The organism is Lysinibacillus sp. GW823-FHT02G10, assembly GCF_058797135.1.
The window spans coordinates 1-230,686 of the sequence record NZ_JBXAJI010000001.1 but is presented as its reverse complement, the minus strand read 5'-3'; the positions used below and the strand labels follow the sequence as shown (position 1 = coordinate 230,686).

Below are 230,686 nucleotides of genomic sequence, written 5' to 3'. Positions count from 1 at the left end.
ATATAAAGGGTTCCGCTTTCGGTCCACCAATAATATGAAAGAAAATAACGCCACAAACAAAACTTACTGCAATGATGGAAGCGTGATAAAAAATAGACACCGTACGAGACATAAACATGCTCCTTTTCTATCAAGGTTTGTACAGCTTATGCTCGTCCGTCTCTATTATGCTAAAAGATTATTTTCTAAATTTGCAGCTAGCCATAGCACTGCGAATGCTGTTTTAGCATCATATATACGCTGGTCAGCCACCATTACTTGTGCTTCTTCCAACGAAACTTCTAATAGTTCGACAAATTCATCCTCATCTAAATCTGCTTTATTGTCTATTGTATATAATCCCCTCGCCACAAACAAATGAAGAACTTCATCCGCAAAGCCTGGTGATGTTGCAAATGTTTGTAAAAAAGTAAGTTGATGCGCGCCATAACCTGTTTCTTCCTCTAATTCTCGACGTGCTGTCATCACTGGCTCCTCACCTGGCTCTAGCTTTCCAGCTGGAATTTCAATAATAGAACGCTCCAGCGCTTTGCGGTATTGTTCTACTAACACTAGTTTACCCTCGTCCGTAACAGCAATCACCGCTACGGCACCTGGATGCTTAATGATTTCACGTTTTGCAACCTGTCCATTTGGTAAAGTGACATCATCAATTTGTAGTTTTATTATTCTACCGTCATAGATCGGTGTCGTTTTCGTTGTTTTTTCCTCAAACTTTTTCATTGACGATAACCTCGCTTGTTCTTCAGATATGTTCATTGTACCATTACAAGTAGAGAAATCGAAGGAGGTCATTCGTATGAAAAAAAGACAGCTTGGTACAAGTGAATTGTTTATTTCAGAGATTAGTTTAGGAGGCATGTCTCTTTCGACAGATAAAACACAAGCAGCTGCCATTGTCGATATGGCATTAGATGCTGGCATTAACTATATAGATACAGCTGATTTATATGATTATGGTGCAAATGAAGAGATTATTGGCGCAACGTTAGGTAAGCGTCGTCATGATGTCATCCTAGCAACAAAGGTAGGTAATCGGTGGGCAGAAGGGGTAGATGGCTGGCATTGGGATGCATCACCATCCTATATAAAAGAAGCTGTCCATGCTAGCTTACGACGTTTAGGAACAGACTACATTGATGTATATCAATTACACGGTGGCACAATCGAAGATGATTGGGACGGGATAATTGACACATTTGAAGGACTGAAAAAAGAAGGGCTCATTCGTGAATATGGTATATCCTCCATTCGTCCTAATGTATTGCAGCGATTTTTACCTGCAAGCTCGGCTAGAAGCGTCATGATGCAATACAGTGCTCTCGATCGCCGCCCTGAAGAATGGTTTAACTTTATTGCGAAACAGGGTGCTTCTGTTGTAACACGTGGCACAGTGGCAAAGGGCTTATTAACAAATAGCTGGCAACAACGTCTTCAACATGTTAATGGTTTTAACACCTATACTGCTGAGGAGTTAACAACAACGTTAACAGACTTAGCTTTACACTATGATAACTTGCATGCTTTGGCTATCGCTTTTAATCTAAAAGAGCCAACAATCGCTTCTACGGTCATTGGCGCAAGCTCTCAACAACAACTAGCACAAACGCTTGCTTCCTACGAGAAAATTAATTCTATAACAGATTTCAAGGTAGCTAATGAGCTAACAAAAAATGAGTACTATCAAGAACATCGATGAAAAAATGGCTAATTTTACTCATTTGTCTAGTTGTACTAGTAATCTCCTCTAGTATGACCTATGAGCAACAGAGTATACTACCAGAATTAGAAGATTTGCTCGCCAATAAACCTTTTGAAAAACAACTATCTATTTTAAAAATTCCCTATTGGGGAACCATCGTTTCAGTGGAAGAGCGAGGTTATTTTCCATTTGTAGAGTTTTTAATTCGTAAATTGACACACTTCATGGGATTTGGGTGCATCGCACTTGGCCTTTACTTCGCCTGGGGAAAAAGACGTTTTGCAGCAAGTATTGCTATCGGTGGAACGGCTACAATCGCGGCGCTTGATGAATTTCGTCAAAGCTTTACGCCAGGTCGTACAATGAGTGCTCAAGATGTGCTTGTCGATACAACTGGAGCCATTGTTTTTGTTAGTCTCGTTGTTGCACTAAGAAAAATACTCAAAAATAAAAGACAAAAGGCTCAATTATAGCCTTTTGTCTTTTATTTTAAAGGTGGAACCGCCAAAAATAGAGGGACTTCGTTTCTTTAAACAAGACAGCCCCTGCTTTTTCCAAAACTCGATGGGAAGCCATATTTTCTTTTTCCGTGTCAGCGATAACGTATTTTGCATTTGGCTGATGGAGTAACCAGTCTTTAAGAGCTATGATTGATTCTGTCATATAGCCCTGCCCCATATAAGGAGGCAAAGTATAATACCCGATCACAACTTCCCCTTGCTCATTTGGCGTACCTTTTAGCATTATGCCACCAACAGCACAATTTTTTTCTTTTAATACAAGTAACCAATTCGTATGCCATAGATAATTTGGCTCATCTTCTAATACTTTGCAAAGTCTAAAATACAGGGCTTGTTTAAGCTCGCAATCTAAACTCCCTACACCTTTACTTAATGACAACTCCGCCGCCATTTGCTCCTCATGCTCTATTAGTAAATTAAGATACTTAGCGTTTAAAGGAATTAATCTTATTCTTTCTGTTTGTAATTCTACCATGTTGGTCTCCTAACATAATTTAATTGATACTAAACTACAATTAGGTATATGTTATTGGCAGCGTCTCCCGTTCTTTTAAATTCAAAGACCTCTCCCTCTATATCGACCACAGCCATATAAATTTTATGCTGTAAAATACAAAACAGTGAACCCACTTATGTGAATTCACTGTTCTCTCTTAATATTTAGTACCTTTATCGCCGTATTCGTTTAAAAGTTCTTCAAACGATTTGTTTTTTTCTCGTTGTTTACGTTCAAAAGCTAGTTTTGCCTGACGCTCTTCTTCTGCCGCCTGCTCTTTAGCAGTTAAATCTTGCTTCGCTGCTTTTAATTTTGCTAGCACATCTCCACCTAGCTGATCTGCTAATGTAACGGCCTCTTGCTTAGGTAGGCTAGCTGTTATGCTATTGTCAGTATGTTGTTGCTGTTTTCGTTTCTTTCCCATTTCTATTCACCTTCTTATTGACATCAAGGGCGCTTCACAACTGTTGCTACGCCTTGTCCACCACCGATACATAATGTGGCTAAGCCCGTTTTCACATCACGCTTTTCCATCTCATGTAATAGCGTTACCAAAATCCGAGCACCACTAGCACCGATTGGGTGACCAAGAGCAATGGCACCCCCGTTAACATTTAGTTTATCATGATTAAAGCTTAATTCACGATCTACAGCAATTGATTGTGCTGCAAATGCTTCATTTGCTTCAATTAAATCGATATCGTTTAAAGTAACCTCAGCCTTTGTCAGCGCTTTTTGTACTGCTTTTACAGGACCTGTCCCCATAATTGCAGGATCTACACCAGCACTAGCATTCGCTGTAATGATCGCCATCGGTTGAATACCTAGCTCTTGTGCTTTTTCCTTTGACATCACCACTACTGCTGCCGCACCATCATTTATACCAGACGCGTTCGCTGCTGTGACAGAGCCATCCTTTTTAAATGCTGGTCGTAGCTTACCTAATGATTCCGCTGTCACACCTGCTCGTGGAAATTCATCTTTATTGAAAAGCAGTGGCTCTCCCTTGCGCTGTGGAATCTCGACAGCAACGATTTCATTTTCAAACTTGCCCGCTGCAATTGCTGCCTCTGCACGTTGCTGAGAACGAGCTGCAAAAGCATCCTGCTCTTCTCGAGAGATTTGATACATATCACATAAATTTTCAGCTGTAATGCCCATATGATAATCGTTAAAAGCACACCATAGGCCATCATGAATCATTGTATCTACTACCTTTTGGTCGCCCATTCGGAAGCCTTCTCGTGCATTTTTTAAGACGTATGGAGCCTGGCTCATATTTTCAAATCCACCTGCAACAACAATCTCTGCATCTCCCGCTATAATAGCCTGTGTTGCTAAATGAACAGCCTTTAAACCTGATCCACATACTTTATTAATTGTTAAGGCTGATACCTCTTGAGGTAACCCCGCTTTAATTGCCGCTTGTCGCGCTGGATTTTGTCCAAGTCCAGCCGATAAAACATTCCCCATAATGACCTCATCGACCTGTTCTCCTGCTACGCCAGCACGCGCTAATGCTTCTTTAATGACAATGCTACCTAACGTTGTCGCTGGTACATCTTTTAATGTCCCCTGAAATGAGCCGATTGCAGTACGCACCGCACTCACGATTACTACCTCGTTTGTCATAATCATTCTCCCCTTTTCCCCGTTCAAGAATCAACACTGCATGCATATGCTACTAGCAGATATGTATATTTTAACAAATATTATGACGATTTTCGATAATAGAAATAATCGCAGTTTTGCCAAAGATATTGTAAAATGTTGACGTGTTTTAAACAATCTTAGTTGGGAACATTACAAATAAGAAACAGCATGTGGAGGTGTTTTATGATGAAAAAGAAGATGCTTTTATTCTCTGGTATTACAACAACGCTAGCCGCCGCTGCAACAGGTCTGTTCGGCTTCGCGCTTTCCAATAAATTAATGTATATCCAACAAAAAGACCCTGAATTTATACGGGAACGAGAAACGACCGCAAAGCGCTTTGATGAGGCTTGGTACAATAAAAACTTGAAATGTGAACTGAATATTGATTCTCCAAATGGCTATACAATTCGAGGCATTATGTTTCAGCCATTGCAAACAAATAACACTATCATCATTTGCCATGGTGTTACCGAAAATAAAATAAATTCCGTGAAATATGCTCGCCTTTTTGAAAGACTTGGCTATAATTCTGTTATATTTGACCACCGTCGCCATGGTGAATCTGGAGGCAAAACAACCAGCTATGGCTACTATGAGAAAAACGATCTTGATGCCGTGGTGAAAACAGTAAAAGCCATGATTGGAGAGGATGCTATACTTGGCATTCACGGTGAATCGATGGGTGCTGCAACCATGCTCCTCTATGCAGGAACAGTCGAGGATGGCGCTGATTTTTATATCTCAGATTGCGCGTTCTCCGACTTTTCTATGTTACTCAAACAAATTGCAAAAACTGAATTTAAATATGGCTCCATTATTCCTATTCGTTTTGCTGACTTTTTTGTTCGGCTTAGAGATGGTTACTCATTTAAAAGTGTAACACCTGCCGAAGCCGTCACACATATTGAAAAACCTGTGCTCTTTATCCATAGTATTCCCGATACATTTATTCCAGCTTCCATGTCACTTGATCTCTACAATAAAAAAACCGGTCCAAAAAAATTAAAACTTTTTGATACGGGGGCACATGCACAGTCCTTTAATGAAAATATGGATGAATATGAGGATTTAATTCATGATTTTTTAGACAATTTTATTTATCAAAAAATCAATCGGGATTCTTCTTCTTCCAATGTCATTCCATTCCATTTTTAGGGCAATGAAAAACCTTGCGTCATTTTACTCGCAAGGTTTTTATTTTATTTAATCTTCAAAAATAATATGCCATTCATCACGTTTCGCTAAAAACTCTTTCGCTAATGCTTGGGCCCCTTCTAAACTATGGCTAGCAGCCCAGCCACATTGCACTTCATTGCAGGCAGGCACTGCGGTTGCTTTTGTCACATCTGTAAATGTGTTCTCTAAAATAGCTAATAAATCCTCATAATCATTATGATTGATCAAGGACACATAGAAGCCTGTTTGACAACCCATTGGACTGAAATCAACAATATGATCAGAGTAATTACGGATAATGTCAGCAGATAAATGCTCTAAAGAATGTAATGCAGGCATTTCCATATGCTCCTTATTTGGCTGTTTAAAGCGAATATCGTATTTATATACTTCATCGCCATTTTTGCCCGTTTTCACACCTGCTAAACGAACATAAGGTGCCTTCACTTTTGTATGATCTAGATCAAAACTTTCTACATTTGTTTTTTCTTTTTGCAATATACACAACTCCCTTCCGTATAGTAACTCCATTATACATAGTTTCCCGATAGAGTTGTATGATTTTTAAGAATTATTTAAATACTATTAAAAATAAAAAAACAACTAGTTAAGCTTGAACTAGTTGCTCGGAACATTCCAAATTACTTCTGGAATTTATTCATTTGCGCCATCATTTGACGTACTTGCTTTTCAGACGGCGTACGACCCATTTGCGCCATCATCATACGAATCATTTGCTCATTAATAGGTGGGTTTTCTTTCAAATATTTCATCATAGCTTGACGAGCGAAATAGAAACCAAGTGCTGCGCCCGCTGCTAATGCGATAATTACGATAATAATCCAGCCCCATGTAGGCATACAACCAACCTCCTCCACTACAATATACCGAGAAAAACTCTCCACGCTCCATTATACACCAAATAATAGCGTGTTACTATATATTGTAGTGAATTTTCCTAGTGCATTGTATACTTCATCGGCTTTAACCACCCACACTCATTATCCTGTTTATTAAAAGCAATAAAACGTTCACTCATTTTAGCAAGCATTTGAAATAAATCTAAATCTAGCATTCGCGAACCTTCGCAATAAACACAAATTTTACGATCTACTAAATAAATAGCCATTTTACCTTTGATCGGATGTTCTAAAAACAAAGCATTACGAGCTCTTTCTAGGTGTGCATATTTGGAATCAAGTTGATGCTCTAACATGGCTGCAATCTCCTCAAAACGAACGGATTCACATATATATGCAAGCTCTTTTAAGGATTTCTCATTGGCATCTTCACAACCTTGCATCATCTCTAATAACTTACGCTCTCTGCCAAAAATAAACGTTAAATGCTCTTCTTTTATCTTATATATCGAATAGGTTCTCACCAGAAATCCTCCTTCGCTCAGTTTCTTTTTCATAAGTATAGCTCATTCAATCTTGTTTATTTGTCAAACGAAGGAGGGATCTCTCTTCTATTTTTGTCGAAAAAATTCTAGTTTCGGGTCTATAAATGACTTTATGACAAATGGTATTTTCAACCAAAAATAATTAATATTTTTCCAAAAACAAGAAAAAGTCTTATTAAACACGGCTAAAAACCTTCTATTTTGGCTGCTTAGATGGATCTCAGCCTCAAGACCTAGTTCAAAATCAATTTCGAGTCCGTTTTAGACAATCTTGTAAATAGGTAACATAAAGGTACAAACGAAAGGAGCTAAAACAAATGAAAAAATTTCTTTTATTAACTGGAGGCGTCATTGCAGCATGTGTTGCACTAGCGTTAATTGGACCACTGGCGGGGTTACTATTCTCTGGATTATTTGTAGCACTGGGCATGCACTTCTACATTGCTAGTAAGTCATCTTTCGGTAAAATTTTCTGGTTTACAGTTGGTCTAATCGGTGTCCTATCAGCAGTGTCTAACATTCCAGCAATGGTAGGACTTGCTGCCATCGCCATTATCTATGTTATCTATAAAAAATGGAATGGCGAAGATGTAAAAATCCCTACAATTGAAGGAAAAAAAGAAGAAGATCCGTTTACAAACTTTGAAAAAGAATGGTCAAATTTAACAAAATAAAAGGAGCGATTTTAAATGAACTTATTTCAACGTTTTAGATATACAGTAGAGGCAGACTTACACCAATTATTTGATAAGAAGGAACAAAAAAATCCGATTGCGATGTTAAATCAATACATTCGTGAAGCAGAAAAGCAAACAGAACAAACAGGCAAATTATTAGAGCGACAAGGGCAATTAAAAGAAAAGCTAGAACAAGAATATAAAGAAAACGCAGATTTACTAGCGAAACGTGAATCTCAATTAGCATTAGCAAAATCTAGCGGAGAGCAGGACTTAATTGATTTCGCTACGGATGAAGTAACAGCTTATTCAGCTCGTAACCTTACATTACAAGCTAGCATTGAAGCAAGTACTCGTGAATACTTCGAGCTCGAGCGTAAATTTGAAACAATGAAGCATAAAATTAAAGATATGAAAGTACGTCAATTACAGCTGATGGGGAAAGAAAATGTAACTCGCGCCCATCATCAAATGGATGGAATGATTGCCAAAAATAATAAAACAAACTTTGAAGATTTAGAAGCATATATCGATAAATTAGCTTATCAAATCGATAAAGACCATGAGCTTACAACTTTTGAGGCAAGACTGGCAGAATTAGAAAAAAAAGCAGTAGAAGAAAGCTCACCACTGCTAATTGAAAGTAAATAACATGGTATAATATAAACAGATAAGGGATGCCTCTATTTAGGAAGCATCCCATTTCTTTGAAGAAAAACAGTGTAGTTCCAAATCCTTAATATGTGATTTTACTTGCGATTAATACTGGAAAAGGAATTAACTAAGATGAAAATTAAAAAGTGGGTCCATCATATGATTAAAATCTGCCTTTTTGTTTTAATTTTTCTCCTCGTACTTTCAATCTGTTTATTGTGTTATCGTTCCATTGTTCAACAGCAGATAAAGCAACAAAGTACGGCCATTATTGAAAATGGTGGTATTAGTGAACTAAAAGAAATAACTGTCAATGGAGGTAAACAATTTATACTAGTAGAGGGGCAAGATAAAGAAAGACCATTTTGTTTATTCCTTCATGGTGGCCCTGGCTCCCCATTTCCATATGGGGTAAGTGCTAGAACGCTGTTTCCTGAGATTACAGAGAACTGCGTAGCTGTATTTTATGATCAACGGGGGTCTGGTAAAAGTTATAATAAAAACTTATCATTAAACACAATGAACTTAGCTCAATTCACAGAAGATGCTAATAGTATTGTGGATTTTATAAGAGTACATTACAAACAGGAAAAGATCTTTATCATTGGGCAATCTTTTGGAACAGTAATCGGAACACAATTAATAGCTAGATATCCCGAAAAGTTTCACGCTTATTTAGGCATTTCTCAATTAACGAATCCAACAAAGGGACAGGAACTTGGTTATGAGTGGCTAAAGAACGAAGCCCAAGCAATTGACGATGAGAAAACTCTTAGAATTTTGGAGAGTTTTGATAAAAAACCCTATCTTGAAGAAGATGAAGACCAGTTTAGTAAACTTATCAATCAATATAAAGGAATGAATTATTCTGATGATACCATAGAAAAGGTGAACCTTTTTAATTTAATCAAAGGGGCTTTCACTTCACCTGACTATTCTTTACAAGATATTTATCATGCATTTATTTCTGGTCCCCAATTTAGTCTTATCGAAAGCAAGGAATTAAAAAAAGAAATTATCCTTACTAATTTTTTTGAAACTGTTAAAACTATAGAAATCCCTGTTTATCTTATTCATGGAATATATGATAAACAGGCAAATTATGAATTATCTAAACAATATTACGAGATTTTAGATGCACCAAATGGCAAGGAGTTTATCACATTACAACACTCTGCTCACTATCCAAACAAACTTGATGTCACACTAATAAATGACACATTGAAAAAAATGCTTGAAAGGTATTAAAGCATGTAGAGAAGTTCAGCTTCTCACATCAATTTCTAGAAGGAAGGGTGACCCTCATGCAAAATTTCACAACAAATAAGCTCACATTTTGGGTTCTTTGCTTCTTTTTACTCGTCTTTGTGGAGCTAACTATATTTAATAATGGTGGTGCCTTCTGTTTATTGATTGGGGCTGTACTTCTTTATTTGAGTTTTTCCAAAAAAGTTCGATTTTTTAAATGGACAGGAATTTTCTTTATTGCCATTGCTTTGTTCACGATGTGGAGCTTACGTTTATTTATCGTCATCATGCTCTTATATATGCTCTATCAATACTTGCAAAGAGAAAACGAGCCAAAAGTAGTTGGTGCAGAGCTATTTGAAAAGCTTCCTGCAATTAAAAATGACCTAATTGGCACAATGCCAGCGCCTATAGAAGCTTATAAATGGCAAGATGTACAAATTCAGCGCCTTGCAGGAGATATTACCATTGATACAACGCAAACGATTTTACCAGCTGGCACTAGTCTTATTACAATTCGACAAGGTATCGGTAAAGTTCAAATCTATGTTCCTTATGAAATTCCATTCCGTTTACAGTATACGACGTTATTTGGTGAGCTCTCCTGCTTACACGTAGGGCCGCAACGTATAGTAAATGAAAGTATTACTTTCTCAGACGGCAACCCTGAGGATGCTAAACGTGTACTGATTATTCATGTCGCAACCTGGCTTGGAGATTTGGAGGTGCTACGAAAATGATAGCATTTATCTCAAGATTATTTACATTATTTTTTATTTTAATGAGTGCTGTTTTCGGTCTTCTTGTTGCACTATGGGGCAATCCTGATGAAAAAACATGGGAGCCCTTATGGCAGCAGAATTACGATAATATCCCTCTAGGTGGCATCATCATAGTTAGCCTGTTTATACTTAGCTTCCTGTTTGCTAGCTGGATCAGTATGACTGCAAGGGCACGAGAAGCGCAGGCAACACGAATAGTGAAACAACTGATCGAGCCTGATTTTGTTTTTCCTAAAAAACAAGCTCTTCCGAAATCGTTAAAAAAAGCACTTGTCCAAACGAGTGAATTAATTGATACGCAACGTAAAAGTTTACAGCGTTTGTCCAATGAACGGGCTGAGGCCAATGATAAAATTATTCAGGAGCGTATTATTGCTGAACGCCAACGACTAGCTAGAGAACTCCATGATTCTGTGTCACAACAACTATTTGCTGCCTCTATGTTACTATCTGCATTAACTGAAAATGACGAACATGCTACTAGCTTAAAACAGGTGGAGAAAATCGTTCAGCAGGCACAGCTAGAAATGCGTGCATTACTGCTACACTTACGGCCTGTTGCTTTACACAATAAAACATTGGCACAAGGCTTAGAGGAATTGATTATTGAACTTCAGCAAAAAGTTTATTTCCATATAGAATATGAATTAGAAGAAATGGCCTTAACTAAAGCAGAGGAAGATCATTTATTTCGTATTGCACAAGAGGCACTCTCCAATACGCTGCGTCATGCCAAAGCAAGTGAGGTGGAATTACTTCTTGTGGCACGAGACGACTTAGCTATTTTACGAATTCAAGATAATGGTTTAGGCTTTGATGTGGAGGAAGATAAATCCACATCATACGGTTTACAAAACATAGCTGAACGAGCAGTTGAAATTGGCTGCACCTATAAAATTGTATCAGTGCCTGGTGAAGGAACAATTGTAGAGGTTAAAATTCCTTTACAAAAAGAGGAGGTCAATGTCGATGATACAAGTGCTCATAGTGGATGATCATGAAATGGTACGGATTGGTGTGTCAGCCTACCTTTCAGCACAGCCGGATATTACGGTTGTAGGTGAGGCTGAGAACGGTAAAGAGGCTGTGGAACGTGCCCTATCGCTAAGGCCTGATATTATTTTAATGGATAATGTGATGCCTGTTATGACAGGAGCAGAGGCAACAGTGGAAATATTAGCAGCATGGCCTGAGGCCAAAATCATGATGGTGACTAGTTTTTTAGATGATGATAAAGTATATCCTGCCTTAGAGGCTGGCGCGGTAAGCTATATTTTAAAAACATCTAATGCCAAACAAATTGCAGATGCTATTCGAAAAACGATGGGTGGCGAAACGGTATTAGAGCCAGAGGTCACTTCCAAAATGATGCACCGCATGCGCCACGGCAATAGTACGCCACTATACGAACAATTGACTGAACGTGAAATGGAAGTATTATTGCTAATGGCCCAGGGTAAAGCCAATCAGGAAATCGCTGATGAGCTATATATTGCCTTGAAAACGGTAAAAACACATGTTAGTAATATTTTAGCAAAGCTAGAAGTTCAAGATCGTACTCAAGCCGTCGTCTACGCCTTCCAAAACGGACTTGCTAAATAATCCTACATAAAAAAACTGCATGCTGACATGCAGTTTTTCGTGTTTTTAGAGGTATTTTAGGAGATCATTTACATGGTCCGCAATATATGTAGGCTCTTCATTTTTTAATTCTTCTAGCGACCCAAAACCATATGTCACACCGATGGCATCGATTTGATTTTCACGAGCCCCTATCAAATCATATTTTCGATCCCCAATCATAATAAATTGCTCTTTTGGATAGGAATCAAGTTGTTGAAGTACCTCTGCAATAATCTCACCTTTGGCAGAACGTGAACCATCTAAGTGACTTCCTACGACAAGATCGAAATAGGACTCTAGCTGAAAATACTTTATGATTTGTTCCGCAAAGACAGTTGGTTTTGAGGTGGCAATAGTTAGTATATATCCTTGTTGCTTTAAATGAGCTAACAAAGCTGGAATATCTTCATATAGTTTATTTTCAAACATTCCCCTTTCCGTAAATCGTTCTCGGTAATCTCTAATTGCTTGCGTTATTTGTGTATCATTGAATCCATAGATTTCTTGAAAAGATACTTGTAATGGTGGTCCAATGAATGGTTCCAGTTCATCCAAATCATTCACCATGACGCCCGCCTTCTGTAAAGCATGTTGCACTGATTTAGTGATTCCTATTTTGGGATCAGATAATGTTCCATCTAGGTCAAATAACACAACTTTATAGTTCTTCATTCGCTCACCCTTTTTATGGAGTTTTCACATACTGTGTTTGCTGCTAAAAAAAGTACCACAACACTCAGTTGATGTTTAAATCGCTGAGTATTGTGGTATTTGTTGTAAATTATAGTGCTTTCACTTTTGCTACTACGTTTTCAACAGTGAAGCCGTATTTTTCCATTACTAATTCACCCGGAGCAGATGCACCGAACTTATCAATTGCTAGAACATCGCCTTCAAAGCCAGTATATTTATGCCAACCGAATGATGCCCCCATTTCAATTGCAAGACGTTTTGTAACAGCTTTTGGTAGAACAGATTCTTTGTAAGCTGCGTCTTGTTTTTCGAAGCGATCCATAGATGGCATAGAAACAACTGCTACATCTATACCGTCTGCTTTTAATGCTTTTTGTGCTTCGACAGCAAGCGAAACCTCAGAGCCTGTTGCAATTAAAATAGCATCTGCCACTTCTTTTGCAGCTGGAGACACTGTGTAAGCACCCTTTGCTACGCCCTCACGTACTGTTTCAATAGAAGCGTCAAGAACAGGTAAGTTTTGACGAGATAATACAAGAACAGTTGGTGTTTTTTCTGCTGCTACTGCAAGCTCCCACGCAACTGCTGATTCATTTGCATCCGCAGGGCGAATAACAGATAGGTTTGGCATTGCACGTAATGATGCAAGGTGTTCGATTGGTTCATGTGTTGGACCATCTTCCCCTACTGCAATCGAATCATGTGTGAATACATATGTTACAGGAAGACCCATTAATGCAGATAGACGAATTGCAGGACGAACGTAATCAGAGAATACGAAGAATGTACCACCGAATACATTTAAACCACCGTGAAGAGCCATTCCGTTCATAGCAGCACCCATTGCAAATTCACGAACACCGAACCAGATGTTACGTCCAGCATAGTCGTCTGCTGAGAAATCTCCTGCACCCTTCATCGTTGTTTTATTGGAGCCAGCAAGGTCAGCTGAACCACCAAAGAATGAAGGTGTTTTCTTCGCAATAGCATTAATTGCATCGCCTGAAGAAGAACGAGTTGCTACAGATTTACCAGCTTCATATACAGGTAACTCAGAAGCAAAGTCTTCTGGTAATTCACCATTCATCGCTTTCTCGAATTGAGCTGCTAACGCTGGGAATTCTTCTTTGTATGCAGCAAATTTTGCATTCCAAGCTTCCTCTGGTTGTGCGCCTTGTACTTCAGCAGCCGCATTAAATGTATCGTAAACTTCTGCAGGAATTTGGAATGGTTCATGTGCCCACTCATAGGCAGCTTTCGTTAAGACAACTTCATCTGTACCAAGTGGTGCACCGTGAGAATCTGCTTTACCAGATTTATTTGGAGAACCAAAACCAATCACTGTTTTCACTTCAATTAATGTTGGCTTGCCAGTAGATTTTTTGGCTTCTTCAATGGCTGCATTAATAGCATCTACATCTGTACCATCTGCCACTTTTAAATAATTCCAACCATAAGATTCAAAGCGTTTTTGAACGTTTTCTGAAAATGACTTTTCTAAGTCACCATCTAAAGAAATATCATTAGAATCGTAAAGCACGATTAATTTTTCAAGTTTTAAGTGACCAGCTAATGAAATCGCCTCTGCTGCTACGCCTTCCATTAAGTCACCATCGCCACATAACGCAAATGTGTAGTGGTCAACAATGTCATGACCTGGTTTATTGTAAGTAGCCGCTAAATGGCGCTCAGCCATTGCCATACCAACAGTCATAGCGATTCCTTGCCCAAGAGGACCAGTTGTTGCCTCTACCCCTACTGTATGACCATATTCAGGATGTCCTGGTGTTAATGAATCCCATTGGCGGAAGTTTTGAATTTCTTCCATTGGTAAACCATAGCCTCCAAGGTGAAGTAAGCTGTATAAAAGCATTGAGCCATGACCTGCTGATAGTACAAAACGATCACGGTTAAACCATTTTGGATTTGCTGGATTATGGCGTAATTGTTTTGTCCAAAGCGTATAAGCCATTGGCGCTGCTCCCATTGGTAAACCTGGGTGACCAGAATTTGCTTTTTCAATAGCATCGATTGACAAAGTTCGGATAGCATTAATTGCTAAAAGATCCGCGTGTTGAGTCATTATATTGTGACATCCTTTCTCGTCCTATATATTGTTCTTTTACAGTTTAGTCAACATTGCTTTAGAAAACAATGCTTTTTGTTATACTATTTGCGTTTTCATACATACTTTATTGAATTGTGTCACATTAATTTAGAAATTTATTTTTTTGTGCTTGTTTTACCTTCTCAGGAGTTACATCATTTCCTTCTGCATCGACCACTTTAACGTTTTCAATCGTATCTCGCATCGTTGCTCTAAACGTATCTAAATACTCCTTGCGAAGCGCTGTGCGCTCCTTTGCTTCTTCCTCTGTTAATTGTCCGCTTTTCGCTTTAGCAGATAATTCATTAATTCGGTTAATTTTTTCCTTTGATAACATGGTTACACACCTTTCAGTACCTAGCTTAATGACCTCAGTATGCAAAGTATAGCATGGTTTCCCTTAAAATGCAGTTATACCAACCCTTAAAAACACTTCTTAGCCATTATTTACATGACTTCCAGAAGTTAGAGGTGTATAACTAATAATAAAAGGAAAAATTTGATAGATAATAGGAGGAGCTATCATGAACATCACAACACCTAGACTACTTATTCGAACATTTGAAGCCCAAGATTGGCAGGCTGTTTATAGCTATATGTCCGACAAAACGGTCATGCACTATATGCCAGAGGGTGTGTTGAATGAAGATCAGGTTCAAAATTTCGTAACAGAGAATAGCAACGAGCAAGCAAAACATTTCGCCATTGTTTTACGTGAACAACAGCGAGTCATTGGTCATCTTGTTTTCCACAAATACTTTGGCGACCATACGTATGAAATTGGATGGGTTATGAATCCTGCCTATCATAATCATGGCTATGCTTCTGAAGCTGCTCAGGCCCTATTAGATCACGGCTTTAATAAAATGAAACTTCATCGAATTATTGCCACATGCCAGCCAGAAAATATCGCTTCTTACCGAGTAATGGAAAAAATAGGAATGCGCCAAGAAGGATTTTTCAAAAAATGCATTCCTCATGGAGAGACTTGGTGGGATGAATACTATTACGCTATTTTAGAGGAAGAATGGAACAATCTAAAGGTAAGAGGTGTATGAAATGAAGAAAACTGCGGTGTTATTATACCCACAATTTAGTGAATATGAATTGAGTGTTGCTTTGTCCATATTAATGCAAGGCGGTAAACCCATCATCACACTTGGATCGAATACCAAACCTATCAGAGGAGAATCTGGTTTAAATTGTATAGCCGATTTATCCGTGAATGAGGTAGAGCTTGACGATATTGATAGTCTACTATTACCAGGCTGTATGGATATTTCTACATTACAACTTGAAGAGAGCTTACTAGACTTCATTCGTCTTCTATCTGCAAAAGGAGGAATGATTGCAAGTATTTCTAGCTCCCCTTACCTATTAGCAAAAGCAGGGGTCTTAAAGAACAAAAAATATACAGTAGGACTACCTTTAGATGGCATGGAGCAGTTAGGATGCTTTGAACTTCATAACTATTCAGATGAACTAGTGGTACAAGATGGAAATATCATTACAGCAAGAGGAAGAGGTTTTATTCCTTTCGGTATTTGTTTCGGGCATGCGTTAAAGCTAAATTTTGATGAAAATTGGTATTAAGTGATGATTTAAAACCCAAATGTCCAATTAATCGGGCATTTCATGTTGTTGAAAAAAGATGATGTCATTAGTAGAATGAGAACTTTTAACAAGGCTGTGGGGTGATTTCCGTTCCGTCAGCGTCCTTTCTAGGGTCTCATCTGTGACGCTAAATCCCCTAGGAGTGACGCTGGCTCCACTCCAATCAACCCTTCTGCAAAAGTGTCTTTACTTTTTTCATACTAGCATAGGAATCAAATAGTCTAATATCTGTTTTCTTAGGGAAATGGATATAAATGTCTAATACTTTGGACAAAATGGAGGGATAATTCTGAAGAACATCATCAAAATTTTAAGAAGAAAATTAGGCATAACACAAGCGGCACTTGCAAAAGAATGTGGAGTTGTGAGACAGACGATTAATAATATTGAAAATGATAAATATGATCCGACCCTTGAATTAGCTTTTAAGATTGCTAAGGTTCTTAATAGCCGTATTGATGAGGTGTTTATCTATGACTAAATTTCACCCAGATTATATGATTACAATGAAGGATTTTGTGAAAGAACACTCGGCGATTTTAAGAAAACAAACTCAAGAAGTGTCGATACCAGTGACCAATGAAGACCGAAATACCCTCCTAGCCATGCTGCAATATCTGAAAAATAGCCAAAATCAAACGCTAGCAAAAAAATATAAGCTTCGGCCTGGAAGTGGACTTTCTGCTAATCAAATTGGCGTAGATAAACGAATGTTTGCTGTACTCTTTGATGACCAAGAAATGATGCTGATTAACCCTAAAATAATAAGTCATTCCCTTAATATGATTTATCTACCGGAAGGAGAAGGCTGTCTATCTGTAAATCGACCTGTCCCTGGTTTTGTACCGAGATATGAGAGAATTAAAGTCAAAGCTTACGACATCGATGGACTTGAAATCATTGTACAGTTACAGGGCTACGGGGCCATCGTTGTACAGCATGAAATCGATCATTTGAATGGCATCATGTTTTATGACCGAATAAATAAAGAGCACCCTTTCCAACTGCCAAATCATGTTATCATCGAAAGCTTTTCTTCCCTTCAGTAGTTTTTTACAAAAAAAATTAGCAGGAATATTATTTTCCTGCTAATCTTTCTTGGTGCTCTTGGAAACGACGATGTACTGTCGCCTTACTTACCTCAAAGCCTAACCCTCTAAGCGTTATAGAAATTTCTTCAAAGGTAAATCCACGTTTGCGTAGCTTCACAATTTCGTCTACAGGTAGATCTTTTCGCTCCTGCCCCTGCGGATTACCTCGATTCGATAAATTATTTTCTGGACGATAACCGTTTTCTACAGCACGTCGCATACCTCGTCGAATTTTAGCATTATGGATTCTACGTTGATATTCCTCTACAATCGCTAAAATCTCAAGCAGCATCGTATCCATTTCATTTAATTGGACTGGGCCTGCATCACGCATAGAAAAAACATCAGTTGCTGACTTTTGTAATAAATGTAATACAGCCATCCTTGCATTGCCTCGTCCTAAACGAGTTTCATCTTGGACAAAAAGAGCATTAATGTTCTTATCTTTTATAAAATCAAGCATTTCTAGCAAGCCTTCACGTTCTACATCATAACCACTATGTTGATCTTTAAACACGCCCTTCACCGCATAGCCTTGCTCTTTAGCATAGCGCAGCAACTCTTCCTGCTGGCGCTCTAATGAGGAGCTTTGTGTTTCTTTTTCAGTACTTACGCGACAATAGACAACAGCCGATAGTTGATTATTTATCATTGTTCATTTCTCGCAATTTCGATAGTATTGATGGGACTGGCTTGATCACTCACTACAGGAATAACTAGAGATTTTCCCGCTACAATTTTAATATCTGCTAGTTCATTTTCAGTTTTTACAAGCTTTATCCAATCATCAGTACTCATTTTACCACGATATTGCTCGGCTAACGACCACAAGCTATCCCCATGTTCGATTTGAATTTCTGCGTAACTAACTTTTCCTGGATCAGTAATGTAAAGGTATGCTGCAAATAATAAACAAGCTCCTATTAAAATTGAGATATGTGTGTTTTTCTTAAACCATGTCATAATCATTACCCCTTTTTAAGAATGTTTGTTCGGAATGTATGTTCCCATAATAAAGCGAACAAACGTTTTTGTCAAACACTTTTCGAACCTATGTTTGCATACATGTTCGCATTCTGTTATACTATCAAATAAGAAGAATGATTTTAGAAAAAAGAGGTGAGCACTCATGAAAAAAGTTTCGAAAAGACAAGAGGACATTTTAGCTTTCATTAAGGAAGAGGTACGAGCTAAAGGATATCCGCCATCAGTACGTGAAATTGGTGAAGCAGTTGGACTTGCTTCCAGTTCAACTGTTCATGGACATTTAGCTCGATTAGAACAAAAAGGCTTTATTCGTCGAGATCCAACAAAGCCACGCGCAATTGAAATTTTAGAGCCTGAAGAATCCATTCAAAAACAACAGGTGATCCATGTCCCACTTGTCGGGAAAGTTACAGCTGGTTCTCCAATTACAGCAATTGAAAATATTGAAGAATACTTCCCATTACCCGATACGTATGGCACAAGTGAAGATCAATTGTTCATGCTAGAAATCATGGGGGAATCAATGATTGAAGCTGGGATTTTAGATGGAGATTTAGTCATTGTAAAACAAAAGGCAACAGCTAATAATGGGGATATTGTTGTAGCTATGACAGCTGAGGATGAAGCAACTGTAAAACGTTTCTTTAAAGAGAAAAACCATTTCCGTTTACAGCCTGAAAATTCTTCTATGGAACCAATTATTGTCGATCAAGTTTCTATTTTAGGACAAGTTGTAGGTCTTTATAGACGTGTACATTAACGATTAAAGCAGATTTTGAGGATTATGTTCCTTCTAAGAGCATGTATCCTCTTTTTTACGCAAAAAAAGAATCCACATACGATTGGATTCTTTGTACAATGCCTCTTCTAAGCTTCCTTCTTAAATTTTATGCTCGCTTCAATAAAGGCTGAAAATAGCTTTTGAGCACTCTCATCTCCTGCTATGGCTAGTTCCTCAGGATGCCACTGAACAGCTAAGCAAAATGGCATCTCCTCATGAACTACCGCTTCGATAATACCGTCGTTAGATTTTGCCGCTACTTTTAATTTTTCTGCTAAAACATTCACCGCTTGATGATGAAATGAATTCACTGCTATTTTCTCTTGTTCAACGATAGTAGCTAATAGATTGTCAGCAATAACCTGTACAGAATGGGTAGCTACAGCTCGACCTGATTGCTGCATATGTTGGAGTAACTTGGTACTAAAGTGATCACTATCAATATCCTGATATAAGGTACCACCTAATGCAACATTTAGTATTTGAATTCCTCGACAGATCCCGAAAATAGGCATCTTACGTTGGAATGCGGCTTCAATCAATGCTAACTCAATCGTATCTCGCGCTGGATGAATTTTTCCAAGCTTTAATGAAGGCTCAGCCCCGAATAGAAATGGATGCACATCATGACCACCAGATAATAATAAACCGTCTGTAAGGGCTAAAATCTGGGCTGCCTCTTCTTCTACTCCAATTGGAATAATCAGTGGAATTCCACCTGCTTCAATGATACTTTTGCTGTAAGCAACATTTAATCGAGAGGATAAATCATCCTCTACAAAGGCTGTAATACCAATAATCGGTTTCACTTGCTTCCCTCCACATTCTTGAAAATTGCACAATTACCAAAAGCCTAGATACCAATGAATTAATACATCGCCATAGAAATAAACAATAACTGCGGCCAATGCAATAGATGGCCCAAACGGAATGGGTGTTTTTCTCCCCTGTTTGTTTTTCGATAACATGGTAATCCCGACAATCATACCAATAACTGCAGCTAAAAATAGCGTTAACAGTGTATCAATCGTACCCAGAACGAGACCAATTAAAAAGAATAATTTAATATCGCCTCCACCCATGCCACCGTTTGATAGCACAGCAATGATATATAATATGCCAAAACCAACCACAGCACCCACAAGAGAGTCCCACCACGGTGTTAATGGTGACAGCACTCGTCCAATAGCTAGCAAAGGTAAAAAGAATACTAACACCTTATCTGGAATTAGCATATAGGCTAAATCTGATACAACGATAATAATTAATAAAGAGATAAAAAAGAGTGCTACTATCAATTCTATGCCCCAGCCTAGCTGCCAATAAGCAAAGGCAAATAATACACCTGTCATTAATTCTATGACTGGGTAAACCCAAGAAATTTTATTGCCACAACCCCGACATTTTCCTCCTAACAATACATAAGACAAAACTGGTACTAAATCAAGCGCCGTCAGTCGTCTCTGACATTTTGGACAATGTGAAGGAGGATGTACAATCGACTCCTTCTGTGGTACACGTAAGCCAACTACATTATAAAAAGAGCCAAAGACAAGTCCAAATAAAAAAATAAAGATCGTATAAGCCATTTCCAATTTTATGTCCTCCTAAACCAATAGGCGCCCATACAAATGAAGTATGGTGCGCCTATCAATAAAGTTATTGTTGTTCTTCGTAATAGAACGTCGTCACTTGCACTGTTGCCTTTAACGTAAGATCTGCATCTTTCTCAAGCTGTGCCTGCTCTCCAGGCAATTTAAATTCAATCTTATCGGTTTTCATGATACGCTCTAATTGTTCAACCTCCTGTAAAAAGCTTTCAAGAGAATTAAAATCAAGCGCACCCACCTCTAATATAAAAGTAACAAGCTTTAAATTAGTTGGTAAAGAGTCCTTCGAAAGAGATGCAATCGGTGTAGTAGTCTCCTTGTTCTCCTGATCACCATTGACCTCTGCTTCAGCCTGCTCCAACATATTAAGATCATTCGATTCATCTGAAGGTGTCACAGTGCCGTCCTCACCTTGAACAGTTAAAGACAGTACACGAGTTCCTGTCACCTCTTCAATCTCAGCTAAATCAAGAATAATCTTTTCAACGGCTCTTGTTACAGGTAGCTTTTGTCTTAAGGCTAATATATTGATAGTAGGCTGTCCCTGCTCTTTGTCTAATTGTGCTAGTTGTTCTTTGACACTAGCTAATTCTTGCTGCACCTGCAATACATTACTCTCTTTTTCATTCACTTCATCCAATTTTGGTGAAAGCAAATAATAATACAGCGCAAATAAAATAGCAGCTATCAGCGCCAGTAACAAGATCATAGACGAATTTTTACTACTCGTTAATTTATTCATGAGCGTCGTCCTCCAGCTAAATACATAAAATCGATTGTCGCTGTAATGGACACTGAATATCGCGGTACTTCTTTAAATTTTTGTTGGGGTGTTAACACCCTTTGTTCACCTAGCTCTATTTCAAAGTTTGAGACAGTGTTAATTTGAGCATCTGTAAAATAGCTACTCATTAAAAGTCGCTCAACATATTTCGATATATCTGTCATCGTTTCAAAATCCACTTCAATATTCACCGAGTTCTCTCCGAAAACATAGCTACGTAAATAGGATTGAGTTGGTAATAAAGTTTTTGTTTCATCAATTAACGGTGTTACAGGATAAGAAACGCTTTGTATAAAAGTTACTGACTCTTCCAACGAACCCTGATCGACATTTTGTCGTGCGTCTAGCTCTTGCTGCAATTGATCAAGCTGTGTTGTTAATGCCTGTTCCTCTGCAGTCAATCGTGACAATTCACTTTTGGATGTAAAAAATAAAAAAAGTAAATACGCTACAATAAGTCCCACAATGACAATCACCAAGCTATAAAAAAGCTTGGGAGAAGTTGTTCTTTTTTCAAGTTGTGGTAAGAGGTTTATATCTGGAACCATTAACGAACCTCCTTCAAAGCTAAGCCAAGCAACGTTGAAAATTCTCGCTTAAAGCGCGGAAACGATTTCTCAATTTTTTTCCCATCGACAACCCTTAGTGGTGGTTCTAAATTAGAAGCGAGTAAGTTCCCAATTGATTTCAATAGTGGGTTATCGCCAAGCATGATAATTTCATCCACTGTTTTTTCACCTTTATGTAAAGAAAACTTAAAGAAATTCATCATCCGATCAATCTCTAGAACCTGATCCATTACGACCATTTGATAATTCTCTGATTCGCCATTATAAATAAATTGATAGCTAAACTCATTCTCTTTCTTCCCCAGCCATTGCGTCATATCTACTTCAATGGTTTGATAGCGCAAAAACTCCACTTGGCCATTGGAAAAAATACTGATAGAGAGTTCATTAATCGACCATTCTGCAATTAAATATGTTTTATTAGGCATTAATAAGGACATGTGCTCTAATAAGCGTATATTACAAAGCGCACGAATATCGGCAGCTTCGGGTTCTAATGAAACATCTAACAGCATCCCTACCAGTTTCGTAATCTCTTCAGAAGGCGCAGCAAATAAGATAGCCTTGCCATCCTCGGCATCTGCATCATACACATCAATTAAAGGATCTTGAAATGGTAAATGAATAGAATGTCCCAATTCCATTTCAGCATATCCTCTTAATTCCTGAGGCTTTACATCTTTAGGGTGCTCAAAGTTTTTTAATAGAACCGTCGTATCAGGGACAAACATACGAACAGCCTGTTTTTTCCCTGTCCATTTCATTACTTGCTCTTTAATCACCTCAAAAAGAGCTACCTCATCGATTATAGTTCCATTTTCAACGATTCCAGCTGCTAAAGGGTATTCATAGCCCTGCCACTGATTAGGCTCTGGTCCTTTCGCCACAATCGCACGTAGCACATAATCCTTCAGTTCAATCGAAACATGCGACTTTCTTTTTCTCTTAAACATGTGAAAAGACCTCCTTATCCTATTCAGTATAATCGATTTTTTCTATTAGTCATCCATTTCCCAGCCAGAAACGCAAATTTTCTTGCGCTTCTGAGTGGGTTGGGAGGACTGATTATTACTCTTCAGGTTTATTTTCTTCTGTAGGCTTTACTTCAGCTTTTGTTAATAATTTATTTAGTTCTTTTTCCGTTATTTGTGTCCCCTTGATTTGGAACTCACTTGTTTTAAGTTCCCCGAATCTATCATAAGTTATTTTCCAATCCTTACCGTCATATTCAGCTGCTGAATCTTTCAAATCAATTCCGTCTACAAATGGTGCTAATGCTTTTGCATCACATTTACCATCTTTACAAGCCCCATCAATATAAGCAATCTTAGCCCCCGCTAGAATATTTGATGCTTCTGCTAAAATTGCACGGTCCTTCGACTTATTAATAATATTACCAATTGCAGGTACAGCGATTGCTGCAATAATTGCTAGAATAACAATTACAGCTAATAGTTCAACTAATGTTAAACCTTTCTCATTTTTCAATAGTTTTTTATTTTTCCACTTTTTTAACATTTTGAAATCCTCCTTAATAGTTTTATATGAAGTGTGTGTACACGCGCTTCTGAACATTATGGCGAAGCTGCACAATCTCGCCCAATACATTTGCCACCGGTTCCCTTGCTGCCTTTACGAATATCGTCTGCAATATGCTGTAAGGTGGCATTATCAAAATTTATATATTTTCCATTGCTGTAATAAATCGCATGCGCATTGAAGTAGTAGGTGCCCTCGATAAATTGGACATTGGCACTCTGACCTTCTTTATCTGCCTCTAATATTTTGCCAACACTGTCTAAATAACCGCCAGATACTAATTTTTCCACTTCGACGATTTGCCATTGATCAGCGGTTGGATGCTCCATAAAATAAAACTGCGCGGCATGAATAACATTAATGGCATCTGCTTTTAATGCCTTATAACGTGAATTATCAATGACATTACTTATAGCTGGAATTGCAATGGCAGCAACGATAGCTAGAATAACAATGACTGCCAATAACTCGACTAATGTCAAGCCCTTTTCGTTCTTTACCCTAATTTCCATGTCCAGTCTCTCCTTTAATACTTAACCATGAAGATACCTACTTGCCGCTTCCTTTTGTTAGCAAATCTAAGTAGATATTTCCCATTAAGCGGAACAAAAGGGCATCCATATCAATATTGTAAACATTACATATTTTCATATAGTTGGAACATTGGTAAGAATATAGCCGCAACGATGACTCCTACAACTAGAGCCAGTACTACAATCATTAAAGGCTCAATGAGTGACTTCATGGTATCGACAGCACGGTTTACTTCCTCTTCATAAAAATCAGCGATCTTTTCGAGCATGTAATCCAAGGACCCTGTTTTCTCGCCAATTGATGTCATTTGTGTTACAAGCGGTGGAAATAGCCAGCTTTTTTCAAGTGGCTCCGATAATGTGCCACCCTTTTCTAAATTATCGCGCGCTTCAAGTACTACTTTCCCCATTACCGGATTACCACCAACCTTTTCGACTATTGTTAAGGCTTGTAAGATTGGTACGGAGCTGCTAAAGAGTGTTGACAAGGTTCTTGTCATTCTTGCGATAATATCCTTTTGCAAAAGCTGTCCAAAGATTGGCATACGCAGTAAAAATACATTGACGGCATAATGAAACTCTTTATTATTTTTATAGAAATAGTGAAGGCCCACTACTAATATCAATAGCCCTAAAATCACAAGGTACCAAAACTGAATGAGCCAATCACTAATACCCACTACAATGACCGTTATTAACGGCATTTCCAAATTCATTTCTTTAAATGCATCCATAAAGGTTGGCACAATAAACACCATTAAAAACATACCAACCACTAGTGTTAGAAGCGATAAAATCGCTGGATAGGTCATGGCAGATTGAATTTTTTTCTTAATGTTGTATTGCTTCTCTAGTGTGCTTGCAAGACGATCTAATGTATCGTCGACGTTCCCTGTAGCCTCACCAGCACGCATCATATTGACAAATAGCAATGGGAACACTTTTGGGTGTTTGCCTGCTGCATCTGAAAATGCCATACCATTTCGAATATCCTCTTCAACCTGCATCAATGCTCGCTTTAGTGGTTTACTCCGTGTTTGCTCACCCAAAATATGGGTCGCTTCAACCACAGGAACGCCAGCACGAATTAATGTCGCATATTGTCGACAATAAATAACAAATTCCTGGTGCTTTACTTTTGTCCCAAAAGCAATATCTTTATGTAAAATGCTATTTGACTCCTGAAGTTCTCGTGCATTAATTCCTTGTGCTCGAAGCTTTTCCATGGCTACCTTTTTATTCGGTGCCTCGATAATGCCCTTTTTAGGTGCTCCTGTTTTGGTCCGACCACTATAACGAAATATCGTCAACTATAATCACCAGCGTTCATATATGGTCTTGCATCCTCTAGTGAAATCTTACCTGTGGTAATTAGGTGTTGCATGGAATATTCCAATGTGTGCATACCCAATGCTTTACTTGTCTGCATCACACTTGGAATTTGGTGAATTTTTTCGTTACGAATTAAATTTGAAATAGCAGGTGCCTGTACTAAAATTTCTGTCGCAGCAATACGCCCTTTTACATCCTTACGTACAAATAAACGCTGAGAAACAATACCTTGTAGTACATTCGCAAGCTGCACACGAATTTGACTCTGCTGATGCGGTGGAAATACATCGATAATACGGTCGATCGTCGTTGGTGCACTACTTGTATGCAGTGTAGCCATAACTAAATGCCCTGTTTCAGCAGCCGTAATAGCCGTTGAAATGGTTTCATAATCTCGCATCTCCCCAACTAAAATAATATCTGGGTCTTGACGTAATGATGCACGTAAACCATTGGCAAAGCTCATTGTATCGACACCAATCTCACGTTGATTGATGACAGACTTCTTATGTGTATGCAAATATTCAATTGGATCCTCTAACGTAATAATATGTTTAGATCTTGTTTCATTGATGTGATCTATCATTGCTGCCAAGGTAGTTGATTTCCCTGAGCCTGTTGGGCCAGTTACTAATATTAAGCCTTGTGGTTTTTCCGCAAGCTTATATAACACCTGTGGCATATTGAGTGCTTCAATAGAAGGAATTTTAGCCTCAATTAAACGAGCTGCAATCGTCACTTCATTTCGCTGATGGTATGCATTGACACGGAATCGACATTTCCCAGGCAATGAAAAGTTAAAGTCCGTTTCTCCCTTATCCTCAAATTCCTGTTGTTTATGGACAGGAAGAATGACCTTTACCATTGCCTTCAAATCCTCTGTTTCAAGTGGGATTATGCCATAATGCTCTAGTTGCCCATGGATACGATATACTGGTGGAATACCTTTTGTTAAATGAAGATCAGATGCTTTTTCTTCAAATGCACGTGTTAATAATTCAACGATTGAATATGCTGTCATTTTTTTCACCCCTAGTCTGCACTTGCAACACGTAATATTTCTGAAGTGGTTGTTTGGCCTGCTACAACCTTTTGTAATCCATCCACTAATAGGGTATGGTAGCCTTTTTCTTTCATATAATCACGGAGGACGCGATCACCAACACGATTTAAAATCATATCCTTTATTTGGCGATCAACAGGGAGGATTTCATGAATCGCCATACGTCCTCTGTAGCCTGTTTGATTGCAGGCAGGACATCCACGCCCTTTTTTACCATGTGTTACGCCTTCCACTCCATTCTCCTCAAGTATTTCTAGTTCACGAGAAGTGAATATATATGGTTCAGCACAATCACGACAAACTTTTCGTACAAGACGTTGCGCCATGATTCCTACAAGGGAAGAGGATAATAAAAATGGCTCGATCCCCATGTCATGGAGCCGTGAGATAGATTCGATGGCACTGTTAGTATGCAGTGTACTTAATACTAAATGGCCCGTTAGTGAAGCACGGATAGCAATTTGAGCTGTTTCAAGATCACGAATTTCCCCTACCATTACAATGTCGGGGTCCTGTCGTAAAATTGAGCGTAACCCTACCGCAAATGTTAAGCCGACTTCCTCTTTTACTTGAATCTGATTGATACCATCTAACTGATATTCCACTGGGTCCTCAACCGTAATTATGTTGACGCCTTCTTCATTTAAATGAGAAAGGGCCGCATATAACGTAGAGGACTTACCTGAGCCTGTTGGTCCAGTAATCAGCATCATACCGTTTGGATGGGCTATCATTTTCCTGAAAAGTGCTTCATTACTTGCACTAAAGCCTAATTTATCAATATCATTGGCTGAATTAGTTAAATCTAAAATACGCATAACTACCTTTTCACCATAAACTGTTGGTAGTGTAGCTAAACGGATATCGACAGGTCTAAAATTAACATTGGTTTTAATACGTCCATCCTGCGGAATACGATTTTCTGTAATATTTAAATTCCCCATAATTTTAATACGCGCCAATACGACGTTTTGCATGTGCTTTGGCAAGGATCGCTCAGTACGTAGCACACCATCTACCCGATAGCGGACACGAAGCTCTGTTTCTTGCGGATCAAAATGGATATCACTAGCGCGCTGTGCGACACCATTCGCAATAATTTGATTCACTAAACGAACAATAGGTGAATCCTCATTCTCTATTTCCTCTTGTGTTTCCGTACTTGTGGCAGCCAAATCCAACATTGCCGCATCCATTGATTCCTGTAAATCATAGTATTTTGTTATCGTCCGATATAAATCATCTTTTGCCGCAATACTTGTCTCGATTTGACAGCCTGTCGTCATACGAACTTCCTCAATGGCGAAATAATCCATTGGGTCTTCCATTGCAATAAACAATTTATTTTTTTCTTTGCGAATCGGCATAATATTTGTCCGCTTTGCCAGCTCCGCTGGAATTAGCTGTAATAATTCGGGACTAATTGAAAACTGATTCAGGCTGATATGAGGGATACCAAGCTGGAATTCTAAGACTTCAATAAGCTGCTGCTCTGTTAAGAAATTTTCTTTGATAAGGAAATCTCCAAGCTTCTCATTTTTCATCTTAGTAGTTAATGCGTACTCAAGCTGGTCAGCTGTGATAACACCTGATTCCACCAGTAAATCCCCTAAACGTTTACGCCCTGGCTTCATTGCCATAAACATACCTCCAATCGTTAAGGACTTGTTTGTACAAAATTACCACCCTTATCATAGTAGCCATAGACAATTTCTGGTCCATCTTCTTGCTTTGTTTCCTCTGATTTTGAAGGTTTCACATCAGGCAAACCATTACCATCTAAATCCACTTCTAAATCAGGATCTGTTGCACCCGCCCCTACGTTCTGAGTAGGCGTTGTGATAATAACAGGCTCCTGCGAAGAACGCATAACAATTCGATTTTGAGGTGCATAATAATCTCTACTAATGAATTGTTCTTCTGTTGCTCCGTTCTCTACAATGGAACGATATACTTCCACTCTTGAACCCTCTTTACCCTCTTGCTCCACTCTTTCTTGTCCAGCCTTTAACTCCTTCGAATAGCGATAAATAATGCGTGGCTTTACAATTTTATCCTTACTAACACGTACTGTGATGTCCTTGTCTTTCGCGGCTGCAAAAACTTCTATCTTTAATTGATTACCCTCTATAGATGCTTTCAGTTTACCGAGCTGCTCAGACCGATTAATAAATTGTAAGTCTTTTGCTAATGCTGCATTGATATCTGCCTCAATTCCCTGTTGCAAATAGCTTGGATTTATTTCCTGAGAGTGTCTTTCTAAAATTTCGTAATCCGTTTGAAGAATTACACTATATAGCATTGATGCCACAAAATCTAAACCTGCATCATTGACAACCCCAGCCTGTTCACCTAAAAGTGTAAGCAACGAGATGGATTGATTTGGAACTAGATTTACATCATTTAATAACGGAATGATTTTTGCTACTCCTTGACTATTTGCTGGTAGCTCGGCAATCTGAAAGGCAATCCTTTCCCCGGTTTGCATGGAACCTTCATTGATAACGGCTTCGACCTTATGCTCCTTCAAATAGCTGGCTTGTAAGATTAATTTCTGGAGTGTTTTATCTGTATCCCAAACACCTGCTTCTTCTATTTGCTGCGTAATCGCTTCATTGACGGTAACAGGAATGGGAATATGAACTACTTTTTCTTTTTGCCAAAAAGCATACCAAGGCTTTTTTGTCAGTATTTCGTACTGAGCAATAGCTGCTGATGGATCAAAAACAAATTGTTTCGAGTCAATGGTTTTGGCTATACCATCACTAACAATTTCCATTTCGGCTTCTTGCCATTCTGAAATTGCATTTTGTAGCGTAGTTGCTAAATCTACTGTTTTCACATCATGGATCTCAATACCCCCAATGGTTGAAGATTTAGGACCTTCTTTAGCAAAAACTGTGTCATTTAGCACAAATGATGGAACAAAAAATCCCACAATTAGAACAATTACCAAAAACAAGCTAATTATTTTTATGTATGTTTTCATCCACATCATCCTTTATTTAACTTAGTGGTTTTTCTATTTATATACAAATGATACTACAACTATGGTATTCTGGCACTACTAAAATGCAACTTTGTTCCGATTTTGACTAGATATTTCACATGAAAATTCAAAAATAATTCAACAATTAGTCACAAAGAACTATGCATAACCTTAAATTTCTTTCGATACATATTTAGAATTTGTTATAATAGCCTTAATTAACTATTTTAATTCATTATCTTTTTGAACTTACATACATATTAAGAAATTTTTATTTTATAATAAATTGAAGCTAACTATATCTTTAGCATTAAAAATAATTATGATATTTAGGAGGTTTTACACACTCTCTATGAAATTTATGATTATGAACACCAAATGATGAAAGCTTTGTTAGTGGTCGATCTATTGATAAAGCGTTGCTCCGTGAGGTCCACATGATCATAGGAGTGGACAAAGACACTGTAAAATAAATCAATAAAACAAAATAGAGCTAAATATCGACATACAATATATTTTCGGTTACTCAACATAGACCAAACTATTGATAGATCAATAGTAATATAGGGAGGGAATTGATTTTGATAAAATATCTTAAAAATAATCAAGGCATGACTTTGATTGAAGTTGTTGCCGCCCTTTTAATAATAGGCATTGTGTTAATTTCATTTTTTGGCTTGCTCGTTCAATCAAATAAGACAACGCACAAGTCAAATGATATTATGGATGCTACTTATGCCGCTCAAGTAAAGATGGAGGAGATATATAATGCATCTGGTGGAGCTGTTACTTATGAAGATTTAGCAGGTGGCTATGAATTAGATGAAGAGAATGCTAAAACGTCCTCATCTTCTTTACCCACTAACCAAGTGTATAAATATAAACCACACGAAGAAGATCGTTTTACCTACTATTTAATATTAGAAACATTTCCTGCAGATACCGCTTATAAAAATGCGGTTTATGTACATCTAGAAGTTATTGAAAATAGTACAAATAGTAAAGCTACAATGGAAAATGTGTATATACTTGGGGGGGCAAAATAAGATGAAATGGCTCTTAAATAGCAAAGGTCTTACATTATTTGAAGTGCTCACAGTCGTTGTTATTCTTGCCGTCGTATCCATACTGAGTATTAGTATTGTAACATCTGCTACAAAGCAACAACTCGAGCAAAGTACACATAATCGTGATATTAAGGATTTATCTTTTGCCTTAAAAGTAATTACGAAGGATTTTCGAAAAAGTGATAACCTTATAACAGAATCTGATGATACAACAGACCCTCCGACAGAATTACACACATTATTGTTAGGTGAGGAAGTTGTATCAACTTATAGATTAGAAAATAATCAAATTATTCGAAATTCAAATAGCAAGGATGAAGTCATTGCATATAAAATATCATCATTTACGATCAGTGGAGGCGCTATTGAAATTATAAGTGAAGATGGTCAAACAGCAGCAACAGATATTACTCAAAGGAGAGGAAAATAATGAGTAAACAAATTAAAAATCAACGAGGTTCAGCACTTGCCCTTGCATTATTTTTAGTTGTGATTATTTCAATCCTTGGTATTTCTTTACTCAGTGTCTCTTCTAACAGTCTAAAACAAGTAGACTACGAGAGAAAAGATCAGGCTGTCTTTTATATTGCTGAGGCGGGGATGAGTTTAGCGAAATTAGAAGTAAAAAAAGAATTATCAGAAATTCAAAGTAGGTCCTATCAGCAAATTACGAAATGGATTGATAGTGAAAATACAAGAAGAAAAAGCACTCGACCTCAGCTTCCTCGTTTAAAAAAGGCGGAGGCGGAGGCGGAATACAGAAGAATTTTAAATAGTGAATTTAAAGCGTTTAAAAATGCCCCTTCTATACTAGAATCACATGCCATTTCGACAGGAAAAGTGGCATCTATTACATTAGATACTGAATTACCAGCAGATGGGACACCATTGCTTTATCGAATTAATATTGTATCAAAGGGCAGCATTGAAGGCTCCAAAGAACGAGAAGTAACACAAGAAATCGAAATTGAACCTCGTCTTCCGTTTTCGGAGGACGGTGATAGTGGTGATGGCACTGGTGAAAATAATAATGAACAACCACCTGGTAGCTTCCCTGATGGCTATGCTTCAATTGTTTCAGGAAATATCTCCATTACAGAGGGTGGTTCTGTTACTGGAAATGTAAGTTTGCAAAATGGTACTTTTACACTTAAAGGTGGAGCAAAAGTTAATGGAGATATAAGCTTAGAAAATCCAAATAATATAATTGCGGATCACTGGCTTTCATATACTACCGTTCCGAAGTTGAATATCGATCCAAAAAGTTATCTACCCTCAACATTTTTTCCAGATGATAAGTTTTTAGCTGCAAACAATATATCTTATGCATCTAAACAAACAATAGGAGATCAATGGAATCCGTATGATGTTATTGACAATCAAGGAAACTATAACGCTCCCCATACATGGAGAGATCCAAAATATACGTTAAACCTTTCTACAGGATCTTCAAGTATTAAGTTTAGAAATTTCACTGTGGATACAGGTAATGATTTCACAATTGATGTAGGAGATAAAGAGGTTGATATTTATATAGATAATTTAAATATTAAAAACGGGAAAATTTTTATTAAAGGGAACGGGAAGCTAAATATATATGCAAAAAATATAAGTAATTTCATTGGCCCCTTCAACCAAAATGGGAATCCATCTCAATTAAATATTTATCATCAAGGATCATCTACAATAAATCTTAATGCTAACTCAAAAATAGCTGGATCTATTATAAATAAAAGCTCAAACATGGTTTTAACATCAGGAGCAGCTATCTACGGAAATATTATTTCAGGAGGTAGAAGCATAGAAATTAGTGGAGGCATGCAAACTAATGGGCAATATATAATTGCACCGAATGCTACTATTAATTTAAGAGGAGGGGGAAATATTACAGGTATTGTAGTTGCAAATAATATATCCTCAAGCGGAGGTACTAGTATCACTTATGGAGGACCTGCTACCCCTCTACCTCCAGGTGTTGTACCTGAAACAGAAACATCAGATTACCCTACTCCAAATGTAAAAGATAATCTTTTCTGGACTGAGGAAACAAGTATGATTGAAAATTAATGCGACAAAACAGCCATGAGAATTTTTTGTATGGCTGTTTTTCGTCTTACTTAATTTCATAAGCAAAACTTTTTTTGTTAGTGATTGCTTATATGATAATCGTTAATTGTTCTGAGATGAGGAACTTATAGCAAAAATGTCAAAGCGCTGTTTAAACTACGCTTTGACATTTTTATTGTTACAATTTACTGATCCTATACACACTAACTTCATTCATTTTTCCTCAACAACCTACCCGACAATAGCATTCCAATACCACCAATGGTAATAAATAGAACAGCTCTAATTAATAAATCAAGGGCAGATAAGTCAAAGAAAATTAGCTTAATAAATGCGATAACTAAAATAATAAAGCCTGTTGTGCGCAATGTTTTTAAATGATGTGTGGAACTAATCCATAGTGATACACTAGCAGTTAAGAATAATGTAATAGTTGTAAGAGCGATACTTAGCTTCCAATCAAGTGCGTTGTTAAATGTAAACTGATGGATCAGTCCCCATATCGAAATCATCGTGAGCACAATCCCCGTACTTACAATGGCGTCCACATATTTCCCCAGACGGTCCTCGTACAATCGATAAATAATTCCTTTTACAAGCACATCAGCGACAATCGCTACAATCACTGCTAAATAAATTAATCTAGTGATAGTGTTTAAGCTTTCCAACATTGACACTCTAGTGCTGATCATCAAGGAGACTAGTAGGAAAAATGCACCAAGTACTGGCGTTAATGCACGTCCTTTGTAAGTTTCCTCTACAAATAAAGAACCAGTAAATAAGACAGCTAGTACGATACACACCATATATGGAATGCCATTTGTGGCTGTAAAGTATACGGCATCTAGCTTGCTAATATAGGCTAAGAAATAGCCAGCTGTGACCACTGCTAAAATATCGATTACATACAAATCCTTCATGACCTTTTCAAAAGGTGAGAGTGTCTCTTTTGGACGTCTTGCATATAAATAAATAATGATGAAATAGATGATTGGCATAAATAAGCTTAAATGATCGATGCTGAAAAATGGACTTGGTTCATGGAAAACAAAGTTTAGTGTAAATGTCATCACAAGGGAAAGTGAAGTAACGACCTTCATTATACTTGCACGTATTCGTAAGCTCATCATCACGCCTGCAAATGCAATCAAAGGATACAATAAATCATCCACTTTATTCGGAATATTCAATAGAAGTATCATATTACAGAAGGTGATAAACACAAGTGTCACAGCACTATCCAGTACCTCCTGCCATTTTTGACGATAGCTATAAAACGCTACAGCGCCAAATAAAGCCATAAAAATGAGGAGTAGCATTTCTCCATTTTCAAGAGAACGAATGATTAAATTCAGCAGTAATAAACTAAATGAGCCTAAAGAAAATTGGAGTCCAATGTGAAGTGGCTTCCATTTGGATTGTGCGTTATACAGTAAACACCATATTGCATAAAAGATTGCTAGAATTACAAGTAAGCCAAGTGCAAAAACTACTTGTTGATCACTATTCATAAATGCTACAACACTCACTGCTAGCACTGAAAAGAATGTGGCGATATAAAGGGCTAGTTTTTGCTTGTGCTGGTAAATAACTAATTGCAATGCAGCAAACAATACGACCACAAATAATAAAATAATGACAGCACTAAAATCCATATATTCTAGTAAGTAAGGTAGTAATAATGATGTAAAGGCAACAAAAACAGTTAGTGCTTCATTTTTCTTCAAATAGCTAATAGCAATACCATAGCCAATATAAAGAAGCGTAATGCCTAGTGCTGGAATAAGACCAATGATTTCATATAATATGGCACTTGCTGCGGTTGTTAAAATACCGACAATAAATGCCCCACCATATAAAGAAATCGTTATAGCCGATGAGCCTACTTTCCTACACTCTAGTACATAGGCAATAACCGCCAATCCCAACGATAGTACATAGGCAAGGATGATTTTCACGCCATCCGATAAATAGCCATAGTCACTGACAAGTTTTAGACCCCAAAGTACGCCCATTACTAAAATAACCATGAATACTTTTGGAAGTGCCCACATAACACGTTCCTCCATCGATGGCTGTGGTTGCACTTCTTTTTCCGCTACTTTAGTCGGGATAGGCTTCGACTCCAGTACTGGTTTTGGTTTAATTGGTTCTGATTGCTTGATCATCGACTGTCTGGCATCAAGAGTATTATTTTTTTCAGTGCTTTGCGAACCTTTTAATATTGACAACTCCTGACGTAAATCTGCCATTTCCTCCTCGAGCTTCGCAATTCTGCGCTCCAATTCAAGGGACATTCAATCATCCTCCCCACTTTATCAATTTTCTAACATTATAACATATTTATCCTTATTGTAAAATTACACTTTTTGTTCATTTTATCTCGGTCTCCGATACATTAAGGCACGTTCACTATCACTAGTGCCACGTGTGGTTGGATCGACAATGACCCCCATTAACACAAAAATGGATAAGACTGTATTTAAAATAGATGATATTTGCTCACTCATCACACCTGTAAAATCATAGCCAAAAATTGCAGCCACTTGTTGTGCGAGTAAGAGCAACAATGAAAATAGCCCTAGTAAAAATGGAATATGTTGAAGACGAACCTTCCAATTAATTCTCATAAAAGCTCACCTCCCCCCCTCTTGCCACAGTATATGCATAGTGGTTATGTGACACATATGCAAAAATGGAACTCTTGCCAAGTTACTAGGATTTTTTGATAATATTTTGTGATGCAAGCTATTTTCAAATATAGAAAGTGAAGGAATTTTTTTCATGAATAACATGTTCATATATTTAGTTTACTTAGAGCCCTCTCAAGAATGAGAAGGTTTTTTTCATGTAAAAATTTTTGTACATTTTTTTACCAAATCATTGACAATGGATACCATAAGCTATATGGTTAGTTACACAAGTAATTAACCAACTAACAAGTGAGGTGGATTGTGATTCATTCTTTAAATAACGAAAAGCCCATTTTCCAACAAATACGTGAAAGAATAGAAGATGCCATTCTAGATGGACAGCTACAGCCTGAAGATCGCATTCCATCTACAAATGAGTTTGCAAAAGAATACCAGATTAATCCTGCAACTGCTGGGAAAGGCGTGAATGAATTAGTGGATAAGGGCGTCATTTATAAAAAGAGAGGTGTCGGTATGTTTGTACATGCAGACGCCAAAAATATTTTAATTACTGAGCGTAAAGAAAGCTTTTTCCAGCAACATATTGAACCATTGAAAAAGGAAGCAAGTCGTCTAGGCATTTCAGATGAAGAGTTACAAAAATTGATACTAGGGGGATCATGAATGAAAATTAATGTGAGCAATGTCACGAAATCCTATAAACATAAAGCAGCTTTGAAAAATATCTCCTTCACCATGGAGGGACCAAAGATTATTGGCCTTTTAGGTCACAATGGAGCTGGTAAAACAACTTTTTTAAATTTATTATCAGGCCTCATCTCTACAACAAGCGGAGAAATTTTAGTTAACGGAGAAAATGTCTTCAATGCCCCTTCCACATTACGTGATATTTGCTTTGTCGCTGAAAGTGGCAACTTTCAAGAAGAAATGACCATTGCCCAAACATTAAAGGCCAATCACTTCTTTTATCCAAAATGGGATGAAGAGCTAGCTCAAGAACTGCTACAAGTATTTGCCCTGAATCCAAAAGATAAAGTGCGTAATCTTTCAAAAGGGATGGTCTCTGCACTTGGAATTATTACAGGCTTTGCGAGTTGTACAGCTATAACTATATTTGATGAACCTTATATCGGTTTAGATGTAGCAGCGCGTAATATGTTTTATGATTTGTTAATTGAGCAGCAAACAGAAAATCCGCGATTATTTATTCTATCTACACATTTAATCGATGAGGCAAGCGAGCTATTTGAGGAAATTTTCATTCTACATGAGGGCGAACTTTTGCTCCAAAAGACCACTGATGAATGGCGAGAGCATATTGTGGCTGTAAAAGGCAATGCCTCAGATGTTGAGAGAGCAATTGGGGATTTACAAGTAATCTATCAACATACATTTATGCAAGAGATGACAGCTATTGTCTTCGCAAATGGTCAATCCATTGAAGATCAGAACATTACGCTTGAATCTGTCTCTCTTCAAGATATGCTCGTCTATTTAAGTAAACAGAAAGTGAGGCTGGGGCGATGAACACGATGAAAGGCAGTTTTTATATCTTATTTCAAAGCTATAAGAAGCAAAATATTATTTTTTGGAGCATTTTATTTTCTATCGTGCTTTTGTCATTTTTCTTAGATGCATTTTTTGGTCAATATGTATCATTTGCTATGACTATTTCAATTCCTGTTTATATTTTTTACAGTATGATGGCAACAAAACTTCTCAATAAAACCTTACCCTATTTTTTAAAGCTAGGATTAAGTCGTCAGCAATATATGTTGTATGTCGGGCTATTTTTTATCAGCTGGAGTCTGGTCGGTGCCTTGATTATTGCGTGTGCTCATCAAATCATTTCTTATGTTTCTACCCTATTCAATATCAAAGATATTATTATCATCCACCCTATCTTATTTTTTGATATTACCCATTCATTTTTCCAAACAGTAGTATTGGATACGGTCTTGCTTTTATTTTGTCTAAGTTCTGGCCTTCTCCTTAACGTTGTTTTTTATCGTTTAGGCATACTAGGAGGCTATAGCTTAATTGGTTTCCTTGCATTAATACCTATATTAATGGTGATCTTTGAATGGTATTCTCCGTTGTATAAACTGTTAGCCAATTCATCTATATTAGCGATTTTAGGGAGCATGTTTGTTTTTAGTATTTTCCTCTATCTAGTTATTTCAGCTAGTATGCGAAAGGTTTCTGTAAATCCTGTATAAATAGAATAGGAGGAAGATAATAACATGAACCCAAAAATGTTGATAAAAATAATTGGTTTAGAGTCTCTACTCATATTTTTCTATGTTTTAAATGGTGCCTTTGTTTCTATCAAACAACCTTTAAGCCCTTTTCTACAGTTTGCGCTGTTAATCCCATTTGCATTAGGGCTCTTCATGTATATAGCGGCGAAAAAGAAATGGAGAGTATATTTCTTTTATCCTATTAAAAAGAATCATTTCTTCATCACCTTACCACTTCTTCTTATTTTAGGCATCATCTTAGTAAGCACAAAAGGATTGAATATGACATCTATTAGTGATTTAATTGTCATGTTTATCATGCAAACTTTCATAGTAGCGTTTATTGAGGAGTCTGTATTTAGAGGCATTATGCTACGCATGCTATTAGCAAAAGGGGCTTTTTCTGCTGTCTGGATTTCTAGTATATTGTTTGGCGTCACACATGCGTTACAATTACTAGGTGGCCAATCTGTAGAAGATACGATTCTTCAAATCATCTATGCTCTTTTAGTTGGCCTTGTTCTAGCTTTACTTGTATTGGAAGGTCAATCAATTATCGTAACAATTATTTTCCATGGACTGAATAATTTCTTCAACATTATGGGAAATACGGAAGGCTCCATGTTAAGTGCCTATCTTATCATTTTTGTACTCTTTATCTACATGCTTACGTTATGGAGACGTCTAAAGAAAATCGATCACAATCTATTTATGAAAAATGCCAAGTCCATTTAAGACTTGGCATTTTAGTTAGAAGAGTAGATGACCAACCAATGCTGCAATTGGAAGAGAAATAAGCGTACGTAGTATAAATAAGACGACTAAATCCAAAAACTTCAATGGAATTTTTGTACCTAAAATAAGTCCACCTACCTCAGACATATAGATCAGCTGTGACACAGAAACAACAGCAATAACAAATCTAGTAACTTCCGATTCAATCCCTGCACCTAAAATAGAGGGTAGAAACATATCGGCAAAGCCTACGACCATTGTTTGCGCTGCTTCAGCCGCTTCAGGCAAGCCAAGGACGGTTAAAATTGGTTCAAACGGTTTTCCTAAAATCGCAAAAATACTTGTAAATTCAGCAAGCATTAAGGCAATTGTCCCAAAAGCCATAACGATAGGGGCCACACCTACCCATAAATCAATTACATTTCTAGAGCCATCTTTGAAAAATTGTCGAGGATCACGATTTGCATGTGCAACAGCAAGTGCATTTTCTAAACCATGTGAAACAGAATTATAGCCCTCTGGTAATTTCTCACGTGAATAATCCACTGGTGTCCCATCTATATATGTATCCTCCTTTTTCGCAAGTGGATAGATTCGAGGCATAATAATGGCTAATACAATTCCACAAAGTACTACTGTCAAATAATAAGGAATAAAATAGCGTGCCAAATGTACAGTATCCAATACAACGATACAGAATGTGATGGACACTACTGAGAAACTTGTGGCAATAATCGCAGCTTCTTTTTTTGTGTAGTTCCCCATCTCATATTGTTTACTGGTCATTAACACACCTATTGTGCCATCACCTACCCATGACGTAAGAGCATCGATTGAAGAACGCCCTGGACTTTTAAACAGTGGCCGCATAATTTTCACCATCATTGTCCCGAAAAATTCAAGTAAACCGAAGTTTGTTAAAAATGGTAAAAGGAAACCCGCAAACAAAAAAATGGTAAATAAAAACGTCACAAGTCCCTCATTTGGATCCATGAGAAGTCCACCCGTATTTTCATTATTGATGGCAGAAGGTCCAAAATTGAAGACCACCATTGAAGCAAAGGCTAAACCGATAATACGAGTAATTGTCCAAAACCAATTAACATAAAACAATGTATCCAACATACTAGGTTCTTTAGCATTTTTACGAGGGATAAATTTCGCTATAAGTGCACCAATTGCAGAGATGGCAAACATTCCAATTGTAAAATAGCTAATGATCGGGGCCACAATCCCCGCTAAAACATTGGCTAATATGGCAATGGGTACTTTCCAGCCCTCTTCCGTTAAAATGGGGGTCATAAATAGAAAGACACCAATTAAAGACGGAATAATGAAGTAAAAATATGTAGCAACAGAATACTTTTTCATTTTTTTATAAAACCTCATCTCTTTTAATCTCAATAATTTATGTATTTTGCATAACAACAATTAAAATAGTGTTTATAAGAAACATTTATTTATCAATTGTTGAACTACTATATAAGCAAAAATATGTTGTTTTCATTCAATATCTCATCCCTCCTTCTGCTATAGAACGATTTTAAAAGCTTTGAAGTATTGAGCATTAAACAGAAAAACACTCAAATTATTCATGTTTTTATAACATAAACGTGATATAAAACTATTGTAAACGCTACAACGCAATTGGTTCAACCTCACAATATTCAGAATATTTATACATTCATAAAATAAAAGCCTAACTTCTTAATTAGAAATTAGACTCCTTTGAATTAGCTAGTAATTCTATGATACATCAATGATTTTTTAATTATTTTATTGGACCTTTCGTAACTTCAGTCAGTTTTGAATTGATAGCAAAGATTTTTGCGTTAATAGTAGTGATTCCAAATTCAGCTAGCCTTTTTGAATGCATTGCTATATATTGTTCAGCTGTGCGTTTTGATTCAAATAGATAGATGCCGCCCGCTTCGTTTGTTTCAGGGCTCTCTGTCCAAATTTTCCACAAAAGTCCTTCCTCTTCATAAATACTTTTTGCTAAGTCAGAAAACGCTTCTGCCATCACATCACCAAATGGTCCATCCAATTTAAAATCTACCTGTAATACGTATGTCATTGCCATTCTCCTCATTATTTAGTAGTAATATAACATTCACCAAGTATTTCCTTCATTTCATATTGATCTGATGAAAGCTCTTTTTTCACATAAGATATAACCTCTGACTTTTCCAAATCATACATAACTTCAATTTCTTTCGAAAATAGAAGCTTTTCTTTTCCAAGCAAGCTTAAAAGAGATGGCAGTTGTTTTGGTTGCAGCTCTTCAAAATTGAGAACCTGTTTGAGTCCTTCCACATAGTTTACAAATGGACGCCCACCAACAATTTTCAACCCTTTATTATCTTCATTCATCATAATAATAGTTGGAAATCCTCTTACGCCCAGATTTCTTGCAAGGTCAAAATCTTCATTTAATAACTGTTGCCCGCTTGTTTGTTCTGATTCGTTTACAATAGCCGCTCCATCAAGCCCCAGTCTATTTACAATGTCAATCATAACGGATGTATCTGCAATATTTTGATTAAATACGAATAGCGCTTCTCTTGCTCTGCGCAAATATTCAAATGCTATAGCATCATGCTGATTTTTTTGAATCACTTTAAAAACACGAGATGGTGGATAGGATGATTGCACTGGATTGTTCATCATCACTGTTCCATCTATTGGCATGCGATAATATTCTCCAACTTCTCTCCAGTGTCCTACAACGTCGGCAGGTCCAGATATTCCATTAGCAGGGTCTACTGGACCATCACCCCATTTTTCTAGTAATCCTCCCATAATCGTATGAAAGTTAAAATAGTGTCCGTACTGCTCGATAAAACGTCGAAGAACGGGTTCGAGTGCCCAACAATGAGAACATATTGGATCAGTTACATAGTATACTTCAATGGATTTCTTTGGTTGATTAAAATCAATTATCCCTAATTCCTCCTCGCCAGCTACTCCACATACACCTGTCTCTAAATCACAAACCATTGGATGATTCTTCAATTGACTATCCCCTTTTCTTACTTTCATTAAATATAAATATATAACTCTCTTATTTGCCTTACAGTTGTATTTTATTCATAATAAAATCATCAATAAACCAATAATCTATTTGAATTGTTGTTTATACAACACTTTGAAGAAATTGTTTAAAAAGGAGTGTAAGTAATGACCTCATCTAAGACAGATCTTCGTGTTATACGGACTCGTAAATTAATCATGGATTCTTTCATTACACTTTCTAGTAAAAAAGAGTTCAAGGATATAACGGTTAAGGATATTACGACAGAGGCTATGATTAATCGTGCGACTTTTTATTATCACTTTGAAGATATATATGATTTGTTAGAGAAGGTCCTATCAGAAGTATTATTAATTAATTTGAATGATGACTTTCTACAACATAACGAACTTAATGAAGGAGCTTTCATTATTCTCTTTAAAGCGATAACTAATTTTCAAAAGTCATTGTCTAATCGTTGTCATAGAGGCTATGAAGAGACAATTGCTCGCATTATTAGAGAGCAGCTTGAAATTATCTTTTACAAAATGTTATTGAAACAAAATGCAGCGACAGAGAACGAAGCGTTAAAAATGACTGCTGTAATATTAAGCTGGGGAATCTATGGCGCTTCTATAGAATGGAGAACTAGCAATCAGGAGATACAGCCCGAAGAATTTATCAAACCTGCAATTCCTTATTTAATGGCAGGTATTGATGGCAAAAATAAAAGTGAATAAACACCTATGAAATGCTATAAGTGTTTACTCACTTTTGGTGGTTTAGAGATTTTGTTGTTATGATTATCTTTTTATTTTTGGACAGGAGATACAATAATCATTTGCTTCATCAGAGGTATGATAATAGAAACAACATGTTTTTCTCAAGCGTACAGGTTGCTCCGATTCCATAATTGTCACTTTAGGACCACAATAGTCCGTCAAAGGATTTTTTCTCTCTCCAAAAATGGAGCCTGGTGCTAGGTTTACAATATAGTGATAATCCTCTTGTATACGAGCCTTTTCTTGCTCACTGGCTCCTTCCCCTATTTTCGTTTCATAGAGCCAATTCACATAAATAGCTGTGTTTTCCCATAAGATTGTTTTTGGAATTTTACTTATTTTCGCTAATGACTGCCAAACCTTCGCTAAATTATTCGCAAAGATTTCTCTAAGAACCTCATCACGCCATTTTTCACGGTCTTCAGTAGGTATTGACACTGTGCGATCGATTAGCCGAATAGTAGGAAGCCAAGGTTTTGAATATTCCGCTTCTACCCACATATTTTCAATTCTGCAATGTAGTCCTTTATCGTATCTGGACATAGCATAGAAGGCTGAAGCTATCGTTAAGACGCTATAGCGCTTCGCAAACAACGATGCCGTAACTAGGATAGAAGGCGATTGAAAGAAATGGGCAATTTTTTGCAAATAATCTAGAGCTTGTTCATTGTCCAATAAATTTTTGGCATATAAAGAGTATGTAGCATCTACTGCAGGCTCTATCGACAATCGATACTCTCTTAGTAACACGGATGTTTCTTCAGCTGACAGTGATAGGCTCAACAGATCCCTACCTCCTCTAATTCCACTGTTTGAACTGTTCGCCCCTTGCCATGTGGCACACATAAAGGTGTACCAAAGAGCGGATCTTTAATAATGGTACAATCCATACGAAAAACAGCCTGGACCATCTCTGCTGTCACCACTTCCTCTGGCTTGCCTTGGGCATAAACCTGTTTATTACGTACCGCCACAATATGATGGGCATAGCGACAGGCTAAGTTTAAATCGTGTAATACCATAACGACGGTACGCCCTTCCTTGTCATTTAAATCAAATAGTAAATCTAAAATTTCTACTTGGTGTGCCATATCTAAATAAGTTGTAGGTTCATCTAGTAAAATAAGATCTGTTTTTTGCGCTAATGTCATAGCAATCCATACACGTTGCCGCTGACCACCCGATAATGCATCTACTGGACGATCGGCAAATTCAGTCATCTGCGTTACTGCAAGCGCATTGTTTACAATTTTTTCATCCTCCGTAGACCATTGCTTTAACCAACTTTGGTGTGGATAACGACCTTGCTTAATCAATTGCTGAACAGTTAATCCTTCTGGTGCAACAGGGCCCTGCGGCAGAATAGCTAAACGTTTCGCTACCTCTTTCGTTGAAATGGCATCTAGTTTATTCTCATCTAAAAAAATTTCACCCGACTTCGCTTTTTGTAATCGTGCAAATGTCCGAAGTAGTGTAGATTTTCCACAACCGTTGGCCCCAACTAGTACTGTAATTTTTCCTTTTGGTATTTGAAGATTCAAATCCTCTAAAATAAGATTTTCTCCATAGCTTACATGTAAATTTTGTGCTTCTAAGACATGTTTCAAATTCCTGTCACCTTCTTCTCCGGCTTTTAACTTTTTTATCATGAAGCTTTATTGATTGCGCGTTCTAAATAATAAATAAATAAAGAATGGTGCGCCAATTGCAGCAGTAAAGACTCCTGTAGGTAAATCCTTCGGTAAAAAGGCTGTGCGTGCCACCATATCAGCCACAATGACAATGATTCCACCTATAATAGCTGTCACAGGAATTAATCCTGCAAAGGAACGCCCAACAAGCATTCTGCTCATATGAGGGGCCACTAATCCAACAAAGGCAATGCCACCGGCAAAAGCTACTGCAGAACCAGCTAGCATGACACTAATGAGTAGAAAAAGTAAACGATACACTTGTACTTTTACTCCTAGCCCTATCGCTATTTCATCGCCTAATTCCTTCACATTCACCGTTCTTGCTAAAATAAATGTTAGTGGCACTAAAATGACTAGCCACGGTAATAGCAAATAGACATCCTGCATATTGGCCCCATACAAACTACCTGTCAGCCATAAATAGGCTTTCGTTGTAGCGGCTACATTACTGATTACAAGCAGCATCGTCACAACCGCCTTTGCTAAAGCTGAGATGCCAATTCCAATTAGTACCATTCGAATTGGTGTGACTCCTTTTCTCCATGATAGTAGGTAAATGATGAAGGAGACAATACCAGCACCTAATATAGCAGCTAACGGTAAAAATTGAATGCTGACTGATCCCATAAAGTACACGATAAAAATAATTGCCCCCATCGATGCTCCGCTCGTTATACCAATAATATCTGGGGCAGCAAGAGGATTACGGATAATTCCTTGTAAAATTAAACCGGCAACTCCCAGCGCAGCACCAACTAATAAGGCCATCAACACACGCGGGAGCCTTAATGTATGTAAGACAAAATCGTAATCTCCATTGCCATAGCCTAATAATTCTTTCACCACTGTGACAGGATGGATAAACTCGCTCCCCGCAGATAAACCAAGAACCGTAATGAGGACTAATAATAAGCTTAAAAGTAGTAGAATCCAAGCCGTTCTTTTAGCAATTTGAAAAGATATACGATTAGTTTTCGTTCTAACCGACACATAATTAGGCATTTTTTGCTAACCCCTTTCGTGCAATATAAATAAAGAAAGGAGCTCCGATTAAGGCAGTCATGACACCAATCGGCATTTCCAATGGCATAATCACATATCTTGCCGCAATATCAGCCAACAGTAGCAATATTGCTCCCAATACGGCACTGTAGGGAATAATCCAGCGATAATCTGTGCCAACAAGTTGGATCGCCATATGAGGGACAATCAAGCCAATAAACCCTATTGAACCTGCAACAGCTACTGAACTGCCTGCCAGTATGATAATAATTATGCCTAGTGTGATTTTCGTGAGCATTGTTCGTTGTCCTAATCCTTTGGCAATATCATCTCCTGATTGTAAAATATTGATTGAACGCCCCATAAATATTGCCACAACTGTCACTCCTAAAATAAACGGTAGGACAGGCACGAGCATTTCAATACTACGCCCCGATACAGAACCTGCTAACCAAAACAGGACACTTTGTAAACCTTGTTCATCGATGACTAAAAGCCCCTGCGTAAACGAGACAAAAAGAGCTGTAATCGCTGCACCAGCTAATACTATTTTTATCGGTGTTAACCCATCTCTTCCTAATGAGCCTAGGAAAAAAACCATCGCCCCCGCTGCACCTGCCCCTAAAAAGGCAATCCACATATAGCTCATTAAAGATTGAACGGAAAAAAGAGTAATAGCACTGACAATAAAAAATATGGCCCCTGCATTAATACCTAAAATATCAGGAGCTGCTAAAGGATTTCTTGTTAATGCTCGCATTAATGCGCCCGCAATGGCAAGGCTTGCGCCAACTACTGTAGCGATCACAGCTCTTGTAAATCTAGATGTTCGAATAATGACATGCTCCTTATTAGCAGCATCAAAATGAAAAATAGCATCATAGATTGACGAAAAAGGTATGGACGTTTGACCAATAGCTATGCTGAATATAAATGCCAGCAAAAGAATCAAACAGCTGATGAATAAACCTATTTGTTTCATCGGTGTACTGGAAAGAATAATTCTCATGTTATGCCAACTTTCTTGATCCACAATTTAGCTTATGTAGGTTTCAATTATGCTCAAACACTACAATGAGAGGGCTGTTATTCAAGTATTCTCTAACACTTTTAACAGCCCATCCTCCATTCACTATTTTTCTAATTCAAACTTGTCATAAATATCATCTAGCATTAAATTAGCACTAGTAATACCACCTGCTAGATTCCAATTAATTTCATCTACCTGATAAACTTGATTCGCTTTCACTGCGTCAAGCTCTTTCCAAAGTGGATGGTTTGTCCAATCTTCATAAGTTTTTTTCACTGTCTCATCATTTTCCATAAACATATAAATAACATCAGCATTCATTTGTGTGATGCTTTCCTTGTCAGTTAGCTTCACAATTTCTAAAGAATCATCTGTTAAATTTTTAGGACCTTGGAATCCAAGCTCAGATAAAATAGAACCCGCATAACCTGTCACATAAATACGAGCATGGTCTGCTCTGAAGTTGACAACAGAAACATGGAATGGCCATTTATCGCCAAGCTTCTCTTTGATTTTTGTTTGGAAATCAGCTACTCGTGTATCCCAATCGCCAAGTAATTCATTCACCTTATCTTCTTGATTCATTGCTTGACCCATCATTTCAGCTGTTCCTTTGAAATCGAAAACCGTTTCATGAGCAACTGTTGGTGCAATCTGCGATAACTGATCATAAATTTCTTCATGACGTACTTTAGAAGCAATAATTAAATCTGGTTTAAGCTTTGCAATTTCTTCAAGGTTTGGTTGTGTTTCTTGTCCTACAATTGCAACGCCATCAAGCTCATTCTTCATATAATTATAAACAGGCGCTTCTGCCCAAGATTCTACTACCCCAACTGGTTTAATGCCCATAGCAACTGCAACATCTGTTGCGCCTTGATATAGTGTAACGATTTTTGTAGGTGTGCCTTCAATCGTTGTAGTACCCATTGCATGTGTAATCTCACGACTAGAAGATTCTGATTCAGTGTTGCTTTCTTCTGCTTTGTCGTTCTCTTGTGAACTACTGGAGTTCGATGTTTTCTCCCCACACCCAACTAATAATAACGCGAAGGTTAATAGTAGTGTGAAAAGTACAAAAAAGTTCTTTTTTTGCAGTGATAATTTTGGCATACATTTCCTCCTAAGAAATAATCGACAACGATAATCATTATCAATTAAAGAGTATACTGTACGATTGTTTTATTGACAATATCTATTTTTTCAAAAAACATACTTTTTTAATAAAAATTTATTTTACATTATGACGCTAGGAAGAACGTTATTTGAAAAACCTATTCATCGTGTTGAAAACCAAGCATTTGGATGGTTGTTAGACTCATTATCTTCACTTTAAAAATATGTGCTATTTTGTTCACTACTGTTAGACATGAAAGAAGTTTTGCAGCATGATCAGGGGAGGATCATCGCCCTTTGGAAAGGACGATGATGGAACGGAAAACACCTCGCCCTGCGAAATTGCTTTTCTTGCCGTTGACATCATCATTTTCAACAATATGTCATGCTTTCATTTCACTCAAAGATGTAGGCAAATTGATTATAGATTTTCTACTATTTTAGTTACTTGTTAGATTTACCTATGCATTAATAGGCAAATAAATAGACCCTATCGACGTATATCTCATATCTTAATAATGAACTACAACTTATCAAAACAGGAGGTAATAACATGTTTCAACGAAGACGCCACCCGGCTAAAGGTCCACACTGCTGTCCGCCACAAATGATGCCAATGCAATATGATCCACCACAATTTTTACCACCAGAGCAATATGTACGCACAAATTATATCCATACAGTTGTTCCACACGTACAACCTGCACATGTTACAACAGTGAACAAACATATGATTGATCATCAGTATTATTTCCCATGCACAGAATCTGTCGTGAATGAATGCTGTGAAACACATACAATGTGCGGTATGCCACCTAACCCTTGCCATATGCCACACCATCATAAACATATGCGCTAATACTAAAATAACGATGGGGTTGTCAGATGACCCCATCGTTCCTAATATGTTCAGAAAAAAACCGAGTACCCTTTATCAGGCACTCGGTATCTTTATGATTAATACATTTTTAAATATTGATCGCGTTCCCATTGATGAACAGTTGTACGGTACATATCGAACTCGATTTCTTTTGCTTCTTTAAAGTTTGCATAAATATGCTCACCTAATGCTTCCTGTGCTACTTGATCTTTAGCAAGTAATGTTAGTGCATCATCAAGTGCTGCAGGTAGGTTTTCAATACCATTTGCTTGACGCTCTTCTTCCGACATCACATAGATGTTGCGGTTAATAGCAGCAGGTGGTGTTAGGCTTTGACGAATACCTTCAAGACCTGCTTCTAAAATAACAGCCATCGCTAAATATGGGTTTGCAGAAGGGTCTACAGAGCGTACTTCAACACGAGTTGAAAGGCCACGTGCAGATGGAATACGAATTAATGGTGAACGGTTTTGTGCAGACCATGCTACATAACATGGTGCTTCATAACCTGGTACTAGACGTTTATAAGAGTTAACTGTTGGGTTTGTTACAGCTGTGAAACCTTGTACGTGTGCAAGAACACCCGCCATGAATTGCATAGCTGTTTCAGAAAGACCTAATTCTGTAGATTCATCATAGAACGCATTTTCTTTGCCTTTAAATAGTGACACGTTAAAGTGCATACCAGAGCCCGCTTCACCAAATAGTGGTTTTGGCATAAATGTAGCGTGTAAGCCATGTTTACGAGCGATTGTTTTAACAACTAATTTGAATGTTTGGATGTTATCACACGCAGTAACAGCATCCGCATATTTAAAGTCGATTTCGTGTTGTCCTGGAGCTACCTCATGGTGTGATGCTTCAATTTCAAAGCCCATTTCTTCTAGCTCTAACACGATATCACGACGGCAATTTTCACCAAGGTCTGTTGGCGCTAAATCGAAATAACCACCATGGTCATTTACTTCTAATGTTGGTTCGCCTTTTGCATCTAATTTGAATAAGAAGAATTCTGGCTCAGGCCCTAAATTGAAGCTTGAGAAGCCCATTTCTTCCATTTTTTTAAGAATTCGTTTTAGGTTGTTACGTGGGTCACCAGCAAACGGTTCGCCTTTCGCAGTGTATACATCACAGATAAAACGTGCTACTTTCCCTTTTTCAGAAGTCCAAGGGAATACTACGAAAGTATCAAGATCAGGATATAAATACATATCAGATTCTTCGATTCGAACGAAACCTTCAATAGATGAGCCATCAAACATCATTTTATTTTCAAGTGCTTTGTCTAATTGACTTACAGGAATCTCAACATTTTTGATAGTGCCAAGAATATCTGTAAATTGTAAACGAATAAAGCTTACGTTTTTTTCTTCGATGAGACGTTTAATGTCCTCTTTTGTGTATTTACCCACAGTTTTCCACACTCCTATAATTTGTCTAGCTTTTATGTTTACCCTACCCTATTTATTAATAGAATCGAGATAAATCCCCTCTTCGGATGGACGATTTTTGCATGCGCTGTGCTTGACGCATTTCTTCGCGCATAATTTGGCGTAATTCTGAATCACTTAAATCTTGCTCATCAGTTGTTGCAACAGGATTTTTCTTTTTAGCAAATATTTTTTTAATCTTCGCCATATTCATACCCTGTTCTAAGTAATCTTTAACCTCAAGCAATGTGTCGACGTCATTTAGTGAAAACATACGTCGATTGCCTTCTGTTCGGTGCGGCTCAATTAAATGGTGTTCTTCATAATAACGAATTTGTCTTGCCGAAAGCTCTGTTAATTGCATCACGATACTCATCGATAATAACGGCATAGTTCGTCTAATTTCACGACTCATTTAAGTCCTCCTCCAATACCCGCTTATCATATAACGAAATTTTTTTACTGTCAACCAACCATGTAAGGTTATCTAACATGGTTGGCACTATTTTTTTCAATTCGATTAAAAATTGTAAAAAACTATTCATATTTAGGCTTTATCTATTGTCTTGTTATGCTTTTTGAATGGCTTGAACCGCACTGCAAATAGCAAATTTAACGTGTTCATATGTTAGTCCCCCCTGGATAAATGCTGTATATGGAGGTCGTATTGGGCCATCCGCTGTTAGCTCAATGCTAGACCCTTGAATAAATGTTCCAGCTGCCATAATGACATCATCTTCATAGCCTGGCATATAGGCTGGTTCAGGAGCATAATGGGCATTTATCGGTGAGTTCGCTTGTATTTCACGACAAAAATCAATCATTTGCTGAGCCGTTTGGAACGATACTGATTGAATTAAATCTGTACGCTTCGCGTGATAGCTCGGAGAAGTGCTCATGCCGATTTCCTCAAGCATTGCAGCTGTAAATATCGCCCCTTTTAGTGCTTGCGATACAACATGTGGTGCTAGGAAAAACCCTTGATAAAAATCACCTAGTGTATTTAATGTGGCCCCCGCTTCTGCTCCAATACCTGGAGATGTCATACGATAGGCACATTTCTCCACTAAATCTGCGCGTCCAGCAATATAGCCACCAATTTTAGCCAAGCCTCCACCTGGATTTTTAATGAGCGATCCTGCCATTAAGTCAGCCCCGACCTCTGTAGGTTCCTGCGCCTCTACAAACTCGCCATAGCAGTTATCTACAAAAATAATAGCTTTCGGAGCTAATTTACGTACCTTTACACACATTTCTGCAATTTCTTCAATTGTAAAGGATGGACGTGTTGCGTAGCCTTTTGAACGCTGAATCGCAATCATTTTGGTTTGTGCTGTAATGGCCTCTTCAACACCTGCCCAATCAATGACCTGATTATCTAGTAAATCCACATGTCGATAACTGATTTTATAATCTTTCAGTGAACCTGTATCTTTATCACCACCATCGACAATGGATTGCAATGTATCATATGGCTGACCCGAAATATAAAGCAGCTCATCACCAGGACGCAAAACACCGAATAGACTAAGCGTGATTGCATGTGTGCCTGAAATAATTTGCGGTCGGACTATGGCTGCCTCTGCACCAAATACTTCCGCATAAACACGCTCTAGATTATCCCGCCCCTCATCATCATAGCCATAGCCGTTTGATGGGTGTAAATGATAATCACTTACTTGATGCTTTCTGAAAGCTGCTAGCACCTTCTGCTGATTGTAGAACGCCATTTCTTCTACCTTGGCATGATAAGGCCGAACTTGCTCCTCTACTTTTGCCGCTAACGATAGCGTTTCTGTTGATAAATTTGATGTAAACGTCATTCTTTCTTCTCCATTTCACAATGTCTCGCATTTCAATCAGTAAGATTTATTGACTATCTAAATTGACTTCAATCACTCTAGAATTCCCTAACCAACTACTGGTATATGAACGCTTTTGACGAATGTTTTTCTTTATTTTAATCACATTTTATCAATTTGTATGTGCACCTGTAAAACTTGCCTATTGTTTCTAAGAGGATTTTACGCTAAGCTAATGTGCGGACTCATTTCAAGATGCGTATTTAATGACCGATTTTGGCTATTAAATTCATAGATTCTGTTACGTAAAAAGTCTTTTAACTTTTAATAAAGTTTATTTATTGATAGAAGGGGTGAAAGGGATGGCTTGGGAGGTTTTTAGTATTATAGGAACAATTGCCTTTGCTATTTCTGGGGCAATTATTGCCATGGAAGAAGAATACGATTTATTCGGTGTATATATACTTGGTATTGTGACTGCTTTTGGTGGAGGAGCTATCCGAAATTTACTCATTGGACTACCTGTCACAACACTTTGGGGACAGGATATGATGTTTCAAATAGCGCTTGCTGCGATTACGATATTCTTTATTTTTCCGCATCATCTGATTCAACATTGGCATCGTTGGGGTAACTTCACAGATGCGATTGGCTTATCAGCATTCGCTATTCAAGGCGCACTCTATGCTGTTAAGCTTGATATGCCAGTAAGCGCAGTCATTGTAGCTGCTGTTTTGACAGGTTCAGGTGGGGGTATTGTACGAGATTTATTAGCTAGAAGAAAACCATTAGTTCTCCGTGATGAAGTTTATGGTGTTTGGGCAGCTCTTGCAGGATTGCTAATCGGATTCGAGGTTTTTACAGGAGACATTTTCCTTTATATTTTATTCGCAGTGATTACAGCTTTACGTATTCTTTCCTATATGATGAAGTGGCGCTTGCCATTACGAAAGTTAAATCGTGCATAAACACCATTCAGCCAATGACCAAAAATTAAGTCATTGGCTGTTTTATTGTTTTTATCTTTTTAACAACTGCATTGATTCTTCTAAAGTCGCCATGTTTTTCATCATCGAGCAAGCTGCATCTAAAATAGGAAAGGCTAAGGCTGCTCCAGAACCTTCGCCTAAACGCATATTCATGTGCAACATTGGTTCAATGCCTAGTAAGGCAGCGGCAATTTTTGCCCCTGGTTCCTCTGAAGCATGGGAAGGAATGATATAATCGATTACTTTTGGTTCGAGCTTATAAGCAATGAGGGCTGCTATAGTTGAAATAAATCCATCAATGACAACGGGTTTACGATGGGCAGTAGCGCCAAGAATAATACCTGTCATCGCCCCTATCTCTAACCCTCCAACCTTAGCCAGAACATCAATAACATCATTTGGATTAGGCTGATTTAAGGTAATTGCTTTTTCAATAACTGCCGCTTTATAGGCAATGCCTCCTTGGCCTACTCCTGCACCAAACCCCGTTACTTCGATAGGGTTGCATCCCGTCAAAACAGCTAATATCGCAGCACTTGGTGTTGTATTGCCGATGCCCATTTCTCCAGTCCCAAGTACATCAGCACCTTTTATGATTTCCTCAGTGGCCACACGGATTCCTACTTCTATCGATTGAATGGCTTCTTGTTTGGCCATAGCTGGACCTTGTGCCATGTTATCTGTACCATATTTAATTTTATGAATAATGACACCTGCATCAAGTGGAATATCTTCTTTTACACCCACATCTACTGTGACCACCTTTGCATTGGTAATCCCCGCAATCGCACAAACGCCTGTACCCCCCTTAGGAAAATTTAATGTTTGAAAGACCGTAACATCTTGTGGATTCGTGGTTACACCTTCCTCGCAAACACCATGATCTGCAGCACAGACAATCATCACTTTTTTGTCGACCATCGGATATAATTGTCCTGTTATACCAGAGAGCTGTACGGCAAGTGATTCTAGTTTACCCAAGCTACCTGGGGGCTTACAAAGCGCATCAATCCGCTTTCTAGCTTGCTCCATACTTTTCATATCAGCCCCCTGAATGTTTTGAATCGTGTCTTGTAATAATTGCATGATTATTTCTCCTCTCGTTCTCATTAAGACAAAATAAAAAGTCTGTAGTTTATTGTCATGACAAATAAACTACAGACTTTTCCATCATCTATATCTTCTATAGCATGTAGGCAGGTCTCCTGGCTCAAGTTCAACATCTCATAGTACCTTCCCAGCAATTTGCTAGTGGCATACACTACGAAACTCCCTCATACAGTGGCGGGTCCGCTAAAGCTTTTCACTTTATTCCCTATTCTCCCTAGTGGGCACCTATTGCTTTATGTAATTATGTTAAATCTACTTTACAACTTTTTTAGTGTCAAGAGGAAAAAATTTTTTGAGTGTTAACTTAGTACATACTGCTATTCACAATAAAAGCTTATCAAGTGCTTGTCCCAATAAATGAATCCTTCACTTGATTCCTAGTCTTCCATAATTAGTGCTTTTTAGAATTCTCTATGTCTAACACTCGGCTTGTACAAAAATCCATTACTGAATCAATTGCCATAACAAGTAAACTCAGACTTTTCAATCATCTCTATCTTCAATAGCATATGTTCTGCCAATTCACTGAGTAATGTTGAACATAAAAGTTGAAACCTTAATAATCTGTTCAATGTAAACATAAATTATTTCTATGATTAAAATTAGGGTGAGTATCAATAGTAAAACGATGAAAAGTTAGGAGTAGATACGATGAATGCAAAACAATTAAGAAACGCTATTGCTGAAACCTGTGAAACGCACGATAGCCTCTATGCCAAACTCGTAAAACCGATCAATCAGTTGTTAATCAATATCGACGCTTCGATCAGTGAAGAGACAGCAAATAAAATACTAGAAAATTTAAAGTTATTTCATAGTGGTGATAAATACATTACGGAGTGTCATTTCGAGGAGAGTCAAAATTTCTTGAAAGATGGCATTGAGCTTCTCCAAAAAGGGGATTTGGCGAATGGAGCACTACAAATTTATGGAGCTGGTCTAAACTTTGCTAGTTATGCTTCAAAAGTGCAGGGACAAAAAAATGTTAATATCTACAAAAACTTTGAAGAGAATTTTAATTTTATCATGGATGCCTTGAAAAAATAATCATGAAAAAAGAAAGAGTTATACTCTTTCTTTTTTCATGATTTATTTAAATTCTAATTCTCCATCATAAGCCAGCATGCCGCCTTCAAGGTTTGTTACATCAAATCCTTGGGCCTCTAAGTAAGCACACGCATTGGCAGAACGAGCTCCAGCCTTGCATACAATAATATATGGCTTTTCTACATCTAATTCCTCTAAACGTTCAGGGATAGTTCCGAGTGCAATATGTTGAGCACCTGGGATCATGCCATGGGCTACTTCATCCTCTTCACGTACATCGATAATATATAGGTCCTCATTTGCATCTAACAGATCTAATAATTGTGTTGTTTCCATTGTTTTCATAAACTTTGTCCTCCAAAATATCAAATTCCACTATCATTATAGCTTGTAGCAAAAAAAACAGCCAGTGTGAGAACACTAACTGTTTAACAAACTTATTATACTTCTGTCTCTAAAAACTCTATTTGTTTTGCTGGTACGAATGTAGAAATGGCATGCTTGTAGATTAGGTGCTGCTTATTTTCAGCATCAAGTAGTAATACTGTAAAATTATCATATGATTTCACAGTCCCTTTTAACTGAAATCCGTTTAACAGAAATACAGTTACAAAAACACTGTTTTTACGTAGTTGGTTCAAGAACGTATCTTGCAAATTGATTGATTTCATCAAATAGCCTCCCTACTAACTTTCTACCTCTTCATTCCTATAGTAGCACGTTCTACCAATTTATCAATTAGTAATTTTTAGAAATTTTTCTTTATTCTTATAATCGATCATCCGGCGTAATAAAATGGACATCCATTTTATTACGGAAATAAGTAAGCTGTCTTTTTGCATAGCGACGGGAATTTTGTTTTAAGCTATCAAGGGCTTCCTCTAGGGTACATTTGCCATCTAAATAATCATATAATTCTTTATACCCGATGGCTTGTATAGACTGCACTCCACGGATATTTTGCTGCCATAATCCCTTCACCTCTTGCAGAAGACCATTTTCCACCATTAAATCAACACGACGATTAATACGGTCATATAACACGTCACGGGACATGTTTTGACCTAGCCCTAAAATAACATGGTCGTAAAGGGGTACTTCCCCTCGATTTTGCGCTTCAGCTGCTTTTGATACACCGCTTAATTCCAGCATTTCTAATGCACGAATAACACGACGTGTATTGTTTGGATGGATTGTCTCCGCTGTTTGAGGGTCTAGTTGTTTTAGTTTGTCATGCATTGCCTCAGGGCCAAGCTTTGCTAATTCCTCATAGTAGGCTTTTCGTGCTTCTTCATCTACTTTTTCATCAGTAAATTGGAAATCATAGAGGACAGCTTGTACATATAAGCCAGAGCCTCCTACTATTATAGGTAATTTTTGACGAGCTTGTATTTCCGCGATCTTCGCACGTACTAATTTTTGATAATCTGCTACCGAAAAAGATTCTGTAGGCTCTAAAAAGCTAAGTAAATGATGAGGAACGCCCTCCATCTCTTCTTCGGTAATTTTAGCTGTCCCTATATCGAGCCCTTTATAAACTTGCATGGAATCACCATTAATGACTTCACCGTTATATTTTTTTGCCAGTTCAATGCTTAATGCCGTTTTACCTGAGGCAGTCGGTCCCACTATTGCTACGACCTCTACCTGCTGCAATTTAGTTTCTATCATATTTTTCTAACCACCGTAATAAAACTTGAAAGACCGCTTCTTGATTGTCTTCATTTAAAATTTCATGTCGTTTATCCTCGAATAAATAAACCGTTACATCCTCTACATCCACCGCTGCTAACTGTTCAGCAACTTTGTAAACGCCTAGCCCCTGTTCACCAACCGGATCTTTACTGCCACTAATCAAGAGAATAGGGAGGTCTTTTCTTACTTTTGCTAATTCTCTTTTACGATTTAGTGTGGCAAAGCCAGTTGTCAAATCCACGAAAAATTGATTCGTTGGAATAAAGCCACAATAGGGATCATCGATATACTTTTCCACCTCTTGTTGTACTGAACATAACCAATCATAGGCAGTCTTCGGATTAGGAAATTGCTTATTAAAGCTACCAAAGCTCAATTGATTTAACAGCTTACTTTCAGTTTCTTTTCCTAGTCCCTTTGCTAAAGCCTTGGCTACTAGATTTCCTACAGCATGCAAGGCTGTCACATTTCCAGTGCCACAGAGAATAACATTATCTACTTGCTCTCCGTATAATTGAATATAGCGTCTAGTAATGAAAGAACCCATACTATGGCCAAAGAGAATTAATGGTACATTAGCGTATGGTACGTGAAGTTGTGTAATCACTTCATGAGCATCTTTTACAACACGCTCAAAGCCGTTTTCTTCAGCAAAAAAGCCCAATGTCCCATTATATGCTGCCGTTTCACCATGCCCACGGTGATCGTGCATCGTCACAACATAGCCTGCTGCGTTGAGTGTTTTCGCAAATGTTAAATAGCGACCGCTGTGCTCTGCCATGCCATGCAAAATGTGAATATGTCCAATACATGGCGTTGAAGGCTCCAATGTTCGCGTGAAGACAAATTGTTCATCCGACATTTGAATATAACGCTCCATCCCTTACTCCCCTTCTTTCACAAAATTTGTTGCATCGTTAATGGCTTGCTCTAATTCAGCAATATATCTATTTTTTTGCTCCTCTGTATAATTTAAGCGTTGTTGCATCACCTGAATCACTTGCTGTTTATAAAGCTTTACTGCTTCAATATCGAAGTATAATAAACCAGTCCGACGGATAAAGAAGTCGCTTGGTGTATAGACCATTTCGGCTTCAATGCCATACAGTAGCATCGCATGTAAGGCAAGAGGCATTGTACTACCATGTTCATGTAAAAATTTCACCCGATCAAATAAGGCATCTACATTCGTGCCATACTTTTGTACGAGATGCTTGGCTTCATCATAATTTAAGCCATATTGTACGCCTTCACGTGCTTTATAGGCAATATAGTCAGGGAAATTAATAGCGTTAATTCCCTTTGCACCAGAAAGTGCTAGCTCACGTGTTAAACAGGCACTTGCATGCTTATAGCGACGAGCCTTTACGATTTTATCCACAATCGTTTCAGCCATTTGGCGATAGCCCGTAAGCTTACCACCCGCAATCGTCATTAAACCACTTGACGCTGTCCAAATTTCATCTTTCCTTGAAATTTCTGATGGATCCTTACCTTTTTCATAAATCAGAGGTCGGACGCCAGCCCAAGAGGATTCAATTGTGTCTCTTGTGATAGTAGCAGTTGGAAAGACCTTTTTAGCAGCCTCAATTAGATAATCCACATCTTGCTGTGTTGCCACTGGATGTAGAGGATTACCTTCATAGACAGTATCCGTAGTCCCTACATAGGTTTTGCCATCTCGTGGAATGGCAAAGGCCATACGACCATCAGCAATATCAAAATAAACAGCTTGCTTTAGCGGGAAATCCTTTTGTTTAAGGACAATATGAACGCCCTTTGTTAGACGTAATTGCTTGTTATCTGCTACTTTATCTTTTTGTCGTACGTCATCAACCCAAGGACCCGTTGCATTCACAATTTGGGCGGCATGGACATTGAGCATTTTCCCCGTCACATGATCCCTCACTTTAATGCCAACAAGCTTTTTCTTTTCATAAATAAATTCCGTCATTTCAGCATAATTGAGGCAAAGCGCTCCATATTCTACAGCCTTTTTTAATACTTCAATTGTTAGACGGGCATCATCTGTACGGTATTCTACATAATAGCCACCGCCGACTAAGCCATCTTGATTGAGTAAAGGCTCTAATGTCAGGGTTTCCTGAGCATTTAACATCGTTCTACGTTCATGTTTTTTGACGCCTGCCAAGCGGTCATAGACCTTTAATGCCATAGATGTTGTGAAGGGACCGAGTGAACCCTTTTTATATAAAGGTAATAGCATTTTTTCAGGCGTTGTGACATGTACAGCATTATCATAAACAATTTCACGCTCTCGCCCTACCTCGGCTACAACTCCTACATCAAATTGCTTTAAATAACGTAGACCACCGTGAATCAATTTGGTTGAACGGCTCGACGTACCAGCTGAAAAATCCTGCATATCAATTAATGCGACAGAAAGGCCTCTTGATGCGGCATCTAATGCAATTCCTGCACCTGTAATACCACCACCAATGACTAATACGTCAAAGCTATAGTGCTCTAGATAATATAAAATTTTTGGTCGCTGCTCAAATGAAAACATACCTTTCTCCCCCAATAGCTATGATTTAAAAATTCGTGTTGCCTCTACAGCCTTCTGCCATCCTGTATACAGAGCTGTGGCTTGTTCTTCATCCATGTGAGGTTGATAGGTTTCCCCACTCACCCATAATGCAGATAAAGCCTCTTGGTTTGGCCAGAAGCTTGTCGCCAGCCCCGCTAAATAGGCTGCACCGAGTGCTGTTGACTCATTCAGTTTTGCTAGCTCTACTTGTAGCTGTAAAACATCACTTTGGAACTGCATTAAAAATTGATTTTTGACAGCTCCACCATCTACACGGAGTACTTCAATCGGAGTACCTGCTGCTTCTTCCATTGAATCTAGTACATCTTTCGTTTGATAGGCTAATGATTCTAGTGTTGCTCGAATAAAATGTTCTTTTGATGTTCCACGTGTTAACCCAAAAATGGCGCCACGTGCATCTGTATCCCAGTAAGGTGTACCGAGTCCAACAAAGGCAGGGACAACATAAACCCCATCGGTATGATCTACTTTTCTAGCATAGGATTCAGAATCCTCTGCTGTACGAATCATCCTAAGTCCATCGCGTAGCCATTGAATAGCTGATCCTGCTACAAATACACTACCTTCCAATGCATAGGTCACTGTCCCATCAATTCCCCACGCAATGGTTGTCAATAAACCATTTTCCGATGTCACTGCCTGCACTCCTGTATTTAATAGCATAAAGCAGCCAGTGCCATACGTGTTTTTAGCCATTCCTTTGGTAAAACAAGTTTGTCCAAAAAGTGCGGCTTGCTGATCACCCGCAATTCCAGCTATCGGAATTTTTTCTCCAAAAAATATACTTGGAGCCGTTTCTGTATATATTTCTGATGAATTTCTCACTTCTGGAAGCATGGACATTGGGATAGCTAAAAGCTCACAAAGTTCCTCATCCCACTTCAATTCATGAATATTGTAGAGCATTGTTCGAGCTGCATTTGAGTAATCGGTCACATGAGCCTTTCCCTTTGATAATCGCCAAACAAGCCATGTATCAATCGTCCCAAATAATAAATCCCCATTGTCTGCCTTTTCACGAGCGCCTTCAACATTATCTAAGATCCATTTAATTTTTGTCGCTGAAAAATAAGCATCTAAGCGAAGCCCTGTTTTTTGCTGAAAATGTTCTTCTTGTCCTTGTTCTTTTAAGTTATTCACAATGTCCTGTGTTTGGCGTGATTGCCAGACAATCGCATTGTAAATGGGCTGACCTGTGTGTTTATCCCACACCACTGTTGTTTCGCGCTGATTGGTAATGCCGATCGCATGAACCTCACTTGCTTCATGGCCACTTTCGGTTAATACCGCCGCAATAACGGACAAGATAGAACCCCATATTTCATTGGCATTATGCTCTACCCAGCCAGCCTTTGGAAAAATTTGTTGAAATTCTTTTTGTGCTACATGAACAATTTGACCTTTTTTATCAAATAAAATGGCTCTTGAACTTGTCGTTCCTTGATCAATCGCTAAAATAAATTCACCCATCCATTTTCCCCCTCTCCCTTACATAACCCGTTTAAACATTTTTTCCACTTCATATGATGTAAAGTGAATAAGCACTGGACGTCCGTGTGGGCATGTAAATGGATTATCTGCATTGCGTAAATCTCGTAGCAATGTTTCCATTTGCTCTTTTGTTAAATAATGATTGGCTTTGATTGACTTTTTACAGCTCATCATAATTGCGGCTGCCTCACGTAGTTTTTTGATATCAGCCTTTTTAGTTGTCAACACCTGTTCAATCAAATCCTCAATGATTTCCTGTTCCTCCCCTTGTGGGAACCAACTCGGATGCTCACGTACAACAAAAGATGACTGTCCAAATTCCTCTAAAAATACGCCTACAGCTTCTAATTCATGCCTGAGTTCTCGTAAGATCAGTGCTTCATCTGCTGCATAATGGAATGTTAGTGGTAACAATAATGCCTGACGTTCATGAGGATTAACTTGACCGACTTTTTCACGGAAGAATTCGTATTTAATACGTTCCTGAGCAGCATGCTGATCAATTAAATAAAAACCATCCTCCATTTGTGCAACAATGTATGTGCCATGGATTTGTCCCACTACTTCGAGTTCAGGAAAGGGTTCCTTCGTAGGCATCTCTTCTAATATTTCCGACTGTACGGCTATTGTTATTTCATCAATTGTTTCAGCCTCTATTTGTGATGTAGGCTGCCAACTTGTCTCTCGAACCGTAGAAATAGGCTTAGGCTCATCTATTGGTTCAGGATTGTTTTCTTGAATGGTTTGGACATCATATAATTTTTCCACGATGGCATTCATTTTCTCTACATCGATCTTCGGAGCAGGCTTCCAAATGTTCAATTGCTCAGTAGCTGGTTTAACTATTTTTTCTTTCTTTTCCATTTGTGGGACTCGAATAATGTTGCGTATTGTTTCACGAATGGTTTCCTCTATTAACTTTAAAAGCTCAGCCTCTTTACTTAAACGAATTTGATGTTTTGCAGGATGCACATTCACGTCTGTTAAGTAAGGATCACCCTCTATATATAGAACAACTATTGGGAAACGCTCGATAGGTAAATACGTATGGTAAGCATCCACAATGGCCTTTTGTACTAAATAATGCTTGACCCAACGACCATTAACAAATAGAGACATATAATTTTTAGAAGCACGTGTTACCTCTGGTAAGGATACAAAGCCAGAAATTCGATAATCATGTGACTCGCCTTGGAATGACACCATTTTCTTCGCATTATGTATTCCATAAATAGCTGCTAGCACTTGTTGTACATCTCCTCGGCCATTTGTTTGCAGTAGTTGTTGACCATTATGCAATAATCTGAATGCTATTTGTGGATTACCAAGTGCGAGGCGATTCATCAGGTCTATTGTATGCCCTAGTTCGGTTTGAATGGTTTTCATATATTTTAAACGGGCAGGTGTATTAAAGAATAGCTGGGAGACTGTTAAATCAGTCCCTTTACGTAACGGACCAGGTTTATGAGTGAGGATATGTCCACCTTCAAGTTCTAAATGTGTTCCAGATTCACCATTTGATGTAATCAATGTCATTTTAGAAACAGAGGCTATGGATGCTAACGCCTCACCACGGAAGCCAAGTGTTCTAATACGAAATAAATCATGTTCCTGATGAATTTTACTAGTAGCATGACGAGAGAATGACATTAGTGCATCCTCTTCATCCATACCGCTACCATTATCTATTACTTGAATAGAAGTGAGACCTGCTTCTAGTAAAAAAACATCAATGGACGTACTCCCAGCATCAATAGCATTTTCCACTAGCTCTTTGACAACAGAAGCTGGCCTTTCTACTACCTCTCCTGCTGCGATTTTATTGGATAGCCATTCGTCCATAATTTGTATGTTTCCCACTAACGTATCACTCCTTTATTTTTTAGCGTTCACTAGCTCTTGCTGTAGCTCATATAAAATATTCATTGCCTGCATCGGTGAAGTACCTAAAATATTTACCTTTTCTAATTTCTTTAGCACCTTTGTCTCGGCTGGGGAAATCGGTTCGTCCTCTGTAAATAAAGACATCTGTATTGGTTGTTCAGCTATCACCTGTGTTTCGGCAACTACTTCTTTCCCTGCCTCAAAGTTCTCAAGTAATACACGTGCTCTAGCTAAAATTTCCTCAGGTAATTGAGCAAGCTGTGCCACATGTATACCATAGGATTTATCAGCCGCTCCTTTTTTCACCTTATGCAGGAAAACGACCGTACCATTTTTTTCAGTGGCTGAAACATGCACATTTTGTAAGCGTGGTAAATCCTTTTCAAGTGCTGTCAATTCATGATAGTGCGTAGAAAATAACGTATTGGCTCCTATTTTGTCATGAATATATTCCATCATCGATTGTGCCAAGCTCATACCATCATAGGTCGATGTTCCACGTCCAATTTCATCAAATAGCATTAAGCTATTTTTTGTTGCATGCATAATAGCATGTTGCGATTCAAGCATCTCCACCATAAATGTAGATTGTCCTGCCGCTAAATCATCAGCCGCCCCAATCCGAGTAAAAATTTGATCGGTAATTGGTAGCTTCGCTTTTTCAGCAGGTACATAGCAGCCCATTTGAGCCATAACAACAATTAATGCTACTTGACGCATATAAGTACTTTTACCAGACATATTCGGCCCTGTAATAAGCATCATATTGTTCTGCTCTTCTAGCACACAATCGTTTGGTACATACATTTGCTTGTTCAGCATTTTTTCAACGACAGGATGGCGTCCTTCTATAATTTTAAGGGCACGTCCACCATGAAATTCTGGTTTCGTAAATCGATATTTTTCTGAGACGCTTGCAAAGCTTAATAAGACATCCAATTCACTAATGTTTGCTGCTAGTGCTTGGACACGCGGAATATAAGTTTTTAATACATCACGAATTTCTACAAACAGGTTGTACTCTAATGTTAAGCTTTCTTCTTCAGCATTTAAAATCAATGCTTCTTTTTCTTTTAGTTCCTGTGTAATATAGCGTTCCGCATTCGCCAGTGTTTGTTTTCGCTCATAGCGTGTTAAATCTGCTAAATGAATATTTGATTTTGTAATTTCTATATAGTAACCAAAAATGCGATTATAGCCTATTTTTAAATTTTTAATACCCGTTTTCACACGCTCTTCTTGTTCAAGTTGGGCAATCCAATCCTTACCATTACGAGCGGCATAGCGAAGTTCGTCTAAGCGTTCATTATAGCCGTCACGGATAACATCCCCTTCTTTAATGGTAATAGGGGGATTATCTGTAATCGCTTTTGCTAATAATGCCTCGACATCTGAGCATGTATCAAGTTCCGCACCTAATTGCTGTAATGTTTCTTTATTTGACCCCACCAACTGCTGTTGAATAGTTGGCACTTGGCGTAAAGAATCACGCAATTGGGCTAAATCTCGTCCACCCACATTGCCAAAAGCAACACGACCAGCCAAACGCTCTAAATCATATACTTGTTTTAAGGATGCTTGAAGCTCTGTTCGTACAAAATATTCTTCCAATAAATCCGTAACAATCGCTAGTCTAGCCTCGATTGCTGAACGTGTGGCAAGCGGTTGGTGTAGCCATTGCTTTAATTTCCGTCCACCCATCGCTGTCACCGTGTCATCTAATAGCCATAAGAGTGTACCTTTTTGATCGCCACCACGAATCGATTGAATCAGCTCTAAATTGCGCTTTGAGCTAGAATCAATGCGTAAATAATTTTTAATTTCATTAAACGTGAATGCCTGAATATGTGATAAAGATCTCATTTGTGTTTGGTCAATATAAGCTAACAATCGAAGACACGCAATTTGTAACGGTTGTGGTACAGCTTCTAGATAACTTGCTGCTTTGTCCATTGGCATTTCATTCACTTCAATTGAAAGTACGATCCCAGCATTGACGGCATGCTCTGCTAATAATAGCTGCAAACTATCCGTTACAATCAGTTCTCGAATTCCGTAAGCCTGCATTTGCATTAATAAGGCTTTTCCATCGCCTTCAATAGAAGACGCTACGGCTTCACCTGTGGATAAATCTAAATAAGCATAGCCAAATGTTGTGTCATCTAATTGCTCTGCCGCTCCAATAAAATGATTAGATTTACCATCAAGAGCCTTTCCTTCCATAATTGTTCCTGGTGTGATAAGCTGAACAACTTCACGTTTGACCACACCTTTTGCTTGCTTTGGATCTTCTGTTTGTTCACAAATAGCCACTTTATAGCCTTTTTGCACAAGTGTTTCAATATAATTTTTAGCCGAATGATGCGGCACACCGCACATTGGTATTCGCTCTTTTGCGCCTGCATCTCGGCTTGTTAATGTAATTTCTAAAATTTGTGAGGCATTGATTGCGTCCTCAAAAAACATTTCATAAAAGTCACCTAATCTAAAAAATAAAAAGGCATCTTTGTAATCTTCCTTTACCTGTAGATACTGTTGCATCATTGGTGTATATGTTGTCATATCACTATTTACCTCGCTCTTGCCTTATAGATATATTTATTATAACAAAAGATACATGCGAAACGCTTTATTCACCTTTTTTAAGATGCTAGCATTTCGCATGTATCAAAAAATGATGTTTTTTAGACTTATCTTGGTCGTTCATCAGGAAACGATGAAGACTCTAACACATACCTGCCTTCTCCTTCAGGACTTGAAGAGGAGCTAGAACTAGAGCTTGATGAGGATGAGGATGAAGATGAACTTTCATCATTAAGGCTCCAATCTTCTTCATAGTCTAGTGGATGGACACTAATACAAATTGTTGTTTCACCCATTACCTCAACAACTACTTCACGTTCCACTACAATTTCAAACTTTGTACCACATGGAGAGATAATCGCTTCAATACAATTTGGTTCTTGTATCACACGTACACGAACATCATCACCAACGCTAATTTCACCGTCTCGATAGTGAAGCTTCACTTTGTCTTTATAGTGAATCGTTTCAGAAAACACAGCTGTTTTCGAATGATTACTATAGGCATACCAAACATTGACATCAAATTTCCCTGTTACTTCTACAAATTTCCCGACTCTTTTTGCAGAGCAAGTGTGATTGATTACCCAGCACCCTAAAATACTTGTCGGTTTATTTGTTGGTGATAATGTTACACGTTCTTCCGTTCTCTTCTTCCCTTTGGCAACTACTGCTTTCGTCACGATTTGTCGTAAACGTTTCAGCGCAATTCCTCCTTCGACTCTTTTCACTCCATCATATGCAGGTAGCGCCCATTGGGTGAACATATATTTTTAGAGAATGAAATGGATCATTTAAAACTTTTCGATGAGAGGTCTATTATAGCAACTGAATGCTTCAATAGAAGAAGACGTAAAAAAAGCTCGAATGACAGCATTCGAGCTTTGATTTCTATAATCTGTTAAGAGCAGCTACCTGGTTGAGTATTTTCTACGTATGAACCCGTTTCACCACGAAGAACATCGCCACCAGTTGAGCGAATAATTTCATTTGTAACATTATTTGCGATTGTATTTGAAACAAGTTGCAATAAATCATTCACATCGCCTTGTGATTCTTTAAATTGTTGCACAACTGGGATGGCATTAATTTCTTCCTCGATTTTAGCAATTTTATCTTCAATCATTTTTAATGCTTTTTCTTTCCCTAGGTGTTGGAAATTAACCGCTTGTTTTTGTAAGCTTTTTAAGCTTGCAATACGTTCACGTACTTGTTGATTTTCGTTAATTTGCGCTTCTGCTTTTTTGAAAAATTCAACCTCTGGCGTATTTGCAATCATATGTGCAATTTCATGTGATTTTTTAATTAAATCTTCTTTTGTATATAAGACTTGTGTCATTTATGCTTCCACCTTTTCATTTTTTACGACTTCCACAAATTCACCAGTAAGTGAATAGGATGTAGTCTCTGTTATTTTTACTTTCACTAATTGACCAATTACTTCTGCTGGTGCTTTGAAGTTAACTAAACGATTTTTCCTCGTATAGCCCGCTAACACATCGTCGCGTCGTTTACTTGTGCCTTCAACTAATACTTCGACAACCTGACCATTTAAACGCTCTAATGCTTTGCGAGAGTATTCACCTACCACTTCATTTAAACGTTGAAGACGCTCTTTTTTCACCTCTTCAGGTACATTGTCAATCATTTTTGCAGCTGGTGTACCTTCACGCGGCGAATAAATATACGTAAAGGCTGCGTCAAAGCCAACTTCACGGTATAAGGACAATGTTTCCTCAAACTGTTCCTCTGTTTCATTCGGATAGCCAACGATAATATCTGTTGTTAAGGTTACTTCAGGTATTGCCGCTTTAATTCTATCCACTAAACCAAGGAAATGCTCGCGTGTGTATTTACGCGCCATAATTTTTAGCACGTCATTCGAGCCCGATTGTACTGGTAAATGGATATGCTCCACTAAGTTGCCACGCTTTGCAAGAACTTCGATTAAATGATCATCAAAATCACGTGGATGACTCGTTGTAAATCGAATCCGCGGAATATCGATCTTTCTTAATTCATCCATTAAATCGCCAAGACGATAATCAATATCCTCAAAATCTTTACCGTAAGCGTTGACATTTTGTCCCAATAACATAATTTCTTTGTAGCCCGCTGCCGCTAGCTCACGAACTTCAGCAATGATTTCCTCTGGTCGGCGACTGCGCTCTTTACCACGTGTATATGGAACGATACAATACGTACAGAATTTATCGCAACCATACATAATATTAACCCAAGCCTTAATGGAGCCAAGACGTTTCTTCGGCAGATTTTCAATGACATCGCCTTCTTTAGACCAAACCTCTATGACCATTTCTTTTGACATGTAGGCTTCTTTTAAAATGTTTGGCAGACGGTGAATATTGTGTGTACCAAACACCATATCAACATGTGGGTAGCTTCTTAAAATTTTATTAACCACAGATTCCTCTTGCGACATACAGCCACAAACCCCTATTAGCATCTCAGGGTTTTTTCGTTTATATTTCAGCAGGAAACCAAGTTCTCCAAATACTTTGTTTTCTGCATTTTCACGAATAGCACATGTATTTAGCAAGACAACGTCAGCCTCTTCAATCACCTCTGTTGGTGTGTAGCCTAGCTGCATAAAAATCCCGGCCATTACTTCTGTGTCATGCTCATTCATTTGGCAGCCATAAGTACGAATATAGAAGGTGCGATCTTTACCCATTCCTGCGAACTCTTCTGCAATGCTGAAATCCTTATGATACTTTACATCTTCTTTCCCACGTTTTTTAGCATCTTTTAAGGATGGAGCTGTAAAGACCCTCTCAAAATATTTACTATAATCCTTTTCAGGCTTGTCTTCTTTTTTTGGTTGATTGACTTGTTGATTAGCTAAGCGTTGTTCCTCATTCATCGCAATCAGGTAACTCCTTTCAAACGAAATCCATGCACTTGAATTCCCATTTTATTATTATACTGAATAGTTGATACTTCCTACAAGGTTTGCGCCTCAAATGTCGAGGTTTCGACTTAATTATATGAAGATAGGCGTAATATCCATCAGCTCTGACGTTCTATCCTGAAAGTTTTAATGTCCTATCCATCCGTTCACATTTGCTAACTATTGCTCTTATTAAAATACTTGCTGTATTTTATCTGTAAATATGAATGATACAATTTCAGCTTTATCCAACGCTTGATATTCATATCTTCTTTATATAGTAATGCATCCGTGTATTGCCCTTCTTTCATTAATTGCTTTGCTTCTATTTTTAATTTTTCATTCTTCATGTATTTAAATAGTGTTTTTGAAGGAAGTAGTGACCATACATGCTTCGTCTGGACATATGTTCGTTCATGATTAACCTGGTATAAATAATCATCCACCACATATTGCATTAAATTATACCCGCTTGCGGTCACATAGTAGCTTGAAGCCCCTGCTCGCAAATTCATTTCAAATAGCTTGTATTTCCCGTCCCTTGCATCATATTTCATATCAAAATTAGCAAAGCCCGTATAGCCGATGTCCTCTAAAAAATGCCGAATGGATTCCATTAGCTGCTCATCATAATCGGTCATAACAGCTAAAGAAATACCTTTGTTTTGTGGAGATGGATCTTCGAGTAGCTTGTTGCTAACACACATTAATTTTACTTTTCGATCTCTTCCTACATATACATCTAGAACACGGATATAGGAATCGTCGCCTGGAATAAATTCTTGAACGATTAAGGTGTCTTGATAGCTAGAACGATAAATACAGCCAATGATGTGCTGCATCTCATCTGCATCGTGCACTAGATATATTTTTTTCTTTTCAGGAAAGGAACAGTTCGTATAGGCCACGGTATTGGAGGGTTTAATAATAATGGGATACTGGATTGGAATTTCTCTATTTGAATGATGTTTCTTTGTTATAATGATGGTTTTGGGGTATTTTAACTGATATTTATCACAAAGCCTGTAGAACTTCTCCTTTGTTTGCACCCTATTTAGTAAAGCCTGATCAATGTAAGGTAAAATAAAGTACTTTTCAAGCTGCTCTTTATTTTCAATGATAAGCTCTGCATAGTAGCAGTCACAAACTAATAAAATCAATTTCTTTTGTTGGCACTGCATGGCCAATCCCACTAGCGCTTGTACAAAACGGGTAGGATCATCTAAATGTTCAACGTATTGAAAATCCAGAATACCGCTATTCTGCGTGGCAATTCCCTGTGAGCCTTTCAAAAGGAGTGAGCGCATCGTCCTCCCTTTTTTTGCTGGCTCAATGACAAGACTTTTCATGCGGTAGGCTGCATAAAATGAGCGTGCTACCCCGTACGCATGCTGACCCGATTGTATAATAATAGGTAAAAAGGGTTGTTCTTTAATAGATGTCAATCTGAATCGCCTCACATTATAAAAATGAATTTAATCATTTGTATGCGAGTAAAATTGTACTTATGTAATACGAATAAAAGGCACTACATTGAAGCTTTAGTGCCCTTTACTCAACCTATAACGTCATCATTTTTTTCACTCTCTGTTCAAAGGAGGCAATAGCTTGAACGCCATAACCCTTTAGCAGCTCTGTATTGGCAAATGTATACTTACCTAAATCATCTGGGAAATGTGCATCAGAGGATACAGTAAAAGCAACTCCATGCTCAAGTAAGGTTTGTAAAAAACGAGGACCCGGGCACATTTCCTGTACAGGGTAACGATAATACAGCCCGGCATTGATTTCAGTGGCGGTTTCAGTAGACTTTAGTGCCTTTGCAATACGTTTATACCAAACTTCAAGAAACGCACGATCCTCCACCTGATAATTAAATACTTTAAAATTATCTAAATGGGCAACAAAATCAAACATATTGGAAAGAATCATTTTCTCTACTACTTTAAAAAAACGCTCATAATTTTGTTGTAAAGAGGGTTGATCCATTTGCTCAAAAAGATACTTTGTTTGTGGATTATCAAAGCCCCACCCATCAACAAAATGAACAGAACCAATTACATAATCCCAAGGATAACCTGCTAGCAAAGCAGTTAATTCCTCCTCACCACCAACAAAATAATCTGCCTCTATACCAAGTCTCAGTGTAATGCCATGTTGACGCCATTTTTCCTTTGCCTGCTGAATGGTCGTCACAAAAGCATCCATATTTTCTGTCATCACACGATCCAGCCAATAGCGCTGAATTTGTCCAATTTTACTTTCATCCAGCCTCATAAATCGCTCAAAATAGGCACGCGTTTCTTGAAAACGATATAAGTGATCGACAATCCCCACCTCACGTAAGCCGAGCTGCTTTGCCTGTTCAAGATATAAATCCAACCATTCCTCACTATAACAGCCTTTTTTCACACGTCTTGCTAGACGCTGTAAATGACAAGTTATTTGTTGTTTGGAGCCTTTTTCCGTTTCATCATCCGGATAAAAAAACTCCAGTGCCTGCGATGTACGCTCTAGCCAGCGAAATGAATAAGGTCCCTCTTCTAAATGTACGTGATAATCTATTGTCATCCACTCTTCCCTCCATTACATATCGTCCATTTTTCCTCATAAGCCTGCCATTCTAATGGACAAGTGCTTTCGCAAAGAATTTCTGTACATTCATCAAGATGACAGATTTGAAAAAATGATTTGCCATTAATTTTAGATGCATCGGCTAATAAATAACTCACTTTGCTATGCTTGAGCATTTTCTTTGAAATAAGAGATTCATCCAAATCGTAATCATAAACAATGCCCTCACTCATGCCACCACACGATAAAAAGGCCTTATCAAAATTCATATTATCTAGCATTTCTAACGTCATAGCACCTGCAACAGAAGATTGTTTTGGATTCGCCGTACCTCCTAGTAATATGACCTTGCCTGTCATGCGTCGTTCTTCTATGGCTAAATTAAATTGAATAGCTGCTGCAATTGAATTCGTTACAACTGTTATATCTTCCACAGCTAGTAAAAAATCGGCTATATGTACTGTTGTAGTACCTGTATCTACTGCAATAGTATCGCCGTCGCAAATGCGTTTTGCAGCAATACGAGCAATTTGTCTCTTTGCGTCCTTGTGCATTTGTAGCTTGCGTAAAAATACCGGTTCATTACGTACATTCGTATATTTAATAGCCCCGCCATGAACTCTTGATAATAAATGCTGTTGTTCTAATTCATCAAAGTCTCGGCGAATTGTTTCTGGTGCTACCTGAAGGGCATCGGCAATATTGGCAACAATAATTTTCCCTTCAGAATCTAATTGTTTTAAAATAAATTCAAATCTTTCCAGTTTAGCGTAAGTCATGATAGCGCAATCACATCTTCTTGTGCGACATAACACTTATAGGATTTTCCCATTTCAATCGAATACCCTTGTTGATGCAGTTGTTCCATTGTAAACGCCATTTCTCCTTCAAACGTAGTACGAATAATATTGCCGCTCATTAATGATTGTTTGGCAACCCCAAAGAGACATAAGTCCCCATCTCGTTGATCGAGATGTAACGCCTCAGGTCGTATAGCAAATTTCGTGGCTTGCTCTATTAAAGATGCTCCAAGCATTTTTTCTAAAGTTTGGCGTGGAAAAACATTATAATGACCGATAAAATTAGCAATAAATTCATTATTTGGTTTCGTATAGATTTCCGTTGGCGTACCATTTTGGGCAATGCTGCCATTATTCATGACAAATATTCTATCCGAAACAGCCATTGCCTCTTCCTGATCATGAGTAACTAGAATCATTGTCATATTTAATTTTCGCTGAATTGCTCGTAAATCTACTTGAAGTTTTTTGCGAATTTGAGCATCGAGCGCACTAAGCGGCTCATCTAATAACAGTACTTTAGGTCGGACAATTAATGCACGGGCTAGAGCAACACGCTGCTGTTGACCTCCCGATAATTCTTTCGGGTACGCATTAGCTTTCTCACTTAAATGAACAAGCGCTAGCATTTCATGAACACGCTGCTCTATATCTGCCGTATTAACTTTTTGCATACGCAAACCAAAAGCAACATTTTCGAGCACAGTCATATTAGGAAAAAGTGCATAGGATTGAAAGACCATACCCACTTGACGATCCTTCGGTTGTACGCCACTCATATTTTTTCCTTCAATCAAAATCTTACCTGCCGATGCATCTGTTAAGCCTGCAACAATACGCAAAATCGTACTCTTTCCACAGCCACTAGGACCTAATAGTGTGATAAATTCTCCTTTTTGAATTTCCATATGAATATTGGTTAAAACAGATACTTGTCCATATTTTTTATGCAGCCCTTCAATAACAAGATAACTCATAGATTTGTAGCACCTTTCGATCGTTTCGTTACGATAGCAATGACGAATGTTAAAAGACCCATTAGCACGAGATAGATGAAAACAACAGCACTAGCAATATGTCCACTTGTGCTAAGCTTTTTCATTAAATAAATTTGAACGGTTTCAAAGCGAGAACCTACAACAAGATTAATTAAGACAAACTCACCAAATAAGACAGAGAAGGATAACAATGCCCCTGCAAATAAGCCTGGATAAACGGTAGGCAGTAAAATTTTTGTGAATGCCTGCCTTTTGGATGCGCCTAGTAATTGAGCGGCATCAAGTAGCTGCCTCGCATCTATATTTCTTAAACTATTTCGTGTACCTTGATAGATATAAGGAAGAATTCCCACAACATAGGCACCTAAAACAACAAATATCATCGGTATACCTATTTGGCTATAAACGCGTATAAGCCCTACAGCTAAAATGATTCCTGGAAAAGAATACACCATCACCACTGCCATCTGTATCCATTTTTCATATCTTGGAAAGTATAGGACGATGACGAAAATGGCTGGCACAATGACAAGGAGTGCAATGCTAACTGCCCCCCCTGCTAAAAATACTGAACGACCAAATGCCTGAATAAAATCGGTATCCTGAAACAATGTGGAAAGCCATTTTAGTGTGAGTCCTTCTGGCAATATCGTTTTATTCCATTTTGTTGCAAACGCATAGAGCATTGTTGCTAACACAGGTAATAGTAAATATCCCACGAGCAGAAGGAAAAAGAAATCAGCCAAACCACGCTTTTTCATTTTACTTTCCTCCTTGTTTTAGAGATGCTCCACTCACTGATCAGCATGGCCGTCACCATTGTCACTGCTAATATAACTGCAATGGCACTGGCTAGCTCTGGCTGAGCAAAAATATCACCTTTTATTAAGGAGCCGATACGAATCGCCACTAAATTATAATTACTACTTGTTAATGCATAAGCAGAAGCATACGCACCCATAGCATTGGCGAACAATACACTAAAGGTTCCCACAATTCCTGGGAGCATAACAGGGAGACCAATTTTCATCCAAAACTGCCAGCTAGATGCACCAAGAAGAGCTGCCGCCTCCTTCCACTGTTGCTGAATTCCATCATAAATGGGATATAGCAGCATTAGTGATAATGGCAGCTGAAAGTAAATGTAAATAAGTAACAAACCGCTCCAACTGTATAATGAAAAGGATGTCAACGCCTCAATATCCCATTTGTCAAATAACAATGTAAATAAACCACTATTGCCAAGTAAAACGATAAAAGCAAATGCTAGCGGAATACCTGAAAAATTGGAGGTTAAGTTCGTAAGTATTAAAATCTTCTCCCGTACTGGCTCTGAAAACTTCATCATGGCATAAACTGCAAACAAGGTGATAAGTAACGCAATCATAGCTGAGATAACAGATAATGTAATACTATTTTTAAAACCTTGAAGAATGTAGTCGTTCGTAAAAATTGATTCATACTGCTTCAGAGTAAAGCCCTCACTATTTTGAAAGCTTGTAATGAGCATATATAGGAGTGGTACTAAGAAAAACAGTAATAGTAATACAAGAAAAGGCGAAAGCCAAGCAATGGATTGCCGCTTCGATATCAACACACTCACTTCTTTCTATAAATGACTTGCGGCTCATGGGGATAATAGCCGCTCCTTATAATAAGAGCGACTACTATTATTTAAACCTTTTTTGCTGTAAACACACCTTCTAACAGGAGTGGTACCATATCTTCAGCAGGCTTGATATTTAATAAATGACAGCACAGTGGTGCAACTTGTAATTGAGAAATAATGCCTTCTTTTATGCCAGCCTTTACAGCATCTGAAATGACAAATAGCGGGACATGACGATCCTCATGTGTGGTACCGCCATGATTACCATCTCTTGTCATGCCATGATCAGCCGTAACGATAACCTCATAGCCCAGCGCCATACACTTTGGAATAAACAAGGATAGTAAAGCATCCATCGCTAAAACTCGATTGCGATATTGAGCAGAATCTGCCGTAAATTTGTGACCATCATCATCAACATTCATTGGATGAATATACAGGAAATCAGGCTGCTTTTGAGCCATTAACCATGCTGCATCGGCAAATACATGACTATCTGGATAATGATCCTCAAAATAGAACATACCATTGTCAATTGGTAAATGTGTATCGAGTTGTAGCCTGTCCTCCATATGATTAAATGGCGCTCTATTATAAAGCTCACTCACCCAATAATAGGCGGAGGCTGCTGTAGTTAAACCATGCTCCTTTGCGATATGAAAGACACTTTGCCCTTTCGATAAACGCACTGTCATATTGCTGGTAACGCCATGTACAATAGGGGGTGTACCTGTTAAAATCGTCTCATACAATGGTCTTGATAAAGAAGGCACCTCTGAGCAAACCTTATAGCGAGCAGCTACCTGACGCTCGACTAAATGGTGCAAGAACCCCATATGTGTGCAGGCTGTGTCAAAGCGCAAGGCATCGATAACAATGAGAACCACTTTGTTATTTTGCATGGATTAACACCTGCTCTTGATAGAGTTGAGGGATTTGCTTTGTTGTATCTTCCCATTTCTTTTGGTCTTTAACAGGTTGTGCATTCGTATACATATCAGCAGGTAATAGTAAATCTTTTACATCCTGTGGTAATTTCACTCCGTCCCGAATTGGACGCGCATAGCCTTTTGCTAAATTTTCTTGACCTGCATCAGATAAAATATATTCACGTGCTAGCATGGCAGCATGTGGGTTTTTGGCATATTTATTAATTACCGTTGCATAACCAGAAGTGACAGATCCCTCCTTAGGTATCACTACATCAAAGCGGTCCTCATCAATTTGACGACGATAACCTAATGCATTAAAGTCCCATAAGATCGCAACATCTATTTCACCTTTTTCTAGGTTTGCTACTGATGGATCTCCCTGTAGACGTCCTTGCTTCGCTAATTCAGCAAAGAAATCTATACCTGGCTGGATGTTGGACTCATCTCCACCAAATGCCATAGCCGCTGCTAAGATGGCAAACTGTGCTTGGTTAGCTGTTAATGCATCCCCAATACTTACTGTGTAATCTCCATTTTTTAGGTCTTCCCATGATGTTGGAGCATTCTTCACATTATTTTTATCTGTCAAAAAAGAAATGGTTCCTGTATAGCCAACAATCCAGTGTCCTTCATCATCTTTAGCCCAATCAGGTATTTCATCCCAATAAGACGTTTTGTATGGTAATGTTAAGCCCTTGTCCTTAGCGATTGGTCCAAAAGCAATCCCGACATCTCCAATATCTGCCGTAGCATCATCCTTCTCTGCTTCAAACTTCGCTAACTCCTCTGCACTCGACATGTCCGTATCCTTGTGTTTGATGCTATATTCGGTCCCGAGTTCCTCCCAGGTTTCTACCCAGTTCGCCCATGTATCTGGCATACCGACAGAATTAACAGTGCCCTCTTCCTTTGCTTTTTCTGTAATGTCCTCAAGCGATAAATCCTTGTTTACCTCATTTGCACTAGATGAACTTTCAGAACAAGCTGCCAACATGGAAATAGCTAATGCACCAATTAGACCTTTTTTCCACAGTTTTTGAATTGCCATGTGTTGGACCCTCCATTTGTTTTGCTTTATTTTTATTTGCTTACAAACGTTATGTTATAAAACAAACATTAAGCAAGTATGGAGGTGTTTAGAATATTTAGTAAAAATTATTGAGGAATTATAAATATCTATGAATTTAATGAATAAATGAAGTAGGCTTGTAAAGCTAGCGGGGGAAGATAAGAAGAATCTAAGTATGTGTACGTTTGCTTTACAGACGTACACATACTTAGATTATTTGGAGAGACCTAAAAAATCAGCATATGTATGCGGCTCATTTTCCTTGAGAATTGTTAAAAATGTAAATGCCAATTGCACAACTGACCACCATCTCATATTGTAGGACATTTCAAAACGAGAGGGCTCTAATGAAAAGACATCTTGAAAAATATCTAACGGTTCTATTTGCTCATCCTTTAAAATGGATAGAAAGCCAAGAAATAACGTATGATCTTTAACCTCAATCAATTTGTCCTCTACAAGAGCATCAATATTTTCAGGGTGTTGAAAATTACATTGTGTAGCTACATAACGTTCTAAATCCTGAGCACGCTTTCGGTCTTCACGTTCCTTTTTTTTTGCAATAAAATCAATGACGTTATTCACGTACATCGCCTCTTTTTTTTCTTTTATTGTAGCATTTTTTATAGAAACATTGCCTGAAATAGCCCTTTATCCATTCCGTTTAAATGGTTTGTTTTTTATTAAATTCCTCTAAAAAAGTAGTCAATTTGTGAAATTCCACAGAGAAGACATCTTGCATTCCAAAATATCCTTCTTTTTCATCTATAATAGTGGCAAACTTTTTATAAAGACGGTGAATATAGCCATGATGGCGATAAGCATAAAATTGGACTTCCTTCACTTCTGGGTGTTCTTCTAAAATATGTTTTAGCATTTGTAGAAAACCCTTAACAAAGGATCGACTATTTTGATATTCTTTCTTTAAAAGTGCGCAATCAATAAAAACGATATGTTTATTTTTAAATTGATCTTCTCTTACACCCAATGTATAGCTTGCTGCAGCAAATACTTCCTGCTGTGTATTTTGAAAGAGAAGCAGATTTGTTTCCTCTATCATGACATATAAACTACCAAGTGTATCTAAAATCGGATACATATCGTCAAATATATTTCTATTTTGCAAAAAGAAAACAGCGAATTTTTCATAATCATTATCAGTCTTACACTGCACTATTTCCATTCATCTTCCCCCTTATTTAATTACCCACTCACCATTCACTAAAATCTCTTCGGCAGTACCGTCCTCTCGTATTCCATTCACCTGTAAGTTTTGTGAGCCTATCATAAAATCAATATGGATCATACTATTATTTATGTTTTCTAGGTTTGCACCATCTTCTTTCAAGCCTGAAGTATAGGCTTGCCCAATGGCTAAATGACTGGATGCATTTTCATCAAATAAATTATGATAAAATAGTAGATTGCTCGCAAAGATTGCAGAATCATGAGGAACCAATGCAACCTCACCTATATATCTAGCACCCTCGTCTTTTTGAAGAATACTTTGGAATGCATCCATCCCTTTTTCTGCAAAGAAATCAATAATTTCACCATCTTTAAATGTAAGTGTAAATTGATCAATGATCTGCCCTTCATAAACTAATGGCTTTGTATTTTTGACTATTCCATTTACTCCTTTTTTGAGTGGTGTCGTATAAATTTCTTCAGTCGGCATATTACAAATAAATGAGCTTCCCTTGTCATTCGTTTCCAAGCCATTAACCCAACGATGATTTTGTGGTAGCTCTATTTTTAGATTTGTGTCTTCGCTAATGAAATGTAAATAACGGAAATGCTTTTCATTCAATAACGTGGCCCTTTTATTTAATGTTTCAACATGCTTTTCCCAAGCTTGTAGTGGGCTCTCTTCATTTAATCTTAGTATTTCAAAAAACTTTTCCCATAATTCCTCAAGAGCATTTTTGGGCTCTAAGTCAGGGAAAATAGATGCTGCCCATTGCTCCGTCGGATAAACAATAACAGTCCAACTAACTTGCATTTTAATCAATTTTTCGGTAAAAGAACGAAAAGCAAGTGCAGAAGCATACTCTGCTTTTTCTACCTTAACAGGGTCTATTCCCTCCATATTTTGCAGGTGGGGTGAAATAATATAAAGAAAAGCGGCACCACTACTCGCCATTTCTTCATACCCCTTCACAAGCCAATCTGGTGTATAGGCTAAGCCTTGCTCTGTCATATATTCAAATTCAATTCGAGCAAGCTCTTCATCAATCCACTTTATATAAACATAATGTGCACCATTGAGATAGGCATGTCGGCAAACCCTCCGAACAAAATCAGCAGCAGCTATCGATGCAGAAATCACTAAAGTCTGTCCTTGTTGAATATTAATACCTATTTTTATGACCAATTCAGCATACTGATCTATCTTAGTTTCAAAAGTTTTCATTATAAATTTAACTCCCTATTCAAATAATTTATTGAACACGCCAATGTATTTTTTTACTGATCAATAGATAAGAAAAACAGGAAAAAATAAGTAAGATAAGAACATCTATGAATGTAGAATTGGTCCATCCAACAGTTAACATACCGTGTAATACATTCGCTACATATGTTGTAGGTAACACGTAGGAAATCCACTGCAGAACGATGGGAAGGTCTTTCAGTTCAATCATAACTGGTGTTAAGAAAGTAACAAACATCAACAAAAATTGCGCTACAATATTTGTAAATTGAGGATTTGGAGATAAAAAACCCATTAATACACCAATGCCTACTACACTAAAAATCGCCAATAAAGCAACTGGTAGTAAAAGCCACTCAAAATGAAGATTCACCCCATAAATTTGCTGACCAAACGTAAATACAATAATAAACGAAGGTAAGGAAGTTAAAATACCATAAAACAACAAAGATAAAATAAAATTAACCTTTCGAATGGGAAGGGATGAGTAATATGTAAAATAGCCCCCAAATTTTTGATACGAGATATCCTGCCCTAGAATATTCATCCCCATTAATAGAATACTAAAAATCATATTACCGATAATTAATCGTGCCAATTGTTCAGAGCTAGATTCACCCAGTAAAAATTCTAGAAAAACTAAAGTAACTATTGGGAAAATGGAAGACATTGCAATAATCCATAATAATTGATGCCTTACAATAGCTATTTGTATACGAAATAAAATAAGTAATTCAACAAAGAATTGACTAAAGGCATTCATTAACTATTCACTCCTTTGCTGTTCTTGAAGTAGTGAATAGACATCTTCTAGACTTGGTGGAAACAGAGAGTATTGGTTAATGTTCAATGTCTCATCCTGTATTATTTCAACAATAGTACGAACCATATTTTTCTCGATTAACATCGTGAGTTTTGTATCCTCTACTAATTCTGCTTGTCCAAAATCTTTCAGTCTGTCTTTGATATTGTGAATAGAGGCCTCCTGTGCATAAATTTCTAAACGCATTCTTTGGTCTACTCTTCTCTTTAGCTTTTCGACATGGTCAATGGCTAAAAGCTTTCCGTTATCTATAACAGCTACACGATGAACAACTTTTTCAGCTTCCAAAATATTGTGAGTGACTAAAATAATTGTTGTACCCTTTTGGTTAAGCTCACGAATGATGTCCCATACTAATTTCCGTTTTAATGGATCCAGCTCATTTGTAGGCTCATCCAAAATCATAACGGATGCCTGACCAATCAAAGTTGCTCCTAAACTAATGAGTCTTCTTTGACCACCCGAAAGCTTTGACAATAGCTTATCTCGATAAGCTTCCATGTCTAACCTCAGCAAAATATTATCTGTCTGTTGCTTCGACTCTTTTTTGGAAAGCCCCTTTAATCTACCCGTAAAATAAATGGCTTCCCATGTTTTTAAAAATGATAAAGCAAAAGTCTCCTGTGAATAATAGGCAATCTGTTTCAATACATACTTCGGATTCTTAGATACTTCTTGTTGATGAAATTTCACGGATCCCTCTGTTGGTGCTAACTGTCCTATCATTTGCTTTATCAGTGTCGTTTTTCCTGCGCCATTCGGTCCTAATAACCCAATTATTTCACCTTTATATATAGTCAGTGAAATGCCATTATTTGCTCTAAATTTACCTTTTTTATAGTAGAAAGTTACATTTTCTAATTCATATATTGGTTCAAGCATGGTAAACAGCCTTCCTGGTTAAATTTCAAAAGAGGAGGTCTGACTAAAAAGTCAGACCTTAAGGTAATAATTATTTACCGAAGGGCTTTGTATCCCCTTTTGGAAAATTAACTGGTGGTGGAAACATCATTACTTTTCACCTCACTTTCATTTTTTATTGAGTGAACAACCATCAGATAAGCTAATGATAATCACTACTTATTTTAGATTTTATATTACTCTAAAGTAATATACAACTAGAAAAATAGAAAAATCAGTATTTTCTTACTCTTAGATAATAGCATGATTTATTTATAATTTCTTCTATCCATTAGACCATCTATTCATACCATTCTTTTCTGATACGTTGCTTCTACTAGTAAATTGAATCAATTGTAAAGCAATAACTATTACTTATTCCGAATTTACAAATTATATTACTCATAAATAATATTTAATTAAAAAACAAGATGTTTACTTTCTTTGCCAATAGCATGATTATTTTGCAGAACGTGCTTTAGGCAACATACCCTCTATCAATAAATTCACAATATGTTGGGCTATCTCTTCTGGCTTTTTTTGCTTTGGCAGTAATTGAACAAATGTTAAGCGCTCAATAATACCTATTAAGCACTCTGCAACGATATGTGTATCTAAATCTTTCCGAAAGTAGCCAGCATCTACTTCATAATCCAGATTCTCTTTTATTTGCTTGACGATTTGTGCCTTTATTTCATCAGCCTTTGTCGATAAAGTTAATCCAATCCGTGTTAAATCTGGGTTCTTAGCAAAAAACGCTAATAATTCCTTAACATTATGGATAATACGTTCTCTTACTGTTGCTTGCTCTAATGCAGACTGTAAGCGGCTTTTTTTGGCTAAATCCATCATTCGTAAGCGAAAAAGACTTTCTAATTCTTCAAAAATGGCCTCTTTATTTTTAAAGTACAGATAAAAAGTAGGCTGACTTAATGATGCACTTTTTACTATAGTACTCACCTTCGTTTCATGATATCCATGCTGCGCAAACTCTTTCGCTGCCATTTCAAGTAATAATGCGCGACTTTCTTCTCCACTTGCGCCTTTAGGTCTACCTCTTTCTGCCATAAAAAAAACCTCCATTTAAGTACCCTTAAAACTTTTTTCTATAAAAAAAGCCCTTTATAAGGATAGTTAGTTGTAAAACCTTACTTCCATTAAAAAGGACTAAATTTATTACTAGGGTAACATGAAGAACTTCATTAGGGCAATGACTTTGATCTCTGCCTGAAGTAAATTGGAAAAAATAAACTGCTACTACATCCTCATAACAGGAATAGTGATTGTCACTTTTCCTCCACCCGTTATCGAATCATTAGCGAGTGTTATTACCCCATCATGCTTTTTAATGACTGACTCTGCAATATAAAGCCCCATACCATGATGATTTGTTGTATTTCTACTTGGGTCTCCACGATAAAATTGTTTGGTAGCCTCTTTTATATCTTTTAATGAAAAACCAATCCCACTATCTTTCACTGTAAAATGAATAACATCCTCCTTTCCTTCAACAGATAAAGTGACTTTGCTGTTATTTGGTGTGTGCTCAACTGCATTGACAATCACATTTAATAGAGACCGATAAAAAAGCTCTTCCTCTATCATAATGGAAGTAGGTAACCTGATCTTTTCTACACTAACTTTAAGATTTTTTTCTAAAGCAAGTGCCTTCATTTGCTGTTCTAGCTGTTGAATAAATGAAGCCAGCTCTACAGTTGTTTTTACACCACCAACACTTTGCTCCATATTGGAAATATCTAATAATTGCTTTGTGAATTTTTCAATTTCTAGCGTATTTTTTAATATATAAGTGTTGTATTCTTTTTGTACTTCATCTTGAACAGTATCCAATAAAAGTTCCGCATTTCCTCGAATAATCGTAAGAGGTGTTTTCAAATCATGGGCAAGGGCAGAAATTTGTTCTCTGCGCGCGCGCGCTGCTTGCCATTGTTGTGTCAATGAAGTATTTAATGCTTCCTTCATCTGCTCAAAAGAAAGTGCAATATCATCAATTTCTCGAATCCCAGATGGTTTTAAATGAAAATCTAAATTTTGATGTTGGATTTTTTCAATGGCTTCTTGTAAGCCCATCATTTTTCGTTTAAGTCTTCTGCCGAAATGCACAGCAAGCACCGTTGCCTGTATGATAACGCCTATAATAAACAATAGTAAAACCGTTAATTGAGGATTAGGTAAATATTTTCTCATAACGGGTATGCGATACTCAGGGACTAAACCATAGCGTAAAATGCACACTTCCTGTTCTCGCTCAACGAATGCATAAAATCGAGCATTACTTTTCGTCTCTCCCTTCTGCTTTAAACGCCATGCATGGGAAGCCTCTTTATCTGTTAAAGTACCAGAAAGAAATTCACCCTTATTAGAAATCACTGCGTAGTCTACAAGATCAGGGATCATCTCGTCCGTTACCGAGCTGCTTGTAGCAATTCTGTCTTTTGCTAAAGTGATTTGTGTCTCTGCATAATTTGCAGGTAAAATAATATTAGCTGAAAAGGCAAACATAAATAGACCTATTAATAGTGCAACTAAAATAATGATGCCAATGCAAAGAAAAAATAAATATCTCAAGAAAAATGTATGCAGATGTGTTCCTTTCCTCGGTTTTACGGTTTCCACTTATAGCCAATCCCCCAAACCGTATCAATGACTTCTATATCAAATGCATGTAGCTTTGAACGAATATTTTTAATATGCTCTGTTATCGCTGTACTGTCACTTTTGCCATCAAATCCAAAAATTGTTTCGTATATCTGCTCTTTTGAGAAAACCTGACCACGATGCCGTGCTAAAAATTCACATATTTCATACTCACTTTTAGTTAGCAGGACGCGCTCATTCTGAACCAACAGTTCTTTACCAGAAAGATTAAAGTGAACTTTATCGCTATAAAGGATGTTCCGCTTTTCTCTGCTTTCCCGTCGGATATGCGCATTCACCCTTGCCCGTAGCTCTCCAATGCCAAACGGTTTAATCAAATAATCATCTGCGCCTAGGCCTAAACCATACATCACATCTTCTTCTAAGGATTTAGCTGTAAGAAAAAGAATAGGGCAATCTACAGCATGCCTAATTTGCCCACACAATGTAAAGCCATCCATAATAGGCATCATCACATCAAGCAAAATTAAATCAAAGGAACCTAAATCCATCTTGCCTACTTCTGTCGGTTTAGACACAATGGTTACCAAGTGATTATCTTTATAAAGTGCATTTTTTATCAGCATTAAAATATCCACTTCATCATCCACTACTAATATATTTGCCATAATTCACCCTCTAATTTTCAGATGCTCTACCTTCCCATCTCCAAAACCATAAACAAGACAGCGTAAAAGTCAATAGGATACCCCCTAAGCACGCCATTATGCCCGTCTGGATACTTGTTTCGAGCAATGTTAAATTTGTTCCTGTCGATGATAAAATCCATAAAGAAACAAAATGACCGCTCCATCCATAAGGTAAAAAGGGCCAAATACGATCCCCTAAGCCTGTAAGCAATAGGGCGACCAGCAGAGCTTCTACAATACCTAAACCAATCGAAGCGCCTTTACCAAATTGGAAGCTTACAAATAAATGTAACATATAGAAAATCACATGACTGCCGAATAGAATACAAGCAGCCATACTATAAAATGAATAGCCCAAATCTACTTCATGTAATAGTTCTCTAAAGCCAAAACTAAAAATAGCTATAGATAGAGAGATGGCTCCAAAGCTAAACAATAATAATAAGATAAGCTTGCTCATATATGTCTTTATTTTTATGTTTGTTGTAGCTAGCATACCTTGAAAACGACCAGCGTTTGCTTCCTGCTCAGATGCCATAGCACATACTAATCCTATAATAATTGGTAGTCCACAAGCCAGCCCCTGAAAATAGGCAGTTACTTTTCCTTGAAAATTCCATGGCGAATAGGAATAGTAGGCTAAAAATAGCCCAGAAATAGCAAGGGGGACAAGTATATGTGTCAGCAAAAAAGGTGTTCGTTTTGTTTTAAGGCATTCCACTCTTATTAATCGTAACATGTCCATCCGCTATTTCGCCTCCCTTTTTGTGAACCACTTCGCCGTAAGAAAGCTAATCATCATAAACCAAGCTAATGCTATCAGTAAGCCTGGAAGTATAACGCCTTTATCCAATAAAGGACTACCTTGGGGTACTAATAGACCATTTGGTAATATGCCAAGTGTCGAACATAACAAACGAGGACCAATCGCAAATGGATAGTAATACCACATTTCCCCATCTGCAAAGGCAACAATCCCTACGATATTGGCTACTACATTGAGTAAGATGGTCAAATAGGTACCTAGTTTTGCTGCTAAGAAAAGACATAAAGGTATTTGCCACAAAAACGTCAGGAAAATAACAAAAGTACTTAGTAAACTGCTCGCTATTGGTAAACTATGACCAAATAGCAAGCCTCCAGCCGTAATTCCTCCAAAGAAAATAATCGTAATCAGAAAAAGCCATATGCTTGATGTTACTATTTTTCCTAGCCAAATCCTTTTAAGATCAAGTGGTAAGGCAAGAATACTATGGTATTTTATTTTTTTATCCTTTTCGATCACTAAGGCACAGCAAATCGTCAGTGCACCTGGCAGAAGCATCGTATACCACCAGTTATAAGCTCCTGTTTGAAAATATTCACCTCCCATAAGTACAGCGCTTATAAGTAAGGTTATAAGTGGCGTAAGCCAAAGTAATTTGGGAATAAAAGTTCGCTTCCATTTTAATTGTTCCGCTTTCATAATGGCTATCATGCTAGCAACCCACCTTTCTATTGGTGGCAACAACCTGCATGAATAGTGATTCTAATTCCTGACCTTGCGGTGCTGGTCCCTGATAGCCAAGCTTGCCATCAGCAATAATGCCAATGTCATCCACAACCTGTTCCACCTCTGACAAAATATGACTAGATAAAATCACAGTGATGCCTTGCTCTGGAAATGAGCGAATAAGCTGACGAAGCTCCTGTATACCAATAGGATCAAGTCCATTTGTAGGTTCATCTAAAATTAACAGCTTTGGCTTGTTTAGCAACGCAATCGCTATACCTAATCGTTGCTTCATACCTAAGGAAAACTGCCCCGCCCGTTTTTTTCCTGTATTCGTTAAATCTACAATTTTTAATACTTCTTCAATACGACTTTGCGGTAGACGTAATGCTATCGTGCGAACTTGTAAATTTTCCGTTGCTGTTAAATTATCATACAGGGGAGGTGTTTCAATTAACACGCCGATGTCCTGTAAATCATTTCGTGTCCATGTATGTCCATTAAAAATGATATTCCCAGCATCTGGTCGTAACATACCTGTCATCATCTTTAATGTTGTGGATTTCCCCGCTCCGTTTGGTCCAAGTAAACCGTAGACCGTATTACGTTGGACTTCTAACGCTACATTATCCACAATTTTTTGCCCTTTGAACGACTTATTAAGATTTTCTGTCTTTAATATCAAGTCTTTCTTCATTAGTCATCATCCTTTCGATGACCTTAGTGTAAAAAAAAATTATAAGGATTTTATAAGGATTCAATATCAAAATACTCGCGGTAGCTATGCGTTTACCCGCGATGGATCACTAAATACTCGCGATTCTTTCATCAAGCATAAAAAAAGCATTTGGAATGACTTCATTCCAAATGCTTCGATCTCATCAATTTTACATAAATTCTTTTACTAAATCATTAAAATCATTTTCGCTCATTTTGATATCGATATCTGTTAACGGTAACTCAGAGTAGCCAGGTACTTTTTCTTGATACGACGTTGTTTCCGTATCATGATAAATAATGCCTGTTACTAACCCCTCGTGTTCCATCACTGTACGCATTGCCATACCACGATCTGAGTGATCATAACCTTCAACATCTGCTAATTTTGTTAAATTTTCTTTAAACCAATCATATGTGTTCACTTTGTTATACGTTACACAAGGTGAAAAGACATTGATAAATGAGAAACCTTTATGGTTAATACCAGCTTCAATTAGTGCTGTTAATTCTTTAATATCTGTAGAGAAGCCCTGCGCCACAAATGTTGCACCACTTGTTAACGCTACCTCTAATGGTTTCAATGATGGCTCAATCGCTCCACCTGGTGTAGATTTTGTAATAAATCCAGCAGCTGAACGTGGAGATGTTTGACCTTTTGTTAAACCATAAATTTGGTTATCCATTACAATATAAGTTATATCAATATTACGGCGGATGGCATGAATTGTATGCCCCATACCAATAGCAAATCCATCACCATCACCACCAGAAGCGATAACATGTAAATCACGATTAGCCATTTTCAAACCCTGTGCAATCGGAAGTGCACGACCATGAATACCATGGAACCCATAAGAATTGATATACCCTGAAATTCGACCTGAACATCCAATTCCTGAAATGACAGCAAGTTCATTTGGTTCTATGCCGACATTTGCAGCAGCACGTTGAATAGCTGCTTGTACTGAGAAGTCTCCACAGCCTGGGCACCAGTTTGGCTTCACTGTATTACGAAAATCCTTAAATGTTGCCATTAGCGAGTCAACTCCTTCACACGATTTTCTAATTCACCAGGCAAGAATGGTGTACCATTATATTTAGTGATTGTCGCGATTTTATCGTGACCACCAACATTCATCTTCATAATATTAGCTAATTGACCTGTATAGTTATTTTCTACAACGATCACCTTTTTCGCTTGTGCAACAAGAGGTGCTATTTCTGCAGATGGGAATGGGTGAATTAAACGAATATGGGCATGATTCACTTTCATTCCTTGTGCATTCAGTCGTTCTTGCACTTCTTCAATAGCTCCTCTTGTTGAGTTAAAGCCTACTAATAAAATATCGGCTTCCTCATGTGGTGCATTAACAAAGACTGGGTTATCAAATTTCAAGCTCTCTAATTTGCGGAAGCGTTTATCCATTTGAGTTTGGCGATTACCCGTTGCCTCAGATGGCTTCCCTGTTTCATCATGTTCAACACCTGTAACGTGATGAATACCATGCAATGTACCTGGTAAGACACGAGGTGAAATGCCATCTTCTGTATCTTCGTAACGCTTGAAGTAGGCTTTATCTGCCGCTTCCTCAAGATCATCCATCACAATTTTACCGCGACGAATTTCAATTTTATTATAATCAAATGGCTCAACAGATTGTTTACCTAGAGATAATTGTAGATCTGTCATTAAGATTACTGGTAATTGTAATTCCTCTGCAATGTTAAATGCTTGGATCGTATCAAAGAAAGCTTCCTCCATTGTAGAAGGTGCAATGACTACTTTAGGAATTTCTCCATGAGTACCGTAAAGCATAGCCATCAAGTCAGATTGTTCTTGCTTAGTTGGTAACCCAGTTGAAGGGCCTCCACGTTGTGTATCCACTACTACTAAAGGTTGCTCTGTCATACCTGAAAGACCAATTGCTTCCATCATTAATGAAAGACCAGGACCAGCAGAAGCGGTAAAGGAACGTACACCGCCAAAGTTAGCGCCAATAGCCATTGTTGCTGCTGCAATCTCATCTTCCGTTTGGATGACCGTTCCACCGAATTTCGGCAATTTTTTAATCAAGTATTCCATAATTTCAGACGCTGGTGTAATTGGGTATGCTGCCATAAAGCGTGTCCCAGCAGCTAATGCACCAAGTGCTATCGCATCGTTCCCAATCATAAACATACGACGTTTACCATCTGCAGGTGCAAGCTCCCATTCGCCTATACGATCAACTAACAGCTCATTCATAATTTGACGACCACGTGTAATGGCTTCCATATTTTTTTGTACGACTTCTTCGCCCTTTTTACCAAAAATATCATCGACAACATTTTGGAATACTGCGTCTTCTAGGTTTAGCAATGATGCAGTTGCGCCGATAGCCACCATGTTTTTCATTAACGAAGTACCAAGCTCTGCTGCTACTTCTGTAAACGGTACTGCAAATAATGGTGCTTTTGAATCCACTGGTTTAACAGGATCAAATTTTGCATCGGCTAAAATAATACCCTTTTCTGTAAGCTCTTTATAATTGACATCAATTGTTTCTTGATCGAATGCCACTAAAATATCTAAATCATCCGCAATTGAACGTACTTCTGTTGGACGAACTGTAATTTTATTATTCGTATGGCCACCTTTAATTCGAGAAGAGAAGTGACGATAACCGTATAGGAAATAACCTAGACGATTCATTGCCATTGAGAAAATCTCACCTGTACTCTCAATCCCTTCACCCTGTTGCCCACCGACTTTCCATGAAAGCTGATGTAACATGTCAACAACTCCTTAAATCCAATGTGTACTATTATTTTTCCTTCATAAGTTTAACACGAAGAAACCGTCTGGACTATTGTTTCTCCACGATTTAGGCGAAAATCAGACCTTTGACTGAAAATCCTGTTCATAAAGTTGTAATTTTCAAATCTAAGCAAAATCACGCCCCTATTTCAAGTGACATCTATCATATGTAAAACAGGAAAACGAAAAAATGCTCCGCCACCATATTATGTGACAGAGCATTTTACTTCATTACTTTTTATCGAATACGTTTTTCCACTAGCAGCTTTAATGCTGTTCGTTCTTCTCCAGCAATCAAAATATCGGCAAACGCCGGCGCGCAAATTAAATCTGTGCCACTTGGCGCTACAAATCCGCGTGCAATGGCCACTGCTTTCACGGCTTGGTTAAGTGCACCTGCCCCAACTGCTTGCATTTCTGCCTGCCCTTTTTCTCTGATTACCGCGACTAATGCACCTGCAACTGAATTTGGATTAGAGCGTGATGATACTTTTAATGAATCCACAATTATTCCTCCCCGTTTCGCGAATAGTGTTTACGCTCAACAACTCATGTCCCCCTTTTTGGACCTCAAGTTATTGTCCGTAGCACATTTTATGCTCCGCAAAACGGAAATAGACTAGTTTGACAAAGAAACCTATATCCCCGTAAAAGAAACGTAAAAAAACATTCTTCGACTTATCTACCCTTGAAATGGATAGTCTTCATTTATATAAATGCGTTCACAGGCAATAGCTTTTCCTGTTCGATCATCCATCTCGACAAAGAAACCACTCAAAACCTCTCGCCCTTTTTTCGGAACTTCAAAACGAGATGGCATGTTTGTTTGGAATTTATAGATGACACTTTCCTTCGTCATACCTAAAATTTCATCGTACGGCCCTGTCATACCAACATCCGTGATATAAGCCGTACCTTGAGGGTAAATTCTTGCATCTGCTGTTTGCACATGTGTATGTGTCCCAACAACCGCTGAAGCCTTTCCATCTAAATGCCAACCAAGAGCGATTTTTTCACTAGTCGCTTCAGCATGAAAATCCACGAAGACAAGTGGAGATATTTGTCGAGCCTCTGCAATCAATTGATCTGCCATTGCAAACGGATCCTCATGTGGCGGTAAAAATACGCGACCATGTAAATTAATGACAGATAATGTCACGCCATTTTTAGAAATCTGGACCATACCTTTACCAGGTGCTTCACTTGAAAAGTTTGCCGGACGGATTAAGTAATCCGCGTCATCAATAAAATCAAAAATATCTTTATTGTCCCATGTATGATTCCCCATCGTAATAACATCTACACCCATTTGTAGCAAGCTATTATAAATATTACGAGTAATCCCTCGTCCTGCCGCAGCATTTTCCCCATTTGCAATCACAACATCTGGATTATACTTCTTTTTTAAGCGAGGTAAATATTTTTCCACCGCATCTCGACCAATTGAACCAACAATATCACCAATAAATAGAACTTTCATTATGCAAGACCACACTTTCTCTAAATAACATCTTTTAGTTTACCATCTTTGCTTTGGCAATCGCAAAGTAAATCGCAAGCCTTACCCCATTTACACGTTTAAATACCAGTTTATTTAGGATTTCTGGATGGGAAATTGTGCATCTTTTTTATTAGAGGAGTCCCCATTGGTATTGAGTTGCCCTATAAAAAAAGCGCCTAATTTCCATTTACTCATTATATATGTTATACAAATGGAGCAACTGAGACTGACAATAAATGAAATGGCAATGACAGAAAATACACTTAATGTTTTGATAAAATTCGTTAAAAAAATTTTAAGTAGGCTATTAACTAGGGGATGTAATAAATATATACCGAAGGAATAACGACTAATAAAAATGATAAATTTCGGCATTTTTCTTCTGTTACTCGCGATGAAAAATAACAGAAAAGCTACACTGAATGTATAAAGGATAACGTCTATTCTCTTTGAATGAACTTCCGTAATAATACCTGATAATTGAGTGGTTAGCAAAAGACTTACTGTGATTAGTAATACTGCTAGTAACAAATAACGAAAACGCTGTAACCACGATAGAAATTTATCATAATTTTTTCCACAGTAATAAGCTACTGCAAAATAAGCAATCCACGCAGGAAATGGCATCTTATTAAAAAAATCCCATTGTAAACTAGTATACGCTAAATCAGGAAAATACTTAAATGGATCCAAAAAATTAAAAAAGGCTAAGTAACCAAAATTAATGATAAAAGCAGTCATTATTACTTTATAGGCAGGGTATCTTGAGGCAATAAATTTCACAAAAAATGGATGAATGATATAAAACTGAAAAATGATCACGATAAAATAACCATGGAAATCACCTTCCAAATAATTTAGTAGTAGTTTTTTGGCAAATTCAATAGAAGGCGATTCAATTGATTTAAGAACGGCATCAAGTAGTCCAATAAAAAGAAATGGCGTTAACATATATTTATAACGTTTTACATAAAACTTTTTCGGCAAACGATCTGAATAGGAATAGGCAATGACAAACTCTGAGATAAATATAAAAAGAGGTGTCCCGAACATAAAGATCAGCTGAATAGATGTCAGGATTACGAATAGTGGACCTTCTTCTATGTCATACATGTTCAATGCCAACGTAACACTATGCATTAACACAATCCCTAAGCAAGCAACGTATCGTAGTAAATATATTTCTTTGACTTCTCGCTTCATCACCCTCACCTGCCATTTCAAAGGAATCAATTTGCCTTTCAATTATGCTACTTACCTTACTCAATGCAGGGATAAAATTATTTACTATTGGTAGTTGTTCTCTTTAATTGCACCAAAATATCTCGCATTGTTTGAGGCTCAATAATAAAATTACCTACTAATAAAATAAACATCGTCCACAAGGAAATACATATAGCGGCTACAAGCCATGAACCTGCAGATGTAATATGGAGCTCGATAAAAAATATAAATGGTATTGCTGCAGTAAGTGCAAAAATACTATTTTGCACAATTTTTTTGACAGTATCTTTAGGTGAATTTTGTAAAATCTTTTTAGAAGAATAAACGATTAAATCATAAGTACGATAGCCGTATGAGCAAATTCCTCCCAGTAATATTCCTTCTGCGCCAAAAAACTGTACAAAAACAAGAGAAACTACAAGGTTGATTAATGCTTCCATAATGGCACGATTTTTCGTCTCTCTAAAATGGCCTGCAGCATTCACTAACGTATTGGCAGGAATCCGAATTGTATTCGCTACTCCTACAATGACAAACAATATTGCTAACCAGGGTCTTATGTAATTGGCATCTTCAATCCCTGCTGTATAAATCGTTATAAATGGCAATATTAAAATAGCTGTACATGTGTAACTAAAAGCAAGAATGCCATAAAAAATATATTCAAAATGATGAAAATATTTCCGAAGAACGTCCTTATCCTCTTTGACAAGAATGTCGCCAAAAGCTGCTAATATCGCCCCTGAAAAAGTGGATATAAACAATGTGACTGCATTAAACACCATACTATAAACTGTAAACACACTGACTTCTGTTAAGCCCAGAAAAATCGTTATTAAAATAAACGGCGTGTTAAACACCACTAACGAGGCAATTTGATGAATTAAAGCATCCCATTTATCTTTAATTGCTAACGTATTCGCTTGTTTTTTACTATTGAAATATGGATATTTCTTTTTAACATACAATCTTAAAAAAAGAACATCCAGTAACAATAAGGCACTTGAACTAGCAACAACTATGACGATGGAAAAACCAAATGCTATCAAAGTAACTGACAATAGTGCACTCGCAAAAAGCAACATTGTTTGAATGCGAAAAATAACATAGTTTTTTTGATCTGCCGACAGTAGAACTAAATATTTCCCTATAAAAAAATACTCCCACATGCCACTAATCCCCAAAATAAGTACCATGTAAAGAGCCGTTCGCGGATTCACTTCATCTCCTACTAATAACGGATAACAAATAGCCAAAATGGCGACTAATCCAACAAAGACATAACCCGAACGTCTATAAAAACGATTAGTCGCTGAAAGAATTCCATTTATTTGGTCTTTATCACCCTTTGCTAGTGGCTTATAAAGTGCCACTATCGATGCATTACCAACCCCAGCCTCTACTATTTTTAAATAACTTAAAAATTGCTTAATCGACGAAACAAGCCCGTTTGTAGCAGAGCCGTATGTTGTCATAAATAGTCGAGGTAAAATGAAATTAATAACCGCTGCTACAACTTGTAGTAATACATTAGACATTAAATTTAAAACTACTCTCTTAGTTCTCATGCTGGTAAGCACCTTTTCTTTTAGTAAAAGTAGGAATTAAACCTTTGCAATCACTGATCCGCCGATTAAGCCTATTCAACATGAAAAGTAAAAGAATTTGTTTTTTCTTTAATAACCAAGTATAGATCTTTGATTTGAGCGGCATATTTGTCATCCGAATCGCATGCAACGATCCATGAAACGCTTCATGAATCAACATTTTCTTAATAAAGGTACGCTTTTCATGTAAACGCTTATGGTTGAATCTATTCAATTCATTATTCACCGCTGCCATCACTAAATAAGTAAAATAATACTGAAGTTGTTCAGCAAAATTAGGAACCTGGTCTGCTTTCCTGTACTTTAAAACTTTCAATTGTTCATACAACACAAGTATTTTTTTAAAAAACATCTGATCATAACTAGCCGTCATGGAAGAAGAATGCTGACGGTAATGGTAGAGATACTGATTTTCTAATATATAAATACTTTCTGCATCAAGTAAGCTAGGATATGTACAAGCAGCATCGTCCCCCATGCAAATTTGATCATCCACATCAAAGAGATTTTTCTCTAATAGGTCTCTTTTAAATATTTTATTAGATAAAGAAGGATATAAGCCAAAACGGTAATACTCGCCCGAATATAGCATAATTGGATATACTTCTTTTTCCATTCTATCCTTCCTGTACAAACCAGGCGAGACAAGCTGTGATCTCTTCACTTCTTGAAGTGGATAATTTTCTACAATGTCACAAATAACAATATCTACATCAAAAACACGTGCAGTATTACATAATGATTTATACATATCAACTTCAATCCAATCATCACTATCTACATAACCAATATACTGTCCTTTGGCGACCCTTAGCCCTGCTTTACGGGCACTGACAGCACCACTATTTGCTTGATGAATGACGGTAATTCTTGTATCAGATTCGGCATATTCATCGCAGATTACTGAGCAGCTATCAGTCGAGCCATCATTTACTAATATCAACTCAAAATCTACGAATTCCTGTCTCAGAATACTATCAAGACACATTTTTAAGTAAGGTTCCGTATTATAGACGGGGACAATAATGCTTAAATATGGCACTCACCTCACCTCTCATTCATAATAGCTCCCTTACTTTTACTCATAGTCAGTGCAAACATAATTAATAAAATATGATATGGAAAATAATCCATGACAAATGAATCAAGTCCTATATTCGCTATTAACATGATATAGAGAGGAATAGCGTTGATTGAAAGGATTTGAAAGCCTGGTCTATTCATAATTCCGACATTCTCTCTAAGTACTTTATAGAGGCTTGAAATGTATAGTACTGACAAGACTATTCCGATTAAACCTATATAATAGGGAGTTGATAAGTACATTGTATGTGCCATCTTTACCTTCGCAAAGCTTGTGCCAAAGCCTGCACCCAAAACAAATACTTTCGTGTTTTGAAGGATTTCATTTACAAATAGGCTCCAACTACTCACTCGACCAGTGGTAATGGCATCTGTCGATATGCCTGACCCAAAAAACCGAATCCAATAAATTTCGAATAACTTCTCGTAAAAAAAATAGAGGGCACCCCCACAAATAATCACGATAAAAGACGAAAATTTAATAGCAGTCTTCACATTATTTCTAATGAATACAACAAATGTCATCATAATGAAAACGATTAATGTAATAATAAACATTTTGGAATATGTCAGTATGCCAAAAAATGCTAATATCACGAGTAATACAATTGACTTTTTCTCCTTTTTTCCATCCAGATTAAAAAGCACTAATAAACAAGCCATAGCTATTAATACTTGCAAACTAAAGTAATTTGGATCTAAATCTAAACCCGTAAATCTTGTACTAATCGAGTTCATTGTCTTCACTGTATTCACAATGGTCATTGACTCTATGAAATGATCAATTTCTGGGATAGAATAACTAATCAATCGAACGATTGAAGCAGCTAGTAAACCCGATGCATAGATATACGTATACCTTCTGAAATATGCCTTATCATCGAGGGTCAATATTGCACAAAAGAGCACACTATAATTCAACACAAAGCCTAAAACTGCAATAAGATTACCACCACTAACTATCGTTACGGCCACCGTATAAAATGCAAATAAAAAATAGGTTAATAGGAGTCGTTTTGAAATACCTTGCTTTTGTAAAAAGAGCGTCAAAATACTTAACAAAATATAGAAAGAACTAAGTACAACAAGCAGTGAATATCCTGATATATCGAATTTAATGACATACACCCACGAAATAAAAAACAATAAATAGTCAATTCGATGCTGCTGCTTATCTAGCAGCATCGCCAAACTAGTTAAAAGGAAGAAGAGCCAGAGAAATAGATTACTACCTGTATATATTTTGAATACGACAAAGATACTTGAAATTATACAAATGAGCACACTAAAATTCTTAGATTCTATCATGTACATCAAACTCCAATACTAGTTGCTCTTGAGCTTTTTTGTTTGTGTAGTGATTTTCCTCTATGTAATTTTTCATATTGTGTAGTAATTCTGTATTTTTCATAACACTAGAAATGACTTGAAAGATATCTTGAATGTTAAAGCCTGTTATCAATCCGTTATGACCATTACAAATTTGTTCACCTGCTGCGGCAAAGTCCGTTGTAATAACAGGCGTTTGTACAATTAATGCCTCCCCAATGACCATTGGATAGCCTTCGTAGGCAGATGTTAAAACGAATACATCACTACATTTTATAAATGGATACGGATTTTTCATTTCTCCTACAAATTCAACTACATCCTCTACACCTAGTTGCAAAGCTAATTGCTGATTTGAAAGTAGGTCTGGTCCATCCCCTAAAATGCGCCAGCGAAAATTATTTATAGAAGCTTCCTTTAACAACTTACACAGATGTGGAATAAGGTCGAACCTTTTTGTACTATTTTCAATTCGCCCGACAGATATTAAATCCAACTCGCTTTTATGAAACGGTGTATATTGACATGCCAGTTCTTTAATCTCTTCGATTGGAAAAAAATTATAAACCACTTGAATTTTATGTTGATATTCTGGAAGAAAATTTATTAAATTTTCCTTACATGCTACTGAAACACATAACAATCGATCAAAATTTTTATAGGTTTTGACACAAGCCTCATAATTAAAATTCGCTTTAATGGGATCTGTATGAATCCATGCTAACTTACGATCTGCTATCACAAACTGATCTACAAATAAATTGGTCCCCTTATTGAAGTATTGATTGGGTACATCATTAAAATAAGATATGGCGATATCATAATGACAATTATTGCGATGTTTTTTTAAAAGCATCGAATAGAAGTTATGGGAACCTATTAATCGAACAACTATCATACACACAATGCGTAAAATAATATGCCATACGTTATTTCTTTTTTTCACTTCAGCAAAAGGTGTAGCAATTAGTTGTAACAGTAAGTTCCCTGTAGTTACCTTCACATTGGAGGGAATATCGTTCATTAATTCCCCTCCACTAAATGTGAAAACATCTATCTCATATTTCTCGTAGAGGCTGATTTCTTTTAGCATATTAATTAACGCCTTTTGGATGCCACCCATTTGAAAATTTTGTGCAACAAATAATATTTTCATATTAGCCCCCCTAAAAATACTACTGTAAATTTTCATATTGCTCTTACGTAAATAAAAAACGGATCGATAGCCGCTACGTGCCACTTCCTTTGCTGCTCACACTCCGCATAGCTTTTATAAATTACTGTATAAATCTGTTATCCGTTTCTCCATTTTCGCCCAGCTGTAACCTTCTTCGTACAGTGCCTTCATTTCACGAGAAATTTCTGGCCATTCTTTTCTACGCTTTACCAAATTCTCAATTCCATTTTGTAAACTCTCTCTATTGTAATCAATAAGTTCTCCAAAATTATTTGTTGCAACTACTTCTGACATTCCCGTATTTTTCACCATAATCAAAGGCTTACCAAGCATTAATGCTTCATAGAATTTATTAGGTGCAGCATAATAATGGTTAGAGATGGTAGGATCATAAATAGCCGTCATAATGTCACAACTATTTTCTAACTCTATTGTTTTTTCATAGGGTAACTTACCATAAAAGTTTATATTGTCATGCATTTTCGAAGCTTGCAGCAATGTATCAGCTAACTTACCAAATCCACCAATATGCAGCTCATAACTTGGCGTATTCTTTACTACTTCAACCAGTTCACTAATCAATCGATTTTCAGTAAGTATACCTACATAGACTATTTTTACTTTTTTCGGATTCAAATCTAAGCAATCATTGGAATCTATATAACGTGGAGTATTATATATGACCTCTATTTTTTTAGGTGAAGCTTTAGCAATCTGTTCTTTGCGCTTTTCTGTACATATAATGACTGCATCCACACTATTCATAAGGCGTATATCTAGACTAGCAATGACCTTTCCAATAATCTCCGGTCCATAAAATGGTGAAGTATACGAATCAAATACGTCGTAGATTACTTTTTTACGAAGTAATTTCCCACATATTGTACCTATTAACGCTGTATCAAAATCACAAGCGTGAATCATATCATACGTATTTTTATGGCGAAGTAACCATTGAAAAAGTTTAAGTTGAAAATTTATAAATGGGACTAAGTTCTTTTTCAAACCTCCTCCAAATGTTGCCGGAATACCAAACCTTGTAATACGAATTGCCTGTTCACCTTCTAACAGCTGGTTCTTTATTTTATATTTTTTATCTCTATCCCAAGCTAAAATGTGAACCTTCCAATTATTTTTCGCAAGGCAATGTGCTTCCTTTTCAACCCTTGGATCTGGAGAAACAGGGTTACTCCTCATAAAAACAACTCGCATCTCATATGCCCCCCCTTAAACACTGAATGTCTCTAGTGCTTCAGCTACTTTTCGCTTCCTTTTATGTCCTTACAACTTAAAGGTGCTTTCCCATTTTAAAAAAACTTCCACCATTTTTTTGTGAAAGTATCATCTGGTTCATATACAATTAATGGAAGATTATTAATGATTCGTTCGTTATTTTCAAGCAAAAATTCTACCATATCCAAATCTTTTTGTTTTTCTAAAAATCTAAGTCCCTTTTCAAATAAGAAAGGACGTGTATTTAAGTTATGCACATCTGAACCGTATGTATGGACAAGATTCGAGCGCACTAAATTTAGCGAAAGTTTTTGGACGGTTTTTCCGAACAATCCTGCTAAACTCCCTGATGTAATTTGTGCAAGTGCTCCCTCGCGTATAATTTGTTCCAAATGACTTGGATTTTCTGAAATGACTCTATTTCGCTCTGGGTGTGCAATAATTGGTGTTATGCCTGCTGTTAATAACGAGTAAATGATATCCTTTGTATATTTGGGAATATGATTAGAGGGAAGTTCCAACAGCAAATAATTGGAATTTGCTAATGTATGTAATTGTTTTTTTTCATACAATTCTAGAATGTTACCTGCCAAGCGTACCTCTTGTCCCGTGTAAAGTTTTAAAGGCATATTACGTTGGTCAATTGCCATTTGTAACTGTACAATTTGCTCATTCACGACATCAAAGGGGACATTATACAATGGATGTAAAGCATGCGAAGTGGAAACAATCGTTGAAATGCCCTCCAAAACTGCCTGCTCAAATAAACAAAGTGTCTCTTCAATCGTTTTCGGACCATCATCGACATCAAATAATATATGACTGTGCATATCAATCACTGTACTTCACTTCCCTGTCTAGATACTTGAATTAACGATAATATTGCTCATAATATTGATGGAGTGGCATTTTATAGTTATTTAATACTATGCCTAAAATATTTGCTTTTGAGGCTTCAAGGCTTGACTTTGCTTTTAACACACTTTCATTTTCTGCAACTCCACTGTTCACAATTAATAATGTACCATCACATTTATTGGACAAAATTTGAGCATCTGTTACAGATAATAGGGGTGGCGCATCAAAAATAATGATGTCAAACTCTTTCTTTAGTTCCTCAATTACACTCCCCATTAAGGTAGAAGCTAGTAACTCTGCTGGATTGGGGGGAATAGGCCCACTTGTCAAGACATATAGATTAGCAATATCTGTATTATTGACGACTTCCGAAATTGTAAAATGTCTTGTTAGTAAATTTGATAGTCCTCTAGCATTTTGCAATAGAAACGTATAATGCATTGTTGGTTTTCGTAAATCTGCATCTACGATGACGACCCGTTTTCCTTCTTGTGCGAAAACAACACCTATATTGGCTGCATTGGTTGACTTTCCTTCACCTGGTGTTGCAGATGTCACTAATATTGTTTTAATCTCTCTATCTGGCATTGAAAAAGTAATATTTGTTCGGATTGTTCGAAATTGTTCAGAAATAAAAGAATGGTCATTTGCAATCGTCACAAGTTTTCGTCCCATTTTCACTAACTTCTTCTTTTTCTTTTTTTTCCAAAACATTATGATCCTCTCCTCGTTTTACGAGATTTTATCCTAGTGCTTTTATTGTGAGCATCACTAATTTGACTAATCAAGCCAATAATCGGTAGTCCTATTAGCTCTTCAATATCTTGCTCCGTCTTGATTGTAGTATCTAAGCTCTCTATTATGATTATGAGAGCAGCACTTAAAACAAAACCAATAAACGAGGCTGCTACTATATAAAGGGTTTTATTTGGCGCAATCGGTACAGGTTCCTTATCTAATTGTGCAACTGACAAAATATTAACATTATCAACCGTCATTAAAACTTGGATCTCCTCTTGAAACACATCTGCTATTGTATTGGCAATTTCGACAGCCAACCCTGCTTGCTTGTCTACAACATTAATATTGACAACTTGTGAGTTATTGGCACTAGATACAGTAATTTGATCCATTAAAACTTCAGGTGTGACATCCAAATCTAGCTTATTTATAACTTTAGATAAAATAGCAGAACTTGTTATGATAATGTTATACGTATTAATAAGTCGGAGATCTGTTTCAACCTGTTGTACACCTAAATGTGGTTGCTCTATATTTTTTTGATTAACTAAAATTTGCGTTTCTGCCTCATAGGTAGGTTTTAACACAAAGATGCTAATAAAGGCTGTAACCAACGCTGCAAAAAGTGTAAAACTTATGATAAAAAGAAAGTTTTCTCGGACTATTTTCAATATATCTTGTAATGTGATTGTTTCTTTCAATGCTCTTCACTCCTTGTCAAAACATAAACCAGTTGTAAAAATGGAGTATAACTAGGCTGGTTAATTTTTAAAAGGTATTCATGTTGAGGCTAGTTCACTATGCTTTATTCCATACTATATTGTTGGAATCATCCATTTATTCTTACTGGGTAGATCACATCGAATTTATTCACATACAAAAAGGCACCCCCTGACCTTGGTCAAGGGATGCCTATTATTTTAATATTTATTTCGCGTATTCCACAGCACGTGTTTCGCGAATAACTGTTACTTTAATATGACCTGGATAATCGAGTTCTTCCTCAATACGTTTGCGAATATCACGCGCAAGACGATGAGACGCTAAATCATCAATTTTTTCAGGTTGTACAATAATACGAATTTCACGTCCAGCTTGAATCGCATAAGATTTTTCTACGCCATCATAGCTTTCTGAAATTTCCTCTAACTTTTCAAGTCTGCGGATATAGTTTTCAAGTGTTTCACTACGTGCACCTGGACGAGCTGCTGATAATGCATCAGCTGCAGCGACTAATACCGCAATAACAGATGTTGCTTCAGTATCACCATGATGCGAAGCAATACTATTAATGACAACTGGGTGTTCCTTATACTTTGTTGCTAATTCCACACCGATTTCGACGTGGCTTCCTTCAACTTCATGATCAATTGCTTTTCCAATATCATGTAATAAGCCTGCACGACGAGCCAATGCTACATCTTCACCAAGTTCAGCAGCAAGTAATCCTGCTAAATGTGCGACTTCAATTGAATGTTTTAGAACATTTTGTCCATAGCTTGTACGATATTTCATGCGGCCTAAAATTTTCATTAAATCTGGATGTAAGTTATGAATACCAATTTCAAATGTAGTTTGCTCACCTGTTTCGCGGATTTGTTCATCCACTTCACGTCGAGCTTTTTCCACCATTTCCTCAATACGAGCTGGGTGAATACGACCATCCTGTACAAGTTTTTCAAGTGCAAGTCGAGCTGTTTCACGGCGAATTGGATCAAAGCCTGATAATATAACCGCTTCTGGCGTATCATCAATAATTAAATCAATTCCTGTTAACGTTTCCAATGTACGGATATTACGGCCTTCGCGACCAATAATACGTCCCTTCATTTCATCATTTGGCAAGTTCACAACAGATACAGTTGTTTCTGCTACGTGATCTGCAGCAAAGCGTTGTAGTGCTAATGATAAAATTTCACGTGCTTTTTTATCTGAGTCTTCTTTCGCACGTGTTTCAGCTTCTTTTGTCATCACAGCAATATCAGTTGATAACTCTTTTTCTACTTCATTGAGGATAATTGATTTAGCTTCATCCCTAGTTAAAGCAGAAATACGTTCTAACTCTGTTTTTTGTGATGCCATGAGCTCGTCCACTTTGCTCTCCATCTGTTCAATATGCTGTTGTCTTTCAGCTAGAGCTTGTTCTTTGCGCTCTAAGCCAGCTTCTCTCTTATTTAGAGCATCATCTTTGCGATCAAGATTCTCTTCTCTTTGCAATAAACGGTTCTCTTGTTTTTGAAGTTCTAAACGACGTTCACGAATGTCATTTTCAGCTTCAGTACGAAATTTGTGAGTTTCATCTTTGGCTTCAAGTAGTGCTTCTTTCTTCATTGCCTCCGCTTCTCGTTTTCCTTCTTCAACGATTGTTTCAGCGACATGTTTAGCACCAGTGATTTTTGAGTCATTCACTTTTTTCATGTAGATATAGCTAACAGCGGCACCAACGATGAGTCCAAGCAAAGCGGAGATGATAGTAATTCCATCCATATGAACACCTCCTCTTGCTATTTGGGTATTACAGTTTCAGTCGGCGCATACATCTATGTCGCCTTAGCTAAAATGCACCAGATTTTGTTAAAATTTATGCAAAACCCGTTTCATTGGCCAAAGGCATTATCTTCATCCAGTAGGCGTTTAGACATCCATTTTAAAGGATATTTCACTATAAAACATTTGCTAAATGAGGATAAAATGTACTGCCTATTTAAAGTCATAATTCAGAAATTATACATATTTAATTGTATAGCTAGCCTCATGCTCTGTCAAGGATAGTCAGGCGTATGTTCGCCACCTTAGCCAAAAAAAGTAAGTCCTATCCATTCAGTGAATTTTTTCCCTATTACTATTTCACTAGAAAATTTTTCATGTTAAATACAATTAATAAAAAAACAGTACATAAGAAATAAACACATAGCCTCTCTCTTATTATGTGTAAAAATTTAAGAATATAGACAAAAAAATGCATTGCCCCCTCAATAAAGTAGGAACAATGCAATCATTAATTATTCTTCTTCCAGAAGTAACATTAATTCTTCATCCATCTCTTCTTCATCATCATGGGCAGCAATTGTATAAGAAGAAGCTGCAATACCATAAGAAGCTCGGATTTTATTTGCTATGTCTTCTAGGACAGCAGTATTTTCTTTTAAATACTGTTTAGCATTTTCTCGTCCTTGACCTAAGCGCTCATCGCCATATGCATACCAAGAACCACTTTTTTGTACAATGTCTAATTCTACGCCTAAATCGACTGTTTCGCCTTCTTTAGAAATTCCTTCTCCATACATAATATCTACTTCAGCTGTACGGAAAGGTGGTGCTACTTTATTTTTTACAATTTTAATTTTAGTACGGTTACCAACAATATCATTACCTTGCTTAATAGCTTCTGCACGTCGCACTTCTAAACGGACAGAGCTGTAGAATTTAAGTGCACGTCCACCTGGTGTTGTTTCTGGATTACCGAACATAACACCAATTTTTTCACGAACTTGGTTAATGAATATAGCAATCGTTTTTGATTTATTAATCGCACCTGATAGTTTACGTAAAGCTTGAGACATTAAACGGGCTTGTAAGCCGACATGAGAGTCACCCATGTCCCCTTCAATTTCAGCTTTTGGCACTAAGGCAGCAACTGAGTCAATAACGATAATATCAATAGCCCCACTACGCACTAATGCTTCTGCGATTTCAAGTGCTTGTTCACCTGTGTCGGGCTGTGATAATAATAGCTCATCAATATTAACACCTAATTTTTGTGCATAGATTGGGTCTAATGCATGCTCAGCGTCGATAAATGCTGCTTGTCCACCTGTTGCTTGTACTTCAGCAATGGCATGTAGAGCAACAGTTGTTTTACCCGATGATTCTGGACCGTATACTTCAATAATACGTCCACGTGGATATCCACCCACTCCTAATGCAGCATCAAGTGCAAGTGACCCACTTGAAGATGTCGCAATTTCTAAATCGGTTTTTTCACCGAGTTTCATGATGGAACCTTTACCAAAATTCTTTTCAATTTGTTTTAGAGCCTGTTCTAAGGCTGCTTTACGATCACTCATTCATTTTCCTCCTTCGAAAACTGTTCACTGTTTTTATCTATCTCTACTATACTTGTTTTTGAGAAAACACGCAAGAAAAAAGCGAACATTTATTCGATTTTTCTTCAAAATAAAAATTTGGATAGTTTTCCTCTACCCAAATTCCTATGTTTTACTCTATTTTAATAACGTTTTGTGTAGCCACGTTCTTCTAAAAGCTGCATTAAATAATGGCATGTAAATTTCACCGCACGGAGTCGATTCGTATTCCGCATGCCTGATAAATGAAGTAAATATGTAAGCGGCTCCTCGTCATTTATGGCAATACCAATCCAAACCGTACCTACTGGCTGATGATCATGTGCAGTGGGACCTGCTTCTCCTGTAAGACCAATCCCAATATTTGTAGCAAATTTCTCACGAACAGCACTTGCCATTGCCGCTGCACACTCAGCACTCACAACACCATGTGTATCAATTAATTCTTGTGAAATGCCTAGCTGTTTTACTTTCGCATCTGCTGCATAGGTAACAACGCCTCCTATAAGTGCATTGCCTACCCCTGGAATTTCCGCAAGTTCAGATTGAAATAAACCAGCAGTTAAACTTTCTGCAGCCGCAATTGTTAGCTCATTATCCAGTAGCATTTCTACCGTTTTTGAGGCAAGGGAATCATCATCTACACCATATTGATAATCACCAACAAGTGCTTGTATTTCTGCAACCTTTGCCTTAATAAGTTGGCCAGCTTGTTGCTCTGTTGCGGCTTTAGCTGTTACGCGTAACGTTACCTCACCATCAGAAGCAAGTGGAGCAACTGTTGGATTGGTTTGTGCATCTAAAATATTTTGAACTTGTACTTCAAGCTCGGCCTCACCAATTCCATAAAATCGCATAACATGTGATGCAATGATCCCTCCATCATTAAGCATCGCAGCAAGTTTAGGTTTAGCCTCAAATTGAAACATTGGTTCTAACTCTTTTGGAGGTCCTGGTAATAAAATATAAGTGCGATCATTTTTTGTGAAGATCATACCTGGAGCCATTCCATGGTGATTAGCTAATACTTCACTCCCAGCTAAAATTAATGCCTGTTTACGATTATTTTCCGTCATTGGACGTCCTCGTTTAGCAAAAAATTGCTCAATATACGTCAATGCTACTTCATCAAACTCAAGAGAAACACCAAGATGACGTGCAATCGTTTCCTTCGTTAAATCATCTTTTGTTGGACCAAGTCCTCCCGAAAAAATAATGAGATCTGCACGAGACTCTGCCACTTCGATAGCTTGTTCTAAACGCTTTGCATTATCGCCTACTACGGTATGATAAAAAACGTTGATGCCAAGCTCGGATAGCTGGCTTGAGATAAATCTCGCATTTGTATTCGTAATTTGACCTAATAATAGTTCTGAGCCAACCGCAAGAATTTCAGCATTCATGATCCCAAGACCTTTCTTATTTAGACTCAAGTAATACACGTCGATTTAGATAGAAATAATCCCATCCTGACCAAAGTGTAAAGAACAATGCAACATAGAGCATGATTGTATCAAATGGAATACCAACCAATGTAAAGATTGTATTGTGTAAAAGAGCAGCAGCAATCGCTACAATTTGTGCCCAAGTTTTAATTTTACCAAGCTGATTGGCAGCTACGACTTCTCCTCCACCTGCCAAAATCAAACGTAAACCCGTTACAGCAAATTCACGACTAATAATAATGATAATTACCCAAGCAGGTGCCATCTTAAGCTCGACCATTAAAATAAAGGCTGCTGAGACAAGTAACTTGTCAGCTAAGGGATCTAAAAATTTCCCAAATGTCGTTACAAGATTATACTTACGTGCGTAATAACCATCCACCCAATCGGTTGTTGAAGCAAAGATAAAAATAAGTGCGCCTATAAAATGATGAATTGGCATCTCTGCACCAAAAAGTGATAATGTTCCCCAGCCAAAATCAAACATCATAACAATGACAAAGAATGGAATAAGTAAGATTCGAGAGATGGTAATTTTATTTGGAATGTTCATTTTTCTAACACCTTTCATGATGAAAGAAAGTAGTCATCATGTGATGACTACTGTTCTTTATTGAAATTGATGACGATATTTTGCGTTACAATTTGTTGTGCATACGTTAGAAGTTCGTCATTAATATAGATTTTAGCTTGCGTTGAATTACCGAGACGAATACGAACATAGTTTTGTGTTGAGGCGTCAAATTCAACTACTTCCCCGGCATTATAGACACGCGTATCTGTTAAGATTTCTTGTTGCTGTTGATTGCGAATACCAACAAATGTAGGGCCTGATATTTCAATTTTCAGTTTCATTGTATCTGTCCCTGTTAACGTATAAGAAGTTGTCGCTCCATCTGCTTCAACAGTACCCGCGGAAATTGTTTGCTTCATCTCTTCAGTTTGATCAGTGTCATCTTCATCAGTTGGTGTTTCTTCTGTAGCTTTTGTATCTTCTTTATCATTTTTCTGTGCATCTTTATTTTCTTGTTCTTTTTTATCCTTCTCACTATCAATTGGCTTGACATTTGTGTCATATTCAATTTCAGGAGTTGGATTTACTTCTTCGCTTGTCCCTGGACTGTTTTTTGATTGCCATAGCACCCATATAGCCACAATAATGACTACAATAAATAAAGCAACAATGATTTTTGGCATAGCCTCCATCATTTTATTCGAAGGGCCTTTCGTTACTTTTCTTCTGCTGGGGCTATTCGTCATCGATTGACTTACTTGATCGTTTGGAGTGCTCGGTAGTTCATTTTTATATGTCTCTAAGATTTCTTCCGCATCCAACCCAACAGCTTCTGCATATTGTTTGATAAAAGCTCGTACATAAAACGAACCAGGCATAATGGAATAATTGCCCTCTTCAATTCCTACTAAATAACGTTTTTGGATTTTCGTTATTTCTTGTAAATCGTCTAAGCTGTAGCCTTTAGACAGTCTCGCCTCTTTCAGTCGAGTCCCTAATTCTGCCACTAATAACACCTACTTTAACATCAAATTAAAAATTAAATCCTCCAAAAGAATCGGATTCGGACATATGATTTTTTTCCATTATTTCATAAGTAATTTCTTCATCAGTGTGATGACGTAGTTCAATAATATAATCAAAATCCTCTATTTTATATTCAGAATGCTGAACAAACATATCTGGATGCTCTACAACTTTGATACAAGGCATATTCATCATTTCACGCACTAATTGCAAATGTTTCTCATCAGATGAACGTCGAGTCACAATACCATCTAAAATAAAAATATTGTTACGACTAAATTCATCTCCCACAAGCTTATTACGAACTGTTTGCTTAATCATTGTAGATGATAAAAAGATCCATTTTTTATTGGCACAGACACTGGCGGCTACTATGGATTCAGTTTTTCCAACACGTGGCATGCCACGAATACCAATCAGCTTATGTCCCTCTTTTTTAAAGAGTTCTGCCATAAAGTCGACTAAAATACCTAATTCATCTCTTACGAAATGGAATGTGTTTTTTTCATCTGCATCTCGAGGAATATAACGACCATGCCTAATGGCTAAACGGTCACGAAGTTTTGGTTGTCGAAATTTGGTTACGTTAATATGTTCCATTGTCGAAACAATTGTACGAAAACGCTCAATTGCCTCATCATTGTCTGTATGCACTAACATACCACGTCGATCCTCATCTACACCATTTATTGATATAATATTGACACGAAGCATCCCTAAAAGTGAAGCAATATCTCCTAATAATCCAGGGCGATTCACCTGAATTTCATATTCAAAGTACCAATCGCTCAACACACTCGTTCCCTTCCTATTAGTTAACGTAAAAAATCCTTTATAAGTTCCATCATAGCTGATTTTTTATGTAATGGAAAGTTAGAATACATGGAATTACAGCGTTATTTACTAATTTTTTTTGAAGACTGTTAAATAGGCTTACATACGTTCCCGTTTTCACAGATAAAAAGTTTATTGTATAGCAAAAAGAGGAGATTGGCTCTCCTCTTTTATTTACTGCACATGCTTATTTTGTACAAGCTTAATGACACAATTCGCTAATGCATGTTTTTCATCTTCAGAGGCAACGCCCCATAAATCCGACAGCACTCGCTCTTGTTCGTTTTTAGGATCGACATTAGTCGCCAAATATTCCCCAATTTGGACAGCAGCCGTTTGAATCATTTTCTTCGGCATACCGCTTGATTCAGCTTGCATAACGTTTTGTCCTAAAAACGATGTCCATTTTTGCCAGTTTTCTAAAATGGTCATATTCTTCCTCCTCCTTTACACAAGTAGTATGTGCAAAAGAGATTATTATATGTACCAGCCTCCATTTAATCGTACGATTTGTCCTGTCACATAATTAGCTTTACCAGACAAATAAAAACGTACCATTTCAGCCACATCTTTTGTTTGTCCAATGGAGCCTAGTGGGATATCGTCCAAAATGTATTGAAGCTCTTCTTGATTTAGATGGCTGTTCATTGAGGTATTTATAAAACCAGGAGCAATAGCATTCACTCTAATCCGAGATAATGCCGCTTCTTTTGCATAGGATTTAACAAAAGCATGTTGCGCACCCTTAACAGTTGCATAAAGTGCCTCCCCCGCTGAGCCAGCTTCTCCCCAGATGGAACCTATAAATAGTACATAGCTCACTTCATGCTTGCGAAGTTTTCCAGAAAGTAAAGCTGTTAGTCTCATAGGATTTTGAACATGAACACGCCATAAAGCATCCATATCCTCAACTGTCGTATCTTCGAGCAATGAATAGTGGGCTTGTCCATTGGCAAAAACAATAGCCTGCACATTGAAAATTTGCGCGGCTACTAATTCTGCTCCATTAACAATTGAAAAATCCCCCTGTACAAGCATAAATTCTTGTGCAGGGAAATTTTCGGAAAGCATTTCACATAATCTCTGTGCCGCATTTTGATTGTTTGAATAATGTACATAGATAGACCAGCCGTCCTCAGCTAAGCTTTGACAAATGGCATGACCGATATCACCTGATGCACCTAAAACAAGGGCAAATTTTTTCACTGTGCATCCTGCTTACTTGGCAGAATTTTAAAGACCGTTTGCTGTGTTTCACCTTGGATAGAAGCAAATGCTTTTTGTAAATCATCCACAGTTAATGTCTCAAGTACTGGTACTACATCAAATAAATTCATGTCATTAAAGGAATATCGTGTGAATTGGTTTGCGATAAACTCGATCGAATTTAGTGCACGTAGGAAGAACCCAATTTTTTTGCGTTTTATACGATCCAAACCAGCACGATCAAACTGGCTATTTCCTTCATATTTTGCTAATTCGTCCATAATCGTTTTTGCCAATTTATCAGGCTCTGCTGAATCTGATCCGATCATGGCAAACCCAAAGCCATTTTCTAAGGTAAAATCAAAAGCATATGTCTCATCAATTAAGCCTTCCTCGTAAACACGTTCATAAAAATCAGAGGTACGTCCAAAAATAAGCTCAAGTGCAATTTGAACCGACAACTCATGCTTTAACATGTCCTGACCTGATAAATTAGTGTCTTTCGCTTTTAAACCTACATAAATTTTTGGTTTTTGAACATCCATATTTAATGTACGTTCTTTAATAGCTACCTCTGTTGGTTCTATATCAAAGAAGCGTTGAATAGGCGTTGGTTCTGGGAACTCTTTTTTACCTTGATTCTCACGAATAAACGTCATCATTTCTTCTGGTTCAACAGCACCAATCACAAATAACAACATATTCGAAGGATGATAAAACGTATTGTAGCACGTATATAAGTGCTCCGCTGTAATGCCATCAATCGATTCAATTGTACCAGCGATATCAATCTTTACAGGATGATGATGATACATATTTTCGATTGTGCCAAAGTATAGACGCCAGTCTGGTTGATCATCATACATTGTAATTTCTTGCCCGATAATTCCTTTTTCTTTATTGACAGTAGCTTCTGTAAAGTATGGTTCTTGGACAAAATTCAATAAAGTTTCTGTACTTTTATAAATATTGTCAGTAGATGAAAATAAATAAGCTGTACGCGTAAACGATGTAAATGCATTCGCAGAAGCACCATATTCGCTAAATTTTTGGAAAACGTCTCCATCCTCTTTTTCGAACATTTTATGCTCTAAAAAGTGTGCAATACCATCTGGTACAGTAATACTTTCTGTTTCACCAATTGGCACGAACGTACGATCGACAGAGCCGTACTTTGTTGTAAATGTAACAAATGTTTTGGAAAAGCCTTTTTTCGGCAATATATAAACATCTAAGCCATTGTCTAGTTTTTCATAATAAAGTATTTCATCTAATTGTTTAAATTCTATTGTTTTCATTGTGCGGCTTGCTCCTTTCCACATAAGAAATAGACCGCTTCAAGCTGCACTTGCTTTGCCATTGCAACAACATCTTCTTTTGTCACAGCTTTCCACTTATTTGCCCAGGCTTGAACTGAGAATTCCTCAGGTAAATCCTTATATTGATCAAAAATTTCAATTTGACCTCGTGCCGAATCTAAGGATTCTTTTAGCTGATTCGTCAGCATAGCCTTTGTTTGCTCCAGCTCTAAATCTGTAATGTCCCCAGCCTGCATGACGGCAAGTTGTTCTTTAATTAAAGATAGCGCTTTTTCTTCATTTTTAGCTTCAATCCCAGATACAACAAATACAAGTCCATAATGCGAAGCATAGGAACTAGAAGCATAATAAGCAAGACTCTCTTTTTCACGAACATTCATAAACAACTTAGCATGTGGATATCCACCAAAAATCCCATTAAAAATTTGCATCTTAGAGAAATCTGCATCTCCAAATCTAACAGGTGTGCTAAAGCCAATATGAAGTTTACCTTGTTTCATTTCATGCTGTTCTCTTACATAATCATTGTTTGGATGTTGTTGAGGGAGTACTGCTGGAACTTCCTCAGGAGTACGATCCTTAAATGGTAGCGCTTTTTTTAATTTCGCAACAATTTCCTCTTCATTAATGTCTCCAGCTACATAAATATCGATTTTGTCGTTAGCTAGCATCGATTGATAAGCCTCAAATAATGAGGCAGGGGTAATCTTTTGAATTTCTTCGACACTACCATTCGCTGAAATTGATGCTGGCTCATTTGGTCTCAGGATTTGTTGTAGACGGAATTGAGCAAAGCGAGATTTATCATCAAAAATAGATTCAATACGTTGAATAACTGTCTTTTTCTCACGCTCAACAACGGATTCCTTAAAGACACCATTTTCTAGATTAGGCTCAAAAATAGCTGTATGCAATAAACCAAGGACTTCGTTTAAGACACTTGTATTTGCTAGATAATGATCATTAACAGTCTCTACATTCATAAGAACCGTATGCTCATTTCCACGCTTCGATGTATCAAAATACAAAACTGTACCATACAAGTCATCTAAAAAGCTTCGAAAAGCAGCAGTTGTCTTATATTTAGCATTACTGTGCTGCAGTACATTTGTTAATACTGTACGCTCTGATGCACTTTTAGCCGTTAATGCTCTTCTCCATTTAATTGAAAAATTTACGGTTTTAAATTGGGTCGTTTGTCGGATATGCAAATTGACACCTTTTGCAAAAGGTATTGTTTTAAACATATGAAACCCTCCTATCCTTCTTAATATAACGATGTACTACACATACTATACATGTCTATTGTCTATAATTGCAAAAGGAATCCAAAGTATGTATGGGAAAAATTAAAAATTACGCCAATTATAATAAAAAAAGGACCGAGCATAGTGCCCAGTCCTTAAAATGCTTTTCTTAGCGTTTACCTTTAATATAAGGTTGTCCACTCGCTTTTGGAGCGTTTGCTTTACCAATAAAGCCTGCTAAAGCAAGAATTGTTAACACATACGGTAAAATTTGTAGATATACTGCTGGAACATTCTCGATTAGCGGAATTTGATTCCCTGCAATACTTAATGTTTGTGCTAAACCGAAGAATAAGGCTGCACCTAGTGCTCCAATTGGATGCCACTTCCCGAAAATCATTGCGGCAATAGCCATGAAACCTTGACCAGCAATTGTTGCATGTGAGAAGTCGTGTGTAATTGTTTGTGCATAAACTGCACCACCAAGACCACCTAATGCCCCTGAAATCATCACGGCAATATAGCGCATTTTATTTACATTTATACCCATTGTATCTGCTGCCATTGGATGTTCACCCACGGCACGCAAACGCAAGCCGAATGGCGTTTTATAAATGATAAACCATGCCCCGAATGCTACAGCGAACGCTAAAATAGATGTGCTGTAAACATCATGGAACAGTAAACGACCGAAGAACGGAATATCCTCTAAGTAAGGGACACCGAAACGACGAATCGGTTGGTCAATCATATCTGTTTGACCTTTATCATAAATCATTTTTACTAAGAATACGGTTGCAGCTAAACCTAGTAAGTTAATAGCTACCCCTGATACCGTTTGATCGGCACGGAAAGAAATAGAAGCTACAGCATGGAAAAGTGAGAACACAGCACCAATCACAACAGCTGCTAGCATTGCCACCCAAACTGTTGCTGCCCCTAATGATGAAGCGAATTCTAAATTGACAAAAATACCAACAAACGCACCGACAATCATTAAGCCTTCTAGCCCGATGTTGACAACACCAGAGCGTTCAGAGAATACCCCACCGATGGCCGTAAAAATCAAAGGTGTTGCATAAAGAATCGCTGAAGGGATGATGAAATATAACATTTCTAAAAAGCTCATGTTATTGTCCCTCCTTTTTCTTGCTCAGCTTTTGTAAGCCTACTCGAATAATATAGCCTGATGCAACGAAGAAGATAATCAATGCAATAATAATGGATACGATTTCTTCTGGAATACCCGCAGCATTTGGCATATTTAATGCACCATATTTTAAAGAACCAAAAAGGGATGCCCCAAACACTACTCCAAGTGGTGTATTGGCTCCAAGAAGCGCAACGGCGATACCGTCAAACCCAATTCCCGTAAAGCCAGGTTTAATGGATGCGTTTTGGAATGTCCCTAAAGCTTCCATCGCACCACCAAGACCTGCAAACATACCAGAAATTGTCATAGCTAAAATGATATTTTTATTGACACTCATACCTGCATAGTCAGCAGCATTTTTGTTAAAACCTACTGCTTTTAGCTCGTAGCCACGTGTTGTTTTTTCTAAAATGAACCACATCACAACTACCATTAAAAGTGCAACAATGATCCCATAGTGAAGACTTGAATTGTCTGTAAGCTCTCTTAAAAACGGAGAACGTAAAGAAGCTGACTCATGGATACGTTCTGTTTTAAAGCTGCCATCGGACAATTTTTTAATCACTGCATTTGCAATATAAAGTGCAGTGTAGTTCAGCATAATTGTCGCAATAACTTCGTGAACTTTAAATTTCGCTTTTAAGAAACCTGCAATAAAGGCCCAAAATGCACCTGCAGCTGCTGCTGCAAGCAATGCTAATGGTAAGTGAATGATTTTAGGAAGTTCAAACGCATAACCTACCCAAGCAGCGGCTAGCCAACCTAAAATTAGCTGACCTTCAACACCGATATTGAAGAGCCCTGTACGGAATGCAAATGCTACCGCAAGACCTGCTAAAATATATGGTGTAATTTGACGAATTGTGTTCCCGATTGAATATGAATCTCCAAAAATACCTGTCCAAAGAGCGATATAACCTTGCACTGGGTCATAGCCACTGACTACCATAACGATAGCCCCTACAATTAAACCGATAATGATAGAGATGATAGGAACGAGGATATTAATGACACGATTTGACATTAGTCGTTCCCCTCCTTCGCATCACGCTTTATATTTTTTTTACTTTGTCCTGCCATTAGTAAGCCTAGCTCTTGTTCAGTCGTTTCTTTCGGATTTAACTCATCAACAATTTGTCCATCATAGATAACAGCAATTCGATCCGAAACATTCATCACCTCATCTAATTCAAATGAGATTAACAAAACGGCTTTCCCTTTATCACGTTGCTCAATTAGACGAGAATGAATGAATTCAATAGCTCCTACGTCAAGTCCACGTGTTGGTAGAGCAGCAATTAGTAGATCAGGGTTACGGTCAATTTCACGACCAATAATTGCTTTTTGTTGGTTACCACCAGATAATGCACGAGCTGGTGTCATCTCTCCATTACCAGTACGCACATCATACTCTTTAATGATTTGGCGAGCTTTCTCTGACACCTTTTTATAGTCCATCACAAAGCCCTTCGCTATTGGAGATTGGTAATATGTTTGCAATGCAATATTATGACCAATTGGGAAATCTAAAACTAATCCATGCTTATGACGGTCTTGTGGAATATGTCCTACGCCTTCCTCTGTAATTTTACGAGGCTTCATGTTAGTAATATCTTTACCATTCAGCTTGACTTTACCACTTTTAATTTTGCGTAGACCTGTAATGGCTTCTATTAACTCGGATTGACCATTACCATCAATACCAGCAATACCTACGATTTCACCTTTACGAACATTTAAATTAAGACCTTTAACTTTATCAATATTTCGATAGTCTGTAACAACCAAGTTCTCAATCGCAAGCACTTCGTCAGTCGGTGTCGCATCCGTTTTTTCCGTTTTGAATTCAACCTGACGGCCAACCATCATTTCAGCAAGCTGATCAGGATTTGTGGCAGCGGTTACAACTGTGCCAATCCCTTCTCCCTTACGGATAATCGTCACACGGTCTGAAACTTCCATAATTTCTTTTAGCTTATGCGTAATTAAAATAATGGATTTACCCTCTGCGATAAGACGGCGCATTATTTGAATTAATTCGGTAATTTCTTGCGGTGTTAATGATGCAGTTGGTTCATCAAAAATTAAAATTTCGGCACCACGATACAATGTTTTTAATATTTCTACACGCTGTTGCATACCAACCGTGATATCCTCGATTTTGGCGTTCGGATCAACATCTAATCCATACTTTTCAGAAAGTGCTTGTACTTTCTTAGCCGCATCTTTTATATTCACAATTCCCATTTTAGTAGGCTCAGTGCCTAAAATGATATTTTCTGTTACCGTAAAGTTTTCTACCAACATAAAATGTTGATGCACCATGCCAATCCCTAAATCATTGGCAATATTCGGGTTTGTAATTTTTACAGCCTTCCCACGTACACGAATTTCGCCACCCTCTGGTTGATACAAACCAAAAAGGACGTTCATCAAAGTCGATTTACCTGCACCATTTTCACCTAGCAATGCATGAATCTCGCCTTGTTTCAGTTGGAGGGTGATATTATTATTCGCCACGAAATTACCGAATTCTTTACGGATTCCTAGCATTTCAATCACATAATCCAAATTTGTCACTCCCTTAATAGGCACTATTATTAAGTATTTTCATCTTAGCGTATAGTATCTGCTGCTACATGATGGATGGTACAGATAAGCCATACGTCCAGTAATAAATTTTCTACTAGAGGCTATATTTTATTACCGATTTAATATCCCACCTATAGAGGTAGATGTTTTGCTAAATTAATACAGGAAAGGTCATCGTTAGAAACCTTTCTTCTATTAACTTGTTACCATCATTATTCAAATCATAATTACTACCTCTATAAGGTTTCTATAAATCTAGTTAAATAGAGTATTGCGAATAATCTAAATATAACGATAGATTGAAAAATCATCATAAGGTCCTTCTAAGAGTCCCTTATGATGATCAAAAGATGAATTATTTTTCCACTTTTTCTGGAACTTTGATTTCACCCTTAGCAATTTTTTCTTTATATTCGTCGATTACTTTTTGTACATCTTCTGGAATCGCACCGCGAGAATCCGCAAGTTTAACGCCGTCTTCAGCTAAACCGTAAACAAGTGTTTCTCCACCTGGGAAATCACCATTTTTCGCTCTATTTGAAATATCTACTACTGCTGTATTAACACCTTTTAACATAGAAGTTAATGTAACGTTTGTTTTATCGTCTACTTTACCTTCTTCGTATTGGTCAGCATCTACACCGATAACCCATACATCAGCATTTGGATCTTTCGCTTTACGCTCTTTTGCTTCAGAGAATACACCGTTACCAGTTGCACCAGCAGCGTGGAAGATTACATCTACACCTGAAGAATACATGCTGTTCGCTGTAATTTTACCAAGATCTGCTTTATCAAACGCACCAGTATATTTTACTTGAATATCGATATCTGGGTTTACTGCTTTAGCCCCTTCAACGAAACCAGCGTGGAAGCGGTTAATAACTGGAATATCAACGCCACCTACGAAGCCGATTTTACCTGTTTTAGATGTTTTCGCTGCAGCAACACCTGCTAAGAAAGCACCTTCTTGCTCTTTGAACAGTACGTTTACTACGTTGTCTGCTTCTACTTCAGCATCGATTAATGCAAAGTGGTTATCTGGATTTTCAGAAGCAACTGCATCAATTGCATCAGCCATCATGAATCCGATACCAAATACTAAGTTAAAGTCACGACGAACTAAGTTGTTTAAGTTTGTTTCATAGTCAGCATCTGAAGCTGATTGTAGGTAGTCAAAACCACCATCACCTTTTGATAAATCATGCTCTTTACCGTAAGCTTGTACACCTTCCCATGCAGATTGGTTGAATGATTTGTCATCAACGCCACCTACGTCAGTAACCATCGCTACTGAGAAAGCTTCTTCTGTGCTTTCGCCACCTGAAGCATTGTCATTTTCTTTCGCTGGCTTTTCGTCGTCTTTCGTACCACAAGCACCTAAAATAGCACTTGCCGCTAATACTGATGTTAATACTAAACCAAATTTACGTTTTTTCATTTAATTAACCCCCCAAAGGTATTGTAATTAGCAGGAAAAAATTTAGAAATGTTCTACACCCGTTTACGAACTACATGGAAGCTGAATTTATCAGCTCGGAAATAATTTTTTGAATAGAGCACTACTTGATCATGATCATCATAATGCAATTGCTTTAACACTAAAAGAGCTGTCTCACGTCCACAATTTAAAATCGGTGAGGCTTGTTCATGATACCCAACTGGATCAATATAGGTTACAGCATAGGCTACATGAATTTTGCCAGATTGCTCAAGTGCAGAGAACAGTGAAACTTCTTTTTTTTCGACAAAGTCAGTAGGCAGGAAGCTTGCAGGTAGCCTGTCTATGCAGTATACTACTGGCTCACCATCCGCTGTTCTGACACGTTCAATCGTGAGTATTTTATCGTCGCCATCACTTTGGAAGCGTTTTAAATCTTCCTCAGAAGGCACATGCTCAGTCGCTTTTAAAAATCGCGAACCTGGCTCCATACCTGCTGCCTCGATCATAGAAGAAATACTAGATAAATGCTCGATGCCTGATGTAAACAACGGCTTCGGGTTGACAAAAGTCCCAACCCCATGTCGGCGCACAATCACATTTTCCTCTTCCAACAGTCGAAGTGCTTCTCTAAGTGTTGCTCGACTGACTCCTAGTGATTTCGATAATTCAAATTCTGAAGGCAGCTTTTCATTTTCTTTAAAAACGCCAGCCTCGATGTCAGATTTTAAACGATCGATTACTTGAAGATAGAGATGACGATGATCTGCTTTAATAGTCACATATATCACCACCAAAATCAGAGATCAGACATCTGATGTACAACATTCCTACTAATCGTTCATAAATATAACATTTTTGCAGAATGAAATAAACAGTTTTGAGTAAAATCTGTTATAGAATTCATTCTTTCTTTATTTTATCTGCAAATTTTTGGACAAAAATACAAATGCTCTCACCATTTTCGTCTTCATTTTTTGCTTAGTTATCGTATTGGTGAACAAGTACTTGACGAGGTTTACTACCCTCTGGAGGCCCAACAATACCGCGTTGCTCCATCTGATCAACAATACGTGCAGCTCTTGAATAACCGATACGGAAGCGACGTTGAAGCATAGAGACAGATGCTGTTTGCATATTGACAACTAATTGGACTGCTTCATCATACAAATCATCTGTTTCCTCTAAAATGGTCTCTTCTTCAGTAGGAATCATCTCCTCCTGATACTGAGCTTTTTGCTGTTCTATAACAAAATGAACGACTGCCTCCACTTCTTGATCTGATAAAAAGGCACCCTGCACCCTTTTTGGTTTAGAAGCTCCAGCAGGTAAAAATAACATATCGCCTCGTCCTAATAATCGTTCAGCTCCACCCATGTCTAAAATTGTTCTTGAGTCAATCGCGGAAGAAACTGCAAAAGCAATTCTTGATGGAATATTTGCTTTAATGACACCTGTTAAAACATCTACACTTGGTCGTTGTGTGGCAATAATCAAATGAATGCCAGCTGCCCTTGCCATTTGCGCTAAACGTGTAATCGAATCCTCTACATCACTTGATGCGACCATCATCAAATCCGCTAACTCATCTACAATAACCACAATATAAGGTAGCTTTGGATGCTTTTCCTCTGTTTGATCATTAACCTTTTGGACATGTGCATTATAGCCCTCAATATTTCTTGTACCTGTATGAGAAAACAAATCATAGCGACGTTCCATTTCAGATACCACTTTTTTCAGTGCCTGCGAAGCTTTACGGGCATCCGTTACGACAGGCGCTAATAAATGTGGAATCCCATTATAAACGTTTAATTCAACCATTTTTGGATCTATCATCATGAGCTTCACTTCATGCGGTTTTGTACGCATTAGTATGGATACAACAATGCCATTTATGCAAACACTTTTCCCACTACCTGTAGAACCAGCTACAAGTAAATGTGGCATTTTATTGAGCTCTGCTAATACAGCTTGTCCTGTAATATCTCGACCAAATGCTACTTGTAATAATGCTTCAGGCTTAGCACCATCTTTCGATTCTAATACCTCACGAAGTGTTACAATGGCTACCTCACTATTAGGTACTTCTATACCAATCGCAGATTTCCCAGGAATTGGCGCTTCCATACGAATATCTTTAGCTGCCAATGCTAATGCAAGATCATCTTGTAAATTGACAATTTTGCTTACTTTCACACCGATATCTGGTAAAATTTCGTATTTCGTAACAGCAGGACCTAAATGCACCTGTGTCACCTTTGCCTTTACGCCAAAACTTTGTAATGTCTGCTCAAGCTTTTTGGCATTTGCCTGAATCACTGAATATTCACCACTTTGATCATGTTGTGGAGGTAATTGTAATAAATTATATGATGGGAGCTGATAATCTGCATTTTCTACTGCATCTGTGCCCTGAATCTGGACATCATCCGATGCTTCTTCAAGTTCATTTTCCACCATGTGAGTTGTATCAATCACTTCTCTTTCCTGTGAAACATTCTGTGTAAAAGCAGAAATAATTGGTTCATGTGGTATTTCTTCTTCTTGTTCAGGCATATCTATAGATTGATTAACAGCTGCTACTTCATCCCCACTCTCTACTCTTGAACGACGATTATTTGGTTTTCTCGGTGTATTTTTTTTCTTATCACGATGCTTTTTTTTCCATTTACCAAATATATCTGGCGTTTTTTCTGCTAAATAAGGCACTAATGCTTTACCAGTGACAAGAATTAAACCAATAAAGAAAATAACCCAAGCAACAACTTTTGCCCCCGAGGCTTCAAACAGCACATGAAGTCCACTAAATAGTAGGGCACCAATCATGCCACCCCCTAAAGCATTACTACGATGAATGATACCATCTGTATTAATCAAAATTCGCCATGATTCACGTAGCACAGAATCAGATAGTAGACCACCTGATTTGGATAGTTGTTCAAATAATATGCCATGACTAAAAATCGTTAAGCTCATAACAATGAGGAACATGCCAAGTATTAATCGATCCTTTATCCCAACTTTTTTACGACCAATCATCATTAACAATGCAACAAATATAAGCATAAATGGAACAGCAAAATGTAAATTACCAAAAAGGAACATGGCGATTGTTTGTAGAATCCGCCCGATCATGCCGTATTCAAAAATCATAATGACTGCTAATGCAATTAAGAGCAACCCTAATATTTCGTACATAAGCGGATGCATTTCTTTTTTTTCTGTTGTCGCTTTACTTTTAGTAACTTTTTTTCTCTTACTAACTGCCATCAAATTCACCTTCTTCTGCAATCCATTCTATATATGTAGCGAATCATCACATGTAGAACTTGAATATTTCAAAAAAAGGATTTTCCACCGCAATTGGGAGAAAATCCTTTATCATTTATTTTTTCCTCAAAGCATATACGATGAGCTTGTTCAATTAATATTCCATAATAATAGGAATAATCATTGGGCGACGTTTTGTTTTTTGGAATAAATACGTATTCAGTGTATCTCTAATTTCTTGTTTTATATTCGTCCATTCAAAGGTTTCTTTCCCAACGTACTTTTCAATCACATTTCTCGCAATGTCAGAAGCCTCAATCATTAATTCCTCTGATTCTCGTACATAGACAAAGCCTCGTGATAAAATTTCTGGCCCAGAGGCAATTTTCTTTTGTGCTCGATTTAATGTTACCACCACAATGAAAATACCATCCTGCGATAATAATTTACGGTCACGAAGGACAATATTACCTACATCGCCTACACCAATACCGTCAATTAAGACATTACCAGCTTGTACACGACCACTCATGCGCATTTTATTATTTTTATATTCTACGATATCCCCTTTATCAGCGATAAAAATTTGGGATTTTTGCATACCTAGCTGTTGTGCTAATTTAGAATGCGCAATTAGCATACGGTATTCTCCTTGTACGGGAATAAAGTACTTTGGTTGCATCAAGTTTAGCATCAGCTTTAAATCTTCTTGGCTACCATGTCCTGAAACATGGACATTTTTGCTAGAAGTCAAAATTTCAGCGCCTGCTTTTGACATAGAGTTCATTGTATTCGCCATTTGAACTTCCATGCCAGGAGAAGGTGTAAAGGTGATTAGTACCGTGTCACCTTGTTTAATTTTAATATCACGATGGTGCTTACGGACAATTTTTTCTAAAGCATCGAGAGGTTCTCCTCTGTTGCCTGTTGCAATAATGATAATTTCATCATCTTGATATTTTTGCATTTCCGAGATCGGAATAATTGTATCTTCCTCGACTGTTAAATAACCAAGCTGTACGCCTAAATCAACTGCCTTTTCCAAAGGTTTGCCCACAATTACAACCTTACGGAATGATTTCTGTGCTTGAGCAAATACTTGTTGAATTCGAATAAAATTCGATGCGTAAACAGCTACTAAAATACGACCTGGTGCTGAGTGGAATGTTTTTGATAATTGTTCTTCAATGACAATCTCTGATGTCGTATATCCTGGTCGCTCAGCTTCGCAAGACTCAGATAGTAAAATGAAAACGCCGTCTTCTCCTAGCTGTGCCATTTTTGCTAAATCAGGTTTAAATTTACCTGTCGCTGACTGATCGAATTTAAACTCTCCTGTATGAACAATCGCGCCTTCAGATGTATGGAACACTACCCCTAACGAATCGGGAATACTATGTGTTGTGTGGAAGAATGTTACATACGTTGAGTTAAAATTCATACGACTACGGTTTGTTACTTCAAAAAACTTCACTTGATGTGGTGCAGGTAATTCTTTTAAATGTTCCTTTGCTAATGCAATAGTTAATTTCGATCCGTACACAGGTGCCTTTATTTTTTGTAATACATAGGCAATAGAGCCAATTGCATCTTCATGACCATGTGTTAAGAAAATACCTTTCACACGTTCTTTATTTTCTTCTAAGTAAGTAATGTCAGGAATCACGATATCTATACCTAGCATTTCATCTTCTGGGAACATTAAGCCGCTATCCACCACAAATAGCTCTTCATCAATTTCTACTACGTACATGGCTTTCCCAATTTCGCCTACACCACCAAGAGGGATGATGCGGATTAATTCATTTTTCTTTTTTGTCAATTTATTTCCTCCTAAAAAATATCCCGAACAGCAACCACTTAACATTTATTATACGGTTTGCAAAGCTTTTGCACAAATTAAAAATACATGTTTCACGTTGGAAATAGATTTTCCTGCTATTTGCTTATTACTAGCAGATGGAAAATAAATATTGGCTATCCTGTATAAATAGAGCTAAATAAGTATTTGTAAGGACGAGGAGTTACAAATTTTGTACATACTTTTTATTTATAAAATATAAAAAACGAGGCTGAAATGCTATCAGCCTCGCTCCTATTTATCTAAAACTTTTCGCTTTTTCTTGATACGTATCCCAAATTCGGTCAAAATTAGCTTTCTCTTCATCTGTCATTTCCATCATCGGCAAACGAACATTGAGTGTATCAAATCCTAATTTTGTCATCGCATATTTAATCGGTGAAGGATTGGGCTGAGCGAACAGCGCACGTACTAAAGGTAATAAGGCTCGGTGAATTTGGGCTGCTAGCTTATGATTTCCTTCTTCAAACGCTTTAATCATTAATTGCATATCATTGCCTACCACATGGGCAGCTACAGAAATAACACCTGCTCCGCCAATGGCCATTAGGGGGAGTGTTAAACCATCGTCCCCACTATACACTAAGAAATCATCAGCTGGATCAACATTCTCAATAACATCACCCATCTGATCTAAGTTACCGCTCGCTTCCTTAATCCAAGCAATATTAGGAATCTTGCTTAATGCAACAGAAGTTTCATAGGCAACATTGACCCCAGTACGCCCTGGAACATTATAAAGCATAACAGGGAGACTCGTTTGTTTAGCAATGGTTTCAAAGTGAGCATAAATCCCACGTTGATTTGGCTTATTATAGTAAGGAGCTACAAGCATAATGCCGTCTGCTCCATTTTCTTCTGCCTTATGTGTCATCGCGATAGAGTAAGCTGTTTCATTATCCCCAGTACCTGCAATAACTGGTACGCGACCTGCTACTTTCTCTACGGTAAAGCGTACAACTTCAATTTTCTCTTCTGTAGACATAGTTGGGTTTTCAGAAGTCGTACCACAAGCAACAATACAATCAGTACCATTGTCTATTAAATGATTAATAATACGTTCTAGTTCTGGATAATTAATCGTGCCATCATTTTTGAACGGCGTAATCATTGCCGTTCCAATTCGACCTAAATTCATCCTTACACCCCTCTTATAGTAAGTTATCCTCAAGCATTGCTTCTGCAATTTGGATAGAGTTTAATGCGGCGCCTTTTAATAAATTGTCAGAAACGATCCATAGATGGAACCCTTTGCTGTTGTCTAAATCTTGACGGATACGTCCTACAAAAGTAGCGTCTTCCCCTTCTGCATAAATAGGCATTGGGTAAGTTTGTGTTGCAATATCATCTTGTAATACCACACCTGGTGCGTTGCGTAATACTTCGAAAATCTCTTGGATTGACGCGTCTTTCTCTACCTCAATATAAACAGATTCAGAGTGACCTGAAACGACCGGCACACGAACACAAGTAGCAGCTACTTTTAGCTCTGGTGCATGCATGATTTTTTTCGTCTCATTAATCATTTTCATTTCTTCGTATGTAAATCCATTATCTGTGAATTTATCGATTTGTGGAATGACATTACGAGCAATTGGGTAATGACGTTTATCACTACCAGACGGTAAAATATTTGCTTCTACATCTTTACCTGCATCCCAGTTTTCGCTTTGTGCCTTTAATTCTTGGATCGCAGAAATCCCTGCACCTGATACTGCCTGATAAGTTGAAACAATTACTTTTGTTAAACCAAATGCATGACGAATTGGTTCAAGCGCAGCTACCATTTGAATTGTCGAGCAGTTTGGATTCGCAATAATTCCCTTATGCTTCGCTAAGTCGCCTCTATTCACTTCAGGCACGACAAGCGGTACCTCTGGATCCATACGAAAATGGCTCGTATTATCAATAACTACTGCACCCCGCTTAGCTGCTTCTGGTGCAAGCACAGCTGATACTGAACCACCAGCTGAGAATAAAGCGACATTGACGCCTTCGAAAGCCTCAGGTGTCGCTTCTTCAATTGTATATGTTTCCCCATCAAATTCGATTGATTTTCCTGCTGAACGAGCAGAAGCTAGAAATTTAATATGTCCAATCGGAAATTTACGTTTAATCAACTGCTCCATCATTTTCGATCCTACTGCACCTGTTGCCCCAACAACCGCAACTGTTAACTGCTTTGTCATCTGTCATCTCTCCTTGAATACATGTTCCATAATGTGTGCTATTGTATCACAAAAATACTGAAAATTGTGTGTAATCTCTTATTTATTTGAAATATTGTATCAACAGCGGTTGTAATTGCTTTTTCTGCGTAATTGCTGCATGAACAGTATCCACCATTTGCTCAAAATCAGCAATTAAAGAATTTGGTTTGGAGTGAGGGGCATCCTGACCAAAGGGAATAAAATATATATTTTTGGCATTTAACAGCTTCATAATATTTATGCCATTTAAGCCTAGTGCATCGTTTGTGGAAATACCTAAAACTACAGGCGAACCATTACGCAAAGTTGCCTTTGCTGCCATTAACACAGGACTATCTGTTGCCGCATTAGCAAATTTACTTATGCTATTGCCTGTCATGGGGGCTATGACCATTGCATCTAATGGATTGGATGGGCCAAATGGCTCCGCCTCTTTTATAGAAGAAATAACTTTTTCTCCTGTCAAAGCTTCTATTTTGGCAATCCACTCTTCACCTGTACCAAAGCGTGTTGCTGCATGTAAAACGGAATGGGTAATGATTGGAATAACTGTTGCTCCGACATCAATAAAATTTTGGATTTTAGGTACTACATCTTCATACGTACAATGAGAAGCAGTAATACCTAAGCCAATTCGTTTCCCCGTTAACAATTTTCTTCCTCCTCTATTGCCTTGCACAATATTGTAGCTGCATCATGTGCAAAGTATTTCCCAGGCAATGATGGCAATAGTACATACGTTTGTAATTGATCAGAATCTATATCTAAACATCCTGGCTCTGAAGCCAAGTCATATAAAACAGTTGGAACATGCTCTATAAAAGACTCTGTAATCCATTTAGCAGGAATTGTATTAATAAAAATGCCATCTGTAATAGACCATTGGCGATCATCTAAATTCGTGGCTTTATAACCATAAGCTTTTGCTTCACTCACTTGTACAACTGAACGTGCAACAATATGAACATTTGCACCCATCTTAACTAGTAAAGAGGCTAGCATTTTTGCGATGCGACCAAAACCTGCGATTGTGAAATTTTGTCCGTAAATACATTTTTGCTCGAGTCCGTAAAACGTGGCGATAAATCCCTCCGCTGTTAATCGAGCATTTTGCCAAATAAATGATTCTTGTTGTAAATAGCAAATAGATTCATTTTTCTCTAGTAATTGCTTCCAATGCATTGTTAATCGACCTGTATAAAATTTCACTTGTGATATACCATAGAGCTGCTCAACTTCTATTTTTAATGGAAGAATAGGTAATACTATTTTATTAGGCTGGAATTCTAAAACAAGTTTATTTAACTCTTCGTTCCATACAGTTGTTCTTTTATAAAATACTGTTCTCGATGGACTTCTTAGCATTGTAGCTAGTTCCTTTAATCGGGAGTCCTCACCGATAACAAGCCATTTTTCGTTTTCCAAAAGCTCACCTCACTGTAAATATTCTGACTGTACTGTAGATGTCTTATTAAATAAAATACGATCTTCACCAATTAAAATAATTTCGTGCCAAGGTATCATTTCACTAACTTTCATTTTCTTTTTTTGGAATGGTAGTTTATCTTTCACAATTTCAAAACCATGTATTTTCCCTGTTTGCACATCTAATAGGCATTCTGTATGTGCCAGGATGCCAAAATGTACGCCACCCTCAATTTGAATTAACTCCTTATCCACCATCTCAGATAGTAGCATGCCTCATCTCCCTCCTTGAGCCGTTACCTCAATATATGCGGACTTTTTGCAAATCGTGACCCCTACCTAAAGTACGAATATGTTGCATTTTTATCGCTTTCTGTATATAGTGTATATATACAGTTATAAGAGGTGATGATTTGTGCATATCCATTTAAGTAATGCGAGTGAAAAACCTATTTATGAGCAAATCACCATACAGCTCAAAGAGGCTATTTTAGCTAATAAATTACAGGCTGGTGATGCACTACCGTCTATCCGCGCTTTAGCAAAGGATTTAAAAATAAGTGTGATGACCACTAAACGTGCCTATGCTGATTTAGAGCGAGATGGTTTCATTGAAACAGTCGCTGGTAAAGGGAGCTTTGTCACAGAACGAAATCAAGACTTTCTACGTGAGGAGCTATTACGGCAAGTAGAGGGGCATTTGCAAAAGGCAGCAAAAATAGCGAAAACCGCTGGACTTTCTGGTGAAGAATTACAAGAACTACTATCTTTAATGTTAGAGGAGGATAAGTAATATGAATGCCATTGAAATTCATGATCTACATAAGGGCTTTGAAGGCTTTTTTCTTAAAGATATAAGTTTTTCCGTCCCTCAAGGCACGGTAATGGGTTTTGTTGGAGAAAACGGGGCTGGCAAATCAACAACGATAAAATGCATGCTGAATTTAATAAAAAAAGAATATGGCGAAATTTTGCTATTTGGCAAAGATCATGTCGAACACGAACTATCGATAAAAAACGACATCGGCGTTGTATTTGACGATTTACATGTACCAGAAACGCTAAATGCGACGCAACTCGACAAAATCATGAGAAAAGTATTTCAAACATGGGATTCAGACTATTATTTTGAAAGATTAGCTCAATTTAAGGTGCCAAAGAGGAAGAAGATAAAGGAACTATCACGAGGAATGAGGATGAAGCTATCAATTGCCTTAGCATTGGCACATCATCCAAAATTATTGATTTTAGATGAGCCAACAAGTGGATTAGACCCTATTATTCGGGATGAAATTCTGGATTTATTTTTAGCATTTATGCAGGATGAAACGCACAGCATTTTATTTTCATCGCATATTACAAGCGATTTAGAAAAAATTGCTGACTATATTACGTTAATTCATAATGGTGAGATTTTATTGAGCGAGAGTAAAGATGCTCTATTATATGAATATGGTATTTTCAAAGGTAACAGTGAGGAAGTAAACGACTTGCCAGAGCATGCTATTCTAAGAACCCGTCCTGGTGCGTTTGGAATAGAAGCATTAGTTCTGAAAAATGAAGTAAATGAGGCTTTCAGACTTGAAAGGCCTTCTATAGAAGATATCATGCTATTTTTCGTGAAAGGTAGTGTTTAAATATGGTAGGACTTATCCTAAAAGATTTAATGACCATTCAACGACAAATGAAAGCACAAGCATTTGTTCTTATATTTCTTCTTATGATGGCGATTTTTATGCAGCAAAGCGCAATGCTTCTAGCTGTTATTGTTTTTATTGTTACGATACAAGCGATAACTGCGCTTAGCTACGATGAACAAAGTAAGTGGGATAAATACGCTAATACTTTACCAATTTCTAAAGCAGATATCGTTTTTAGTAAATATATACTTAGTGTGATGTTAATGATTTTCGGACTTGTTATGGCATTACCTATCCTATTTTTTATCAATTTTTTTACCAATAACGACATCACTTCAGAATTTTTCCTAACGTTTAATTTGATCATAACATCGGCGCTCTGTTTATTAGCCGTATTACTACCTATCTATATTAAATTTGGCTCTATTAAAGGAAGAATAGTCCTCATTGCGTTTTGTTTTATTCCTGGCTTCTTAACGGGGATGTTTAAAGAATATATCCCTGATATGACTCAAACGTTTCTATATTTAAAGCAATATGTCTATTTAGCACCTTTGGGCGGGCTAATACTGCTCTGCCTCTCCTCTCTAGTTTCTACTGCTATTTATAAAAGAAAAGAGTTTTAGGAGGGATCTCATGCGAGCACTGTTGTTACAAAGAATTGTCGTACAAAAATGGACTATTCTTTTTACAATGACGATATGTTTACTTCTTCATTTTGTACATTTACCTTTTGTAGATAGTCCTTCTATCGGATTATTTGTTGTCGTTATTTCTGCCAACATCGTAGATAATTTATATAGAGGCGACCGTCAAGTAAAGTGGACAATGTATGTCAATACGCTACCTCTATCAAAGAAAACACAATTGCAATCCGATTTTTTATTTTGCTATGGCCTTATTGCATTGCTCTTTATTATCCTTGCGCCTATGTATTTCTCACAACCTGATGCATCTGAAAATTTTATCGAGCATCTTGCTATGTACTTTGCTTATATAAGTAGCGCCTCTTTCCTCATCTGTAGTCAATTTTATATTCAGCATCTTGATGAAACAGAGAGAATGCGAACGGTTAGAATGCTTACAGCTATTGTGCTTATCATTCTGCTAAATTTTGTTATTCATTATTATTTATCACTAGTAGCTGCAAATTTAATTATCTTATTCATACCAACACTGGTTAGTATCCTCATCACTTTTCTTGTGTTTCACAAATGTCTTTATTTATATTTGGCAAAGGAAATTTGCTAAAGCTAAATATTCATCAAAAAATAGGCTGCCTTATTTGGCAGCCTATTTTTAATCGTGTTGAATAGCAAAACAGTCAATTAAAAGGAAATGGATTTCATTGCAGGCTACTTGCTTTCCTATGAGCATGTGCAGAGCGGCTTCCTTCGCTACCTCTCCATTTAGAGGGTGACATGTCTGGCTATCCCCATGAATCAAGTACCTTCCTCGCCAGTTCATAAAGTGTTACCTTTTGGGTAAAGGTTTTCACTACTCATTTTATGGAGGGCTGTTGTCACTTATCCACATTGAAAATAAATGCCAATCTCTTATCTAATAATAGCTTGAACAAATGCTATCTTATTAAAATATCTTTATTCGCTAGGACCTATGATTGAGATAGCTGGCTCTGCTTTTAAAATTTTTGCAATCAACCGATCCACTGACTCCATCGATACGGCATCTATCGATCTAAGAACCTCGTCTACTGTTCGATGCTTGCGATGGACAAGTTCACTTGTTCCATTTCGATTCATACGAGCTCCCGTCCCTTCTAATCCAAGGACAAAGCTTCCTTTAAGCTGCTCTTTCGCATTATCAAGCTCCTCCTCTGTCACACCACCCGCTACAATATCTAATAAAGTGGCATCAATCGTGTGCTGAAGCTGTGCTAATTGCTGTCGACTAGTACTACCATAAATCGTAAAAGCACCTACATCTGCATAACACGATTGATAGGAGAAAATAGAATAGGCTAGCCCACGTTCTTCTCGTACTTCCTGAAACAATCGAGAACTCATATTGCCTCCAATTATATTGTTAAGCGCAATAAAGCTATACATATCTGGATCTTTTACACCAATTGCTGGATAGGAAATCGCGACATGTGCCTGCTCTGTATCGCGTATTTTTGTAATTTCCCCTGGATAAAATGAAGGATTTGTCAGGACAGGTGCCATAGCATGCGGTGAAGGTTGATAGTGACCAAATAAATCTTCAATCGTTTGCATAAGCTGAGATGAAACATTACCTGCAATAGAAATAACAACGGACTCTGGCCCATAATGTTTATCCATATATTTCCGTATAGCATCTGCTGTAAATGTCTTTAATGTAGCAGCCGTACCTAGTATTGGACGACCGAGTGCATCATTCGGATACATGACACCCCACAGCTTCTCATGAACGTCATCATCAGGAGCATCTTCGCTCATTAAAATTTCTTCTAATACTACTTGTCGCTCTTTTTCTAATTCTTCTTCCGCAAAGGTAGAATTAAAAAACATATCTGCTAGTATTGTGACCGCAAGCTCCGCATGATGATCTAAAACTTTAGCATAGTAACATGTATTTTCTTTCGATGTGAAGGCATTTAGCTCTCCTCCGATTCGATCAAATTCTTCAGCAATTTGACGAGCTGAACGAGTTGTTGTGCCTTTAAACAACATATGCTCAATAAAATGTGTGATACCATTCTCTTCAGGTAGCTCATAGCGAGAGCCAGCATTCACAAAGATACCTAATGCCACTGATCTTACATGATCAATTTGCTCTGATACAATTCGAACACCATTCTGACATGTATGTACTTGAACCAAACTATCTCCCCCAATTATAAAAATCCTCTACTTTTCTTCTTGCTACTATCGAAAAAGGCTGCGCAATTTACGCAGCCTTTTAATCAATATTATTTTTCTTGTTCAGCGCGCTCTTTTTCCTCTTGAATTACTACTTTGCGAGATAAATTCACACGACCTTGCTTGTCGATTTCAATCACTTTCACAAGTAATTGATCGCCAAGTTTTAAGACGTCCTCCACTTGCTTTGTTCGTTCCTCTTGAATTTCAGAAATGTGAAGCAAGCCATCTTTCCCTGGGAAGATTTCGCAAAAGGCGCCGAATTTTTCAATACGTTTCACTGTTGATAAGTAGTATTCCCCTACTTTTGCTTCACGTACGATATCTTCAATAATTTGTTTTGCACGTGCATTCATTGCTTCATCAGCAGAAGAAATATAGATTGTACCATCTTGCTCTGTATCAATCTTAACGCCCGTTTCTTCAATAATTTTATTAATTTGTTTACCACCTGGTCCAATTACATCACGAATTTTATCAGGATTAATTTTTACAATAACAATTTTTGGTGCAAACGCAGATAATTGTTTACGTGGCTCTGGCAGTGTAGCAAGCATTGATTCTAGAATATGCATACGTCCAACTTTTGCTTGTGTCAGTGCTTCTTCTAAAATATTGCGAGATAAACCATCAATTTTAATGTCCATTTGTAGAGCTGTTACACCTTTAGCTGTACCAGCCACTTTAAAGTCCATATCGCCTAAATGGTCTTCCATTCCTTGAATATCCGTTAAAATAGAATAATGTTCACCTTTTTTAATAAGGCCCATTGCAATACCTGCAACTGGTGCTTTTAATGGGACACCCGCATCCATCATGGCTAATGTAGACGCACAAATAGAAGCTTGAGAAGTTGATCCGTTTGATTCAAGTACTTCTGATACACAACGAATTGTATAAGGGAAGACCGACTCATCAGGAATGACTGCTTCAAGTGCACGCTCACCTAACGCACCATGACCAATTTCACGACGACCTGGCCCACGGATTGGACCCGTTTCCCCTACAGAAAATTGTGGGAAGTTATAATGATGCATAAAGCGTTTTGACTCTTCCACACCCAAACCGTCAATAATTTGTACATCACCAAGCGCACCTAATGTACAAATAGAAAGTGCTTGTGTTTGTCCACGTGTAAACAGACCTGAACCATGTGTACGTTGTAATAAGCCTGTTTCAGAAGAAAGTGGTCGGATTTCGTCGAGCTTACGACCATCTGGACGAATCTTATCTTCCGTGATTTGACGGCGTACTTCTTCTTTTACCATCTTGTCAAGAATTGTGTACACTTGTTTCATTGTTTCGTCATCTGCTTCTTGCTCTTCATAGGAAGCGATAACTCGCTCTTTAACAGCTTGAATTGCCTCATCACGAGCATGTTTCTCTGCCGTTTGAATTGCGTCATGCATATCAGTCTCACAAGCTGCTTTTATATCGGCTTGAATTGCTTCATCAATTTCAAATAGTGTCACTGGTAACTTTTCTTTACCAACCTCTGCCACAATTTGCTCTTGGAAAGCAATGATTTTTTTGATTTCTTCATGCCCGAACATAATCGCTTCTAACATGATTTCCTCTGGTACTTCAAGTGCTCCCGCTTCAACCATATTGATAGCATCTTTATTCCCTGCTACAGACAAATGAATTGTTGAGCGATTCGATTGCTCTACTGTCGGGTTTACAATGAATTCTCCATCAATATAACCAACTTGTACACCTGCTATTGGCCCATCAAATGGAATATCAGAGATTGCTAATGCTAATGATGAACCAACCATTGCTGCCATTTCAGATGTACAGTCAGGATCATTTGACATAACCATAGAAATAACTTGTACTTCATTACGGAAACCATCCGGGAACATCGGACGAATCGGACGGTCGATTAAACGGCTTGCTAAAATCGCCTTTTCAGATGGACGTCCTTCACGCTTAATAAAGCCGCCAGGAATTTTACCTGCAGCATATAGACGCTCTTCATAGTTTACTGTTAATGGGAAGAAATCAAGTGGTTTAGGTGATTTTGACATTGTTGCTGTAGCAAGTACAGAAGTATCGCCATAGCGTACTAATGCGGCTCCGTTTGCTTGTTTTGCTAACTGTCCTACTTCAATTACAAGTGGACGGCCAGCCCATTCATAGGAATAGACTTTCTTTTCGTTCATTCAATGAACCCCTCTCTATTATAAAAACACTTACTTCGTCTGTATGTACTAATAGTAAGTGTACCAAAAATGCTTGTTCTATGCTAAATAATATTTCATGAAATAATCATACATTTAAATTCAGTTATTGCCAATTTATTTAAGATTTATTTCATTATTTTATTGAAAAAGCATTTTTGGTATATGGATTTTTTTATATTGATTCCTTCTTGACGAAAAGTAATGTATGTAAATGGAAATAACTGCTTCGCTAACATTAGTTTTTCAAATACAAGTTTAAACAATAGACTTATTATAACATGGAGCTTATCATACAACATCCTATAAGGTAAAAGAAAGTTGGCTCATCTAGGAAAGTTAGTAAGTCAGGCAAATAATAGTCGGGATTTACATAGTGTTGAAAAGTAAAACCATCAATAGAATTTTTGTGAAAGTTGCGTAAGTGAGTAAAGCTGGATCATCGGACGCCCAGTGGAACGGAAATCACCCCCTCACCTTGCAAAAAGGGCTTTTCTGCTAGTGACATTTCTTTTTTCAACAACTTAAATACCCCACCCATATAATGGGCGGGGTATATTCAGACTAATGAGTAGTCTCCTAATATAAGATATGTAAAAAGTTTATTATGTAATTTTAACAGGTTGAACAACTTCTTTTTTCTTATTTCTCGCCATCTTTTCACCTATGATTGGCATAATGAAGCGGTCAAGCCCGAATTTCCCAGCATTGTAACCAGCAACGGCTATAAAGATTGCAAGTAAAATATCCCAAGGATTGCTAGATATAGTACCTGCCATTAGGAAGGCAAAATTCATGACCATACCGAAAAATGCAGCATATGTCGTTAAGCATCCCAGAATTAATCCTAGCCCTACTAAAAATTCTCCCCAAGGCACAAGAATATTAATTAGCTCAGCATTTGGCAAAGCAAATGATTCAATAAACTTTACATACAGTGGGTAGGCGAGCTCTTCTCCACTTGTCACTGGATTTGCAATAGCATTGGCTAAAAAGCCAGATGCATCAAAGCCATTAAACAATTTTCCCCAACCTGCTGTAAGCCAATGCCAGCCTAAATAAACACGAATAACTGTTAAAATACCTGCAACAATATTATTCTCTCTTAATAATTGGTTAAACATCCTACTCACCCTTCTAAATGATTTAGTTTACATTTCACCAACTATTAACATAGAAAGTTTTCTAACCCATAGCCATCGTTTACTAGTATTCAATGATAGCATTTAGATTGTATGATTGACGCTTATGTACCAATTTTGAGCCTCTATCCTATAATTTGCTGGATTGTATTTCATGAAATATAATAGCAATCTAGCCTTCAATTTATCTACTTCAATTACACTTGCAAATGATGAACGCAATGACTATAAATGGGCTGTGAAATGTGATTAGAATATATCACCCTTTTATCAAGTATCAAATCATTTTTATCTATCGTTCATCGTAGTGTAAAAAAGTTATGGCTTATTGTTGAACAAAATTAACAAGATTATCTCAAAAAAAGACTGTAGACAAACATCAGTTTGTCTACAGTCTAATATAGGATTACTTTTGCTATTAATTAGCGACGTAAGCCTAAACGGTTGATTAATTCACGGTAACGTTGTACGTCTGTTTCACGAAGGTATTTTAATAAGTGACGACGACGACCTACCATTTTAAGAAGACCACGCTCAGAGTGGAAATCTTTTTTGTGAGTACGTAAGTGAGTATTTAGAGCATTGATTTCCTCTGTTAATACTGCAACTTGTACTTCTGGTGAACCAGTGTCACTTTCGTGAGTACGGTACTCAGCGATAATTTCGTTTTTACGTTCTTTTGTAATAGCCATTTGTATGGACCTCCTAAATTATAATTAATCCCCATTAGCACAGTAAACGTTGGAGTCATCGATATACCGAGCTAAGGTTAAGCATTTATGCACTTATGAATATTACCATAAATCACATAGTCAAGCAAGTAAAACGTCGACTTGGCTAATGTGACTACTGTAATGAAGTACTTCTTATAGCTGGTTAAAGTAACGGATTGCTTCTTGTTTATCCTTTTCAATTTGTGTTTTCAAGGCCTCAATACCATCGAATTTCCGTTCACTTCGTATACGTTTATACCATGCCACATGTACTTCTTCACCGTAGATATTTTTATCAAAGTTTAAAATATGGACTTCAATCGATAATTGCTTATCATTTGGATCTTTGAAAGTTGGCTTATAGCCCACGTTGCAAACACCATCATACCAGTTATTTTGTACAAGCAGACGAACAGCATAAACACCACTAGCTGGAATAAACGTTCCTTCTAATGCTTGGACATTTGCAGTAGGGAAACCAATAGTACGACCACGTTTATCACCATGGACAACAATCCCATTGATTTCAAACGGTCTCCCTAATAAAACTGTTGCTTCTTCCATATCGCCTTCTTGTAATAGCTTGCGTATACGGGTAGAGCTGATTTTCTCAACATCATCTGTTTTCTTCTCAACAATTGTAACGCCATAATCACCATTACTTAATAAACGCATATCTTCCATTGTTCCCTTACCAAATGCTCCAAACGAATAATCGAAGCCAGCTGTCACATGCTGAATATTTAATCCACGGATAAATGTATCAATAAATGCCGCTGGTGAAAGTTTGGCAAAATCTGAAGTGAAGTGGACAACGAATACCGTATCCACACCCTGTTCTTCAAACAGCTGTAATTTCTGTTGTAAGAGTGTAATATAAAAAACCTTTTCGTTACGTCCACCAAGGACTAATGAAGGATGTGGATCGAATGTCATCACTGCAGTTGGAATTTGTCGCTTGTTGCCCTCTTCCTTAGCTGCCTTGATAACTGCTTGATGCCCTCTATGTACACCATCGAAAAAGCCAAGAGCTAATGAATACGGCTGCATGCTTTCTCGTTGCTGTAATTGATGTGGGTATTTTAAATGAATGACCTCCATTGAAAAATCCTCCTACTCTATCGTCGGAAACATCTTATGTGGCTTCATCAAACCATCCTTTGTTGGGTGAGCTTGATAAACCGCAACTGCCTTTCCATTGATTCCATACACAATTTTATCATGACTATTTAATAATGCATCTGCTGGAAGCACTTGTCCATTGAAAATTTCTTTTTCATTGGCATTCGTAATCTCAATATATGGATAGTCTGCTAATGCATACTCGACAGGTAAAATGCAGGAAGCTACTTGCTCAGTCTCCATTAGCTCAGCAACCTGTGCTAACGTAAAACAGTTATCCTGTGTAAAAGTACCAGAAGCAGTACGTACAAGCTCCTTCATATGTGCTGGATAGCCAAGCGCCTCACCAATTTGCACAGCTAGTGTTCGAATATATGTCCCTTTACTACAGGCGATACGTACTGGAAATGTGATTTCTTGTCCCTCATAATGTGCTAGCTCATCAAGTAGCTCTAAATTATAAATTGTTACTTGGCGAGTTGGTCTTTCAACACTTTCACCTTTTCGCGCATATTCATAGAGGCGCTTCCCATTAACTTTTACTGCTGAAAACATGGGTGGTGTTTGTTCAATAACTCCAGTCAATGAAGCTAAAACCTCTAACAACTGCTCACGAGAAAATTTTTTTATCGTAAGATCTTCTTCAACGGTTTCACCTTCTGCATCCTCGGTTGTCGTGGTACGACCGATTGAAATGATTGCTTCATAGGTTTTCCCTGCGTCAGTTAAATATTCTGCTATTCGAGTTGCTTGGCCAATACAAATTGGTAGTACGCCCTCAACACCTGGATCCAGTGTACCTGTATGCCCAACTTTTTTTGTCCGCAAAATTTTGCGTAATTTAAAGACACAATCATGGCTTGTCATGCCTCTTTCTTTCCAAAGCGGTAAAATACCGTTCATATAGCTCCTCCCAAACTGCTTACTCTATCATTTATTTATTCATTGGCAATATAACTTTTTCCATGAAGCTAAAAAGTCTGCCTGCATAAACATGCATGTGGCAGACTTTTTTAGCTTATTCTTTGTGTAAATCTCTTAACAATGAATCAATACGGTTCCCATATTCAATCGATGAATCAAATTCAAAGATTAATTCTGGTGTACGTCGTAGACGAATGCGTGATCCGATTTCAGAGCGAATGAAGCCCGAAGCTTTTACTAAAGCTTTAAGCGTTTCCTCTCGTTCACGTTCGTTGCCTAAAGATGTAATATAGATTGTCGCTTGCTGTAAATCACCCGTTACTTCAACACCTGTAACAGTCACAAAACCAACACGCGGATCTTTTATTTTACGGCCAAGAATATCACCAAGCTCCTTTTTCATTTGCTCGGCAACACGGTTTGAACGTAGAGACATAATTTGTCACCTCTATTTCGATGTACAGATAGTTGTGTGTTCCATGCCTTCGTAAGCTAGACAACTATCTACTACTACTTATAAATAATCTCGCCACACATTAAGCTGTTCCCATGACGGATTTGACTCTAAATAGTGGAGCGCGTGATTAATTTCTCGTTCAGCTGCTTCTTTGGACGAAGAAACAGCAACAAGTGCTAATTTCGTACGCTGCCATACATTTTGATGGTCAATTTCCGCAATAGAAACGTTAAATTTCTGCTTTGTGCGGGTAATCATACGCTGTAAGACAGCACGCTTTTCCTTTAACGAATGGGCAGTTTGAATGATAAATTCAACCTCTGCATACACGATCATTAGGCGCGTTTAACCTCTTCCATAATATAGGCTTCAATAATGTCGCCTTCTTTAATATCATTGAAGTTTGTAATCGTAATACCACATTCGTATCCTTTTGCCACTTCTTTTACTTCATCTTTGAAGCGTTTAAGCGTATCTAGCTCACCTTCAAAAATAACGACGTTATCACGGATCACACGTACACCTGAATCACGTGTTACCTTTCCTTCTGTTACATATGAACCAGCAATTGTACCAACTTTTGATACTTTAATTGTTTGACGAACTTCTGCTTGACCAATAATTTTTTCTTCAAATTCAGGATCAAGCATACCTTTCATTGCTTGTTCAATTTCTTCAATTACTTTATAGATAATGCGGTGTAAGCGAATATCTACACCCTCTTCTTCTGCTGCACGTTTTGCGTTAACATCCGGACGTACATTAAATCCAATAACGATGGCATTAGAAGCTGCTGCAAGAGAAATATCAGATTCGGTAATAGCTCCAGCACCTGTATGAATAATTTTCACATTTACGCCTTCCACATCAATTTTCATTAGGGAGGCTGCCATAGCTTCAACAGTACCTTGAACGTCAGCTTTCACAATTAAGTTGAGCTCTTTCATTTCGCCTTGGCTCATTTGTTCAAATAAGTTATCAAGCGTTACACGTTGTTTTTCTGAACGTTGTGCTTGAATCGCTGACATTGCTCTTGTTTCTCCAACTTGACGTGCTGTTTTCTCGTCTTCAAAGACAACGAAACGGTCACCTGCTTGAGGTACATCATTTAAACCTGTAATTTCAACTGGAGTTGATGGGCCAGCTTCTTTTACTCGACGACCTTTGTCATTTACCATCGCACGTACACGACCATACGTATGACCTACAACGATTGGGTCACCTACTTTTAATGTTCCATCTTGTACTAAAAGCGTAGCAACAGAGCCACGACCTTTATCAAGCTGAGCTTCGATTACTGTTCCAAGTGCTAAACGTTCTGGATTTGCTTTAAGCTCGCCTACTTCAGCTACAAGTAAAATCATCTCTAACAATGTATCAATGCCTTCACCTTTTAAAGCTGAAATTGGAACGAAAATTGTATCTCCACCCCATGCTTCAGGAACTAAGCCATGTTCTGTTAATTCTTGCATCACACGATCTGGATTTGCCGATGGTTTATCCATTTTATTCACAGCCACAATTATTGGTACTTCAGCAGCCTTGGCATGATTGATCGCTTCTACTGTTTGTGGCATAACACCATCATCAGCAGCTACAACTAAAATTGTTAAATCCGTTACTTTTGCACCACGCGCACGCATTGTTGTGAAAGCCGCATGTCCTGGTGTATCAAGGAATGTAATTTTCTTGTCGCCTTCTGTAACTTGGTATGCACCAATATGTTGTGTAATACCACCAGCTTCTCCTGCTGTTACTTTTGTATGGCGAATAGAGTCTAATAAAGTTGTTTTACCATGGTCAACGTGACCCATAATTGTTACAACTGGCGGACGTTCTGATAAATCTGCCTCGTTTACTTCTTCTGTTTGCTCGAAGTGTGTTTCTAAATCCGTAATATCTACACGAATTTCTTCTTCCACTTCTACACCGTAGTCTGCGCAAATTAATTCAATTGCATCCTTATCTAATTCTTGGTTAATTGTTGCCATTACGCCAAGCATGAATAATTTTTTAATGATTTCAGATGGCTCACGGTGTAATTTTTTTGCTAATTCTGCAACTGATAATGATTCAACAAAAGTAATTTTTTCTGGAAGTTCCTTTTGTTTCACTGGAATTGATGGTTGATGCGTTTTTGGATGGCGACGTTTGCCTCCATGAATCCCTGGTTTTGGACGTTGGTTGTAACCACCGCCACCTCTACGATTATTATTGTTATTATTATTATTTTGTGTCATATTTCTATTTTGATTACCTTTTGTATTCTTAGATTTTTCGTTAGACGAATTTGAGTTTTGCTGTGCATGTTGCTGATTGTTTACTTTTGGCTTAGAAGTAGCAGATTGCTGCCTTTGTCCTTCTTGCTTTTTCACCGAATGCTGTGGTTTTTGCTGGCCATTTGATTGAGGTTTTTGTGCCATGTTTTGAGTTGATTGTTTTGCTACATTTTTCTCAGGTGTTGCTTTAAATGTTTGATTTAACTTTGCCACAGCGTCTTTTTCCAACATAGACATATGGTTTGTTACACTCACATTTAATTTACTTAGTGCTTCAATAACCTCTTTACTCGTTTTATTCACTTGCTTCGCATATTCATGAACTCTGATTTTGGTCATCTGCTCACCCCCGATTAGTTTTCGTTGAGTAGACTAGACAATTTACTTGCAAAACCTTTATCGGTAATAGCTAAAGCCACACGGGCCTCCTTACCTGTAGCATGTCCTAGATCATATCGATCTCCAATTACATGATACTCAACGTTGTAGTACGTGCACTTATCTTGAATTTTTTTACTAGAGTTTTTAGAAGCATCGTTTGCAAGCAGTACTAGTTTAGCATTGCCATTGCGGACTTCCTTTACTACTAACTCTTCTCCTGAAATCACCTTACGTGCTCTTGCTGCGATTCCAAGCAAATTAAATATTGCTTGATTTATCATAAAATTGACTCCCTACGAATCAGCAAAATAAGTTCCTCGTATATTTCTTCAGGAATTTTCACATCAAGTTGGTGCCCTAATACATTTTTCTTACGCGCGAGGTCAACTGCCTGCTCTGATTTAGAGACATAGGCACCACGCCCAGGCTTTTTCCCGGAGACATCTACACTTACTTCGCCCTCTTTCGAACGAACAACACGTATCATCTCTTTCTTTGGTAGCATTTCTCCAGTTGCTACACATTTACGAAGAGGTACTTTTTTGTTTACAGCCATAAGAATCACCATTCCTCTCTGAAGCTTGTCGTAAGAGGTGGACAAGTCATGCTCTACTTGACGCTCTGACAGTATTCAGTCGGCGTAGGGGGCCCACTGAATACTGTCAGCTAACTTGTCACACGGGCTTTCTTACTTATTCTTCGTCGTCTTGATATAAGTCAACTGCTACATCATCAAAATCACTTTCTTCATCATGAGCAGGGATGAAAGTGCTTGTAGCCGAAGGATAAATACCTAATTCACGGGCATCAGTCTCACTCTTAATATCAATTTTCCAGCCAGTAAGCTTCGCTGCTAGACGAGCATTTTGCCCACGTTTACCGATAGCTAGAGATAATTGATAGTCTGGTACAACGACTGTTGTCGACTTTTCTTCTTCATTCACTTGTACATCTAATACTTTTGATGGGCTTAATGCATTAGCTACAAATACAACTGGGTCTTCAGACCATTCTACGATATCAATTTTTTCACCATTTAGTTCATTGACAATTGTTTGTACACGAGCTCCCTTTGCCCCAACACATGAACCAACTGGATCCACTTCCTCATTATGAGCGAAAACAGAAATTTTAGAGCGATCTCCAGCTTCACGTGCAATTGATTTAATCTCTACAATACCCTCATAAATTTCAGGTACTTCCATCTCAAATAATCGACGTAATAAACCAGGATGTGTACGAGACACAATCACTTGAGGTCCACGAGTTGTACGTTCCACTTTTGTAATATACACTTTAATACGATCATGTGGATGATAAGATTCACCTTGGATTTGTTCATTAACAGGCAATGCTGCTTCTACTTTCCCTAAACCTACATAGATATTACGAGCATCTAAACGTTCAACAACGCCAGTTACGATATCATCTTCACGGTCTACGTACTGCTCATAAATTAAACCTCGTTCCGCTTCACGTACGCGTTGTGTAACTACTTGCTTTGCTGTTTGTGCAGCAATGCGTCCAAAGTTACGTGGTGTTACTTCCTGCTCCACGATATCCTCTAGCTGATAGGCTGGATTAATGACTTTTGCATCTTCTAAAGAAATTTGCAAACGATCATCTTCTACCTCTTCCACAACATCTTTACGTGAAAATACACGAATTGAGCCCTTATCTAAATTTAAGTCTACTCGAACATTTTGTGCTTGGTTAAAGTTGCGTTTGTAAGCTGTAACTAATGCCGCTTCAATGGCTTCGATTAACACATCTCTTGAAATTCCTTTTTGTTCTTCTAGCGCATTCAGCGCATCTAACAAATCACTACTCATTTTGTTTTCACTCCTAAATATGCTTTATGCAGAAAAATCGATGGCAAGTCGTGCCAATGCGATTTTTTCTTGTTCAATTGTTACTGTTATTTTACGTGTTTTAATACGCACTTCCATCACTAATGTATGTTCATCGTATGACGTTAAGTAGCCTTGGAATTCCTTCATGTCCTTGATGGGCTCATAGGTTTTTACATAAATAAACTTGCCAACTGCTTTGACAAAATCCGTATCTTTTTTTAATGGACGTTCCGCTCCAGGCGAAGAAACTTCTAAATAATAGTTTTGTGTAATTGGATCTTTTTCATCCAATAACAAGCTTAGTCGTTCACTCACTTGAGCACATTGATCTATGTCAATTCCACCCTCAGGTGTATCAACATAGACACGTAAAAACCAGTTTCGTCCTTCTTTTACGAACTCAATATCCACTAGCTCAAGATTTAACTCATCCACAATTGGTTTAGCGAGCTCTTCAATTAAAGATGGTACTTTGCTCATTATTTCCTCCTGTATTTATCAAATTCTAGCGTATGAATTGTTCATCACTATCAGGTTAACGCAGTAATGAACCATAATAAAACAGAAATTCCACCAGTTGCTTTGGTGAAATTTTACGGTCTTACCTGCTGTTAGTCAAAATTTGTTTTGCTACGGTTAAACAACAGAAAAGAGCGGGTATGCCCCACTCTTTTGCTGGAAAAATATCAACAAATTATTACCATTAGAATAGCACAGTTCTCGACACAATGCAAATTTCCTTCATTATAGATAACCATATTGTGTCAGGAATTTGAATTTACATTGTGACCTTTCCATGCAAAACAATTGTAATACTAGAATAGCGATAACTGATTAGCATCAGGCATGCCTTCTAAACAACCAAGCTGGTCCATGTATTCGATAAGCGTTTTGGAAACACGACCACGTTGCTGTAAATCTTCCTTGGATAAAAACTCTCCCTCTTCACGAGCAGCTACGATCGTTTTCGCCACGTTGGTTCCAAGACCCGGAATTGCATCGAACGGAGGGATTAGTGAATTGCCATCAATGACAAACTCACTAGCTTGGGAACGATATAGGTCAACCTTTTGGAAACTCATACCTCGCTCACACATTTCCAATGCAAGCTCCAGCACCGTTAATAAGTTTTTCTCTTTAGTGGATGCATCTAAGCCTTTCATATTGATTTCATCAATCCGTGCTCGAATCATTTGCGATCCTTGCACCATTGCAATTAAATCAAAATCATCTGCTCGAACTGTGAAATACGCTGCATAATAAAGGATTGGAAAATGTACCTTGAACCAGGCAATTCGTACTGCCATTAGCACGTATGCTGCGGCATGGGCTTTCGGGAACATGTATTTTATCTTTTTACAAGATTCAATATACCAACCTGGTACTTTATTGGCGAGCATCTCGGCTTCAAATTCTTCTGATAATCCCTTCCCTTTACGAACAGATTCCATAATTTTGAAGGCTAGTGACGGCTCTAGACCTTGATAAATTAAATACACCATAATGTCATCACGACAACCAATTACTTCTTTTAGCACACATGTACCGTTTTGAATTAATTCTTGTGCATTCCCTAGCCATACGTCTGTTCCATGGGAAAGTCCAGAAATTTGTACAAGTTCCGAGAATGTCGAAGGCTTCGTATCTTCTAGCATTTGACGTACAAAACGCGTACCGAATTCTGGTATACCTAGTGTCCCTGTCTTACAGCCAATTTGCTTTTCTGTAACACCTAAAGATTCAGGAGAACTAAAAATTTTCATGACGACAGGATCATCGGTCGGAATTGTTTTAGGATCGATTCCCGATAAATCCTGTAACATTCTGATCACCGTTGGATCATCGTGTCCAAGTATATCTAGCTTTAAAATATTGTCATGAATAGAGTGGAAATCAAAATGGGTTGTACGCCATTCTGCATCCTGTGCATCTGCAGGGAATTGCACTGGAGAAAAATCATAAATGTCCATATAATCTGGAACAACAATAATTCCTCCAGGGTGTTGCCCAGTTGTACGTTTTACTCCTGTACAGCCTTGAACTAAACGATCAACTTCTGCTCCACGAAAATGTAAATTATGATCATTTGCATAGCCTTTCACATAGCCATATGCTGTTTTCTCCGCAACTGTACCGATTGTTCCAGCACGGAATACATAATCCTCACCAAATAGCACCTTTGTATAGTTGTGCGCTTGAGGCTGATATTCACCCGAAAAATTTAAATCGATATCTGGTACCTTATCACCTTTGAATCCAAGGAAGGTTTCAAATGGTATGTCTTGTCCATCTTTTTTATAAGGTGTTCCACATTCCGTACAGTCTTTATTTGGTAAATCAAAGCCTGAGCTGACAGATCCATCATCGAAAAACTCGGAATGTTTACAACTAGGACAAATATAGTGAGGCGGTAATGGGTTAACCTCTGTGATTTCCATAAAAGTGGCTACTAATGAGGAACCCACCGAACCACGTGACCCTACCAAATAGCCATCAGCTAATGATTTTTTCACTAGCTTGGCAGAAATTAAATAAATTACACCAAAACCGTGTCCCAAAATCGATTTTAACTCTTTTTCAATTCGAGCTTTCACAATTTCCGGTAACTCCTCACCATAAATACGATGGGCCATTTCATAAGTTAAATTGGTTACTTCATCATCGGAGCCCTCAATTTTTGGTGTATATAGGTCATCCTTAATCGGTTTAACGTCCCCAATACTTGCTGCTACTTTTTGAGCATTCGTCACAACCACTTCTTTTGCAAGGTCCGGTCCTAAAAAATCAAATTCTTTCAGCATTTCATCAGTTGTTCTAAAATGGACTTCTGGCAGCTTAGAACGATTTAAAATGTTTGCTCCACCTTGTGAACCAATAAGTATTTGCCTAAACATCCCATCTGTCGGATCTAAATAATGAACATTTCCAGTTGCAACAACAGGTTTATCTAGCTTCTTCCCGAGTTTAACAAGTTTACGGATAATATCTTCTAATGTCCATTCATCACGTACAACATTGCGTTCGATTAATGGTGCATATACTGCCTTCGGTTGCACCTCAATATAATCATAAAAACGAGCAACTTTCTCTGCTTCCTCTGGAGACTTATTCATCATTGTTTCGAATACTTCACCATTACTGCAACCTGATCCAACTAATAAACCCTCACGATATTGTTCAAGCACAGCACGTGTCACCCGAGGAACACGATAGAATGTTTTTGTATGAGAGTGTGAGACGATTTTAAATAAGTTTTTTAAGCCTGCATTATCAACTGCTAAAATTGTACAATGCATAGGTCTACCTTTTTTATAAGCATCCCCACCACCAATATGCTTATTGAAGTCATCATGGTATTTAATAGCTAGCTCATCAGCATCCTTTAATAGCTGCAGCAGTAGAAATCCTGTCGCCTCTGTATCATAAATTGCTCGGTGATGCTGTGTTAATTCAATATTGAATTTTTTACACAGTGTATTCAAGCGATGGTTTTTCATTGTAGGATAAAGCAATCTTGCTAGCTCTAATGTATCAATGACAGGATGGACTGTGTCTTCAAGACCAAATTTTTTATAGCCTGTATATAGGAAGCCAATATCAAATGATGCGTTATGAGCGACAACGATTGCATCTCCAATAAAGGCATGAAATTCTTTAATGACCTGCTCTACCTCTGGTGCATTTCGAACCATATCATCCGTAATACCTGTTAATTCAATGGTAGTAGCCGAAAGTGGATGATGTGGATTTGCAAAACTTTCATATTTATCAATAACTTGTCCATCTTTAATTTTAACTGCAGCCAATTCAATAATGGTATCATATGCAGTTGATAGCCCTGTCGTTTCTACGTCAAAAACAACATACGTTGTGTCTGCCAATAAACGATGCTCTGGAGCATAGGCAATTGGTACACCATCATCAACTAAATTTGCTTCCAGACCATAAATAATCTTAATGCCATGTTTTTTGCCCGCTGCATATGCTTCAGGGAAAGATTGCACCACCGCATGATCTGTAATAGCTATTGCTGGATGCCCCCACTTTGCAGCTTGAGCAACAAGCCGATCAACAGGTGTAACAGCGTCCATTTGGCTCATTGGTGTATGCAAATGTAACTCAACACGCTTTTCACCCTCTGGTGCTAAATCTTGTCGTGTTTCTTTTTTGATTTCATTAATATCATTCGCCATAACGATTAAATCACGAATAAACGTATCAGTTTGCACAGAGCCTCGAACTTTAACCCACATGCCCTTTTTCAGATGTTGCATTAATTCAGCATCATCATTGTCACGAGAAAACATTTTAACAATGATGGAATCTGTATAGTCGGTAATTTTGATTTGTAATAAGGAGCGTCCACTTTTTAATTCTTTTATTTCCGTATCAAAGACAAATCCTTCAATAATAACACGGCGTTCTTCTTCAACAATCCGTTTAATTTCCATGATTTCATCATCTTTAATATGCATCCCAAGTTGGAATGGACGGTCGCCAAGGTTGGCCAGTGCCGGATTGTCTTTCTTCTCTTGCTCACGCTTTTGGAAATCTTGCATCGCTTGCTGTGCCAGAGCCACTTCTTCCAGACGTTTCTGCTCCATAAATGCTTCCTGTGCCGCTATCATTTCTTCCGTTTCTTCTTGTAGCACAAAGTCGATTGCCATACGAGGGAAACCAAATTGACCATAGCTTTCTGCTAGTTTGTCCGCATACTTCGTTTTGAGCATCATAAATTCCATTTCCTGCATACAGGATAAAGTCATTTTTTGGCCGTTCCATGTTGGTATTTGAGTGATGAGACAATTTTTAAGCGTTGGAGCCATCTCATCAATTTGTTCCACAACATTTAGCCAGTACGCTTGCACCAGTTCCTCTGTGACATTTTTTTCTAATGTTTCAAATGTCGTATTAACTTGTGCTATCGTTGAAAATTTCTCTGTCAAATGCGTACGGAAAAGCTGATATAACGGAAACGGTAATATATCCTTTAACTTAATTGTGAAATGCCAAAGTCTATCCTTTTTATGAACTGTCAGGCGTGATAGTTCACCTTCCTCAAAAAATGACATATATACATCATCTGTTAACTCTAGTTGTTGCAAGAGCATTCGAAGTCTCATTCTTGCCTCTTGTTGCTGTTCCAATCTAATGACACCTACTTTCAGAAAGAGGCAATTTCTTTAGCCTCATGTTCTAATTCGTCTCAAACGCATGATGAATTCAAGAAAAAAATTCGCTCCCACACTGCGGGCGCTCTTCAAGTTTAACAGATATTTTACCATCTGTTGTTGCTTGCTTGGCTCACTGTCCCGCAGAAGTGTCGCGAATTATTTATATCTATCTTATCAAAATTATACGAAAGCCTCTATTAAAAGCATCAAATTCTAATTATCACCAATTTTTAGCTCGTCATTAATTTTTACGGAAAAATTCATTCAGACGATCAATTACTTCTTCTTTTTTCCATTCAAATGTTTCACCCGTTTGACGGAATTTCACTTCTACAATACCTTCTGTTGCTTTTTTACCAACAGTTACTCGAACAGGTAAGCCAATTAAATCAGCATCAGCGAATTTTACACCCGCTCGTTCAGGACGATCATCTAGTAACACATCATAACGGTATGATTTTAATAAGCCATAAAGCTCCTCCGCTAATGTCACTTGTGCCTCATCTTTTGTGTTTACTGGCACAACATGAATATCATATGGCGCTAATTGTGTTGGCCATGTAAAGCCATTGTCATCTTGGAAGTGCTCCGCTACAGCAGCTAGAATACGAGAAACACCAATACCATAGCACCCCATAATAAATGGTTGAGCCTTACCTTGCTCATCTAAGAAAGTACCATTCATTTTAGCAGAGTATGTAGTACCTAATTTAAAAATATGACCAACCTCGATACCTTCTGCAAACTTAATGTTACCTTGTCCATCAGGAGAAGGATCTCCCTCTTGAATAAAACGAATATCTAAATAGTCATTAACTGCAAAATCACGCTCAGGGTTAACATTGACTAAATGGAATCCATCTTCGTTGGCACCTGCAATACCATTACGGATAGATTTAATAGCATGGTCTGCTACTACTTTTACGTCTACCGGTAATTTCACTGGACCAATTGAGCCAACGCCACAACCTAATAATTCTTGAATCGCTGCTTCACTTGCAAGTTCCACAGACCCTGCATCAAGTGCATTTTTCAATTTGATATCATTAATTTCATGATCCCCACGTGAAAGCACTACTACAAGCTCTCCATCTACATCAAAAACTAGAGATTTGATGACATTAGCAGGTTCTACTTTTAAGAATGCTGAAACATCTTCAATTGTTTTTTGCTCTGGAGTTGCTACTTTTTCTACATCTTTTAGAGCTTCATCAGATGGTTGATAGTCAACAATTACTTCAGCCATTTCGATATTTGCTGCATAATCAGAAGTATCTGAGTACGCAATTGTATCTTCCCCAATTTCAGAAAGGACCATAAATTCATGTGTTCCTTTACCGCCAATCGAACCTGCATCTGCAATAACAGCACGGTAGTTTAAGCCGAGACGGGAGAAAATATTAGAATAAGCACGATACATATCTTCATATGTTTCATCTAAACTTTCACGTGACGCATGGAAAGAATAAGCATCTTTCATGATAAATTCTCTTCCTCGTAGTAAGCCAAAGCGAGGACGTTTTTCATCACGGAATTTGGTTTGAATTTGATACAATGTTAGCGGTAATTTTTTATATGATTTAATTTCATCACGGACTAAAGTTGTAATGACTTCTTCATGTGTTGGCCCTAATGCAAAATCACGGTCATGTCGGTCTTTTAAGCGCATTAATTCAGGTCCGTATTTTTCCCAGCGACCTGATTCCTGCCATAGCTCAGCAGATTGTAGAGATGGCATTAGTAGCTCAATGGAGTTGATAGCTTCCATTTCTTCTCGGATAATTGTTTCAATTTTTGTTAGCACACGTTTTGCAAGCGGTAAATACGAGTATACCCCACTTGTATTTTGACGAATAAACCCTGCACGTAGTAATTGCTTATGTGACTTTACCTCAGCATCAGCAGGTACTTCACGTAACGTTGGGATAAATGTTTTACTTTGCTTCATTCAGTGTTCCACCTTTTTCAATAGATAAGTTTATACTCTCAATAGCATAAACAAATTTAGCTTTGAGCGCAATGTTTCATCGAAATTGCGCTCAAAGCTAGGAAATCAAATTTCATTTAACTGTAAATGAATTAAAAGAAAAATCTTTGTATATCGTTCCATGTAACAACCACCATTAGAATCATGAGTAGGACGATTCCTACAAAATGTACAATACCTTCTTTTTGACGGTCAATTGGTTTACCACGTAAAGCTTCAAAGCCAAAGAATAATAAACGGCCTCCGTCAAGTGCTGGTAATGGAAGTAGGTTCATAATTCCTAAGTTAATACTTAGCATTGCTGCCCAATTCATTAGGTTCATAATACCATACTGGGCAACTTGCTCTGTTGCTTTATAAATACCTACAGGACCTGAAAGTGCGTCTATTGTGAACTTACCAGTAATTAGCATACCTAATAGTTCAAATATTTTCACTGTCATATTATAGGTTTCTTGAGCTCCATAAACAACTGCCTTTAATGGGTTAAATTCTCTGGGACTCTCATAGCGTACACCTATTTGACCATATTTCTCGCCATCCTGCTGGATTTCCTTAACAGTCATATTTAAGTTCACTGATTGTCCATTTCGTTCAACTGTCACAGCAATATCTTCGTTTGGATGATCTTGAACGATTGCAGCTAAATCTTGCCATTTTTCAACTGCTTGTCCGTTAATAGCTGTTACTCTATCTCCTGCCAGCATCCCTGCCTGTGCAGCTGGATCATTCTCTACTACTTCTGTGATAATTGGCTCGTATGTTGGTACACCATGGATCAATCCAATCACTAAATAAATCACAAACGCGAGAATAAAGTTAAACAAAGGGCCTGCAAAGATAGTCATTGCTCGTTGACCAACTGTCTTTGCATTAAATTGACGATCCTGTGGCGCAATGACAAGTTCACGACCATTTTCCACAAGCACACAGTCTCTAGCTACTTGATAACGAACTAGACGTTCTTCTTCATCATAACCCTCTACAAATAACTCCTTCTCTAAATCGGCGCGTTCAACTTCTAAAAATAATAAATCTGGTAACTGCTTATTATTTTGATTGAAAATAATTTTTTTAACAATATTATCTTCATTCACAATAAGCCCTATTCGGTAGCCTGGCTGTAATTCCGTGCCATCCATATCCTCGCCGGCCATACGTACGTATCCCCCGATTGGTAATAATCGAATAGTATACATTGTTTCACCATGCGTTTTTCCATAAATTTTGGGACCCATTCCGATCGCAAATTCACGTACTAAGATACCTGCACGTTTGGCGAATAAGAAATGTCCAAGTTCATGGAAGAAGACGAGCATACCAAATATTAATATAAATGCAATGGCTGTTTGCATAATACCCCACCTTTAATAGCGATTAGTTAACGATACAGTGCTTTCGTTATTTTACCATGTCTAACACTATTTTTCTTGTCTCACTATCCACATGTAATATGGTTTGTAAATCTGGTACTGCAATGTTTTGGTGTGCCTGCATCACACGTTCAATCGTCTCATCAATTTCAAGGAATGTGATTTTCCCTTGTAAAAAGGCTGCAACTGCCGCTTCGTTTGCTGCATTCATTGCTGTCAGAATCGTACCACCCATACGACCAGCCTCATACGCTAAACGCAAAGCAGGGTATCGCTCAAAGTCCATCTCTTGAAAATGTAGTTGACCAATTTGCGCTAAATTTAGTCGCTGACCATTTTGTAATGGTATACGGTCTGGGTAGCTTAAAGCATATTGGATTGGCACACGCATATCGGGTGTACCTAGCTGAGCAATAACACTAGTATCATGATACTCAACTAGAGAGTGAATAATACTTTCTCTATGCAAAAGTACATCTATTTTATCATAAGGCATATCAAATAAAACATGTGCTTCAATGACTTCTAATCCCTTATTCATCATTGTAGCGGAATCTATCGTAATCTTTGCACCCATAGACCAGTTTGGATGATTCAGTGCATCTGCGACCGTCACGTGTTTTAATTGTTCTCGTGTTTTATCACGGAAGCTACCACCAGAAGCGGTAATAATCAAACGTTCGATATTTTTCGGATTCTCACCATTCATCGATTGGAAGATGGCAGAGTGCTCACTATCTACAGGCAAGATGGCTACTTTGTATTTTTTGGCCTCTGCCATCACTAAATGACCAGCAGTTACAAGCGTTTCTTTATTAGCAATAGCAATCGTTTTGCCCATACGAATGGCTGCTAATGTTGATTCAAGGCCTACACTTCCAAGCACAGCATTGACAAGTACAGTCGAATCTGGATGTGTTGCGACCTCTACAAGTCCTTTTGCTCCAAACGTAAATTGGATATTTGGAAACTCTTTAGCTAGTGTTAGTGCGTCTTCTTCTAATTGCACAGAAACTAATTCGGGCTTTAATGTTTCAATCATTTCTCGCGTTTTCTCTAGGTTCTTTCCTGATGAAAAAGCTACTAATTGAAAAGCATCACGTTGTTCTTTTAAGATATCGTAGGTTTGCCAACCAATTGAACCAGTTGCACCTAATAAACTAATTTTTTTCACAACAAATTGTCCCCTTTTTCTATCTAAGCAAATGATTTAGCAAAATGTCTTTTCAATTACCAAATAAATGTAAAAAATGAAGTAGAGGCACGACAAATAATAGACTATCAAAGCGATCTAAAATTCCTCCATGCCCTGGTAAAATATTGCCTGAATCTTTTACATCAAAGTGACGTTTAATAGCAGATTCTACCAAATCGCCCATTTGACCAATAATTGAGGCAAAAATCGTTACAAAAACAAGTGATATATAACCATTTGCGAATGGGTAAATGAGTTGCATACCTACTGCAAAAATAACAGCAATGACTATTCCACCTATAAAGCCTTCGATCGTTTTCTTAGGTGAAATTTCTGGCCATAACTTATTTTTCCCTAATTTTCTACCTACAAAATATGCACCTGAATCCGTTGTCCAAACAACTAATAAGCAATAGACAACATACTCTAATCCAACATTTCTAGTTTCAATTAGATAATGGAATCCTAATCCCACATAAAATGCGCCTAATAAAATAAAGCCAACTTCGTCAAAAGTAATTTTATTTTTTACTAAAACCACGTAAATAAGAAGTAGCATCATTAGACCATAGACTACCATTAGATTAGACGAATAGCCTATTAATTCTACAACCCTTTCACTCCAGTCTTTCGGGATAACCAGTAAAATTAAAGTGATCAGTCCTAAGAAGCCAGGCACAGATAAGATGGAAATCCCTTTCATCTTAAGTATTTCATAAAAACCGACAATAGCCATTGCTAGCACAAGTAAGGCAAATGGTACTTTTCCATAAATAACGAATGGGATAAAAAGTGCTGCTGCAATTATTGCGGTAATAATTCTTTGTTTCAAGTTGTTTCTTCTCCCTTCAACCCACCGTAACGGCGATTACGTTTCTGATAGTTTTCCACCGCTTCGAGTAAGTTTTCCTCACTAAAATCTGGCCACAATGTATCTGTAAACCAAAATTCTGTATAGGCGAGCTGCCATAGCATAAAGTTACTTAATCGCACTTCACCACTTGTACGAATTAAAAGATCTGGTTCAGGTAAATGGGCCGTCATTAAATGAGATGTTAAGCAATCTTCTGTTATGTCTTGCATCGTTAATTGACCGTCCTGCACTTTTTGAAGCATCATTTTCATGGCATTGACCATTTCAGAACGACTACCATAATTCAGTGCAAAATTTAAAATAAGCCCTGTATTATGCTTCGTTTCTTCCATTGCCTCATACAACGCTTTTTGTGTATGGGCAGGTAATAAAGATGGGTCTCCAATCATTTCGACACGTACATTACGCTCCATCATTTCTGGTAAAAAGGAACCTAAAAACTCAACAGGTAGCCGCATAAGAAAATCTACCTCAGGTTTTGGTCTCTTCCAATTTTCAGTGGAAAATGCATAGACAGTTAAGACTTTAATACCCAAGTCTGATGCAAATCTCGTCACCTTACGCACCGTCTTCATTCCTTCATGATGACCAGCCACACGTGGCATAGCTCTTTTCTTCGCCCAACGTCCATTTCCGTCCATAATAATCGCTACATGGGCAGGAATCGGCTCGCTTTTAGCTAGGGCCACACGCTCCTCCAATGATAGTGTATCCATATTTATTTGTTTACCTAATAGCTTTTTAAACATGCTAACTCCCCCACTACAACTAATCGGACGTATACTAACCTATCATAACAAACAAAAGCGCCTTTTGTCTTTTTTTTCCCTCTAAATTGACTATGTATGTACTAGCTTATTTTAGAACTATACACATATTAAAGAATGAGTTTGTTAAATAATGATGATTGTATCATTAATGACCTTTTCACATTCATACATGCTCTCTATTTGAGTAAGCAATTTGGCTATGAATAATAAAGAGAAAAGACGTCCTGTTAAGTATAGGACGCCTTCATCTCATCAAAAAGTTCCATCATAGACGTGTAAAAGGTTTATTTACACCTCTAAAATTTCTTTTTCTTTATCTTTCGCTACTTGATCTACTTTCACAATGAATTCATCTGTTAACTTTTGAATATCTTCTCCATAGCCACGTAGATCGTCTTCTGTGATTTCGCCAGCTTTTTCAAGTTTTTTCAAATCATCATTTGCATCACGACGAACATTACGTACAGCAATTTTTGCATCTTCCGCTTCTTTTTTCACTTGTTTTACTAGATCCTTACGACGCTCTTCTGTTAAAGCAGGAATCATAAGACGAATGACAGAACCATCATTTGTTGGTGTGATACCAATATCTGATTTCATAATTGCTTTTTCAATATCACCTAAAATAGATTTATCGTAAGGTGTAATTACTAATAAACGAGCTTCAGGTATAGAAACACCCGCAAGTTGGTTAATTGGTGTTGCTGCTCCATAGTAATCAACCGAAATACGATCTAATAGAGATGCATTCGCACGACCTGCACGAATAGATGCTAGTTCGCGTGAGAAAGCTACGATTGTTTTGTTCATTTTTTCTTTAGCTTGTTCTAAAACTTGTTTAGCCATTATACATTCCTCCTAACAACTGTTCCGATTTTTTCGCCTTGTACAGCACGTTTAATGTTACCCGGCTCCGTAATTGAGAAAACAATTAGCGGGATATCGTTATCCATACATAAAGTTGAAGCCGTTGAATCCATTACTTGTAAGCCTTGTTGGATAACGTCTAAGTATGTGAGTGTATCATATTTAATGGCTGTCTCATCCACTTTAGGATCCGCTGAATAAACGCCATCGACATTGTTTTTAGCCATTAAAATTGCATCAGCATCAATTTCTGCTGCTCGTAATGCGGCAGTCGTATCAGTAGAGAAGAACGGATTACCTGTCCCTGCTGCAAAGATAACGACACGCTTTTTCTCAAGATGTCTAACTGCTTTACGACGAATGTATGGCTCCGCTACTTGAGTCATCACAATAGAAGATTGAACACGTGTTTCAATGCCTAATTTTTCAAGTGCATCTTGTAAAGCTAGGGAGTTCATTACGGTTGCCAGCATGCCCATGTAGTCCGCAGCAGCACGATCCATTCCCATTTCACTACCTATTTTCCCACGCCATATATTACCGCCACCTACAACAACAGCAACTTCTACATCAAGATCTACTACTTCTTTTACTTCTTCTGCAACAGACTTGATTATTTTTGGTGATAAACCGAAGCCCGCTTCTCCAGCTAACGCTTCACCACTTAGTTTAATAACTACTCGTTTATATTGCGGTACACTCATTGTAAACCTCCGTAAGACTTTATTTAAAACATCCCTATTCCCTTTTCCATTATAGTATATCTAACAATAATTGCTAGTTGTGAATAAGGCAGAATAGAAAATTATCTTCATTTTTTCATTCACTTCGGAAAAATAGGGAACACGCTATGTTGTGTTCCCCATTTTTTTGTCTAGATAATCTAGATATTATTTGATTAGAATCAAATGCAAGCTAAATTAGTTACCTTTAACTTGGCTCATTACTTCTTCTGCAAAGTTATCTTCACGTTTTTCGATACCTTCACCAACAGCGTAACGTACAAAGCCGTTTACAGAACCACCAGTTGAAGCTACAAAATCACGTACTTTTTGATCTGAGTTTTTAACGAAAGTTTGGTCAAGTAAGCAAACATCTTCGAAGTATTTACCAAGACGGCCTTCAACCATTTTTGCAACGATGTTTTCTGGTTTACCTTCGTTAAGAGCTTGTTCAGTTAATACTTTACGCTCACGTTCAACTTCTTCAGCAGAAACTTCATCACGAGAAACATAAGTTGGGTTGATTGCTGCAATGTGCATAGCAACATCTTTAGCAGCTGCTGCATCAGTAGAGCCTTCTAAAGTTACTAATACACCGATACGGCCACCCATGTGTAAGTATGAACCGAATGCATCTGCATCAGATTTTGTTTTAATTTCGAAACGACGAAGTGTAATTTTTTCTCCAATTGTTGCAATAGCAGTTGAGATTTGATCTACAATTTTTACGCCTTCAGCATTTGCAAGCTCTAAAGCAGCTTCAACTGATGCAGGCTTAGCAGCAAGTAATTGCTCAGCTAAAGATGCAACTAATACTTGGAATTTATCGTTTTTCGCAACAAAGTCAGTTTCAGCATTTACTTCAAGGATGATTGCTTCGTTACCTTGTTCTAAAATATAAGTTGTACCTTCTGCAGCGATACGGTCAGCTTTTTTAGCAGCTGAAGAAAGACCTTTTTCACGTAGGAAATCGATTGCAGCTTCTAAGTCGCCATCAGTTTGTACTAACGCTTTTTTACAATCCATCATTCCAGCGCCAGTTTTTTCGCGTAATTCTTTTACTAATTGTGCAGTAATGTTTGCCATTTAGTGTTTCCTCCTCAAATTGGTTAAACATAATTTAATGATAGGTTCTAAAAAAGGTGATAAGGGTTTTGAGCCACTTATCACCTTTTTGTAAACGTGAATTACTCAGCAGCAGCTTCTACAGCTGGAGCTTCTTCTTCACCTTGTTTTGACTCGATTAAAGCGTCAGCCATTTTAGCAGTTAAAAGTTTAACAGCGCGAATAGCATCATCATTAGCAGGGATTACGTAGTCGATTTCATCTGGATCACAGTTAGTATCAACAATACCTACTAGAGGGATGTTTAATTTACGAGCTTCTGCAACCGCAATACGTTCTTTACGTGGGTCAACCACGAACATTACGTCTGGAAGATCGTGCATATCACGGATACCGCCTAAGAATTTGATTAGACGTTCGTGTTCTTTTTTAAGTTGGATTACTTCTTTTTTAGGAAGAACTTCGAAAGTTCCTTCTTCTTCCATTTTTTCGATTTGTTTCATACGTGCAACACGTTTTTGAATTGTACCGAAGTTTGTAAGAGTACCACCTAACCAACGTTGGTTGATGTAGTAGTTGCCTGAACGTTCAGCTTCATCTTTGATCGCTTCTTGTGCTTGTTTTTTCGTACCAACGAAAAGAACTTTACCACCGTCTTGACCAACTTGACGCATGAAGTCATAAGCTTCCTCTAATTTTTTAACAGTTTTTTGTAAGTCGATGATGTAGATCCCGTTACGTTCAACGAAGATATATTTCTTCATTTTTGGGTTCCAACGACGAGTTTGGTGACCGAAATGTACACCAGCTTCAAGTAATTGTTTCATAGAAATTACTGACATGTGAATTTCCTCCTAATATGTTTGGTTTTTATCCTCCGCATTTATCATCTACAACAAGCTACCCTAATCTTAGAGCACCACTTACTGCATCAAAATGCGTGTGTAGTAATAACACCATTTGCAACTATATCATAGCTTTTAACGATTCGCAACAATTTAGTGATGGAATTTCAGTAAAAGCTCGATTTCTGTTTTACCCTTTTGCAGTTGTTTAGCTATTTCCTCTGGTGATTTTCCCTGTTTTGCTAATTCTAGAGCCTGTTGTTCCACTGTCAGCAATTTTTCAGCTTCTTTTTGCTCCTCCACTTTTAGAGGTGGAGCTGTTTTCACCATTTTCGAGCTTGTATGTTGCTGACGTGAATAAGCATTTGCGACAATATTTTTAGGTACATAGATACGTGCATCTTTCTCTAAAGATAGAGAACTATCACTTTTCACCTCGTGTACTACAGGCAAAGTTGGCTGCTCCTGAGGTGTCATATATTGTTCCGTTTGATGCAAGCTACTAGCAGCTATTTCCGACTGTGAGACACTTTGTAGCTCTTTAATAAGACGGTCATTTTCATCTTTCATTTCAGCTAAATACACACTAATGGTGTCGTCCATTTCTCTCATTAAACGTTCTTGCTTCTTTTCCAAATCTTTAAACTTTGCTAACTTTGTATTTAAAATGATAAGAAAGTAAAATGAAATTAGCTGTAAAAAGAATAGCACCGCTATTAGAATGGTTGTCATTGTAAACTCCTATCCACTAAAATCCACGAAATTCCCTTTAAACGGATGTTGTGCCTGTTTTTCTTGTTGATCCTTTTTTTTCTTTTTATGAATCCCTGTTAAATACTCACCACCTGCATCTTCATCCTCACTAATTTCATCCATACCTTCTGATGTGTTGACAATTTTTTGTTTGCGCTCTACTTCTTTTTTTAATGCTTCATTTGCATGTGCTTGTTGAGCCAATACTTGCTGCTGTGCCTGATCAACCATTTTTCCTGCTTCAAATGTTTTTGGAATAGCAATCTGTAACTCGACACCTTTTAAACTCATTGGAATCTCTCCCTCAAGGATATTTACGCATTAATCATTTCACTAGATAATAGCTTTCGTAGCTTTAATAGCGCTTTTGAATGAATTTGTGAAATACGAGAGGTTGATAGTTCAAGCATTTCACCAATTTCTGTCAAGGTTAACTCCTCCGTGTAAAATAAACTAAGGACAAGCTGTTCTTTTTCATTGAGTTTCTGAATATTTTCCGCAAGATCATCTAACAATTCTGATTTAATGATAGCTTGCTCAGGTGTTTTTGTTGTATCGTCTCGTATGACAAATGACTTGCCATCTGTTTCTTCTTGGTCCTGTTGTTCATTAATAGAAAGAACATTTGAAAAAAAATGCTCTTGCACAGTTTGATAAACATCTTCAACAGATACTTCCATATGCTCCGCAAGTTCCTCAGGTGTTACATGACGCATATATTTTTGTTCTAGTTGTTCAATTTGTGCATCTAATTTTTTGGCTTTTTCACGCGCTGACCGTGGTAACCAGTCTTCTTTTCGTAAACCATCGATGATGGCTCCTCTTACTCTAAACGAAGCATATGTATCAAATTTTAAATCTCTGTTAATGTCAAATTTATTTAATGCATCAAAAAGTCCTACCATCCCTAAGCTCGTTAAATCGTCTCGTGATACGCTTTTGGGCAGACCTGCACCAATACGTTGGACATGATAAGATACTAAAGAAATGTATTTTTTTATAAGTAAATCACCAGCATCGGGATCACGCTCATGTATCCAGCGATTCCACAGTTTTTGCTCATCGTTCAGAATTGGTTGTGTCATGAAATCCACCTCTCTAAAAAACGCTTTTTCACGCCTGTTTACTAACGACTACTTGCGCTCTTAAAATTTATCATTCAACAGGATTTCTTAGTTGTTTTTTATAAAAATCCACATTTAAGCTAATCTAGACGTGAGCCTGAATCGTTAAAGCCCGATAAGCAGTTGCCATCTTTCCTATATTATAACAAGAATCGACTATAATTTCATTTGTTTCTCTTAGTCTCTAATATATTCCTTTGTTTTTGAAAGACATAGAAAAACTGTATCCTCATTGTGTAATGACACTTGGATACAGTTGGATATGATTAAGCTTTTACTAAGAAGTTACTGAATTCTTTTGATTTAGTTTTAGCACTACTGTAGAGCAAAGAACAAATTAAACAAAAGAGCAATAATACCCAATAAAAAAAAACACTCTTTATAATAAATTATGCTTTAAATCGAACTAGAGACAAAGTTTCCATTGAATATAGTTGCCTTACGTAGAGATCTTCGAGCAATTGCTTCAGCAGAGCAAGAAGCCTCCACAAACACCATATTTGCACTATCTCCCACTTTTGGCCATGTTTGCTCACCTGATTGATTGAGTGGGATTTTTCCCCCTGTAATAAATTGAAGGGTTTGGGCTAATGAGCGTTCATCTCCCCAACCTGAGCTTTTTGCCAAACGACCAGCTCGTTCTAATAAATCTCCGTTACCAAATGGGGACCAAACATCAAAGATATTGTCACACCCAATTGCAACGGGTACTCCTTTACTGTGTAATAAACCAACAGGTGGAAACTTTCTACGCAGGGGGACACTCGTCACAATCGTAATACCTGCATCACGTAAGATGTCCGCCATTTCTTCTGCCTCAGAGTGTGAAACATCTCCTAGCCCAAAGGCATGGCTAATGGCTACTTTGCCTTGTAAACCAGCTTCCTTTGTTAATTGGGCTAATCTCTTCATTGTAAAAGTACCCAATTGATCTGGGTCATGCAGATGCAAGTCAATCCCTGCGTTTCCTTCAACAGCGAGTTCCACCATTTGTTGTAAGGAAGCCTCAATATCTCCATCCACAGTAGCTGGATCGACACCTCCTACAAATCCTGCCCCAAAACGTAGAGCCTCCCTTATTAAATTGGTTGCCTTTGTTCGTAATAGACCATGTTGAGGAAAGGCAACGATTTCATAAGACAACTTTCCTTCAAAATTTTGTAAAGCTTTTTGAACCTCTTCTAAATTTTTCAACCCTACCTCAGGATATAAATCCACATGCGTACGTACATGTGTAACTCCAAACTGGACATAACGACTAAGTAGTTTCTCAGCGCGTTGTTGCGTAGTTGTATGTAAGGTTGGAAGTACCTCTTTTTCAATTTCACAACGTTCAAAAATATTATTCACTGGTGTAACTGCCCGCCATTTGTCGCTCAACAGAGTTTTATCCAAATGACAATGTTTTTCTATAAATGAAGGTAGTGCTAATAGCTGTTTCATATCTTTTTTTGGATAATCATCATCTAATAGGCTATCAGCAGAAACTATTTCTGCAATTTTCCCATCTTTAATGAATAGATGAGAACAAGCCGAGTTCGTTTTAGTAATCGTGTCGTTTTCAAAGTGATAATCTGTTTCAAGACGTACATTTGTTAACCAAAAAGTAGAATTCATTTCAGATTTATCCTTTCTTCTTCAAAAATTAAAGCTCACCCGCAACTATTTTCCCTGTAAAGAGCACCGCCACTCTTCTTGCTCTTCTTGCAACTGCTTCTGCTGAGCAAGTTGCATCTACAAACACGACATTCGCCATATCTCCAATTTTCGGCCATTGGGGCTGTCCATCCTTGTTTAAAGGTGTTATGCCGCCAGCAATATACTTTAGACTTTGACTAAGTGAACGTTCATCACTTAAGCCAAAGCGTTCAGCTAGCGTGCCTAGTTTTTCTAGGCTGTCACCTATACCAAACGGGGACCAGTGATCTGTAATACTATCTTCACCCAAAGAGATTTGAACACCTTTTTGATCTAATAACGGAATAGGAATGGTATGATCCAATGGAACAGACGAAGTAATGTCAATACCGTGATGAGCTAGTAACGCTGCCACTTCACTTGCTTCATTAGTTGAAACATCGGCTAAGGCCATGGCATGACTAATTGTCACTCGGCCATGCCAACCCGCTTCCTCCGTTAATGCAGCTAATCGTTTAAAGGTAAAAATACCAAGATGACCAGGATCATGGATATGCAAGTCAACATTTGAATCAGCTTCAACCGCTAATTCCATCACCGTTTGTAAGGATTTTTCTATATTTTCATCAATCGATGCAGGGTCTACACCGCCTACTAGAGACGCTCCACTTCGCAAAGCTTCTCTTACTAAAGAAATGGATTTACTACGTAAGAGGCCATGTTGTGGGAAAGCGACAACCTCTATATCAACTTTATCTTTGTAAGCCTCTTTAGCTCTTAAGACTGCTTCTAAATTATTCAACCCAATAAATGGATCAATATTACAATGCGTACGAATATGTGTTGATCCTGCATGTATGAGCAAATCTAGTAACTTTTTTGCTCGTTCCTCTGCAACAGGCAATAAGCTTGGCAGTAGAATCTCTTCTTCTTTTAATCTTGTAATAAGACCTTCTGTGGGAATCGAAGGAGCCTTCCATGGTCCACCAAAATAGGTTTTATCTATATGAATATGCATATCTCTAAAAGAAGGGAGCATTAAGTAACCATGTGCATCTCGCTTAGGCAAATCAGTTTTTAAAGGCTGATCTACGCTAAGAATTTGGTTTATTTCACCACTTTCTACTTGTACATTAAAAAGTGCAGTTTTTGTTCCTATAACGACCCCATTATCGTAATGATATCCTGTTTCTAATCGTACATTTGTTAGCCAATACGCTGTTGGTATCATTGATTGAACCTCCCGAAATTTATTAAAGATTGATAGCTAGATGAACCATTTGAATGGCCCTCTCCTGATGGGGTAAAGAAAGTTCATGATAGATATAATCTTGACTAGGATTACTAGCATTAAAATAATAAACTGTAGAAATTTTAGAAAAGTAAATGGCACTCAAACACATAGGACAAGGTTCTGTACTTGCATACATTTCACAACCTTCTAAATTGGTCGTTTTCAGTGCGTGACAAGCTTGACGGATTGCTTGAATCTCTGCATGATTCGTCAAATCATTGGTGATTGCAACCTCATTTACACCAGAGCCAATAATCTGTCCATTTTTAACTACAATTGCACCAAAAGGAGCACCATGTTTTGTTCTTTCATTTTCTTTAGCTAACTCAAGTGCTTGTTTCATAAAGTCATGAGATTTCATGTCGTTCCCCTCCTAGAAAAAGCGAAATTCTCTTTTCTTTTTATATATTGAAATGGACCATTTATTGGAAATATGCTACTGCCAATACATCCTCCTGTGAAAAACTAAGCACTGCCGTCTGTGGTGTTTCTCCTACAAGACCAGTAAATGGTGCCATAATCACTATCTTTTCAGTTGATAGATTCCCCGGACAAGCTACATTTTTATATTTTGGAGTTTATAGATCTAAAGCTATTTCCTTTGTATAAATATGCTAACATGAGGACTATATATATGAATAATATAAAAATAATTAATTTCACTTAAGTTTTTCGTATACTACAAACTCCAAAGCCAAAATAAAAAAGAGTCGTTAGTCACGACTCTTACTTTTACGCATTTACTTGTTGATCTTCTTCTCGATTCATCATCGTTCTTACTACTTGTGCAATTTCCTCGGAATTTTCATCTTGAAATTCAACCGTGGAATTAGCTATTGGCACTTCTTGTTTTACGCCTTCTATTGATTCAAGTTCCTTTTCTTCTATATCGACTTCAACCGCTTCCTCATCTTCCTCTGGTGTAAACAAGATGTAAGCAATTAGAAAACGTACAATAAACATTACAAAAAATGCGATGATTGCTACAATAAAAGAGCCAATCAGGATTCGCAGAGGCGTAAATGGTTTTTGAAATGTACTAAAAAAATAAATAGAAAAGGCAATTAATGCTCCCCATAGATTGTAAAATATAGAACCAAACATTAGATTTCACTCACTCCCTGGTTAACTGTTCGGATATGTAATATCGACGTTGCAGGATTAAATTCAATCGTTCTACCACTATTTCCACCAGTATCCTCGGCCACTAAAGGGATGCCCTGCCTCTTTAATTCATTTTTGACAGCTTCTACATTGCGGGGACCAATACGCATTGTATCTTTGTCGGAAGTAAATTGGAACATCTGCGCACCCCCTGCAATTTTTGCCTTGAGTTTAAATTTTTGAACGCCTTCTAACTTTAGTAAATCAATCATTGCAGCAATCCCTGAATCTGCAAATTTCGCGACATTGATTGACTCAGCTCTTCCTAAACTTGAATCTGGTAACATCACATGGATTAAACCAGCAATTTTTTTTGACTCATCATACAAAATAACACCAACACATGAACCAAGACCAGAAGTTCGAATCGTGTTAGGTAGCTTTACTACATCCATTTGTGCAATTCCCACTTTAATCACTTGTCCACTACTATTGGTTAACATATCACGAAACCCCTAATGCTTTAAAAATGGCATCAAACGAGTCAGGATCTGGTAGTAGGAAGAAATGGCCCCTCACCGTTTCATGGTCTTCCACACCTTCTTCAAAAATGGATGTATTTATCACAATAACATTATCACTGACATGAGATAATTCTATTAAACCAATGCTTATTATAGCTCCAAACATATCAACACTTAGACCTGGCACAGTTGGATAAATTTTTAAATTAGTAAAATCCGATAAGGCAGATAAATAGGAGCCTGATAAAATATTACCCATTTCTTGCATAGCTGATAAACCTAACTCTGAAACAGGTCGTTTTTTAAAGTCAAAAGAGTCATCGAAAATAAGCCGACGTATAAAGCGGTTTGCTTGTTCGATAGGTAATATAAAGAACATACTTCCCTCTGCATCACCTTCAATACGAAGGTAAATGCCAACAACTACGTTTTCTGATCCGCCAGCCAACTCCATCATATCGTTAAAGGACACCATCTCTACCTTTGGAACACGCATATCAATTTTTTTCCCAAGTAAATTGGAAAGTGCTGTCGCGGCATGCGCAGCACCGATGTTTCCAATCTCCTTTAATACATCTAAATGTAGTGATGTAATTTTTTGATTAAATGTCATTATCGATCCCTACTTTAGTGGATTTAATACTTTTTCTAAATGTAATAAGATTAATAATCGCTTCTCTACTTTAGCAACGCCTGAAATAAATTCTTCTTCAAGTGAGCCAACGACTTCTGGTTGCGGTTCAATAGCACTTGCTGGAATATCGATAACGTCGTTAGCGGAATCCACTACAAAGCCTACTTCCATATCTTCTAATGAAATAATAATAATGCGTGTTGTTTCTTCATGTTCAGAAATAGGTAATTCAAAACGTTCACGTAAATCCACAATTGGTGTGACAACACCTCGTAGATTGATTACACCTTTTACGTATTTCGCTGTTTTCGGTACACGAGTAATATGCATTAATTTCTCAATTCCTTGAACATGGGACACTGGAATTGCATATTCTTTATCTGCTAACTGAAAAACTATTACTTTAATACTTTCTTGCTCCACTGCATTTGTCATACTTTACACCTCTCTTATTCATTCACCTTATTTAATTAGTGCGTTGCAATCTACAATTAAGGCTACTTTACCATTGCCTAAGATTGTTGCTCCTGAAATGGCAAAGATATTTGTTAAGTAATTTCCTAAAGACTTCAAGACAATTTCTTGTTGGCCAATGAATGAATCCACCACTAAACCAGCAAGTTTTTCACCTTTACGGACGATCACTACTGAGTGGAATTCTTCATCTTGATGCTCTTGACGAGGTACCTCAAAGATTTCCTCTAAGAATACCAACGGAACAACTTTGCCACGGAAGTCGATTACTTTTTGATTATGCGCATTCATAATCTCTGATGAACGGATAATAGATGTTTCAATAATAGAAGATAGTGGAATTGCATAAATTTCCTTTTCAATCTCCACAAGCATAACTGAAATAATTGATAATGTCAGTGGTAATTGAATCGAGAAGATGGATCCAACATCCTGTGTTGATTCAATTGAAATATTGCCACCTAGTGATTCAATCGTTGTTTTTACAACATCTAAACCTACTCCACGACCAGATACATCTGAAATAACATCTGCAGTGGAGAAGCCTGAAGCTAGAATAAGCTCATTAATTTGTTTATCAGACATTGAATAGGATTGTTCTTGTGTAACAATACCTTTTGAAATAGCTTTCGCTAATACTTTTTCTCGATTTATGCCCGCGCCATCGTCTTCAATTTCAATAAAGACGTAATTTCCGCTATGATAGGCACGCAATACGACCGTTCCTTCTTCAGGCTTGCCTTTTGCACGACGAGCAGTTGGATTCTCAATGCCATGATCCACAGAATTACGAATCAAGTGAACAAGCGGATCTCCAATTTCATCAATTACTGTACGATCTAGTTCGGTTTCAGCACCAATAATTTCAAGGTTGATTTTCTTATTTAAATCACGTGATAGTTGACGAATCATTTTCGGGAAACGATTGAAAACTGTTTCTACAGGTACCATTCGCATTGTTAAAATAATAGTTTGCAAATCACCCATCACACGACTCATACGCTCTACTGTTTCATTTAGTTCTCCATGATTTACTTCAGTAGAGATAGATTGCAATCGACCACGATCAATGACAAGCTCTTCAAACAAGTTCATTAAAATATCTAGACGTTCAATATTTACACGAATTGTTTTATTACCTACAGGTGCATGATTTTTGTCAGCCTTGGAAGGTGTAGCTTCTTTAGCAGGTTTTGCAACAGGCTCGGCTTTAGCAGCAGGCGTATTTGTTGGTATTGCGGCTACCTCAGCCACTGCTGTTGCAGTTGCTGCTACTTCTTGGTGCGCTTCAAATACTTTTTCACTAAATTTCCTTTGGTCAATTGTAGTCACAATAACCTCATCAACTTCAGAAACTTTCATTAGCTTTTTCTGCATATCCTCAGCTGTTGTTTTTGTGACAAAGGCTACATAAAATTGTTGATCAAACTGCTCATCTTCTAGCTTTTCAACAGATGGACTTGATTTAATGACATCCCCATCTTTTTCTAAAATCTCAAACACCATAAATACACGTGCTGCCTTAAGAAGGCAATCCTCACGTAATGTTACTGAAATTTCAAAAGCATTAAAGCCTTGTTCAGCCGATTGTGTAATGACTGTTTGTTCAAACGAATCATATTCTAATACACTTTCAACAACCGGTGCAGCAACCGTTGCTACCACCTCTGGTATTACTTCCTCACCTAGTTCTATACGCTTTAGTTGTGCGACAGTTGAGGAAACATCACGCTTACCATCTCCACCGTTAGCAATATCCATTACCATTTCTTCTAAATGATCAACAGATTCAAATACGACATCTAAAATTTCAGGTGTAACATGAATCTTCTCGTTACGGATGGCATCTAAAACATTCTCCATTTTATGGGTTAAATCTGCTAAATCTTCGAAGCCCATTGTGGCAGACATACCTTTTAATGTGTGTGCAGAGCGGAATATTTCCCCAACAATTGCCAAATCGTCTGGATTTTTTTCTAATTCTAATAAATGTTCACTACACGCTTGTAAATGCTCTTTACTTTCTTCAATAAACATCTCTAAATATTGATTGACTTCCATAAGAGGACACCCCTTTTAAGGCAAATATTTCATTATTGTTTGTGCAATATCATCTACATCTGCAACTTCATCAACAAGTTGCGTTTCTACTGCTGCTTTTGGCATACCATATACAATGCAAGTTTCAGCTGATTCTGCAATAGCAATGACATTGCCAGTATTTTTTAATGCTTTTAGACCATTAGAGCCATCATGACCCATACCTGTCATAATCACTGCTACTTTATCAAAATCTTTATATTGACTAACATCTTCGAACATTACATCTACAGAAGGTCGATGGCCAGATCTTGGTGCTTCTTGATTATCAAGAACAATGCCAAAAGTTGTCCCTACTTTTCTAAGTTTTAAATGATATCCACCTGGTGCAATATAAGCTACTCCATTTTGCAAAATATCGCCCTGTTCAGCTTCTTTAACAGAAATTTCACTTAGCTGATCAAGTCGGTTAGCAAGCGATTTAGTAAATCCAGCAGGCATATGCTGTACAATTAATATGGGAGCTTGAATAGACTTAGGAATTTTAGTAACAACCTCCTGAAGTGCGCGAGGTCCTCCTGTTGATGTGCCAATTAACACAATCTTCTTTCCTATTTTACTCCATTCTACCATTGGTTTAGTTACGGCTACCTTAGTAGAAACAACATTAATAGACGTATTTGTTCGTCCATGCTGTTGTGGTTCCTTTATTACGGTACTCACCCTTGTCACTTGTTCTTGTTGTCGTTTACTACCAGAAGGTTTTTTCAATTTGGAAATTGGCACCGTTGCAGCTTGTTCCACTTTGTGCACAAGTTCATTTTGAATTTTATGTAAATCAAGGGAGATGGTCCCGCTCGGCTTGGCAACAAAATCTACTGCCCCGCCCTCAATTGCAGCAATTGCATTTTCTGTCCCACGTTGAGTGGTACTTGAGAGCATTACTACAGGAACTGGACATTGTATCATAATTTCTTTTAAAGCATCGAGCCCATTCATTTCAGGCATCTCAATATCCATTGTCACAACGTTTGGCTTCAACGATTGTATCTTTTTGATCGCATCTTTTCCATTTCGAGCTGTTCCAACTACTTCCACCTTCGAGTTGCCAACAAAAAAGTCACTAATTAGCTTTCTCATAAAAGCAGAATCATCCACAACTAAAAGCTTGCTTTTATGCAAAAAGTCCAATTAATCACGCCCTTTCGAGAAAATACTTCTAAGTTTCGTTAAAAATTTTTTCGTTGTTTGATCATGTGCATGTATTTCCCCCGCACGTTGCTCCATAAAACGAACGACTATAAGTTGCAATGTCTTTGATATTAATGCGTCTGGATAAGCAAGTGAGAATGGCACTTGCTCGCGCACTGCCTTACGCACAACAGGGTCTTCAGGTAATGAACCAAGAATGATCGTTTCTTTGTCTAAAAAACGTTTCATTGTTAACTGTAAACGTTCATTCGTTTCTATTCCTTCTTCTTTACTGAAAGCGCGGTTACAGAGAATATAAAACTGCTTATCTGGATCTCGAACATGAATATATTTCATCATGGAGTACGCATCTGTAATAGAAGTAGGTTCCGCTGTTGAAATGACGATAATTTCATCAATAGATGTGAGTAAATCTAACGACCAATTAGTAGCACCAGCGCCCATATCAAATAAAATATAATCATAGTTTTTTTGAAGTTCTTCAAATGCTTGAATAAGTCGTTCAAACATACTATGAGACCAATCAAGCACACTCGTCATACCTGACCCACCTGAAATATACCTTAAATCGTAAGGCCCTTCAAATATTACCTCATCTAGTTGCTTATTTCCTTCTAAGTAATCTTTTAAACTATAAGAAGCATTTTTCCCAATTAAGATATGGATATTCCCCATCCCAATATCCATGTCTACAATGACAACTCTTTTTCCCTTTTGGGCTAAAGTCATGGCAAAGTTCATTGTGAAGTTACTTTTACCTACTCCACCTTTGCCACTTACAACTGCAATCGCTCTACCTAGTTCGCCTTGCTGTTTCATCATTTTTAAGCGTAATGCTTCAGCTTGGTCTCTCATTTTTCTTCACCTTGAAAAAACAAATTAAGTACTGCTTCTAAATCAGCTTCTTCAATATCTTCTGGTACTTCTTGACCATTCGTATAGTAAGCAAGTCCTTTATTATATTTAATCATTAAATTGATCATTGTGCCAATAGAATTTGTTTCATCAATTTTTGTAAAAATAAATTTTTGAATTGGTAATTGTTTAAATTGATCTACAATATTCTCCATATCCCTTTCTTTCGTTGTCATTGCAAGCACTAAATAAGATTCTGCATGATCATCGAATTTTATAAGGCGTTGGAGATCATCAACATACTTGACTTCTTTATAATTTCGACCAGCTGTATCAATAAAAACCAAATCTAAATGTGATAATCTCTGGATTGCTTGTTCAAAATCTGTTGCATTGTAAGCAATTTCTACAGGAGCTTGTAAAAGACCAGCATATGTTTTAAGCTGCTCTATTGCCGCAATCCGATAAGTATCTGTCGTAATAAAGCCAATCTTTTTCTTTTTTTCTAACACAGCTCTAGCAGCCATTTTAGCAATAGTTGTAGTCTTACCAACCCCTGTTGGCCCTAAAATGTTTATATATTTTCTTTCGTAGGATAATCCTCCGACTGGAAGTACTTCTAGCTTCTTACGTAATAAATTTTTTGCTATCAATTTACATTGTGAAAAATTTATTTCGGATGCTTCTTTAAAATGCATAAAAAGCTCATCACCTATCGTTGTGATGAGCTCTTCACTTAGCTCTTGCTGTCTTAAGTATTCAATGAAGGGTAAGAGTTCATCGGGATATTGAGCTTGGGTAGTCTTTTTATGCATCGATTGCATTAATGATTTTAAATCAGCAATTTCTTTTCTCAATTCTTCTGACATGCTAGCGTCCTCATGTACTGCTGCTACATCAAGGGGTGGTTCCTGATGCATTTTTGCTTGAATAGCATTTGTAATCTCTTGTAACCTTGCATTCTCTTTTTTTACTACAGGCAGTACAGCTGGTGTTGGAACTGAAGCCACCTGCTGGGGCTCCATTGCATCAATACCCGCAACCACTTCAAAACTTTTCTTTTTTATCATGCCAAAAAATTTCTTTGTGATGACGACTTTTGAATTTAAAATGACTGCGTCCTCACCTAATTCTGCTCGCACTTGCTTCATCGCCTCTGGTATGGATGATGCATAATACTTTTTCATTTTCATTGAACATTCACCACCCCAACACTTTGAATTTCAACCGAAGCATCCAATTCATTATAAGATAGAACCGGAATTTGTGGGAAATAACGCTCCGTTAGTTGTCGTAAATACATCCGAACGGCTGGCGAGCATAATATAATAGCTGATTGCTCCATAAACGAAACACGCTCTACTTCCGCTGCAATAGTTTCTAATACTGTTTGAGAATCTTGTGGGTCCATAGCTAAATAATTACCGTGATCCGTTTGTTGGATACTATCAGCAATCATTTTTTCTACTTTACCTGAAACCGTAATCACCTTTAATACTGAACTATCCCCAACATATTGCGCTGTAATTTGACGAGCTAATGCTTGACGCACATATTCAGCTAAGATATCTGTATCACTCGTTAATTTTGCATAGTCTGCAAGTGTCTCAAAAATAATAGGTAAGTTACGCACTGATACATTCTCCCGAAGAAGCTTACCCAGTACCTTTTGGATTTCTCCAGTAGATAAAGGTGCAGGTGTTAATTCTTCTACTAAAATTGGATGGGATTCGCGTAAGTGATCGATTAACTGCTTTGTCTCTTGACGGCCTAATAACTCATGAGCATTTGCTCGAATTATTTCAGTTAAATGTGTTGACACCACACTTGGTGGGTCCACAACTGTATAACCATACATTTCCGCATCCTCTTTTACTTGCTCTGTAATCCATTTAGCTGGTAATCCAAATGATGGCTCGACAGTATCAATACCCTCAATAGAATCATCGTCTCCAGGGCTCATCGCTAAATAATGATCTAGTAAAAGTTCGCCTCGTGCCATTTCGTTCCCCTTTATTTTAATTCGATATTCATTTGGTTGAAGCTGAATATTGTCTCGAATACGGACTACTGGGATCACGATACCTAACTCCAAGGCAAGCTGTCGACGAATCATGATAACACGGTCTAATAAATCTCCACCTTGAGCGGCATCTACTAAGGGAATTAATCCATAACCAAATTCGAATTCAATTGGGTCCACATTTAATAAATTCACAACATTCTCAGGGCTCTTCATGCCGTCAGTAGCCACTTCTTCTTCAATCTCCTGTAATTCTTCTTCATCCTCTGGCTTCTTACGTTCCATCATATAAGCTCCCGCAATTAATGAAAGACCTATTGGCAGCGTTACCCAGTTTGGTATTGGCGTAAATAGCCCTAGTAATACAATGGTACCTCCTGCTACATAAAGCAGCTTAGCTTGAGCAAATAATTGGCCTGTAATGTCTTGACCAAGACTACCTTTAGAAGAGGCTCGTGTTACGACAATTCCTGTAGCAGTCGAAATAAGCAAGGCAGGAATTTGGGATACAATACCGTCCCCAACTGTTAGTTTCGAAAAATGTGTTGCTGCTTCTGCAAATGGAAGCCCCATTTGTACAACGCCAATGATGATACCAAATAATAGATTGATAATAACCATTACCATTGAAGCGATGGCATCCCCTTTTACAAATTTCGTGGCACCATCCATTGCACCGTAAAAGTCCGCTTCCCCTGCAACTTTTTCACGTCGCTCGCGCGCTTCTTTTTCGGAAATAATCCCCGCATTTAAGTCAGCATCAATACTCATTTGTTTACCTGGCATCGCATCAAGTGTGAAACGTGCCGCTACTTCTGCTACTCGTTCTGCACCTTTTGTAATTACAATAAACTGAATTAACACTAAAATTAAGAAGACGACTAAACCAACAAGTATATTTCCTCCAACTACGAAATCACCAAAAGTTTCAACGACCGAACCTGCATCTCCATTTGCTAAGATGGCACGAGTAGTGGAAACACTTAGTCCTAATCGGAACAAAGTTAATAGTAAAATTACCGAAGGAAAAATGGAAAAATCCAATGCTTCTTTCATACTCATTGCTGTGAGCAGTACAATTAATCCTAATGTAATATTAATGACAATTAAAAAACTTAACATCCACGGAGGAAGAGGGATGATGAGCATCGCAACGATTAAAATAACCGCACCTAAAACCCCAATATCGCGAACTTTCATTTGTGTCCCTCCTACAAAAAGCCTTAAATTTTTCGCTTAATACGGTAAACATAAGCGAGTATCTCTGCTACTGCTTTGAAAAATTCTTCTGGTACCTGATCGCCTATTTCTACCTGGTCATACATAGCTCGTGCTAAAGGTCGATTTTCAACCATTATTACATCATGTTCTTTGGCGATCAGTTTAATTTTTTGAGCAATAAAGTCTGTCCCCTTCGCAATAACACGAGGAGCATCCATACTGTCCTCATTATATTTGAGGGCAATTGCATAGTGAGTAGGATTGGTAATAACTACATCCGCACTCGGAACCTCTGACATCATACGTCTCATCGCCATCTCACGTTGGCGTTGTTTGATTTTTGATTTGATTAGGGGGTCACCCTCACTATTTTTATATTCATCTTTAATATCTTGCTTAGACATTTTAAGATTTTTTTCATACTCATGTTTTTGATACATCCAGTCTAAAACGGATACACAAAGTAATACTAAAGAAGCTGCTATACCCATAATACCAACAAGCTTCCCTACCGTAATGAGAGTCATCCATGGACTTTTAAACGATAACGCCAAAACTTCTGGTAAGTTTGACCAAATAATAATTGTTGTAACACTTCCGATAAAACCAATCTTTAAAACAGACTTTATTAACTCCACAATGGCTTTGACAGAAAATATCTTTTTTAACCCTTTAATAGGGTCCATCTTTTTCAAATCAAACTTCATTGGCTCTAACGTAAAAAGAAAACCAAATTGCAAAAAGTTACCTGCAAGTGCTCCGACAAATGCAATTGCCATAATGGGCACAATGATAAAAGCCATTTGAATCAAAGTTTCTGTAAATAGGTGCATCACACTATCAATAGTCAGTGATTCGATGCGTATGTTATGAATAAAGGTTTGCCTGAAAAAAGCTAATAGCTCGTCACGCAAAGAGCCTGCAAAGAAAAACAAAAAGATAAATACCATTAACATTACAATGGCGCTAGAAATATCTTGACTCTTGACAACTTGCCCTTTTTTCCGAGCATCCTGTCGTTTCTTAGGGGTTGCCTTTTCTGTTTTTTCACCCGCAAAAAATTGTAGCTCTAAATTCAGTAGTAGTCTCATATTATCCACCACCTAAAATGGCCATTAAATCACGCATCCCATAAATCATAATCGTAATAAGCTTTTGAATAACTTGAATCATAACGGCCATCATTGTAAATAACACTAAAAAACTAACACCAATTTTAATAGGAAAACCGACAACAAATATGTTTAATTGCGGTACTGTTTTTGCAGTGATCCCTAAAGCTAAATCGACCAAGAATAAGGTCGCTACAACAGGAGCAGCCATCTGGAATGCTATGGCAAAAACTGCTGTGAAAGTTGTGATAATAAATTGAGGAAAGTTTTCATTCATAAAACTAGGGAATTGATCCATCGGGAAAAATTGATAGCTGTAGTAGATTCCATTAAGAATCATATGATGGCCATCAATCGCTAACAATAAAAGCAGTGCTAGCATATTAAAAAACTGACCGATTAATGGACTTTGAGCACCTGTTTGCGGGTCAATTATATTAGCAATGGCAAAACCCATTTGAAAATCGATAAAGCTTCCTGCAATTTGAATTGCGGACATGATGATATAGCCCATTAGACCGAGTAATAGTCCAACTAGTGCTTCTTTCACCACTAATAATATGTAATCATCATTGAATGCAAATGGCTCAACATCAATTGTATAGTACATCATCCAAGCTAAAACCAGTGCGAGAGTAATTTTGACTTGAGGTGGAATGGTTCTATAGGAAAAAAAAGGAACCGTAGCAAAAAAGGCTGAGACACGTACAAGTACTAATAAGAAAACCGTTAAATGCGGAATTAATTCATTCATGTACTCACCCTATATAACGCGTTAAATTCTCGAATATGTCTCTCGCATAGCTTGTAACTTGAGATAGCATCCAAGGGCCAAAGAATACGATGGCCACTAAGACAGCAATAATTTTTGGTACAAATGCTAACGTTTGCTCTTGTATCGAAGTTGTGGCTTGAAAGATACTTACCGCTAAACCCGAGATTAAAGCAACTAATAGTAGCGGACCGCTTGTTAGAAGGATAATCATTATAGCACGCTCTGCAATGGAAATAACCAACTCACCTGTCATACTGTATCATCCCCTAAAAACTTTGTAGTAACGATTTCATAACGAGATACCAGCCATCAACCAGTACAAATAATAATATTTTAAATGGCAATGAAATCATTACTGGCGGTAACATCATCATCCCCATCGACATTAATGTACTTGCAACAATCATATCGATCACTAGGAATGGAATAAAAATCATAAAACCAATTTGAAATGCTGTTTTAATTTCGCTTAAAGCAAAGGCAGGTACAAGCATAGTCAGTGGGATTTCCTCCACTGATGCTGGTTTTTCTGCTTGATTATATGTTAAAAATAAATCAAGATCTTTTTGCCTAGTATGCTTACTCATAAACTCTTTAAATGGCACACTAGCACGGTCATAGGCTTCTTCTATACCAATTTCTTCAGCAAACAATGGTTGTAATGCCTCTTTATTGACCTCTTGAAAGGTTGGTGCCATGATAAAAAATGTTAAAAATAGTGCCAGCCCAATGATCACTTGATTTGGTGGCATTTGCTGTGTTGCCAATGCTGTACGCACAAATGATAAGACTATGACTATACGAGCAAAGGATGTCATTAAAATTAAAATACTTGGTGCAAGTGATAAAACTGTTAGTAACAGTAAGAGCTTTACAGATGTAGAGACATTCGTTGGATCGCTGTTGGAAAAAATATTGATTAAATCATTCATTTACCATCCTTCTCCTTCTGCTTCCATCTCTCTATCTCATCACTACGCTCCTGTTTTATTTCTGATAGCTTTTTTTCGAATAGATTGCCAAATGAATCCTGCTTTTGCTGCTCATTTTGCACCTTCGCGCTATCTTTTCTCTTAAACTTAGAAAATACTTCTGCAATATACGGTGATGTTGCTGCAAATTCTTGTCTTTCGTTATATAGGGCTAAAAGAGCTTCAACTTCTTCAGGATCTGTAATTTCTCGTAAAAGTTGAACGTCTTCTCCGACCCCAACTAAATACAATGTTTTACCTACCTGTAAAAGCTGAACTGACTTTTGTGCACCTAACGATAAACCGCCTAAATTTTGTACCATTTGATTACGTTGGAAGTTTAAATTTCGTTTATTTAAAAACTTCATCAATCCATAAAATAAAGCTACAACAAAAATAAGCGCCAAAACCATTTTTATGTATTCCCATGCAGATATATCTCCAGCTGCTGTTACAGTTGTTTCTTGTTTAGCAGCTGGATCAGTCGTATCTCCATTACAAGCTTCTGGGTCTTTAATGCAATCCGTGACACTATTTGTATCAGCGTCTGCATAGACAGAAGTCGGTGTCGGGTACAAAAACAGGAAGGATACAAGAAATGCGAAAATCATCGTTAAACAAAATGATTTTAACATTTTCATGCAATCATCCTAGCGCTTTTTGAATCGCTTCAATTACACGATCTGCTTGGAAAGGTTTTACGATAAAGTCTTTCGCACCAGCTTGAATCGCATCGATTACCATTGCTTGTTGCCCCATTGCTGAACACATGATTACAGTTGCACTTGGATCTGTTCCCTTAATTGCTTTAAGAGCTGCAATACCGTCCATCTCTGGCATTGTGATATCCATTGTTACTAAATCTGGTTTTAGTTCATTGTACTTTTCGACAGCTTGTAAACCATCTGCTGCCTCTCCAACAACTTCAAATCCATTTTTTGATAAAATATCCTTGATCATCATGCGCATAAATGCAGCGTCGTCTACAATCAAAATTCTTTTAGACATGGTTAACTCCTCCAATTGAAACTATCTTAAATTATTTAAACGCTCTGCTTGACTTAAAACATCTGTAATACGGACACCAAAGTTTTCGTCAATAACAACGACTTCCCCTTTAGCAATTAAACGACTATTGACTAAAATATCAACCGGTTCTCCCGCTAATTTATCCAGTTCAATAATTGACCCACTTGATAGTTCTAAAATCTCTTTAACAGAACGTTTCGTACGTCCTAACTCTACAGTAACTTGCAATGGAATATCAAGTAGCATATTTAAATTTCTAGCTTCAGATTGAGAGATTACATTTGTATCGAAGCTAGCAAACTGCGCTTGTTGCACATTTACAGGTTGTGCTGGTCTTGCTGGTTGTGCAAATTGCTGTGGCTCCTGATAAATCGGTTGCTGCATCGGTGCTGACTGCTGTTGATAAACTGGTTGTTCAGATGGTGGTGCTACAGGTATTTGCTGTTGAACAGGCGGTGGTGTAACTGGTGGAGCCTCAGGTGCAATAGTTGCTGCCACAGGTTCCTCAAACACTCCTGTTTCACCTAATAAAGATTTTACAATATTTTGACTAAATTTAAGCGGTAATAATTGCATTAAATTCGAATCAATTAAATTACCAATTCTTAATCTAAATGACACTTTCACCAGCAAATCGTCTTCTGGAATATTTTCTCGACCTTCATCTTGCGAGATGTTCATTAAATCAATTGTCGGTGGAGAAATATCTACTTTTTTGTTGAAGACCGTCGACATAGATGTAGCAGCTGAGCCCATCATTTGATTCATAGCCTCTTGAACAGCACTTAGCTGAATTTCACCTAAGTCTGGCTTCGGATTTAATCCATCGCCACCTAACATTAAATCTGCGATAATTGCTGCATCAGATTGTTTAATAACAAGTAAATTCATACCTGTTAAACCAATTGTATATTCAACTTGTACAGCTACATATGGATGAGGAAATTCCTCTTCTAATTTATTACGATTAATCATCGAAATACTTGGAGTTGTAATATCTACTTTTTGACCCAATAACGCTGAAAGAGCTGTGGCAGAGCTACCAAAGGATATATTGCCTACCTCTCCTAATGCATCTTGTGCAAACGAATCAAGGTAATCCTCCACTCGTATCTCATTTATTTCTTCATTTGTTGAAGCATCAGTGTCGTTGTTTTTATCTCCCAACGTCTCGCCCCTTAATAGCGCTTCAATTTCTTCTTGGGAGAGCATTTCATCACTCATCTTCGTCTCCTCCTTTCAAAGGGTCGATAATCTGGATTGCTAATTTTTTGCCCTTTTTACCTGGTTGAACAGTGAACTTCGGCAATGTACCTACTTTTAGTAGTAATGGCGCTTCAATTTTTTGATCTAACTGTATGACATCCCCAACTTGCATTGTTAGGAAATCTTCAATAGTGATGTCCGTTAATCCTAATTCAACTGAGAGTGGTAATTGGGCTTGTTTCACACGTGTTTCAAGCATTTTTGTTTGCTCTGGTGACATCTCTTTCGTATTGGTTTGCATCCAATAGCGAACCGAAAGATTTGGAACAATTGGCTCCAATACAACATGCGGAATACAAATATTAATCATACCGCTTGTCTCACCAATTATCGTATTTAATGAAATTACGACAACCGTTTCATTAGGTGAAATCATTTGTAAAAATTGTGGATTTACTTCAAGTTCCACTAATATAGGATCAATTTCCGCAACATTTTCCCATGCTTCGCGTAAATTGTCGAATGAGCGTTCAAAAAGGTTTGTCATAATTTTTGTTTCTATTTCCGTTAGGTTATCTACATTACTATGACTTGCCCCACTACCGCCCATTAGGCGATCTAACATCGAATAGGCAATATTCGGATTAATTTCCATTAATATATTACCATCTAATGGTGGCACTTCAAATACATTAATGAGTGTCATATTTGGAATGGAACGAACAAACTCTTCAAATGGTATTTGGTCTACTGATGCAACCGTAATTTGTACATAGCTTCTAAGCTGTGCAGAGAAAAAGGTTGTCAATAGTCGTGCGAAATTTTCATGTATTCGGGTCAAACTTCGGATTTGATCTTTTGAGAATCGAAGTGCTCGTTTAAAATCATAAACTTTAACCTTACGTCCCTCGTCCTCTTTTTTTATGTCATCCGCTGACATTTCCCCTGTCGATATAGCGGAAAGCAGCGCATCTATCTCGGATTGAGATAACACATCTCCTGCCATTTGCCCACCTCCAATTCAAGCAGTTTCTGTTTTATTGAGTAATGAAGGAGGTAAAATATACTTCCTGGACTTCTCCCTCTTGCATCAACTCATTTAATCTTGTTTTTAATGATTTTTGGAAAATTTGTTTCCCTTGCTTACCTTCTAAGTCCTTTTGCTCCATTTCAGAAAGCTCTTGAATGGCGATGTTTTGCACTTGGAAAACGCGCTTTGTTAATTCTGCAGCAGCATCTTTGCTTGTCGTTTGAATTTTCAATGACAAGCGAACAACTCTTTTATCTGCAAGATTTGTCGTGATCTCTGGTATCTCCACTGTTGCCTCTACAATCTCATCAATGGACGGCTCAACAGCTCCTGTGGGCTTATTAAATTGCGTAAGCAATACAAACAAAATAACCCCAATCAGAATGACTGCTACTAGTAAAATAATAATCATTGTTAGCATTTTATTATTCTTCATCTTCTTCACCTCGTAGATGCGGGTTGGATAGTATTTGTATATTGTTATAAAAGGCAGTAACCTTTTGTCGCACCTCATCTTCACTCTCTAAAACAATTAATTTTGTTCCAGTTGTTAATGTAATAGTCGTATCTGGAAATGATTCGACTGTTTCTATGTATAAAGCATTTAATGTAAATGCTTTGCCATTTAGACGTGTTAGTTCAATCATGAATTAGGGCCGGGTCTAGCATGAGAGCCGGCCCGACCCTCCCTCATATGAAAATATGTTTGTTAAAACGTCCGTTTTGAAAGGACTATTTTATTATCGTTTTAAGTTTACTAGTTCTTGTAACACTTCATCTGAAGTTGTAATAATACGTGTGTTCGCTTGGAAACCACGCTGTGCAACGATCATCTCTGTAAACTCTTCTGATAAATCAACATTTGACATCTCTACTGTCCCAGGTACTACTTTACCCATACCTGCAACAGTGGCTACTTGTGCATAAGCAGCTCCTGAGTTAGCTGTTTGTTGGTAATAGTTGCCTCCTACCTTAGCTAAACCCCCAGCATTCGGGAATTTAGCCATAATCAGCTGTCCTGCCCATTGACGATTACCATTTAAGTCTACATATTCAATCGTACCATTTGCTCCTATACTAATCTCTTTAGCAGTTGTTGGAATACGAATTGGACCAACAGTTCCATCATCAGGTGTTAATACCCCATCATCATCGAATAAGTTTGCACCTTCATCACCTGAGGCAACTGGTGCCTCATCTGGATTAATACCATCATCATCAGCTTCCATTACAATTTCATCTCCAGCAGATACACCTACTAGATATTTACCATCAGCATTAACTAAATAGCCATTGCTATCCATATAAAACACACCATTACGAGTAAATAGGGTATTGTTGAAGCCCTCTTCATCAATAAAGCCACTATCAGGGTCTGGAGCTCCATTTGCATCGGCAACCATGAAGAAACCATCTCCTTCAATCCCTAAATCAAGTCCTCGACCAGTCCCTTGTAATGAGCCACCACCATGTATTGTATCAATTGCTGCTAATTGGGCACCTAAACCAACTTGTTGTGGATTCACTCCTCCTCGCGTAGCTGTTGCTGCGGATGCACCTGCCTGCGTTTGAGACATTAAATCTTTAAAATTTACACGCCCTTTTTTAAAGCCAATTGTATTAACGTTCGCTATATTATTACCAATTACATCCAACTTAGTTTGGAAGTTTTTAAGACCTGAAATACCTGAGTACATAGAACGTAACATATGTTTTCGTTCTCCCTTCGTTTTATATAGGGTGAGCCTCTATCAGTCAGCTCACCAAGGCTTCCTTACGTAAGAAGGTCCAGCCTTCAAAGCACAATTGTGCCATCAATATTAGTAAATAACTGTTGCTTTGCTTCCGTGCGATCCATTGCTGTAATTACCGTAGCGTTTTTAGCACTGATAATTAAAGCTGCTTGATCCATCAAGACTAATGGTTGTTTGACACCTTTTGAGTGTGCTTCAAATACCTTATCCGATACAACCTGCCATTCTAGTTCAGAGATATCAATTTTTCTCTCCATGATACGTTCATGTGCATGTTTGCTCACTTTTAGCTCTTGTCTAGACGCTTCCTGTAAATGAGCTTTAAACGATTGTTGTGTATTGATTGGCTTAGGCTGTACTGTGCGAATAGATGGATGCAAGGGTACACGATGAATTGAAAACTTATCCATCACTATTCTCCACCTTTATTCACTAATAACTGTAAAATCTTTATCTGTTAGCTTTTTATCATTGTCTAGTACGTAATTAATGACCCCATCTTTATTAGAAACAGAGACAATTCGTCCTGTTAGCTCTTGGTCACCGTCTTTATACGTTACATTCTTTCCAATTAATTGGCTAGCCTTCACTAACGGAGATTCTTGTACATTATTATTGCCATTTGAACTAGGATTGCTAGCTCCACTTAAAATTCCAGATATATTACCAGGTGAAATTTCTTTTCCATCTGCTAATTTGAAAACAACACTACCATCTACAAATTTAAGTGATTCAATTACACCTGTTCCTTCATTGACCACAGGATTTCCTTTTTCATCTTTTTCTTCTGTTATTTCATGCCATTTGACTTCCTTGCCAATAAAGGTTGCATAGTTCATCATTTGTGATTGTTGCTGTGATGACAATAATGATTCCATTGCCTTTGTCATATTTTGCATTTGTTCCAAAGAAGAAAACTGCGCCATTTGAGAAATAAACTCCCTGTCGTCCATTGGATTTGTAGGATCCTGATGCTGTAATTGTGTAATCAACAATTGTAAAAAGGCGTCTTTACCGAGCTCACTATTTCCTGTTTGCTTCGTTGGCTTTCTATAATTTGAGTAATAAAGATCATCTGTTATGGATGTATTTGTCACTTTTGTTGTAGTATCTGCCATTGTTACACCTCCTCACTTATTAAATAGTCACTAAAGGACATTCCTTCATCTTCATCATCACTTTTTTGATCCTGTTCTTCGTCCTGTTGTTGTTTAAAGAAATTATTGAAGAAGCTTTGATCACGTTGTTGACGATCGGCATCTTGTAATGATTGTGCAATATCAAGGCGATCTACTTGTATATTTTGCTGAGCAAATGCCTGTTTTAGCTGGTGTGCTTGACTATCAAGCAATTCACGTCCATGAGCTGTAGAAGCCAGCAAACGGGCTGTAAGGACACCATCATTTTGTACAAGTTCAATACGAACCGTCCCTAGATTTTCTGGATACAATTTTATGGTTAAACGTGTAATACCTTGAGCGTTCGAAATCTGAGCTCGATTGATAATGGCTTGCATTTCTTTTAGTAAAGCTTCTGATTGAGCAGGCTTAGCCGTTGGTAACGTTACATGAAATGTGTCTGGTTTCGTTTGTACAGTTTGTGGCGTAAGCATGTCATTTGTATTTGTATCACTTTGTTTCGTTACTTGGACTTGCTGAACAACTTGCTGGAAGCCTAGTAATGGCAATGTAACAGTTGTTTTTGTTGTTACCTGCAAAGTTCCTACCTGCGTTTGTAATGACGTTAATAGGCTCTTCACAGTCGTTAGCAGGTCTTCTTGGGATGCTGTTAAGTCTGTCTTTTGCCCTACTAATTGCACTAATTTCAACACTTGAAGAAGTTGTGATGCCTCTTTTGGTGTCACTTGACCTTCGCCTTGTAAAGCAGTGCTTATATTCGCCTGTAATACCGGCGCTTGGGCATCTACTAATGTTAAGAGCTCCCAAACATCACTTGCTTCCTTTTCTTCTCCTAGTAGCTGTTGGACGATTTTTTGAAGCTGCTCTTCATCAATCCCTAATGCATTTAATATATTTTCTAAATGAAGCATTTCATCCAGTGCCACTGCCTTACCGTCTTCTCCAAATTGAAGCATTAATAAGCCATCATCGTGAGAAATCCCCAGTAAATCTAGTACTTCCTCCATTGAGTCAGCATTTAATAATGCTTGTAAATCCGCAAGTTCATTTGATGAAGTCGTTTTTGATGTTTGAGTTGTTTCATTTGAAGAAGTTAATACTTGCCCAAAAACAGAACCAAAATTTGATAAATTTTCTTTCTTCGGAGTGCTGCCTATTTTTCCTTCAGCGTTACCAACTGTTGTTGACTTTGTTGCTGCAGTTTTAGTAGGTACTGTTTTATTAATCATTTGCATCATTGCTACATCCACTATTTTTCACCTCCTTTCAATTATCCTACTGTTTAGCCATAAGCTCCGTATATTTTGCTGCATCTTTTGCATCCATTTTTTCTAAAATAGCTGCTAATTTATCTGGCTTTAAATTCGTTAAAATCCGCAGTGCTTCTGTATCACTCATATTGATTAACACAGGTGCCGCAGCTTTCGGCGACATCTTATCAAATGTTGATAAAATATCGTTAAAGTCACGCTTCACATCATCTTGTTCACGATTTAGTTTTTCAATTTCAAATTGAAGCTGTTCCTTTTCTGTCAGCAGCTTCTCTTTTTCAGTTATTGTTGAATCTAATTTTTTTTGAAGCTGGGTAATCTCTGCTTCTTTTTCTTGTACCTCTGCCTGTAAACTCACTATTTTAGAGTCGTTATTAACGACAGCATCCTTTGCTTGTTGTTCTTCTGAGGGAATAAAAGGTAAACTACCAATTGCCTTTTTTCCTAAATCAAAGACATTTGTATTCATTAAAGTTGCCACAACAAGCAAAACCGCTACTACAAACATAATCGGCAGTACAATCCAAGTAAAAAACTTAAGAAAGCCCCCAGATTTTTTCTTTGGTTGCTCTTCTACTAACTCTGTTGCTAATCGATTGTCTTTCTTTGCCATGAAATCACCTGATTTCTTTCTTGTTATACGTTTGTAATGAAATTTCATCTAAAAAAAGGCTTTCTATACGATCTTGCTCTTGTTGGAAATGCTTAAAATCCTTTTCTCTCATTTTTTCAAATTTACGTACTTCCAAGTTTTTTTCTAATAGTTTTTCTTCGTGCCAATTCATCTTTGCACGAGCTTGTATCACTTTCTGTTGTACATCTGCAATTGTTTTTTCGAGACTATCAATGAAACGACTATAATGATGGATTTCATCTATGGATGAACCAACCATTAAACGCTCCTGCTGAAATGCAATTAAATCTTCTTTCTTTTTTAGCAAGTCATATAATTTCGTTGCTATTTCTTCAAAAGAACGGACAGATTCCTTATAAGCCATTTCGGTTTCGTTTTTTTCTTGTTCGCGAATAGTTAACACTTTTTCAAAACGATACACATAACTGACCATCTATTTCGCACCACCGTTCGATAATGTTATTAACTCATTGACACTTTGTTCTAGTGTCACTTTATCTAAGTAACCCTGTTTAAGATAAGCAGTAATGAGCGGTTCATAATGAATTGCTTCATCAATTTCTTTAGAGGTTCCTCTTTTATAAGCACCAATATTGATCAAATCCTCTGATTTGTCGTAAGTATAATAGAGTTCTCTTAATCGTTCAGCAGCTTTCTTATGAGTTGGCTCTGCAACATGATTCATCAAACGACTCACACTTTTCAAGACGTTTATGGCTGGATATTGCCCCTTGTTGGCAAGATTTCGATCCAATACAATATGACCATCTAATATCCCTCGCACAGTATCCGCAATGGGTTCATTCATATCGTCACCATCTACTAAAACAGTATAGAATGCTGTTATAGAACCCTTTTCATTGGTGCCTGTACGTTCTAGTAATTTAGGCAATATCGCAAAAACAGAAGGCGTATAACCTTTTTGTGCTGGTGGTTCTCCTGTGGCAAGTCCAATTTCACGTTGTGCCATAGCCACACGTGTCACGGAATCCATCATCAGCATGACATTTAAGCCTCGATTTCTAAAATATTCGGCGATTGCTGTAGCTGTAAATGCCCCTTTAATCCGCATTAATGCTGGTTGATCAGATGTGGCTGCAACAACAATCGATCGACTTAAGCCCTCAGCACCCAAATCACGTTCGATGAATTCCCGAACCTCACGACCACGCTCACCTATTAGCGCAATAACATTCAAATCTGCTTGTGTATTTCTTGCGATCATACCAAGTAAAGTACTTTTACCTACCCCAGAACCAGCGAAAATACCAACACGTTGTCCATTTCCAACTGTTAGCATACCGTCAATAGCCTTGACTCCCACTTCAAGCCTTTCATTAATTGGTGGACGAGTTAGTGGGTTTGGTGGATCTTGTTCTGTAGGGACTGTCATGAGACCTTTAGGTAATAGAGTGCCATCAATTGGATTCCCCATAGAATCCAATACTTTGCCGATTAACTCAGGACCCACTTTTACTTCCAGTGGAGCTCCCGTTCCTTCAACAAGGCAGCCAATAGATATTTCACGTAAGGAGGTAAAAGGCATCAAGACGACTATTTCATCTTTAAAACCAACGACCTCTGCTAAAATAATCTGGTGACCATGATTTACAGTTTCCACATGAATTTTACAGACATCACCTATAGAACTATCTGGACCTTGCGACTCAATCATTAAGCCAACAACTCTAGTAACCCTACCGAACTTTTTAAAAGTTGGGATATGCGGAATTTGTTCAATTAATTGAGCCGCTTTCATCAAGATCATTCCTTACTCTCTAATATTTCATGTAACTTTAATCTGAGAGCATTTAATTGCTCATCGATGCTAACCATAATTCTTCCATGATTTGTTTCAATATAGCAATCTGTCTCATTATCCAAATCTTCATTAACAAAAATCATTAATGGTACGTCTATTGGGAACATTTCTGCTAATTCATCTCGGTTGGTCGTAATTAAAGCATAATAAGCTGGCGAAACATAAATTTTAATTTCCTTCATTTCTCTTGCTTCTTTTAGCCCTCTACGCACAATCGATACAAATAGTTCGTTATCCTGTTCTAACGAAGTACCAATAATTCTTTCTGCAGCAGTTAAACCTAACTCTAAAATTACCGCTTCTTGATCTTCAATATATTTTTGAGCATTTTCTTTCGCTAACATCATTATTTCGTTCGCTGTTTGAAGTGACTGAGCCATTGCTTCAGTGGCCTTATTCACGCCATCTTCATAGCCTTGTCCAAATCCCTCATCATAAGCTTCTTGAACACGATTGGGTCTCTCTTCCTCCCAATTTAGCTTTAAATGTTCAATTTCTTGAAAGTGCCTATGCTTTTCCTGTTCAAACATCTCTCGTTCAGCTTGCAAAGCAGTTCTTGCTTCAGTAAGTAAACGATCTCGCTCTGCCACGACTTCATCTAACGTTAATTGATGCTGAGGAGGTCCTTCTTCTTGGTATTCTTCCATCGCTTCAAACATATCACGGATTTGTATTTCTTTGACATTATCGCTATCAGACTTAGTGTAAATAGAACGGATGATTCTAGACAATGACGTCATCTCCTCCACCACGAGCAATAATAATCTCTCCAGCATCCTCTAGACGACGAATAACAGCAACAATTCGAGATTGTGCCTCCTCTACGTCACGTAAACGTACAGGTCCCATAATTTCCATTTCTTCTTTAAATGTTTCAGCCATACGTTGTGACATATTGCGGAATATAATATCTTTTACCTCTTCACTTGATACCTTCATTGAAAGCAGTAAGTCTTCGTTTTCACAATCACGAATAACACGCTGAATGGAACGATTGTCGAGTGTAACAATATCCTCGAACACAAACATACGTTTTTTGATTTCCTCTGCAAGTTCTGGGTCTTGTATTTCCAGTGCATCGAGTATTGTTTTTTCTGTTTGTCGATCTACTCCATTTAAAACTTCAACGACTGCATCAATACCACCAGTTTCTGTATAATCCTGCGTAACGGTTGATGATAATTTACGTTCTAACACAGATTCAATTTCGCTAATCACTTCTGGTGAAGTTGATTCCATGACCGCTATACGTTTAGCAATGTCAGCTTGTACTTCCTGTGGTAAAGAAGATAAAATAACCCCCGCTTGCCCTGCCTCTAAATAAGAGAGGATTAGGGCAATTGTTTGAGGATGTTCATTTTGGATAAAGTTAAAAATTTGCGCTGGATCAGCTCTTCTAGCAAAATCAAACGGGCGTACTTGTAATGAAGATGTTAGTCGATTGATGATTGTTTGTGCTTGTTCTACGCCAAGTGCTTTTTCTAATACTGTTTTTGCATAGCCAATACCACCTTGTGTGATATAGTCCTGCGCGAGTGCAATATTGTGAAATTCTTCAATAATCTCTTCTTTTACATTTGATTCTACTTTTTTAACACTTGAAATTTCTAATGTTAAACGTTCAATTTCTTCCTCTGTTAAGTGCTTATAGACAGAAGCTGAAACTTCAGGCCCTAATGAAATTAACAAGAGAGCGGCCTTTTGTTTTCCGGTTAATTCTTTATCTTTCTTGGACACAGCCGAACCTCCTAGTTAGTCTTCAGCAATCCAACTACGCAGTAACTTTGCAAAATCGTCTGGCTTTTCTTTGGCCATTTTTTCTAGCTGCTTACGACGCATTGTAGCTTCCGTTTCAATTTCTTCATTAATATCATCAACCATTAATTCTTCTTGTTCTTCTAGGATACTTAACTCTTCTTCTTCCTTCGCACGTTTACGTGAACGGATAATGAAGAATGCTAGTAATAAGATAACAGCTAACAAGATACCTCCGATAACCCAAACCCACCATGGAATGATTGGTTTTTCATCAGCTATCTCTGTTGCCTTACCATATAATGGTTGTACAGATACCGCCACTTTTTCATCGATCTGCTCTTGAGTAAGTTCTGCTGCTACGTCTTTGGAAATTGTTGTACGTACAATTGTACTTAAAATTTTCTCAATATCTTCTCGAACACCGTCTGGTAATGACGCTGCGTCAGTTGCTGTCGGTGGTTCAACAATTACTTGAATACCAATATCCTGAATTTTATAAGGAGCTTCTTGAATATCCTTACGTATACGGTTCACATCATTATTAATCGTTTCTTCCGTACGTTCGTAATCACCATTTCCTGCTGTACCTTCATTATAAGTTGTGAAGTTATCAGTAGTTGTTTCAGCTTCAGGTGTTCCAGCAGCGGCAGCTGCTCCTGTACCAGAATATTGCTCTGTAATTCGCTGAGCACTTATGGCAATCCCTTCCATATTTTCTTCATCAACAGGTGTCACAAGATTTTCTTCACGATTTTCTTTCTTGAAATCAATATCCGTTGTGACAGAAACCATTACTTTATCTTGTCCCATCAACGTTCCAAGCATATTTTGTACTTGACGTTGTAGATCTCGTTCTACCAATTTCTTCATTTGTAATTGGCCTTCAGCTGTTGTTGTGGAAGTACCATCAGCTGTTGCTGCATTCAGATCAAAGTACTCTGAAAATTGGTTAGAGATCACGATATTTTCAGTCTTTAAATTCGGAATACTTTTTGACACTAAATTGTACATTGTAGTTATTTGCTGTTCTGTAAATTTATAGCCAGGATCAGTATTTAAAACGATAGATGCTGTTGCCTCTCCTTGAACATCCGTTACGAATACACCTTCCTCAGGAACAGTAATCATAACTTTTGCATCTTTTACACCTTCCAGATTTTTGAAAAGTTTAGCAATTTCAGTTTCAGTAGCTGCTTTTTTTAATAGGTTAAATTCATTATCAGTCATACCAAATCCTGAACTATTAGCAAATGAGTAATCGATTGATCCTGTTTGTGGATATCCCTCTGAAGCTAATTGCACTAATAAGGAGTCAACTTGCTCTTCTGGCACTAAAATAGATGTTCCACCTGGAGCAATTTGATAGGTTACACCTTGGGAATCTAGCGCTTCCTTTACCTGTCCAATTTCCCGTGTTGATAAATCTTTATAAAGTGGAACATATGTAGTTTTGGAAGCAAAAAATGTCACAATTGCTGCTAGTGCGATTACAACTACCACGGAGCCAATCATAACTATTTTTTGCTTTTTACTTCGACTTGTCCAAAATTGACTGGTGTCGTTTTTTATTTTTGTCAATCGTTCATTCATTATGAATCCTCCGGTTATAGTGAATAACCTAGCCATCAATAATTTGCGAACATAATGAGCCACTCTGATTTGTGGTTGTTAATTTATATTGAAAAGAGGTTTCTTATCTTTACAATAAAATTAAACACTCATGCGCATTATTTCTTGGTAAGCTTCAATCACCTTATTGCGAACTTCAATTGTTGCGTTTAGGGTAATGCTTGCCTTTTGCGAAGCAATCATCACTTCATGCAACTCCACATCTTCACCTTTAATTAGCTTCTGAGTAAATTTATCAGAAGTTATTTGTTGATCATTTACTTTTGCAATTGCTTCTTTTAACGAGTTCGCGAAGCTTTGTTGCGCTTCATAAGGTGTAGCATTCAGTTTATTCGTGTTATTTACAACCTGAGTAGGTGTCATTAGCGAAATGGACGAAATGGCCATGTATGTATCTTCCTTTCTACTTAAATTTATTTACCAATCTCTAAAGCCTTTGTAAGCATGGATTTATTCGCATTAAATACAGTTATATTCGCCTCATAAGAACGAGTAGCCGACATTAAATCAACCATTTCTTTTAATGGATCGACGTTAGGCATGTTTACATAACCATCTGCATTTGCATCTGGATGAGTTGGGTCATATACAAGTTTGAAAGGTGTTTCTTGATCTTCTGAGATTCGAGTAATTTTCACACCATTACCAACACCACTTTTTGCATTTTTACCTAGTGCTATATTCAAAAAATTAGAAAATTGTCCTTCTTGTGCTGATAGCGTCACGGACTTACGTCGATATGGTTCCCATTCCCCATTCACTTGACGAGCGCGAGTTGTATCCATGTTAGCCATATTAGAAGAAATAACGTCCATACGTAAACGCTGCGCTGTTAATGCGGAGGCAGTGGTATTCATCCCATGAAAAATAGACATCTATTACTTACCTCCTTTAATAACGGTATTCAATGTGTTTAATTTCCCATTAACACGATCGATTAGAGCATTATAATAAATTTGATTCTCTGCTAATTTCGCTTGCTCAGCATCCATATCTACAGCATTCCCATTGTTTCTATATCGCAAGTTCTCAACAATATTGACACCTGGTGTAGATTGTCGAAACGTGAAATCATAATGTCTATTATCAGTGCGGTATGCAGAAATAGCTATACTCTTCTGCTCTTCCAACATATCCTTAAAACTAACATTTTTCGCCTTATAATTAGGTGTATCGACATTCGCGATATTATTTGCGATTGTTTTATGATTTAAAGTGGCATAGGAAAGTCCATTTTCCAGGCTACTAATAGTTCCTCCAAATAAATTCAAAACTGTTCACCTCATTTTATTTAAAATCTATGTACTTGTTAATTTATCCAATAATACAATTGTAATTAAGATGATACCTAGTGTCTATTGTCTTTTGTCACTTTTTAATAGTCTATACGCCCTATTTTTTCTCCCTCTCAACCATGACAAAACTTCCCCATCCTTTGTGTCTCTAGGCTTCAGTAAAGATTAATAATCATCTAGTTATTTTACACCATTTCGACAGTGTTTACGATTTTATTGTGAAAAATGCCTTTTTATGAGGTTTATCGCCTTTTTTAATCCTTTTAAATAAAGGTCCCTTTTTACTAGTTTAATCACTATGGGAGTATTTTTTATACAGTGACTATAAGTTTATTCCCCATTCTTCAAAAGTAACATAACAGCATTTTTTATATGCTAATTGTAGTGACAAATTATCGAACATTTTTAGGATAAAAGCAACGAAATCCATGTTTTTATATTAATTCTCTAAAAAACAAATGCCCTAAAATTTCGAAAATACACAAAAAAGCGTCTATATTACCATAGACACCATCATTGTTTTGAAAAACAATATATTTTATGAAAGATGAAAACGACTTTCATTCCACACTACCTGCTTGCCACTATACTTCTCTCTCACTCAGTTTAAAGTATAAAACTATAGCTCTGTTTAAGGTCTCACCTTTCTCACATGGGAATCAGCCTTCTACTCCACCGTTCTACATTAAAAGCAAAAATTACAATCACTAGTCTGAAAAGTCACTTTTCCTCATGTTCGACTAACGGATTCATTGTACGCTCCTCTGAATTGGACGATGACGAAACCTAAAGCACCCCTCACCTTTCTAAAAGGTCTTTTTCAACAACATAAAAAGCGTCTATGTTTACCATAGACGCTTTCATTAGCTTCTTAAAAGAAGTATTTATTTCATTTTAATTTCTGCTAAAGCATTTAAGAATTTATCGTTTAGTACTTTAATATAAGTACCTTTCATACCTAAAGAGCGAGATTCAATGACACCTGCTGATTCAAGTTTACGTAATGCGTTTACGATCACCGAGCGTGTAATACCCACTCGATCAGCAATTTTAGAAGCAACTAGTAAGCCTTCATTACCATCAAGTTCTTCAAAAATGTGTTCAATTGCCTCTAACTCACTGTACGAAAGTGAATTAATAGCCATTTGCACGACAGCTTTGCTACGAGCTTCTTCTTCAATTTCTTCCGACTTTTCACGTAAAATTTCCATACCAACCACTGTTGCACCATACTCAGCTAAAATTAGATCATCATCTTCAAATTGTGAAGATAAACGAGCAAGGATTAATGTTCCTAAACGCTCACCACCACCAACGATTGGTACAATTGTTGTTAAAGCATTTTGGAATAAATCTTTATTTTCTACCGGGAAAGCAGTATGTTCATTATTAATATCTAAATTTGATGATGTTTCAGAGATCGTAAATAAGCTATGTGTGTATTCTTCTGGGAACTGTCTCTCTTCGAACATTTTTTTCATACGTTCATTTTCAATTTGTTGGTGAATTGAAATACCTAATAATTTACCTTTACGACTTAAAATATAGACATTACTATCGATAATATCGCCTAATGTATCGGCCATTTCCTTAAAGTTTACTGGCTTACCAGCAGAAGCTTGAAGCATCGAGTTAATTTTACGTGTTTTTTCTAATAAATTCATTATATGTTCCTCCTATAAATAATCCGAAGAGTATTTACTAAATATTCTAAAGGTTTTTACTATTGAATGATACTAATCAGCTTTATCTTACAGTATAAACTGTGACAAATCTTTGTTTTTTACTATTCCCGCAAGTTTTTGATCCACATACGCCGCATTGATTGGGATACTGGCAGGCGCAATTTCAGATGCCTCAAACGATAGTTCTTCCAGTAAACGTTCTAATATCGTGTGTAAACGACGAGCTCCGATATTGTCTGTTTCCTGATTCACTTCAGTTGCTATCTCAGCAATTCGTTCAATAGCATCTGTCGTGAAATGAATTTCTACGCCTTCTGTCTCTAAAAGTGCTTTATATTGCAAAATTAATGATTGATCTGGTTCTTGTAAAATACGGACAAAATCCTGTTTTGTTAATTTTTCTAGCTCTACTCGAATTGGGAAACGGCCTTGTAACTCGGGAATTAGGTCTGATGGTTTTGACATATGAAATGCCCCAGCAGCAACAAACAGCATATAATCCGTTTTCACTGCACCATACTTTGTTGTAACCGTAGAACCTTCTACAATTGGTAAAATGTCACGTTGAACTCCTTCACGGGAGACATTCGCCGAAGTATTTCCTTCTTTACTAGCAATTTTATCGATTTCGTCAATAAAAATGATACCCGTTTGCTCAGCTCTATTAATGGCTTCCTGTGCTACTTCATCAGCATCTATCAGCTTATTTGCTTCTTCTATTGTTAAAATACGACGAGCGTCTTTTACTTGCACACGGCGTTTTTTCTGTTTTTTAGGCATTAAACTAGAGAGCATATCCTGCATACCACTATTCGCAGACATATCCATCCCAGTTCCTTGTAACGCATCAAAAATGGATGGATTTTGTTCTGTTACCTCTACAGTAACCCACTCATTTTCTAACTTACCATTGCGTAAATCAATGGCAATTTGAGCACGCTTCGAGCGAACTTCTCCATCATCTGCTGATGAATCATCATTTGTTGGTTGTTCTTTCCCACCAAATAGCATTTCAAACGGATTTTGCATCGCCTGTTTTTTACGTAAAGAAGGCACCAAAAGTTTCACGATTGCTTCATTTGCTAATTCTTCTGCTTGTTCCTTGACAGACTCCATCATTTCTTCTTTAACTAGACGGTGAGAAGCTTCTACCAAGTCACGGACCATTGATTCAACATCTCTACCCACATAGCCTACTTCGGTAAACTTTGTCGCTTCAACTTTTACAAAAGGTGCATTAGTAAGCTTTGCAATCCTTCTTGCTATTTCTGTTTTGCCGACACCAGTTGGCCCAATCATCAAAATATTTTTCGGAATAACTTCAGCCTTCATATCTTCATTTAACAACGAACGACGATAGCGGTTTCGTAACGCAATAGCTACTGCTCGCTTAGCTTCATTCTGCCCAACAATGTAACGATCTAAATGCTCAGTAATTTGTCTTGGCGTTAAATTTTTTTGTGTCATTAGTTCAGCGCCTCCACGATAATATTATGATTTGTAAATACACAGATTTCAGCAGCAGTTTCTAATGCCGCTTCAGCTATTTCACGAGCAGTCATTGTTTCACCTGCATATTTTTTTAATGCTCTACCTGCAGACAATGCATAATTGCCTCCAGAGCCAATGGCCAAAATGCCATCATCAGGTTCAATCACTTCTCCTGTACCCGAAACGAGTAATAAAGTCGTTTTATCCATTACTAGTAGCATTGCTTCTAGCTGGCGTAGCATTTTATCACCACGCCATTGCTTCGCTACCTCAACGGCTGCCCGTTGCAAATTACCGTTATACTCATTTAATTTGCCTTCAAACATTTCAAAAAGTGTAAAGGCATCAGCAACTGAACCTGCAAAACCAGCGAGGACCTGCCCATTAAACAGACGTCTGACCTTCCTTGCTGTACCCTTCATCACAACTGCATTTCCCAATGTTACTTGACCATCACCAGCCATAGCACAGCCTCCGTTATGATGAACCGCAAATATCGTTGTTGCATGAATTTGTCCCATCTGCCTTCCTCCTTAGCTCTATTATGCCCTTGGATGAGCATTCATATATGTTTGACGAAGATGCTCTTTTGTTACATGTGTGTAAACTTGTGTAGAAGATAAATGTGAGTGACCTAATAACTCCTGCACCGTCCGTAAATCTGCGCCATTATTCAATAAATGAGTAGCAAAAGTATGGCGAAGCATGTGTGGGTAAATTTTCGTATGGAGTGAGGCCTTATCAATCATTTCGTTTAAAATATGACGTACCCCTCTAGGAGTAAGTTCCCCACCACGCATATTGACAAACAACTGCAGATGATTCGTTTTTTTCATCAATCGTGGACGAGCTTGCTCTATGTAGTCCTGCATTGCTAAACTCGCAAATTGACCAAATGGAATGATTCGTTCTTTTCGACCTTTTCCCATTACTCGTATAATCGAATAATGAAAATCTACATCCTCTACTTGAATTGAAGTCAGTTCACTCACACGAATACCTGTTGCATATAACAGCTCTAATATAGCTATATTTCTTAATGATTTCAAATCATCACCAGTATTCGCATCAAATAACTGTTTCAATTCCTCTTCGTAGAAAAAATTAGGTAAACGTGATTCTTTTTTCGGATGATAAAGCGAACGAAAGGCTCCGTCATCTAATCCGTACTGTCTATTTAGAAAGCGAAAAAAGGAGCGTATTGAGGAAATTTTCCTTGAAATAGAAGCCCTTGCCCTTTTCTCATCGTACAACTTTGTTACATAAAGACGTGCATGTATATATTCAACACTTGCTAAATCATCGATTCCCTCCGTTTGTAAAAAGGTTAAAAAATCTAGCAGGTCTGATTCATATTCTCGCACTGTATGAACAGAGAAGTTCTTTTCAACTTGGATGTAAAGCATGAACTGTTCGAGTGCATCTTGGGACGAAACTAACACAGAAAGATTCACCACCAATAATTTATTAATAATTTTCTTAAATGACTGACACTTGTAATATAACGGATATACATTCCTTTGTCATCTCTTACAAGTTTGTATCGTTTTCCTGATCATTAATAAACATACATATTGACACTAAACCTATCTTCATAATATAGCAAGTGTAAATAGTTATATTTTGAGAAAAACTCCATACAAAATAATAAAATACGTCTAATTAAGCATTTTGTCTACAAAAAGAAAAAGCCTCTAAGAGTATAACAACTTTTAGAGGCTTTTGGCAATTAAATTGTTTGTGAATTCACAAAATTTCGAATTGTGCTTATTGCGCGTGTTGCATGCATTTCCGCACGCTCTGGCTTAGAACGACGACCAGGTGGTAAGTCAGGGAAGATGCCGAAGTTTACATTCATAGGCTGGAAGTTTTTCGACTGTGCTTCTGTTATATAACGCGCCATGCTTCCTAATGCCGTTTCGAATGGGAAAATAATCGGCTCTTGTCCTAAGGCTAAACGAGCTGCATTTATTCCTGCAATTAATCCACTACCTGCTGATTCAACATAGCCTTCAACACCAGTCATCTGACCTGCAAAGAAAATATTCTTTTGCTCACGAAGTTGATATGTTTTTTCTAAAACTTTCGGTGAATTGATGAAGGTATTTCTGTGCATGACGCCATAGCGAACAATTTCTACATTCTCTAACCCAGGAATGAGCTGTAGCACTTCCTTTTGTGGCCCCCATTTTAAATGCGTTTGGAAGCCTACAATGTTGTAAAGCGTGCCTGCTGCATCGTCTTGACGAAGTTGAACAACTGCATATGGACGTTTTCCTGTTTTAGGATCCTCAAGACCTACTGGCTTCATCGGACCAAATAACATAGTTTTCTCTCCACGAGCTGCCATGACTTCAATTGGCATACAACCTTCAAAGTAAATTTCTTTTTCAAATTCCTTCAATGGTACAACTTCAGCTTCGATTAATGCTTGGCGGAAACGATCGAATTCTTCCTTTGTCATAGGACAGTTTAAATAAGCCGCTTCCCCTTTATCATAACGAGATTTTAAATAAACTTTATTCATATCAATACTATCTTTTTCGATAATAGGTGCTGCTGCATCGTAAAAGTATAAATAATCTAAACCCGTTAAACCTTGAATTTTTTCAGCTAAAGCTTTTGAAGTTAATGGTCCTGTTGCAATAACTGTAATACCTTCTGGAATTTCTGTGACTTCTTCATGAATAACCTCCACAAGTGGATGGTTTTTCACAGTTTCTGTTACATACCCTGCAAATTCGTGACGATCTACTGCTAAGGCACCTCCAGCAGGTACTGAACATTGGTCTGCTGCCTTTAAGATAACAGAATCTAACATACGCATTTCTTCTTTTATAACGCCTACAGCATTTGTTAACCCGTTTGCCCGCAATGAATTAGAACAAACAAGCTCAGCAAATTTATCAGTATGGTGCGCTGGTGTCTGCTTTACTGGACGCATTTCATAAAGTTTAACTTTTATACCCCGCTTAGCAATTTGCCAAGCTGCCTCACTACCTGCCAGCCCTGCTCCAATTACATTTACTACTTGTTCAGTCATGTTTCTTACCATCTTCCTATCATTGAGTTGGTGCTTCTTCATAGTCACACTTCGTACATTGAATTTGCACACCTTTTTTTATCTTTTTCTCTACTAATAATGCACTACATTTTGGACATGGTCTATTAATCGGCTTGTCCCATGAGACAAATTCACATTCAGGATACTGATTGCAACCATAGAATAGACGCTTTGTTTTACTTTTTCGCTCCACAATCTCGCCCGTTTCACAGGAAGGACATTTCACACCAATAGGCTTCATAATCGCTTTTGTATTTCTACAATCCGGGAAATTAGAACAAGCCATAAATTTGCCATATCGTCCAAGCTTAAAGACCATTGGAGATCCACAAAGCTCACAGTCTTCTCCTGCAGGCTCATCTTTAATGACAACCTTTTCCATAGCTTCATCCGCATGTTTTACATGGACTTCAAAGTCTTTGTAAAATTCCTCCACAACTTTTTTCCATTGTCGATTGCCTTCTTCAATATCATCTAAATCTTGTTCCATTTGTGCTGTGAATTCGATGTTTATGATATCTGGGAAAAATTCTAGTACGAGTTGGTGTACGATCTCTCCTAGCTCTGTTGGCATAAAGCGTTTAGCATCTAATACAACATAGCCACGGCGCTGAATTGTATCGAGGGTCGGTGCATATGTGGACGGGCGCCCAATTCCTAGTTCTTCCATTGTTTTAACAAGTCGCGCCTCAGAATAACGTGGTGGTGGCTGTGTAAAATGTTGTTTAGGCTCGATTTCAAGCGATTTTACTTGATCACCAATTTCCATCTCAGGTAAAAGTTTTGTCGTCTCTTCAGTTTGATCATCAGTACCTTCAATATATAGTTTCATAAAGCCTGCGAATTTAACTTGTGAGCCATTTGCACGGAATAAAACATCACCATTTTGAAGATCTACAGCTACAGTATCAAGTACTGCCGGTGCCATTTGACTCGCAATAAAGCGCTCCCAAATTAAGCGATATAAGCGTAACTGATCACGGCTAAGTACCGCCTTTAATTCATCTGGTGTCCGCATTGTACTTGTTGGACGTATTGCTTCGTGCGCATCCTGTGCATTTGAAGCTTTCTTTGTTTGTTTTATTTCTGTTGCAATGTATTCTTTTCCATATTTACCCTCAATGTACGTAACCGCTTCTGCTTTTGCCGTATCAGAAATACGTGTGGAATCGGTACGCATATAAGTAATTAACCCGACTGTCCCCTCTTTTTTTCCAATATCTATACCTTCGTATAATTGCTGAGCTAGCATCATGGTCTTCTTAGCACGGAAATTTAATTTTCGTGCAGCTTCTTGCTGTAAAGATGATGTTGTAAAGGCTGGTGCAGCATTACGCTTACGTTCCTTTTTCGTTACATTGACAACATCAAAGTTTGTTCCTTTAACATCTTTTAAGATTGCCTTTACTTGTGCTTCATTTGTTAATTTTATTTTGTCTTTACCATTTCCATAGTAAAGGGCATCAAATGATTTTTTTCCCTTTTCAAACGTTCCTTCAATTGTCCAATATTCTTCAGGTTGGAAGTTTTTAATTTCATTTTCACGATCAATGATCATGCGTAGTGCTACAGATTGTACCCGACCCGCTGATAAACCTTTTTTTACCTTTTTCCATAGAATTGGGCTAATGTTATAGCCAACAAGTCGATCCAATATACGTCTTGTTTGCTGCGCATCTACTAAATCCATGTTAATTGGACGTGGGTTTTTAAAAGACTCTATAATTGCATCTTTAGTAATTTCATTAAATACAACACGACAATCTGAGTGAATATCAATATTTAATGCAGTCGCAAGGTGCCAAGCAATTGCTTCTCCCTCGCGGTCTGGATCGGCCGCTAGATAAACTTTCTTTACTTTTTTAGCAGCAGACTTTAATTCCTGTAACACAGGTCCTTTACCACGTATCGTAATATATTTAGGCTCGAAATTATTTTCCGCGCTAACGCCCATCTGACTACGTGGAAGATCCCGTACGTGTCCAACCGACGCTTTCACTTTATATTTCTTTCCTAAATACCGTTCAATTGTTTTTGCTTTTGCTGGTGATTCTACAATCACTAAATAATCCGCCATCTATGTCTCCCCCTTAGCGAGGTCTATTACTAATTTTTTAAGTTACCTGTTGCAAAATGTATAACAGATTTTAAGATAATGCAACTTTTTTTCAATTTTTGTTAGAAAAGAGGTCTAATGTTTCAATGATTTGATGACCATTCACTATGGGAATTGCTCCTTCAAAAAGCAATTGATTTGTCCCTTTTGATTGCGTTGCGTCTATAGGTCCTGGCACCACAAACACATCTTTTCCTTGCTCTAATGCAAGCTCTGTTGTAATAAGCGTGCCACTTTTTAATGCCGCTTCTGTCACAACTAATGCTTGAGATAAACCACTAATGATTCGGTTACGCATTGGGAAATGCCATTTTTCAGGCTTCATATGAGGAGGATATTCTGTCATTAATAACTGGTGCTCTGCCATTTGCGTAGCAAGAATGCGGTTTTCTGATGGATAGAGATAATTAAAACCATGTCCAAGCACAGCTATTGTATGACCGCCCATATCGATAGTCGCCCTATGTGCCATTGTATCTGCACCTCTTGCAAGCCCACTAACAACCGTATAATCACGTTGAATAAGCGGCGGGACAATTAAGTCTATCGCTCTTTTTGAATACGCTGTCGCCTTCCTAGAGCCTATAATAGCTATCTGTTTTTTGTTTGTTAACAGGGAATATTGACCTTTCACATACAATACAGTAGGTGGACTTGATATTTCAAATAATTGCGCCGGGAAATAGGGATGATAAAACGGGATGGGGAAAATATTAGCCCGTGCATAGGCCTCTTCAAGTGGTGTTGTCATAATTTGTCGAAAGCGCTGAGAAAGTTGATGTGCTTTTTTTGCCGATATTTGTAAAACTTTTGCGAGGTCGTCATAATGAATGTCTTCAAAAGAGCTTAAAATATTCACAGGGGACAACAATTGCTGAAGTTTCTGTAGTGGTAATGGGTACACATAATGTAAGGCTAGTAATCTCTGCGTATCTACTGCGAGAATCATTCAATAAACCTCCTTTTATAATAGAAGAAATTAAATGACCGCATGATAATTTTCAACACAACATTGCATTATTATTTATAACATCTGCCACAAAATTGTTGATTTCTTCATAAGTAAGTAGGTAATTGTTGAATGAAGTATGATAAACAGTGTATAAATAATGAAAAAGATGTAGCCGTAATGGCTACATCTTCCATTTTAATGGGTTTTACACTTTTCGTATAGCCCTTTTTCTTTAATTACTTTAATTAATGTTTCACCAATTACAGAAGGTGTTTCTGCAACTTCAATACCAGCTTCGTTCATTGCTTTAATTTTCTCCGCTGCTGTTCCTTTACCACCAGAAATGATAGCACCAGCGTGACCCATACGTTTGCCAGGAGGTGCAGTTTGTCCACCAATAAAGCCTACAACAGGTTTTGTCATATTTGCCTTAATCCATGCCGCTGCTTCTTCCTCAGCTGTACCACCGATTTCACCAATCATAACAACTGCGTATGTTTCTGGATCATTATTAAAGGCTTCAAGTACATCAATGAAGTTTGTACCGTTGACAGGGTCACCACCAATACCTACTGCAGTTGTTTGACCAATTCCAGCTTGTGTTAATTGGTGTACTGCTTCATATGTTAATGTACCAGAACGAGAAACTACTCCTACATGGCCTTTTGTATGAATATAACCAGGCATGATACCAATTTTACATTCATCAGCTGTAATAACACCTGGACAGTTTGGACCTACTAGGCGAGTGTTTTTGCCTTCCATATAACGTTTAACCTTAACCATATCAAGGACAGGAATATGCTCTGTGATACAGATTGTTAATTCTAATTCAGCATCAACAGCTTCTAAAATTGCATCTGCCGCAAATGGTGCAGGTACATAGATAACTGAAGTTGTAGCACCTGTTGCAGCTACAGCTTCTGCTACTGTATTGAAAACAGGAACTCCCTCGATTTCAAGTCCACCTTTACCTGGTGTTACACCTGCTACGATTTTAGTACCATACTCAAGCATTTGCTTCGTATGGAAAAGAGCTGTTTCGCCCGTAATCCCTTGTACAATTACCTTCGTATCTTTGTTAATAAATACAGCCATTGTTCTCCCTGCCTTCCTTAGCCTACTAGTCCCACAATTTTTTGTGCACCGTCAGCCATTGAATCCGCTGCAACGATGTTTAAACCAGATGCATTTAAAATTTCTTTTCCAAGTTCAACATTTGTACCTTCTAAGCGTACAACTAATGGCACAGCTAAACCAATCTCTTTAGCAGCCGTTACAACACCCTCAGCAATAATGTTACACTTCATAATTCCACCAAAGATGTTTACGAAAATGCCTTTTACGTTTGGATCAGAAAGGATAATTTTGAAAGCCTCTGTTACTTTTTCAGCTGTTGCACCGCCCCCTACATCTAGGAAGTTAGCAGGGCTTCCGCCATAATAACTAATTGTATCCATCGTTGCCATGGCAAGACCAGCACCGTTAACCATACAGCCAATATTTCCATCTAATGAAATATAGCTTAGGTCATATTTTGAAGCTTCGATTTCTTTTGCATCTTCTTCGTCAAAATCGCGTAATTCGACAATATCCTTATGTCGATATAATGCATTGGCATCAAAATTGAATTTAGCATCTAATGCTACTACTTCGCCTTGTCCAGTTACAACAAGTGGATTAATTTCTACAATTGATGCATCTTTGTCGATAAATGCTTGATATAAGCCTAACATTAATTTAACAGCTTTCCCTACAAGGTTTGCTGGAATATTCATATTAAACGCCATACGACGTGCTTGGAAGCTTGTTAATCCAACTACAGGATCCACAACTTCTTTGAAGATTTTTTCTGGATTTGTTTCTGCTACTTCTTCAATATCCATACCGCCTTCTTCAGATCCCATCACTGTTACACGAGATGTGGCACGGTCTAATACTAGACTTAAATAGTATTCTTTTTGGATATCAGAACCCTCTTCAATATACAAACGTTTTACTTCTTTTCCTTCTGGACCTGTTTGATGAGTCACTAAAATTTTTCCTAATAACTCTTTTGCGTATGTGCGCACCTCGTCAAGGTTTTTAGCGATTTTGACACCGCCTGCTTTACCGCGTCCACCTGCATGGATTTGCGCCTTGACTACTGTTACGTTTGAGCCAAGTTCCTTCGCTACTTTTACTGCTTCATCAGGGGAAAAAGCAACTTTTCCGTTTGGTACAGCTACACCATATTTTCTCAGAATCTCTTTCCCTTGATATTCATGGATATTCATAATACATCCTCCCATCAAACATTTGCATAGAATTGTTTTACTAACATAGACTATTCTAACGAAAGATTCTGATAAAGTCTACACTTTGTCTTTAGTTCGAATTTTCTCTCTTATTATGACGCTTTTTTCTATTTTGTGTACTAAAACAGCTTGTAAAAATAATCAGAATAATTCATTTTTTCTATATTTTTGCGCATGTTGCTGATCCAAACGATAAATAAATGCGAAAACTTCTGCTACTGCCTGATATAATTCTTCAGGAATAGACTCATTTAAATCTAATTGACCAAGTAACTGCACAAGGTTAGGATCCTCATAAATCGGCACATTATGCTCATTTGCTCTTGCCAAAATGTTCTCGGCAATTTTCCCTTTTCCCTTTGCTACAACAGTGGGACTATCAAATTGACCAAGCTTATACGTAAGCGCAATTGCCTCTTTTCGAGTAAGTTTTTCTTCGCTCATACGCGGATATCCACCCCACTCTGCTCCTCTCGCTGTTCTACTACAGGACCTACTTTTTCCGTTTGCCCTTTATCAAATTGTTTAATAAACACACCTGAAAGTTGATAATTTTTTTCAGCCAGTCCAATTTTTAAAGCAGCCTTCAACGGCTCAGCAAGTGATTGAATTTCCGAATTTTCATTAAAGACCGTTACTGTGACAACTCTATTTTGAACCTGCATATCAATCACTGTTTCTTGCATAGATGCCATTTGTAAATAAAATAATACGCGTGCATAGTTTGCATCAATTTTGCCATTATCTTTCATGCGACCATTCCATTGTAAGGTTGCATCCATCTTCTTGCCAAAAAATTCAAGTGGAACTTGCATGATGAGCTGATGTTGATGACCATTTTCTCCTGAAGATAACTGCATTCCATTCATACGCGTCATAAGCATCTCTGCCGCTTCCTTCATTTGAGGTGGTATATTAGTTTCCTGCAATAATGTATGGAGCTGTGGCTTTAGCTGATGCGCAATCATGTGTAAATCAGCCGACTTGTTTCCGAGTGTAGCCTCGTAGCTAATTCCTAAATTTTTCAACACCGTTTTAAGTGCATGTTCCATCGCTTTACTATCCATTGAATTTTGTACTAGTGCTTCTGCTTGTGTCACAACTTGCTGTATAAATGGTTGCGAAGAATCAATACTATTTTTCACCAGATTGCGCATGAGTGCCTCAGTCTGTGAAGGAGAATTGGCCTCTTGTTTAAATAAGGATAACAAATGATCTTTCATCGAAAGTGTGTGGGCATCCTGTGTAAATAAACGATCAGCTGTATTTTGAGTAAAAGCTTTTAATAACTGATCCTGCATTTGTTTAGCAAAAACATCTAGCGTTTGTTTTGATACTGGTAGTTGATTAAAACGATCCACAAGCTGATTGATTTGCTGTTTTTGTCCATTCGTTAATAAATTTTGACTTTCGGTCCATGATTTAAGCTGTTCCACCAGTTGTCTAGCATTTTCTGGCTTTGTAGCAAGAATGGTTTGAATAACTTGACCAGCTTGCTGTATTGGCTGAAAGGCTTTTGCTTCATTCATTTTTGACCAGTTTTGCAATGTAGCCTGCTGGGGGAGAATCCCTGACTCTTTTAGCATTGATAAAGCTTGCATTTTTTCATTCATTGTCGCAGAACTATTCGTTAAACTTTGTAAAAGCCTTGCAAGCACTGCACTACCTGTTTCTACTTCAAAGGGCTTGGCAATCGCTTGTACTTGTTGCATTAAATTTTGCCTCAATGACTCAGATAGGGTTGTATCCTTCGCTAAAAGCTGAGCAAAGTTATCCATGATAGCGGTCATACCAGATGTCTTTTGACCACTCATCAATGCTTGAAACACATCGTTTATCATAGGCATTTTAAGCTCTATCATTTTTTGAATGGTTTGTAGAGCATCTACTTTTGATATACCCTCTGGCAATGCCTTTAACCACATTTCAGCTTGCAGCATTTGCTCTTTAGAAATTGGTAGCTGCGCTTTCATAAAATGCCCTAATAATTGCTGCATCTCTGCAGATTTTGGCAAATTCATGGATTCTAATAACTGATTAATTTGCTGACTCGGTGTAGATGCCTGCGCCATCGGTCCAGTCACTATTTTCAATTCCGTTTGTGGATTTGTCCCTGTTACCTGAAAGAAATGGGCATCCCCGGCTTTTAACGGCACTTCGAGTTTAGCTATAAATTTTTGATTACCTACTTGTATTTCTGCCATTTGATCTGGATATAATTGCTTAATTGTTCCATGAAATACTTGTCCTTGTTTTAAAGCAAGTGGTTGATTTGTCGAAGTCATTGCATTTTGCTGTATCTGAATTGGATTAAATGATGTGGCTGTCATATACATACTCCTTTCATCAATTACTCCTTCGTGTAATTGTCTACCGTTTTTTAACTTTATGAAAACATAGATTTTATTGGTTCAAATGATTTACGATGGTGAATAGTCGGTCCAAATTCTTCTAACGCTTCTAAATGTTGCTTAGTCCCATACCCTGCATGTTGCGCAAAGCCATACATTGGAAATTCCTCGTCTAATTGCTCCATATACTCATCCCGTGCCGTTTTAGCTAAAATGGATGCGGCTGCTATCGCTAAGCTCTTAGCATCTCCTTTTATAATCGAATCTTGAGGAATTGTAATAGGTAATGTCATAGCATCTACTAAAACAACATCCGGCTTCGTTGACAATGATTCAACACTTACCTTCATAGATTGTTTTGTTGCCTCATATATATTCAGTTCATCAATTTGTTGGGCAGATTGAAAATGAACAAAATAGCTTATGGCATGCTCTTTAACTAATTTAGCAAAGCCGTTTCGTTTATCCTTCGATAATTGCTTTGAGTCATTCAGACCAACAAGTGCCTCACAATTTGTCGGTAAAATTACTGCTGCCGTTACGACTGGTCCTGCTAATGGTCCTCTTCCTGCTTCATCTACACCCGCAATAAATGTATCTGTTCCCCCATAACTTAAATCAAATGTAACTTTTTTTTGATGCTCTTGCAGTAATTGATGTTTTTTATCTTGTCTCTTTTGCCAAGTTAGCCAAGCCTTTTGTACACCTGCTCTTTCATCGGCTGCAACTTCTTTCATCCAATCTTGCCATTCCTCAGCAGCTTTCAATGCAGTTGTAATTTCCTTAATCGTTTTCATTGTGTACTCCTTCTTGCTTCTATTCATTCAAACTATATCATGTTCAGTTATTATGTAGTCTCTTTAACTTGAAAACTATTTTCCTCTCTATAGTCATTATCGGTTAAAAAATGTATTCCTAAAAGAAAAACTGTCACAAAAGAACGTGTGACAGTTTTAAATACTTATAATTGTTCAGTTTCCTTTTCTAACTGTTCATCCACAAAATCAAAGGTAAGTTTACCTAATTGTAATCCACGGATATCTCGAACAATTAGTTGAGCTACTTGATCATAATCTATTTCTCCACCAGGACCAAACACACGACGCAGCTTACCAATATGGTCAAAAGTATCCACTAACTCCTCATGGATAAACTCAAGACCGTAACGCTCTTCCATACGCTTTGGATAATGATTAGATAAGAAGCGTAATCCATAGACAGCTAGGTCTTCCATATTTGTAATAGTATCCTTAATAGCACCGGTTAAAGCTAATTTAAAGCCTACTTCTTGATCCTCAAACTTTGGCCATAAAATACCTGGTGTATCCAATAGTTCAAGCTCTTTACCAACTTTGATCCATTGCTGTGCCTTTGTCACACCTGGTGTATTGCCTGTTTTAGCGATATTTTTTTTCGCTAATCGATTTATCAATGTTGATTTTCCCACGTTTGGAATACCCACAATCATGGCACGAATAGCTCTAGGCTTCATTCCTCTTGCTTTCATGCGATCAAATTTTTCTTTTAAAATATCTTGTGCCGCTTTTGTGACTTGCTGTAAGCCCTTGCCCTCAAGTGAGTTAATGGCTACTGCTTTATGGCCACGCTTTGCAAAATACTCTACCCATTTCCGTGTTTCTTGTTCATCTGCCATATCCGCTTTATTTAAGATCAAAAGACGAGGTTTTTGGTTAATGACTTCGTCAATCATCGGATTACGTGAGGATAGCGGTAAACGTGCATCTATTAATTCAAAGATAATATCGACAAGCTTTAATTTTTCAGTTACTTCACGTCGGGCTTTAGCCATATGCCCTGGAAACCATTGTATCGTCACAGCTATACCTCCTAAACTAAAAGAAAAAGGGAGTGATTATGCTCTCCCTTTCTTACATTACTTTACAATTTTTATATCACTAAATGGCCAGAAAATCAGACTGGTATTACCTATAATTTCTTTTTGGTTAACAAGGCCAATATGTCGACTGTCTTTACTATATCGACGATTATCTCCCATAACAAAGATATACCCCTCAGGAATGGTATTGCTATCCAAGGAAACATCAATGTCATTTAAGGTGAAATCTTCTGTTAAAGTTCCCTCCGTGATTTGCGCTTTATAGGCATCTAAATAGGGTTCTTCAATTGGCTCACCATTTATATACAATTGATCATCCTTATACTCTAATGTATCTCCTGGCAATCCAATTACACGCTTTATGTAATTTTTTTGTTCGGGTGCATGAAATACAACGATATCAAAACGTTTAGGCTCACCTATTTTATAACCAATTTTATTCACAATCATTCGGTCGCCATCTTCAAGGGTTGGCATCATGGACTCTCCATCAACTGCAATGGGTGTAAATAAAAAATATCGAATAACTGCAGCAATCGCAAATGCAATTAATAGTGCTTTTGTCCATTCCCATAATTCATTTTTTTCTTTCACTTGTTTTTCCATTGAGAATTGCCCCCTTGTCTAACACCATTTTAGATGATAGTGAATAAAGATGACAAGCAAAAAGAAAAGAGGCTTGAACACAAGCCCCTCACTTTTAAGTCATAATTATCGAATTTCTTTAATACGAGCAGCTTTACCACGTAGGTTACGTAGGTAGTAAAGTTTAGCACGACGTACTTTACCACGACGTACAACTTCTAAGTTAGCGATTTTTGGTGTGTGTACAGGGAATGTACGCTCAACACCTACACCGTAAGAAATTTTACGAACTGTGAAAGTTTCGCTAATTCCGCCACCACGACGTTTAATTACTACACCTTCGAAAATTTGGATACGTTCACGAGTACCCTCTACTACTTTCACGTGTACCTTAACAGTATCACCAGGACGGAAAGTTGGTAGATCAGAGCGAAGCTGAGATTTTGTAATTTCTGCAATAATGTTTGACATTGTTTTCTCTCCTTAGACAGATGCTCTTGCACGCAATCTATGCCACAGCGGAACACCGTAATTCAGTACTCCACATAGAAGTACAGATTAGATGTTATCATAAATAGATTCGGCAATCAAGCATCTAGACAATTGTTTTTTAGTTTTTCTAGATACAATTTTTGCTTGTCTGTTAATGGGTATTGCTCAAGTAAGTCAGGACGGCGCTCAAAAGTTCTTTTCAGCGACTGTTCCTCTCGCCATTGCTCAATTTTAGCATGATTCCCCGATAATAAAACATCAGGTACCTTCATGCCACGGAACTCCGCAGGACGTGTATAATGTGGATGCTCAAGGAGACCTGTTGAAAAAGAATCCTGAATATGAGAATCCTCTTGTCCTAAGACACCAGGTAACAATCTAACTACGCTATCAATAACAGTCATAGCGCCTAATTCTCCACCTGTCAAGACAAAATCGCCAATGGAAATCTCGTCTGTCACAAGATGCTGACGTATACGCTCATCATAGCCTTCATAATGACCACATAAGAACACTAACTCTGTCTCCTGCGCTAGCTCCTCTGCTTTTTTCTGCGTAAATCGTTCCCCCTGAGGACACATTAATATGATACGTGGCTGTTTCCCTGCAGTTATAGCCTCTACTGCACTAAACATTGGTTCAGGCTTTAATACCATACCTGCACCACCACCATACGGATAGTCGTCAACCTGATTATGCTTGTTCCCTGAAAATGTACGAATATCCGTTACCTCTAAATTTACAGCTCCCTTTTCTTGTGCCTTCTTTAAAATAGATGCACCAAAAACACCTGAAAACATATCAGGGAACAGGCTCAATACATGAATATTCATCATAATAAGCCTTCCATAACATGAATGACTATTTTTTTGTCCCTAACATCAATATCTTTCACGATATCTTCTATATAAGGGATATAGTGTTCTTTCTTAGTCCCTTTCACTACCCATACATCGTTTGCCCCTGTTTGCAGGATATCTGCTACTATACCGATTGTCTCGCCCTCTTCAGAAATTACTGTGCAGCCTATTATTTCATGGAAAAAGAACTCATTTTCTTCAAGAAGATCATCAGTCATTTGATCTTTTGTCACTTTCAGCATGCCTTCTTTAAATGGCTCAACCAAGTTGATATTGTTCATGCCTTCAAAAGTTAATAAAATAAAGTTTTTATGACGACGCATAGAGTCAATCGTTACCCAGGTTGGCTTCCTATCGTCTTTTTTAAAGGCAGCAAGCTTATTTCCTACTGCAAAACGCTCTTCTTCAAAGTCTGTTGTCGATAATACACGTACCTCACCACGAATACCGTGTGTATTGACAATTCGACCTACATTAAACCATTCCATTCTATTTCACCTCGTAAAAAACATGCTTATCTTCACAATGCATCTGGCTCATCCAAAAAAGGTTCCGTTCTTGCAGATGTGCTTTGGAAGAATGTAGTTTTAGCTAAGACTCATTTGTCTTGTCAACAATAATATAAGCAATATCCTTTATCTATACTCCTTATTTAAGCTTTAATTTCCACTTAAACAGAAGTCATAGCGATATGCTGATGTTAAAAAAAGATAAAAAAAGGAAGGAACCTACAAGCTCCCTCCTTTTTCGTCCAGATTTTACGCTTTATACTAAAAGGCCACTTTGAACTCCTAAGCGACATGTAAACACACCTATCAGGACTCACTAGTACTTGTTGCAAGAGCGTGAAAATCTTTTCTATTAATCCAATATATCGACGTAGGTCTTCTTTTGATGGTGACTACCTGCCGCTGAATAAACAATTGTACGAATCGCTTTTGCTACTCGCCCTTGCTTGCCTATGACTTTCCCTCTATCCTCTGGATGAACAAAAAGTTTATAAACAATTCGATTTGCATTTTCATCCGTCTCAATACGAACTTCTTCTGGATAATCGACTAACGGTAAAACGATTGCTTCAATCAGCTGCTTCAAAGACGTCGCCCCCGATTATTTACTGAATTTTTGGTTATGGAATTTTTCCATGATACCTTGTTCTGAGAACAGGTTACGTACTGTATCTGATGGTTTTGCACCGTCAGCTAACCATTTAAGAGCTTTCTCTTCATCAATGTTTACAGTAGCTGGTTGAGTTAGTGGGTTGTAAGTACCAACTGTTTCGATTTGACGACCATCACGTGGTGAACGAGCGTCTGCAACTACGATACGATAGAAAGGAGATTTTTTAGCTCCCATACGTTTTAAGCGAATTTTAACTGCCATTTTAATAGCACCTCCGAATAAGTTTCACACAAGATAGTATATTATCAATGTTTAGGTTGTTTGTAAAGTGTTTTTTCTTAACACCTAAAAATTATTATTTAAACAATGAATCAAAGCCTGGTAATTTCATTTTTTTCTTCCCTTTACCACTTGCCATTCCAGTCATTTGTTTCATCATTTTTTTCATTTCATCGAATTGTTTAATGAGACGATTCACCTCTTGAATAGATGTCCCAGAGCCTTTCGCAATACGCTTTTTACGGCTACCATTAATGATTTCTGGGTTGGTCTTTTCAGCAGGCGTCATCGAGTAAATAATGGCCTCTACACGCCCCATTTGCTTATCATCAACTTTTACATTATCTAAGCCTTTGATTTTGTTAGCACCTGGTAGCATTTTTAAAATTTCATCAAGAGGGCCCATTTTCTTGACTTGCTGTAATTGCTCGACAAAATCATCAAAAGTAAATGTTTGAGATTTAAACTTTTCTTCTAATTCTTTTGCCTTGGCTTCATCTACATTTGCCTGAGCTTTCTCGATAAGGGACAGAACATCGCCCATACCTAATATACGAGACGCCATACGCTCTGGATGGAATGGTTCAAGCGCATCCATTTTTTCGCCCATCCCGACAAATTTAATTGGTTTTTGCGTCACAGAACGGATAGATAATGCAGCACCACCACGCGTATCACCGTCAAGTTTTGTTAAAACAACCCCAGTAATACCGATTGCTTCATTAAAGCTTTCTGCTACATTGACTGCATCTTGACCCGTCATAGCATCAACAACTAGGAAAACCTCATCTGGCTCTTTTAATGCACGAATATCCTTTAACTCTTGCATTAGGTCTTCATCGATATGAAGTCGACCAGCTGTATCAATAATCACTACATCATGATGCTCTTCCTTTGCCAATTCAATTGCCTGACGTGCAATTTCTACAGGAGATACCTCAGTACCTAGCGCAAAAACAGGTAGTGATAACTGTTTTCCTAATGTTTGTAATTGTTGGACAGCTGCTGGACGATAAACGTCAGCGGCAACTAATAATGGTTTACGATTATATTTTTTTCGTAGAACATTTGCCAATTTACCTGTAGTGGTCGTTTTACCCGCACCTTGTAGACCAACCATCATAATGACAGTGGGTGGCTTCGTATTAAACTTAATGGGACTTTGTTCGCCCCCCATTAATTCTGTTAGTTCATCCTGTACAATTTTAATAACTTGCTGACCTGGTGTTAAACTTTGCATAACATCAACACCGACAGCACGTTCACTTACCTTTTTCACGAATTCTTTGACTACTTTTAAGTTAACATCCGCCTCGATTAAAGCAAATCGGACTTCTCGCATCATTTCTTTAACGTCTTGCTCTGACACTTTTCCTTTGCCTTTAATCTTTTGGATCGTTCCTTGGAGTCGTTCCGCTAATCCTTCAAAAGCCATTGCTTTCGCCTCCTAATCCCATTCTTTCAGCTGCTCAATAAGTGCTAGCTGCTCTTCAGCTGTCATACTTTTTTCTGTAATCCCCTGTGTTAGCTGTAACAGCATTTGGGTACGTTGTTGAAATTTTTCAAGTAAACATAATTTTTCTTCATATTCCTCAAGCATCGCTTCAGTTCGACGAATATTATCGTAAACAGCTTGGCGTGAAACACCATACGATTCAGCGATTTCTCCTAGAGAGTTATCATCCAAATAGTATAGCTCCATATAACTTCTTTGCTTATCTGTTAATAATGCTTGATAAAAGTCGAAGAGAAAGTTCATGCGTGTTGTTTTTTCAAGTAGCATCGAATGTTTCTCCTCCCGCTATTAGTCATTTGTATCATAACGAAAAGCGCCCGTCTGTGTCAAGGTAATCTCCTTGTCTAAAAGCCTAAATTACAGCTTTCAGGCATTTTTTGCCTTTGGCTAGTATTACTCTTTTAAACAAGTCGATTCACCTATACACAATCGAGCGTTTTTATCTATTATGTGTCAGTGTCACTTTATCCAATTTTGTTCAAAAGCTGAAGCAAACTAAGCATCCTGCTTTCTGAATAGAAAAGAGATATATGGCATTCAATATAAAACTATTCAGCCACTGTTAGCTGTTTTCATCATTATTTTGTAGTTCCTTATCCAAACCATCAGCAAATAGTCCATAGACATATCGTTCTGCATCAAATGGCTGTAAATCATCCATTTTCTCACCAAGACCCACAAATTTTACAGGAATGTGCAGCTTGTTACGAATAGCAAGAACAATACCCCCTTTAGCAGTACCGTCTAACTTTGTTAAAACAATCCCTGTCACATTCGTTGCCTCTTTAAATGTTTGTGCTTGAACAAGCGCATTTTGGCCAGTTGTTGCATCTAATGCTAATAATACTTCATGTGGAGCATTTGGAATTTCACGTGAAATAACACGATGAACTTTTTCAAGCTCATTCATTAGGTTCACTTTGTTCTGCAAGCGTCCCGCTGTATCACAAATCAACACATCCGCTTTTCTGTTTTTTGCTGCACGAATCGCATCATACATAACTGCTGCTGGGTCAGAGCCTTCTGATTGTTTAATAACCTCACAACCAACACGATCTCCCCATACTTGTAATTGATCAATAGCACCTGCACGGAACGTATCACCCGCAGCTAATACAACCGTTTTCCCTTGAGACTTTAAACGGTGTGCTAGCTTACCTATCGTTGTTGTTTTCCCAACACCATTTACGCCAACAAATAGAATAACCGTTAGTTCACCATCTGGCTGCATAGTTAGTTCAATTAAATCTTCCTCACCTTGCTCGTAAATCTCTACAAGCTTCTCAGAAATCACAGCTTGAATGCCATTTGTATCTTTAATATTTTTACGTTGCACTTCATAACGCAGTTTATCCATGAGTTCCATGACTGTTTCAAATCCAACATCAGCCTGTAATAGTAAGTCCTCTAATTCTTCAAAGAAATCCTCATCCACTTTACGATAGCGTGCAACAAGGTCATTCACTTTTGATGTAAAAGAATTACGTGTTTTTTCAAGGCCAGCCTTGAATTTTTGTGTTATTGACCAAGCAGAAGGCTTTTTCTCTTCCAGTGGTTCATCCTCTACTACTGCTAGCTCCTGAAGATCTAGCTGTGCTTCTTCTATTTCAGGTGAGGGCTCGGCTTCCACGTCGACTTCTTTCACAATCGCCATTTCTGGTGATTCTTCATCTTGTTCAGACACTTTTAGATCAACGGTCTCAATGGCAGCAGGTTCGTTTGATTCTTTAAACTCCGGCTCCGAATGGTCAGATTCCTGTTCGTTGTCGGTTGCGTCTAGCTTCTCTTCCTCTGCTGGATTACCCATTAATTTATCTTTTAAACGTTTAAAAAAACTCATGCTTGTTCGCTCCTTTGCTCCGCAAGTACGGGTTCATCTTCTAGTTTTACTGATACAAGTTTCGACACACCTGATTCTTGCATTGTTATACCATACAAGACATCAGCTCCCTCCATTGTTCCTTTACGATGAGTAATCACAATGAATTGTGTGTCGAGACTAAACTTTTTCAAATATTGGCTATAACGCACAACATTCGCTTCATCTAAAGCCGCCTCTACTTCATCCAGAATACAAAATGGTACAGGTCGAATATTTAAGATGGAGAATAGTAAAGCAATGGCCGTAAGTGCACGCTCACCACCAGAAAGCAAACTTAAATTCTGTAATTTTTTTCCTGGAGGCTGTGCAACAATTTCAATACCTGTTTCCAATAAATTTTGTGGGTCAATTAAAACCAAATCAGCTTGCCCCCCGCCAAACAATTCACGGAAAACACGTTTAAATTGCTCTCTAATAGCATAAAACGTTTCACTAAAGCGCATCGTCATTTCTTCATCCATTTCTTTGATTGCTTCATGTAATGTTTCCTGTGCAGCAAGCAAGTCCTCTCGTTGTTCAGTTAAGAAAGTATGACGTTCTAGTACTCTATCATATTCCTCAATCGCACTTAAATTAACAGGTCCTAGCTCTTCAATAGATCTTTTTAACAATTTAACACGTCTTCGCACAAACTCTTCATCTTCTATTGCCAGAGCTTCTTTCTCAGCCTCTTCGAAAGTTAACTGATAATTTTCTTCGAGTTGTTCGATAAAATTATCCATTTCAAATTCTACACGATTACGTTTTAACTCATTGGCACGAATTGCTTCAAGATATCCTTTATGAATACGCTGTAGTTCCTTGAGTTGTTCTTCTAATGTAGAGAGTTCTTGTTGTTGTCCTATTTTCTGCTCTTTCTTTTCAGAAATAGTCTCTTGTAAGGCATCTCTTCTTGCTTTCCATGTCACAACCTGTTCCTCGACCTCTTCATCACTTAAATGATTTGTCGATTCATCAGATTGAAGCCACATTATTTCCTGAGAAATATTTTTAACTTTTTGTTGTGCTTTGTTTAATTGTAGTGCCAGTTCAGCAGTCGTAATTTGAACTTGTGACATTTGTTCTTGCATAACCGCTAGCTGTGAACGTTTTTCGGCAAGCTGTTCTCGTAAGACATCTTTCTCTGTCTCCCCCTGTAACTTTACCTTACTTAATTGTTCGACAGTTTCATTGATTTCGACAAGCTCTACAGCAAGGGTATTTAAGCGCTCCTCTGCTGCTTGCTTTTGTGTTAACAATGCTTCCTCACGTGTTTTTACATCTTTTGTTTCAGTTGAAGCAAAGGTTACTCTAGCCGATAAGCTTTTTTCTACGACTTCTAGCTCACGAATACGACTTGACTGTTGCATCTCATCTTTTCGTAATTGCTCTCCTTCAAGCTTTAATTGCTCTACTTGATCTCGCAGTACTGCAAGCTTCTCTTTTTCGGCTGCAACAGCCTGTTCAGCACTATAAATGGAAGCCTGTAACGATTCTAGCTTAATGATTAAATCATCTAACTCTGCTTTTCTTGTAAAGAGTGAGGATTGCTGTTTCAGTGCACCACCTGTTAAGGAACCCCCTGCATTAACAATATCTCCTTCAAGTGTGACAACTCGGTATCGGAAACCACATAATCGGGCAATTTGACTTGCGCCTTCTAAATTTGATGCCACGATGACATTCCCTAATAGATTTTCAACAATTGTTCGATTATCTTCATTAAAAGTGACAAGTGCATCTGCCATTTGAACAAAGGCAGGATGTTCAGTTGCTAGCTGAATAGTTCCTGGATTAATTTTGCGTGATTTCATGACTGTTTTCGGTAAAAAAGTAGCACGTCCAGCCCGTTTTTGTTTTAACCAGTGAATAGCCTGTTGCGCATCTCGCTCATTGGTTGTGACAATATGTTGAGAGGCAGCACCTAAAGCTGTTTCAATAGCTTGTGAATACTTTCCTTCAACTTGGATTAACTCTGCTACAGCACCCTCAATACCTTGTAAATCACCTTTATCTCGAGCAAGCAAGACTTCTTTAACACCTTGGAAGAACCCAGAAAAATCAGCTTCGAGTTCAGCTAATGTATCTTTTCTAGCCTTTAGTTGTTGTTGGTGTTGATACGCTTTGTACAACATATCCTGTTTTTCGCTAAAAGAAATATTGACATTTTTCAACTGTATTTGTAAGGTTTCATATTGCTCTAATTTTTTCTGTAAATCATTGGTTGTCAAAGCATGTTCAACCACTAGCTTTTCTTTTTCAGCAATGATTTGCATAAGCTCTTGTCCAATTTCATCTGTTTGATCGGACATTTTTGCCGCCATTGCCTTTTGTTGAGCTAATTGCTGATCGATATTTTTTAATTCATTCTTGACTGTTGCTTCTTCATTTAATGAATCAATATATCGATTTTTATAGTCTTCTATTTCTTCCTCGATTTCTGTCACAGACCGATTTAATGATTGTTCTAACTGCTTGATGCTCTGCTTTAATACTGATACGGCTTGTTGCTTCTCGGAGAACACTTCTTTTTTCTCCTGTTCTTGAACCAGGAGTAATTCTACTTCCGCCTTAGCCTCTTGTAATGTTGTATTCAGTTGTAATAGTTGATTCGATGCATTTTGGCGTTTTTCAGCCATTAATGCCTTACGACCATCCCAACGCTCTACCTCCATAGTGGCATTGACAAGCTCAGCCTGCGAAACATCCAAATAATCATCTAGATCTTTTAATAGCTTACGTATATTGGCGGTCTGTTTATCAATCATTGAAATATTTTGAGCTTGTTCTAGCTCTGTTGCAGAAAGCTTCGTAAATTCCTCTTTAAGCGCATGCAAAGATTGTGCACAATTTTTAAAATCATGCACAAGAATTGCAATATCAAAATCCTTTAGCTCAGAAGACATTTGTACATAATCTCTTGCACTAGATGCCTGCATTTCAAGCGGCTCTAATCGGTTGTCTAATTCATGGAGAATGTCTAATACACGATACAAATTTTCATCTGTCTCAACAAGCTTATGCTCAGCTTTTTTCTTTCTTATTTTATACTTTAAAACGCCAGCTGCCTCTTCAAAAATAGAACGACGGTCATCAGGTCGACTATTTAAAATTTCATCAACACGACCTTGAGAGATAATTGAAAATGCCTCTTTCCCAAGTCCTGAATCCATAAACAAGTCCGTAATATCCTTCAGGCGACACTGTTGGTTATTTAATAAATATTCACTATCACCTGAACGGTATACGCGTCTTGTTACACTGACTTCTGTATAAGAAAAAGCAAGTTGCTCATCAGTATTATCTAAAATAAGTGTTACTTCTGCAAAGTTGAGTGGCTTACGAGAGTCACTCCCAGCGAAAATAACATCTTCCATCTTTGCTCCACGTAACGACTTTGCCGATTGCTCCCCAAGTACCCAACGAATCGCATCTGTGACATTACTTTTTCCACTGCCATTTGGTCCAACAACGGCTGTAACACCAGGTACAAAATCAATTCCAATGCGTTCCGCAAAAGATTTAAAGCCAATCACTTCTAGTCGTTTTAGGAACATCTATTAAGCCTCCTCTTTTGCAGCTTCTTCACGCATCATCCGCATTGCACATTGTGCAGCTTGCTGCTCGGCTTCTTTTTTTGATTTTCCACGACCAATACCAAGCTCTTGTCCATTTAATAATACGCTTGATACAAAGGTACGATTATGTGCTGGGCCTTTTTCATCGATAATCTCATAATGAAGAAGTCCATTATTCGTTTGCTGTACCATTTCTTGCAATTGACTTTTAAAATCCATCACATGCGAAAAAGCACCGACTTCTACTTTTGGGAACACGATTCGTTCTAAAAATGACACGACCGTTTGTAAATCTTGATCTAAATAGAGTGCACCTACAAATGATTCAAAGACATCTGCAAGCAGCGCTGGACGTTCCCGACCACCTGTTAATTCCTCACCTTTTCCAAGTAATACAAAGCGTCCAAAGCCTAGCTCGTTAGCAAAAATCACTAGTGATGGCTCACATACAATGGAAGCTCTTAGCTTTGTTAACTCACCCTCGCTCATATTTGGGTATTTCTCAAAAAGATATTTAGAAACAGACAGTTCAAGTACTGCGTCTCCTAAAAATTCAAGACGCTCATTATCCGTAAATAATTTACGGCGATGCTCATTCACATAAGATGAATGCGTGAATGCTTGATACAATAAATTTTTATTAATAAATGTGATATTTAATTCATGCTGTAACAGCTCAAATTGGTTGCGTACTTTTTCAGGAAGTACGCCAGATTTCTGCATAGTTCCTTTTCTTTTCATAGCCATTGAACAAATCTGCCTTCCTAATAGTTTCTACCGTTTTAGTGTACCTTTTTCAGGGCGTTTATGCAAAAGTATTTCGGCTCAAACACAATGTTTTGGAAATTTTTCATAAAATTCCTCTTAATACAGCATGCATCTCCCATGAGAGAGAATTTTGAAGCTGACTGGTCATTAGATTTTTAACATAAAAAAGGGACGTTAATAGATCGAAAACCGATCCATTTCGTCCCCTTTAAATACATCTTCATTCATTGAATCTGCTCCTTCAAACAAGGAATGCAGAAAAAGTAATTTCTACTTTATTCAAGCTACCATAAAACCATTGTATGATTACGATGACCATTACACCATTAGAGGTGATCTATTTTCACTAAATAAAGTTTTAACGAAATTAGTTTAATTTACTTTCGATGTATGAGATTGCAGTACCTACTGTTGAGATTTTTTCAGCATCTTCATCAGAAATTTCCATATCGAATTCGTCTTCAAGCTCCATTACAAGCTCAACTACGTCTAATGAGTCAGCACCTAAATCATCACGGAAAGAAGCTTCAAGCGTTACTTCGCTTTCTTCCACACCTAAACGGTCCACGATTACTTTTGTTACGCGTTCTAATACTGTAGACAAATGATTCACCTCCCCTCAAATGATTATACAAAAAATCAGCTTATATGCCTAATTGAAATTACATAACCATACCGCCATCAATATGAAGCGTTTGTCCAGTCATATAATTTGCGTCCTCCGATGCTAGGAAAGCTACTGCTTTTGCGATATCCTCTGGCTGACCAAGTTTCGCAAGAGGAATCTGTGTTAGCATACCTTGTTTGATATCCTCTGGCAATTGTTCTGTCATTTCTGTTTCGATAAAACCTGGTGCAATAGCATTAACTAAAATATTACGAGAAGCTAATTCCTTTGCCGTCGTTTTCGTTAGTCCAATAACACCTGCTTTAGCCGCAACATAGTTGGCTTGACCAGCATTACCCGCTACACCAACGATGGAAGAAATGTTAATAATGCGACCTGCACGTTGCTTCATCATTTGACGTGTGACCGCTTTTGTACAAAGGAAAACACCTTTAAGGTTCGTATTTAAAACATCGTCCCATTCGTCTTCTTTCATACGCATGATCAAGTTATCTCTTGTAATACCAGCATTATTCACTAAAATATCAAGGGAGCCGTATGTTTTCACAGCAGCATCCATTAATGCTGTCACTTCTTCTGTCTGAGAGACGCTAGCTTGTACAGCAATTGCTTCGCCACCGTTTTCTTGAATCATCGCTACTACTTCTTCTGCTTTTGCCTGAGAGCCACTATAGTTCACAACAACCTTAGCACCTTCTTCTGCAAGCTTTAAAGCAATAGCACGTCCAATCCCTCTTGAAGCTCCTGTTACAACAGCTACTTTTCCTTCTAATTTACGCATTAATTGACCACTCCTTCGACGCTTCTAAAACTGCTTCTAACGAAGCTTCATCATAAACACAATAAGTTGCAACAGAGCGATCAATTTTTTTCAAGAGACCGCTTAATACTTTACCAGGTCCACATTCAATAAAGACGTCAACACCTTGCGCAAGCATTTCACGCATAGAAGCTTCCCATTGAACAGCACTGTATACCTGTTCAACTAGCTCTTGTTGTATTGCTGCTACATCTTTTAATTCCTTCGCCATCACATTGCCAATTACAGGGATTTTAGGTGCAGATAAAGAAATCTCTGCCAATGCTGCTTGCAGTTTCTCTGAAGATGGACGCATTAAATCAGAGTGGAAGGGACCACTTACAACTAAAGGTATTGCTCGTTTTGCACCAGCTTCTTTGGCAGCAACACTTGCTTTATCCACACCTTCTTTAGTGCCCGAAATAACAATTTGTCCTGGACAATTCACATTAGCCACCTGAACAGAGTCACCTGATGCTGATACCTGCTCTGTTACCTCGTTCAATGCCTCTAGTTCCATTCCTAAAATTGCCGCCATTGCGCCTTGACCTGCTGGCACAGCTTCATTCATATAAAGACCTCGTTTATGCACGATTGACACAGCATCATCAAATGACATAACACCTGCTAACACCAATGCACCATATTCTCCAAGTGAATGACCCGCTGCGTAGTGTGGTTGAATACCTGCTGCGCGTAACTTTTCAGCCACCATTACACCAGTAGTAAGTAGCGCTGGCTGTGCATGATATGTCAGTGTTAACTCTTCTGCAGGACCTTCTAACATTAATTTAGATAATTCAAATTGAAGAGCTTGATCTGCGCGATCATAAAATGCTTTACTTTCTGCAGCATTTTCAACAAACTCTTGACCCATTCCAACTACTTGTGAACCCTGTCCTGGAAAAATAAATGCTATTTTTGTCATTTGAATAATCCCCTTTGCTTAATCAATTTCTATGTGGCGTACTGTCTCCGTAATCGTCGAAATAACCGTATGCTCTACCATCGTATTGGCTTGTCGAATGGCACTGAAAATCGCTTTCGCATTTGATGATCCATGTGCCTTAATAACAGGTGCTTGTAAGCCAAACAATCCTGCGCCACCATACTCTGTATAGTCCATTTTATTTTTCAAGTCACGTAAATTATTTTTCATGAGCGCTGCTGAAATTTTCGTTTTCGTTGAAGACATAAAGGCCTCTTTTAACATAGAAAATAAAGCACCTGCTGTCCCTTCAATAGACTTCAACACCATATTTCCTGTAAAGCCATCTGTTACAACAACATCAGCTACTCCTTCAAGTAAATCACGTGCTTCTACATTTCCAATAAAATTCAAATCTGCTTCCTTCAATAATTCGAAGGCAGCTTTTGTTAATTCATTCCCTTTTTTATCCTCGGTACCGATATTTAATAAGCCAATTCGTGGTTTTTGCAAACCTCCAACCTTTTTAGCATAAATATCACCCATAATGGCATATTGCACTAAATGCTCTGGGCGAGCATCTGCATTTGCCCCTAAATCAAGCATCAAAAACCCTTTACCGTCTAATGTTGGTAGCGTTGTAGCTAATGCTGGTCTAGCTATTCCCTCAATGCGACCTACTTTAAATAGGCCACCCGCCATCAGGGCCCCTGTGTTCCCTGCAGAAAGGCAAGCATCTGCTTTACCCTCTTCTACTGCATCCATCATACGTGCCATGGAAGAATCCTTTTTTCTACGAACAGCACGGGCAGGATCATCAGTTCCTTCTACTGCTTCCTCACAATGTATAACCTTTAATCGATCATGTTGTTTTAAAAATGGTTCCAGCTTATCTTGATGACCATATAGTTGAATTTCTAAGTTTGGAATTTGCTCTAATGCTAAAAGTGCACCTTCAACAACTGACTTTGGTGCATTGTCTCCACCCATTCCATCAAGCGCTAATTTCATTGTTACTCACCTTTACCTTTCGTGCGGTACATATCAAACTCACCAACAAAAACGGTTTCACCATTAACGGTAGATGTTACCTCAACTTTTGTTCGGTGTGTTTGTTCATCTCGTCCGATAACAATCGCTTTTGTAATAACACGATTTCCAGCTCGTACAGGTTTCACAAACGTAATATTGGAATGTACGGTTAATGCTAGTTCGTCATCAATTACTGCAACCGCTAATGAATTTGCTTGCGCAAACAAATGATGCCCACGTGCGATGCCATTACGCTGAAAAACATGCTCTTCTTGTACATCAAAAATCGAGAGTGCTCGATGATCTAATTCAATATCTACTATCTCCCCAATGACCTCATCAATCGGGAGAGATTTCACTTCATTTTCATAGTTTTTTGAAGCAACATCTTTAATTCGCTCGCGTAATTCTGGTATTGATAATTCCATACGGTCTAAACGAATTGTTTGGACACTTACCTGAAACTGTGTTGCTAGCTGTTCATCTGTGACGAATGGATTTTCAGCTATCGTTTCAGATAGTAGTCGCTGTCGCTCTTTTTTCGTTCGTCTCAACTTCATTCGCCACCTTTTGAGTTGTTATTAGCACTTGGTACTAATATCAGTATATAGAGTATAAAAAAAGAATGCAAGACTTGTTTTGAAATCAAGTACTTACATTCTTTCTGTGCTAACAAGCTTCTCAGATTAATCGAAGCGCTCTCCTTGTAAAACACCAGTATCTTCTAGCATTTTACGCAAGTATTGATAGTCGTCATCCTGCCAAAACTCTTTTGTTTCAAGCATCTCTGAGGCATCTTTTCTAGCGGTCTCCAATATACGATAATCATGTACTAAATCAGCTACTTTAAAATCAGGTAAACCACTTTGCTTTCTACCAAAAAAGTCTCCTGGTCCCCTTAATTCAAGATCTTTTTCAGCTAAACGGAAACCATCATTTGTTTCTGTCATCGATTGCATACGTTCTTTCCCCTCATCAGACTTAGGATCTGCAAGTAAAATACAGTATGATTGGTGCTCACCACGACCAACACGACCTCGAAGTTGATGCAACTGCGCTAGGCCAAAGCGTTCAGCATCATAGACAAGCATAAAGGTAGCATTTGGTACATTTACACCTACCTCTACAACGGTTGTAGAAACTAAAACTTGAATAGTCCCTTCACTAAAAGCACGCATAACCGCATCTTTTTCATCAGCTGATAAACGCCCATGCATTAAACCAACATGATAACGATATTTAAAATAAGTCGCTAGCTGCTCATAAATTTCCACAGCATTCTGAACATCAAGCTTATCGGATTCCTCGATAAGCGGACAAATCGCATAGGCTTGTCTTCCAGCCGCTAGCTCTAATTCTAGCTTAGATAAAACGGAGCCGAATTGTTCTTTCTTCATCCAATGCGTTTCAATCTGCTTACGCCCTGCTGGCATTTCATCAATCATTGATACGTCCATTTCCCCAAATGCAGTAATAGCTAATGTTCGTGGTATCGGGGTAGCTGTCATAAAAAGCACATCGGGATTCTCCCCTTTATCACGCAAAATACGTCGTTGCTCCACACCAAAGCGGTGCTGTTCATCCGTGATGACAAAGCCAAGTTTATGAAAAATAACATCTGGCTGGATTAGTGCATGTGTACCAATAACAATATCAAGATCTCCATTTGCCAAATCAGCTAATATCACACGTCGCTCTTTTGTTTTAGTGGACCCGGATAAGAGTGCAACACGTACACCAAATGGTTGGAACCATTCTTTCAAATTCTCTAAGTGCTGTTCTGCTAATATTTCAGTTGGTGCCATTAAGGCTCCTTGAAAACCTGCTGTTACGGCTGCATATAGCCCTATTGCTGCTACAACGGTTTTACCCGAACCTACATCCCCTTGTAGCAAGCGATTCATTCGATGCGGCTCCTTCAAATCCTTACAAATTTCATTCACCACGCGTTTTTGAGCATTCGTTAATTCATAGGGTAAGGAAGCGATAAAATCTCGTAACTTATGCACATTAAATTGAATAACTGTACCGTGTTCACTATCCTTCCTTATTTTCCGTAAAGCTTGAATACGCAATTGGAAGTTTAATAGCTCCTCATAGGCAAAGCGTCTCCTTGCTTGTTTAGCGTGCCCAGCATCCAGTGGAAAATGAATACCCTCCAAGCCCTCTCTTATTGAAACAAGCTTATACGACTCTTGTAAATAATATGGAATGGTCTCTGGCAGTACTTCTCCACAATCGTCTAACACTTGTCGCATATATTTTCGAAATCTTTTTTGGGGGATCAAGCCTTTCAGACTATAGACAGGCTCAAAGTCAACTTGATCTGTTTTAGGACCAAATGTAACTGAAGTGCCATTGATTACTTGTCTACCTCGATCCCATTTACCAGTCACCGTAATAATGGAACCAGGTACAAGCTTTTGCTTTAAATAGCCCTGATTGAAAAATACGACTTTCACTAAATGTCTTCCTGCTAAAACAGTTACTTGGAGTCTTGACTTATTACGACCTAAAAATAAAATCGTAGGCTCCCGCTCCACCTTACACTCAACTGTAACCCGTTCGTTATGTGGTGTTTGCGCTAAATCTTTTAAACGAAAATCTTCATGTCGATGTGGGAACGTCCATAATAAATCAGCTATTGTATTGATTCCTAGTGATTCAAGATGGGCTGCTGTTTCTTTCCCGACGCCTTTTAATTCATTGACGGGTCCATATAATTCAGTCATCTTATCCCACAACTCCCTTCATTGATTGTTTATGTAGTGTTATACTCTCTCTATCTAATGTACCATAAATTATTTCCCTAACCCTACACATAAGCAAAAACCCTACCAATGATTGATAGGGTTAAACTTTTGATTATATAATTTCACAGGAGAAACATGTAATTTCTTTCACATATTGCTCATCAACTTCTATTCCTAATCCAGCTTTATCACTTAACTGCAGGATGTCTTTATAGTATGTAACATTTGCCACATCTTTTACAAACATTAATGGTCCGACCATCTCGTTTGTATGGATAATCGACTTACTGATGGCTAGGTGTGCCCCAGCCATTGTTCCGATTGCTGATTCAACCATAGAGCCAACTTGGCAAGGCATCTCTGCAGCCTCCGCAAGACTTGCAAGCGCTAAAGCTGGATAGATTCCACCTGATTTCATTAATTTTATATTTAGCATATCGGCAGCACGCATTTCTATGACATCGACTAAATCATAAATATTATGAACACCTTCGTCTACCATAATACTACAAGGTGAAAGGGCTCTGATTTCTTTTAACGCTCTTAAATCATGTGCTTTTACAGGTTGCTCGTACCAGTCTACATGACAAGCTGTAGTTTCTCTTATTACTTTTAGTGTCTCCATTCTATTCCAACCTTGATTGGCATCTACTCGCAGTTGCACCTCCTCACCTATTGCTTCTCTTACAGCACGAATACGAGCAATATCTAAATCAGCATTTGTACCAACCTTAATTTTAATATTACGGAAACCCGATTTTACAAATTCACTTGCATCTTTAGCCATTTCCTCAGGACTCTTAATGCTAATCACTCTTGGCACCTGTAATTCCTCATGTGCTTTTCCACCAATTAATTGATAAACTGGTTGACCAGTCATTTTCCCCATCAAATCGTAGAGTGCAATGTCCAATGCGGCTTTTGCTGAAGGGACTCCATCAATTTTTTCATTAAACTTTTTATGGATACGGTCTACTGCAAATGGATCTTCATCAATCAGTAATGGCGCTAGTTCATGTTTAATAACGTGATACGTGCTCTCCCAAGTTTCACCCGTCACATTTTGATCAGGCACAGCTTCGCCCCAGCCAACTACACCCTCATCCGTCTCGATTCTGGTAAGAATAGTTGGCATATCATCTAAATGAACATAAGAAATAACGAAGGGTTCCTTTAATTGTAAACGTGCTGCAAACACTTCAATCTTTTTTATCACGATGTAAAACTCCTTTTCGTATAAATAGTCTGATTATTTATGTTGCAAGATAATATTTATAAATAGTTGAATCGCATCAGGGAAAACATCTTCATCTAGATCAAATCGTGGATGATGATGTGGATATTGGCTTTTTTCACCACCCATACCTACAAAAACAAATGCTCCAGGCTTATGTTGTAAATAATAAGAAAAATCTTCTCCACCCATGACTGGTTCGACTACCTTAAATGCGGTATCTCCGAATTGTTCCCGTACAATCGATTCAATAAATCGTGATTGTGTTGGATCATTGACGAGCGGAGGTGTTCCTAAAATAAAATCGATTTTTCCTTCTGCTCCAAATGCTCGGCAAATCCCTTCTGTTAAACTTACCATTTTCGTTTTAATGATTTTTACAGTGTTCGGTGTCAATGCTCTGATCGTTCCAGTTAATTTTGCCGTATCAGGAATAATATTATAAGTGGTTCCCGCTTGTATATTACCAACTGTAATGACACCCGCATCGATAGGATTGACATTTCTACTTATGATACTTTGAAAAGCTTGCATTAAATGGCTAGCTATATAAATAGGATCAATTGTTTCATGTGGCATCGAACCATGACCACCATACCCTTGAATTATAATTTCAAAATCATCAATAGAAGCCATCATCGGTCCATGTGTTAAACCTATCTTCCCTTTCTCTAAACCTTGCCATAAGTGAATGCCAAAAATAGCATCTATATCTTCCAACACACCTTTTTGAATTAATAAATCAGCGCCACTTGGCGTGATTTCCTCTGCTGATTGAAATATAAGCTTGATATTCGGCTCGATTTTCTCTCTATTTAAGCTTATCCATGTTGCAACTGCTAATAAAATCGCTGTATGACCATCATGGCCACACATATGAGCAACACCTTGCCTGTCTGAAATGTACGGTTTGTCTCCCTCTTCTTTTATAGGTAAGGCATCTATATCGGCACGTAATGCAATAGTTTTTGTTCCCTTTGTCCCTTTTATAAACGCCACTACACCTGGAGGTTCATAATCTAGAATTTCTATATCTAACTCCTCTAGTCTTTTGCGAATAAACTCACTTGTTTCGTATTCTTCACCAGAAAGCTCTGGGTATTGGTGCAGATGACGGCGATCCTCTATTGCCTTTTCTGCTAATTTTTTTATATTCATTATTTCCATTGTTAAACTCCTTTAGAAAGGTCCGTATTGTATGACTTGTGCAATAATGAGCGATATTACCGCAACTGTTACTTGAATAAGCATAAACGGAAAAATCCACTTTATCCATTTACCCCAAGGAATACCCGCAATTGATAATCCCGCCATTAAAAAACCTACTGTTGGGAATATAATATTCGACATACCATCGCCAAATTGATAGGCAAGTACGGCTGTTTGTCTTGTAACACCGATCATATCTGATAAAGGTGCCATAATTGGCATCGTTAAGGCAGCCTGTCCACTTCCTGATGGTACTAAAAAATTTAAAAATAACTGGAAGATAAACATCCCTACAGCATTTAGTGCAGGTGGAACTGAATCAAGCAATGCAGATGTGTAAAAGAGAATTGTATCAATTAATCCTGAGTTATTGAAAATCACTAAAATAGACTGAGCTAACCCAATGATAAGAGCGCCACCAACTAAATCACCTGCGCCCTTCATAAATGAATTAGCAATATGCGAAGGTGATAATTTGCCAATAAGCCCCATTAAAATACCAAACAATAAAAATAAACCAGCTATTTCAGTAATGTACCAACCTAGTTTTACAACCCCGTACATCAATACGATAAAATTCAAAAGAAATGTAGCCATAACAAGCTTATGTCTTATTTCCATTTTCGAATTCCCCTGTACGAAATCACCCTCATCATTGCGAAAATTTCCATAAAAGCCGAGTTTAGGATTATTTTTCACTTTTCTTGCATAGCGATAAACATATATTGTTGCTACTGTGTATAAGACAACAAAAATGACAATTCGAAAAGCAATCCCTGAAAATAATGGCAAGCCCGCAATCTCTTGCGCTATTCCTACTGTAAACGGATTCATAACAGCTGCCGAAAATCCGACAGATGCACCAAGAATAACAATTGCAAAACCTGTAATTGCATCAAACCCTAGGGCAACAGCAAGCGGTGCAAGAATCCCTACATATACAATCGTTTCATCAGACATCCCCATTAATGACCCAGCACAGGCGAAAAACAACATTAATACTGGTATTATTAACATTTCGCGTTTTGCCATTTTTACAGATAGCATGGCGATAAAGGATTCTAATGCCCCTGTGGCTGATAGTATTCCAAAGGTACCTCCTACAATCAATACGAAGAAAATAATACTTGCTCCTTGCATCATGCCTGAATGTACACTGCTAAAAATATCCAAAAAGCCAATGGGGTTCATATCTGTAAAACTAAATGTCCCAGGTTGAATCACTTGACGTCCATTAACTTCTTCCCGTTGAAATGAACCAGCTGGAATAAAATACGTTAAAATGGAAGATACAACAATAAGGCAAATGATTAACACATAAACATTGATTCCTTTTTGTTGCTCTATTTCTTTATTAGCTATAAATTTAGTCATCCGCCATCCTCCTTAGTTGAATCATTGAATAAATACAAATTTTTATGTCCACTATCAATACGTAACATATCTCTCCAACATAAAAAGCCATCCCCTTTTTTTGAAATTTCCGTCTTATTCATTGTAATTGATAAAAAAATAAATAAAAAATTACTATTTTGAATAGTTACTATTGATAAATTTACATATAAATTCATCGAGATACATCAAAAAAATTACAAATAAAAAGAACGTTACATCCCTGCGATTTCACCAGGCAGCAACATTCTTTTCATTCTTTTCGATATACAAACCAATTAAATTGTTTTCCATGTGTCTTTAACTAAATCAATAAATGTACTTACATTACTAAATGTTTTAGCATTTTGAGGAAAAATTAAATAAGTGGGTAACTTTTTAGGGAATCGGTACAGAACTTGAAGACTCCCTTTTGTTACCTCTTTTTGAATAATAATATCACTCAACAAGGCTAGACCCACTTGTTCCATTACTGCTCTCTTAATTGCTTCCTCGCTTCCAAATTCCACTATTGTTTGTGGCTTACACTTAATTTCTTGCAGGCAACTGACAATACAGTCATCCATTCCATAGGTTATAAAGGGATAATCATCAAATATTTCCTGCACAGTGCGATCCTTTATAATAAGCGGATTTCCAACCAATACTAAATCCTCTTCCTCCAATAAAATCCCCTCTACACCAGCGTAACTAGGGGATCCAGCTACAAAACCTATATCTGCTTGGTTTGAACTCACAAGTTTGGCTGTTTCTTTACTATTGGCACAAAGAAGTTTTAGGTTTACCTGAGGGTACTGTTTTAAAAACGAACCGATAATATGTGATAAATAATAGCCGCAATAAAACTCTGGTGCAGCGATTGTCAAATGACCAAATGGCTTTTCGAAATTCTTCAAATCCTGTTCCATTTCTTCAATAATCCCAAATAATTGATCTGTATGTTCCTTTACTATTTTTCCTACTTGAGAAAGAAACATTTTCTTACCCATTCGATTAATTAAGATATGGCCTAACTCTTCCTCTAACGCTTTAATCTGTTGGCTAATTGTAGGCTGGCTATAATTAAGAATTTCAGCCGCTTTTGTAAAGTTGAGGTAAGTTGAAACAACATGAAATGTTTTCAAATTACGCAAATCCATCTCTATTCACGTCCCTGCTATATAATTAAGATAAATATATTTCCTTATTAAAATTTAATTATACTTAAATCGACTATGTACGTAAGAGGTTTTTTCTTTCCAGTAAGTTATCAACCAACATAAAAACATGCTACCTATTTAGATAGCATGTTTCTTATATTTATTGAAGTGCTTTAATGCTTTGTAAGCCACCATTTTCAAGGATGGCTTTACTGATCGCCTTCCCTGTTGGTGTTGCAGCTAGACCGCCTCGTGCCGTCTCTTTAAGATTAGGACTCATAGATTGTCCAATGCGATACATAGCACCAATTACTTCATCACACGGAATACGACTTGTTACACCAGCAAGTGCCATATCCGCCGCTACTAGGGAGTTAGATGCACCCATTGCATTACGTTTGACACAAGGCACTTCAACCAAGCCTGCCACTGGATCACAAACAAGACCTAGCATGTTTTTTAATGTAATGGCAAAAGCTTCTGAACATTGCTGTGGTGTACCTCCAGCCATTTCGACAATAGCAGCTGCAGCCATACCTGCAGCTGAACCAACCTCTGCCTGACAACCACCAGCAGCCCCAGAAATGGAAGCGTTATTGGCTACCACAAATCCAAATGCTCCTGACGTAAATAAATAACGAATCATTTGCTCACGAGTTGGATTTAGTTTGTTTTTTACTGCAAACAGTGTTCCTGGTACTACACCTGCTGAACCTGCTGTTGGTGTTGCACAGATTGTTCCCATTGCAGCATTTACTTCATTAGTTGCAACCGCTTTACTTACTGCATCTAATAATAAATCACCTGAAAGTGACTTTCCTTGTGCAATATAATTTTGAAGTAATACGGCATCCCCACCAGTTAAACCTGTTACTGATTGCACACCTTGTAATCCACGTTCAATTGCTTCTTCCATCACTGTTAAATTTCGATCCATTTGCTGGATGATTTCTTCACGCGTTCTACCAGTTATCAATATTTCTTGTTCAATCATAATTTCTGATATTAATTTATCTTCTTTCTCTGCTCGTTCAACAAGTTCACGAACATTATGAAATAAAACGTCCATCACGGGACACCTCCTTAGTTATTAATTTTTGAGACCTTTGTAATATATGGAATTAAAGATATTTGCTGTAGCACCTTATCCTCAATGTTTTGATCAACTTCAATCACCATCAAAGCAGTTAAACCACGTTCGATACGTGATACCTCCATATGCCCAATGTTGACTTCATGCATCGCCAAGCAATTGGCTACATTGGCAATACAGCCAGCACGATCGTCATGAACAACAAGAATAGCTGGCATACCACCAGTTAAACGTAACTTAAAGCCATTGACTTCACTGACTTCAATTTTTCCGCCACCAATTGAAATACCGACTACTGATATTTCCCCTTCATCGTCTCCAATGACAAGTCGAGCCGTATTTGGATGCTCGGTATTAGCTGTTTCAGGAATGAATTCGTATTCTAATCCTGCTTTTTTGGCATCTTCAAATGCCGTTTTAATACGATCATCAAATGTATCGTAATTTAATAAGCCTCCTACAATCGCAACATCTGTACCATGCCCTCTATACGTTTCTGCAAATGATCCATATAAATGAATTTTTGCCCATTTAGGTTGTCTACCAAATAAATCCCTTGCAACACGCCCGATGCGAGCTGCTCCTGCCGTATGAGAGGAGGAAGGCCCAATCATGACTGGTCCAATAATATCAAATACTGAAGTAAACTTCATACAAACACCCCTCTATTCTATTCGTATAATAATATTTATTTTTATTTATATCATGCTTGATAGTTACTATAAAAGTAAAGCATTTAATTTATCAACTTTCAGAAAATTACCACTACTATAATTTATAGTAAATATTTATGCTTATTTATTGTCCGTACCATATATACACAACTACGAAAGCGGCGATATTCCAATATTTCCAAATTTTATATCCTGTGGGTACGTACATTGAATGATTCATATTTAGTATGTTTTTAATAAATTTAATCCAACATTCTCTTTGTAGCATAAACAAAAGCAGTACACGTTTTGTGCACTGCTTTCTTTACGGAATAGCAAAGTAGCATGTAATTATTCTACTGAAATAATATATGGATATAACCCTTGTTTACCATCAAATAATTCAACTTCTACATCCGGATAGTTCTCTTCTATGAAAGCTACCAACTCAGAGGCAGCTTGTTCAGTTGTATCTTCACCATAAATGACTGTAACAATCTCAGCATCTTCATCGACTAAATCCTTAATTACTTTTTCAGCTGCATCCTTTAGTGCTGGTGTAGAAAGGACAATTTTTCCTTCTGCCAATGCCATAAAATCATCTTTGTGAATTTCAACACCATCAATAGATGTATCACGCACTGCATAGGTAACTTGACCTGTCTTCACATTTGTAAATGCTTCTGACATTGTTTTTTTATTTACATCAACAGCTGCCTCTGGGTTAAACGCTAAAATCGCTGCCATTCCTTGAGGAATCGTCTTCGTAGGAACTACTGCTGCATCAATTTCTAATAGTTCAACCGCTTGCTCCGCTGCCATCACTATATTTTTATTATTCGGTAAGATTAATACTTTCTCTGCACCGATTTCTTGTACAGCCTTCACGATATCTTCAGTTGAAGGATTCATTGTTTGACCGCCTTCAATGACATAGGAAGCACCGATAGAGCGCAATAATTCTGCCACACCTTCACCCATAGCAATCGTTACAATAGCATATGGATGTTTTTCTACTTTTTTAGCAGGCGTAGGGGCTTTATGTTCCTCGCCAACGATTGCTGAATGCTGCTCACGCATATTATCAACTTTAATTTTTATAAGACTACCGTATTTTTGGCCAATTGATAGAACAGAACCTGGTTGCTCGGAATGGATATGAACCTTCGCAATTTCCTCATCTGAAATAACAAGTAAAGAATCACCTAAAGGATTTAATTCATTACGGAATTGTTCTTCATTAAAAGGTTCTTTTCCTTCTTCTAAGCGTACCATTATTTCTGTACAGTAACCAAATTCAATATCAGCAGTGTTCATGAAATCTTGGGCTCTATGATGTTCTGCATTGATTAAATCATCTAGCGTCGCATCATTTTTCTCCGGAAGAGCCTCCCCCTTTAAGGAAGCTAAAAATCCTTCATACACAAATAGTAAGCCTTGACCACCACTATCTACCACACCAACTTCTTTTAAAACAGGCAGTAGGTCAGGTGTACGATCCAACGATGCCTTTGCCTCTGCTGTAAAAGCTTCCATTACGGCAATGATATCGTTTTCAGTTTCTGCTACTTCTACACCTTTTTTCGCAGCTTCACGTGCCACCGTTAAAATTGTTCCTTCTACTGGCTTCATAACAGCTTTATATGCCGTATCAACACCCGCTTGGAATGCTCCAGCAAAGCCCTTTGCATCAATTGTTGACTCCTTCTCAATAAACTTCCCAAAACCACGGAATAACTGAGATAGAATAACGCCTGAATTCCCACGCGCTCCCATTAACAAGCCTTTTGATAATGCCTGTGCTGTTTTACCAATATGCTCTGAAGCAGCATGCTCTGTTTCCTTTGCACCAGATGTCATCGATAAGTTCATATTTGTACCTGTATCACCATCTGGAACGGGGAAAACATTTAATGAATCTACATAATTTGCATTTTGGTATAGGTGATGCGCCCCCATTTGTACCATTTCAGCAAACTTTATACCGTCTAAAGACTGCATTCGATTTAGTTCCTCCTCTTAATTCGCTACACGAACGCCCTGTACAAAGATATTGACAGATTTTACGCTCATACCTAATGTTTTATCTACTGTATATTTCACTTTCGATTGTACTTGATAAGCCACTTCCGAAATTTTTGTCCCGTAACTAACAATAATGTACATATCTATATGTAAATCGTCGTCCTGTTGTCGAATTACAACACCTTTTGCGAAGTTTTCTTTACGTAAAATATCAGTTAGACCATCACGAATTTGATGTTTAGATGCCATGCCAACAATACCGTAGCATTCTACAGCAGCTCCACCAGCAATTTGTGCAAGTACATCTGTTGAAATATCAATTTGGCCGAATTCATTGTTTAATTCAATTGACATAGAAATGCCCCCTTGGCTCTTTTTGACTAAACTATATTGTAACACTTTCGTTATAATTTAAGCAACCTAAGGGGGTATTGAAGGGCTTCGTAGCAACGTTTTCTGACTTCAAATAGACGCATTTGCTTCTTCATCAAAAATTGCCATTTTGCAGAAATAGTTATTTCGTCCGTTTTGCTTTGCCAAATATAGCGCTTGGTCAGCTAATTCACAACATGTTTGTAAATGCTCATATTTTGCGATTTTAGCTTGACACATTCCAATACTAACAGTAACTTGTTGGGCAATAGTAGATTGTAAATGCGGTATATTAAGTTGTCGAATTTCTTCTAAGATTTCTTCACATACAGGTTCAGCAACCTTATGAGTATGCTGGCTTATCATAACAAACTCCTCGCCACCCCAACGGGCAACAAATGCATTATACTTCCCTGCAATTTCCTCCAATAGAGATGCGACTTTGACAATTGCTGCATCTCCCTGCAAATGACCATAATAATCATTAAATTTTTTAAAGCAATCAATATCAATCATTATGACTGTTAAAGGTTGTGTTTGATAAAGTTGCTGTCCGATCTTATTCAATTTTTGGTTAAATGCACGTCGATTAGGTAGATTCGTTAAAGAATCTTTTAATGCTTGCTCTGCTAATTCATTATTTTTAATAGCCAACAATTCTGATAGTCGCTTCGTTTTAGTCATTTCCTCATTCAATAAAATATGCTGGGTATGGATTTGTTTACGAACCTTATAGGTCTGATATTGAATCATTACACCAATAGGTATTAATAATGACATGGGTAATATAATTTTTATATTTTCACTCGATATTCCAGCACTCATATATGCACTCACAATAATGGCTGATGCAGAAAGCAAAATAATCCAGACAATTTTTCGTAAAGGTAACGCGAATACTGTACAAATAATGATTAAAATAACCTCATAGAGTGCTGCATGACGGAAAAAGTAAACATCCAATACCGATATCGCAGTAATCAAAAGCATTATTGTGTAAATATAAACAACAACCAACCGTTCATACTTCTGTATATTAACAGGAGTAATATGAATTCGCTTTTCTCGGATAAACAATAATACTGCAACATCTATATAAAACATAGCGATATGAATGGCAATATAGACGGGAACCATGGCTCTTTCCGCCTTCACAAAAAATACCTCTCCATAATGTATTAACGAAATAATGACTGATACATACATGAGTGTCCAAGCAACTATTCTCATCCCTTTTAAATTCGACTGAACCATTTCTTCGCGAATAGAAAAAGCTAATTTTTCTTGATTTTCCATCATGCTCTCTCCTCATGCCCACTTTCAAATAATTATAATGTCCTATATGTATCGTCATGATAACGAAAAATACAAGTCAATCTAAATTTTTCTGATAAATAAAAAAGTTGATACCTTTATAGCATCAACTTTTTACATTGTATTCAATTAAATATCGAAAAATTTATTTGGCTAAAATAGACTTTTAATAAGCGTGTCAATCATAACAGGCATCTCTTTAAACGCACTATCCACATGCAATCGT

232 protein-coding genes and 1 riboswitch (1 of these 233 cut by a window edge) are annotated in these 230,686 nt (G+C 37.6%); of the genes, 29 read left to right on the top strand and 203 right to left on the bottom strand.

All coding sequences use genetic code 11. From position 1 onward, the window contains the following. Both AC1RFD_RS01160 and AC1RFD_RS01155 read right to left on the bottom strand, forming a co-directional pair. On the bottom strand, positions 1 to 112 hold the start of the coding sequence (locus tag AC1RFD_RS01160) for a hypothetical protein (protein ID WP_004232169.1). The gene continues 401 nt to the left of window position 1, outside the view; the window shows 112 of its 513 coding nt (coding positions 1-112); it begins with the start codon at positions 110 to 112; its stop codon lies beyond the left edge, outside the window. A gap of 53 nt (positions 113 to 165) precedes the next feature. Continuing rightward, positions 166 to 723 carry an NUDIX domain-containing protein gene (locus tag AC1RFD_RS01155; protein ID WP_048391304.1) on the bottom strand — a complete coding sequence of 186 codons (558 nt, stop codon included), beginning with the start codon at positions 721 to 723 and terminating at the stop codon, positions 166 to 168. Between the two features lie 76 nt (positions 724 to 799). Here AC1RFD_RS01155 and AC1RFD_RS01150 point away from each other — a divergent pair, with 76 nt between their 5' ends. Then, the gene (locus AC1RFD_RS01150) at positions 800 to 1,699 is read left to right on the top strand and encodes an aldo/keto reductase (RefSeq protein ID WP_288583075.1); all 900 of its coding nucleotides are present in this window, start codon (positions 800 to 802) and stop codon (positions 1,697 to 1,699) included. Continuing rightward, a complete protein-coding gene (locus AC1RFD_RS01145; RefSeq protein WP_288583073.1) occupies positions 1,696 to 2,175 on the top strand; it encodes a VanZ family protein in 480 nt (159 codons plus the stop codon). Before AC1RFD_RS01150 ends, AC1RFD_RS01145 begins: the two co-directional genes overlap by 4 nt. 16 nt (positions 2,176 to 2,191) lie before the next feature. Here the strand turns inward: AC1RFD_RS01145 and AC1RFD_RS01140 are convergent, their stop codons facing one another. The 3 genes from AC1RFD_RS01140 to AC1RFD_RS01130 all read right to left on the bottom strand — a co-directional run bounded on the left by AC1RFD_RS01140 (position 2,192) and on the right by AC1RFD_RS01130 (position 4,351). Continuing rightward, a complete protein-coding gene (locus AC1RFD_RS01140; protein ID WP_048391312.1) occupies positions 2,192 to 2,698 on the bottom strand; it encodes a GNAT family N-acetyltransferase in 507 nt (168 codons plus the stop codon). 178 nt (positions 2,699 to 2,876) lie between these two features. After that, positions 2,877 to 3,143 (bottom strand): YqkE family protein, encoded by a 267-nt coding sequence (locus AC1RFD_RS01135; protein WP_288583070.1) that lies wholly within the window; start codon positions 3,141 to 3,143, stop codon positions 2,877 to 2,879. A 23-nt stretch (positions 3,144 to 3,166) separates the two neighbouring features. Then, positions 3,167 to 4,351 carry an acetyl-CoA C-acetyltransferase gene (locus AC1RFD_RS01130; RefSeq protein WP_326140424.1) on the bottom strand — a complete coding sequence of 395 codons (1,185 nt, stop codon included), beginning with the start codon at positions 4,349 to 4,351 and terminating at the stop codon, positions 3,167 to 3,169. Between the two features lie 207 nt (positions 4,352 to 4,558). Between AC1RFD_RS01130 and AC1RFD_RS01125 the strand changes: the two genes are divergently transcribed. After that, complete coding sequence (locus AC1RFD_RS01125) at positions 4,559 to 5,530, top strand: alpha/beta hydrolase (protein WP_036080551.1); 972 nt, start codon at positions 4,559 to 4,561, stop codon at positions 5,528 to 5,530. Positions 5,531 to 5,578: 48 nt separating this feature from the next. Here AC1RFD_RS01125 and AC1RFD_RS01120 read toward each other — a convergent pair whose 3' ends face one another. The 3 genes from AC1RFD_RS01120 to sirA form a co-directional block, all read right to left on the bottom strand. Beyond that, positions 5,579 to 6,082 carry an S-ribosylhomocysteine lyase gene (locus AC1RFD_RS01120; protein WP_048391314.1) on the bottom strand — a complete coding sequence of 168 codons (504 nt, stop codon included), beginning with the start codon at positions 6,080 to 6,082 and terminating at the stop codon, positions 5,579 to 5,581. 110 nt (positions 6,083 to 6,192) lie between these two features. Next, positions 6,193 to 6,411, bottom strand: coding sequence for a YneF family protein (locus tag AC1RFD_RS01115; RefSeq protein ID WP_004232154.1), 219 nt, complete (start codon positions 6,409 to 6,411; stop codon positions 6,193 to 6,195). Positions 6,412 to 6,509: 98 nt separating this feature from the next. Continuing rightward, entirely contained in the window at positions 6,510 to 6,935 is a 426-nt protein-coding gene (gene sirA, locus AC1RFD_RS01110; RefSeq protein ID WP_004232148.1) for a sporulation inhibitor of replication protein SirA, read from the bottom strand. A gap of 338 nt (positions 6,936 to 7,273) precedes the next feature. Between sirA and AC1RFD_RS01105 the strand changes: the two genes are divergently transcribed. From AC1RFD_RS01105 to AC1RFD_RS01080, 6 genes are all read left to right on the top strand, one after another. Continuing rightward, a complete protein-coding gene (locus tag AC1RFD_RS01105) occupies positions 7,274 to 7,630 on the top strand; it encodes a lmo0954 family membrane protein (protein ID WP_048391315.1) in 357 nt (118 codons plus the stop codon). 15 nt (positions 7,631 to 7,645) lie between these two features. Beyond that, positions 7,646 to 8,284 carry a PspA/IM30 family protein gene (locus tag AC1RFD_RS01100; RefSeq protein WP_054550598.1) on the top strand — a complete coding sequence of 213 codons (639 nt, stop codon included), beginning with the start codon at positions 7,646 to 7,648 and terminating at the stop codon, positions 8,282 to 8,284. A 135-nt stretch (positions 8,285 to 8,419) separates the two neighbouring features. Continuing rightward, positions 8,420 to 9,535, top strand: coding sequence for an alpha/beta hydrolase (locus AC1RFD_RS01095; RefSeq protein ID WP_492474425.1), 1,116 nt, complete (start codon positions 8,420 to 8,422; stop codon positions 9,533 to 9,535). Between the two features lie 56 nt (positions 9,536 to 9,591). Next, positions 9,592 to 10,275 (top strand): cell wall-active antibiotics response protein LiaF, encoded by a 684-nt coding sequence (gene liaF / locus AC1RFD_RS01090; RefSeq protein ID WP_004232142.1) that lies wholly within the window; start codon positions 9,592 to 9,594, stop codon positions 10,273 to 10,275. Further along, entirely contained in the window at positions 10,272 to 11,312 is a 1,041-nt protein-coding gene (locus tag AC1RFD_RS01085; RefSeq protein ID WP_016992954.1) for a sensor histidine kinase, read from the top strand. Before liaF ends, AC1RFD_RS01085 begins: the two co-directional genes overlap by 4 nt. After that, complete coding sequence (locus tag AC1RFD_RS01080; RefSeq protein ID WP_054550596.1) at positions 11,287 to 11,919, top strand: response regulator transcription factor; 633 nt, start codon at positions 11,287 to 11,289, stop codon at positions 11,917 to 11,919. Before AC1RFD_RS01085 ends, AC1RFD_RS01080 begins: the two co-directional genes overlap by 26 nt. 45 nt (positions 11,920 to 11,964) lie before the next feature. Here the strand turns inward: AC1RFD_RS01080 and AC1RFD_RS01075 are convergent, their stop codons facing one another. The 3 genes from AC1RFD_RS01075 to AC1RFD_RS01065 all read right to left on the bottom strand — a co-directional run bounded on the left by AC1RFD_RS01075 (position 11,965) and on the right by AC1RFD_RS01065 (position 15,077). Beyond that, positions 11,965 to 12,612 (bottom strand): HAD family hydrolase, encoded by a 648-nt coding sequence (locus AC1RFD_RS01075; RefSeq protein ID WP_066036594.1) that lies wholly within the window; start codon positions 12,610 to 12,612, stop codon positions 11,965 to 11,967. Between the two features lie 109 nt (positions 12,613 to 12,721). Then, positions 12,722 to 14,716: a transketolase gene (gene tkt / locus AC1RFD_RS01070; protein ID WP_048391318.1), complete on the bottom strand. Its 1,995-nt coding sequence runs from the start codon at positions 14,714 to 14,716 to the stop codon at positions 12,722 to 12,724. A gap of 127 nt (positions 14,717 to 14,843) precedes the next feature. Beyond that, positions 14,844 to 15,077, bottom strand: a complete 234-nt coding sequence (locus AC1RFD_RS01065; RefSeq protein ID WP_004232132.1) for a DUF896 domain-containing protein — start codon at positions 15,075 to 15,077, stop codon at positions 14,844 to 14,846. Positions 15,078 to 15,264: 187 nt separating this feature from the next. On the opposite strand from AC1RFD_RS01065, the gene AC1RFD_RS01060 reads away from it, so the two are divergent. The 4 genes from AC1RFD_RS01060 to def all read left to right on the top strand — a co-directional run bounded on the left by AC1RFD_RS01060 (position 15,265) and on the right by def (position 17,403). Next, on the top strand, positions 15,265 to 15,798 hold the full coding sequence (locus AC1RFD_RS01060; RefSeq protein WP_103117633.1) for a GNAT family N-acetyltransferase: 534 nt from the start codon (positions 15,265 to 15,267) through the stop codon (positions 15,796 to 15,798). Between the two features lies 1 nt (position 15,799). Next, positions 15,800 to 16,333, top strand: a complete 534-nt coding sequence (locus AC1RFD_RS01055) for a DJ-1/PfpI family protein (protein ID WP_048391323.1) — start codon at positions 15,800 to 15,802, stop codon at positions 16,331 to 16,333. A 310-nt stretch (positions 16,334 to 16,643) separates the two neighbouring features. After that, the gene (locus AC1RFD_RS01050; RefSeq protein ID WP_279496431.1) at positions 16,644 to 16,835 is read left to right on the top strand and encodes a helix-turn-helix transcriptional regulator; all 192 of its coding nucleotides are present in this window, start codon (positions 16,644 to 16,646) and stop codon (positions 16,833 to 16,835) included. Next, positions 16,828 to 17,403, top strand: coding sequence for a peptide deformylase (def, locus tag AC1RFD_RS01045; protein ID WP_279494307.1), 576 nt, complete (start codon positions 16,828 to 16,830; stop codon positions 17,401 to 17,403). The genes AC1RFD_RS01050 and def overlap by 8 nt, the downstream gene beginning before the upstream one ends. 28 nt (positions 17,404 to 17,431) lie before the next feature. Here def and AC1RFD_RS01040 read toward each other — a convergent pair whose 3' ends face one another. Further along, on the bottom strand, positions 17,432 to 18,097 hold the full coding sequence (locus AC1RFD_RS01040) for a YneB family resolvase-like protein (RefSeq protein WP_066036590.1): 666 nt from the start codon (positions 18,095 to 18,097) through the stop codon (positions 17,432 to 17,434). Further along, on the bottom strand, positions 18,094 to 18,408 hold the full coding sequence (gene yneA / locus AC1RFD_RS01035; RefSeq protein ID WP_048391327.1) for a cell division suppressor protein YneA: 315 nt from the start codon (positions 18,406 to 18,408) through the stop codon (positions 18,094 to 18,096). The genes AC1RFD_RS01040 and yneA overlap by 4 nt, the downstream gene beginning before the upstream one ends. Before the next feature lie 166 nt (positions 18,409 to 18,574). Between yneA and lexA the strand changes: the two genes are divergently transcribed. Then, positions 18,575 to 19,192, top strand: a complete 618-nt coding sequence (gene lexA, locus AC1RFD_RS01030; protein ID WP_004232118.1) for a transcriptional repressor LexA — start codon at positions 18,575 to 18,577, stop codon at positions 19,190 to 19,192. A gap of 107 nt (positions 19,193 to 19,299) precedes the next feature. Here the strand turns inward: lexA and AC1RFD_RS01025 are convergent, their stop codons facing one another. From AC1RFD_RS01025 to AC1RFD_RS00975, 11 genes are all read right to left on the bottom strand, one after another. Further along, positions 19,300 to 20,022, bottom strand: a complete 723-nt coding sequence (locus AC1RFD_RS01025; protein ID WP_431810357.1) for a gamma-glutamyl-gamma-aminobutyrate hydrolase family protein — start codon at positions 20,020 to 20,022, stop codon at positions 19,300 to 19,302. A 33-nt stretch (positions 20,023 to 20,055) separates the two neighbouring features. After that, positions 20,056 to 20,808 carry a prepilin peptidase gene (locus AC1RFD_RS01020; protein WP_115673521.1) on the bottom strand — a complete coding sequence of 251 codons (753 nt, stop codon included), beginning with the start codon at positions 20,806 to 20,808 and terminating at the stop codon, positions 20,056 to 20,058. A 64-nt stretch (positions 20,809 to 20,872) separates the two neighbouring features. Beyond that, positions 20,873 to 21,565, bottom strand: coding sequence for a hypothetical protein (locus AC1RFD_RS01015; RefSeq protein WP_054550589.1), 693 nt, complete (start codon positions 21,563 to 21,565; stop codon positions 20,873 to 20,875). Next, on the bottom strand, positions 21,562 to 22,155 hold the full coding sequence (locus tag AC1RFD_RS01010) for a PilN domain-containing protein (protein ID WP_066036586.1): 594 nt from the start codon (positions 22,153 to 22,155) through the stop codon (positions 21,562 to 21,564). The genes AC1RFD_RS01015 and AC1RFD_RS01010 overlap by 4 nt, the downstream gene beginning before the upstream one ends. Then, on the bottom strand, positions 22,155 to 23,129 hold the full coding sequence (gene pilM / locus AC1RFD_RS01005) for a type IV pilus biogenesis protein PilM (RefSeq protein ID WP_066036585.1): 975 nt from the start codon (positions 23,127 to 23,129) through the stop codon (positions 22,155 to 22,157). The genes AC1RFD_RS01010 and pilM overlap by 1 nt, the downstream gene beginning before the upstream one ends. Before the next feature lie 115 nt (positions 23,130 to 23,244). Next, complete coding sequence (locus AC1RFD_RS01000; RefSeq protein WP_492474424.1) at positions 23,245 to 23,694, bottom strand: prepilin-type N-terminal cleavage/methylation domain-containing protein; 450 nt, start codon at positions 23,692 to 23,694, stop codon at positions 23,245 to 23,247. A 56-nt stretch (positions 23,695 to 23,750) separates the two neighbouring features. Next, the gene (locus tag AC1RFD_RS00995; protein ID WP_492474423.1) at positions 23,751 to 24,227 is read right to left on the bottom strand and encodes a prepilin-type N-terminal cleavage/methylation domain-containing protein; all 477 of its coding nucleotides are present in this window, start codon (positions 24,225 to 24,227) and stop codon (positions 23,751 to 23,753) included. A gap of 125 nt (positions 24,228 to 24,352) precedes the next feature. Beyond that, a complete protein-coding gene (locus AC1RFD_RS00990; protein ID WP_492474422.1) occupies positions 24,353 to 25,558 on the bottom strand; it encodes a type II secretion system F family protein in 1,206 nt (401 codons plus the stop codon). Beyond that, entirely contained in the window at positions 25,555 to 26,601 is a 1,047-nt protein-coding gene (locus tag AC1RFD_RS00985; RefSeq protein ID WP_492474421.1) for a type IV pilus twitching motility protein PilT, read from the bottom strand. Before AC1RFD_RS00985 ends, AC1RFD_RS00990 begins: the two co-directional genes overlap by 4 nt. 11 nt (positions 26,602 to 26,612) lie before the next feature. After that, positions 26,613 to 28,283 carry a GspE/PulE family protein gene (locus AC1RFD_RS00980; RefSeq protein ID WP_369823970.1) on the bottom strand — a complete coding sequence of 557 codons (1,671 nt, stop codon included), beginning with the start codon at positions 28,281 to 28,283 and terminating at the stop codon, positions 26,613 to 26,615. A 17-nt stretch (positions 28,284 to 28,300) separates the two neighbouring features. Next, on the bottom strand, positions 28,301 to 29,632 hold the full coding sequence (locus AC1RFD_RS00975) for a G5 domain-containing protein (protein ID WP_492474420.1): 1,332 nt from the start codon (positions 29,630 to 29,632) through the stop codon (positions 28,301 to 28,303). A gap of 581 nt (positions 29,633 to 30,213) precedes the next feature. Here AC1RFD_RS00975 and AC1RFD_RS00970 point away from each other — a divergent pair. Genes AC1RFD_RS00970 through AC1RFD_RS00960 form a run of 3 tightly spaced genes read left to right on the top strand, consistent with a single transcriptional unit; the run spans position 30,214 to position 32,766 of the window. Beyond that, positions 30,214 to 30,678, top strand: coding sequence for a type IV pilus modification PilV family protein (locus AC1RFD_RS00970; protein ID WP_492474419.1), 465 nt, complete (start codon positions 30,214 to 30,216; stop codon positions 30,676 to 30,678). Between the two features lies 1 nt (position 30,679). Then, positions 30,680 to 31,129 carry a PulJ/GspJ family protein gene (locus tag AC1RFD_RS00965; RefSeq protein WP_492474418.1) on the top strand — a complete coding sequence of 150 codons (450 nt, stop codon included), beginning with the start codon at positions 30,680 to 30,682 and terminating at the stop codon, positions 31,127 to 31,129. Next, entirely contained in the window at positions 31,129 to 32,766 is a 1,638-nt protein-coding gene (locus AC1RFD_RS00960; RefSeq protein WP_103117624.1) for a DUF7305 domain-containing protein, read from the top strand. The genes AC1RFD_RS00965 and AC1RFD_RS00960 overlap by 1 nt, the downstream gene beginning before the upstream one ends. Before the next feature lie 209 nt (positions 32,767 to 32,975). On the opposite strand, the gene AC1RFD_RS00955 is transcribed toward AC1RFD_RS00960, so the two are convergent. Continuing rightward, complete coding sequence (locus AC1RFD_RS00955) at positions 32,976 to 35,063, bottom strand: DUF2339 domain-containing protein (RefSeq protein WP_492474417.1); 2,088 nt, start codon at positions 35,061 to 35,063, stop codon at positions 32,976 to 32,978. 81 nt (positions 35,064 to 35,144) lie between these two features. Next, a complete protein-coding gene (locus tag AC1RFD_RS00950; RefSeq protein ID WP_048391360.1) occupies positions 35,145 to 35,396 on the bottom strand; it encodes a phage holin in 252 nt (83 codons plus the stop codon). 324 nt (positions 35,397 to 35,720) lie between these two features. Between AC1RFD_RS00950 and AC1RFD_RS00945 the strand changes: the two genes are divergently transcribed. From AC1RFD_RS00945 to AC1RFD_RS00930, 4 genes are read left to right on the top strand one after another with little or no spacing between them, the layout of a single operon-like run. After that, complete coding sequence (locus AC1RFD_RS00945; protein ID WP_054550578.1) at positions 35,721 to 36,083, top strand: GntR family transcriptional regulator; 363 nt, start codon at positions 35,721 to 35,723, stop codon at positions 36,081 to 36,083. Further along, the gene (locus AC1RFD_RS00940; RefSeq protein ID WP_054550577.1) at positions 36,084 to 36,947 is read left to right on the top strand and encodes an ABC transporter ATP-binding protein; all 864 of its coding nucleotides are present in this window, start codon (positions 36,084 to 36,086) and stop codon (positions 36,945 to 36,947) included. It abuts the gene before it with no gap. Continuing rightward, the gene (locus AC1RFD_RS00935) at positions 36,944 to 37,639 is read left to right on the top strand and encodes a hypothetical protein (protein ID WP_054550576.1); all 696 of its coding nucleotides are present in this window, start codon (positions 36,944 to 36,946) and stop codon (positions 37,637 to 37,639) included. Before AC1RFD_RS00940 ends, AC1RFD_RS00935 begins: the two co-directional genes overlap by 4 nt. A gap of 24 nt (positions 37,640 to 37,663) precedes the next feature. Continuing rightward, complete coding sequence (locus AC1RFD_RS00930; RefSeq protein ID WP_054550575.1) at positions 37,664 to 38,395, top strand: CPBP family intramembrane glutamic endopeptidase; 732 nt, start codon at positions 37,664 to 37,666, stop codon at positions 38,393 to 38,395. A gap of 15 nt (positions 38,396 to 38,410) precedes the next feature. Here the strand turns inward: AC1RFD_RS00930 and AC1RFD_RS00925 are convergent, their stop codons facing one another. From AC1RFD_RS00925 to AC1RFD_RS00915, 3 genes are all read right to left on the bottom strand, one after another. Further along, positions 38,411 to 39,766: a YjiH family protein gene (locus AC1RFD_RS00925; RefSeq protein ID WP_115673529.1), complete on the bottom strand. Its 1,356-nt coding sequence runs from the start codon at positions 39,764 to 39,766 to the stop codon at positions 38,411 to 38,413. A 400-nt stretch (positions 39,767 to 40,166) separates the two neighbouring features. Beyond that, positions 40,167 to 40,472 carry a monooxygenase gene (locus AC1RFD_RS00920; RefSeq protein ID WP_492474416.1) on the bottom strand — a complete coding sequence of 102 codons (306 nt, stop codon included), beginning with the start codon at positions 40,470 to 40,472 and terminating at the stop codon, positions 40,167 to 40,169. 14 nt (positions 40,473 to 40,486) lie between these two features. After that, positions 40,487 to 41,410 carry a DsbA family protein gene (locus tag AC1RFD_RS00915; protein WP_492474415.1) on the bottom strand — a complete coding sequence of 308 codons (924 nt, stop codon included), beginning with the start codon at positions 41,408 to 41,410 and terminating at the stop codon, positions 40,487 to 40,489. A gap of 165 nt (positions 41,411 to 41,575) precedes the next feature. Between AC1RFD_RS00915 and AC1RFD_RS00910 the strand changes: the two genes are divergently transcribed. Continuing rightward, positions 41,576 to 42,148 carry a TetR/AcrR family transcriptional regulator gene (locus AC1RFD_RS00910; protein WP_048391376.1) on the top strand — a complete coding sequence of 191 codons (573 nt, stop codon included), beginning with the start codon at positions 41,576 to 41,578 and terminating at the stop codon, positions 42,146 to 42,148. A 63-nt stretch (positions 42,149 to 42,211) separates the two neighbouring features. Here the strand turns inward: AC1RFD_RS00910 and AC1RFD_RS00905 are convergent, their stop codons facing one another. The 5 genes from AC1RFD_RS00905 to AC1RFD_RS00885 all read right to left on the bottom strand — a co-directional run bounded on the left by AC1RFD_RS00905 (position 42,212) and on the right by AC1RFD_RS00885 (position 47,029). Next, complete coding sequence (locus tag AC1RFD_RS00905; RefSeq protein WP_048391377.1) at positions 42,212 to 42,973, bottom strand: IucA/IucC family C-terminal-domain containing protein; 762 nt, start codon at positions 42,971 to 42,973, stop codon at positions 42,212 to 42,214. Then, positions 42,970 to 43,839: an ABC transporter ATP-binding protein gene (locus tag AC1RFD_RS00900; RefSeq protein ID WP_241490017.1), complete on the bottom strand. Its 870-nt coding sequence runs from the start codon at positions 43,837 to 43,839 to the stop codon at positions 42,970 to 42,972. The genes AC1RFD_RS00905 and AC1RFD_RS00900 overlap by 4 nt, the downstream gene beginning before the upstream one ends. A 6-nt stretch (positions 43,840 to 43,845) precedes the next feature. Beyond that, positions 43,846 to 44,886: a FecCD family ABC transporter permease gene (locus AC1RFD_RS00895; RefSeq protein ID WP_054550570.1), complete on the bottom strand. Its 1,041-nt coding sequence runs from the start codon at positions 44,884 to 44,886 to the stop codon at positions 43,846 to 43,848. Beyond that, a complete protein-coding gene (locus tag AC1RFD_RS00890; protein ID WP_054550569.1) occupies positions 44,879 to 45,895 on the bottom strand; it encodes a FecCD family ABC transporter permease in 1,017 nt (338 codons plus the stop codon). The genes AC1RFD_RS00895 and AC1RFD_RS00890 overlap by 8 nt, the downstream gene beginning before the upstream one ends. 123 nt (positions 45,896 to 46,018) lie before the next feature. Beyond that, on the bottom strand, positions 46,019 to 47,029 hold the full coding sequence (locus AC1RFD_RS00885; RefSeq protein ID WP_048391385.1) for an ABC transporter substrate-binding protein: 1,011 nt from the start codon (positions 47,027 to 47,029) through the stop codon (positions 46,019 to 46,021). A gap of 556 nt (positions 47,030 to 47,585) precedes the next feature. Here AC1RFD_RS00885 and AC1RFD_RS00880 point away from each other — a divergent pair. Then, on the top strand, positions 47,586 to 47,891 hold the full coding sequence (locus AC1RFD_RS00880; RefSeq protein ID WP_016991980.1) for a CotD family spore coat protein: 306 nt from the start codon (positions 47,586 to 47,588) through the stop codon (positions 47,889 to 47,891). Positions 47,892 to 47,989: 98 nt separating this feature from the next. On the opposite strand, the gene glnA is transcribed toward AC1RFD_RS00880, so the two are convergent. The 3 genes from glnA to AC1RFD_RS00865 form a co-directional block, all read right to left on the bottom strand. Then, positions 47,990 to 49,324 carry a type I glutamate--ammonia ligase gene (gene glnA / locus AC1RFD_RS00875; RefSeq protein ID WP_004225810.1) on the bottom strand — a complete coding sequence of 445 codons (1,335 nt, stop codon included), beginning with the start codon at positions 49,322 to 49,324 and terminating at the stop codon, positions 47,990 to 47,992. A gap of 55 nt (positions 49,325 to 49,379) precedes the next feature. Then, positions 49,380 to 49,757 (bottom strand): MerR family transcriptional regulator, encoded by a 378-nt coding sequence (locus AC1RFD_RS00870; RefSeq protein WP_004225812.1) that lies wholly within the window; start codon positions 49,755 to 49,757, stop codon positions 49,380 to 49,382. Between the two features lie 154 nt (positions 49,758 to 49,911). Beyond that, complete coding sequence (locus tag AC1RFD_RS00865; RefSeq protein ID WP_054550567.1) at positions 49,912 to 51,165, bottom strand: methionine gamma-lyase family protein; 1,254 nt, start codon at positions 51,163 to 51,165, stop codon at positions 49,912 to 49,914. Positions 51,166 to 51,506: 341 nt separating this feature from the next. Here AC1RFD_RS00865 and AC1RFD_RS00860 point away from each other — a divergent pair, with 341 nt between their 5' ends. Further along, positions 51,507 to 52,112 carry a trimeric intracellular cation channel family protein gene (locus tag AC1RFD_RS00860; protein ID WP_004225816.1) on the top strand — a complete coding sequence of 202 codons (606 nt, stop codon included), beginning with the start codon at positions 51,507 to 51,509 and terminating at the stop codon, positions 52,110 to 52,112. Positions 52,113 to 52,163: 51 nt separating this feature from the next. Here the strand turns inward: AC1RFD_RS00860 and cobT are convergent, their stop codons facing one another. Further along, positions 52,164 to 53,219: a nicotinate-nucleotide--dimethylbenzimidazole phosphoribosyltransferase gene (gene cobT / locus AC1RFD_RS00855; RefSeq protein WP_066036571.1), complete on the bottom strand. Its 1,056-nt coding sequence runs from the start codon at positions 53,217 to 53,219 to the stop codon at positions 52,164 to 52,166. Positions 53,220 to 53,310: 91 nt separating this feature from the next. Then, positions 53,311 to 53,487, bottom strand: a riboswitch (cobalamin riboswitch). Positions 53,488 to 53,894: 407 nt separating this feature from the next. Between cobT and AC1RFD_RS00850 the strand changes: the two genes are divergently transcribed. Further along, entirely contained in the window at positions 53,895 to 54,290 is a 396-nt protein-coding gene (locus AC1RFD_RS00850; RefSeq protein ID WP_048391393.1) for a hypothetical protein, read from the top strand. Positions 54,291 to 54,332: 42 nt separating this feature from the next. Here the strand turns inward: AC1RFD_RS00850 and AC1RFD_RS00845 are convergent, their stop codons facing one another. The 65 genes from AC1RFD_RS00845 to AC1RFD_RS00525 form a co-directional block, all read right to left on the bottom strand. Next, positions 54,333 to 54,635 (bottom strand): rhodanese-like domain-containing protein, encoded by a 303-nt coding sequence (locus tag AC1RFD_RS00845; protein ID WP_009371183.1) that lies wholly within the window; start codon positions 54,633 to 54,635, stop codon positions 54,333 to 54,335. Between the two features lie 95 nt (positions 54,636 to 54,730). Next, positions 54,731 to 54,961, bottom strand: a complete 231-nt coding sequence (gene hfq, locus AC1RFD_RS00840; RefSeq protein WP_004225825.1) for an RNA chaperone Hfq — start codon at positions 54,959 to 54,961, stop codon at positions 54,731 to 54,733. Positions 54,962 to 55,058: 97 nt separating this feature from the next. Then, positions 55,059 to 55,961, bottom strand: coding sequence for a tRNA (adenosine(37)-N6)-dimethylallyltransferase MiaA (miaA, locus tag AC1RFD_RS00835; protein WP_492474414.1), 903 nt, complete (start codon positions 55,959 to 55,961; stop codon positions 55,059 to 55,061). Then, entirely contained in the window at positions 55,948 to 56,865 is a 918-nt protein-coding gene (locus AC1RFD_RS00830; protein WP_054550564.1) for an alpha/beta fold hydrolase, read from the bottom strand. The genes miaA and AC1RFD_RS00830 overlap by 14 nt, the downstream gene beginning before the upstream one ends. A gap of 3 nt (positions 56,866 to 56,868) precedes the next feature. After that, positions 56,869 to 58,515: a glycerol-3-phosphate dehydrogenase/oxidase gene (locus tag AC1RFD_RS00825; protein ID WP_492474413.1), complete on the bottom strand. Its 1,647-nt coding sequence runs from the start codon at positions 58,513 to 58,515 to the stop codon at positions 56,869 to 56,871. Between the two features lie 18 nt (positions 58,516 to 58,533). Further along, the gene (glpK, locus tag AC1RFD_RS00820; RefSeq protein ID WP_492474412.1) at positions 58,534 to 60,027 is read right to left on the bottom strand and encodes a glycerol kinase GlpK; all 1,494 of its coding nucleotides are present in this window, start codon (positions 60,025 to 60,027) and stop codon (positions 58,534 to 58,536) included. Between the two features lie 18 nt (positions 60,028 to 60,045). After that, positions 60,046 to 61,908: a DNA mismatch repair endonuclease MutL gene (mutL, locus tag AC1RFD_RS00815; RefSeq protein WP_492474411.1), complete on the bottom strand. Its 1,863-nt coding sequence runs from the start codon at positions 61,906 to 61,908 to the stop codon at positions 60,046 to 60,048. 15 nt (positions 61,909 to 61,923) lie between these two features. Next, positions 61,924 to 64,494, bottom strand: a complete 2,571-nt coding sequence (mutS, locus tag AC1RFD_RS00810) for a DNA mismatch repair protein MutS (RefSeq protein ID WP_054550560.1) — start codon at positions 64,492 to 64,494, stop codon at positions 61,924 to 61,926. A gap of 128 nt (positions 64,495 to 64,622) precedes the next feature. Then, positions 64,623 to 65,282 carry an outer spore coat protein CotE gene (gene cotE / locus AC1RFD_RS00805; RefSeq protein WP_349531277.1) on the bottom strand — a complete coding sequence of 220 codons (660 nt, stop codon included), beginning with the start codon at positions 65,280 to 65,282 and terminating at the stop codon, positions 64,623 to 64,625. A gap of 134 nt (positions 65,283 to 65,416) precedes the next feature. Beyond that, the gene (locus AC1RFD_RS00800; protein ID WP_004225842.1) at positions 65,417 to 65,854 is read right to left on the bottom strand and encodes a YlbF/YmcA family competence regulator; all 438 of its coding nucleotides are present in this window, start codon (positions 65,852 to 65,854) and stop codon (positions 65,417 to 65,419) included. Continuing rightward, complete coding sequence (gene miaB / locus AC1RFD_RS00795; protein ID WP_048391476.1) at positions 65,855 to 67,399, bottom strand: tRNA (N6-isopentenyl adenosine(37)-C2)-methylthiotransferase MiaB; 1,545 nt, start codon at positions 67,397 to 67,399, stop codon at positions 65,855 to 65,857. Between the two features lie 203 nt (positions 67,400 to 67,602). Continuing rightward, a complete protein-coding gene (locus tag AC1RFD_RS00790; RefSeq protein ID WP_492474410.1) occupies positions 67,603 to 68,871 on the bottom strand; it encodes a carboxylate--amine ligase in 1,269 nt (422 codons plus the stop codon). Positions 68,872 to 68,986: 115 nt separating this feature from the next. Next, the gene (locus AC1RFD_RS00785) at positions 68,987 to 69,997 is read right to left on the bottom strand and encodes a histidinol phosphate phosphatase domain-containing protein (RefSeq protein ID WP_492474409.1); all 1,011 of its coding nucleotides are present in this window, start codon (positions 69,995 to 69,997) and stop codon (positions 68,987 to 68,989) included. Further along, positions 69,994 to 70,779, bottom strand: a complete 786-nt coding sequence (locus tag AC1RFD_RS00780) for a DeoR/GlpR family DNA-binding transcription regulator (protein WP_048391482.1) — start codon at positions 70,777 to 70,779, stop codon at positions 69,994 to 69,996. Before AC1RFD_RS00780 ends, AC1RFD_RS00785 begins: the two co-directional genes overlap by 4 nt. After that, positions 70,776 to 71,777 carry an ABC transporter ATP-binding protein gene (locus tag AC1RFD_RS00775; RefSeq protein ID WP_374805840.1) on the bottom strand — a complete coding sequence of 334 codons (1,002 nt, stop codon included), beginning with the start codon at positions 71,775 to 71,777 and terminating at the stop codon, positions 70,776 to 70,778. The genes AC1RFD_RS00780 and AC1RFD_RS00775 overlap by 4 nt, the downstream gene beginning before the upstream one ends. After that, entirely contained in the window at positions 71,774 to 72,559 is a 786-nt protein-coding gene (locus AC1RFD_RS00770) for an ABC transporter permease (protein WP_048391486.1), read from the bottom strand. Before AC1RFD_RS00770 ends, AC1RFD_RS00775 begins: the two co-directional genes overlap by 4 nt. Further along, positions 72,556 to 73,401 carry an ABC transporter permease gene (locus tag AC1RFD_RS00765; RefSeq protein ID WP_181574653.1) on the bottom strand — a complete coding sequence of 282 codons (846 nt, stop codon included), beginning with the start codon at positions 73,399 to 73,401 and terminating at the stop codon, positions 72,556 to 72,558. Before AC1RFD_RS00765 ends, AC1RFD_RS00770 begins: the two co-directional genes overlap by 4 nt. 71 nt (positions 73,402 to 73,472) lie before the next feature. Next, complete coding sequence (locus AC1RFD_RS00760) at positions 73,473 to 74,309, bottom strand: alkaline phosphatase family protein (protein WP_492474408.1); 837 nt, start codon at positions 74,307 to 74,309, stop codon at positions 73,473 to 73,475. Then, a complete protein-coding gene (locus AC1RFD_RS00755; RefSeq protein WP_492474407.1) occupies positions 74,299 to 75,387 on the bottom strand; it encodes an ABC transporter substrate-binding protein in 1,089 nt (362 codons plus the stop codon). Before AC1RFD_RS00755 ends, AC1RFD_RS00760 begins: the two co-directional genes overlap by 11 nt. Positions 75,388 to 75,621: 234 nt before the next feature. After that, positions 75,622 to 75,999 (bottom strand): ELKS/Rab6-interacting/CAST family protein, encoded by a 378-nt coding sequence (locus tag AC1RFD_RS00750; RefSeq protein ID WP_227744978.1) that lies wholly within the window; start codon positions 75,997 to 75,999, stop codon positions 75,622 to 75,624. Between the two features lie 73 nt (positions 76,000 to 76,072). Beyond that, complete coding sequence (locus AC1RFD_RS00745; protein WP_054550553.1) at positions 76,073 to 76,591, bottom strand: hypothetical protein; 519 nt, start codon at positions 76,589 to 76,591, stop codon at positions 76,073 to 76,075. Positions 76,592 to 76,603: 12 nt separating this feature from the next. After that, a complete protein-coding gene (locus AC1RFD_RS00740; protein WP_054550552.1) occupies positions 76,604 to 77,821 on the bottom strand; it encodes an aminopeptidase in 1,218 nt (405 codons plus the stop codon). A 28-nt stretch (positions 77,822 to 77,849) separates the two neighbouring features. Further along, complete coding sequence (locus AC1RFD_RS00735) at positions 77,850 to 78,602, bottom strand: ABC transporter permease (RefSeq protein ID WP_004225875.1); 753 nt, start codon at positions 78,600 to 78,602, stop codon at positions 77,850 to 77,852. A gap of 3 nt (positions 78,603 to 78,605) precedes the next feature. Beyond that, positions 78,606 to 79,544, bottom strand: a complete 939-nt coding sequence (locus AC1RFD_RS00730; RefSeq protein WP_054550551.1) for an ABC transporter ATP-binding protein — start codon at positions 79,542 to 79,544, stop codon at positions 78,606 to 78,608. A 477-nt stretch (positions 79,545 to 80,021) separates the two neighbouring features. Beyond that, on the bottom strand, positions 80,022 to 80,630 hold the full coding sequence (locus AC1RFD_RS00725; RefSeq protein ID WP_333880296.1) for a TetR/AcrR family transcriptional regulator: 609 nt from the start codon (positions 80,628 to 80,630) through the stop codon (positions 80,022 to 80,024). Between the two features lie 189 nt (positions 80,631 to 80,819). Further along, positions 80,820 to 82,199, bottom strand: coding sequence for a sensor histidine kinase (locus AC1RFD_RS00720; RefSeq protein ID WP_492474406.1), 1,380 nt, complete (start codon positions 82,197 to 82,199; stop codon positions 80,820 to 80,822). Further along, positions 82,187 to 82,849 carry a response regulator transcription factor gene (locus AC1RFD_RS00715; protein ID WP_403019760.1) on the bottom strand — a complete coding sequence of 221 codons (663 nt, stop codon included), beginning with the start codon at positions 82,847 to 82,849 and terminating at the stop codon, positions 82,187 to 82,189. Before AC1RFD_RS00715 ends, AC1RFD_RS00720 begins: the two co-directional genes overlap by 13 nt. 10 nt (positions 82,850 to 82,859) lie before the next feature. Beyond that, on the bottom strand, positions 82,860 to 83,615 hold the full coding sequence (locus tag AC1RFD_RS00710) for a lantibiotic immunity ABC transporter MutG family permease subunit (RefSeq protein ID WP_403019762.1): 756 nt from the start codon (positions 83,613 to 83,615) through the stop codon (positions 82,860 to 82,862). A gap of 3 nt (positions 83,616 to 83,618) precedes the next feature. Further along, complete coding sequence (locus tag AC1RFD_RS00705) at positions 83,619 to 84,347, bottom strand: lantibiotic immunity ABC transporter MutE/EpiE family permease subunit (RefSeq protein WP_048391501.1); 729 nt, start codon at positions 84,345 to 84,347, stop codon at positions 83,619 to 83,621. A 1-nt stretch (position 84,348) separates the two neighbouring features. Further along, the gene (locus AC1RFD_RS00700) at positions 84,349 to 85,059 is read right to left on the bottom strand and encodes a lantibiotic protection ABC transporter ATP-binding protein (protein WP_333880294.1); all 711 of its coding nucleotides are present in this window, start codon (positions 85,057 to 85,059) and stop codon (positions 84,349 to 84,351) included. A gap of 190 nt (positions 85,060 to 85,249) precedes the next feature. Beyond that, positions 85,250 to 86,116: a 2-oxoacid:ferredoxin oxidoreductase subunit beta gene (locus tag AC1RFD_RS00695; RefSeq protein ID WP_004224896.1), complete on the bottom strand. Its 867-nt coding sequence runs from the start codon at positions 86,114 to 86,116 to the stop codon at positions 85,250 to 85,252. Then, complete coding sequence (locus AC1RFD_RS00690) at positions 86,116 to 87,855, bottom strand: 2-oxoacid:acceptor oxidoreductase subunit alpha (protein WP_259950902.1); 1,740 nt, start codon at positions 87,853 to 87,855, stop codon at positions 86,116 to 86,118. The genes AC1RFD_RS00695 and AC1RFD_RS00690 overlap by 1 nt, the downstream gene beginning before the upstream one ends. Positions 87,856 to 88,117: 262 nt before the next feature. Further along, a complete protein-coding gene (locus AC1RFD_RS00685; RefSeq protein ID WP_004224903.1) occupies positions 88,118 to 88,384 on the bottom strand; it encodes a stage V sporulation protein S in 267 nt (88 codons plus the stop codon). 177 nt (positions 88,385 to 88,561) lie between these two features. After that, positions 88,562 to 89,359 (bottom strand): TIGR00282 family metallophosphoesterase, encoded by a 798-nt coding sequence (locus AC1RFD_RS00680; RefSeq protein ID WP_048391507.1) that lies wholly within the window; start codon positions 89,357 to 89,359, stop codon positions 88,562 to 88,564. Positions 89,360 to 89,473: 114 nt separating this feature from the next. Next, complete coding sequence (locus AC1RFD_RS00675; RefSeq protein ID WP_281216818.1) at positions 89,474 to 90,583, bottom strand: acyltransferase family protein; 1,110 nt, start codon at positions 90,581 to 90,583, stop codon at positions 89,474 to 89,476. Between the two features lie 77 nt (positions 90,584 to 90,660). Next, a complete protein-coding gene (locus AC1RFD_RS00670) occupies positions 90,661 to 92,172 on the bottom strand; it encodes a lipopolysaccharide biosynthesis protein (RefSeq protein ID WP_492474405.1) in 1,512 nt (503 codons plus the stop codon). Next, positions 92,162 to 93,253, bottom strand: a complete 1,092-nt coding sequence (locus AC1RFD_RS00665) for a glycosyltransferase (RefSeq protein ID WP_048391513.1) — start codon at positions 93,251 to 93,253, stop codon at positions 92,162 to 92,164. Before AC1RFD_RS00665 ends, AC1RFD_RS00670 begins: the two co-directional genes overlap by 11 nt. A 5-nt stretch (positions 93,254 to 93,258) precedes the next feature. Further along, positions 93,259 to 94,602 carry a hypothetical protein gene (locus AC1RFD_RS00660; RefSeq protein WP_305193140.1) on the bottom strand — a complete coding sequence of 448 codons (1,344 nt, stop codon included), beginning with the start codon at positions 94,600 to 94,602 and terminating at the stop codon, positions 93,259 to 93,261. Beyond that, entirely contained in the window at positions 94,589 to 95,779 is a 1,191-nt protein-coding gene (locus tag AC1RFD_RS00655) for a glycosyltransferase (protein WP_485598429.1), read from the bottom strand. The genes AC1RFD_RS00660 and AC1RFD_RS00655 overlap by 14 nt, the downstream gene beginning before the upstream one ends. Before the next feature lie 114 nt (positions 95,780 to 95,893). Beyond that, positions 95,894 to 97,012 (bottom strand): glycosyltransferase family 4 protein, encoded by a 1,119-nt coding sequence (locus AC1RFD_RS00650; RefSeq protein WP_115673174.1) that lies wholly within the window; start codon positions 97,010 to 97,012, stop codon positions 95,894 to 95,896. Between the two features lie 95 nt (positions 97,013 to 97,107). Next, positions 97,108 to 97,863, bottom strand: a complete 756-nt coding sequence (locus AC1RFD_RS00645; RefSeq protein ID WP_341865298.1) for a tyrosine-protein phosphatase — start codon at positions 97,861 to 97,863, stop codon at positions 97,108 to 97,110. A gap of 40 nt (positions 97,864 to 97,903) precedes the next feature. Then, positions 97,904 to 98,605, bottom strand: coding sequence for a CpsD/CapB family tyrosine-protein kinase (locus AC1RFD_RS00640; RefSeq protein WP_115673175.1), 702 nt, complete (start codon positions 98,603 to 98,605; stop codon positions 97,904 to 97,906). Next, positions 98,605 to 99,333 (bottom strand): YveK family protein, encoded by a 729-nt coding sequence (locus tag AC1RFD_RS00635; RefSeq protein WP_115673176.1) that lies wholly within the window; start codon positions 99,331 to 99,333, stop codon positions 98,605 to 98,607. The genes AC1RFD_RS00640 and AC1RFD_RS00635 overlap by 1 nt, the downstream gene beginning before the upstream one ends. 226 nt (positions 99,334 to 99,559) lie before the next feature. Next, complete coding sequence (gene rny / locus AC1RFD_RS00630; protein ID WP_004224930.1) at positions 99,560 to 101,119, bottom strand: ribonuclease Y; 1,560 nt, start codon at positions 101,117 to 101,119, stop codon at positions 99,560 to 99,562. Positions 101,120 to 101,634: 515 nt separating this feature from the next. Continuing rightward, on the bottom strand, positions 101,635 to 102,699 hold the full coding sequence (recA, locus tag AC1RFD_RS00625; RefSeq protein ID WP_016992835.1) for a recombinase RecA: 1,065 nt from the start codon (positions 102,697 to 102,699) through the stop codon (positions 101,635 to 101,637). Between the two features lie 161 nt (positions 102,700 to 102,860). Further along, positions 102,861 to 104,120, bottom strand: a complete 1,260-nt coding sequence (locus tag AC1RFD_RS00620) for a competence/damage-inducible protein A (RefSeq protein WP_054550950.1) — start codon at positions 104,118 to 104,120, stop codon at positions 102,861 to 102,863. Between the two features lie 16 nt (positions 104,121 to 104,136). After that, positions 104,137 to 104,715, bottom strand: a complete 579-nt coding sequence (gene pgsA / locus AC1RFD_RS00615; protein WP_004224936.1) for a CDP-diacylglycerol--glycerol-3-phosphate 3-phosphatidyltransferase — start codon at positions 104,713 to 104,715, stop codon at positions 104,137 to 104,139. A gap of 47 nt (positions 104,716 to 104,762) precedes the next feature. Beyond that, entirely contained in the window at positions 104,763 to 105,692 is a 930-nt protein-coding gene (locus tag AC1RFD_RS00610; RefSeq protein WP_175400707.1) for a helix-turn-helix domain-containing protein, read from the bottom strand. A gap of 16 nt (positions 105,693 to 105,708) precedes the next feature. Continuing rightward, entirely contained in the window at positions 105,709 to 106,494 is a 786-nt protein-coding gene (locus AC1RFD_RS00605) for a DUF3388 domain-containing protein (RefSeq protein WP_026023397.1), read from the bottom strand. 216 nt (positions 106,495 to 106,710) lie between these two features. Then, positions 106,711 to 106,968, bottom strand: a complete 258-nt coding sequence (locus AC1RFD_RS00600) for a DUF3243 domain-containing protein (RefSeq protein ID WP_004224939.1) — start codon at positions 106,966 to 106,968, stop codon at positions 106,711 to 106,713. 45 nt (positions 106,969 to 107,013) lie between these two features. Continuing rightward, positions 107,014 to 107,742, bottom strand: coding sequence for an elongation factor P 5-aminopentanone reductase (ymfI, locus tag AC1RFD_RS00595; RefSeq protein ID WP_048391527.1), 729 nt, complete (start codon positions 107,740 to 107,742; stop codon positions 107,014 to 107,016). After that, positions 107,739 to 109,040 carry an EF-P 5-aminopentanol modification-associated protein YfmH gene (yfmH, locus tag AC1RFD_RS00590; protein ID WP_259950896.1) on the bottom strand — a complete coding sequence of 434 codons (1,302 nt, stop codon included), beginning with the start codon at positions 109,038 to 109,040 and terminating at the stop codon, positions 107,739 to 107,741. Before yfmH ends, ymfI begins: the two co-directional genes overlap by 4 nt. Further along, positions 109,037 to 110,308, bottom strand: coding sequence for an EF-P 5-aminopentanol modification-associated protein YfmF (yfmF, locus tag AC1RFD_RS00585; RefSeq protein ID WP_492474404.1), 1,272 nt, complete (start codon positions 110,306 to 110,308; stop codon positions 109,037 to 109,039). The genes yfmH and yfmF overlap by 4 nt, the downstream gene beginning before the upstream one ends. Before the next feature lie 169 nt (positions 110,309 to 110,477). Next, on the bottom strand, positions 110,478 to 111,437 hold the full coding sequence (locus tag AC1RFD_RS00580; RefSeq protein WP_048391533.1) for an ABC transporter permease: 960 nt from the start codon (positions 111,435 to 111,437) through the stop codon (positions 110,478 to 110,480). 1 nt (position 111,438) lies between these two features. Beyond that, a complete protein-coding gene (locus AC1RFD_RS00575) occupies positions 111,439 to 112,485 on the bottom strand; it encodes an ABC transporter permease (RefSeq protein ID WP_004224945.1) in 1,047 nt (348 codons plus the stop codon). Further along, positions 112,485 to 114,032 (bottom strand): ABC transporter ATP-binding protein, encoded by a 1,548-nt coding sequence (locus AC1RFD_RS00570; protein ID WP_054550535.1) that lies wholly within the window; start codon positions 114,030 to 114,032, stop codon positions 112,485 to 112,487. The genes AC1RFD_RS00575 and AC1RFD_RS00570 overlap by 1 nt, the downstream gene beginning before the upstream one ends. Before the next feature lie 376 nt (positions 114,033 to 114,408). After that, entirely contained in the window at positions 114,409 to 115,494 is a 1,086-nt protein-coding gene (locus AC1RFD_RS00565) for a BMP family lipoprotein (RefSeq protein WP_048391537.1), read from the bottom strand. Between the two features lie 53 nt (positions 115,495 to 115,547). Next, the gene (locus AC1RFD_RS00560; protein ID WP_048391539.1) at positions 115,548 to 116,276 is read right to left on the bottom strand and encodes a GntR family transcriptional regulator; all 729 of its coding nucleotides are present in this window, start codon (positions 116,274 to 116,276) and stop codon (positions 115,548 to 115,550) included. A 199-nt stretch (positions 116,277 to 116,475) separates the two neighbouring features. Further along, on the bottom strand, positions 116,476 to 118,767 hold the full coding sequence (locus AC1RFD_RS00555; RefSeq protein WP_115673178.1) for an FtsK/SpoIIIE family DNA translocase: 2,292 nt from the start codon (positions 118,765 to 118,767) through the stop codon (positions 116,476 to 116,478). Positions 118,768 to 118,921: 154 nt separating this feature from the next. Further along, positions 118,922 to 120,589: a ribonuclease J gene (locus tag AC1RFD_RS00550; protein ID WP_048391543.1), complete on the bottom strand. Its 1,668-nt coding sequence runs from the start codon at positions 120,587 to 120,589 to the stop codon at positions 118,922 to 118,924. A gap of 277 nt (positions 120,590 to 120,866) precedes the next feature. Continuing rightward, complete coding sequence (gene dapA, locus AC1RFD_RS00545) at positions 120,867 to 121,766, bottom strand: 4-hydroxy-tetrahydrodipicolinate synthase (RefSeq protein WP_048391545.1); 900 nt, start codon at positions 121,764 to 121,766, stop codon at positions 120,867 to 120,869. 13 nt (positions 121,767 to 121,779) lie between these two features. Then, positions 121,780 to 122,817, bottom strand: coding sequence for an aspartate-semialdehyde dehydrogenase (locus tag AC1RFD_RS00540; RefSeq protein WP_131521871.1), 1,038 nt, complete (start codon positions 122,815 to 122,817; stop codon positions 121,780 to 121,782). Positions 122,818 to 122,899: 82 nt separating this feature from the next. Then, complete coding sequence (locus tag AC1RFD_RS00535; protein WP_004224962.1) at positions 122,900 to 123,490, bottom strand: dipicolinate synthase subunit B; 591 nt, start codon at positions 123,488 to 123,490, stop codon at positions 122,900 to 122,902. After that, the gene (locus AC1RFD_RS00530) at positions 123,484 to 124,263 is read right to left on the bottom strand and encodes an NAD(P)-dependent oxidoreductase (RefSeq protein ID WP_004224963.1); all 780 of its coding nucleotides are present in this window, start codon (positions 124,261 to 124,263) and stop codon (positions 123,484 to 123,486) included. The genes AC1RFD_RS00535 and AC1RFD_RS00530 overlap by 7 nt, the downstream gene beginning before the upstream one ends. Positions 124,264 to 124,272: 9 nt before the next feature. Next, a complete protein-coding gene (locus AC1RFD_RS00525) occupies positions 124,273 to 124,536 on the bottom strand; it encodes a YlmC/YmxH family sporulation protein (RefSeq protein WP_004224966.1) in 264 nt (87 codons plus the stop codon). A 142-nt stretch (positions 124,537 to 124,678) separates the two neighbouring features. Here AC1RFD_RS00525 and AC1RFD_RS00520 point away from each other — a divergent pair, with 142 nt between their 5' ends. From AC1RFD_RS00520 to AC1RFD_RS00505, 4 genes are read left to right on the top strand one after another with little or no spacing between them, the layout of a single operon-like run. Beyond that, entirely contained in the window at positions 124,679 to 125,056 is a 378-nt protein-coding gene (locus AC1RFD_RS00520) for a GntR family transcriptional regulator (protein ID WP_048391548.1), read from the top strand. Between the two features lies 1 nt (position 125,057). Beyond that, complete coding sequence (locus AC1RFD_RS00515; protein ID WP_004224974.1) at positions 125,058 to 125,900, top strand: ABC transporter ATP-binding protein; 843 nt, start codon at positions 125,058 to 125,060, stop codon at positions 125,898 to 125,900. A 2-nt stretch (positions 125,901 to 125,902) separates the two neighbouring features. Further along, positions 125,903 to 126,529 carry an ABC-2 transporter permease gene (locus AC1RFD_RS00510; RefSeq protein ID WP_333880285.1) on the top strand — a complete coding sequence of 209 codons (627 nt, stop codon included), beginning with the start codon at positions 125,903 to 125,905 and terminating at the stop codon, positions 126,527 to 126,529. 10 nt (positions 126,530 to 126,539) lie between these two features. Beyond that, positions 126,540 to 127,154 (top strand): ABC-2 transporter permease, encoded by a 615-nt coding sequence (locus AC1RFD_RS00505; RefSeq protein WP_115673180.1) that lies wholly within the window; start codon positions 126,540 to 126,542, stop codon positions 127,152 to 127,154. Between the two features lie 350 nt (positions 127,155 to 127,504). On the opposite strand, the gene AC1RFD_RS00500 is transcribed toward AC1RFD_RS00505, so the two are convergent. From AC1RFD_RS00500 to AC1RFD_RS00005, 100 genes are all read right to left on the bottom strand, one after another. Next, on the bottom strand, positions 127,505 to 128,728 hold the full coding sequence (locus AC1RFD_RS00500; protein WP_281216827.1) for a M16 family metallopeptidase: 1,224 nt from the start codon (positions 128,726 to 128,728) through the stop codon (positions 127,505 to 127,507). Positions 128,729 to 128,817: 89 nt separating this feature from the next. Continuing rightward, positions 128,818 to 130,932 (bottom strand): polyribonucleotide nucleotidyltransferase, encoded by a 2,115-nt coding sequence (gene pnp, locus AC1RFD_RS00495; RefSeq protein WP_048391556.1) that lies wholly within the window; start codon positions 130,930 to 130,932, stop codon positions 128,818 to 128,820. 623 nt (positions 130,933 to 131,555) lie between these two features. Beyond that, positions 131,556 to 132,074, bottom strand: coding sequence for a DoxX family protein (locus AC1RFD_RS00490; protein WP_048391558.1), 519 nt, complete (start codon positions 132,072 to 132,074; stop codon positions 131,556 to 131,558). Between the two features lie 440 nt (positions 132,075 to 132,514). Further along, a complete protein-coding gene (rpsO, locus tag AC1RFD_RS00485) occupies positions 132,515 to 132,784 on the bottom strand; it encodes a 30S ribosomal protein S15 (protein WP_004224992.1) in 270 nt (89 codons plus the stop codon). A 174-nt stretch (positions 132,785 to 132,958) separates the two neighbouring features. Beyond that, positions 132,959 to 133,906, bottom strand: a complete 948-nt coding sequence (ribF, locus tag AC1RFD_RS00480; RefSeq protein ID WP_004224996.1) for a riboflavin biosynthesis protein RibF — start codon at positions 133,904 to 133,906, stop codon at positions 132,959 to 132,961. Positions 133,907 to 133,918: 12 nt separating this feature from the next. Continuing rightward, positions 133,919 to 134,830: a tRNA pseudouridine(55) synthase TruB gene (gene truB, locus AC1RFD_RS00475; protein WP_004225000.1), complete on the bottom strand. Its 912-nt coding sequence runs from the start codon at positions 134,828 to 134,830 to the stop codon at positions 133,919 to 133,921. Between the two features lie 115 nt (positions 134,831 to 134,945). Further along, complete coding sequence (gene rbfA / locus AC1RFD_RS00470; protein WP_004225003.1) at positions 134,946 to 135,287, bottom strand: 30S ribosome-binding factor RbfA; 342 nt, start codon at positions 135,285 to 135,287, stop codon at positions 134,946 to 134,948. A 78-nt stretch (positions 135,288 to 135,365) separates the two neighbouring features. Then, positions 135,366 to 135,644, bottom strand: coding sequence for a DUF503 domain-containing protein (locus AC1RFD_RS00465; protein WP_008178987.1), 279 nt, complete (start codon positions 135,642 to 135,644; stop codon positions 135,366 to 135,368). Then, the gene (infB, locus tag AC1RFD_RS00460) at positions 135,644 to 137,926 is read right to left on the bottom strand and encodes a translation initiation factor IF-2 (protein ID WP_048391561.1); all 2,283 of its coding nucleotides are present in this window, start codon (positions 137,924 to 137,926) and stop codon (positions 135,644 to 135,646) included. Before infB ends, AC1RFD_RS00465 begins: the two co-directional genes overlap by 1 nt. 14 nt (positions 137,927 to 137,940) lie before the next feature. Further along, the gene (locus AC1RFD_RS00455) at positions 137,941 to 138,249 is read right to left on the bottom strand and encodes a YlxQ family RNA-binding protein (protein ID WP_004225011.1); all 309 of its coding nucleotides are present in this window, start codon (positions 138,247 to 138,249) and stop codon (positions 137,941 to 137,943) included. Continuing rightward, positions 138,246 to 138,524 (bottom strand): RNase P modulator RnpM, encoded by a 279-nt coding sequence (gene rnpM / locus AC1RFD_RS00450; RefSeq protein WP_004269250.1) that lies wholly within the window; start codon positions 138,522 to 138,524, stop codon positions 138,246 to 138,248. Before rnpM ends, AC1RFD_RS00455 begins: the two co-directional genes overlap by 4 nt. 136 nt (positions 138,525 to 138,660) lie before the next feature. Beyond that, positions 138,661 to 139,800, bottom strand: a complete 1,140-nt coding sequence (nusA, locus tag AC1RFD_RS00445; RefSeq protein ID WP_048391564.1) for a transcription termination factor NusA — start codon at positions 139,798 to 139,800, stop codon at positions 138,661 to 138,663. Positions 139,801 to 139,824: 24 nt separating this feature from the next. Then, positions 139,825 to 140,301 (bottom strand): ribosome maturation factor RimP, encoded by a 477-nt coding sequence (gene rimP / locus AC1RFD_RS00440; RefSeq protein WP_004269252.1) that lies wholly within the window; start codon positions 140,299 to 140,301, stop codon positions 139,825 to 139,827. Positions 140,302 to 140,636: 335 nt separating this feature from the next. Further along, entirely contained in the window at positions 140,637 to 144,968 is a 4,332-nt protein-coding gene (locus AC1RFD_RS00435) for a PolC-type DNA polymerase III (protein WP_112117501.1), read from the bottom strand. 268 nt (positions 144,969 to 145,236) lie between these two features. After that, positions 145,237 to 146,943 (bottom strand): proline--tRNA ligase, encoded by a 1,707-nt coding sequence (locus AC1RFD_RS00430; protein WP_048391566.1) that lies wholly within the window; start codon positions 146,941 to 146,943, stop codon positions 145,237 to 145,239. A gap of 131 nt (positions 146,944 to 147,074) precedes the next feature. Beyond that, the gene (gene rseP / locus AC1RFD_RS00425; RefSeq protein WP_048391568.1) at positions 147,075 to 148,337 is read right to left on the bottom strand and encodes an RIP metalloprotease RseP; all 1,263 of its coding nucleotides are present in this window, start codon (positions 148,335 to 148,337) and stop codon (positions 147,075 to 147,077) included. A 46-nt stretch (positions 148,338 to 148,383) separates the two neighbouring features. After that, complete coding sequence (gene dxr / locus AC1RFD_RS00420; RefSeq protein ID WP_004269256.1) at positions 148,384 to 149,529, bottom strand: 1-deoxy-D-xylulose-5-phosphate reductoisomerase; 1,146 nt, start codon at positions 149,527 to 149,529, stop codon at positions 148,384 to 148,386. Positions 149,530 to 149,581: 52 nt separating this feature from the next. Then, a complete protein-coding gene (locus tag AC1RFD_RS00415) occupies positions 149,582 to 150,382 on the bottom strand; it encodes a phosphatidate cytidylyltransferase (RefSeq protein ID WP_048391571.1) in 801 nt (266 codons plus the stop codon). Next, a complete protein-coding gene (uppS, locus tag AC1RFD_RS00410) occupies positions 150,379 to 151,173 on the bottom strand; it encodes an undecaprenyl pyrophosphate synthase (RefSeq protein WP_004269258.1) in 795 nt (264 codons plus the stop codon). The genes AC1RFD_RS00415 and uppS overlap by 4 nt, the downstream gene beginning before the upstream one ends. A 309-nt stretch (positions 151,174 to 151,482) precedes the next feature. Beyond that, on the bottom strand, positions 151,483 to 152,040 hold the full coding sequence (gene frr, locus AC1RFD_RS00405; RefSeq protein WP_269898922.1) for a ribosome recycling factor: 558 nt from the start codon (positions 152,038 to 152,040) through the stop codon (positions 151,483 to 151,485). Beyond that, positions 152,040 to 152,765: a UMP kinase gene (pyrH, locus tag AC1RFD_RS00400; protein ID WP_004269260.1), complete on the bottom strand. Its 726-nt coding sequence runs from the start codon at positions 152,763 to 152,765 to the stop codon at positions 152,040 to 152,042. The genes frr and pyrH overlap by 1 nt, the downstream gene beginning before the upstream one ends. Before the next feature lie 216 nt (positions 152,766 to 152,981). Further along, complete coding sequence (gene tsf / locus AC1RFD_RS00395) at positions 152,982 to 153,869, bottom strand: translation elongation factor Ts (RefSeq protein ID WP_016994555.1); 888 nt, start codon at positions 153,867 to 153,869, stop codon at positions 152,982 to 152,984. Between the two features lie 101 nt (positions 153,870 to 153,970). Further along, a complete protein-coding gene (gene rpsB, locus AC1RFD_RS00390; RefSeq protein WP_004269262.1) occupies positions 153,971 to 154,690 on the bottom strand; it encodes a 30S ribosomal protein S2 in 720 nt (239 codons plus the stop codon). Positions 154,691 to 154,846: 156 nt separating this feature from the next. Next, positions 154,847 to 155,425: a hypothetical protein gene (locus AC1RFD_RS00385; protein ID WP_048391573.1), complete on the bottom strand. Its 579-nt coding sequence runs from the start codon at positions 155,423 to 155,425 to the stop codon at positions 154,847 to 154,849. Between the two features lie 9 nt (positions 155,426 to 155,434). Beyond that, entirely contained in the window at positions 155,435 to 155,737 is a 303-nt protein-coding gene (locus tag AC1RFD_RS00380; protein ID WP_048391575.1) for a hypothetical protein, read from the bottom strand. Positions 155,738 to 155,760: 23 nt separating this feature from the next. Next, positions 155,761 to 156,531, bottom strand: coding sequence for a FliA/WhiG family RNA polymerase sigma factor (locus tag AC1RFD_RS00375; RefSeq protein ID WP_036080567.1), 771 nt, complete (start codon positions 156,529 to 156,531; stop codon positions 155,761 to 155,763). Positions 156,532 to 156,966: 435 nt separating this feature from the next. After that, the gene (locus AC1RFD_RS00370; RefSeq protein ID WP_048391578.1) at positions 156,967 to 158,187 is read right to left on the bottom strand and encodes an amidohydrolase; all 1,221 of its coding nucleotides are present in this window, start codon (positions 158,185 to 158,187) and stop codon (positions 156,967 to 156,969) included. Positions 158,188 to 158,215: 28 nt separating this feature from the next. Beyond that, the gene (locus AC1RFD_RS00365; protein WP_492474403.1) at positions 158,216 to 159,439 is read right to left on the bottom strand and encodes an amidohydrolase; all 1,224 of its coding nucleotides are present in this window, start codon (positions 159,437 to 159,439) and stop codon (positions 158,216 to 158,218) included. 22 nt (positions 159,440 to 159,461) lie between these two features. After that, positions 159,462 to 159,863, bottom strand: a complete 402-nt coding sequence (locus AC1RFD_RS00360) for a nucleoside deaminase (protein WP_492474402.1) — start codon at positions 159,861 to 159,863, stop codon at positions 159,462 to 159,464. 371 nt (positions 159,864 to 160,234) lie between these two features. Beyond that, positions 160,235 to 160,606, bottom strand: a complete 372-nt coding sequence (locus tag AC1RFD_RS00355) for a hypothetical protein (RefSeq protein WP_054550522.1) — start codon at positions 160,604 to 160,606, stop codon at positions 160,235 to 160,237. Further along, positions 160,606 to 161,109, bottom strand: coding sequence for a chemotaxis protein CheD (locus AC1RFD_RS00350; protein WP_004269269.1), 504 nt, complete (start codon positions 161,107 to 161,109; stop codon positions 160,606 to 160,608). The genes AC1RFD_RS00355 and AC1RFD_RS00350 overlap by 1 nt, the downstream gene beginning before the upstream one ends. Position 161,110: 1 nt before the next feature. Then, positions 161,111 to 161,743, bottom strand: coding sequence for a chemotaxis protein CheC (locus tag AC1RFD_RS00345; RefSeq protein WP_004269270.1), 633 nt, complete (start codon positions 161,741 to 161,743; stop codon positions 161,111 to 161,113). A 9-nt stretch (positions 161,744 to 161,752) separates the two neighbouring features. After that, positions 161,753 to 162,199 (bottom strand): chemotaxis protein CheW, encoded by a 447-nt coding sequence (locus AC1RFD_RS00340; protein WP_004269272.1) that lies wholly within the window; start codon positions 162,197 to 162,199, stop codon positions 161,753 to 161,755. 27 nt (positions 162,200 to 162,226) lie between these two features. After that, complete coding sequence (locus tag AC1RFD_RS00335) at positions 162,227 to 164,299, bottom strand: chemotaxis protein CheA (RefSeq protein WP_048391586.1); 2,073 nt, start codon at positions 164,297 to 164,299, stop codon at positions 162,227 to 162,229. 15 nt (positions 164,300 to 164,314) lie between these two features. Beyond that, positions 164,315 to 165,469: a protein-glutamate methylesterase/protein-glutamine glutaminase gene (locus tag AC1RFD_RS00330; protein ID WP_103117586.1), complete on the bottom strand. Its 1,155-nt coding sequence runs from the start codon at positions 165,467 to 165,469 to the stop codon at positions 164,315 to 164,317. Beyond that, the gene (locus tag AC1RFD_RS00325) at positions 165,470 to 166,345 is read right to left on the bottom strand and encodes a MinD/ParA family protein (RefSeq protein ID WP_115673188.1); all 876 of its coding nucleotides are present in this window, start codon (positions 166,343 to 166,345) and stop codon (positions 165,470 to 165,472) included. Beyond that, a complete protein-coding gene (gene flhF / locus AC1RFD_RS00320; RefSeq protein WP_115673189.1) occupies positions 166,342 to 167,538 on the bottom strand; it encodes a flagellar biosynthesis GTPase FlhF in 1,197 nt (398 codons plus the stop codon). Before flhF ends, AC1RFD_RS00325 begins: the two co-directional genes overlap by 4 nt. Then, positions 167,535 to 169,568 (bottom strand): flagellar biosynthesis protein FlhA, encoded by a 2,034-nt coding sequence (flhA, locus tag AC1RFD_RS00315; protein ID WP_036080453.1) that lies wholly within the window; start codon positions 169,566 to 169,568, stop codon positions 167,535 to 167,537. The genes flhF and flhA overlap by 4 nt, the downstream gene beginning before the upstream one ends. Positions 169,569 to 169,591: 23 nt before the next feature. Further along, complete coding sequence (gene flhB / locus AC1RFD_RS00310; RefSeq protein WP_048391594.1) at positions 169,592 to 170,680, bottom strand: flagellar biosynthesis protein FlhB; 1,089 nt, start codon at positions 170,678 to 170,680, stop codon at positions 169,592 to 169,594. Between the two features lies 1 nt (position 170,681). Next, positions 170,682 to 171,455: a flagellar biosynthetic protein FliR gene (gene fliR, locus AC1RFD_RS00305; RefSeq protein ID WP_048391595.1), complete on the bottom strand. Its 774-nt coding sequence runs from the start codon at positions 171,453 to 171,455 to the stop codon at positions 170,682 to 170,684. A gap of 4 nt (positions 171,456 to 171,459) precedes the next feature. Beyond that, positions 171,460 to 171,729, bottom strand: coding sequence for a flagellar biosynthesis protein FliQ (gene fliQ / locus AC1RFD_RS00300; RefSeq protein WP_004269285.1), 270 nt, complete (start codon positions 171,727 to 171,729; stop codon positions 171,460 to 171,462). Between the two features lie 13 nt (positions 171,730 to 171,742). After that, complete coding sequence (gene fliP / locus AC1RFD_RS00295) at positions 171,743 to 172,408, bottom strand: flagellar type III secretion system pore protein FliP (protein WP_048391597.1); 666 nt, start codon at positions 172,406 to 172,408, stop codon at positions 171,743 to 171,745. Then, complete coding sequence (locus AC1RFD_RS00290; RefSeq protein WP_054550519.1) at positions 172,405 to 173,088, bottom strand: flagellar biosynthetic protein FliO; 684 nt, start codon at positions 173,086 to 173,088, stop codon at positions 172,405 to 172,407. Before AC1RFD_RS00290 ends, fliP begins: the two co-directional genes overlap by 4 nt. Before the next feature lie 4 nt (positions 173,089 to 173,092). Then, positions 173,093 to 173,455: a response regulator gene (locus tag AC1RFD_RS00285; protein WP_004269288.1), complete on the bottom strand. Its 363-nt coding sequence runs from the start codon at positions 173,453 to 173,455 to the stop codon at positions 173,093 to 173,095. Between the two features lie 21 nt (positions 173,456 to 173,476). Then, positions 173,477 to 174,700 carry a flagellar motor switch phosphatase FliY gene (gene fliY / locus AC1RFD_RS00280; protein ID WP_048391599.1) on the bottom strand — a complete coding sequence of 408 codons (1,224 nt, stop codon included), beginning with the start codon at positions 174,698 to 174,700 and terminating at the stop codon, positions 173,477 to 173,479. Beyond that, positions 174,693 to 175,688, bottom strand: coding sequence for a flagellar motor switch protein FliM (gene fliM, locus AC1RFD_RS00275; protein WP_004269290.1), 996 nt, complete (start codon positions 175,686 to 175,688; stop codon positions 174,693 to 174,695). The genes fliY and fliM overlap by 8 nt, the downstream gene beginning before the upstream one ends. 31 nt (positions 175,689 to 175,719) lie before the next feature. Next, positions 175,720 to 176,148 carry a flagellar basal body-associated protein FliL gene (gene fliL / locus AC1RFD_RS00270; RefSeq protein WP_004269291.1) on the bottom strand — a complete coding sequence of 143 codons (429 nt, stop codon included), beginning with the start codon at positions 176,146 to 176,148 and terminating at the stop codon, positions 175,720 to 175,722. Continuing rightward, a complete protein-coding gene (locus AC1RFD_RS00265; protein ID WP_048391601.1) occupies positions 176,138 to 176,359 on the bottom strand; it encodes a flagellar FlbD family protein in 222 nt (73 codons plus the stop codon). The genes fliL and AC1RFD_RS00265 overlap by 11 nt, the downstream gene beginning before the upstream one ends. Positions 176,360 to 176,452: 93 nt before the next feature. Further along, on the bottom strand, positions 176,453 to 177,421 hold the full coding sequence (flgG, locus tag AC1RFD_RS00260) for a flagellar basal body rod protein FlgG (RefSeq protein WP_054550518.1): 969 nt from the start codon (positions 177,419 to 177,421) through the stop codon (positions 176,453 to 176,455). An 86-nt stretch (positions 177,422 to 177,507) separates the two neighbouring features. Continuing rightward, positions 177,508 to 177,876, bottom strand: coding sequence for a TIGR02530 family flagellar biosynthesis protein (locus tag AC1RFD_RS00255; RefSeq protein ID WP_054550517.1), 369 nt, complete (start codon positions 177,874 to 177,876; stop codon positions 177,508 to 177,510). Between the two features lie 15 nt (positions 177,877 to 177,891). Continuing rightward, positions 177,892 to 178,584: a flagellar hook assembly protein FlgD gene (gene flgD, locus AC1RFD_RS00250; RefSeq protein WP_054550516.1), complete on the bottom strand. Its 693-nt coding sequence runs from the start codon at positions 178,582 to 178,584 to the stop codon at positions 177,892 to 177,894. 2 nt (positions 178,585 to 178,586) lie between these two features. After that, entirely contained in the window at positions 178,587 to 179,855 is a 1,269-nt protein-coding gene (locus AC1RFD_RS00245) for a flagellar hook-length control protein FliK (RefSeq protein ID WP_054550515.1), read from the bottom strand. Between the two features lie 25 nt (positions 179,856 to 179,880). Then, positions 179,881 to 180,489: a MotE family protein gene (locus AC1RFD_RS00240; RefSeq protein WP_009371153.1), complete on the bottom strand. Its 609-nt coding sequence runs from the start codon at positions 180,487 to 180,489 to the stop codon at positions 179,881 to 179,883. A 4-nt stretch (positions 180,490 to 180,493) separates the two neighbouring features. Further along, positions 180,494 to 180,943, bottom strand: coding sequence for a flagellar export protein FliJ (gene fliJ, locus AC1RFD_RS00235; protein WP_048391613.1), 450 nt, complete (start codon positions 180,941 to 180,943; stop codon positions 180,494 to 180,496). After that, a complete protein-coding gene (gene fliI / locus AC1RFD_RS00230) occupies positions 180,944 to 182,269 on the bottom strand; it encodes a flagellar protein export ATPase FliI (protein WP_054550948.1) in 1,326 nt (441 codons plus the stop codon). A 5-nt stretch (positions 182,270 to 182,274) separates the two neighbouring features. After that, positions 182,275 to 183,063, bottom strand: coding sequence for a flagellar assembly protein FliH (gene fliH, locus AC1RFD_RS00225; RefSeq protein ID WP_054550514.1), 789 nt, complete (start codon positions 183,061 to 183,063; stop codon positions 182,275 to 182,277). Continuing rightward, complete coding sequence (gene fliG / locus AC1RFD_RS00220) at positions 183,056 to 184,069, bottom strand: flagellar motor switch protein FliG (protein WP_008180783.1); 1,014 nt, start codon at positions 184,067 to 184,069, stop codon at positions 183,056 to 183,058. Before fliG ends, fliH begins: the two co-directional genes overlap by 8 nt. A gap of 15 nt (positions 184,070 to 184,084) precedes the next feature. Then, a complete protein-coding gene (gene fliF / locus AC1RFD_RS00215) occupies positions 184,085 to 185,680 on the bottom strand; it encodes a flagellar basal-body MS-ring/collar protein FliF (protein ID WP_054550513.1) in 1,596 nt (531 codons plus the stop codon). A 120-nt stretch (positions 185,681 to 185,800) separates the two neighbouring features. Continuing rightward, entirely contained in the window at positions 185,801 to 186,106 is a 306-nt protein-coding gene (fliE, locus tag AC1RFD_RS00210) for a flagellar hook-basal body complex protein FliE (RefSeq protein ID WP_004269303.1), read from the bottom strand. Positions 186,107 to 186,132: 26 nt separating this feature from the next. Next, the gene (gene flgC / locus AC1RFD_RS00205) at positions 186,133 to 186,594 is read right to left on the bottom strand and encodes a flagellar basal body rod protein FlgC (RefSeq protein WP_054550512.1); all 462 of its coding nucleotides are present in this window, start codon (positions 186,592 to 186,594) and stop codon (positions 186,133 to 186,135) included. A gap of 3 nt (positions 186,595 to 186,597) precedes the next feature. After that, positions 186,598 to 186,990 carry a flagellar basal body rod protein FlgB gene (gene flgB, locus AC1RFD_RS00200; RefSeq protein ID WP_048391621.1) on the bottom strand — a complete coding sequence of 131 codons (393 nt, stop codon included), beginning with the start codon at positions 186,988 to 186,990 and terminating at the stop codon, positions 186,598 to 186,600. 908 nt (positions 186,991 to 187,898) lie between these two features. Continuing rightward, a complete protein-coding gene (gene codY / locus AC1RFD_RS00195; RefSeq protein WP_004229266.1) occupies positions 187,899 to 188,678 on the bottom strand; it encodes a GTP-sensing pleiotropic transcriptional regulator CodY in 780 nt (259 codons plus the stop codon). A gap of 87 nt (positions 188,679 to 188,765) precedes the next feature. After that, the gene (gene hslU / locus AC1RFD_RS00190; RefSeq protein ID WP_004229268.1) at positions 188,766 to 190,166 is read right to left on the bottom strand and encodes an ATP-dependent protease ATPase subunit HslU; all 1,401 of its coding nucleotides are present in this window, start codon (positions 190,164 to 190,166) and stop codon (positions 188,766 to 188,768) included. Next, complete coding sequence (hslV, locus tag AC1RFD_RS00185) at positions 190,166 to 190,711, bottom strand: ATP-dependent protease subunit HslV (protein WP_004229270.1); 546 nt, start codon at positions 190,709 to 190,711, stop codon at positions 190,166 to 190,168. Before hslV ends, hslU begins: the two co-directional genes overlap by 1 nt. Positions 190,712 to 190,732: 21 nt before the next feature. Further along, positions 190,733 to 191,632, bottom strand: a complete 900-nt coding sequence (gene xerC / locus AC1RFD_RS00180) for a tyrosine recombinase XerC (RefSeq protein WP_004229272.1) — start codon at positions 191,630 to 191,632, stop codon at positions 190,733 to 190,735. Positions 191,633 to 191,919: 287 nt separating this feature from the next. Beyond that, positions 191,920 to 193,233 carry an FADH(2)-oxidizing methylenetetrahydrofolate--tRNA-(uracil(54)-C(5))-methyltransferase TrmFO gene (gene trmFO, locus AC1RFD_RS00175; RefSeq protein WP_016994086.1) on the bottom strand — a complete coding sequence of 438 codons (1,314 nt, stop codon included), beginning with the start codon at positions 193,231 to 193,233 and terminating at the stop codon, positions 191,920 to 191,922. Between the two features lie 19 nt (positions 193,234 to 193,252). Next, positions 193,253 to 195,331: a type I DNA topoisomerase gene (gene topA, locus AC1RFD_RS00170; protein ID WP_016994084.1), complete on the bottom strand. Its 2,079-nt coding sequence runs from the start codon at positions 195,329 to 195,331 to the stop codon at positions 193,253 to 193,255. Positions 195,332 to 195,422: 91 nt separating this feature from the next. Continuing rightward, positions 195,423 to 196,319 carry a DNA-processing protein DprA gene (dprA, locus tag AC1RFD_RS00165; RefSeq protein ID WP_048391625.1) on the bottom strand — a complete coding sequence of 299 codons (897 nt, stop codon included), beginning with the start codon at positions 196,317 to 196,319 and terminating at the stop codon, positions 195,423 to 195,425. A 198-nt stretch (positions 196,320 to 196,517) separates the two neighbouring features. Beyond that, the gene (gene sucD / locus AC1RFD_RS00160; protein ID WP_004229280.1) at positions 196,518 to 197,420 is read right to left on the bottom strand and encodes a succinate--CoA ligase subunit alpha; all 903 of its coding nucleotides are present in this window, start codon (positions 197,418 to 197,420) and stop codon (positions 196,518 to 196,520) included. Positions 197,421 to 197,437: 17 nt separating this feature from the next. After that, positions 197,438 to 198,598, bottom strand: coding sequence for an ADP-forming succinate--CoA ligase subunit beta (gene sucC, locus AC1RFD_RS00155; RefSeq protein WP_036080495.1), 1,161 nt, complete (start codon positions 198,596 to 198,598; stop codon positions 197,438 to 197,440). A gap of 162 nt (positions 198,599 to 198,760) precedes the next feature. Continuing rightward, the gene (locus AC1RFD_RS00150; RefSeq protein WP_048391628.1) at positions 198,761 to 199,063 is read right to left on the bottom strand and encodes an EscU/YscU/HrcU family type III secretion system export apparatus switch protein; all 303 of its coding nucleotides are present in this window, start codon (positions 199,061 to 199,063) and stop codon (positions 198,761 to 198,763) included. After that, entirely contained in the window at positions 199,060 to 200,949 is a 1,890-nt protein-coding gene (locus tag AC1RFD_RS00145; protein ID WP_403019809.1) for a TP0910 N-terminal domain-containing protein, read from the bottom strand. The genes AC1RFD_RS00150 and AC1RFD_RS00145 overlap by 4 nt, the downstream gene beginning before the upstream one ends. A 56-nt stretch (positions 200,950 to 201,005) precedes the next feature. Then, positions 201,006 to 201,767: a ribonuclease HII gene (gene rnhB, locus AC1RFD_RS00140; RefSeq protein ID WP_492474401.1), complete on the bottom strand. Its 762-nt coding sequence runs from the start codon at positions 201,765 to 201,767 to the stop codon at positions 201,006 to 201,008. A gap of 164 nt (positions 201,768 to 201,931) precedes the next feature. After that, complete coding sequence (ylqF, locus tag AC1RFD_RS00135; protein WP_048391635.1) at positions 201,932 to 202,807, bottom strand: ribosome biogenesis GTPase YlqF; 876 nt, start codon at positions 202,805 to 202,807, stop codon at positions 201,932 to 201,934. A gap of 57 nt (positions 202,808 to 202,864) precedes the next feature. Continuing rightward, positions 202,865 to 203,434, bottom strand: coding sequence for a signal peptidase I (gene lepB / locus AC1RFD_RS00130; RefSeq protein WP_048391637.1), 570 nt, complete (start codon positions 203,432 to 203,434; stop codon positions 202,865 to 202,867). Positions 203,435 to 203,539: 105 nt separating this feature from the next. Next, the gene (gene rplS / locus AC1RFD_RS00125; RefSeq protein WP_004269407.1) at positions 203,540 to 203,884 is read right to left on the bottom strand and encodes a 50S ribosomal protein L19; all 345 of its coding nucleotides are present in this window, start codon (positions 203,882 to 203,884) and stop codon (positions 203,540 to 203,542) included. Between the two features lie 116 nt (positions 203,885 to 204,000). Next, complete coding sequence (gene trmD, locus AC1RFD_RS00120; protein WP_048391697.1) at positions 204,001 to 204,738, bottom strand: tRNA (guanosine(37)-N1)-methyltransferase TrmD; 738 nt, start codon at positions 204,736 to 204,738, stop codon at positions 204,001 to 204,003. Continuing rightward, on the bottom strand, positions 204,738 to 205,253 hold the full coding sequence (gene rimM, locus AC1RFD_RS00115) for a ribosome maturation factor RimM (protein ID WP_492474400.1): 516 nt from the start codon (positions 205,251 to 205,253) through the stop codon (positions 204,738 to 204,740). Before rimM ends, trmD begins: the two co-directional genes overlap by 1 nt. A 373-nt stretch (positions 205,254 to 205,626) precedes the next feature. Further along, complete coding sequence (locus AC1RFD_RS00110) at positions 205,627 to 205,860, bottom strand: KH domain-containing protein (protein WP_004269410.1); 234 nt, start codon at positions 205,858 to 205,860, stop codon at positions 205,627 to 205,629. 15 nt (positions 205,861 to 205,875) lie between these two features. Beyond that, positions 205,876 to 206,148, bottom strand: a complete 273-nt coding sequence (gene rpsP, locus AC1RFD_RS00105) for a 30S ribosomal protein S16 (RefSeq protein ID WP_004269411.1) — start codon at positions 206,146 to 206,148, stop codon at positions 205,876 to 205,878. 94 nt (positions 206,149 to 206,242) lie between these two features. Then, a complete protein-coding gene (ffh, locus tag AC1RFD_RS00100; protein WP_048391641.1) occupies positions 206,243 to 207,601 on the bottom strand; it encodes a signal recognition particle protein in 1,359 nt (452 codons plus the stop codon). Between the two features lie 12 nt (positions 207,602 to 207,613). After that, a complete protein-coding gene (locus AC1RFD_RS00095; RefSeq protein ID WP_054550507.1) occupies positions 207,614 to 207,949 on the bottom strand; it encodes a putative DNA-binding protein in 336 nt (111 codons plus the stop codon). Positions 207,950 to 208,244: 295 nt separating this feature from the next. Next, positions 208,245 to 209,522: a signal recognition particle-docking protein FtsY gene (gene ftsY / locus AC1RFD_RS00090; RefSeq protein WP_054550506.1), complete on the bottom strand. Its 1,278-nt coding sequence runs from the start codon at positions 209,520 to 209,522 to the stop codon at positions 208,245 to 208,247. Further along, complete coding sequence (gene smc / locus AC1RFD_RS00085; protein ID WP_054550505.1) at positions 209,519 to 213,100, bottom strand: chromosome segregation protein SMC; 3,582 nt, start codon at positions 213,098 to 213,100, stop codon at positions 209,519 to 209,521. The genes ftsY and smc overlap by 4 nt, the downstream gene beginning before the upstream one ends. Before the next feature lie 3 nt (positions 213,101 to 213,103). Then, positions 213,104 to 213,868 (bottom strand): ribonuclease III, encoded by a 765-nt coding sequence (rnc, locus tag AC1RFD_RS00080; protein ID WP_012293239.1) that lies wholly within the window; start codon positions 213,866 to 213,868, stop codon positions 213,104 to 213,106. A 388-nt stretch (positions 213,869 to 214,256) separates the two neighbouring features. Continuing rightward, positions 214,257 to 214,493 (bottom strand): acyl carrier protein, encoded by a 237-nt coding sequence (gene acpP, locus AC1RFD_RS00075; protein ID WP_009371143.1) that lies wholly within the window; start codon positions 214,491 to 214,493, stop codon positions 214,257 to 214,259. A 58-nt stretch (positions 214,494 to 214,551) separates the two neighbouring features. Further along, positions 214,552 to 215,298 (bottom strand): 3-oxoacyl-[acyl-carrier-protein] reductase, encoded by a 747-nt coding sequence (gene fabG / locus AC1RFD_RS00070; RefSeq protein ID WP_004269418.1) that lies wholly within the window; start codon positions 215,296 to 215,298, stop codon positions 214,552 to 214,554. Next, entirely contained in the window at positions 215,291 to 216,244 is a 954-nt protein-coding gene (gene fabD, locus AC1RFD_RS00065) for an ACP S-malonyltransferase (protein WP_269898932.1), read from the bottom strand. The genes fabG and fabD overlap by 8 nt, the downstream gene beginning before the upstream one ends. Positions 216,245 to 216,262: 18 nt before the next feature. Further along, positions 216,263 to 217,255, bottom strand: coding sequence for a phosphate acyltransferase PlsX (gene plsX / locus AC1RFD_RS00060; RefSeq protein ID WP_048391651.1), 993 nt, complete (start codon positions 217,253 to 217,255; stop codon positions 216,263 to 216,265). 2 nt (positions 217,256 to 217,257) lie between these two features. Further along, positions 217,258 to 217,830, bottom strand: coding sequence for a transcription factor FapR (gene fapR / locus AC1RFD_RS00055; protein WP_004269421.1), 573 nt, complete (start codon positions 217,828 to 217,830; stop codon positions 217,258 to 217,260). Positions 217,831 to 217,962: 132 nt separating this feature from the next. Continuing rightward, positions 217,963 to 220,008 (bottom strand): ATP-dependent DNA helicase RecG, encoded by a 2,046-nt coding sequence (recG, locus tag AC1RFD_RS00050; protein WP_492474399.1) that lies wholly within the window; start codon positions 220,006 to 220,008, stop codon positions 217,963 to 217,965. A gap of 133 nt (positions 220,009 to 220,141) precedes the next feature. Then, positions 220,142 to 221,245, bottom strand: coding sequence for a mandelate racemase/muconate lactonizing enzyme family protein (locus AC1RFD_RS00045; protein WP_492474398.1), 1,104 nt, complete (start codon positions 221,243 to 221,245; stop codon positions 220,142 to 220,144). 33 nt (positions 221,246 to 221,278) lie between these two features. Beyond that, complete coding sequence (locus AC1RFD_RS00040; RefSeq protein ID WP_054550501.1) at positions 221,279 to 222,430, bottom strand: M20 metallopeptidase family protein; 1,152 nt, start codon at positions 222,428 to 222,430, stop codon at positions 221,279 to 221,281. Between the two features lie 12 nt (positions 222,431 to 222,442). Beyond that, positions 222,443 to 223,846, bottom strand: coding sequence for a YfcC family protein (locus tag AC1RFD_RS00035; RefSeq protein WP_492474397.1), 1,404 nt, complete (start codon positions 223,844 to 223,846; stop codon positions 222,443 to 222,445). Between the two features lie 296 nt (positions 223,847 to 224,142). Then, positions 224,143 to 225,003, bottom strand: coding sequence for a LysR family transcriptional regulator (locus AC1RFD_RS00030; protein ID WP_066037825.1), 861 nt, complete (start codon positions 225,001 to 225,003; stop codon positions 224,143 to 224,145). A gap of 160 nt (positions 225,004 to 225,163) precedes the next feature. After that, a complete protein-coding gene (gene sdaAA / locus AC1RFD_RS00025; protein WP_004269428.1) occupies positions 225,164 to 226,072 on the bottom strand; it encodes an L-serine ammonia-lyase, iron-sulfur-dependent, subunit alpha in 909 nt (302 codons plus the stop codon). 14 nt (positions 226,073 to 226,086) lie between these two features. Beyond that, positions 226,087 to 226,749, bottom strand: coding sequence for an L-serine ammonia-lyase, iron-sulfur-dependent subunit beta (gene sdaAB, locus AC1RFD_RS00020; RefSeq protein WP_492474396.1), 663 nt, complete (start codon positions 226,747 to 226,749; stop codon positions 226,087 to 226,089). A gap of 351 nt (positions 226,750 to 227,100) precedes the next feature. Further along, positions 227,101 to 228,750 (bottom strand): DAK2 domain-containing protein, encoded by a 1,650-nt coding sequence (locus AC1RFD_RS00015; RefSeq protein ID WP_281115362.1) that lies wholly within the window; start codon positions 228,748 to 228,750, stop codon positions 227,101 to 227,103. A gap of 18 nt (positions 228,751 to 228,768) precedes the next feature. Further along, positions 228,769 to 229,128, bottom strand: coding sequence for an Asp23/Gls24 family envelope stress response protein (locus tag AC1RFD_RS00010; RefSeq protein ID WP_004269431.1), 360 nt, complete (start codon positions 229,126 to 229,128; stop codon positions 228,769 to 228,771). 108 nt (positions 229,129 to 229,236) lie between these two features. Next, positions 229,237 to 230,442 carry a GGDEF domain-containing protein gene (locus AC1RFD_RS00005; protein WP_066037826.1) on the bottom strand — a complete coding sequence of 402 codons (1,206 nt, stop codon included), beginning with the start codon at positions 230,440 to 230,442 and terminating at the stop codon, positions 229,237 to 229,239. Positions 230,443 to 230,686: the final 244 nt, after the last annotated feature.

Bases quoted from the DNA above. Each gene is read 5' to 3' on its own strand.
- AC1RFD_RS00975 (WP_492474420.1), bottom strand. From the start codon at position 29,632: ATGAAAACATACATAAAAATAATTAGCTTGTTTTTGGTAATTGTTCTA.
- AC1RFD_RS01000 (WP_492474424.1), bottom strand. From the start codon at position 23,694: ATGTTAAAAAAGTGGAAAAATAAAAAACTATTGAAAAATGAGAAAGGT.
- AC1RFD_RS00375 (WP_036080567.1), bottom strand. From the start codon at position 156,531: ATGACACAACCAATTCTGAACGATGAGCAAAAACTGTGGAATCGCTGG.
- AC1RFD_RS01145 (WP_288583073.1), top strand. From the start codon at position 1,696: ATGAAAAAATGGCTAATTTTACTCATTTGTCTAGTTGTACTAGTAATC.
- AC1RFD_RS00650 (WP_115673174.1), bottom strand. From the start codon at position 97,012: ATGCGAGTTGTTTTTATGAGGAGTAACCCTGTTTCTCCAGATCCAAGG.
- AC1RFD_RS00145 (WP_403019809.1), bottom strand. From the start codon at position 200,949: ATGACAGCCACATCATTTAATCCAATTCAGATACAGCAAAATGCAATG.
- rnc (WP_012293239.1), bottom strand. From the start codon at position 213,868: ATGGCTATGAAAAGAAAAGGAACTATGCAGAAATCTGGCGTACTTCCT.
- AC1RFD_RS00380 (WP_048391575.1), bottom strand. From the start codon at position 155,737: ATGAGTTTAAAAGGTGTCGAGTTACAGATTGCTATTCCAAAAACATTT.
- AC1RFD_RS00705 (WP_048391501.1), bottom strand. From the start codon at position 84,347: ATGATAGCCATTATGAAAGCGGAACAATTAAAATGGAAGCGAACTTTT.
- AC1RFD_RS01015 (WP_054550589.1), bottom strand. From the start codon at position 21,565: ATGAATAAATTAACGAGTAGTAAAAATTCGTCTATGATCTTGTTACTG.
- AC1RFD_RS00465 (WP_008178987.1), bottom strand. From the start codon at position 135,644: ATGATCGTGTATGCAGAGGTTGAATTTATCATTCAAACTGCCCATTCG.
- AC1RFD_RS00345 (WP_004269270.1), bottom strand. From the start codon at position 161,743: ATGACATTTAATCAAAAAATTACATCACTACATTTAGATGTATTAAAG.
- tkt (WP_048391318.1), bottom strand. From the start codon at position 14,716: ATGACTCAACACGCGGATCTTTTAGCAATTAATGCTATCCGAACTTTG.
- AC1RFD_RS00540 (WP_131521871.1), bottom strand. From the start codon at position 122,817: ATGACAAAGCAGTTAACAGTTGCGGTTGTTGGGGCAACAGGTGCAGTA.
- AC1RFD_RS00335 (WP_048391586.1), bottom strand. From the start codon at position 164,299: ATGGAAGTCAATCAATATTTAGAGATGTTTATTGAAGAAAGTAAAGAG.
- AC1RFD_RS00940 (WP_054550577.1), top strand. From the start codon at position 36,084: ATGAAAATTAATGTGAGCAATGTCACGAAATCCTATAAACATAAAGCA.
- AC1RFD_RS00745 (WP_054550553.1), bottom strand. From the start codon at position 76,591: ATGGAAATAGTGCAGTGTAAGACTGATAATGATTATGAAAAATTCGCT.
- flhB (WP_048391594.1), bottom strand. From the start codon at position 170,680: ATGAGACTACTACTGAATTTAGAGCTACAATTTTTTGCGGGTGAAAAA.
- fliF (WP_054550513.1), bottom strand. From the start codon at position 185,680: ATGAATGAACGATTGACAAAAATAAAAAACGACACCAGTCAATTTTGG.
- AC1RFD_RS01055 (WP_048391323.1), top strand. From the start codon at position 15,800: ATGAAGAAAACTGCGGTGTTATTATACCCACAATTTAGTGAATATGAA.
- flgD (WP_054550516.1), bottom strand. From the start codon at position 178,584: ATGGCAGATACTACAACAAAAGTGACAAATACATCCATAACAGATGAT.
- AC1RFD_RS00430 (WP_048391566.1), bottom strand. From the start codon at position 146,943: ATGAAGCAAAGTAAAACATTTATCCCAACGTTACGTGAAGTACCTGCT.
- AC1RFD_RS00675 (WP_281216818.1), bottom strand. From the start codon at position 90,583: ATGAAGCGAGAAGTCAAAGAAATATATTTACTACGATACGTTGCTTGC.
- AC1RFD_RS00355 (WP_054550522.1), bottom strand. From the start codon at position 160,606: ATGTTTGGTTCTATATTTTACAATCTATGGGGAGCATTAATTGCCTTT.
- hfq (WP_004225825.1), bottom strand. From the start codon at position 54,961: ATGAAATCAATCAATTTGCAAGATACGTTCTTGAACCAACTACGTAAA.
- yfmF (WP_492474404.1), bottom strand. From the start codon at position 110,308: ATGTTTAAAACAATACCTTTTGCAAAAGGTGTCAATTTGCATATCCGA.
- AC1RFD_RS00740 (WP_054550552.1), bottom strand. From the start codon at position 77,821: ATGAAAACTTTTGAAACTAAGATAGATCAGTATGCTGAATTGGTCATA.
- AC1RFD_RS00730 (WP_054550551.1), bottom strand. From the start codon at position 79,544: ATGCTTGAACCAATATATGAATTAGAAAATGTAACTTTCTACTATAAA.
- AC1RFD_RS00660 (WP_305193140.1), bottom strand. From the start codon at position 94,602: ATGATAGAATCTAAGAATTTTAGTGTGCTCATTTGTATAATTTCAAGT.
- AC1RFD_RS00715 (WP_403019760.1), bottom strand. From the start codon at position 82,849: ATGGCAAATATATTAGTAGTGGATGATGAAGTGGATATTTTAATGCTG.
- AC1RFD_RS00385 (WP_048391573.1), bottom strand. From the start codon at position 155,425: ATGACAACCATTCTAATAGCGGTGCTATTCTTTTTACAGCTAATTTCA.
- sucC (WP_036080495.1), bottom strand. From the start codon at position 198,598: ATGAATATCCATGAATATCAAGGGAAAGAGATTCTGAGAAAATATGGT.
- AC1RFD_RS01105 (WP_048391315.1), top strand. From the start codon at position 7,274: ATGAAAAAATTTCTTTTATTAACTGGAGGCGTCATTGCAGCATGTGTT.
- AC1RFD_RS00290 (WP_054550519.1), bottom strand. From the start codon at position 173,088: ATGAAAATGTTAAAATCATTTTGTTTAACGATGATTTTCGCATTTCTT.
- fliI (WP_054550948.1), bottom strand. From the start codon at position 182,269: ATGAAAGCGGCTCAATTAATTGAACAAATTCCGCATATCCCAACTTTT.
- AC1RFD_RS00850 (WP_048391393.1), top strand. From the start codon at position 53,895: ATGAATGCAAAACAATTAAGAAACGCTATTGCTGAAACCTGTGAAACG.
- rpsO (WP_004224992.1), bottom strand. From the start codon at position 132,784: ATGGCTATTACAAAAGAACGTAAAAACGAAATTATCGCTGAGTACCGT.
- cotE (WP_349531277.1), bottom strand. From the start codon at position 65,282: ATGTTCACCCAATGGGCGCTACCTGCATATGATGGAGTGAAAAGAGTC.
- trmFO (WP_016994086.1), bottom strand. From the start codon at position 193,233: ATGACTGAACAAGTAGTAAATGTAATTGGAGCAGGGCTGGCAGGTAGT.
- AC1RFD_RS00005 (WP_066037826.1), bottom strand. From the start codon at position 230,442: ATGGAAAATCAAGAAAAATTAGCTTTTTCTATTCGCGAAGAAATGGTT.
- AC1RFD_RS00325 (WP_115673188.1), bottom strand. From the start codon at position 166,345: ATGAGAGACCAAGCTGAAGCATTACGCTTAAAAATGATGAAACAGCAA.
- AC1RFD_RS00360 (WP_492474402.1), bottom strand. From the start codon at position 159,863: ATGAAATCTCATGACTTTATGAAACAAGCACTTGAGTTAGCTAAAGAA.
- AC1RFD_RS00980 (WP_369823970.1), bottom strand. From the start codon at position 28,283: ATGGCAATGAAGCCAGGGCGTAAACGTTTAGGGGATTTACTGGTGGAA.
- AC1RFD_RS00455 (WP_004225011.1), bottom strand. From the start codon at position 138,249: ATGATAAATCAAGCAATATTTAATTTGCTTGGAATCGCAGCAAGAGCA.
- ffh (WP_048391641.1), bottom strand. From the start codon at position 207,601: ATGGCTTTTGAAGGATTAGCGGAACGACTCCAAGGAACGATCCAAAAG.
- AC1RFD_RS00265 (WP_048391601.1), bottom strand. From the start codon at position 176,359: ATGATTGAACTAACACGTCTAAATGGCAAAGCATTTACATTAAATGCT.
- flgG (WP_054550518.1), bottom strand. From the start codon at position 177,421: ATGTTACGTTCTATGTACTCAGGTATTTCAGGTCTTAAAAACTTCCAA.
- rseP (WP_048391568.1), bottom strand. From the start codon at position 148,337: ATGCAAACAGCCATTGCATTTATATTAATATTTGGTATGCTCGTCTTC.
- fliP (WP_048391597.1), bottom strand. From the start codon at position 172,408: ATGAATGATTTAATCAATATTTTTTCCAACAGCGATCCAACGAATGTC.
- AC1RFD_RS00880 (WP_016991980.1), top strand. From the start codon at position 47,586: ATGTTTCAACGAAGACGCCACCCGGCTAAAGGTCCACACTGCTGTCCG.
- infB (WP_048391561.1), bottom strand. From the start codon at position 137,926: ATGACCAAAATCAGAGTTCATGAATATGCGAAGCAAGTGAATAAAACG.
- sdaAA (WP_004269428.1), bottom strand. From the start codon at position 226,072: ATGGACGTTTTATTTCATAATGTTCGTGAACTTGTTGAACGAGCAGAG.
- AC1RFD_RS00670 (WP_492474405.1), bottom strand. From the start codon at position 92,172: ATGAGAACTAAGAGAGTAGTTTTAAATTTAATGTCTAATGTATTACTA.
- AC1RFD_RS00890 (WP_054550569.1), bottom strand. From the start codon at position 45,895: ATGAGAATTATTCTTTCCAGTACACCGATGAAACAAATAGGTTTATTC.
- sdaAB (WP_492474396.1), bottom strand. From the start codon at position 226,749: ATGAAGTTTACTTCAGTATTTGATATTATTGGACCAGTCATGATTGGG.
- mutS (WP_054550560.1), bottom strand. From the start codon at position 64,494: ATGACAACATATACACCAATGATGCAACAGTATCTACAGGTAAAGGAA.
- AC1RFD_RS01150 (WP_288583075.1), top strand. From the start codon at position 800: ATGAAAAAAAGACAGCTTGGTACAAGTGAATTGTTTATTTCAGAGATT.
- AC1RFD_RS00655 (WP_485598429.1), bottom strand. From the start codon at position 95,779: ATGAAAATATTATTTGTTGCACAAAATTTTCAAATGGGTGGCATCCAA.
- liaF (WP_004232142.1), top strand. From the start codon at position 9,592: ATGCAAAATTTCACAACAAATAAGCTCACATTTTGGGTTCTTTGCTTC.
- fliE (WP_004269303.1), bottom strand. From the start codon at position 186,106: ATGGCCATTTCGTCCATTTCGCTAATGACACCTACTCAGGTTGTAAAT.
- AC1RFD_RS00900 (WP_241490017.1), bottom strand. From the start codon at position 43,839: ATGATAAAAAAGTTAAAAGCCGGAGAAGAAGGTGACAGGAATTTGAAA.
- flhF (WP_115673189.1), bottom strand. From the start codon at position 167,538: ATGAAAATGAAAAAGTATTATGCATCATCCATACCAGAGGCGATGAAG.
- ftsY (WP_054550506.1), bottom strand. From the start codon at position 209,522: ATGAGTTTTTTTAAACGTTTAAAAGATAAATTAATGGGTAATCCAGCA.
- rpsB (WP_004269262.1), bottom strand. From the start codon at position 154,690: ATGTCAGTAATTTCTATGAAACAATTACTTGAAGCTGGTGTACATTTC.
- pgsA (WP_004224936.1), bottom strand. From the start codon at position 104,715: ATGAACATTCCAAATAAAATTACCATCTCTCGAATCTTACTTATTCCA.
- ribF (WP_004224996.1), bottom strand. From the start codon at position 133,906: ATGGAGGTCATTCATTTAAAATACCCACATCAATTACAGCAACGAGAA.
- yfmH (WP_259950896.1), bottom strand. From the start codon at position 109,040: ATGAAAACAATAGAATTTAAACAATTAGATGAAATACTTTATTATGAA.
- rimP (WP_004269252.1), bottom strand. From the start codon at position 140,301: ATGAGCAAAGTACCATCTTTAATTGAAGAGCTCGCTAAACCAATTGTG.
- AC1RFD_RS00365 (WP_492474403.1), bottom strand. From the start codon at position 159,439: ATGATACCAACAGCGTATTGGCTAACAAATGTACGATTAGAAACAGGA.
- AC1RFD_RS00995 (WP_492474423.1), bottom strand. From the start codon at position 24,227: ATGGAAATTAGGGTAAAGAACGAAAAGGGCTTGACATTAGTCGAGTTA.
- nusA (WP_048391564.1), bottom strand. From the start codon at position 139,800: ATGAGTAGTGATTTGTTAGATGCGCTGAATGCGCTAGAAGAACAAAAA.
- flgC (WP_054550512.1), bottom strand. From the start codon at position 186,594: ATGTCTATTTTTCATGGGATGAATACCACTGCCTCCGCATTAACAGCG.
- fliL (WP_004269291.1), bottom strand. From the start codon at position 176,148: ATGAAGAATAATAAAATGCTAACAATGATTATTATTTTACTAGTAGCA.
- rbfA (WP_004225003.1), bottom strand. From the start codon at position 135,287: ATGTCTCTACGTTCAAACCGTGTTGCCGAGCAAATGAAAAAGGAGCTT.
- recG (WP_492474399.1), bottom strand. From the start codon at position 220,008: ATGACTGAATTATATGGACCCGTCAATGAATTAAAAGGCGTCGGGAAA.
- AC1RFD_RS00565 (WP_048391537.1), bottom strand. From the start codon at position 115,494: ATGAAAAAACGTAAATTTGGTTTAGTATTAACATCAGTATTAGCGGCA.
- AC1RFD_RS00575 (WP_004224945.1), bottom strand. From the start codon at position 112,485: ATGTCAAATCGTGTCATTAATATCCTCGTTCCTATCATCTCTATCATT.
- AC1RFD_RS00960 (WP_103117624.1), top strand. From the start codon at position 31,129: ATGAGTAAACAAATTAAAAATCAACGAGGTTCAGCACTTGCCCTTGCA.
- AC1RFD_RS00935 (WP_054550576.1), top strand. From the start codon at position 36,944: ATGAACACGATGAAAGGCAGTTTTTATATCTTATTTCAAAGCTATAAG.
- AC1RFD_RS00860 (WP_004225816.1), top strand. From the start codon at position 51,507: ATGGCTTGGGAGGTTTTTAGTATTATAGGAACAATTGCCTTTGCTATT.
- AC1RFD_RS00785 (WP_492474409.1), bottom strand. From the start codon at position 69,997: ATGACAATAGATTATCACGTACATTTAGAAGAGGGACCTTATTCATTT.
- rimM (WP_492474400.1), bottom strand. From the start codon at position 205,253: ATGGAATGGTTTAATGTAGGTCGAATTGTCAATACACACGGTATTCGT.
- def (WP_279494307.1), top strand. From the start codon at position 16,828: ATGACTAAATTTCACCCAGATTATATGATTACAATGAAGGATTTTGTG.
- AC1RFD_RS01065 (WP_004232132.1), bottom strand. From the start codon at position 15,077: ATGTTATCAAAGGAAAAAATTAACCGAATTAATGAATTATCTGCTAAA.
- AC1RFD_RS00095 (WP_054550507.1), bottom strand. From the start codon at position 207,949: ATGCTACTTGAAAAAACAACACGCATGAACTTTCTCTTCGACTTTTAT.
- recA (WP_016992835.1), bottom strand. From the start codon at position 102,699: ATGAGTGATCGTAAAGCAGCCTTAGAACAGGCTCTAAAACAAATTGAA.
- AC1RFD_RS00690 (WP_259950902.1), bottom strand. From the start codon at position 87,855: ATGTTACATCAGCTTTCATGGAAAGTCGGTGGGCAACAGGGTGAAGGG.
- AC1RFD_RS00240 (WP_009371153.1), bottom strand. From the start codon at position 180,489: ATGGCAAAGAAAGACAATCGATTAGCAACAGAGTTAGTAGAAGAGCAA.
- lepB (WP_048391637.1), bottom strand. From the start codon at position 203,434: ATGGAAAAACAAGTGAAAGAAAAAAATGAATTATGGGAATGGACAAAA.
- AC1RFD_RS00640 (WP_115673175.1), bottom strand. From the start codon at position 98,605: ATGTTTTGGAAAAAAAAGAAAAAGAAGAAGTTAGTGAAAATGGGACGA.
- AC1RFD_RS00035 (WP_492474397.1), bottom strand. From the start codon at position 223,846: ATGACTAAATTTATAGCTAATAAAGAAATAGAGCAACAAAAAGGAATC.
- lexA (WP_004232118.1), top strand. From the start codon at position 18,575: ATGAAAAAAGTTTCGAAAAGACAAGAGGACATTTTAGCTTTCATTAAG.
- AC1RFD_RS01135 (WP_288583070.1), bottom strand. From the start codon at position 3,143: ATGGGAAAGAAACGAAAACAGCAACAACATACTGACAATAGCATAACA.
- AC1RFD_RS00965 (WP_492474418.1), top strand. From the start codon at position 30,680: ATGAAATGGCTCTTAAATAGCAAAGGTCTTACATTATTTGAAGTGCTC.
- AC1RFD_RS00255 (WP_054550517.1), bottom strand. From the start codon at position 177,876: ATGGATAAGTTTTCAATTCATCGTGTACCCTTGCATCCATCTATTCGC.
- AC1RFD_RS00695 (WP_004224896.1), bottom strand. From the start codon at position 86,116: ATGGCAACATTTAAGGATTTTCGTAATACAGTGAAGCCAAACTGGTGC.
- AC1RFD_RS00600 (WP_004224939.1), bottom strand. From the start codon at position 106,968: ATGACCATTTTAGAAAACTGGCAAAAATGGACATCGTTTTTAGGACAA.
- glpK (WP_492474412.1), bottom strand. From the start codon at position 60,027: ATGGGTGAATTTATTTTAGCGATTGATCAAGGAACGACAAGTTCAAGA.
- truB (WP_004225000.1), bottom strand. From the start codon at position 134,830: ATGAACGGTATTTTACCGCTTTGGAAAGAAAGAGGCATGACAAGCCAT.
- AC1RFD_RS00645 (WP_341865298.1), bottom strand. From the start codon at position 97,863: ATGCACAGTCATATATTATTTGATGTCGATGATGGTCCGAAAACGATT.
- AC1RFD_RS00950 (WP_048391360.1), bottom strand. From the start codon at position 35,396: ATGAGAATTAATTGGAAGGTTCGTCTTCAACATATTCCATTTTTACTA.
- AC1RFD_RS00755 (WP_492474407.1), bottom strand. From the start codon at position 75,387: ATGGCAATTCAAAAACTGTGGAAAAAAGGTCTAATTGGTGCATTAGCT.
- sucD (WP_004229280.1), bottom strand. From the start codon at position 197,420: ATGGCTGTATTTATTAACAAAGATACGAAGGTAATTGTACAAGGGATT.
- topA (WP_016994084.1), bottom strand. From the start codon at position 195,331: ATGGCGGATTATTTAGTGATTGTAGAATCACCAGCAAAAGCAAAAACA.
- AC1RFD_RS00870 (WP_004225812.1), bottom strand. From the start codon at position 49,757: ATGAGTCGTGAAATTAGACGAACTATGCCGTTATTATCGATGAGTATC.
- pilM (WP_066036585.1), bottom strand. From the start codon at position 23,129: ATGTTTAAGAGAAAAAGAAAGTCGCATGTTTCGATTGAACTGAAGGAT.
- fliR (WP_048391595.1), bottom strand. From the start codon at position 171,455: ATGAATGAATTAATTCCGCATTTAACGGTTTTCTTATTAGTACTTGTA.
- AC1RFD_RS00725 (WP_333880296.1), bottom strand. From the start codon at position 80,630: ATGGCAGAAAGAGGTAGACCTAAAGGCGCAAGTGGAGAAGAAAGTCGC.
- AC1RFD_RS01095 (WP_492474425.1), top strand. From the start codon at position 8,420: ATGAAAATTAAAAAGTGGGTCCATCATATGATTAAAATCTGCCTTTTT.
- AC1RFD_RS00780 (WP_048391482.1), bottom strand. From the start codon at position 70,779: ATGACTTACGCTAAACTGGAAAGATTTGAATTTATTTTAAAACAATTA.
- trmD (WP_048391697.1), bottom strand. From the start codon at position 204,738: ATGAATATTCATGTATTGAGCCTGTTCCCTGATATGTTTTCAGGTGTT.
- AC1RFD_RS00985 (WP_492474421.1), bottom strand. From the start codon at position 26,601: ATGACAGCATATTCAATCGTTGAATTATTAACACGTGCATTTGAAGAA.
- tsf (WP_016994555.1), bottom strand. From the start codon at position 153,869: ATGGCAAACATTACTGCACAATTAGTAAAAGAATTACGCGAAAAAACT.
- yneA (WP_048391327.1), bottom strand. From the start codon at position 18,408: ATGACATGGTTTAAGAAAAACACACATATCTCAATTTTAATAGGAGCT.
- AC1RFD_RS00505 (WP_115673180.1), top strand. From the start codon at position 126,540: ATGCGAGCACTGTTGTTACAAAGAATTGTCGTACAAAAATGGACTATT.
- AC1RFD_RS01085 (WP_016992954.1), top strand. From the start codon at position 10,272: ATGATAGCATTTATCTCAAGATTATTTACATTATTTTTTATTTTAATG.
- AC1RFD_RS00490 (WP_048391558.1), bottom strand. From the start codon at position 132,074: ATGTTTAACCAATTATTAAGAGAGAATAATATTGTTGCAGGTATTTTA.
- fabG (WP_004269418.1), bottom strand. From the start codon at position 215,298: ATGCGTAAATTAGAAGGAAAAGTAGCTGTTGTAACAGGAGCTTCAAGA.
- AC1RFD_RS00150 (WP_048391628.1), bottom strand. From the start codon at position 199,063: ATGAGCGAAGAAAAACTTACTCGAAAAGAGGCAATTGCGCTTACGTAT.
- AC1RFD_RS00930 (WP_054550575.1), top strand. From the start codon at position 37,664: ATGAACCCAAAAATGTTGATAAAAATAATTGGTTTAGAGTCTCTACTC.
- miaB (WP_048391476.1), bottom strand. From the start codon at position 67,399: ATGAATGAGGAACAACGCTTAGCTAATCAACAAGTCAATCAACCAAAA.
- hslV (WP_004229270.1), bottom strand. From the start codon at position 190,711: ATGGGACAAATTCATGCAACAACGATATTTGCGGTTCATCATAACGGA.
- AC1RFD_RS00710 (WP_403019762.1), bottom strand. From the start codon at position 83,615: ATGGACATGTTACGATTAATAAGAGTGGAATGCCTTAAAACAAAACGA.
- AC1RFD_RS00555 (WP_115673178.1), bottom strand. From the start codon at position 118,767: ATGGCAGTTAGTAAGAGAAAAAAAGTTACTAAAAGTAAAGCGACAACA.
- AC1RFD_RS00370 (WP_048391578.1), bottom strand. From the start codon at position 158,187: ATGAATTCTACTTTTTGGTTAACAAATGTACGTCTTGAAACAGATTAT.
- AC1RFD_RS00515 (WP_004224974.1), top strand. From the start codon at position 125,058: ATGAATGCCATTGAAATTCATGATCTACATAAGGGCTTTGAAGGCTTT.
- fliJ (WP_048391613.1), bottom strand. From the start codon at position 180,943: ATGGTCAGTTATGTGTATCGTTTTGAAAAAGTGTTAACTATTCGCGAA.
- fliM (WP_004269290.1), bottom strand. From the start codon at position 175,688: ATGGCAGGAGATGTGTTATCTCAATCCGAGATAGATGCGCTGCTTTCC.
- AC1RFD_RS01010 (WP_066036586.1), bottom strand. From the start codon at position 22,155: ATGGTTCCAGATATAAACCTCTTACCACAACTTGAAAAAAGAACAACT.
- codY (WP_004229266.1), bottom strand. From the start codon at position 188,678: ATGAATTTATTAGAAAAAACACGTAAAATTAACTCGATGCTTCAAGCT.
- AC1RFD_RS00700 (WP_333880294.1), bottom strand. From the start codon at position 85,059: ATGAAGAAAGACTTGATATTAAAGACAGAAAATCTTAATAAGTCGTTC.
- AC1RFD_RS00620 (WP_054550950.1), bottom strand. From the start codon at position 104,120: ATGAATGCTGAAATTCTTGCGGTTGGCTCAGAACTATTATTAGGTCAA.
- frr (WP_269898922.1), bottom strand. From the start codon at position 152,040: ATGGCTAAACAAGTTTTAGAACAAGCTAAAGAAAAAATGAACAAAACA.
- AC1RFD_RS00910 (WP_048391376.1), top strand. From the start codon at position 41,576: ATGACCTCATCTAAGACAGATCTTCGTGTTATACGGACTCGTAAATTA.
- dapA (WP_048391545.1), bottom strand. From the start codon at position 121,766: ATGAATTTAGGTCGAATTGGAACGGCAATGATTACGCCGTTCAAAAAT.
- AC1RFD_RS00760 (WP_492474408.1), bottom strand. From the start codon at position 74,309: ATGCAAAATAACAAAGTGGTTCTCATTGTTATCGATGCCTTGCGCTTT.
- fabD (WP_269898932.1), bottom strand. From the start codon at position 216,244: ATGACAAAAATAGCATTTATTTTTCCAGGACAGGGTTCACAAGTAGTT.
- AC1RFD_RS00830 (WP_054550564.1), bottom strand. From the start codon at position 56,865: ATGGAGCGTTATATTCAAATGTCGGATGAACAATTTGTCTTCACGCGA.
- AC1RFD_RS00030 (WP_066037825.1), bottom strand. From the start codon at position 225,003: ATGGATTTGCGTAATTTGAAAACATTTCATGTTGTTTCAACTTACCTC.
- rpsP (WP_004269411.1), bottom strand. From the start codon at position 206,148: ATGGCAGTTAAAATTCGCTTAAAACGTATGGGAGCTAAAAAATCTCCT.
- AC1RFD_RS01130 (WP_326140424.1), bottom strand. From the start codon at position 4,351: ATGACAAACGAGGTAGTAATCGTGAGTGCGGTGCGTACTGCAATCGGC.
- AC1RFD_RS00800 (WP_004225842.1), bottom strand. From the start codon at position 65,854: ATGACACAAGTCTTATATACAAAAGAAGATTTAATTAAAAAATCACAT.
- AC1RFD_RS00865 (WP_054550567.1), bottom strand. From the start codon at position 51,165: ATGACGTTTACATCAAATTTATCAACAGAAACGCTATCGTTAGCGGCA.
- AC1RFD_RS01140 (WP_048391312.1), bottom strand. From the start codon at position 2,698: ATGGTAGAATTACAAACAGAAAGAATAAGATTAATTCCTTTAAACGCT.
- AC1RFD_RS01155 (WP_048391304.1), bottom strand. From the start codon at position 723: ATGAAAAAGTTTGAGGAAAAAACAACGAAAACGACACCGATCTATGAC.
- AC1RFD_RS01040 (WP_066036590.1), bottom strand. From the start codon at position 18,097: ATGATAAATAATCAACTATCGGCTGTTGTCTATTGTCGCGTAAGTACT.
- AC1RFD_RS01115 (WP_004232154.1), bottom strand. From the start codon at position 6,411: ATGCCTACATGGGGCTGGATTATTATCGTAATTATCGCATTAGCAGCG.
- AC1RFD_RS00580 (WP_048391533.1), bottom strand. From the start codon at position 111,437: ATGAGCTTTTTAGAAATGTTATATTTCATCATCCCTTCAGCGATTCTT.
- AC1RFD_RS00525 (WP_004224966.1), bottom strand. From the start codon at position 124,536: ATGCTACTATCTGAGATGGTGGATAAGGAGTTAATTCAAATTGAGGGT.
- AC1RFD_RS00955 (WP_492474417.1), bottom strand. From the start codon at position 35,063: ATGTCCCTTGAATTGGAGCGCAGAATTGCGAAGCTCGAGGAGGAAATG.
- hslU (WP_004229268.1), bottom strand. From the start codon at position 190,166: ATGACACAAAAAAATTTAACGCCAAGACAAATTACTGAGCATTTAGAT.
- AC1RFD_RS00735 (WP_004225875.1), bottom strand. From the start codon at position 78,602: ATGAATGCCTTTAGTCAATTCTTTGTTGAATTACTTATTTTATTTCGT.
- miaA (WP_492474414.1), bottom strand. From the start codon at position 55,961: ATGATAGAAACTAAATTGCAGCAGGTAGAGGTCGTAGCAATAGTGGGA.
- flhA (WP_036080453.1), bottom strand. From the start codon at position 169,568: ATGAAAGTTCGCGATATTGGGGTTTTAGGTGCGGTTATTTTAATCGTT.
- AC1RFD_RS01100 (WP_054550598.1), top strand. From the start codon at position 7,646: ATGAACTTATTTCAACGTTTTAGATATACAGTAGAGGCAGACTTACAC.
- rnpM (WP_004269250.1), bottom strand. From the start codon at position 138,524: ATGGCTGTAAACAAAAAAGTACCTCTTCGTAAATGTGTAGCAACTGGA.
- dprA (WP_048391625.1), bottom strand. From the start codon at position 196,319: ATGATTCTCGCAGTAGATACGCAGAGATTACTAGCCTTACATTATGTG.
- uppS (WP_004269258.1), bottom strand. From the start codon at position 151,173: ATGTTTAAAAAGCTATTAGGTAAACAAATAAATATGGATACACTATCA.
- AC1RFD_RS00040 (WP_054550501.1), bottom strand. From the start codon at position 222,430: ATGGAAATAATGAATATAAAAAAATTAGCAGAAAAGGCAATAGAGGAT.
- AC1RFD_RS00350 (WP_004269269.1), bottom strand. From the start codon at position 161,109: ATGTTAACCAATAGTAGTGGACAAGTGATTAAAGTGGGAATTGCACAA.
- AC1RFD_RS00895 (WP_054550570.1), bottom strand. From the start codon at position 44,886: ATGCCTAATTATGTGTCGGTTAGAACGAAAACTAATCGTATATCTTTT.
- AC1RFD_RS00285 (WP_004269288.1), bottom strand. From the start codon at position 173,455: ATGTCTAAAAGAATTTTGATTGTAGACGACGCTGCATTTATGCGCATG.
- cobT (WP_066036571.1), bottom strand. From the start codon at position 53,219: ATGCAATTATTACAAGACACGATTCAAAACATTCAGGGGGCTGATATG.
- pnp (WP_048391556.1), bottom strand. From the start codon at position 130,932: ATGAACGAAAAGAAAGTCTATTCCTATGAATGGGCTGGCCGTCCACTT.
- AC1RFD_RS01080 (WP_054550596.1), top strand. From the start codon at position 11,287: ATGATACAAGTGCTCATAGTGGATGATCATGAAATGGTACGGATTGGT.
- AC1RFD_RS00825 (WP_492474413.1), bottom strand. From the start codon at position 58,515: ATGTTTTCATTTGAGCAGCGACCAAAAATTTTATATTATCTAGAGCAC.
- AC1RFD_RS00680 (WP_048391507.1), bottom strand. From the start codon at position 89,359: ATGAAAGTTCTATTTATTGGTGATATTGTTGGTTCAATTGGTCGAGAT.
- fliQ (WP_004269285.1), bottom strand. From the start codon at position 171,729: ATGACAGGTGAGTTGGTTATTTCCATTGCAGAGCGTGCTATAATGATT.
- AC1RFD_RS00920 (WP_492474416.1), bottom strand. From the start codon at position 40,472: ATGACATACGTATTACAGGTAGATTTTAAATTGGATGGACCATTTGGT.
- AC1RFD_RS00770 (WP_048391486.1), bottom strand. From the start codon at position 72,559: ATGAAAAAGCGTGGTTTGGCTGATTTCTTTTTCCTTCTGCTCGTGGGA.
- AC1RFD_RS01125 (WP_036080551.1), top strand. From the start codon at position 4,559: ATGAAAAAGAAGATGCTTTTATTCTCTGGTATTACAACAACGCTAGCC.
- AC1RFD_RS00845 (WP_009371183.1), bottom strand. From the start codon at position 54,635: ATGAAAACAATGGAAACAACACAATTATTAGATCTGTTAGATGCAAAT.
- AC1RFD_RS01060 (WP_103117633.1), top strand. From the start codon at position 15,265: ATGAACATCACAACACCTAGACTACTTATTCGAACATTTGAAGCCCAA.
- rnhB (WP_492474401.1), bottom strand. From the start codon at position 201,767: ATGAAAACGATTAAGGAAATTACAACTGCATTGAAAGCTGCTGAGGAA.
- AC1RFD_RS01075 (WP_066036594.1), bottom strand. From the start codon at position 12,612: ATGAAGAACTATAAAGTTGTGTTATTTGACCTAGATGGAACATTATCT.
- AC1RFD_RS01120 (WP_048391314.1), bottom strand. From the start codon at position 6,082: ATGGAGTTACTATACGGAAGGGAGTTGTGTATATTGCAAAAAGAAAAA.
- AC1RFD_RS00885 (WP_048391385.1), bottom strand. From the start codon at position 47,029: ATGCCAAAATTATCACTGCAAAAAAAGAACTTTTTTGTACTTTTCACA.
- AC1RFD_RS00010 (WP_004269431.1), bottom strand. From the start codon at position 229,128: ATGTCAATTGAATTAAACAATGAATTCGGCCAAATTGATATTTCAACA.
- AC1RFD_RS00015 (WP_281115362.1), bottom strand. From the start codon at position 228,750: ATGCAGTCTTTAGACGGTATAAAGTTTGCTGAAATGGTACAAATGGGG.
- smc (WP_054550505.1), bottom strand. From the start codon at position 213,100: ATGTTCCTAAAACGACTAGAAGTGATTGGCTTTAAATCTTTTGCGGAA.
- AC1RFD_RS00775 (WP_374805840.1), bottom strand. From the start codon at position 71,777: ATGAGTTATCTTGTTATTGAAGGGCTGCATAAAAAATATGGACAAGTA.
- AC1RFD_RS00340 (WP_004269272.1), bottom strand. From the start codon at position 162,199: ATGACAAATGCAGTGGAGCAAGAAAGTATTAAAGTAATAGTTTTTCAG.
- AC1RFD_RS00750 (WP_227744978.1), bottom strand. From the start codon at position 75,999: ATGTACGTGAATAACGTCATTGATTTTATTGCAAAAAAAAAGGAACGT.
- fliY (WP_048391599.1), bottom strand. From the start codon at position 174,700: ATGAGTGATGAAATGCTCTCCCAAGAAGAAATTGAAGCGCTATTAAGG.
- AC1RFD_RS00510 (WP_333880285.1), top strand. From the start codon at position 125,903: ATGGTAGGACTTATCCTAAAAGATTTAATGACCATTCAACGACAAATG.
- plsX (WP_048391651.1), bottom strand. From the start codon at position 217,255: ATGAAATTAGCGCTTGATGGAATGGGTGGAGACAATGCACCAAAGTCA.
- rny (WP_004224930.1), bottom strand. From the start codon at position 101,119: ATGGATGGAATTACTATCATCTCCGCTTTGCTTGGACTCATCGTTGGT.
- pyrH (WP_004269260.1), bottom strand. From the start codon at position 152,765: ATGAGTGTACCGCAATATAAACGAGTAGTTATTAAACTAAGTGGTGAA.
- rplS (WP_004269407.1), bottom strand. From the start codon at position 203,884: ATGTCAAACATTATTGCAGAAATTACAAAATCTCAGCTTCGCTCTGAT.
- AC1RFD_RS00925 (WP_115673529.1), bottom strand. From the start codon at position 39,766: ATGAAAAAGTATTCTGTTGCTACATATTTTTACTTCATTATTCCGTCT.